Raw genomic sequence first — 230686 nt, 5'->3', positions numbered from 1 at the left:
ACTGCTCCACCCGCTGGGCCGGGTCCAGGTGACAGCCGATCAGTTGGATTTCCTGCTCCAGGCGTTGCAGGTAGGCGTGGGCACGGCCCCGGTCCTTGGTGATGACTTTGTTGCAGGCGCAGTAGTAGCAAATGTTCGCGCAGAACGGCACATGCACATACAGCGACAGTGGTCGCAGTGCCTTGCGGCTGTCACGCAGGGCGTGGAGCAGGTCGAAGGTGCCCACCTGGCTGCCGAACTGCGCCGCAGTCGGGTACGAGGTGTAGCGCGGTCCCGCCAGGTCGTAGCGGCGGATCAGGTCTGAGTCCCAACGAATGGCGTCGAGCATGCGGGCGTTCCCCGGATAGGCTGGCATGGGCGGAGTCTAGGGGGCGGACGGCGGGGCGTGTTGATTTGCATCAACGGGGGCGACCGGCAAGGACCGCTGCACGTCCTCTGTGGGAGCGGGCTTGCTCGCGAAGGCGGCGGTACATCCAACATTACCGAAACAGATAGACCGCTTTCGCGAGCAAGCCCGCTCCCACAGGGGTGGGGCGGGGAATCCTGTCAGTGCCCCATGAGCCAATGCTGGTGCGGCCCTGGCAGTGTCCAGAGGCCGAAGAGCATCACCAGCAAGCCGCCGGCCATGCGCACGCTGCGTTTGCGCAGCAGGGCAGTGATGCGTTCGGCGGCCAGGCCGGTGGCGAGCAGCACCGGCCAGGTCCCAAGACCGAAAGCCAGCATCAGCAGGGCGCTGTCCAGCGCATTGCCCTGGCTGGCGGACCACAGCAGGGTGCTGTAGACCAGCCCGCAAGGCAGCCAGCCCCACAGCGCGCCGAGCAACAAGGCCCGGGCAGGCTCGACACCGGCAGCAGGCGGTTGGCCACGGGTTGGATGTACCGCCATAAGCCGCGGCCCAGGCCTTCGATGCGGGTCAGGCCGCTCCACCAGCCCGCCAGGTACAGGCCCATGGCGATCAACAGCAGGCCGGCCAGTATCCGCATGAACATCGCCGCCGGGCTGTTGGCCACGGCCCAGCCGGCCAGCCCGATCAACAGGCCGGCGCAGGCATAGCTCAGGATCCGTCCCAGGTTGTAGGCCAGCAGCAGCCGCAAGCGCCGGCTGCGCTGTTCCTTGGGGATCGCCAGGGTCAGGGCGCCCATCAGGCCGCCGCACATGCCCAGGCAATGGCCGCCACCCAGCAGGCCGAGGATCACCGCCGAAACCAGCAAGGGTGCCAGGTCAAGCATGAGGCGGGGCCTTGTCGTCCGGCCCGCGGGCCTGGCCGTCGGCTTCGTCCACCGCGGCCTGGTGATTAGGATCCTGGTCGTCGAACAGGATGCTGTGGGCCGGACCGTCGAGGTCGTCGTACTGCCCGCTGTCCACGGCCCAGAAGAAAATGTACACGGCGATGGCCACGATCAGCAGCGCGGCCGGGATCATCACGTAGAGAGCTGGCATCTGGGAACTCCATGCCCGCGCGGCTCAGGCCGGCAGCGGGCGGGTATCGGGCGTGGTGTCGAACACTGGCGTGCGGGGCTGACGGGTCAGCCTGAGCGCGTTCAACACCACGGTCAACGAACTGATGGACATGCCGACCGCCGCCCACACCGGCGTAATCCAGCCGAGGGCGGCGAACGGCAACATGAGGCCATTGTACAGGCCTGCCCACACCAGGTTCTCGATGATTACCCGGCGGGTGCGTCGGGCCAGGTTGAAGGCGTGGACCAGGGCGTCGAGGCGGTTGGACAGCAGCACGGCGTCGGCGCTCGTCTTGGCCAGGTCGGTGGCCGAACCCATGGCGACGCTGATGTCCGCCGCCGCCAGTACCGGCACGTCGTTGACGCCGTCGCCGAGCATCAGCACCTTGCGGCCCTGTTGGTGCAACTGCTGCAACACCGCCAGCTTGTCGTCCGGACGCAGGCCGCCCCGCGCCTCGTCGATGCCCAGGTCGGCGGCGACACTGGCCACCATCGGCGAACTGTCGCCCGACAACAGCAGTGTCCGCCAACCCCTGGCCTGGCAGGCGGCCAGCAGGGCCGGGGCATCGGCGCGCAGGCGGTCGTCCAGGACGAACCAGGCCAGCGGCCCGCCGGCATCGCCCAGCAACAGCCATTGTCCGGGTTCGTCCGGCATCGTCGGTACGGTTGCGCCGCTCAATTGGCAGACGAAACCGGGTTGGCCGATGCGCAGGCGTTGCTCTTCCACCAGGCCTTCCAGGCCCAGCCCGGGGGTGCTTTGTACGTGCTCGGCGGCCACGGGGGCGCGGCCGAAGGCGCGGGCGATGGGGTGCTCGGAGCGATTTTCCAGGGCAGCGGCCAGGGCAAGGCATTGGTCGCTGTCGAGGGCGGCCAGCGGTCGGATGGCACGCAACGCCAGGCGACCTTCGGTGAGCGTGCCGGTCTTGTCGAAAATCACCGTGTCGATCTGGTTCAGGCCCTCCAGCACATGGCCGCGGGTCAACAGCAAGCCGAGCTTGTGCAGGGTGCCGGTGGCGGCGGTGAGCGCCGTCGGCGTGGCAAGGGACAGCGCGCAAGGGCAGGTGGCGACCAGCATCGCCAGCACGATCCAGAAGGCCCGGGACGCGTCCAGTTGCCACCACAGCAAGCCGATGGCCGCTGCGGCGACCAGGGAGAACAGCAAGAACCACTGGGCGGCGTGGTCGGCGATCTCCGCCAGTCGCGGTTTCTCGGCCTGGGCTCGCTCCAGCAAGCGCACGATGGCCGACAGGCGAGTGTCCTGGCCGAGCGCGAGCACCTCCACCGTCAGGGCGCCTTCGACGTTGAGCGTGCCTGCCGTGACCGCATCGCCCGCCTGGCGTGGCTGGGGCAGGTATTCGCCGGTCAGCAGTGACTCATCGATGCTGGATTGGCCCTCCAGGATCCTGCCGTCGGCCGGCAGCACCGACCCTGGATGCACCAGCACTCGGTCGCCGTTGCGCAGTTCACTGAGCAGGATCCGCTCGCTCTGGCCGTCATCCGCCAGACGCAGGCATGAGGCCGGCAACAGGTTGACCAGTTGCGCGGTGGCCGCGGCCGTGCGTTCCCGGGCCCGGCGCTCCAGGTAACGGCCGGCCAGCAGGAACAGGGCGAACATGCCCACGGCATCGAAATACAGCTCGCCGGCGCCGGTGATCGATGTCCAGATCCCGGCGATGTAGGCACTGCCGATGGCCAGGGACACCGAAACGTCCATGGTCAGGTGCCGGGTGCGCAGGTCGCGCATCGCGCCCTTGAAAAAGGGCGCACAGCTATAGAAGACGATGGGCGTGGTGAGGAACAGGGCCACCCAGCGCAGGATGGTGTGCATCTCCGGGCTCAGGTCGATGTTGAATTCCGGCCAGGTGGCCATGGTTGCCATCATCGCCTGGAACCACAGCAGCCCGGCCACGCCCAACTGGCGCAGGGCCAGGCGATTCTGGGCCGCCAGTTGCTCGCTGGCCTGGTCGGCCTGGTACGGATGAGCGACGTAGCCGATCTGGCGCAACTGGGCCAGCAGCGTGCTCAGCGGCAATTGAGCGTCGGCCCAGCGCACATGCAGGCGATGATTGGACAGGTTCAGCCGCGCCTCGGCCACCGCCGGCAAGCTGCGCAGTTGCTTTTCGATCAACCAGCCGCAGGCGGCGCAACTGATGCCTTCCATCAACAGGGTGGTTTCGGCCAGCTCGCCTTCATGGTGCACGAACGACTGCTGCACGTCCGGGCGATCGTACAGCGCCAGCTCATCGGTCAACTGTACCGGCAGGGTTTCGGGGTTGGCCGACGCTTCGCTACGGTGCTGGTAATAGCTCTCCAGGCCGCCTGCGACAATCGCCTCGGCCACCGCCTGGCAACCCGGGCAGCACATCTCGCGGGTTTCACCCAGGACAACGGCGGTGAAGCGGCTGCCGGGAGGGACGGGCAGGGCGCAGTGGTAGCAGGGCTGGGGAGTGGTCATGGTTGTCGCATGAAGGCCTTTATGGCTGGGGCGTTTGCGGGTTTATGGGCGCTGTTGTGGCGAGGGTCTTGTTCCCGCTCGGCTGCGCAGCAGTCGTAGTCGGATGAGCCGGTCAGACGAAGAACGGGGCCGCTTCGCGACCCCGCCACCCAGAAGCGATTTACTTCTTCAGGTCTTCGGCGCCTTGCAGCGGTTCATCGCCCAGCAGGATGTCCTGGCCATGGTTGACCTGTTCTTCTTCGAACAACCGCCAGGTCTTGTCGTTCTCCACCCCCAGCAATTCGACAAAGCGTCGGCCCTCGATCTTGTCCGCCAGTTGGCCGACGTAGCGACCGGGTTCGCTGTCATTGCGGGTCAGGACGATCTTGCGGTCTTTCTCCGGTTGGGTCGGGGAGATCAGGCTCAATGCCAGCGTCTGCGGGCGGCTGTTGCCGTTCAGGTGCAGGTTCACTTCGCCGGTGACGTCGTCCAGTTGCACGTTGGCATGCAGTTGCAGGGTCTGGGCCAGCAATTCGCGCTCCAGCGAACGGTTGATACCCTTGCCAGCCTCGTAATAGTTGTCGTTGACCAGGTTGTCCGGGTTTTTCACCGCAATGGTCACCATCGTCAGGCTCAGTGTCACCGAACAGGTCAGGATCCCGATAATGATCCACGGCCAGAGGTGCTTGTACCAAGGGCTGGTGGCGGTTGCTGCAGGCATGTTCAGTTCTCTCAACGAGTTTGTGGGCCGATGAATCGGCTCTTGGCTTCAACGTGAACGCTTTCGTCATCGGCACCCTTGAGGATGAAGGTCACCTCGTTGGTGCTCGATGGCAATTGCTCCGGTGCGCTGGACAATTCGACCGGCTGGCTGAAGATCTCGCCGGCCGCGACCTTGATTTCCCTCCGGCCTTGCAGCTTCAGGTCGGGCAGGCCGGCAGCTTCCAGGATGTAGGTGTGGTCGCGCTGGTCCTTGTTCATGATCTTCAGGCTGTAGACGTTCTCGATCCGCCCCTCGGCGTTTTCGCGGTACAGCACGCGGTCCTTGCTGACGTCGAACCCCACCAGCGAGCGCATGAAGAACGCCGCCACCAGCAAGCTGATCATGGCCAGCAGCACCAGGGCGTAGCCGATCAGGCGCGGACGCAGTTTATGGGTTTTTTGCCCGGACAGGTTGTGTTCGGTGGTGTAGCTGATCAGGCCGCGGGGGTAATCCATCTTGTCCATGATGTTGTCGCAGGCGTCGATGCAGGCCGCGCAGCCGATGCACTCGATCTGCAGGCCGTCGCGGATGTCGATCCCGGTCGGGCAGACCTGGACGCACATGGTGCAGTCGATGCAATCGCCCAGGCCCAGGGCCTTGTAGTCGACGCCTTTCTTGCGCGGGCCACGGCTTTCGCCGCGACGCGGGTCGTAGGAAACGATCAGGGTGTCCTTGTCGAACATCACGCTCTGGAAACGAGCGTAAGGACACATGTAGATACACACTTGTTCGCGCAGCCAGCCGGCGTTGCCGTAGGTGGCGAGGGTGAAGAAACCGACCCAGAAGTACGACCAGCCGTCGGCCTGGCCGGTGAAAAACTCGAACACCAGCTCGCGGATCGGTGTGAAGTAACCGACGAAGGTCATGCCGGTGACGAAGCCGATCAGCAGCCAGAGGCTGTGCTTGGCGAACTTGCGCAGGAACTTGTTGGCCCCCATGGGCGCCTTATCGAGCTTGATACGTTGGTTGCGGTCACCCTCGGTGACCTTCTCGCACCACATGAAGATCCAGGTCCACACGCTTTGCGGACAGGTATAGCCGCACCAGACTCGTCCGGCATAGACGGTGATGAAAAACAGCCCGAAGGCGGCAATGATCAGCAGCCCGGACAGCAGGATGAAGTCCTGGGGCCAGAAGGTCGCGCCAAAAATAAAGAATTTGCGTTCAGGCAAGTTCCACCAGACGGCCTGGTGGCCGCCCCAGTTCAACCAGACCGTACCGAAGTACAGCAGGAACAGGACCGCTCCACCCACCATCCGCAGGTTGCGGAACAGGCCGGTGAAGGCACGGGTGTAAATTTTTTCCCGAGAGGCGTACAGGTCGACGCTTTTGTTCGCGTCCTTGGCAGGCGGGGTGACGTCATGTACCGGAATCTGATTACTCATCAAAATGCATCCCACGGCAGTGGAAAAGTGCCAAGGCCAGTACGTGCCGACCACGGTCACAAAGGGGTGTTGCAGTGGCGCAATGATACGCCTGTCGCTCTAGCTCAAGGGTGCGACCTTTGGTCGCGTTGGGCGCAAGGGTCGAATGGTGTAGCGGATGTAACAAGTCATGATCCAGATCAATTGACTTGTCGAGTATAGCCGTCCAGCCGCGGCGGACGGCGCCAATGGGAACCCCTTTGACGCCGCTTGAAAGGCTACCGGACCTCAACGGTGTGACTGGCGACAGGATTGCGCCAGTCGTTGTCGGCAATGATGTGCACGGTCAGGTGTTTCCTGTCGTCGGAGAGCTTGGCATGCAGCCAGGTTTTCCGGACAGCCGAGCCGCTGGTGAACAAAGGCACGTCGCCGTAGGTGTAGTTGGGCAGATGGGCCCCGGGCTTGTTGTTCCCATCGACGGAAAATACAGCGGTCACGCCATGATCCTCGATCAATTGCTTGAAACGGGTGATCTCAGCCACCGGGACTGGCCAGCGGAACGGCTGGTTCAGGCTCAACAGAATGATTTTTCCCTGAGAGCGCGCCTGTTGCAGGTCGCGCTCCAGCCAATCGAGGGACGCGGTAATTTCGTAGGCGGTGGTATTGAACACGGCGTGGGTGGAAAAATTCACCGAATACGTGGGTTGGTTATGCAATTGAACCAGGTGCACATCGCCAAAATCCCTGGCATAGGCCAGGCTCCCATACCAGGTTTTCGTCAGGCCTGAAGCCCTGGCCGACAAGTCCATGTTCCGGGTTTTTCCCCAGTAGCGTTCTTTGAAGTCGTCGACACTTCCGGCCGCACAACTGGCGCAACTTTCGACATTGAAGTCGTAGTCATGATTGCCCAGGCCGTAGTCGTAGATATTGTTCAGTTTGTTCTGCAAAACCGTCTTGATATAAGAACGCTCGCTGGCCTGACCTGACCGGGTCAAGTTGCCGTTGATCATGACAGGCACCGCGGCGGGTCCTCCTGATTGCGCACGGAACTCGGCGATGCTGGTGTACTGCGCGTCGATCAGCCAGCGGGAGCGGGACGCCGTATCGCTGGCCGATTCGGCCTCACCGTTTTCGGATTTTTCGCTGGAGGGGTACTTCGGGCTGGCGGCAAATACGATAGCACTGGGTGCTACATCCGCCGCCAATGAATGAGCGGCCGGCACGCCGTAGAGCACTAACAAAGCGGATAGAAGTTTCAAGTCAGTCAGTTTTTTCATGGAAATCCTTTTCTATGAATAATGGATATTTGTTCCAGGGGCGACTTTAGCGAGATGAACTTACGCGTGCCAGAGTGGAGGGCGGTGGCATTGATAGTGTTTGTGTCAGTGAGATAACAGGACAATTTCGGTGGCGTACATCCGGAAGATCTTCGCTGAGCCACGAAGATGCTTCGCTTGGGGAAGTACAGCCTGCCCTGGCTAAATTCGCCGCAATTTTACTGCCTGTACAGGATGTTGTAGAACGAAGCGGGGTCGTCATTTAGCAAAGACAGGTCATGACCCGTGGGGATTTTTTCGAACAGCGCTTTGGTGACGCTCATGCGACGTAGGATGATGGCCTCCAGCAGCTTACCAAACAGCACCTCATCATTGACGTATTTCTTCAGTTTCAGGAGTTCACGGGGTCGGTTTTTCAGGATGTGAAAGGAGTAGTTCATCAGAATCATGTTCGAGACGAACAGGTTTTCCGTTGATTGGAGCGGGTTGATTGTATCAATCAACGCGTTGAGTACCCGCTGCCTGTCCTGAGCATAAGTGTTCAGGAAAAGGTCGGGATACATGAGCTCGCTGTGACGGTCATTGAGCTTGAAGCGATAAGTGTCTGCGTCAGGTTCGGTCAGTAACCGGATAACGGCTGTCTGATAGTTTTTCAAATGGCTCAACAGCTCATGCTCTTTCCTGGCATCCGCCTTGATCGTTCTGTAGACCAGGTCGATGATCTCCAGAAAAGGCACAGGCCCCAAGGCATCGGTCGTCATCATCAATTGATGACCCTCGATGCTGAACCGACGATACACCTCGTCGTCGATGCTCAACTCGAAGAGCAGGAACCTGAACATGTGGTTTCTGAGTTGCGCATTGGAATCGATCGTGCTGTTCTTCAAGCTGATCAACTGGATCAAGTAGAAGAAAATAAAATAGTCCTTGTTGGTTCGTTGGCGGTTGTCGATCTCAAGTAGGTAACCAAGGCGTGAGAGAACCAGAAGCAGGGCATAGCAATCCAATTCCGTGAAACCGATTTTCGCCATGGATTTTTCGAAAGCGCTTACTGAAAACAAATCGTGCCAACGGCTCACGCTGAAGGCTGAGCCGTTGCGTTTCCTGGCCACGACTCGGAGTAATGAGGGCTCGTCTTCTTCATAGAAAATGGCGCCCAGCGCCTTAGGGTAGGGGCGGGCGTTCAGGAAATTTTCAAGCTTATAGGAGAGGAGGTTGAATATGTCCATTTAGCCTTACCCACATGTCTTCCACTTTCCATTCGGGCCTTTTTTCTCGACACGAAATGACGTGATGGTTTTATTGAATTTATCCAACAACCGGAAACCGATTCCTCTGGCCTTGGGTTCATTCGTTTTGGAAAGCACGCCATCTTTCAACCCGGTCTCCTTATAGTCAACAGTAGAGATATCTTTGTGGTTATTGAGCATGCTGACCCCTTCATTGTTGACGGTAGCGACGACTCGATATTTTTCATTGCCTGGGTTGAATCCTGGGTTGCTGTCTTGATTGACCCAAACCGCCTTCTCTCCCCGGATATTCGGTACCAAGCCCCCTTTACCGCCATTGGCGGCCTTTGAGGAAACCGTTTCGCTTTCGCCCATGTAGCGGATAATCTCGTTTTCTTTCAACCCCAATGGGTCGATCCAGGTAAACGGATTCGGTGAGTAGCGATAGAGATTAAGGCTACCGGTCAGGCCCAGAGGGTCGGGCGTAGTAAAGCGTCCGATGTCGGGGTCGTAAAAGCGAAAGGTGTTGTAGTGCAGGCCAGTTTCCCGATCCAGATATTGCCCTTGGAATCGAAGGTTCTGTTCTTCGACGTAATACGGTTCACGCACCTCCTCAAAAGTGTTGCCCCATACTTGATAGCGGGCATGCCACAGCGGATGCCCGTCATTTTCCGTCAAGGCGTATGGCTGGCCATTGGGATCGTTGTGGTAATGGCGAATGCGTTGATTCTCTTCGATGCCATCGACCCTTGCCAAGGGCTCGTGACCGTTATCAGCGTAGAGGTACAGGCTGGTCAGGCCACTTTTTTGCTCTTTTAGTAATTGCAGACCATCCCAGTCGAAGCGCGTGGAAGCGATGAGTTGACCTTTGCTGTCATGTTCAGTTTTCCCAATCCTTCGGCCCAAGGGGTCATAGCGCATCCTGACGACGCTTTCTCCCTCCACTTTCTGCGTTCGAACCTCAATCAGACGATGATCCGAGTCATATCTGAATCGTTGCAACCCGTGCCGTTGGCTGCGTTTTTCTATTATTCGTCCGAAGCCGTCGTATCGATAACGCTTATCCTGATAAGTCAGCAATTGGTTGTGCATAACCCGTCCGGCTGCGCCCCGGGAGCCGTCGAGGAGATTGGCAGCCGCATCGAAGGAGAACGTTTCATTCTGTCCTTGGCGGCTTCCCTGGCTCGCCATGATTCGTCCCGTCGCGTCGTAGTGCAGCAGTTGACGTTGCTGACCTTGTGGCATTCGTTCGAGGCGTCCTACAAGATGATCGCTGGGGTCGAATTCAAAATGGATCTGTTCGGCATTGGCCATCGGCGAAGAAGGGCTTGCGAGGCGGCGTTGGCGACTGCGTAGGCGTCCGCTACGGTCGTAGTCGCTACGCGTGTGGATTTGGCCTTGCGTGCGCATCACCTCACGATGCAGCCGGTCACGTTCGAAATCGCTGATGACTTGACCGTCAAGATTGATCTGATGCAGGTGGCCACTGCCGTAGTAGAGGCGGTTAATCCAGCGACCGTCAGGGAGTCGGGTCCGGATGAGATTGCCGAGTTCGTCGTAATGGTGCTGCAAAAGCCCTGTCGAACTCTGTTCTTCAATCAAATATCCCAACGCGTCATAAGCGAAGCCCAATCGCTGTTCATCGCCATCTTTATTGGCAGTGACGGCTTCGATCAATTGGTTTAGCGGGCTATAGCTGTACCGAGACTGTCCGTCAGGCGTGAGTCGAGTGATTAGTCGGCCTACCGCATCGCGTTCCAAATGCTGGACGATGGGTTCTTCGAGGGGTTGATGATCATTTCGCAGCGCTGCGACGGTCTCGACTCTTGTTACGTGGTCAAGAGCGTCGTAGGTGTAACGTTTGACGCTGCCATCGAGATTGCGCTGTTCAGCCAGCCGATCCCCGGCATCCCAGGCAAACCGATAGCTTTCCCCATTCTCATTGACCAGGGCCTGCAATCGTCCATAGCTGTCGTACGCAAACTGCACCTGTCGGCCCTGGGCATCGGTGCGTTGGCGCACTTGGCCGCGGCGGTTGTGTTGGTAGAACGTGGTGTGTCCGGCCGGGTCGGTGTAGCCGGTGAGCTGGCCGGCGGCGTCGCGCTGGTACTGCTCGGTGCGCCCGTCCGGCAACTGGCTGCTGAGCAGGCGGCCCTGAGCGTCATAGCTGAACTGGGTGCGTTCGCCGAGGGCATCGGTGATGGTTTGCAGATAGCCGCGCGAGTCGTAGCTGAAGCGCGTCGGGTAGCCTGAGCAATCGATGTGCTCGACGAGTTGCCCGAACGGGTTCCAACGCAGCTTCTTACGCTTGCCGGTGGCGTCGATGATCTCGATGACCTGGCCGTGGGCGTCGTAGCGGTAGCGGGTGACGTGGCCCAACGGGTCGGTCTCGGCGATGCAGTTGCCCCGCGGGTCGTAACGATACTGCCAGCCGTTGCCGGCGGCGTCGGTGTCCACCAGCGGCAAGGCCCAGTGTTCGAGCCACAGGGTGGAATCGCTGCGGCCCAAGGGGTCGGTTTCGCTGATCAGGTTGCCGGCTTCGTCGTAGCTGAAGGCATAGCCGCCGCCCTGCGGGTCGGTGGCGCTGAGTAACTGGCGTTCGTCGTTCCACTCGAACAGCCAGGTCTGGCCGAGGTTGTCGGATGAGCAGATGATCTGGTGCTGGCTGTTCCAGTGGCGGGTGCTGGTGCGTTGCAAGCTGTCGGTGATGCGCGTGGTACCGGCCGCCAGGTCATAGTCGAACTGATAGGTGTCGCCTTCGTCGGTCCAATGCCGGATTACGCGCCATTCCTGATTCTCGATCAGCGCCCATTCGTAGAAGCAGCGCAGGCCGGTGGGCAGTTGGTGCTCCACCATCCGCCGCCCGGCGTCGTAGCGGAAGCGCCGTTGCACCTGGCCGGTGGCGTCGCGTACTTCGGCAAGGTTGTTCGCCGCGTCGTAGGCGTAGCTGACCAGCACGTCCCGCGACTGGTCGGGGTAGAGGCGCTCGATGCGGGTGACACGCTCGCCTTCGCGGATCAGTTCGACCTGCACCAGGTCGAAGGTGTCGCGCAGTCGCACCAGGCGTCCGGCGTCGTCATAGTCGAGGTGGATGCGGTTGTCGTTGCGGTCGCCCAGTTGGCTCAGGCGCAGAAGCGCGGCCCGGCCCGGGGTCGGCTCGAACAGGCGGTACAGGCCGTCGTCGCTTTCGATCAACAACTGGCCGTTGACGTGCCGGCGCACGGCGAGGCCTTCGCCGGCGCTGAACACCGCGCCGCCCGAGGGGATCGCGCCCATGTCGATAGGGCGGGCCTGTTCGTCGGTGTAGATCAGGGTTTCGCCGCCGTCCGGGTGCGGGAGAATCTCCACGCAGACTTCATAGGCCACACTCCAACCGGCGCCGAACAACGTATCACGGCGCTCGTCGCGGCTGTTGTAGAAACGTTGCCAGTCGATCGGCAGGATGCCGGGCAGGGCGAAGTCCAGCTCTTCATCGCGCCCCAGCACCTTGGCCCCGGTGGCGGCGTGCACCGGATTCGACGAACCCATGGCCGCGTTGGCTGCCGCGCCCATTGCGCTGCTAACCGCCATCGACGCCGCTGCACCGGCCAGCATGCACGGCAGCTTGCTGAAAAACTTGCCCTTGCCGCCCTTGAGCATCAGCAGCGCCGTGACCGCCAGCCCCACGCCCGAGGTCTTGCCGCTGCGGATCTCGCGCACCACCACGGTACCGCCGCCGATGGTCACGTCAGGGGAAATCAGCCCCGATGACACAACCTTGGCGTCGCAAGTGCTGCGGTCACCGCTGCGCACGGCGGGCTGGCCGTTGATGGTGACCTTGTCCGAGCCTTCGGCCAAAAACTGCGGCGGCATCGGCGGGTGCTTCAGGCAGGTGATCATGTCCAGCGGCTTGGGCACGGCACCGGGCGCGGGCGTGGCGACGGTGGGGCGCCACATCTGCGAGAAGAAGCTCTCGGCCATGTCCAGGTAGCTGGGCTCGGGCTGCGGCTCCTCGAGTTCGGTGCCGGCGGGCGCGACATGGGACTCGATGGCCCCGGCGGCGCGGGCGGCGGGGATGTTGTTGGTCAGGGTGTTGGTGGCGCCAGTGAGGATGTTGGCCTGCACCGTGGGCGGAAAGAGCGCGTTGCCAATGCCCTCGCATAAATGGCTCAAGCCTTTGTCGGCCCCGGTTTTGCTCATGGCGATGCCGACCACTGCACCGACCACCGCGCCAAGCAGGAAGCAACCGAGCCCACCGGTGGCCACGGTGATGCCCGTGGCGGCCACCACGGCGGCGGTGGCCAGGGCCGTGATGGCGATGTTCGCGGCTACTTCGAGCACACCACCGAGGATGTCGGCCATCATCGAGGTGTGTTCCAGCGCATCGCCCAGGCGGGCAGCCCAAAGTGCGTCAGACATGCCGGAGCCCAGGATGTTTGACGGCCATTTGCTTGAAGGGGTCTATACCTATCACTACGCCTGTCTCCTTGGCGATGAGTTGAGGATCCGTTGTAACGTTATTTCAGCTTGACCACGGATTGAGCAACGCCACGCCGCTGCCCTGGAAATCGTTCACGTTGCGGGTGACCACGGTCAGCCCGTGGACCAGCGCGGTTGCGGCGATCAGCGCGTCGCATTCATTGCAGCGGTCCGGTACATGCAGCCGGGCGCAGCGCAGCGCGACGGCGCGATCGATCGTCAGGACTCTACCTGCAAACGCAGGCATCACATGGTTATCCAGCCATTCACGCAAGCGGCTGCCTTGAGCGGGGTCTTTGCGTTCGAAGCGCGATACGCCGGTTTCCAGTTCCAGTACGGTAATCGCCGAGACGTACAGGCTGGGGGCAGGAACGCTGCGCGCCCAGGCTTGGACGTTTCTATTTGCTTGAGGTTTGCGCAGTTCCGAAATGACGTGGGTATCGAGTAAGAACATTCAGGACAGGTCTACCGAGCGGGGAGTGATGACGGCACGCTCGGTCTCGAAATCGATATCCGGCGCATCGGGCATGACCAGCAACTCGACAATGCTGGCGTTGACGCCGGTCAGTTTCTGGTACTCCTCAATGCTTAGCAGCACGTGGGCCGGCTTGCCACGGTCGGTGATGATAACCGGCCCGTCGCGGGTGGCTTTTTTGGCACCACTTGTGTCGTGGTTGAATTCACGGCTGGAGAGTGTGGTGATGGACATGGCGGTGCCCCTCATTGAGCTTGAATGTAGGCACGTTACTACTTGCGCCGATGGCCGACAAGCGCAGCAGGACAGGTTTCGCGACACCGAGAACGAAAAGGCCCCGTCAATGTGCATTGACGGGGCCTTTTGGTGTTTCAGGCGAAAGCCTTACTGGGCGTCAGCGGCTGGAGCCTTTTCGCCGTGGGACAGGCTGTAGACATAGGCGGCCAGCAAGTGGACCTTGTCGTTGCCTTGCAGGTCGGCCTGGGCAGGCATCTGGCCCTGGCGACCGTAGCGGATGGTCTGTTGCAGTTGCGCGAAGCTCGAACCGTAGATGAACGCGCCAGGGTGGGTCAGGTCAGGGGCGCCCATGGCCGGCGTGCCTTTGCCGGCCGGACCGTGGCACGCCACGCAGTTGGCCGCGAACAGCTTCTGGCCGTTGGCCGGGTCGGCCTTGGCGCCTTCCGGCAGTTTGCGACCGTGCAGGCTGGTGACCAGGTAGGCGGCCACGTCGGCAACCCCTTGTTCACCGACCACGGCAGCCCAGCCCGGCATGACGGCGTGACGACCGCCCATGATGGTGGTCTTGATGGTTTCCGGCTCACCGCCCCAGCGCCAGTCAGCGTCGGTCAGGTTGGGGAAGCCGTAGGCACCCTTGGCGTCGGAACCGTGGCAGACCGAGCAGTTGGAGGCGAACAGGCGGCCACCCATCTTCAAGGCTTGCGGGTCCTTGGCGACTTCTTCGATCGGCATGGACGCGAACTTGGCGAAGATCGGACCGAACTTGGCATCCGAACGAGCCATTTCCTTTTCCCACTCGTGAACGCCCGTCCAGCCGGTCTGGCCGTTGGCGAAAGCGGTCTGTTTCTCGGTGTCCAGGTAGTTATAGCCTGGCAGCAGGCCTTTCCAGTTGCCCAGGCCCGGGTAGAGCACCAGGTAGCCGAGGGCGAACACGATGGTGCCCACGAACAGCATGAACCACCATTTGGGCAGTGGGTTGTCGTACTCCTCGATCCCGTCGAAGGAGTGGCCGACCGTCTCTTCGGTGGCTTCGCTGCGCTGGCCCTTGCGGGTCGACAGCAGCAGCCAGGTCAGGGAGAAGATCGTTCCCAGGCTGAGGACTGTGACGTACAGACTCCAGAACGTAGTCATTCTTTGTTACTCCTAGAAGCTTGCTCGACGTGCTTGATGGCTTCGGGATCATCCGCGAACGGCAGCAAGGTCGCGTCGTCAAACTCCGACTTGCGCTTGGGGCTGAACACCCACAGGGCCAGGCCGATAAAAGCCACCATCACGACGACGGTGCCCAGGCCGCGAATCATCCCGATATCCATTAAGAATCACCGTTTGCTTTTGATGATGGTGCCCAGGCCTTGCAGATAGGCCACCAGCGCGTCCATTTCAGTCTTGCCCTTGACGGCATCCTTGGCACCGGCGATGTCTTCGTCGGTGTAAGGCACGCCCAGGGTGCGCAGGACTTCCATTTTTTTCGCGGTGTCTTTGCCGTCGAGCTTGTTTTCTACGAGGAACGGGTAGGCCGGCATCTTCGATTCCGGCACGACGTTGCGCGGGTTGTACAAGTGCGCACGGTGCCAGTCGTCGGAGTAGCGGCCGCCAACGCGGGCCAGGTCCGGACCGGTACGCTTGGAACCCCACAGGAACGGGTGATCCCAGACGCTTTCGCCGGCGACCGAGTAGTGGCCGTAGCGTTCGGTTTCGGCGCGGAACGGACGGATCATCTGCGAGTGGCAGCCGACACAGCCGTTGGCGATGTAGATGTCGCGGCCTTCCAGTTCAAGGGCGGTGCGCGGCTTCATGCCTTCGACCGGCTTGTTGGTGACGTCCTGGAAGAACAGCGGAACGATCTGGGTCAGGCCGCCGATGCTCACGGCGATGACCATGAAGAAGGCCAGCAGGCCGATATTCTTCTCTACTGCTTCGTGCTTCATCAGTGAGCTCCAACTACGGCGATCTTGGCGGCGGCTTCAGCTTCAGCCGGGTCAGAGGCACGAACGGTGCGGTACACGTTGTAGGCCATCAACAGCATGCCGCTGGCGAAGAACGCGCCGCCCAGGGCACGCACGATGTAGCCAGGATGGCTGGCCTGCAGCGCTTCGACGAACGAGTAGGTCAGGGTGCCGTCGTCGTTGATCGCACGCCACATCAGGCCCTGAGTGATGCCGTTGACCCACATCGAGGCGATGTAGAGCACGGTACCGATGGTGGCGAGCCAGAAGTGCGCGTTGATCAGGCCGGTGCTGTGCATCTGCGCGCGACCGAACAGTTTCGGGATCATGTGGTAGATGGCACCGATGGAAATCATCGCCACCCAGCCGAGCGCACCGGCGTGTACGTGGCCGATGGTCCAGTCGGTGTAGTGGGACAGGGAGTTGACGGTCTTGATGGCCATCATCGGGCCTTCGAAGGTCGACATGCCGTAGAACGCCAGGGACACCACCAGGAACCGCAGGATCGGGTCGGTGCGCAATTTATGCCAGGCGCCCGACAGGGTCATCATGCCGTTGATCATGCCGCCCCAGCTGGGTGCCAGCAGGATGATCGACATCGCCATGCCCAGGGACTGCGCCCAGTCCGGCAGCGCGGTGTAGTGCAGGTGGTGCGGACCGGCCCAGATGTACAGGGTGATCAGCGCCCAGAAGTGGACGATGGACAGGCGATAGGAATAGATCGGACGCTCGGCCTGTTTCGGCACGAAGTAGTACATCATCCCCAAAAAGCCGGTGGTCAGGAAGAAGCCCACGGCGTTGTGGCCGTACCACCACTGGATCATCGCGTCGGTCGCGCCCGAGTAGGCCGAGTACGACTTGAACAGGCTGACCGGCAACGACATGTGGTTGACGATGTGCAGCATGGCCGTCACGACGATGAAGGCACCGTAGAACCAGTTACCGACATAGATGTGCTTGGTCTTGCGCTTGACGATGGTGCCGAAGAACACCAGACCGTAGGTCACCCAGACAATGGCCAGCAGAATAGCCAGGGGCCATTCCAGTTCCGCGTATTCCTTGGTGGTGGTGAAACCCATTGGCAAGGTCACGATCGCGCCGACGATGACCGCTTGCCAACCCCAGAAGGTGAAGGCGGCGAGGCTGTCGGAGATCAGTCGCGTTTGGCAGGTTCGCTGCACGACGTAGTAAGAAGTGGCAAACAACGCACAACCACCGAAGGCGAAGATCACCAGGTTGGTGTGCAGCGGGCGCAGGCGTCCAAATGTCGTCCATGGCAGATCGAAGTTCAACTCCGGCCAGACCAGTTGCGAGGCGATGAAGACACCGAGCCCCATGCCAAGGATCCCCCAGACCACCGTCATGATGGCGAACTGGCGGACTACCTTATAGTTATAAGCAGTCGGACTGATTGCTGTGCTCATTCTAAGGTTCCACGGTTTGGGTGTTTTATTAGGATAAAAATCGGTCGCAAGTATGGAGAAAGCGGGGGGTCATTGCAACGCGCCATGACCTGGGTCAATGCTTTCCGACGCTGATTCTGCGGCCTTTCCATGTTCCGTGTAGGGACAAAATCGGCCCACGGAAAAATGTCGCGACAGAGGAAAGCGGCGAGGGGTTCAGGTCGGTTGTAACGGGGTGTGTTCAAACGCTGCGTTCGAGGGATGCCGGGCAATTGTCGCAACAGCCGGTATTCCCTGCCTTTGCGGCTTTTCTTGTCGAACGATTGTCGGACACATCGGGTCGGGTCGACCTGAAACAGGCAGTCGCCAATGCACGCAGAGGCAAGCTTAGACCCGATTCGCAGGAACCGAAAGAAAGACCTTGGGAGGGTGCGACAAATAGAAGCAGCTACGCGTTTCGAGCTGCAAGCTGCAAGCGAGCACGCGTCGCTTGCAGCTTTTGCTTTTGCTGTTACTTGAGGCTTGCAGCCTGCGGCTTGCCGCTCAACTGCGTATCACTTTTGGAAAGGCTGTAAACGTAAGCGGCAAGCAGTTGCACCTTGTCATTGCCGAGCATTTCATTCTGCGCCGGCATATGGCCCTGGCGACCATGGCGAATGGTCTGTTGCAACTGGGCCAGGCTGGTGCCGTAGATGAAACCGGCCGGTTGCGTCAGGTTAGGCGCGCCCATGGCTTCGGTGCCCTGGCCGTTGGCGCCGTGGCAGGCGACGCAGGTGGTGTTGAAGGCCTGCTGGCCGGCTTGCAGGTCGGCGCCGCTGTCCGCTGGCAACGGCAGGCCGGCCAGGTCATGGCGCACGTACGCCGCGACGTTCTTGACCCCGGCGTCCCCAAGCACCTCGCCCCAGGCCGGCATCGCCGCCATGCGGCCACCCATGATGGTGGTCTTGATGGTGTCGGCCGCGCCGCCCCAGCGCCAGTTGTTGTCGGCCAGGTTCGGGAAGCCGAAGGCGCCCTTGGCGTCCGAGCCGTGGCAGACCGAGCAGTTGGAGGCGAACAGGCGGGCGCCCATTTTCAGGGCTTGTGGGTCCTTGGCGACTTCTTCCACGGGCATCGCGGCGAACTTGGCGAAGATCGGCCCGAACTTGGCGTCGGCCTTGGCCATTTCCTTTTCCCATTCGTGGGCACCGGTCCAGCCATTCTCGTAGCCGGGCAGGATGCCTTTCCAGTTGCCCAGGCCCGGATACAGGACCAGGTAGCCGACGGAAAACACCAGGGTGCCGGCGAACAACAGGAACCACCATTGCGGCAGCGGGTTGTCGTACTCCTCGATGCCGTCGAAGCTGTGGCCCATGGTCTGGTCGACGCTGCCCTTGGTCTCGCCCTTGCGGGTACCGATCAGCAGCCAGGTCAGGCCGATCAGGCTGCCGAGGGTCAGTACGCAGATCCACGTACTCCAGAAGGTGGTCATGGCCGGGTACTCCTTGTTGCAGGGTCTTGGGGATTGGCGGTATCGGCGGGTGGCTCGTCGGCGAACGGCAGCAGGCGCGCCTGGGCGAATTCCGGGCCGCGCTTGCTGCTGAACGCCCACAGGAGCAGGCCGATGAAGGCGACGAAGACCACGATCGTGCCCAGGCCGCGGATCATTCCAGTGCTCATTTCAAGAAACATGGGGCTCACCTCTTGCTCTTGATGGCAGTGCCGAGCACTTGCAGGTAGGCCACCAGGGCGTCCATTTCGGTCTTGCCCTTGAGCGAGGCCACGGCGCCTGTGATGTCATCGTCGGTGTACGGCACACCCAGGGTGCGCATGGCCCGCAGCTTGGTCTCGGTGTGGCTGCTGTCCACGGCCTGGGTCACCAGCCATGGGTAGGCCGGCATCTTCGACTCGGGCACCACGTTGCGCGGGTTGTACAGGTGCGCACGGTGCCAGTCGTCGGAGTAGCGTGCGCCGACGCGGGCCAGGTCCGGGCCGGTACGCTTGGAACCCCACAGGAACGGGTGGTCCCAGACGCTTTCACCGGCGACCGAGTAGTGGCCGTAGCGCTCGGTTTCGGCGCGGAACGGACGGATCATCTGCGAATGGCAGCCGACGCAGCCTTCGCGGATATAGATGTCACGGCCTTCCAGTTGTAGGGCGGTGTAGGGCTTCATGCCATCCACCGGCTTGTTGGTGACGTCCTGGAAGAACAGCGGCACGATCTGGGTCAGGCCGCCGATGCTCACGGCCAGCACCATCAGCAGCATCAGCAGGCCGACGTTTTTTTCGATTGTTTCGTGTTTCATGGCGGACTCCTCAGGCCATCTGCGCGGCAGCGGCGGCTTCGGCAGGCTGGTAAGCCCGCACGGTGCGCCAGGTGTTGTAGGCCATCAGCAGCATGCCGGTGAGGAAGACTGCCCCGCCCACCAGCCGTACGATGAAGCCCGGGTGGCTGGCCACCAGCGTCTCGACGAAGGAGTAGGTGAGCGTGCCGTCCTCGTTCACCGCGCGCCACATCAGGCCCTGGGCGATGCCGTTGACCCACATCGAGGCGATGTAGAGCACGGTGCCGATGGTCGCGAGCCAGAAGTGCGCGTTGATCAGGCCGATGCTGTGCATCTGTGGCCGGCCGAAGACTTTCGGGATCATGTGATACAGCGCGCCGATGGAAATCATCGCCACCCAGCCGAGTGCGCCGGCGTGTACGTGGCCGATGGTCCAGTCGGTGTAGTGGGAGAGGGCGTTGACGGTCTTGATGGCCATCATCGGGCCTTCGAAGGTCGACATGCCGTAGAACGCCAGGGACACCACCAGGAACCGCAGGATCGGGTCGCTGCGCAACTTATGCCAGGCGCCCGAGAGGGTCATCATGCCGTTGATCATGCCGCCCCAGCTCGGTGCCAGCAGGATCAGCGACATCACCATGCCCAGCGACTGCGCCCAGTCCGGCAGCGCGGTGTAGTGCAGGTGGTGAGGACCCGCCCAGATGTACAGGGTGATCAGCGCCCAGAAGTGAACGATGGACAGGCGATAGGAATACACCGGACGCTCGGCCTGTTTCGGCACGAAGTAGTACATCATCCCCAGGAACCCGGCCGTGAGGAAGAAGCCTACGGCGTTGTGCCCGTACCACCATTGCACCATCGCGTCCGTCGCCCCGGCGTACACCGAGTAGGACTTGGTGAAGCTCACCGGCAGTTCCAGGTTGTTGACGATGTGCAGGATCGCCACGGTCAGGATGAACCCGCCGAAGAACCAGTTGCCGACGTAGATGTGCTTGGTGTTGCGCTTGGCCACGGTGCCGAAGAAGACGATGGCGTAGGCGACCCAGACAATGGTGATCAGGATGTCGATCGGCCATTCCAGCTCGGCGTATTCCTTGGAACTGGTGTAGCCCAGCGGCAGGCTGATGGCCGCCAGCAGAATCACCAGTTGCCAGCCCCAGAAGCAGAAAGCGGCGATTTTCGGCGCAAACAGCTGGGTCTGGCAGGTGCGCTGCACCGAATAGAACGAACTGGCGAACAGCGCGCAGCCACCGAAGGCGAAGATCACCGCGTTGGTGTGCAGCGGACGCAGGCGACCGAAGCTGGTCCAGGGCAAATCGAAGTTGAGCTGTGGCCAGACCAATTGGGCGGCGAGAAAAACCCCGAGCCCCATGCCGACGATGCCCCACACCACCGTCATAATGGCGAATTGGCGGACCACCTTGTAGTTGTAGGCGGTACTGATAGAAGTGTTCATGGTTCCCCATCCACGGTTCAGCCGAAGTGAGCGCCTGCGCAAGGCAGGGCGGCGTGCTTCGCCTGGAGTTATAGGCAGACTAAAAGCGAGGCAAGCATGGACAAACAGCACAAGGCCAGTATTGACGGGGATCAATGGGCGCGGTGCGTGGCCCAACACGGTTGGCTGTGGACGCCGGCACAACCGGTGGACGACGGCGAGCCGCCGACCCTGATCCTGGCCCATGGTGCGGGTGCGCCGATGGACAGCGGTTTCATGGACGACATGGCCGCACGTCTTGCTGCGCAGGGCGTCAACGTGTTGCGCTTCGAGTTTCCCTACATGGCCCAACGACGCCTGGACGGCGGCAAGCGCCCCCCAACCCGGCACCGAAATTGTTGGAATGCTGGCGCGAGGTGTACGCCACCGTGCGGCCTTATGTCGCGGGTCGACTGGCGATTGGCGGCAAATCCATGGGCGGGCGGATGGCGAGCCTGTTGGCTGACGAACTGGGGTGCGACGCGCTGGTGTGCCTCGGGTATCCGTTCTATGCGCCGGGCAAACCGGAGAAGCCGCGGGTCGAGCATCTGGCCGAATTGAAGGCCCCAACGCTGATCATCCAGGGCGAGCGCGACGCGTTGGGCAATCGCGAGGCGGTGGCGGGGTATGCGTTGTCAGCCAGTATCGAGGTGGTGTGGCTGGAGGCGGGGGATCATGACCTCAAGCCGTTGAAGGCTTCGGGGTTCAGTCATGGGCAGCATTTGGAGACGGCGGCGCAGGCGGTTGCTGGGTTTCTTCTTCGCCATTGAGCGTGTCCGGCGGGGCCTCTTCGCGGGCAAGCCCGCTCCCACAGAGGAATGCGGCGTTCATGCGAGCGCATTGCAAATGTGGGAGCGGGCGTGTTCGCGAAGGTTTGTAACGCTGCAACTCTTTTAAATGGGCAAAAAAAACCGGGAAGCACTGTCTTCCCGGTTTTTTATCCCGCTAAGCCCTGTCAGCGGTTGAACCGTTCCACCAGCGAGTACTGGGTATTGGCCGTGCGGGTCAGTTCTTCGCTCAGCAGCGCCGAGCTGTGAGCCTGCCCCGAAGTCTGGTCGGCCAGTTCCGAGATGTTGCTGATGTTGCGGCTGATCTCCTCGGCCACCGAGCTTTGCTCCTCGGTCGCTGCGGCGATCTGGGTGGTCATGTCGGTGATGTTGGCCACCGCTTCGCTGATGCCCACCAATGCCTGGTCCGCTTCCATGACCCGCGCCACACCCTCTTCGGCTTGGCGATGGCCGGCGTCCATGGTTTGCACGGCGTTGGTGGCGGTCTGCTGGAGCTTGGCGATCAGGGCGTGGATCTGCCCGGTGGATTCGCTGGTGCGCTGCGCCAGTTGCCGCACTTCGTCGGCCACCACGGCAAATCCGCGGCCCATCTCACCGGCACGGGCCGCTTCGATGGCGGCGTTCAGCGCCAGCAGGTTGGTCTGGTCGGCGATGCCTTTGATCACGTCCACCACGCCGCCGATCTCGTCGCTGTCCTTGGCCAGTTGGGTCACGGTCTGGCCCGTTTCACCCACGACAACCGACAGTCGCTCGATGGCCTCGCGGGTTTCCCCGGCAATGTCGCGGCCGCGACCGGTCAGGCGATTGGCCTCCTGGGTCGCATCGGCGGTGCGCTGTACATGGCTGGCGACTTCCTGGGTGGTCGCCGCCATCTGGTTCACCGCCGTGGCCACCTGCTCGGTTTCCACTCGCTGGCGCTCCAGGCCACTGGAGCTGTCGTGGGCCAGGGAGTTGGACTGGCGAGCCTGATCGTTGAGGTGCTCGGCGGTGTCCTGCAAGCGGGTCAGGCAGGTTTTCAGGCGCGCTTCCTGGCTGAGGATCGACATCTCCAGGCGTGCCTGGGCGCCACGGCTGTCGGTGTACATCTGGGCGATCAGCGGGTCGGAAGTGGTCTGTTCGGCCAGGCGCAGCAGGCGCTTGATCCCGCGTTGCTGCCATTGCAGCCCCATCAGGCCCAACGGCACCGACAGCACCGCCGCGAGGGCGAAGCCCCAGTGGGAGTTGAGGAACGCGCCGACGACGAAGCTCAACTGGCTGACCAGGATGAACGGCAGCCAGTCCTGCAGCATGGGCAGCCACTTGTCGCTGCGTGGAACCGCGGGCTTGCCCTGGTTGATGCGGCGATACAGCGCCTCGGCCCGGGTGATCTGCTCGGCGGTCGGCTTGACCCGTACCGACTCGTAGCCGATCACCTGGTTGCCTTCGAATATAGGCGTGACGTAGGCGTTGACCCAGTAATGGTCGCCGCTTTTGCAGCGATTCTTGACGATGCCCATCCATGGCAAGCCTTGTTTCAGCGTGCCCCACATATGGGCGAACACGGCGGAAGGAACGTCGGGATGGCGTACCAGGTTGTGCGGTGAACGAATCAGTTCCTCCTTGGAAAACCCGCTGATTTCGACGAATGCGTCGTTGCAGTAGGTGATCACACCTTTGGCGTCGGTGGTGGAAATCAATCGTTGCTGGGCCGGGAAGGTCCTTTCGCGTTGTGTAATGGGTTGGTTATTACGCATGGTGTGTAGATCCGCAAGGCTTTGAAAGGTTGTCGGCGTCGTCAGGTTTAAGTTGAAGTTATTTTTGCCTGTCGCTATCACGCCAGCATCGGGTAGGTAAATAGGGCGAAATGAAGCAGGTTGAGGGCAAAATGCGTGGCGATTGCCGCGCCCAGGCCACCGAAACGGTACGCCAGGCCATAACCGATCCCCGCCAGGCCCGACAGCAACACCCATTGCCAGCCAGCGCCGGCATGCACCAGGCCGAATACCAGCGAGGCCAGGAGCAAGGCCAGGTTGTCGCCATAGGCCAGATGTTTGAAACGCCGGCTCAGGCCTCCCTGAATGTAGCCACGAAACAGCGCTTCCTCCACCAATGTCACCAGTAAAAGATTATTGGCCAGCCAGATCCACGCCTGGTCCGGCCATTTCGGCGCCCAGTGGATCATGCCCAGCAGCAGTGCCCCGCCCAATGCAAGGACTGCGCTCAGACCCAGGCCCAGGGCCGTGGCGAAGACCGACAGGCGCAGCGAGCGCCGGCCGACGACCCACGGGCAGGCCAGTAGCAGCCAAAAGCCTATCAGGGGTTTGTCCTGGTTCAAGTACAGCGCGAATCGCGCGGCGTCGTCAGTCAGGCGCTGTGGAGGGATCACCCGGCCATTGAAAAAACCAGGCATCCAATGCATCGCCAACGCGAGGGCCATCACCAGGAACAGGACGTGCCCGAGAAACCGGCCGACCGGCATCGCTTGCTGGCGAACGGCATAACCGGCGAACAGTAGCAATACCAGCGTAATGGCGGCCGTCCACGCCAAATGCCCGTAGACCAGGGCCAAGGCATAGCCAAGAGAAAGAAGGGCCAGGTAAGGCCAGGGGAGAGCAGGCATATAACATCCTTTTAGGCGGTGGCGCTTTGGGCGAACGTGGTCGCCGCGTCTACGACGCTGCCATGTCACGCAAAGAGCACAAAGGGTGTCCACGCCGACTCATGGACGCGCGCGGGCACCTCGCGGCTGACACCGTTCCGTGAGCGTCAGTGGGGAGGGGATTATAAGCAGGTCGATACAAAAACGGCGATTGAACCGTTCATCCGGGGGAAAGCCTTGTGGGAGCGAGCTTGCTCGCTCCCACAAGAGATTGCGTTCAACTGGCGATCAACTGCCGCAGCACGTAGTGCAGGATCCCGCCGGCCTTGAAGTACTCCACTTCATTGAGTGTATCGATCCGGCACAACACCTCGATCCGCTCCTGGCGACCGTCCTCGCGGGTGATCACCAGGGGCAGGTTCATCCGCGGGGTCAGCTCGACGCCATCCAGGCCAAGGATGTCCAGGGTTTCCTTGCCCGTGAGGTTCAGGCGCTTGCGGTTCTGGTCGAGCTTGAACTGCAACGGCAGCACGCCCATGCCCACCAGATTGGAGCGGTGGATGCGCTCGAAGCTTTCGGCGATCACCGCCTTGACCCCCAGCAGGTTGGTGCCCTTGGCCGCCCAGTCCCGGCTCGAACCGGTGCCGTACTCCTGGCCGGCGATCACCACCAGTGGCGTGCCCGTGGCCTGGTACAGCATGGCGGCGTCGTAGATCGGCATTTTTTCGCCGCTGGGTATATAGATCGTGTTGCCGCCTTCTTCGCCGTCGAGCATTTCATTGCGTATGCGGATATTGGCGAAGGTGCCGCGCATCATCACCTGGTGGTTGCCGCGCCTTGAGCCGTAGGAGTTGAAGTCCCGCGGTTCCACGCCCTGTTCGCGCAGGTAGCGACCGGCGGGGCTGTCGGTCTTGATGTTGCCGGCCGGGGAGATGTGGTCGGTGGTGACCGAGTCCCCGAGCAGCGCCAGGACCCGGGCGCCTTCGACGTTCCTGATGGCCGGTGGTGGCCCGCCAATACCGTCGAAGAACGGTGGGTGCTGGATGTAGGTCGAGTCGTCCTGCCAGACGTAGGTTGCCGCCTGTGGCACCTCGATGGCCTGCCACTGCTCGTCACCGGCAAACACGGCGGCGTATTCCTTGTGGAACATGCTGGTGTTGACCTTGGCCACGGCCTCGGCCACTTCCTGGCTGCTGGGCCAGATGTCCCGCAGGTACACCGGCTTGCCGTGCTGGTCGTTCCCCAGCGGCTCGCTGCTGATGTCGATGCGCACGGTGCCCGCCAGGGCGTAGGCGACCACCAGGGGCGGCGAGGCCAGCCAGTTGGTCTTCACCAGTGGATGCACCCGGCCTTCGAAGTTGCGGTTGCCCGACAAGACCGACGCCACGGTCAGGTCGGCTTTTTGGATGGCTTTCTCGATCGGGTCCGGCAGCGGCCCGGAGTTGCCGATGCAGGTGGTGCAACCGTAGCCCACCAGGGCAAAGCCGAGCTGGTCCAGGTACTCGGTCAGGCCGGCGGCCTTGTAGTAGTCGGTGACGACCTTGGAGCCGGGCGCCAGGGAGCTCTTGACCCAGGGTTTGCGCGTCAGGCCTTTTTCAACGGCTTTCTTGGCCAGCAGCCCGGCGGCCATCATCACGCTGGGGTTGGACGTATTGGTGCAGGACGTGATGGCGGCGATCACCACCGCGCCGTTTTTCAGCCGATGGGTATGGCCTTCGAACTCATACTCGGCTTCGCCGACCTGATCGGCGTTGCCCACCGCGACACCGCCACCGCCCTCACTTTCCAGGCGACCTTCTTCCTTGCTGGTGGGTTTGACCTGCAGGCCCAGGAAGTCGCTGAAGGCCTGGCCGACGTTAGGCAGCGAGACCCGGTCCTGGGGGCGTTTCGGCCCGGCGAGGCTGGCCTCGACGCTGCCCATGTCCAGGGCCAGGGTGTCGGTGAATACCGGCTCCAGGCCGGGCAGGCGCCACAGGCCCTGGGCCTTGCAGTAGGCTTCCACCAGTTTCACGGTTTCCGTCGGCCGGCCGGACAGGCGCAAATAATCCAGGGTGACGTCGTCCACCGGGAAGAAACCGCACGTGGCACCGTATTCCGGGGCCATGTTGGCGATGGTGGCGCGGTCGGCCAGGGGCAGGTCGGCGAGGCCGTCGCCATAGAATTCGACGAACTTGCCCACCACCCCTTTCTTGCGCAGCATCTGCGTGACCGTCAGCACCAGGTCGGTGGCGGTGATGCCTTCGCGCAGCTTGCCGGTGAGTTTGAAGCCGATCACTTCGGGGATCAGCATCGACACCGGTTGGCCCAGCATCGCCGCCTCGGCCTCGATTCCGCCGACGCCCCAGCCCAGTACACCGAGGCCATTGATCATGGTGGTGTGGGAGTCGGTGCCCACCAGGGTGTCTGGAAAGGCATAGGTGCGGCCGTCTTCTTCGCGGGTCCACACGGTGCGGCCCAGGTACTCGAGGTTGACCTGGTGGCAAATGCCGGTGCCCGGCGGCACCACGCTGAAATTATCGAAGGCGCTCTGGCCCCAACGCAGGAAGGCGTAGCGTTCGCCGTTGCGCTGCATCTCGATGTCGACGTTCTGTTCGAATGCGTCGCGGCTGGCGAAGCGATCGACCATCACCGAGTGGTCGATCACCAGGTCCACCGGTGACAGCGGGTTGATCCGCTGCGGGTCGCCGCCGGCCTGTTCGACGGCGGCGCGCATGGCCGCCAGGTCAACCACCGCCGGGACGCCGGTGAAGTCTTGCATCAACACCCGTGCGGGGCGGTACTGGATCTCGCGGTCGGAACGACGATCCTTGAGCCACCCGGCCAGGGCCTTGAGGTCGGCGCCGGTGACGGTTTTTTCATCTTCCCAGCGCAGCAGGTTTTCCAGCAGCACCTTCAGGGACATGGGCAGCTTGTCCAGGTCGCCGAGGCTGCGGGCAGCGTCCGGGAGACTGAAATAGTGGTAAGTCCTGGCGTCGACTTGCAATGTTTTAAGGGTTTTCAGGCTATCGAGGGACGGCATTGAAATCACTCCTTTGAGTCCGCACGGCTACGGACTGACGGGGACGGACAGAGCCTTTAACCTAGCCCTGTTTCGAGCGTATGACTAATCACTGGACTCTATGGACAGGTTCGGGGTTCCGAAGTCCGCTATCATGCGGCGGTTTTCGTGACAGGCTTTGCTACGGAGTTTCAATGAACACGCTTTTCATGCACTGCCGGCCCGGCTTCGAGGGCGAGGTCTGCTCCGAGATCGCCGAACACGCGGCCCGGCTCAACGTGGCCGGCTACGCCAAGGCCAAGCCGGCCAGTGCCTGTGTCGAATTTGTCTGCACCGAGGAGGACGGCGCCGAGCGCCTGATGCGCGGCCTGCGTTTCGCCGAGCTGATTTTTCCGCGTCAGTGGGCCCGCGGCACCTTTATCGAGCTGCCGGAAACCGATCGCATCAGCGTGATCCTGGCGCACATGGCGCAGTTCCCCGTCTGTGGCAGCTTGTGGCTGGAGGTGGTCGACACCAATGATGGCAAGGAACTGTCGAACTTCTGCAAGAAATTCGAAGGCCCGCTGCGCAAGGCGCTGACCGCCGCCGGCAAGCTGGCGGACGACCCGCACAAGCCTCGCCTGTTACTGACCTTCAAGAGTGGCCGCGAAGTGTTCCTGGGGCAGGCGCCGGCCGATAATTCGGCGATGTGGCCGATGGGCATCCCGCGCCTGAAGTTTCCCCGGGAGGCGCCGAGTCGTTCCACCCTCAAGCTCGAAGAGGCCTGGCACCATTTCATTCCTCGCCAGGAGTGGGACGAGCGCCTGCACAGCGACATGACCGGGGTGGACCTGGGCGCGGCGCCGGGCGGTTGGACCTGGCAGTTGGTCAACCGCGGCATGCTGGTCACGGCCATCGACAATGGCCCGATGGCCGAGAGCCTGATGGAGACTGGCCTGGTGCAGCACCTGATGGCGGATGGCTTCACCTTCAAGCCCAAGCAGCCGGTGGACTGGATGGTCTGCGACATCGTCGAGAAACCGGCGCGCAACGCGGCGATGCTGGAAGAGTGGATTGGCGACGGGCACTGTCGCGAGGCGGTGGTCAACCTCAAGTTGCCGATGAAACAGCGCTATGCCGAAGTCAAGCGCCTGCTCGAACGCATCGCCGAGGGCTTCAAGGCCCGGGGTATCAAGGTCGAGATCGGCTGCAAGCAGCTGTACCACGACCGCGAGGAAGTGACCTGTCATTTGCGGCGGTTGGACACCGGCAAGCCCAAGTCCCGCTAGGACGGGTCTGTGGCTAGGCGCATTTGTTAAGAGCCCCGGCATTGCGCGACAATGCCGGTCAGTATCTGGAGTAGAACATGAGTGAAATGAACGACACACCGGTCGACGGCACGCTGGATGCCACCGGCCTCAATTGCCCCGAGCCGGTGATGATGCTGCACCAACACATCCGCGACCTGGTGCCTGGCGGGCTGCTGAAAGTGATCGCCACCGATCCCTCGACGCGTCGCGACATCCCCAAGTTCTGTGTGTTTCTCGACCACGAACTGGTGGGCCAGGACGAAGTGGATGGCACCTACCGCTACTGGATCCGCAAGAAACTCGCCTAGCCTCGCGTACGGCTGATGCGAATCTGCTGGCGTGCGCTGCGTGCCAGGCGGATCGACAGCATCAGCGCCGCGCAGCTCAAGCCTACGATCAAACCCTGCCACAACCCGCTCGGGCCGCTGGCCGCGCCGAGCCAGTCGGTGAGGCCGAGGGCATAGCCCACCGGCAGGCCGATGCCCCAATAGGCAAACAACGTCAGGATCATCGTCACCCGCGTGTCCTGATAGCCACGCAGCGCGCCCGCCGCCGTCACCTGGATCGCGTCGGAAAACTGGAACAGGGCCGCGTAGACGATCAGCATCGACGCGACCTCGATCACCACCGGGTCGGCGGTATAGATCGCGGCGATGGGGCCGCGCAGGGCGAACATCAGGCTCGCCGACAGGCATGCATACGCCAGCGCGGTGCCCATGCCCACGCCCGCGGCGAAGCGCGCTTCACGGGGCTGGGCGCGTCCCAGTGCCTGACCGACCCGAACCGTCACGGCCATGCCCAAGGAGTAGGGGATCATGAACACCAGGGAGCTGAAGTTCAGGGCAATCTGGTGCCCGGCGACCACGGTGGCGCCAAGGCTGCCGATCAACAATGCAATCACCGCGAAAATACTCGACTCGGCGAATACTGCGATACCAATCGGCAGGCCGATGCCGAGCAGGCGCTGGATGACGGCCCACTGCGGCCAGTCGAAACGGCTGAACAGATGGCTCGATTGATAGGCCGGCGCCCATCGGGCCCAACCGGCCATGCCCAGGGCCATGACCCACATCACGATGGCCGTGGCCCAGCCGCAACCGACGCCGCCCATGGCCGGCACGCCCAGGTGCCCATAAATGAAGATGTAGTTGAGCGGAATGTTCAGTGCCAGCCCGCACAACCCCAGCACCATCGCTGGCCGGGTGCGTCCCAGGCCATCGCTGAAGCAGCGCAGTACGTGATACAGCGCCACCGCCGGAAGGCCGGTGCCGATGCCGCGCAGGTACTCCATGCACGGGCCGATCAGTTCGGGATCGACCTTCATGATGTGCAAGATCGGCTCGGCGCTGAACAACGCCAGCGTGGCGATCAGCCCCACCACCAGCGCCAGCCACAGTGCCTGGCGCACCAGCGGGCCGATGTCGCCAAACGCGCCGGCGCCAAAGCGCTGGGCGACTTTCGGGGTGGTGGCCAGCAACGTACCGGTCATCAACAGGAACACCGGCACCCAGATCGAATTGCCCAGCGCCACCGCCGCCAGGTCCCGCGGGCCGACACGGCCGGCCATCACCGCATCGACGAAGCCCATGGCGGTGGTCGCCAGTTGCGCCACCATGATCGGCAATGCCAGGGCTAGCAGTGTCTTGAACTCCAGGCGGACCCGGGCCGGGCGGGAGAGGAGGGCGGGTGTGTCGATCACAGGTTTCACAGGCGAAGCGTCCGAAAGAATAAGCGCAAGGCGGCGAATTCTACGCGTTGACGCAGTGGTCAGGAAAAAACCTGTGTTAGGGATTTGTAATCATGCACTCGGCGCGTGAGTTTTTGTGGCGAGGGGATTTATCCCCGTTGGGTGCGTAGCACCCCTTGCTATCATTGCGACTGCTTTGCAGTCGAGCGGGGATAAATCCCCTCGCCACAACATCATTCGCTCTTGGTAATGCGCAGACCTACCGGAGCGCCTACACTGCCCACCCCGCCACAGGAGCTTCGCCATGCTGATCGTCGCCGACGAAAACATCCCCCTGCTCGATGCATTTTTCCAAGGTTTCGGTGAAATCCGCCGAGTGGCCGGGCGGGGGATCGATCGGGCGATGGTCGAGCAGGCCGATGTGCTGCTGGTGCGCTCGGTCAGCCAGGTCAATCGAGCGCTGCTGGAAGGCAGCCGGGTACGCTTCGTGGGCACGTGCACCATCGGCACCGATCACCTGGACCTGGAGTATTTCGCCGAAGCCGGGATCCGTTGGGCCAGTGCTCCGGGCTGCAATGCCCGGGGCGTGGTGGACTACGTGCTGGGCAGCCTCATGGCCCTGGCTGAAATCGAGGGCGCGAACCTTGAGCAACGGACTTTCGGCGTGGTCGGCGCGGGCCAGGTGGGCGGGCGCTTGATCAAGGTGCTCCAGGGGCTGGGCTGGACCGTGAAGGTCTGCGACCCACCGCGCCAGGCCGCCGAGGGCGGTGACTATGTCAGCCTGGAGCAGATCATCGAGCAGTGCGATGTCATCAGCCTGCACACACCGCTGACCCGTGACGGCGAGCAACCGACCTGGCACCTGTTCGACGAAGCGCGTTTGAACCGGCTCAAGCCCGGGACCTGGCTCATCAATGCCGCCCGTGGCCCGGTGATCGACAATGCGGCGTTGCGCGAGGTGCTGCTGGAGCGCGAAGACCTGCAAGCGGTGCTGGACGTCTGGGAGCAGGAGCCGACCGTGGACGTGGACCTGGCCGACCTGTGCGTCATCGCCACCCCGCACATTGCCGGCTACAGTCTCGATGGCCGCCAGCGCGGCACGGCGCAGATCTACCAGGCCTTGTGCGATTTCCTGCAACAACCGGTGGCTGTCAGCCTGAGCGACCTGCTGCCCCGGCCCTGGCTTGGCGGTGTCACCCTGGATGCCGACACCGACCCCGCCTGGGCCCTGGCCGCGCTGTGCCGCGGTGTGTACGACCCGCGCCGCGACGATGCGGATTTTCGCCGCAGCCTGGTGGGCACGGTCAGTGAGCAGCGCAGCGCCTTTGATGCGTTGCGCAAGCACTATCCGCCGCGCCGGGAGATCGACAGCTTGAACGTGGCTATCGAAGGGCAGTCGCCGGCCTTGCAACAGATCGTGACCGCGCTGGGCGCCACCCTGTTGTAATCAGGCACAAAAAACCCGACACCAAGGTCGGGTTCAGGCGAAGACGGGCTGTATCACTTTTGTTCGGCAGGTTTGACCAGTCGTTTTTCCAGTTCACTGCAAGCCTTCTGGATCATGTCCTCGGTGATCGGTACTTCGCGCCCTTGGGCATCGATGAACGAACAGCCCAGGGACTGGTCCGGTTGCGTGCGGATTACTTGGATCTTGTCGTCGCTGCTGTGTTGCAAGGACATGGCCTGTCTCCTCATCAGGTTGTGTGCCTACTGTAATGTCGCCAGGTGACCGAGCCATGACACTCCTTGTGGGTTCATGGCGACACCTGTACTCAACCAGAAACACAGTCGCGTTTCCAGCCAGACTTTAGACCGATAACATCTAGCCGCTAGTCGTTGCGGTCATATTCAACCGGACTCATTCTGATTCAACTTGGTTCCCTTGTTTTTCGATGCCGTTGGCGGCCTTTTTCCCTTTATCGGACGTTTCTGATGCTTTCTTCCCAACATCGCCGTGCCATACGCCTGGCCAGCGGCTTCATCGCGCCGTATCGCAAGCAAGTGGCTGGCGCATTGTTGGCACTCGTTGTCACTGCCGGCATCACCCTGTCCATGGGGCAAGGCATCCGATTGCTGGTGGACCAGGGCTTCATGACCCGATCACCGCACCTGCTCAATCAGTCCATCGGCCTGTTCATGGTGTTGGTGATCGCGCTGGCGATGGGCACCTTTGCCCGTTTCTATCTGGTGTCGTGGATCGGCGAGCGGGTGGTGGCCGACATCCGCCGGCAGGTCTTCAACCATTTGGTATACCTGCACCCGGGCTTCTACGAAAACAACCGCAGTTCGGAAATCCAGTCGCGCCTGACCGCCGACACCACGTTGCTGCAGTCGGTGATCGGCTCGTCGCTGTCCTTGTTCCTGCGCAACGCCTTGATGGTGGTGGGCGGCATCGTGCTGCTGTTCGTCACCAACCCCAAGCTGACCAGCATCGTGGTGATCGCGCTGCCGTTGGTGCTGGCGCCGATCCTGCTGTTCGGTCGCCGGGTGCGCAGCCTCTCGCGCCAGAGCCAGGACCGCATCGCCGACGTTGGCAGCTATGTTTCCGAAACCCTTGGCCAGATCAAGACCGTGCAGGCCTACAACCACCAGGTCCAGGATGAGCAACGTTTTTCCGTCACAGTGGAGCAGGCTTTCGATACCGCACGCAAACGTATCGTCCAGCGGTCCTGGCTGATCACCCTGGTGATCGTACTGGTCCTGGGGGCAGTGGGTGTGATGTTGTGGGTGGGCGGCATGGACGTGATCGCCGGGCGTATCTCTGGTGGCGAACTGGCGGCCTTCGTGTTCTACAGCCTGATCGTCGGCAGTGCCTTCGGAACCCTGAGCGAGGTGATCGGCGAGTTGCAACGGGCGGCTGGCGCGGCGGAGCGTATCGCCGAGTTGCTGCGTTCGGAGAACATCATCCAGCCGCCGAGCACCGGTCTGGTGACGCTGCCGGAACGGGTCCGAGGCGATCTGTGCCTGGAGGGCGTGCGTTTTTCCTATCCGTCCCGACCGGACAGCTACGCGGTCGATGGCCTCGACCTGACCGTCCAGGCTGGCGAGACACTGGCCCTGGTCGGGCCTTCCGGGGCGGGCAAGTCGACGGTGTATGACCTGTTGCTGCGCTTCTACGACCCGGCGCAGGGGCAGATTCTCATCGACAATGTGCCGCTGACCCGACTCGACCCCTTGGACCTGCGTCGCCATTTCGCCCTGGTTTCGCAAAACCCGGCGCTGTTTTTTGGCACGGTTGAAGAAAATATCCGTTACGGCAATCCACAGGCGACGTCCGAGCAGGTGCGCGAAGCCGCGCAGATCGCCCACGCCCACGACTTTATCGAGAAAATGCCCGACGGCTATCAAACCCACTTGGGCGACGGTGGCCTGGGGTTATCCGGCGGTCAGCGCCAGCGCCTGGCGATCGCCCGGGCGCTGTTGGTGGACGCGCCGATCCTGCTGCTGGACGAAGCCACCAGCGCCCTCGATGCGCAAAGTGAACACCTGATCCAGCAAGCCCTGCCGAGCCTGATGAAAAACCGCACCACCCTGGTCATCGCCCACCGCCTGGCCACGGTCAAGAACGCCGACCGGATCGCAGTGATGGATCAGGGCAAGGTCGTTGCCGTGGGAACCCACCAGGAACTGGTCGCCAGCAACGCGCTGTATGCGCGGTTGGCGGCGTTGCAGTTCAATGTGGGGGTAGAAGCGGCGACCGACTAAGCACAGCAGGCTCCTGAGTGTTCGCGGATTCAGGTTCACCAAAGGACTCCTGTGGGAGCGAGCTTGCTCGCGAAAGCGGTGTGTCAGTCGATGGAGATGTTGGACAGGCCGGGCCTCTTCGCGGGCAAGCCCGCTCCCACAGGTTGATCCTTGGCGGGCACAGGATGTGTGTTCACCGTAGATCCCTTGTGGGAGCGAGCTTGCTCGCGAAAGCGGTGTGTCAGTCGATGGAGATGTTGGACAGGCCGGGCCTCTTCGCGGGCAAGCCCGCTCCCACAGGTTGATCGTGGGTGGGCACAGGATGTGTGTTCACCGTAGATCCCTTGTGGGAGCGAGCTTGCTCGCGAAAGCGGTGTGTCAGTCGATGGAGATGTTTGACAGGCCGGGCCTCTTCGCGGGCAAGCCCGCTCCCACAGGTTGATCGTTGGCGGGCACAGGATGTGTGTTCACCATACATCCCTTGTGGGAGCGGGCTTGCCCGCGAAGGCGGTGGGTCAGTCGATGGAGATGCTGGATAGGCCAGGCTTCTTCGCGGGCAAGCCCGCTCCCACAGGGTCCAGCAAGCGAGCAAAAAGAAATGCCCGCATCTTTCGATGCGGGCATTTTTCTTCTCAGCAACAGCTTCCGCTAATAATCACTGATCATCAAAATACCGCTCATGCCAGTCCACCAACGGCTGCGGTGAGTTGAGTTTTTGGCCGTAGATCACCGAGTACGACAAGACGTTCTGCACGTATTGGCGCGTTTCGTCGAAGGGGATGCTTTCGACCCAGACGTCGAAGCTCAGGTGGTCGGCGCCGCGCAGCCACTGGCGCACGCGGCCTGGGCCGGCGTTGTAGGCCGCCGAGGCCAGGACGCGGTTGCCGTTGAACTGGCTGTGGACCTGGCTCAGGTAGGCCGCGCCAAGCTGGATGTTCTTGTCCGGGTTCAGCACTTGCTGCGGCGAGGCCAGCGGAATGCTGAACTTGCGTGCGGTTTCCTTGGCCGTGCCGGGCATCAGTTGCATCAGGCCGGCAGCACCGACGCCGGAGCGGGCGTCGTCCATGAAGGCACTTTCCTGGCGGGTGATCGCGAACACCCAGCTTGAATGCAGGCCGCGGACCTTGGCTTCGCGCACCAGCGTGTCGCGGTGGGCCATCGGGAAGCGGATGTCCAGGTCGTCCCAGTACTTGGCCTGGCTGATGGTACGGATGGCCGGGAAATACCACTTCAGGTCGTAGGCCAGTTTGGCCTGGGCGACCATTTCGTCCCGATTGAAATGCCGGCTGACGTGGTACCACTCGCGGCGTCCATCGACGATGTCGCCGCGGGCGTGGAATTCCAGTGCACGGCGCACGCCAGGGGTGTTGCGTACTTTGTTGATCAGCGCCTGGCTCATCACCAGTGGCTTGTTGACGAGCGAGTAGGGCGACTGGGAGCGGTCAGCGGCCAGGAAACCGTAGAAGTCGCGCTCGCGGGCCAAGTGCTTGTAGAGCGTCAGTGCCTCGGGGTTCTGGGGTTGGGCCAGTTCGAGGGTGCGGGCCTGCCAGTAGCGCCAGCGGTTGGTGCTGGCCAGCGACTCGGGCAGGCGGCGGGTCAATTGATAGGCGTCGTCCCAGCGAGCCAGGCGCAGCAGCAGGCGCAGGCGCCATTCGGAAACAGTATCGTCCCGCAGTTCCGGGTCGTACTGGGTCATCACGGCCAGGGCGCGACTGTCGAAACGCTTGGCCAGGGTCAGGCCGATTTCCCGGGCGATCGCGACTTTCTCATCCCGGGAAAAACGCATGGTGCTGGCATAGCCGTCCAGCAGGGCCATGGCTTTGTCCGGGTCCTGGCGTGCCAGGCGACGCAGGCCCAGGCTGACGATATCGGACATCGGTTCGTCGGCCGGCAGGAAGCGCGACGGCTGGTTGAGCAATTCGGGTTTCTGCGCCACGTCCACCAGCAACCTGCCACGGGGGGCGAGGGTGGTCATGGCATTGACCAGGCTGTTGGCCAATGGGTAATTACGCGCCTGGGCGGCGAGTTTGGCGCGCTCCCAGCGCTTCTGTTCGGTCAACTGGCCCTGGGCTGCCCACACGCCGAACAGGGTGTCGCAGGCGTCGGGCTGGGACTTGCCGGTGAGCCAGAGTTTTTCGGTATTGGCATAACCTTCGGCCTTCAAGCCATGGTTGAGCTGGTACTGCGCGTTGAGGCAGTCCAGTTCGGTGAAATTGAGCTTGGGGTCGTAGTACTTGACGAAGGTGTCCCAGTCGCCGCGTTCGGCCAGCCAGCGCAACCAGCGCAATTTCATCCAGTTGGCCTGGGGCAGGTCGCCGTGTTCGGCGAGGAATTTCTCGATCTCGGCGTTGCTGGCGCTCTTGAGGCGAGCGGTCAGTTCGTCGTAGGCCAGGTACGGTTCCAGCGGATAGTCACGCAGGGCCTGGCTGTAGCGCAAGTAGGGGCCCGAATCGCCCTTGGCCAAGGCCCGCTTGGCCTCATCGTAATACTGGCGCTGGGTAGAAATATCCACGGCCTGGGCGGATTGAACGGCAGTGGCACAGACAAATAGACACGATAGAACACTGAAAAGGCGACTGCGCATGAGACATCCGGGCAGAAAAAACATGACAAGCCCAGGGGGAACCTGGGGTAACTGTCTGTAGCTTAGCCTTTTGCCAGCAACCGGCGAAAGCTTTGCGGGGCCGTTGGTATCAGTTCGCAACATTTGTGCGGCATAACCGCTAAAGGGCGCATTGGCGACGAAATTGGCGGCCCTGGCCGGGCGCTTCTCAGGTAGAATGCGCGCCCGGTTTTTGGAGAAGCTCATGACCCTGCTCAAATTCAGCGATGTGTCCCTTGCTTTCGGCGCGATGCCGTTGTTGGACAAGGTGTCCTGGCAGATCGCCCGTGGTGAGCGGGTGTGCATCATCGGCCGCAATGGCACTGGCAAGTCCAGCATGATGAAGCTGGTCAAGGGCGATCAGAAGCCCGATGACGGCTCGGTCTGGCGTGCGCCAGGCCTGAAAATCGGCGAACTGCCTCAGGAACTGCCGGTAGCCGACGAGCGGACCGTGTTCGACGTGGTTGCCGAGGGCCTCGACGGTGTCGGCGCGCTGCTGGCCGAATATCACCACCTGAGCCAGAACATCGTCACCGACGCGGACCTGGACAAGCTGATGCACGTCCAGCAGGACCTCGAAGCCCGTGATGGCTGGCGTCTGCAGCAACTGGTCGACAGCACCCTGAGCCGCCTGCAACTGCCGGCCGACAAGACCCTCGCCGAATTGTCCGGCGGCTGGCGTCGTCGCGTTTTGCTGGCCCAGGCCCTGGTGTCCGAGCCGGACCTGCTGCTGCTCGACGAACCGACCAACCACCTGGACATCGGTGCGATTGCCTGGCTTGAAGAAGCCTTGAAGGACTTCCAGGGTGCGGTGTTGTTCATCACCCACGACCGTTCCTTTCTGCAAAACCTGGCCACCCGCATCCTTGAGCTGGACCGTGGCGGCCTGATCGACTGGAACGGCGACTACGCCAGCTTCCTGGTGCACAAGGAAGCCGTGCTGGCGGCGGAAGAGACCGCCAACGCCCTGTTCGACAAGCGCCTGGCCCAGGAAGAAGTCTGGATCCGCCAGGGTATCAAGGCCCGTCGTACCCGTAACGAAGGCCGGGTACGTGCCCTCAAGGCGCTGCGCGTGGAGCGCAGCGAACGCCGTGAGCGCACCGGCAAGGCCAATATCCAACTGGAAACGGCCGAAAAATCCGGCAAACAGGTCATGGTGCTGGAGAACGTCAGCTTCGCCCATCCCGGCGGGCCGTTCCTGGTCAAGGATTTTTCCATGGTCCTGCAGCGTGGCGACCGCATCGGCCTGCTGGGTGCCAACGGCACCGGCAAGACCACTCTGCTCAAGCTGATGCTCGGTGGCCTGGTCCCGAGCAGTGGCAAGGTGGAAGAGGGCACGAAGATCGACGTGGCCTACTTCGACCAGTTGCGCCATCAGTTGGATCTGGAAAAAACCGTGATCGACAACGTGGCCGAAGGCCGCGATTTCATCGAGATCGATGGCCAGAGCCGCCATGTATTGAGCTATCTGGGCGACTTCCTGTTCAGCCCGCAGCGGGCCCGCACGCCGGTCAAGGCGCTGTCGGGTGGCGAGCGCGCGCGCTTGCTGCTGGCCAAGCTGTTCAGCAAGCCGGCGAACCTGCTGGTGCTCGACGAACCGACCAACGACCTGGACGTGGAAACCCTGGAACTGCTGGAAGAAGTGCTGCTGACCTTCAATGGCACGGTGCTGATGGTCAGTCACGACCGGGCATTCCTCGACAACGTGGTCACCAGCACCCTGGTGTTCGAAGGCGAAGGCCGGGTTCGCGAATACGTTGGCGGTTACCAGGACTGGCTGCGCCAGGGCGGTTCGCCGCGTCTTCTGGGCGTGACCGAGAGCAAGTCCGGCAAGGCCGACCTGAACTCGGCCGTGGTCAAGGCCGAGCCGGCCCCGGTGCCCGCTGCCGCCGCTCCGGCCCCGGTGAAGAAGAAACTCAGCTACAAGCTGCAGCGTGAGCTGGAAGCCTTGCCCGGTGATATCGATGCGAAGGAGCAGCAGATCGCAGCGGTGGAAGCCGAGATGGCCGACACCGGGTTCTACCAGCGACCTGCTGCTGAAACCGCCAAAGTGATTGCGCACCTGGAGCAACTGCAGGCCGAGCTGGATGCATTGGTCGAGCGTTGGGCCGAGCTGGACGCTTGAGCCCGCACGCTCAATGACCGTGGCGAGGGGATTTGCTGCCGCCTGAGGGCGAGGCACTCACCGCCAGGGGCTGCTACGCAGCCCAGCGGGAGCAAGCTCCCTCGCCACGGTCATTGAGCTGAGTTCCTTGGTGAATCAGCTGCGCTTGATCAGGTGCACCGCCAGCACATCGCACGGTGCGCCATGCAGCACGTCGTTGGCGGTGGAGCCCAGCAGAAGTGCCAGGCCGTGGCGGCCATGGCTGCCGACGACGATCAGGTCGCAACCCTGTTCCTTGGCCAGGTGATGGATTTCCTGGCGCGGTTGGCCGTAGGTCAAGTGACTGAATTCCTTTTTCAGCGCCGGGTACTTCACGATCAGCCGGTCAAGACGCTCCTTGGCCTGGTCGAATTGCTGTTGCTGCAATTGGGACAGGTCCATGGGAACGTCGCCGCCAAAGGCCATGGCCATCGGCTCGACGATGTGCACCAGCGACAGCTTGGTCTCCCGGCCTTCGCAAAGGGCGAGGGCGCGCTTGACGACGGGATCGCATTCTTCAGTGAGGTCGACGGCGACCAGAACGTGTTCGTAGTACATGGAAGGCACTCCAGAGAATTGCGATACGGTAAGTATGGCTGGTTTCAAGCGCATTGACGGCGACGCAGGTCAATGGCTCCTCAAAATTCGGGAGTACGAATATGACGGTCTGGATAGTGGTGTCAATCCTGTTGGTGGTGTTAAGTCCTCTGGCATGGTTGCGGCCCTCCCGTGTTCAGAGTGGTCGGATGGCCCTGCGCATGGAGGCACGGCGCCTTGGCCTGGCCATGCAGCTGGCGCCGCAGGAATGGCCTCACTGGCTCGGCCAGCAGCCGCCAAACCCTTGTGCCCAGTACCATCGGCCGCGGCGCGGCAAGCAGCCGGACAGCTGGAGTTACTGGCAGTCCGCGCCCGGCGTGTGGGTCAACCAGTGGCGAGAGGTTTGCCAGGATGAGGCGTTGCTCGTGCATTTCGAAAAGTTGCCGGCCAACGTCTACAAGGTCGAGGCTGATCGTCAAATGATCGCCTTGTATTGGGGCGAAAAGGGCGAAACCAGTGTTTTGCAGCATATTGCCGAGGTGCTCAAGGCCCTGGCCTGAGTCGTAAAAAAGCCCGACAGACTCATCGGGCGGGTTGGCCAGGCAGGCCGGTAATCAAATGTCATTTCCGGGCGTTCGTTCGTAACGCCCTTGCTCGAACAATTGCAGCGTGTTTGCGACAGCGTAGTCGGTTGTGCCGGCTTTGCCCGGGATTAGGGCGACTTTTCTAATAATTGATCTTATGAATGGCTGCTCATGCGGCCGGGTGTTGCGGATCCGTACGGTACGAAAATGACCGTAAAGTCGTGTTCGCGCCCTCTGTTTAGGGCGATTGACAATTGTCGGAAATTCCGTGAAGGTGACGTACCCAAATCAAACGGGCGTATGAATTGAGCGTTTGTATTTTCAGAACGTTCCTACAGAACCCGACTATCGCGTTGACGGGTGTGCCTGGCGGATTGGCGTAGCATCGACGGTAACGTCAATGCCCAACCAGCGGTCAGCGTTCAACGTGTACTGTTCAGCTTCCATATCGTGGAGATCAGTTGATGATTTACGAAGGTAAAGCCATCACGGTTAAGGCTCTTGAAAGTGGCATCGTCGAACTGAAGTTCGATCTCAAGGGTGAGTCCGTCAACAAGTTCAACCGTCTTACCCTGAATGAACTGCGTCAGGCCGTGGACACTATCAAGGCAGATGCTTCGATCAAGGGTGTGATCGTCAGCAGCGGCAAGGACGTGTTCATCGTCGGCGCCGACATCACCGAATTCGTCGACAACTTCAAGCTGCCCGATGCCGAGCTGATCGCTGGCAACCTCGAAGCCAACCGCATTTTCAGCGATTTCGAAGACCTCAACGTACCGACCGTCGTGGCCATCAACGGCATCGCCCTGGGTGGCGGCCTCGAAATGTGCCTGGCGGCGGACTACCGCGTCATGTCCACCACCGCCAAGATCGGCCTGCCGGAAGTCAAGCTGGGCATCTACCCAGGCTTCGGCGGGACCGTGCGCCTGCCGCGCCTGATCGGTGCCGACAACGCCATCGAGTGGATTGCCGCCGGCAAGGAAAACCGTGCCGAAGACGCGCTGAAAGTCGGCGCCGTGGACGCCGTGGTTGAACCTGGCAAGCTCCAGGCTGCGGCCCTTGAGACGATCAAGCGCGCCATCAGCGGCGAGTTCGACTACAAGGCCAAGCGCCAGCCGAAGCTGGAAAAACTCAAGCTCAACGCCATCGAGCAGATGATGGCCTTCGAAACCGCCAAGGGCTTCGTTGCCGGCCAGGCTGGCCCGAACTACCCAGCCCCGGTCGAAGCGATCAAGACCATCCAGAAAGCCGCGAACTTCGGTCGCGACAAGGCCCTGGAAGTCGAAGCCGCCGGCTTCGTCAAACTGGCCAAGACCTCGGCTGCACAGAGCCTGATCGGCCTGTTCCTCAATGATCAGGAACTGAAGAAAAAGGCCAAGGCCTACGACGAGATCGCCCGTGACGTGAAGCAGGCAGCCGTACTCGGTGCCGGCATCATGGGTGGTGGTATCGCCTACCAGTCGGCGTCCAAGGGCACGCCGATCCTGATGAAGGACATCAACGAGCACGGGATCGAGCAGGGCCTGGCCGAAGCAGCCAAGCTGCTGGTGGGTCGCGTCGATAAAGGTCGCATGACCGCTGCGAAGATGGCCGAAGTGCTCAACGGCATTCGTCCGACCCTGTCCTACGGCGATTTCGGCCATGTCGACCTGGTGGTCGAGGCGGTCGTGGAAAACCCGAAGGTCAAGCAGGCGGTACTGGCTGAAGTCGAAGACAAGGTCAAAGAGGACACCATCCTCGCGTCGAACACCTCGACCATCTCCATTTCGCTGCTGGCCAAGGCCCTCAAGCGCCCGGAAAACTTCGTCGGCATGCACTTCTTCAACCCGGTGCACATGATGCCGCTGGTGGAAGTGATCCGTGGCGAGAAGTCCAGCGAGCAGGCGATTGCCACCACCGTGGCCTACGCCAAGAAAATGGGCAAGAACCCGATCGTCGTCAACGATTGCCCGGGCTTCCTGGTCAACCGCGTGCTGTTCCCGTACTTTGGCGGTTTCGCCAAGCTGGTCAGCGCGGGCGTGGACTTCGTGCGCATCGACAAGATCATGGAAAAATTCGGCTGGCCGATGGGCCCGGCGTACCTGATGGACGTGGTCGGCATCGACACTGGCCACCACGGTCGCGACGTCATGGCCGAAGGCTTCCCGGACCGCATGAAAGACGACCGTCGTTCGGCTGTCGACGTGCTTTATGAAGCCAAGCGCCTGGGCCAGAAGAACGGCAAGGGCTTCTATGCCTACGAGACCGACAAGCGCGGCAAGCAGAAGAAAGTCGCCGATCCGTCGGTGCTGGAAGTGCTCAAGCCGATCGTCTACGAGCAGCGCGAGGTCACTGACGAGGACATCATCAACTGGATGATGATCCCGCTGTGCCTGGAAACCGTGCGTTGCCTGGAAGACGGCATCGTCGAAACGGCTGCCGAAGCCGACATGGGCCTGGTCTACGGTATCGGCTTCCCTCCATTCCGTGGCGGTGCGCTGCGCTACATCGATTCGATCGGTGTGGCCGAGTTCGTTGCCCTGGCTGACCAGTACGCTGATCTGGGCGCGCTGTACCACCCGACCGCGAAGCTGCGTGAAATGGCCAAGAACGGCCAGAGCTTCTTCGGTTAAGCGCCCAACGACTAGAGCGAGAGAACATTTATGAGCTTGAATCCTAGAGACGTCGTGATTGTCGACTTCGGTCGTACGCCGATGGGCCGCTCCAAGGGCGGCATGCACCGCAACACCCGCGCCGAAGACATGTCGGCGCACCTGATCAGCAAACTGCTGGAACGCAACGTCAAGGTCGACCCCAATGAAGTCGAGGACGTGATCTGGGGCTGCGTGAACCAGACCCTGGAGCAGGGCTGGAACATCGCCCGCATGGCGTCGCTGATGACCCAGATTCCTCACACGGCAGCCGGCCAGACGGTCAGCCGCCTGTGCGGTTCGTCCATGAGCGCGCTGCACACCGCCGCCCAGGCGATCATGACCGGCAACGGCGACGTGTTCGTCGTCGGCGGTGTCGAGCACATGGGCCACGTGAGCATGATGCACGGCGTCGATCCGAACCCGCACATGTCGCTGTACGCGGCGAAAGCCTCGGGCATGATGGGCCTGACCGCGGAAATGCTCGGCAAGATGCACGGCATCACCCGTGAGCAGCAGGACGCCTTCGGCGTGCGCTCCCACCAGCTCGCCCACAAGGCGACCGTGGAAGGCAAGTTCAAGGACGAAATCATCCCGATGCAGGGCTATGACGAGAACGGCTTCCTGAAGCTGTTCGACTACGACGAAACCATTCGTCCGGAAACCACCCTGGAAAGCCTGGCGACCCTCAAGCCGGCGTTCAACCCGAAGGGTGGCACCGTGACTGCCGGTACGTCGTCGCAGATCACCGACGGTGCCTCGTGCATGATCGTGATGTCGGCCCAGCGTGCCCAAGACCTGGGCATCCAGCCGATGGCGGTAATTCGCTCCATGGCCGTGGCGGGTGTGGACCCGGCGATCATGGGTTATGGTCCGGTACCGGCCACGCAGAAAGCCTTGAAGCGTGCCGGCCTGAGCATCTCCGATATCGACTTCTTCGAGCTCAACGAAGCGTTCGCCGCACAGGCCCTGCCGGTGCTGAAAGATCTGAAAGTGCTCGACAAGATGAACGAGAAGGTTAACCTGCACGGCGGCGCGATCGCCCTGGGCCACCCATTCGGTTGCTCCGGTGCGCGTATCTCCGGCACGTTGCTCAACGTGATGAAACAGAACGGCGGCACGTTTGGCGTGTCCACCATGTGCATTGGTCTCGGCCAGGGCATCGCCACTGTCTTCGAACGCGTCTAAGCGTTGCGTCGATGGAAGCCGGGGCCAAGTGCCCCGGTTTTTGTTTTTCCGGGTTTAGTAGAAAGAAATTTTGTTTTTATTTTGAAAAAAATTCAGTGAGGGCCAAAGCATGCCGATACAACCTGGGCTCTACCAACATTACAAGGGTCCGCAGTACCGCGTATTCAGTATTGCGCGGCATTCCGAGACCGAGGAAGAAGTGGTCTTCTATCAAGCCCTGTATGGCGATTACGGCTTCTGGGTGCGTCCCTTGAGCATGTTCCAGGAGTCCGTCGAGGTTGACGGCGAACAGGTGCCACGCTTTGCTTTGGTGCAGGCCGAGGAAAGCATTTTTCCCAAGCGTTGAGGCCAACCTGCGGGCAACCCTGCGCTTGACCTCACCTTGCAGCCACTATATATAGCGGTGCCGCGTCAGGCGCCAACCGCCTTTCACTTTTTAGCATTCAGGAATTTTCTGATCCATGGGCAAATCGCTGGTCATTGTGGAATCCCCGGCTAAGGCCAAGACCATCAACAAGTATCTGGGCAACCAATACGTGGTGAAGTCGAGTATCGGCCATATCCGAGACCTGCCCACCAGCGGTTCGGCTAGCGCCAGCAAGGAGCCAGCCGCCAAGCGCGGCAAGGCGGCTGCCGGTGAAGCGCCGGCGCTGTCGCCGAAAGACAAGGCGCGCAAGCAGCTGGTCTCGCGCATGGGGGTTGATCCGGAACACGGCTGGAAAGCCAAGTACGAGATCCTCCCAGGCAAGGAAAAGGTCATCGAAGAACTGCGTCGGCTCGCCAAGGACGCCGACACCATCTATCTCGCGACGGACTTGGACCGCGAAGGGGAAGCCATTGCCTGGCACCTGCGCGAAGCCATCGGTGGGGATGACAGCCGCTACAAGCGCGTGGTGTTCAACGAAATCACCAAGAAGGCGATCCAGGAAGCCTTCTCCCAGCCGGGCGAGCTGGATATCCACCGGGTCAACGCCCAGCAGGCACGGCGCTTTCTCGATCGCGTAGTGGGCTACATGGTCTCGCCGCTGCTGTGGGCCAAGATCGCCCGCGGCTTGTCGGCCGGGCGCGTACAGTCCGTGGCGGTCAAGCTGGTGGTGGAGCGCGAGCGGGAAATCCGTGCGTTCATCCCCGAGGAATACTGGGAAGTCCACGCCGACCTCGGCACCGCCAAGGGCGCTACCGTGCGCTTCGAAGTGGCCCGCGAGAAGGGCGAGGCCTTCAAGCCGCTCAATGAAGCCCAGGCCATGGCCGCGCTGGAGAAGCTCAAGGCATCCAGCTACAGCATCGTCAAGCGCGAGGACAAGCCGACCAGCAGCAAGCCGTCGGCGCCGTTCATTACCTCCACGCTGCAACAGGCCGCGAGCAACCGCCTGGGCTTTGGCGTGAAGAAAACCATGATGATGGCCCAGCGTCTGTACGAAGCCGGCTACATCACCTATATGCGTACCGACTCGACCAACCTCTCGGCCGATGCCGTGGCGATGGCGCGCACTTATATAGAAAGCGAGTTCGGCAAGAAATACCTGCCGGACACGCCCAACGTCTACAGCAGCAAGGAAGGCGCACAAGAGGCTCACGAAGCGATTCGTCCGTCCGACGCCAATACCGAGCCAAGCAAGCTGTCTGGCATGGAGCGCGATGCCGAGCGTCTCTACGAGCTGATCTGGCGCCAGTTCCTGGCCTGCCAGATGCTGCCGGCGCAATACCTGTCGACGACGGTCAGCGTGGGTGCTGGCGATTTCGAGCTGCGCGCCAAGGGCCGCATCCTCAAGTTCGACGGCTACACCCGCGTCATGCCGCAAATCACCAAGCCTGGGGATGACGACGTCCTGCCGGACATGGCCCAGGGCGACGTGATGAAGCTGATCAAGCTTGATCCGACCCAGCATTTCACCAAGCCGCCGGCTCGCTATTCGGAAGCCAGCCTGGTCAAGGAAATGGAAAAACGTGGTATCGGTCGTCCTTCGACCTATGCGGCGATCATTTCCACCATCCAGGATCGTGGCTATGTGGCGCTGCACAACCGTCGGTTCTATTCGGAAAAGATGGGTGACATCGTTACCGAGCGCCTGTCCGAGAGCTTCTCGAACCTGATGGACTACGGCTTCACCGCCGGCATGGAAGAGAACCTCGACGACGTGGCCCAGGGCGAGCGCGACTGGAAAAATGTGCTTGACGAGTTCTACGGCGACTTCAAGAAAAAACTCGAAGTGGCCGAAAGCCCGGAAAGTGGCATGCGGGCGAACCAGCCGGTCATGACCGACATTCCATGCCTGACCTGCGGTCGTCCGATGCAGATCCGCACAGCGTCCACCGGCGTGTTCCTCGGTTGCTCGGGCTACAGCCTGCCGCCCAAGGAGCGCTGCAAGGCGACCGTCAACCTGGTACCTGGCGATGAAATCGCCGCGGACGACGAGGGGGAGTCCGAATCCTTGGTGCTGCGTGGCAAGCATCGCTGCCCGATCTGCAGCACGGCGATGGACGCCTACCTGCTGGATGAAAAGCGCAAGTTGCACATCTGCGGCAACAACCCGGACTGTGCCGGCTACGAGATCGAAGAGGGCTCCTATCGCATCAAGGGCTACGAAGGCCCTAGCTTGGAGTGCGACAAGTGCGGCAGCGAGATGCAGCTCAAGACCGGTCGTTTCGGCAAGTTCTTCGGTTGCACCAACCCAACCTGCAAGAACACCCGCAAGCTGCTCAAGAGCGGCGATGCGGCGCCACCGAAGATGGACCCGGTGAAGATGCCCGAACTCCAGTGCGAGAAGGTCAACGACACCTACATCCTGCGTGATGGTGCTTCCGGTCTGTTCCTGGCGGCCAGCCAGTTCCCGAAAAACCGCGAGACCCGTGCGCCACTGGTGATGGAGATCGTGCCGCACAAGGACGAGATCGATCCGAAGTACCATTTCCTCTGCGAAGCCCCGCAGAAGGACCCGGAGGGTCGTCCGGCGGTCATCCGCTACAGCCGCAAGACCAAGGAGCAGTACGTGCAGACCGAGGTCGATGGCAAGCCAACCGGCTGGAAGGCGTTCTACGACGGTGGCAAGTGGACCGTTGAAGACAAGCGCTGACCGATAGGGCGGCTGCTTGTCGGGTGAGAACCCTCTTGTAAGCCCCAGTGAACAGGAAGGCCGCATGACAACCCCGGGGTTTTCATGCGGCCTTCCTGTTTTTGGCTTGCGGGCCTTCGGTCGATCCACGACACTGTCGCCCTTGCGTGACGCTTTTATTTTGTTGGAGAGGTGCCGCCATGGCCCACGAACTCTATACCCGCACCAATCAAAAGATTTATTTCGCCGGCCTGTCGCTCGAAGCGCTCGCCAGGGCCGAGGATGGGCGCGCGATGAATTCCCCGGCGCTGCTGCAGGCGGGGCGTGAGTCCGTGCTGTTCCACCTTTACGGTGCTCTATTGGGGTTGTGCCATGAAATTGCGGGGTTCTATCGCCTGCCGCAAGCGAATGCGTCCCGGGCCGAACAACTGCTGACCCGCGAAGTGCTGGAAACCCTCGCCATCCCGGAATTGGCCGAAATGGTCGAGCTGGCCCACAACCCGGAAACCTGGCTGGCGAAACTGTTGGCTGCCCATGCGGCGCTCTTCCAGCCGCCACGGGCCCCTCGCAAGCCCAAGGGGGACGTGACCCAGCCGTTGATCGTGGCGGTCAACCTGGACGAAGAAGAGCCTGAGCAGGTGTTGAGCCGGGAGGAGCTGGAAAGCTGGCGGCAGAACCTCAAGAGCCTGGCACTACGCTTTCGCGAAGGGCTGAATGAGTGCTGAGTTACGGCTCGGCCCAAGACATTCGCTGACAACGCTTGGTCAAGATCCCGAGCGAAGCGGTTCCGATGACTATATAATCCTCGCCTTTCGTGGAGAACAGACTTTTATGCCTACGTCCTTTCTAGAAATTGTCGAACTTCCTGATGGCCGCATCGAGCTGCGCAGGGCCGAGGATGAGGGTTCCCTGGTGACGCTGAACTTCTCCGAAGACGCCAAGGCATTCCTTCAGGGCCAGCACGTCGAGGTCGCCAAGGCGATGCTGAGCGTGGGTGTCCAGATGGCGGGGCGCCTGGTTGAAGGCGACCTCAACAAGGAAGAGGGCCCTCGGGTTCTTCATTGATCCCGTCCGTCGGCTTTTTAGAAGCACTGTACTGACCGGCTTCTCTGTTCTGGAGAAGCCCTGCGCTTGCCTTAGCCCAATCGAATATTCAAGCTTTGTGCGTCCCCGGTGCGAGCGGCGCTGATCAATTGTTGCCGCGCGGTCGCGGTCAACGGATTGATCCAGCTGACGACGGTATGGCTACGGCCCAGGCGCAACGCTTCGCAGGTCAATTGTTGCGCGCTTTGGGTCCCGCGTGGTTGAAGCAGCAGGATCCGTTCGCGATTCAGGCCGGCATCGCGCAACCAGGCTTGGGTGACGCTGGCCGGTGGGGCGATCAGCGTCAACCAGCGAGCATCCTGGTCCTGGCTCAACTCTCGCAGGATCGGCGCGAGCAGGTTCAGGCAATTCCCGGCTGCACCCCGTAACGACAGTTCGCTGAAAGCCTCGGGTTCGACGCCCCAGGGCGATTCGATGACCTCTTTCAGGACTGGAACCAGCGGTTGGGCCATGAATGCCTCGAACAGCGGCAGTTGTGTGTGTTGTGGGGTGTGAGGGAATTGCATAAAGCCTCCTTTAGCGGCGGATCACGCCGACGCTCAAGCCTTCGATGACCAGGTCCTGATCTTTCAGGTTTACTTCGATAGGCGCGAACTCGGGGTTCTCGGCAATCAACCAGACCTTGCTGCCGTCGCGCTTGAAGCGCTTGACGGTCACCTCGTCGCCGATGCGCGCCACCACGATCTGGCCATTACGGGCTTCGCGAGTGGTATGAACGGCCAGCAGGTCGCCGTCGAAGATGCCGATGTCCTTCATGCTCATGCCGTGTACCCGAAGCAGGTAATCAGCTCGCGGGTGGAAGAACGAAGGATTGATGTTGCAGGATTCCTCGACGTGTTGCTCGGCGAGGATGGGAGCACCGGCGGCCACGCGACCAATGATCGGCAGGGTAGTGTCGTCGGCCTTGGCTTCGAAGCCCGGGATACGAATGCCGCGGGAGGCCCCCGGGTCATTTCGATTGCACCCTTGCGGGCCAGCGCCTTGAGGTGTTCTTCAGCCGCATTAGGCGACTTGAACCCCAGTTCCTGGGCGATTTCCGCACGGGTCGGCGGGTAGCCGTTGTCTTCGAGGCAACGTTTGATGAAGGCCAGAATCTCTGCTTGGCGTGGCGTCAGCTTTAGCATATTGATCGCTCTGTCTTTTTATACAGTGACTGGGATTATATACAGTGGGCGACGCTTGGCAATCCTCCTTTTTTCACCAGGCGCTGGACGGTCGCCCGCGCCATGGCTACAGCCCGTTCAAAGGTGTGGTTAAATAGCTGACCGGGCGTTCGCAAAACGCCCCGGCAGACTTGACAACCCACAGGCTGAAACGTATGTTTCAAACAAGTGTTTGTCAGGCGGAGTAGTCATGGCCCAGTCGGAAACCGTTGAACGCATCCTCGATGCTGCCGAGCAGTTGTTCGCGGAAAAAGGTTTCGCCGAAACCTCGTTGCGCCTGATCACCAGCAAGGCCGGGGTCAACCTGGCGGCGGTGAACTATCACTTCGGTTCGAAAAAGGCCTTGATCCAGGCCGTGTTCTCGCGCTTCCTCGGGCCGTTCTGCCTGAGCCTCGACCGCGAGCTGGAGCGTCGCCAGGCCAAGCCCGAGGTCAAGCCGACCCTGGAAGAGCTGTTGGAAATCCTGGTCGAGCAAGCCCTTGTCGTGCAACCTCGCAGCGGCAACGACCTGTCCATCTTCATGCGCCTGTTGGGCCTGGCGTTCAGCCAGAGCCAGGGGCACTTGCGGCGTTACCTGGAAGACATGTACGGCAAGGTGTTCCGCCGTTACATGTTGCTGGTCAATGAGGCGGCGCCGCGTATCCCGCCGATCGAGTTGTTCTGGCGCGTGCACTTCATGCTCGGCGCCGCCGCGTTCAGCATGTCCGGTATCAAGGCGCTGCGAGCCATCGCGGAAACCGATTTCGGCGTGAACACCTCGATTGAGCAGGTGATGCGGCTGATGGTGCCGTTTTTGGCTGCCGGCATGCGCGCCGAAACCGGCGTGACCGATGAAGCCATGGCGGCCGCGCAATTGCGCCCGCGCAGCAAATCCGCCCCGGCGCTCGCCAAGGCGTAAGGGCATGGGTGGGCGCAGCGGCCTACATCCGCTAAGCTAGCCGCCCATGCCGACTCTCGTTTCGAATCCGTCCTATCTTCCATTGCGTCACCGCGACCTGCCGGGCCTGGCTCCTGGCAGTGTTGTTGCGTGTGTGTTGCCGCGCGGGTTCATCTTTATCAAGGAAATCCTATGACTGCTGGCCTGCAAGGCTCGTTGATGGTGGACGTCGCCGGTACCTGGCTGACGGCCGAAGATCGCCACTTGTTGCGTCAGCCCGAAGTGGGTGGCCTGATCATTTTTGCCCGCAACATCGAGCACCCGCGTCAGGTGCGGGAGTTGAGCGCGTCGATCCGTGCCATCCGGCCCGACCTCCTGCTGGCGGTGGATCAGGAAGGCGGCCGCGTCCAGCGCCTGCGCCAGGGCTTCGTACGCTTGCCGGCGATGCGGGCCATCGCCGATAACCCGAATGCCGAATACCTGGCCGAGCAGTGCGGCTGGATCATGGCGACCGAGGTGCTGGCGGTTGGCCTGGACCTGAGCTTCGCGCCGGTGCTGGACCTCGATTACCAGCGCAGCGCGGTCGTCGGCAGTCGCGCCTTCGAAGGTGATCCCGAGCGCGCAGCCCTATTGGCCGGGGCCTTCATCCGTGGCATGAGCGCCGCCGGAATGGCCGCCACCGGCAAGCATTTCCCCGGGCACGGTTGGGCCGAGGCGGATTCCCATGTGGCGATCCCCAACGACGAACGTAGCCTGGAACAGATCCGCGCCAACGATCTGGTACCCTTTGCCAGGCTCAGCCAGCAACTGGCGGCGGTCATGCCGGCCCATGTGATCTATCCTCAGGTCGATCCCAACCCGGCCGGATTTTCCCGGCGCTGGCTGCAGGATATCCTGCGCGGCGAGCTGGGTTTTGACGGGGTGATTTTCAGCGATGACCTGTCGATGGCCGGCGCCCATGTGGTGGGCGATGCTGCCAGTCGTATCGAAGCCGCCTTGACGGCCGGTTGCGACATGGGCCTGGTGTGCAACGATCGCGCGGCCGCCGAGTTGGCCTTGAGTGCCGCCCAGCGCTTGAAGGTCACGCCTTCGGCGCGGATCGCCCGGATGCGCGGCCGCGCCTTTGCCTCCACCGAGTACCGCCAGGACCCTCGCTGGCTGACCGCGGTCGGGGCGTTGAAAGCGGCGCAATTGATCGATTGAGGGGCGCTGGGCTGGGGCAGGTTGCCCGCAAGGATTGAGGTCAGTCAGTACCGTGGCGACTGACCTCCCGAATTCGCGAGCAGGCGCCATCAAGGCCAACGCAACACTGCGCTGCCTCAGCGCTTTTCCAGCTTGTCCGGCAACGGCGCAAACAGCGCTTCGATATCGTCGCTCTGCAACTTCCAGTCGCCGGCCACGCGTCCATCCAGGACGCCGGCGGCGAGGTCGGATTTTTCCTTTTGCAGCAGCTGAATCTTTTCTTCTACCGTGCCCCGGGCAATCAATTTGTAGACGAACACCGGTTTTTCCTGGCCGATACGGTAAGCGCGGTCGGTCGCCTGGTTTTCGGTGGCCGGGTTCCACCATGGGTCGTAGTGAATCACCGTGTCGGCTTCGGTCAGGTTCAGGCCTACGCCGCCGGCCTTCAGGCTGATCAGGAAAATCTGACGCTTGCCGCTCTGGAATTCCTTGACGGGGGTGCGTCGGTCGCGGGTCTGTCCGGTCAGGATGGCGTAGTCGACGCCGCGTTTCTTCAGCTCATCTTCGATCAGCGCCAGCATCGAGGTGAACTGGGAAAACAGCAGCACCCGCCGGCCTTCTTCGAACAGTTCCTCCAGCATGCCCATCAGGCTGTCGAGCTTGCCCGAAGTGCTGCCTCGGGTGGGGAGGGCGGCATCGTTGATCAGGCGCAGATCGCAGCACACCTGGCGGAGCTTGAGCAACGCTTCGAGGATGATGATCTGACTGCGGGCGACGCCTTTGCGGGTGATTTCGTCGCGCACTTTCTTGTCCATGGCCAGGCGCATGGTTTCGTAGACGTCCCGCTGGGCGTCGCTGAGTTCCACCCAATGGATGATCTCGGTCTTGGGTGGCAACTCGGTCGCCACTTGCTCCTTGGTCCGGCGCAGCAGGAAAGGTTTTATCCGACCGTTGAGGTGCTGCAATCTGACGTCGCTGCCGCGCTTTTCAATGGGGGTCCGGTAATCGCGGTTGAAGCTCTTGACGTCCCCGAGCCAGCCCGGCAACAGGAAGTGGAACAGCGACCAGAGTTCACCCAGGTGGTTTTCCAGCGGTGTGCCGGACAGGCACAGCCGTTGCCGCGCATTGAGCTCACGGGCGGCCTGGGCGGCCTTGCTGGTGGGATTCTTGATGTATTGGGCCTCATCGAGGATCAGCACATGCAGCGGCTGTGCAGCCAGGCGCTCGACGTCCTTGGGCAGCAGCGCATAGGTGGTGAGGACCAGGTCGTAGTCGGCCAGTCGCTCGAAGTGTTTCTTGCGCCCGGCGCCATACAGGGCCAGCACCTTGAGCTGCGGCGTGAAATGGGCCGCTTCGTCGAGCCAGTTGGGAATCAGGCTGGTGGGCATCACCACCATGCACGGCCGGTCTAGGCGCCCGGCATTTTTTTCGCTGAGAATGTGCGCCAGGGTCTGTAGGGTTTTGCCCAGGCCCATGTCATCCGCCAGGATGCCGCCGACCTCCAGCTGGCGCAGCGACTGCATCCAGCTCAGGCCTTCGAGCTGGTAGGGCCGCAGCGTCGCGTTCAGGCCTTCGGGCGCGGCGGCGGTGTAGTCCTTGATGTCGCGCAGGCGTTGGGCGAGGCCACGAATGTATTCGCCGCCTTCCCAACTCAGCGGCATGTCTTGCAGCGGGTTCAGGCGCAAGGCGTCCGCGCTGTTCAAGCGCAGCTTGGTGGTGCCGGGCTCTTGCAGGTAGAACTCGCCCAGGGTCGCCAGTACCGGTTTCAGCCGACCGTAGGGCAGGGCCACTTGTTGCGGGCCGAACTCGGCGTTCGGGCGAGAGGGCAGGTTGACCAGGATAAGCTCGTCGTCGCGGCGCCTGGCCAGGCGTTCCGGGTTGAACAGCTCGATGTGCGAGCGCATCAGGTTCAACAGGATTGGCAGCAGGCTCAGGCGTTCGCCGTTGACGATGATCCCCAGCTCGAGGTCGAACCAGTCCCGCTCCGGCGTTTCCTCCACCGTGGCATACCAGTCATCCACGGCGGTCAGGTCGAAGCCGAATTCCTCGTCGATCTGCAACTCCCAGCCTTGCTCACGAAGCTTGGGCAGGTCATTGAGGGTGAAGGTCAACCAGGCGCTGTCGTTGACCATCTCATACAGCTCGCCGGCGCTTTCCGGCAACGCCTTGCTCTGTCGGGTCGCGACCTTGAATCCGAGGATTCGCAGTTGTTCGCGGTAGGACTGTTCCACATCGGTATGGCGCTTTATCCGCAGCGTCTGGGTTTCCTGGCGCAGCAGCACGTCGCTGTTGCGTTGGCCGCTGACATACTCGCCCAAGTAGCTGAAGGACAGCGCCGCACGGTGCTGGATGTAGCGTTGCATCTTACCGTTGCGCGGCTCGAAGGCGCTGAATTCGATGCTTGCCAGCCACAGGCGTGGCAGTGGTTGCACGTTGTCCACCAGCACCTGGGGCGGTGCCTTGGGGCTGCGGTTGTCCAGCACCGACTGGAGTTTTTCCAGCAACTGCGCGTCTTTTTCGGCAGCCGGGTAGGCCAGGGTTTCCTGCACTTGCAGAAGAACCGCCGCGCAATGCTTGCAGTTGATGCGCACCGGGCAGGAGCACGCGGCGTCAAGCAGGATCAGCGTGCCTTTGGCCGACTCCTTGAGGCGAATGGTCTGACGGTAGACGCTACTGCCAGAGCCTTCGCAACTGGCGGTGATGGTGCTGTCGCCGGCCTCGACGATCCTGACCCGGTTTTCCAGCGCATAGCGGCGCCCACGCTCCAGGCTCTGTTCCTTGAATCGATTGACCCAGGAAGGGGCCAGGGGTTTGCTCAGGGGCGAGGGCATAGGTGCGCCACTCAGTCCGGAATGACGTCAGGGGACTGGCGGGGTGCAGGCGCGGTCAGCGAGGTGAGCTTGATCAGCAGGCCAAGGTGGCCATTGTCGAGGAAGTTCAGCTGGCCATTCTTGGTGTGACTCTGCTGTTTCAGGCGTTCGCTGGCGGTGACCAGCCCATTGGCGTCGATCTGGTTGATCCAGAAGTCGGCGTCGACGTCGGTGAAGCGGCCCAGTTTCAGTTCCAGGGTGCCCTCGATGGGGAATTGCCCGAACTGTTCGGTGCCCTCGCTGATGGCAATCTTGCTGCCCTGTTCGCCGACGTTCTGCTGCCAGGCCTTGTGCATCAATACCGTGTATTGGCCGCTGGCGTTGAGTTTTTCCACGATGGCGCCCAGTGCCGGTGTGCGTTGGGCATTGGCGTCCAGGCGTCGCGCGCCGGCGTCCCAGTCTTCCGGCGCGGCGCGGCTGATGATTGCCGGCTCCGCGTTCTGCCGCACCAGGATCATTTCAACCTGATACAGGTCGTCGGCAAACGCCAGGGGAGCGACCAGGGTCATCAACAAGGTCAGTGAGCGAAACAGGCGCATGTGGCGTCCTTCAAGCAGTGGTCGGGGTTAGGCGCTCGAACAGCGCTTCTACGGTATTGAAACGCTCTTCCGGGCGTTCCATGGGCACCATGAACTTGAACATCGTGGCGCCTTCGAACTTGTAGCGCTTGGGCTGGCCCTGGATCAGCTTGATCAGCACCAGTGGGTCGACCGGTGTCTGGGCCTCGAACTCAATGCGCCCGCCATTGGGGCCGCCATCGACTTTCTTGATCCCCAGTTGCTCGGCCTTGAGCTTGAGCAGCGTGGTGCGGACCAGGTGCTTGGTCGGTTCCGGCAGCAGGCCGAAGCGGTCGATCATCTCCACTTGCAAGTCTTTGAGGCCTTCCTCGTCGCTGGCCGAGGCGATGCGTTTGTAGAGGATCAGCCGCGCGTGGACGTCCGGCAGGTAGTCTTCGGGTATCAGCGCCGGCACCCGCAGGTTGATTTCCGGTCCGCCGCCCAGCGGTTGGTCGAGGTTCGGCTGTTCGCCCTTGCGGATCGACTTGACCGCCCGTTCGAGCATTTCCATGTACAGGGTGAAGCCGACGGCCTGGATCTGGCCGCTCTGGCCATCGCCCAGCAGTTCGCCGGCGCCGCGGATTTCCAGGTCGTTGGTGGCCAGCACGAAGCCGGCGCCCAGGTCCTGGGTATTGGCGATGGCCTCCAGGCGCTTTTCCGCGTCCGGAGTGATCTGCTGGCGCGGCGGTGTCAACAGGTAGGCGTAGGCCTGGTGGTGGCTACGCCCGACCCGGCCGCGCAGTTGGTGCAGTTGGGCCAGGCCGAACTTGTCGGCCCGCTCGATGATGATGGTGTTGGCGCTCGGCACGTCGATGCCGGTCTCGATGATGGTCGAGGCGATCAGCACGTTGAAGCGCTTGTGGTAGAAGTCGCTCATCACCTGTTCGAGTTCGCGTTCGCGCATCTGCCCGTGGCCGATGCCGATGCGGGCTTCCGGCACCAGTTCGGCCAGGTCGGCGGCGCATTTCTCGATGGTCTTCACGTCGTTGTGCAGGTAATAGACCTGGCCGCCACGCAGCAACTCGCGCAGCAGGGCTTCCTTGACCGTGCTCTTGTTCTGCTCCATGACGAACGTACGCACCGACAGGCGCCGGGCCGGTGGCGTGGCGATGATCGACAGGTCGCGCATGCCCGACACCGCCATGTTCAGCGTGCGCGGGATTGGCGTGGCGGTCAGGGTGAGGATGTCGACTTCGCTGCGCAAAGCCTTGAGCTGTTCTTTCTGGCGCACCCCGAAGCGGTGTTCTTCGTCGATGATCACCAGCCCGAGGTTCTTGATCTTCACATCGTCCTGCAGCAGCTTGTGCGTGCCGATGACGATGTCGATCTTGCCTTCGGCCAGGTCCGCGACGGCGGCGTTCACTTCCTTGGCGGACTTGAAGCGGCTCATCACTTCCACGGTCACCGGCCAGTCGGCGAAACGGTCGCGGAAACTGTTGTAATGCTGTTGGGCGAGCAGGGTGGTGGGCACCAGGATCGCTACCTGCTTGCCGGCGTGCACAGCGATGAACGCGGCGCGCATGGCCACTTCGGTCTTGCCGAAGCCCACGTCGCCACACACCAGGCGGTCCATCGGCTTGGGTGCGAGCATGTCGGCGCGCACGGCTTCGATGGTGGTCTGCTGGTCGACGGTTTCCTCGAACGGGAAGCCGGCGCTGAAGGTTTCGTAGTCGGCCTTCGGGTCGGCGAATGCATACCCTTCGCGGGCGGCGCGGCGGGCGTAGATGTCGAGCAATTCGGCGGCCACGTCGCGCACCTGTTCGGCGGCTTTGCGCTTGGCTTTCTGCCAGGTTTCCGAGCCCAGGCGATGCAGGGGGGCGAGGGCATCGTCGCTGCCGGTGTAGCGCGCGATCAGGTGCAGGTTCGCCACGGGAACGTAGAGCTTGGCGCCTTCGGCGTATTCGAGGGTCAGAAATTCGGCGGCCTGGCCGTCGATTTCCAGCGTCGCCAGGCCCAGGTAGCGGCCCACGCCGTGGTCGATGTGCACCACCGGGGCGCCTTCGCGCAACTCGGTGAGGTTCTTGATGACGGCGTCGTTGGCGGCGTCGGCGCGTTTCTCGCGGCGCCGACGCTGCATGACACGTTGGCCGAACAGTGGGCTCTCGGCCACCAGGGCCAACGCCGGGTCGTCGAGTACCAGGCCTTCATCCAGCGGCGCGATGGTGATCGCCAGGCGATCCTTGCTGGTGATGAAGTCCGGCCAGCTTTCGACCGTCCTGGGTCGCAGCTTCAGGCGTTCCAGCAATTCCAGCAGCACTTCGCGGCGCCCTGCGGTTTCGGCGGTGAACAGCACGCGGCCAGGAAAACCGTCGAGAAAACCCGCCAGCGCCGCCAACGGTTGCGAGGCCTTGGCTTCGATCGCCAGGTCGGGCAACGGCCTGGCCGGAAAGCGCTCACGACCAACGCCGGTTTCCACGTCCTGCTGGCTCGCCACCACGCGTGGCCAGTGCTTGAGGCGGGCGAAACAGTCTTCGACCGGCAGGAACAGCTCGGCCGGCGGCAATAGAGGCCGGGAAGGGTCGACGCGGCGCTCTTCGTAGCGGTTGCGCACGTCGTTCCAGAAGTTCTCCGCCGCCTGTTCGATACCGGGCAAGGAGAACACCTGGGTGTCCTGAGGCAGGTAGTCGAACAGGGTCGAGGTTTCTTCGAAGAACAGCGGCAGGTAGTACTCGATGCCGGCGGGAGTGATCCCGCTGCTCAGGTCCTGGAAGATCGGGCAACGCCGGAAGTCCACGTCGAAGCGTTCGCGAAAGCGCGCCTTGAAGCGCGTCACGGCCTCTTTCTGCAGCGGGAACTCTTTGGCCGGCAACAGGCGGATCGACTGGACCTTGTCGATGGAACGCTGGTTTTCCGGGTCGAAGGTGCGCAGGGTCTCGATTTCGTCATCGAACAGGTCGATGCGATACGGCAGCTTGCTGCCCATCGGGAACAGGTCGATCAGCGCGCCGCGTACCGCGAACTCGCCGTGCTCGTACACCGTGTCGACGCAGCGATAGCCGCTGGCCTCCAGGCGGGTGCGCATCTGCTCGACGTCGAGCTTCTGGCCGATGTCCAGCACCAGGCTGCTGCCGAGCAGAAATTGGGTCGGTGCCAGGCGATGTAGGGCCGTGGTGATTGGCACTACCAAAACGCCATGACTGAGCTCCGGCAGCCGATAGAGGCTGGCGATTCGCTGGGAAATGATGTCCTGGTGGGGCGAAAAAAGATCGTAGGGCAGGGTTTCCCAGTCCGGGAAATGCAGCACGGGCAAGTCCGGCGCGAAGAACCCCAGCGCCTGCTCCAGCCGTTCGGCACTTTGGCTGTCGGCGGTCAGCAGCAGGGTAAAGCGCTTGGCAGCGCTGGCAGCCTCGGCGATGGCCAGGCTCAGGGCGGCACCGGGCAGGTTGCCCCAGTGCTGTTTACCTGCCGCGGCAGGGAGATGCGGAAGACGCAGAACGGGCACGGAAGATTGAGCTCCAGCGTTGCGACAAAGTCGACAAGTGTAGCGGGGGAAGGGGGCTGCTGTCAGTCGCAGACTGGCCTGGCAGGCAGGAAAACCATGGTGCGACAGGCGCGCATTGCTCCGCCGTGGACTCGGCGGCATAATGTAGCCCCTTTTTTCAGCCCCTACATGTGGAAGGTTCCCGTGACTCAGAAGCCCGACCAGTGTCTTGGTGAATGGATTGATCGTGAAGCGCTCGCCGAAGCGATGATCCCTCTCATCGGTCAGCTCTACCGCAATAACAACGTGGTGAGCTCGATCTATGGCCGCAGCCTGATCAACCAGTCTGTCATCGCGATTCTCAAAGCCCACCGCTTTGCTCGCCACCGTCAGTCCGACGACAGCGAATTGTCCGTCCACGAAACTTTCCCCCTGCTCAAGGCGATGAGCGAGCTCAAGCTCGGCGCCGCCTCGGTGGACCTGGGCAAGCTGGCCGTCAAGTTCAAGACCCAGGCCAACGGCCGTACTGCCGAGCAGTTCGTGCGCGAGGAAATGGCCGACGTGGTTGGCCAGCAGAACGCTTCGGCGCGTAAAGGCACCGACGTGGTCCTGTACGGCTTCGGCCGCATCGGCCGCCTGCTGGCGCGCATCCTGATCGAGAAGACCGGTGGCGGCGACGGCCTGCGCCTGCGGGCCATCGTGGTGCGCAAGGGCGCCGAGAACGACCTGACCAAACGTGCCAGCCTGCTGCGCCGTGATTCGGTCCATGGTTCGTTCAATGGCACCATTACCATCGACGAAGAAAACAACACCATCTGCGCCAACGGCAACCTGATCCAGGTGATCTACGCGAAGAACCCGACCGAGGTGGACTACACCCAGTACGGCATCAAGGATGCACTGCTGGTGGACAACACTGGCGTATGGCGTGACGCCGACGGCCTGGGCCAGCACCTGGCCTGCCCGGGTATCGACCGCGTGGTCCTGACCGCGCCTGGCAAAGGCAAGCTGAAGAACATCGTCCACGGTATCAACCATGGCGATATCACCGCTGACGACAAGATCGTTTCCGCCGCTTCCTGCACCACCAACGCCATCGTGCCGGTGCTCAAGGCCGTGAACGACAAGTTCGGCATCGTCAACGGTCACGTTGAGACGGTTCACTCGTACACCAACGATCAGAACCTGATCGACAACTTCCACAAGGGCGATCGCCGTGGCCGCAGCGCCGCGCTGAACATGGTCATCACCGAGACCGGTGCGGCCACCGCCGCTGCCAAGGCCCTGCCTGAGCTGGCCGGCAAGCTGACCGGCAACGCGATCCGCGTTCCGACGCCAAACGTGTCGATGGCCATTCTCAACCTGAACCTTGAGAAAGCCACCAGCCGCGAAGAGATGAACGAGTACCTGCGCTACATGGCGCTGCACTCCGACCTGCACAAGCAGATCGACTTCGTCAATTCGCAGGAAGTGGTGTCCACCGACTTCGTGGGCTCGCGCCACGCCGGTGTGGTCGATGCTGAAGCCACCATCTGCAACGACAACCGCGTTGTGCTGTACGTCTGGTACGACAACGAGTTCGGTTACAGCTGCCAAGTGGTTCGCGTGATGGAAGACATGGCCGGTGTGAACCCGCCAGCGTTCCCGCGCTAAGCTCTCGCCGCACATGAAAACGCCCCGACTTGTCGGGGCGTTTTTTTTGTCTGGGTTTTTTGCAGTGACGGGTAGGCCGTCTTCGCGGGCAAGCCCGCTCCCACAGAATAAGCGGACAAATTGTAGGAGCGGGCTTGCCCGCGAAGGCGATCGATCAGGCGCCTCCGACTACCGAAGCCTGCGCAGTGCGCAACGCATGACGATTGCCCTTGAACAGCACCAGGGTTGCAATCAGCCCCAGCACCGCCGCACCACTGAGCCATATCCCCGGCGCCGCCTTGTTGTCGAGCACATGGATCAGATAAGTACAGGCCGCCGGCGTAAACCCGCCGAACGTTGCGGTCGCCAGGCTGTAGGCCAGGGAAAAACCGGTGGTGCGCACTTCCACCGGCATGATTTCCGTCAAGGCCACCACCATGGCGCCGTTGTACGATCCGTACAGGAACGACAGCCACAATTCGACGATCAGCAAATGGCTGAAACTGGGGTTCGCCACCAGCCAGGACAGCGCCGGGTAGGCGGTCAGGATGGCCAGGATCGTCGCGGCAAGCAGCAAGGGCTTGCGTCCGATCTTGTCCGAAAGTGCCCCCATCACCGGCAGCCAGAAGAAGTTCGACAGGCCAATGCACACGGTGACCAGCAATGCATCCAGGTCCGACAGGTTCAACTCGGCTTTGCCGAAGGTCGGCGTGTAGGCGGTGATCAGGTAGAACGACACCGTGGTCATCACCACCAGTGCCATGCCGGCCAGGACGATACCGAAGTTCTGACCGATGGAGCGGATGATTTCCGACAGGGTAGGGCGATGTTTTCTCGCCTGGAACTCAGGTGTTTCTTCCAGGGAGCGACGGATCACGAAAATCGCCGGGACGATCATGCAACCCACCAGGAACGGCACGCGCCAACCCCATTCACCCATCTCCTGTGGGCTGAGCCAGTGATTGAGGCCCACCCCCAGCAGGCCGGCGAAGACCACGGCCGCTTGTTGGCTGGCCGATTGCCAACTGACGAAGAAGCCCTTGCGCCCCGGCGTGGAGATTTCCGCCAGGTACACCGATACGCCACCCAGTTCGACCCCGGCGGAGAAGCCTTGCAGCAGGCGGCCCAGCAGCACCAGCAAGGGAGCCGCCACGCCCAGGGTGGCGTAGCCGGGCACGCAGGCGATCAGAATCGTGCCGGCGGCCATCATTGCCAGGGTAATGATCAGGCCTTTGCGTCGGCCGTGGCGGTCAATGTACGCACCGAGGAAAATCGCCCCCAGGGGGCGCATCAGGAACCCGGCACCGAACGTGGCCAGGGACAGCATCAGCGAGGCGAACGCGCTGTCGGTCGGGAAGAACGTCTTGGCGATGGCCGTGGCGTAGAAGCCATAGACCATGAAGTCGAACATCTCCAGGAAGTTGCCGCTGACAACGCGGAAAATCGCCTTGCCGTTGCTTGTGTTGGAAGACATGAAGGGGTACTCACTCTGGCAAATCTTGTAGGGGGTCGTATCTCTCTGTGGGAGCAGGCTTGCTCGCGAAGAGGACGGCACATCCAAGAGAGATGCCGCCCGCGCAATCGCGTTCGCGCGCAAGTCCGCTCCCACAGGTTTTGCGTCTGGACTGACTGGCGCTCAAGCCCATAATGGCGGGCGTGGTTTTGAGGGGAGATGAAGATTTGTTAACTGGACGCTGGCGCAAGCTTGTGTTTTTCGTGGGCATCCTGTCCGGCTGTGGCAACGGCGACACTCTGGAGCGTTTCGACGGTCCGACCATGGGCAGTCGCTATTCCATTCAATACGTCAGCCATCGGGCCACGCCTCGTCCGAAAGCGGTGCAGGCCGAGGTGGAAAGTATCCTCGTCGATGTGGATCGGCAGTTTTCGACCTACCGCAGCGACTCGGACATCGAGCGCTTCAACGCGCTGCCGGCCAACAGTTGCCAGGTGATGCCGGCTGCGGTGCTGGAGTTGGTGCGGGTGGGCGAGCAGTTGTCCGTCCAGAGCGACGGCGCCTTTGACCTGACGGTGGAACCGTTGCTGAACCTGTGGGGGTTCGGCCCGCAGTCCCGGGGCGAGCAAGTGCCCAGCGCCGAGGCCTTGGCCCAGGCCCGCCAGCGCGTCGGTCATGGTCATTTGCGCATCGAGGGCGACCGGTTGTGCAAGGACGCCGCGGTGGAAGTCGACTTCAACAGTATCGCCGCCGGCTACGCGGTCGACCGGATCGCTGCCCGGCTCAAGGCCCTGGGCATCGACAGTTACCTGGCCGAAGCCACTGGCGAACTCAAGGCGGTTGGACGCAAGCCCGATGGCTCGCCCTGGCGCGTCGCCCTGGAAGAGCCCCGGGATGACCGGCAGGTGGCTGAACGCGTTATCGAAGTCGATGGCTACGGGGTTTCAACATCTGGCGATTACCGCCGATATTTCGAACAGGACGGCGCGCGCTATTCCCACACCTTCGATGCACACACCGGTGCACCGGTCCTGCACAACCTGGCGTCGGTCACGGTGATTCATCCTTCGGCGCTGATGGCCGATGGACTGTCGACGCTGTTGCTGATCCTCGGGCCTGAACGGGGGTGGGACTATGCCGAGAAACACGGCATCGGGGTATTTTTCGTGATGCGTGACGGCGAGCGTTTTGTCACGCGTACCAATGATGCGTTTGAACGGATCAGTAGCGGGAAAACCCAGTGATGACAGCTTGACGAAAGGCTACCTGTGGCGAAATAGCGCAGGCAAAACTAGCCTCTGACGCGACCAAGGGGTAATGTGCGCGGCGTTGACGCTTCTATAGACTGTGGCCGGGCTCGTGAACCGGCCTGAAAATTGTTCCTTCATGCCGCGACCCGGCATGATTTAGCCGCAGGTACCATACCGGGTGCCGCGGCCTGTTCTGAGGAGTACGCATGGCTGTCTACAACTACGACGTGGTGGTACTGGGTTCCGGCCCGGCGGGGGAAGGCGCGGCAATGAACGCCGCCAAGGCAGGGCGCAAGGTGGCGATGGTCGACAGCCGTCGGCAGGTCGGCGGCAACTGCACCCACTTGGGCACCATCCCGTCCAAGGCCTTGCGTCACTCGGTCCGGCAGATCATGCAGTTCAACACCAACCCGATGTTCCGGGCCATCGGTGAGCCGCGCTGGTTCTCCTTCCCGGACGTGCTCAAGAGCGCCGAGAAGGTCATCTCCAAGCAAGTGGCCTCGCGTACCGGCTACTACGCCCGTAACCGGGTCGACGTGTTCTTCGGCACCGGCAGCTTCGCCGACGAGCAGACGGTGGAAGTGGTCTGCGGCAATGGCGTGGTCGAAAAACTGGTGGCCAAGCACATCATCATCGCCACCGGTTCGCGCCCGTACCGTCCGGCCGACATCGATTTCAACCACGCGCGTATCTACGACAGCGACACCATCCTGAGCCTGGGCCATACCCCGCGTAAGCTGATCGTCTACGGCGCCGGCGTGATCGGTTGCGAATATGCCTCGATCTTCAGCGGCCTGGGGGTGCTGGTGGAACTGGTGGACAACCGCGGCCAGTTGCTGAGCTTCCTGGACTCGGAAATCTCCCAGGCCCTGAGCTATCACTTCAGCAACAACAACATCACGGTGCGTCATAACGAAGACTACGACCGCGTCGAAGGTGTCGACAATGGTGTGATCCTGCACCTCAAGTCCGGCAAGAAGATCAAGGCCGACGCCTTGCTCTGGTGTAACGGGCGTACCGGCAACACCGACACCCTGGGTCTGGAAAACATCGGCGTGAAGGTCAACAGTCGCGGCCAGATCGAAGTCGACGAAAACTACCGCACCTGTGTGCCGAACATCTATGGCGCCGGTGACGTGATCGGCTGGCCAAGCCTGGCCAGTGCCGCCCACGACCAGGGTCGCTCGGCCGCCGGCAGCATCGTCGACAACGGCAGCTGGCGCTTCGTCAACGACGTGCCGACCGGCATCTACACCATTCCGGAAATCAGCTCGATCGGCAAGAACGAGCAGGAACTGACCCAGGCCAAGGTGCCGTATGAAGTGGGCAAGGCCTTCTTCAAGAGCATGGCGCGGGCGCAGATCGCCGGCGAGCCGCAAGGCATGCTCAAGATCCTGTTCCATCGCGAGACCCTGGAAGTGCTCGGCGTGCACTGCTTCGGCTACCAGGCCTCCGAGATCGTGCACATCGGCCAGGCGATCATGAACCAGCCGGGTGAGCTGAACACGCTCAAGTACTTCGTTAACACCACCTTCAACTACCCGACCATGGCCGAAGCCTATCGGGTAGCGGCCTACGACGGGCTCAACCGGCTTTTTTGAGCGGCTCCGGCCGGTGGCCTGAGCCGGCCGGGGAGACCGATTTCAGCCATTCCCGAGCGTGGCGGTGGCCAAACCGGGAAAGTCTGTAATCAGGCTGTCAGCGCCAAAGTCGGCGAGCCTGCGCATCAGCGCGGGCTCGTTGACGGTCCACACCGACACATGCAAACCCTGGCGCTGGGCCTTGATCAGGCGCTCGGGGGTGCACAAGGTCCAGTTCAACGCCAGAATCTCGCAGCCATAGCCCTGGGCAACCTTCAGCGGGTCGAGCCAGGCGTATTCGGCCACCAGGCCGCGGGAAATGTCCGGGGTCAGCTCCAGGGCCGCCTTGAGCACCTCTCGGGAGCTGGAGGTGATGGTGACCTTGTCCAGCAGGCCGAAGCGCTGGGCCATTTCGCGGATGCCCAGCACCGTGGCCGCCGCCCGGGTGCGCGAGGCGCTCTTGACCTCCAGTTGCCAGTGCTCGAAATCACATTGCTCGAACAGCTCTTCCAGGCGTGGGATCGGGCATGGCTTGATCCAGCCCGGGCCACCCTTGCGCGCATCGTAGGTCACCAGCTCGGCAGCGGAATGCTCCACCACCTTGCCCCGACGATCCGTGGTGCGCTTGAGGGTCGGGTCGTGGATCACCATCAACTCGCCGTCCATGGATAAATGCAGGTCCAGTTCGCAACGGCGCACGCCGTGCTTGAGGCATTCCTGAAAACCGGTCAGGGTGTTTTCCGGTGCTTCGCCCTTGGCGCCGCGGTGGCCATAGATGAGGGTCACGGTTCTTCCTTATTGATACCTGATTCGTTCAGTTCCCGCGCCAGGCGCCGCTCTTGCGCCTGTTTCTGCAGGATGTAGCGGGCCAGCAACTGGCGCTGGGCGTCGGTCGGGCGTTCAAATTCGGTGCCGACGTCATAGCCATCGCCCTTGGGATCGCAATGGGTCACCCGAGCGCGCAGCAACAGGCCCAGGGCCTGGGGCATCAGCACCAGCTTGATCGACAGGTGGGCGCCGACGGCGACGGGCGTGGGGTATTGGAAATCGATGCCGCCTTCGGAAATGATCACCGGCTGCGGTTCGCCGATCTCGCCGAGCACGGTCAGGGCCACGACCTGGCTGAGCAGGTCGATGCGGCGGTTCATGGCCTTGAGGTACGCCGCGATGCTGCGTTCGCGCTCGCTGATCTGGCGCAGCAGATGCTGGGACTCGAATTCGCTCAGGTGCAGTTCGCTGAGCAAGTTGAACAATGGAGACGCATCCTGCAACACTTCCTGGCCGGCAGCTTCAGGAATGGACAGGGGCCGAATTTCCAGTGCGATCATGTCCTCGATACGGTAGTATTCGCGGCGATCTTCTTCATCTAATGTCGACATGGCGAACCCATGGTAGCGGCGGTGGTCTGAGTGTAAAGCTGGTTTGTGACCCCCGCCACAAGGACGTTCCTTTTCCCTCCGAACAAGCCCCGACATGTTCAGACCTCTCTTCGTATTTATCGGCACGCGTTATACCCGTGCAAAGCGCCGCAACCATTTCGTATCGTTCATTTCCCTGACCTCCATCATCGGCCTGGCCCTTGGCGTGGTCGTGATGATCGTCGTGCTGTCGGTGATGAACGGCTTCGATCATGAAATGCGCACCCGTGTGCTGGGCATGGTCCCGCACGCGACCCTCGAATCCGGCGAAGCCATCAGCGACTGGCCGAGCCTGGCCGCCAAGGTCAAGCAGAACCCGCAGGTGCTGGCCGTTGCGCCGTTCACCCAGATGCAGGGGTTGCTGACCAACAATGGCAAGGTCTCCAAGGTGTTGCTCAACGGTATCGACCCCGGGCTGGAGCGACAGGTGTCGATCATCGACAACTTCATGAAGCAGGGCAAACTCGATGACCTGGCGCCCGGCAGCTTCGGCATCGTCATCGGCGACAAGGCCGCGGCCAAGCTCGGCGCCGCCATCGGCGACAAGCTGACGTTCGTCGCACCGGAAGTCACCGTGACGCCGGGGGCATGTTCCCGCGCATGAAACGCTTTACCGTGGTCGGCATCTTCCACGTCGGCGCCGGCGAGCTGGACGGTTACCTGGGCGTGACCAACCTCCAGGACCTGGCGCGCCTGCATCGCTGGAAAACGGACCAGGTCCAGGGCCTGCGGTTGAAGTTCGACGATCTGTTCCAGGCGCCGCGTGCCGCCTGGAACATCGCCCAGCAGCTCGGCGAAGACCGCTATTACGCCCGTGACTGGACTCGCACCCACGGCAACCTGTACCAGGCGATCCGCATGGAAAAAGCCATGATCGGCCTGCTGTTGCTGCTGATCGTCGCCGTGGCGGCGTTCAACATCATTTCCACGCTGGTGATGGTGGTCAACGACAAGAAGGGCGACATCGCCATCCTGCGGACCCTCGGCGCCACACCGGGGCAGATCATGCGGATCTTCATGGTCCAGGGTACGGTCATCGGCGTGATCGGCACGGTCGTCGGCGCTCTGGTCGGCATGTTCGCCGCACTGAACGTCAGCGCCGCGATCGCAGCCCTCGAAGGCCTGATCGGGCACAAGTTTCTCAACGCCGACGTGTACTTCATCGACTACCTGCCGTCGCAGTTGCAGGCCGATGACGTGTTGATGGTCTGCGGCGCCGCGTTGGTCCTGAGTTTCCTCGCCACCCTGTATCCAGCCTGGCGTGCCGCACGCACCCAGCCGGCAGAGGCGTTACGTTATGAGTGAGTCGGGCATGAGTGAAAAAGCGATCTTGAGTTGCCGCAACCTGGGCAAATCCTACGAGGAAGGCCCGGAGTCGGTGGTGGTGTTGTCGGGCCTGCAGTTGGAGTTGCACCCTGGTGAGCGCGTGGCGATCGTCGGCACCTCCGGGTCTGGCAAAAGTACCTTGCTCAATCTGTTGGGCGGTCTCGATACGCCGACCTCCGGCAGCGTCTGGCTGGCGGGCGAAGAGCTCTCGGCACTGAACGAGAAGGCCCGTGGCCTGCTGCGTAACCGCGCCCTGGGTTTCGTCTACCAATTCCACCATTTGCTGCCTGAATTCACCGCCCTGGAAAACGTCTGCATGCCGCTGCTGATTGGCCGCACCGCGATTCCTGAAGCCCGCCAACGGGCCACGGCATTGCTGGAGCGGGTAGGGCTGGGGCATCGCCTGGAGCACAAGCCGGCCGAACTGTCCGGTGGCGAGCGCCAGCGCGTGGCGATTGCCCGGGCCCTGGTCAACAAGCCTGGGCTGGTGATGCTCGACGAGCCGACCGGCAACCTCGACTCCCACACCGCCCAAGGCATCCAGGACCTGATGCTGGAGCTGAGCACCTCGATGCGCACTGCGTTTCTGGTGGTGACCCACGACATGAACCTGGCCCGGCAGATGGACCGCGTCCTGCACTTGCAGGAAGGCTGCCTGACGCCCATCTGACCGACCGCAACCCGGCACGCGATGCACGTGCCGGGTCATTTATTTTCATACGGTGCCCCGCGAATGTTCAGACCGTTATCGATCTTTATCGGCACGCGCTATACCCGCGCCAAGCGCCGCAATCGCTTTGTCTCGTTCATCTCCATGACCTCGATGATCGGCCTCGCCCTGGGGGTGCTGGCGATGATCGTGGTGTTGTCGGTGATGAACGGTTTCCAGCGTGAAATGAGCTCGCGCATCCTCGGCATGGTGCCCCACGCTACCCTTGTCGGCGTCAATCCGATCGACGACTGGCAACCGGTCGCCGCGGCCGCGCTGAAAAATCCCGAAGTGACCGCCGCCGTGCCGTTCACTGAGCTGGAGGGCATGTTGAGCTACAAGGGTTCGATGCAGCCGATCCAGATCAGCGGTGTCGACCCGGCCCAGGAAGGCAAGGTGTCCATCGTTGCCCAGCATATCGTCCAAGGCCGCCTCGACGCCTTGAAACCGGGCGAGTTTGGCGTGGTGATCGGTGAAATCACCGCCCGGCGTTTTCGCCTGAACGTCGGCGACAAGCTGACCCTGATCGTGCCGGAAGTCAGCACCGCGCCCGGCGGCATCACCCCGCGCATGCAGCGCTTGAACGTGGTTGGCGTGTTCAAGGTGGGCGCCGAGCTGGACGGTTCCATGGCCCTGATCCACCTGGCCGACGCCGCGCAGATGCAGCATTGGCAGCCGAACCAGGTGCAGAGCGTGCGCCTGGCGGTGAAGGATCTGTACGCGGCACCGAAGGTTTCCGGTGACATCGCCGCGAGCCTGGGTTCCGGCTACAAGGCCGACGACTGGACCCATACCCAGGGCAGCCTGTTCAGTGCCATGAAAATGGAAAAGACCATGATTGGCCTGCTGTTGTTGATGATTGTCGCGGTGGCGGCATTCAACATCATCGCCACCCTGATCATGGTGGTGAACGACAAGGGCGCGGACATCGCGATCCTGCGTACCATCGGCGCCACGCCACGACAGATCATGGCGATCTTCATGGTCCAGGGCACGGTGATCGGCATCGTCGGTACGCTGATTGGCGGCGCGCTGGGGGTGATCGCAGCGCTGAATGTCAGTGCGCTGGTGGGCTGGCTGGAGCGGGTCAGCGGCCAGCACATCTTCAGTTCCGATGTGTACTTCGTCAGCAACCTGCCGTCGGAGCTTCAACGCGGCGACGTGGTGTTGATCTGCTCGGCCGGGTTCATCCTGAGTTTCCTCGCCACCGTCTACCCGGCCTGGCGTGCGGCGAAGATCGAGCCGGCGCAGGCGTTGCGGTATTCGTAAGGCCGGCGCAGCCCCCTGTGGCGAGGGAGCTTGCTCCCGCTGGGCTGCGTAGCGGCCCCAAAGATGGCGAGCGCTGCGCACTGGAGCGCCAGCCCGGTCAAGCGGGAGCAAGCTCCCTCGCCACAGAAGGGGATGTGTCAGGCTTGATGGAGCTTTGGCAACTCAATCAGAAAGCAGGTCCAGCCATCGGCTGATTCACAGCGGATCTCTCCGCCGTGGGCGCGGATGATCGAGCGGGTGATGGCCAGGCCGAGGCCGGCGTGTTCGCTGCGGCTTTCCTGGCGGGCAGGGTCGGCGCGGTAGAAACGGTCGAACAGGCGTGGCAGACGATCTGCCGGGATTTCCTCGCCGCTGTTCTCCACGCTGACGCGGACCCTTTGGACCTCATCGACAATGCGCACCCGCACGTCGCCCCCTTCGGGGGTGAAGCGCAGCGCATTGTCCAGCAGGTTGGAAAGGGCCCGGCGCAACATGTTGCGGTCGCCGTCGAGGCCGCCATCGCCCTCGCGACTCAAGCGCACGTTGGCGTCCTCGGCCAGGGGCGCGAAGAATTCCAGCAACACGTCCACTTCCTCGGCCAACGCCAGCGGCTCGCGATTCGGCGCCAGCAGGCCATGGTCGGCCTTGGCCAGGTACAACATGTCGTTGACCAGTTGCGCCATCCACTGCAGTTCTTCGAGGTTGCTGTGCAATGCCTCGCGGTAATCCTCCAGAGAACGCTCGCGGGTGAGGGTGACTTGGGTATGGGTCAGCAGGTTCGACAGCGGGGTGCGTAGTTCATGGGCAATGTCGGCGGAGAACGCCGAGAGCCGTTGGAAGGCGTCATCCAGGCGTCCGAGCATGGCGTTGATGCTATGGGCCAGTTCCGCCAGCTCGGCGGGCATTTGCGCTTCGGGTAGACGGGCGTTGAGGGAGTGGGCCGAAACGCCGCCGGTGATCACCCCCATACGCCGCAAGGGTCGCAGGGCGCGCCGGGCGGTCCAGGCGCCGAGCAGGGCGGTGGCCAGGGCCGAGAGGCCGACCGTCAGCCAGATCAGCCGTTGCATGCGCTGGAGAAAATGCTGGTGGTGGGTGATGTCCAGCAGCAGGGTCAGTTGCGGCGAGTCTGCGCGCTCGGGGTACAGCGGCGCGTTCAGCACGCGGTAGTCACTGTCGGCTTCGCTGACGGTCGACAGGCCGGGACGCTCCGGCAGCCGGGCCGGAATCCGGATCGAACTGTCGTACCAGCGCACACCGTCGCTGCCCTTGGTGCGCAGGGCCAGGTCGGCCTGGCGGCTCAGTTCATCTTCCAGGCGGCGTTGGGCCTGCTCGGCGTTGAGATCTTGCAAGGCGCGGCGCAGGCCGATCAGCTTGCCCTCCAGCAGTTGCTGGTCGAGTTCGATGAAGTGCGCTTCGCTGGCCCGGCTGAACAGCACCCCGGCCAACAGCGACACCACGGCGGTACAGGCGGCGAACAGCAAGGCCAGGCGACTGCTCAGCGACCATGGCCCCCTCACAGGCCACGCTCTTCAAGCACATAGCCCATGCCGCGCACGGTGTGGATGAGTTTGCTGGGGAATTCGTCGTCGATCTTGAGGCGCAGGCGCCGGATCGCCACTTCGATGACGTTGGTGTCGCTGTCGAAATTCATGTCCCAGACCTGCGAAGCGATCAGCGACTTGGGTAGCACCTCGCCTTGGCGGCGCAGGAGCATTTCCAGCAAGGCGAATTCCTTGGCGGTGAGATCGATGCGTCGGCCGGCGCGCTCGACGCGGCGGCGGATCAGGTCCAGGCGCAGGTCCGCCAGTTGCAGGCTGGTTTCCTGGGGTGTCGAGCCGCCACGACGCAACAGGCTGCGGACCCGCGCCAGCAACTCGGAAAAGGCAAAAGGCTTGACCAGGTAATCATCGGCGCCCAGTTCCAGGCCGTGCACCCGGTCTTGTATGGCGTCCCGGGCCGTGAGGAACAGCACCGGCGTGTCCAGGCCGGCCCCGCGGACGGCTTGCAGAATCTGCCAGCCATCGCGGCCGGGCAGCATCACGTCGAGGATCAACACGGCGTATTCGCCACTCAGGGCCAACTGCTGGCCGGTGATGCCATCGGCCGCCAGGTCGGCGTTGAAGCCGGCTTCGCTCAGGCCTTGGCGCAGGTATTGGCCGGTTTTCGTTTGGTCTTCGACGATCAGCAGTTTCATGGGCAGCTCAAGACAGGTTGGGACGGGGGCGTTATACCGTGGCAGGCGGGGCGGTGGCGCAACCTGACAAAGTTGTAATCATGCCGTCAGCCGGCTGGCAGGCGCGGCGAGCTAGAGTTTCCCACAAGCTGAATCCGAATGGAGTTTGAAACATGTTGAGGGGAAGTCGCCTGGCCCTGGCCGCCTGCACGCTGATGTTCGGTGTACCGTCATGGGCGTCGCCTGGGCATCTTGATTTTGGCCAGCCTGCGCCGGCGGCCACGGCCGGCCGCAGTATCGAAGTGGTGATGGGGGACATGTCGTTCGACCCCGGCGCGCTCCAGATCAAGGCCGGTGAAACCGTGCGGTTCGTGCTTATCAATAAAGGTCGGTTGCTACACGAGTTCAACCTCGGCGATGCCGCCATGCACGCCGAACACCAGCAGGAAATGCTCAAGATGCAGCAGAGCGGCCAGTTGACGCCGACCGCCATGACGCACGGGATGGCCCATGGCAACATGGGCCAAGGCTCGCCCGGCATGCGTCACGATGACCCGAACAGCGTGTTGGTGGAGCCGGGCAAGACCGCCGAGCTGACCTGGACGTTCAACAAGGCCACGCGCCTTGAATTTGCCTGCAACATCCCCGGGCATTACCAGGCCGGAATGAAGGGAGACCTGACAGTCAGTCAGTAAGCACTCAAAGGCTGCGGCAAAGGCTGATAGAATCGGCTGATTCTTCAGTCAGGTTTCCGTCATGCATCCCGCAGCCGAACATTCGCCGCTGGGCAAATCCAGTGAATACATCGCCACGTACACGCCGTCATTGCTGTTCCCGATCCCGCGCACCGCGAAATGGGCGGAACTGGGCCTGACGGCCGAGACCCTTCCCTACAAGGGCGTGGATTTCTGGAACTGTTTCGAGCTGTCATGGCTGTTGCCGTCCGGCAAGCCGGTGGTGGCTATCGGGGAATTCGCGATCCCGGCGGACTCACCGAATATCATCGAGTCCAAATCCTTCAAGCTGTACCTCAATTCCTTGAACCAGACGCCGTTCGACACCACTCAGAGTCTGGAGGCAACACTGCGCCAGGACCTCTCGGCCGCCGCTGGCAAGCCGGTGGGCGTGCGGATTCGCAGTCTCAAGGACGTGGAGGACGAAGGCGTCGTCGCGTTGCCGGGGGTGTGCATCGATGACCTGGACATCCGTGTCGATTCGTACGAACACCCACGCCCGGAACTGCTGCGGTGCGATGAATCGCGCATCATCGAGGAAAGCCTGCACAGCCACCTGCTCAAGTCCAACTGCCCGGTCACCAGTCAGCCGGACTGGGGCAGCGTGGCGGTGGAGTATCGTGGCGCGGCACTGGATCATGCGAGCCTGCTGGCCTACCTCGTCAGCTTCCGCCAGCATTCGGATTTCCACGAGCAATGCGTGGAGCGGATCTTCCTTGACCTGCAGCGACTGCTCAAGCCGCAGAAGTTGACGGTGTACGCGCGGTATGTGCGCCGTGGCGGCCTGGACATCAACCCGTATCGCAGCACTGAAGCGGTGCAACTGCCCAACCAGCGCCTGGTTCGCCAATAACCCACGGTAATAGCGAATCCTCCCACAGCAAATGGCATTTCAGGTGGCAGGAAATAGAAAAGCCCCGCCATGGCGCGTAATACCGTTCACTTAAGCACGTTACCGCCTGGCGAGGGAGCTTGCTCCCGCTGGGCTGCGTAGCGGCCCCAAAAGCGTGGGACCGCTGCGCGCTCCAGCGGGAGCAAGCTCCCTCGCCACGACCAGTGATAAATCTTAAGTGAACAGCGTTACGCCGTGGCGCGGGGCTTTTTTGTCCGAGAGGTTCAGATCCCGATGTTGCCCAGGGTCTGCACAATGTTGCGCAATGTCCCGGCGATGGTCGGGTGTTCCAGTTCGAAGCGTTCCACGGCAAGGTTCACGCCGTCGACCAGGTTGCTGTCCTGAAGCTGATTTTCCAGTTGGATCTCAGCCTCGATCTGAGCCATCAGTTGATGCAGATTCTCGCGCTCTGGCTCGGACAGCGGCGGGTTCTGGTCCAATTGCTCGCGCAGGGTATCGAGTTGAGCTTGCAGTTCGCGGCGGGCAGGCATTGGCGTACTCCCTTTATTGATAGGCACAGCCATGGACCGCGACGGTGCGTCAAAAGTCCGTGGCCTGCCTTAAGAGTAATCCACCCTCACGCACCCTGCATGATCCCGGTCATGGCTTCTCGCCTTTGAGCCGGCGCAGGCTGATGTCGGCCAGGCAGGTGTCAAGCTCGCCCAGGTGATCGATCACCGAATGCACGCCCAGGCTGAACAATTGCACGGTGGCCCTGGCGCGCCTGGACTCGCGTTCCTGCTGCCCCAGCGCCTGCCACTCGCCCGGTGCCAGGCCACACAGCGAGCCACAGGACGCCAGGCCGATGGTCCACAGTCCGGCGTTGAGCCCCGATTGCAGCAACCCCGGTTCGCCACTGACCAGTACGCAACCGTCCAATTGCTGGACGTTCAGCGCCATGAGTGCCTGCCAGCAGGCGTGCGGGGCGGGCCAAGGATTATTTGTTGCAGGAAGTTGCGGGGGTTTGACCCAAGTCGGCAGGGCCGCCGCCAGGCCATGGCTGGTGGCCGGCGGCAAGTCGTCGAGCCAGGCGCAGGGAATACCCAGTTGCTGCAAGTGATGCAGGCTTTCCAGCGCCCCCGGCGTCGGTTGCGCGTGCTCGGTCGGCTTGGCGCCCGGCTGACGAACCCTGGCGCCGAAGTCCACCAGGCAACCACTCAGGCCGAACAGGACCGCAGTCAGGCCGGGAACAGGGAAGGGCAGGGCTTCGGCGCGAGGCATGGGAACGTCCTTGAAATAACCTGCAGCCTAACGGGCCTCAATGACAGTCCGGTGACAGAGTTGTGAAGGTGCTCGGCAGCAGAAACGTCCTACAGCCGCCTTCTCTTTTCCATGCTGCCTATCCTCGCTTTCCGTCTTATACTAGCGACCTTACCGCCTGGGCTCGGCGCCCTTGCCTGAATAAACCGAGGAGTTTTCCCCTATGCGCTGGAGCCATCGTCTAGCTCAGCTGAGTCTGTCCGCCAGCGTCCTGCTGGTTCCGTTTGCAGCCCAGGCCGCCACGGAAGAAGATCCTTGGGAAAGCATCAACCGTCCGATCTTTACCTTCAACGACACCCTCGACACCTATGCGCTCAAGCCGCTGGCCCAGGGGTATCAGTACGTGACGCCGCAGTTCCTGGAAGACGGTATCCACAACATGTTCCGCAACATCGGGGACGTGGGCAACCTGGCCAACAACGTGCTGCAGGCCAAACCGGCCGCTGCCGGGGTCGACACCGCCCGGTTGATCTTCAACACCACTTTCGGCCTGCTGGGCTTCTTCGACGTGGGCACCCAGATGGGCCTGCAACGCAGCGACGAGGATTTCGGCCAGACCCTGGGCTATTGGGGCGTGAGCAGCGGTCCTTATGTGGTGCTTCCACTCTTGGGGCCAAGCACCCTGCGTGATGCGCCGGCCAAGTATGTCGACAGCTACGCCGCGCCTTATCGCTATATCGACAATGTCTCGGTGCGTAACTCGATCTTCGGCCTGAACATCGTCGACACGCGCGCCAGCCTGCTGTCGGCCGAGAAGCTGGTGAGCGGCGACAAATACGTCTTCATTCGCAACGCCTATCTGCAAAACCGCGAATTCAAGGTCAAGGATGGCCAGGTCGAAGACGATTTTTGATATCGGCTCCCGACTGAGCGAAAGGCGGCCCTGGCATGAATGCCCAGGGGCCGCCTTTTGTGTTTTTGTGGTGCGTTCAAAGGGGGGTGATCCTTCCATTGGGTTACGCTTCGCTCGGTTCTTATAACTCTCTGTACTTTGACAAATAAAGACGGCAAGCGGCGATCCGCCTGAGCTTGAAACGCCCCGCGGATGGGAGTACCGTCTGCGCCTTAGAAGGGCACCTCTGATGAATCCGCGTGCAGGGCAGCGACCTGAAACCGGTACGACAGAGAGGCTAGAAAGCGAATCCAGTAGTGCGTGCAAAGGCCTGACGGTCCAGCCCGCTACGCCAACCTAATTCTGGCGCCGTTTGCCCACATGCCAAAAACCAGTGCCACGCTGCTGATAATCGATGATGACGAAGTGGTGCGAGCGAGCCTCGCGGCCTACTTGGAAGACAGTGGTTTCAGCGTCCTGCAGGCCAGCAATGGCCAACAGGGTCTTCAGGTATTCGAGCAAGACAAGCCCGACCTGGTCATCTGCGACCTGCGCATGCCGCAGATGGGCGGACTCGAACTCATTCGCCAGGTCAGCGGGATCTCCTCGCAGACCCCGGTGATCGTGGTTTCGGGCGCGGGCGTGATGAACGACGCGGTCGAGGCATTGCGCCTGGGCGCGGCCGACTACCTGATCAAGCCCCTTGAAGACCTTGCGGTGCTCGAGCACTCCGTGCGCCGGGCCCTGGACCGTTCTCGCCTGCTGGTGGAGAACCAGCGCTACCGCGAGAAGCTGGAGACCGCCAACCGCGAGCTGGAAGCCAGCCTGAACCTGCTGCAGGAAGACCAGAACGCCGGCCGCCAGGTGCAGATGAACATGCTGCCGGTCAGCCCCTGGACCGTCGATGGCTTCCGGTTTGCCCACCAGATCATCCCGTCGTTGTACCTGTCGGGGGATTTCGTCGACTATTTCCGAGTCGATGAGCGACGCGTGGCATTCTACCTGGCGGACGTTTCCGGCCACGGCGCGTCGTCGGCGTTCGTCACGGTGCTGCTGAAGTTCATGACCACGCGCTTGCTGTTCGAGTCCAAGCGCAATGGCTCGTTGCCGGAGTTCAAGCCTTCTGAGGTCCTTGGGCATATCAACCGAGGCCTGATCAGTTGTAAGCTGGGCAAACACGTCACAATGGTCGGTGGAGTCATCGACGAGGAGACTGGTTTGTTGACCTATAGCATCGGCGGTCACCTGCCGTTGCCTGTGTTGTATACGCCAGACAGTGTTCGTTACCTGGAAGGGCGTGGCTTGCCGGTGGGCCTGTTCAACGAGGCCACCTACGAAGACCACGTACTGGAACTGCCGCCGACGTTCAGCCTGACGCTGATGTCTGATGGCATTTTGGATCTTTTGACAGAGCCTACACTCAAAGAGAAAGAAGCGGCCTTGCCTGAGCGGGTGAGTGCAGCGGGCGGCAGCCTGGAAGGCTTGCGCCAAGTGTTTGGATTAGCCACGCTCGGGGAGATGCCGGATGATATCGCCCTGTTAGTGTTGAGCAGGAACCTTTGATGAGTACCGGTAGAATCCAGTTCGCCGAGCAGGACGGCACCTTTGTCCTGAAGTTTGTCGGTGAAGTGCGCCTGACCCTGTGTTCGGCGCTGGATGCGACTATTGAGCGGATCTTCACGGCGCTGAACTTCAGCGCCATCGTGATTGACCTGACCGAAACCCGCAGCATCGACAGCACCACCCTGGGCCTGCTGGCCAAGCTGTCGATCCTGTCGCGGCAGAAGGTCGGCCTGTTGCCAACGGTCGTCACCACCCATAACGACATCACCCGCCTCTTGCAATCAATGGGCTTCGACCAGGTCTTCAACATCGTTGGCGACCCCGTGCCGTGCCCGGAATGCCTGGACGACCTGCCTGACCAGGACCAGTCCGAGGAAGAAGTGCGAATCAAGGTGCTCGAAGCCCACAAGATTTTGATGGGCCTGAACGATTCCAATCGTGAAGCTTTCCATGACCTGGTGAACGCCTTGGAGCGCCCAGGCGGCTGAAGCCCCTCGACCCTGTGGGAGCGGGCTTGCTCGCGAAGAGGGGAGAACAGGCGACATCAATGCTGGAGTGCTGGTCTCTTCGCGAGTAAACCCGTTTCCACAAACGCAAAAGGGGCGAACCTATCAAGGTTCGCCCCTTTTTCTGGCTAGTGCCTCACCTCAAAGCTTGGCTTGCAGCAGCGCTTCCAGTTTTTCCTGGTCCCGCGCAAACTGACGAATACCTTCGGCCAGTTTCTCGGTCGCCATGGCGTCCTCGTTGGACAACCAGCGGAATTGCGCTTCATTGAGATTCAGGCGTGCTTCCCCAGCCTGCCCTGGCGCCAGCTTGCGTTCCAGCTTGCCTTCGTCGGCGGCCAGTTTCTCCAGCAGTTCCGGGCTGACGGTCAAGCGGTCGCAACCGGCCAGTTGTTCGATCTGGTTGAGGTTGCGGAAGCTGGCACCCATGACCACGGTCTTGTAGTCATTGGCCTTGTAGTAGTTGTAGATGCGTGTCACCGACTGAACGCCCGGATCATCGGCGCCGGTGTAGTCGTTGCCATTGGCTTTCTTGTACCAGTCGTAGATACGGCCCACGAACGGCGAGATCAGGAAGACCCCGGCGTCGGCGCAAGCGGCGGCCTGGGCGAAGGAGAACAGCAGGGTCAGGTTGCATTGGATGCCTTCTCGCTCCAACTGCTCGGCGGCACGAATGCCTTCCCAGGTGGATGCGATCTTGATCAGCACGCGATCACGGCCAATGCCGGCCTTTTCATACAGGTCGATCAGGCGATGTGCACGCTTGAGCATGGCGTCGGTGTCGAACGAAAGACGTGCGTCCACTTCGGTGGAAATGCGCCCCGGAATCACCTTCAGGATTTCCCCGCCCACTGCCACGCCAAAACGGTCGCTGGCCAGGCCGACATCGCCCTTGCAGTCTGCCACGCAGGCATTGAGCAGCTCGGCATAGCCGCTCATGGCCGAGGCCTTGAGCAGCAGGGAAGGGTTGGTGGTGGCGTCCACGGGTTTGATGCGGGCGATGGCTTCGAAGTCGCCGGTATCGGCGACGACGGTGGTGAATTGCTTGAGTTGTTCCAGCTTGGAAGTCATGAGCGTGCTCTGTCCTATGGGTCTGTTGACATTACCCGAGGGCCGGCAGCCACTCAAGGGCGTGTAGAGGTATCGAAAGGCCCCAGCGGCAGCAACCTGAAAACGGCTGTTTGAAAGGCCGGGGCGGTATCGGTAGATACGATGCCAAAAGCGGACGCAGGTTCAAAGCAAGTGACGGTTAGCGTCCTTCCAACAACTGCCCGGCCTGGTCCAGCAGGGCCAACGGATCCTGGGTCTTGTGGATGTCCACCGACAACAACTGCCGAAACCGCCGCGCCCCCGGAAAGCCGGTGCCCAGGCCGAGCACATGGCGAGTGATGTGGTGCATCGCGCCACCGGCGGCCAGGTGACTGGCGATATAAGGTCGCAGCTGCGCCAACGCCTCGGCCCGGCTGATGACCGGCGCGGTGCTGCCGAACAACTGTTGGTCCACCTCGGCCAGCAGGTACGGGTTGTGATACGCCTCGCGGCCCAGCATCACCCCGTCGAAGGTCTGCAAGTGCTCATGGCAGGCCGCCAGTGTCTTGATCCCGCCGTTGAGCACGATTTCCAGCTCTGGAAAATCCGCCTTCAACCGCGCCACCACGTCATAACGCAGCGGCGGGATATCCCGATTCTCCTTCGGCGACAGACCTTCCAGGATGGCGATCCGCGCGTGCACGGTAAAACTGGTACAGCCAGCGTCACGCACAGTCCCCACGAACTCGCACAACTGCTCGTAACTGTCACGCCCGTTGATCCCGATCCGATGCTTGACCGTCACCGGAATCGACACCGCATCACGCATGGCCTTCACACAATCGGCCACCAACCCCGGATGCCCCATCAGGCACGCGCCGATCATATTGTTCTGCACCCGGTCGCTGGGGCAGCCGACGTTGAGATTGACCTCGTCATAACCGTGCTCCTGGGCCATGCGCGAACAAGCGGCTAGATCGGCCGGAACACTGCCACCCAACTGCAACGCCAGGGGATGTTCGGCTTCGTGATGCCGCAGGAAACGCTCGTGGTCCCCGTTGAGCAAGGCACCGGTGGTCACCATCTCGGTGTAGAGCAGGGCGTGCTTGGACAGGATGCGCAGGAAGTAGCGGCAGTGGGGGTCGGTCCAATCCATCATGGGGGCCACGCTGAAGCGCCGGGACAAGGATTGCTGGGGTGCTGGGTATAAAGGCATCGGGGATCTGGGTGGGAAGGCGGAGGGGCGCAGTTTATCAGGAAAGGGGTCGGTGAGGTTTGGATAGGAGGCGAGTGGCCGGGGCTTCGTTTGTTGGTAATCTTTTTCTCTGTGATCCGTGTAGGTACGAGGTCGAGGCTAAATAAATCTGTCCCCTTTTTTTGCGGTCCCCTTTTTTGCGCATTTTTTGCGTGGGAAGCTTATGTTCGATTCTGGCTCACTGTAGGCAAAGAGGAAGAATGCAATGCAATCCCCCTCTTAGGTGCAGTATGTTAAAGGAGTTTTTTGTATGGTGGCTAGTCAATAGAATATTTCACAACTTCAAATAGCTCGGGTGAGTCTATTACTGCCCATCTTAAAAAGGCCGAATATTCTTGGCTTTTTTTCATTAGGTTTTCAATTCTAAGGACGGCATCTTTTTTTTCTGAGTCCAAAGAATCTTCATCAATGTATACGTTGATGTGTGATAAAAGTAAGGCGTACCGTTTATATACTCGCTTTCGTAAATAAGTACCAGTTATATCTTTGTTGCCCGTGTTGTCATCGGTGAAAACTTTTCTTATGAGCGTAGCAGTCTCAATTGTTCTGGCGTCATCGTTTGTTGCCTCAATTGTTAAAGTTTTCGCAAAAGGTGTAACTGGTGGTGCGTGTCTTACTAGGCGTAATGCATCTACGCTGTTATCTGTGCAGTTTATGAGGTTGTTGAATAAGTGTCGTTTAAAGTTATTGCACCGGGCGCAAGAAAGAAACAGGTTGTTCCAGTCATACATTTTGTCGACGTCATCCATGTGGGCGTCAAAATGCTCAACGTTAAGACTGAGTGGGTCTTTTGTTTCACATATATAACATTTATCATAAAATGCTTGTCTCAATGAATGAAGTACGTCGCTGCCGGTCCAGCTTTTTTTTTCAATTAAAGAAGGTGGGGCGAGCTTTGGTCGTTCCACATTAAACATTTATTTACTCTCCGCCTTCATCTTGATTATTTTGTTTGCGGCAATTTGGTAGAACATTTCTGATTCGGCGTCTAGTACATCTGTGTGGGGTGCAATCGTGTTCAATAAATCTTCTGCCAGCTCAATGTCGAAAAATTCAGCGCTTGTGATTTTTGTCAGTTTTTTTATTGTATCCTCAAATATTTTTGAGATTGGAGGCACGCCTAGTAGCCCCTCAACAACAGACTCATAAGAGTACATTGATAAGTCGAGTACAGTTTGGCATGTGGATATATCAAATATTACTGCGTCATCAACTGATGTCAGAACGAAAGGGGAGTGAGTAGTTACAATAAACTGTATCGCGGGGAATGAGGAAGTAAGGAAAGGTAGTATTTTACGTTGTAGCGAGACATGAAGATGAGCATCAATCTCATCGATTAACACGATGCCTGTGAGCTCAGATGGTTTAATCTGTGCGTATTCGGTATGCATGAGTAGGTCAGCATATATATCAAAAATGGCCAGGTATCCAGAGGACAAACTTTGGAAGGTGTATCGTGGTCTGCCACTTTGCGAAATATAAAATCTCAACTGGTCGGGCGAAAATTGAAGTTCTATTGATTGGTCTTCAAATAAATATTTGAGGTTTTCGGTAAAGGAGGCTATCCACTCTTCAGCATGAACAGGTCGTTTGCCCAACTCGCCAGCTTGCATTGCTAAAGCACTTCTTACTTTTAAGTTTACAAGATGCTGTTCAAGGTTGCCTCCTAGCCAGGCGTTTATATTTATCGACTGTATATCTGGTTGAGATGCGGACGCTGAGGATACGCTGGAAATGTCAGCCTTACGGTCCGCAGCAAAAAAACGAATGGATGCTTTTTTTTGGCTGAGTATATCGAGAAATGAATATGGTTCATTGTTATATGTTATTTCTATAGGGCCGTTTACAGCGTCCAACTGTTGCTGGAACTGCAGAAGGTTTTGCTCATGGCTTACTCGCGATGCAGGCTCTGTGTCGGGTTGGGCTAATGCATTTTTAAAAACTTTAATGTTTTTTTCAAGGTTTGGAATGTTTTGGTATTGTTGTTGGATTAACTGAATTGTAAGTGTTTGATGTATTGCGTTGACTAGTGAGGTTTTACCTGAGCCATTACCGCCGGCAATAATTAGGTTTTTTCCGTTAAGTTCGATGTTTACATCTTTGTTTGAGTTTTTTATTTTTCCGGAAATGCTTTTGATTAATTTCATTTTTTTCTGCTTATGCATGTTTGATTTTTAGGTTTGTTTGTTGTTGAGGTGGCGATTTTTAAAAGGCTAATTTTATTTTGGTTTTTTCAAGCTAGCTTAACACTCGTCAACTGTCCGCTCCCTGCTCCAGTATGGAGTATACCATTAGGTTGGGGTAGATCTCGTTTTCAAGGTTTTTGCTATTATTCGCTATAACTCAACATCGAAAAGCTGATAATTGTTGGTTTTCAGGAGCTTCAATCAATGGTGGTTGAATTGCTCCTGATTGTATAGAGCAATGAATAGCTGCTTTTGGCCGATAAATGACATTTAGGTGAGGTCTGCCTTCCCAGTCGAGCCAAAGCCTTGTTTGATATGGTCCGAGTTTCCAGCAATCGTATGAAGTGCCCCCGAACATTCTCAACCACTTCTAAAGCGCTTTGCTACTCAGCCCAAAGAGTCAGCTCCATCACAGTCGCTTCCAGGGCCAGTTGATTTAGATAAAAGCGTTCGAGCAGATCCGTCAGTGAGTACTCGCTGACCATGGTTTGCGACTCGTTTAGAATGAAATCAAGCATAGCAGTGGCGACTCTCGGATTTGCGAAAGCCAGCGGAAAAAAAGGAGCAGGGGATAAGTGCGCGGGAGTAGTGCTGGTACGAAGTGGTACAGATTGGCGGTGCGGGGTATAGAGGCATCGGGGAAAGAGAAACGTAGGACCCGTCTATGTGCGGCTTGGAAATGAGTCGCTCTACCCACTGGATGGGGGCAGAGATTTTTTAGTGCAAAGTACCAAAGTCGTCGGACGACGCCACATCGTCGATGCTTTGTAGGGGGTAGTGCTTGGTTCAGAGGGGGTAGTGAAAAGTAGCCTCATCCCTAAGTGTGTGCAGCCTCTGCGAAGCAAAAACCGCTCCTGCAACTGTCTTCTACCATTTATCCGCAGAGGATACTTGTTAGCTTCAAGAAGCAAGTAAAGCGCCAACCAAAAAACGGAAGACGCGGAGAGTATATTGGCTACTTCCCACGAACCAAAGGCTACCACGGTTAATAAACCTGTCTCAACTCCTTTCTTTCTAGAGCGTTCAATAGGTCGACCTCATCCCAGTTTACAAACCAGAAATTTTTAGCAGCGCCATCAATGAAGTCGTCAGTTTGCTGCTTGGTAGGCCTCGGAGCGCTAGACGCCTGGTAGAAACGTTGAATCCACCTTATTCGCCGTTTTCGATCTATGTAGGGGCAGGAGACGGAGTCGAGAAACAAGCAGGCCTGTTCGGCGTCTATTTGAATTGAATTGAGATCTGAGAGGCGCCGCTCTATGGTTGCAACTATATGGGATTGAATTGGCGCATACTCAGTCCTGTCTTTTATGTAAAACATGCATGAAACTAAATCGTAATATGATTCTTTGCCAAGAAAGATTTTTGAAATCAATTCTGGAGAGAGAAGGTATCCGTCGCCTAAGTCGCTAATCGCAAGAATAACATTTAAAGCTTCTAAGAATATAAAGTTTTCAACGTCGGAATCTACTGCGCCTAAATCACCTTCGAGCAATTCCACCGCTAGTTCATATGTTCTTTGTTTTACTGTTTGTTCATAAGGGCCTAGGTGCCTTTCAGAAAATCTACAGAGCAGGATCACAGATGCGCATAATTTATAAGATGCACTAACGGAAGGTGCGACAGAGTAAAAGAAAAAAATCAGCTCAAGAAAGACAATGACAGCATCTCGGTATTTCTCAATCTCACCATCTTCTTGCTCAATCGAGTTTATATTGATTAGTCTTTTAACGCGCTCAAAAAAGGCGGAGATGAGGTAAGATGATACTTCGTCATAACCAACTTCGTTGGTAGAGCAGGTAGCTTTGATAGAGTCAATGAAGCTGTGGATAAGGCGGTTGACTCGAAGGATTTCTTTTGGGATGAGTATGGAGTTCCCATTTTTGCTATCCAAGAATTTATCAGTAAATTCATTTACTTTTAAGTTTACCTCCCTTACTACTTTGGATTTTGCAGTGAAGAATGGCCTTGCATATGTTGAAGATTTGGATGAATTGACGTGGAGATTGTACGAATTTAAGCAGTCGGCATAGACCTCGTAGATTTTGCGAGCAATTTTTTCTTCTCTAGCGAAAATGAAAACGTCATCTACATATCGCTTAATAGAGTAGTGTTTTTCGTGCTCATAGCAAAACATGCTGCTGGCAAGCCGTGTTTGAACCTTTTGATCAATTTCTTGGAAAATAATCTCTGCAAAAATTCGACTGATCTCTGGGCCAATTACAATTCCGTTAGTTTCATTGTAGTTAGCTCTCTGCATCAGGGAGTCAAAGGCGGAACCGAATGTCAAAACCCCTAATTTTGATTTTACATATTGTTTTTCTTTTGTGGCCCAGGCTAAAGAATGGGTGTATATGCTGTCAAAACACTTCGATACGTCTAGTGTTTTAAGCGAAGCAAAGTCTTTCTCTAATGATATAAATTCACTGGAGTTAAAGAACTTATAAAGTCGATCATACCCTTTATAAGAAAAGAACGAAGAGCTGTGTTTGCGCCGTTTGTCTGAGCCTGCTTCCTCTACTGCTCCTCGCTTATATTTTGCGACATTTTCCCAAGAATTTTTGTAGTAGAAAACGCTTGCTGTTTTTTGTGGTGCTCTTATTGAAAATTTGCTGGGGGTGCAATAGTGGCAAATTAAAGATTCATATGTTTCATAGAATTCTCTCATTTCCCATTGTGAGATTGGGTGGATTACAGATAAGCGTCTATAATCCAAAAGACTTTTTCTTATCTTGTATTGATAGGGAATGGTAAAGTATTTTTTTCGACCTTTCCCTAATGCGAGCCGCTCAAATAGTAGGTTTAGTACCGAATTTTCATTTTTCGGTGTTTTGCAGATGTTGTAGAAGCCATCATTCGAAAAAATTAAAGGGGTTTCGTAAGGGACTGTTTCAGTCACCAGGACTCTATTGTAGTCACTCTTTTTAATGGGTTTTGCATTTGGGTCAGGCATATAGCCAGCACTCCTGGATAAGCTTTAAGTTATTGCGAGAGAAGTGCATAAATATTTTCTCTCTGAAGCCACGGCCAAAGCTGAGTTTCAGGAGCCGGCGTCTTTGTGCTACGGTGGTTTTGCAAAAAAAATCATCGAACACAACACCGTATCCAGATAGTGTCGCTTTTCTGATGTATGCATCAAGTTTTAGGAGCGCTTTGGACTTTTCTGGATCTATACGGTGATAGTTGTAATATATTCCTGCAAGACGTTTTCTCTCTCGATTTGCGTCGAGAACACTGAAATTTGATGATAGGAATTTAAGTCGAGTTTCCAATAACTCGAAATTTCTATCTTTGCAATAACTGATCATGGATCGGGTTATTCTTGTTTTTATTTTATTAACTTTGCTTTCTGCTATGTCTAGATGCACGTCCCTGAATTGCGAATGATCCTTGGTTTTTAGAGGTTCGCAGACGGTAATTTGATATCCTAAAAATTCAAAGGTAAGTATGTCGTCCGGGACTGGAGTATTTTGTTTGTACGGCTTTATATCTTGGCTGGCCCGACGAACCTTTGTCTTTTGCTCGTTTAGTTGTAAACCCTTGGGTAGCAGTTTTGAAATTAATTTTATGAATTTTGCACTGTCTTCAATTCCGCTTGAGATGATAATGATGTCATCTACGTACCGTGAGTAAAAAAATACTCCAGGTTGGGCGCAAACTTCCTTGTCAAACGGAAGCATCATTATTTCCGAAAGTGTTGCACTTAATGCGAGCCCTCGTGGCACCCCTAGACCGCCATTATTTGTGTGGTGGTTGAGTATGTCCTTGACCATTTTTTTTGTTGTAGGGCTTAGTCTTTGAATCTTGGAGATGACGGAAATTACATCTTCAGTTAGGAATGACTCATAAAAACTTTTAACGTCCAGTCGATAGATTTTGTATGATACGCCTTCGGACAGAATGTTCTTTATATTTGCGATAATTGAATCGCGACTTGTGTTTGGTAGTTTTATATTTTTTTGTATATTTTTATTTATTTTTCTTAGTATAAGCTCGTCACTAAAATTCTGTATTCTGTAAATGGTTTTGTTTTTGACTTTTGTGCCGGATAAAAAATTATATCCATCAAAGCCTAATCCTGCTCTGTCGAGAGCGCTGGCGATGATTTGCGATTTTGTAATGGGGTTTCTTAATCGAGGCGTAATCAGGAAATCACTTTTCCTAAGAGTGCGTGAGATAGATACCTGGTTGAAGGACTGATCGAACATTCTCTTTCCTTGAAAAGTTTTTTGCCAGTCGAACCACTCTAGCGAGCCTAACACCCTAATCCTGAGGGGCTCAATACGGAATTACTATCTGTTTTTGCCTTGTGTAGTCAAGGGATCAGTCGGAGGCCGCAGCCCGCGCAGCGAGGAACGAGCGAGCAGGAACGGGGGACGGTTGAGGCGAAGCGCACCCTTGACTTCAATTGGGTCGTATCCTTGACCGAGGGGTGGGGAATGATCACCCGATCTCTTGAACCCACTCAGCCACCCATTCCAGCAAGGACGAATGCTCCACGTCCCGGTTTTCCCAGTCGTGCCAATAAGCGATGAGCTCCCCGCTACCGGTTGGCGAGGCATCAACCACCACGTAATCGCCCGAGTCATTGGTCAAAAACGGCACCCAATAGCGCCCCCATGGCTCGAGAAATTCCTCCTCTGGATCGAGGAAAAACGTCATCACCTCGACAATTTCATGGGCTGCAAGGAGGCGGCGATTGTCGCTGTCGCGCAGTGGCGCGTTCCATTCTTGTCCGTCATGCCAAAGCAATAGCTGAGCAAGGCTCGGCGGCAGTGGCGCGCCCAGGGTTTGTTCGATCCGGGTGATATCTGCGTGAGTGGCGGGTGGACGAAACGTGGCTGCCACTTGCGGCGCTACACGCAGGCCGACGAGGGTCAGCAGTTCGTGAATGCGGTGGGTTTCAGGCTGCTCATGCATGGCGTTCTCCTGTTCACGGCGGCGCGAGTTGAATATCGTTGATTCAAAGCCGATTGAATGGGCACGGAGCCCTGTGTGGCGCAGCGGTCATGGGCTCATGCGCAGGTGGGTGACGGTTTCGCTGTTGAGCTCGATCAGGCTCAAGGCACCGTCGCCAAAGGAGCAGCCGGTGTCGATGTAGACGACGTTGCCCAGGCGCTTCACGCTCGGTACGGTCGAGTGGCCGACGTAGAGCTGGTGTATTCCCTTGATCGGTTCACTGTTTTGCTCCTCGATCCTTTCCCTGGCATACAGCGCCATGCTTAGCGCGCGCAGGCGGCAAATTTCTCCCAGTTGCCCTTGCAGGGCTGCTTTGGCTGTCTGCCAGTCGTCACCTTTCTGCGTCTGTGGCGCTTCGGCATGCACGATGCCGACGGTGTTGCCGTCCGGCAAGTCGACTTCAATGATCCATGGCAGCGCCTGGAGCGCCTTGGAAAGTTCATGCTGGACGGGGGGCGGCAGTTCATAGAGCCAGGCACCGCCGTTGCGGGTATGCCTGGGAATGTCGCCGTTGCCGCCGATGCAGTCGATCAGCATCTGTTCATGATTGCCCCGCACAGCATGAAACCAGGGCTGCGAAAGCCAGTCGAGCACTTCCAGGGAGTCGGGGCCGCGGTCGATCAGGTCGCCGACGGAGAAAAGACGGTCCCGTTCCACATCGAACTTCGAGCGTTCCAGCAGGATGCTTAAAAGTTTGAAGTGGCCGTGAACGTCCCCCACGACAAAGTCGCGGCCTTCTGGGTTGGAGGGGAATGTGCTTATCGTATTCATGCCGGTGTTCTAGGGGGGAAGTCGCAAGACTGTGGAAAACGCGTTTCAGATGACCGGTGCTATCTTACGGGCGAATCGGGCTGCCAATACATTTTTCAAACACGTGCTGCATGGGCTCGAGCATGCAGTGATAAGCCGCGATGTTGGCGTCGATCCACTGTTCTTTCTCAATGCCCCACCAACTGATCTCAAAACCGGCGTTCATGATGAGGTGTTCGAAGAGAATCCTTTGAGCGCGGCCATTGCCTTCGCGAAAAGGATGGATGACGTTGATCTCTGAATAGGCCTCTGCCACGGCGTTGATCAGGTCTGCGCGACCCATGCCTTCAAACCAGTTCTGTGCAGCCATGCCCTTGAAGATTTTCCCGGCTTGCGCCTCCATGAATGACGGCTGGCAGAAACGGGTGTCCTGCTTGGCCATTCCAACGGTTCGCAATTGTCCGGCCCATTCATACAGGTCGCAGAAGAGCACCTGATGAATGCCCTGAAGATAACCCAGGCTATAAGGGGGAGGGCTGAATTCGACGTTGTCCGCGGCGATGGCCGAGAGCTGTTGTTCGGCTTCGCTCAAGGTCGATTCGTCACGGATATCGAGTTTATTACGCAGGATTGTAGAGCCGGGGTAGCAATAGGCGTCTTCGCCGACACCATATTTGTCCGGCATCAGGCTCGGGTCTTGGTGAAGGTTTTCAACACTTCTTCGCGCGTTGGCATTTTGCAATCGCTCTCGGAGAAGCTCACTTTGAAACCTTCCAGGCGCAGGCTGGCGGCATAGTTGGAACGACGTGTCCTGGCCGCGTAGGCTTTTTTCGCTTCAAGGCTGACAGTGCCCATGGGCTTGATCTCAATGGCGAACGTAAGCCGATTATAGCCCATCTCGCGAGGTCGGACCTATGACGCAGCCGCTATGGGCCTTCCTGGGGAAGTGAGCTGATCAATGGCCCTTGCAATGCCATGCATCTCAAAATACTGTGTTTATAACCAGTATCGAGAGGCCTTCATGCAACTTATCGCCAAGCTCGGCATTCTCGCCGACGCTGCCAAGTATGACGCGTCCTGCGCCAGCAGTGGTGCCCCCAAGCGCAGCTCCCGGGGGCGCGATGGCTTGGGCGCTACGGATGGCATGGGTATTTGTCATAGCTATACGCCGGATGGGCGTTGTGTGTCGCTGTTGAAGGTGCTGCTGACCAATTTCTGCCTGTATGACTGCCAGTATTGCGTCAACCGTCGTTCCAGCAACGTGCCGAGAGCGCGCTTCACGCCAGAGGAAGTGGTGCGCTTGACCCTAGATTTCTATCGCCGCAATTGCATCAGTGGCCTGTTCCTGAGCTCCGGCATCATTCGCTCGGCTGACTACACCATGGAGCAATTGGTGCGGGTGGCACGGTTGCTGCGCGAGGACCATCAGTTTCGTGGCTATATCCACCTCAAGACCATTCCCGACGCCGACCCGCTGTTGATCGAAGAGGCCGGGCGGCTGGCCGATCGCTTGAGCGTGAATATCGAGCTGTCCAGCGAGGCGAGCCTCAAGCGCCTGGCACCGGAAAAGCAGCTGACCACGATTCGCCAGGCCATGGGCACCATCCATGACGGACAGCAGGCGGTGGCCGGGGAGGCGAGGGCGCCGCGGTTCGCGCCAGCCGGGCAAAGCACCCAGGTCATCGTCGGCGCCGATGCCACCGATGACCATGCCATCTTGCAGAATGCCGAATCGCTGTACCAAGGCTATGGTTTGCGCCGGGTCTATTACTCGGCGTTCAGCCCTATTCCCGATAGCCCCGCCAGCGTGCCGTTGGCAGCGCCGCCCTTGTTGCGCGAACACAGGCTCTACCAGGCTGACTTTCTCATGCGCGGCTACGGCTACAAGGCCGGCGAACTCTTGGGTAACGCCGGCAACCTCGACCTGGACATCGACCCCAAGCTCGCCTGGGCGCTGGCCAACCGGGAGGTTTTCCCGCTGGATGTGAACCGCGCCGAGCCTGCGTTGCTGGCGCGTATTCCCGGGATCGGCCTGCGCAGCGTGCAACGACTGGTGGTGCTACGGCGGGAGCGTCGGGTCCGCTATGACGACCTGGTGCAGTTGCGTTGCGTACTGGAAAAGGCGCGGCCGTTCATCATCACCAGCGACTACCGGCCCGCTGAAGCCCAGGTGCGCAGCGGCCTTTTGCGGGCGCGTCTGCGCGATCCCCAGCGACCTGTGCAGATGGGGCTATGGGGATGATCGCGCTGGATTGCGATGACGACTTCTCGACCTGGCGCGACCAGGCCCGGACGCTGCTTGGGCATGGCATCGACCCCAGTGACGTGACGTGGGCCCAAGGTCCCATCACCGACCTGTTGGCCGTGCCGACGCCGCTGCCATCAGGCCCAGGCCCGTTCCGCACGCGGGTGCCGGCGGCCTTGTTGGCGCAACTCGAACAGGCGGGCCGTTACCTCGGCGAACAACGCTGGAACCTGCTGTATGAAGTGCTCTGGCGCGTGGCCCATGGCGACCGCACCGCCATGCTCGCCGGCGATCGCCTGGGCAGTGAACTGCAGCGACGGATCAAACAGGTCAGTCGCGAAGCTCATCACCTGCACGCCTTCGTGCGCTTCGTTCCTTTGCCACCCGCGTTGGCCGAGCGACTGCAACTGGACCTTGTGTCGTTCCATGAGCCCGCCCATGACATCCTCGAGAGCGCCAGTGGTCATTTTGCCGAACGACTGGGACGGCAACGCTGGCTGATCGCAACGCCCCGCGACGGTATCCGCTTCGACGGCCAGTCGCTTGACTACCGGCGCCAGTGCCCTGAGCAGTGGCGACAGTGGGCACGTCACGCCGACGATCCGGGCGCCGAGCTGTGGCGCACCTATTACCGACACATCTTCAACCCGGCGCGGCTCAATCCCCAGGCGCTGCGCCAGCACATGCCCGGGCGCTTCTGGCAGCACCTGCCGGAGGGCGGATTGATTCCCCAATTGGTCGGGCAGGCGCGCCAGGGTAAGCAGCGCGATGGGCAGGCGATAGAGGTGAAGGAGCAGGCCGGCAAGCGGATTGTGGTGGCCGCGAGAAATGATGGCACCTCGTTGGGCGTGTGCCTCACGCCTGATTGATTGGGCTTTTCAGCTCACATCCAGGCCTGGGCTCTGAATTGGCCAGGCTTGGGCGTTGCCAACATTCTATGCAACTCCTTCGTCAGGGCTGCTAGCTGCTTTTCAATCCCTCCCATCCGCACCATGGGTAGGGTTTTGTGAGCGTAACGGTTCGCGCTTTAGCCCTTCATCGCCAACTGACTGGCCTGTTGCACCTGGGTAGCGGACAAGTTGCCGTTCTTGGTGAGTTTGTCCAGGGAGGCGGTCGCCGTCAGCAAGCTGGCGGTCAGGGTGGAAAGCGTTGCCTGGAGCGCGCCCATCCTGGTCTGCTTGGTCTCTGGAGTCATGCTCTGGTCGGCCATCAGCGCCTGCATTTCCGATTGCTTCTCTGCGATCTTCTGCTTCAGTTCCCGGATCATTTTCAGGACCTTCTGCACGGTGTCAGGCAGCCCGCTTTCTTCAATGTCCTTGTTGGCATTGGCTGCGCGTTCATCTGCGGATTTTTGCAGGCCGACACCCGACAGCGAGACCTTCACGCCCGCCACTGGCGCGCCGGTGGTGGGGGCGATCGCCGATGTCTGCGATTCATCTTCGGACTTCTTGGGCTCCAGTTTGATCAGCGATTGTTGGAGGCTGCTGGAGATTTGTGCGTTGATGTTGATCATGCTCACGCCTGAATGTGTAGGTGTTCGAGGCTATCGGCTCGCTAACGAGGGGCTTTAGGCGCCAGCAGTGATTAAATTGTTAAAGAGTGTATTCATAACCAATGCCCGCCGGCCTACGAAGGCGCTCCCGCGCGGCGAAAGGCGACGACCGTTGAGCGCCTGTGGTTGGTGGCATATTGATATGCTGGTAAACTTCGTGCTCGTGATCTTCCGAGTTTTTCGTTGTGACCACCGAGCGTATTTCCCATTTAGAACAAGCCCTTATGGCCGTGATCGCTGCTGCGGGAAAGATGGGTCTCAGCAGTGACGAATTGTGCGCACAGGCGGTCGGCGGGCTGGTGTCCGAACGCTACTGGAGCTGGGCGAACGCCCATTACGCGCAAGGCGCGGCGGACGAAATCGACAACGCCTTGAACCTGCTAATGGGCAGGTCGACGACGCGCGTGACACCGTCGTCGATCGACATCCTGCCCGATGTGCTCGTCGCCACCGCCACGCCAACCGGCGGCTGATCGGTTCTGTTCAATGAAAAGGGGCGACCTGTGAAGGTCCCCCCTTTTCACTGAAGGCCCAGGCCTTTTTCCACCACCGAAAGCATCGCCTCTTCGTCCATGGCAATGGGGTCAGGCTGCGACTGCGCGGCTTGATCCACGGTTTTTATGTGCCACACCGATTCGCCATGTTCACCCAGGCTGCGAAGCAGGCAGCTTTGCTGGCCGGTCATGTGAATGTCGATGCGCCCGGCGCCGCCTGGGGTGAAGCGGGCAACGGGATCGAAGGTCAGGCGCCGGGCATTGCCCTCGATGACCAGTTGATCGATCGCATAGTTGTATGTCGACCCGCTGAAATGACTTTCAAAGACGTGGGTAGGGTTACGCCGAATGTCGAGGCCGGCCTCGCAGACCGGGGCCAGCCAGGCTTCGATCTGGCGGTACAGCTCGTTGACCTGGGCGGGCCAGTGTTCGATTGCCAGGTCGGCGCAGTGGTCGTTGTCGGCCTGGGTCTGCTGGGCTTGCCTCAGTTTGGCGGCCAGCTCGTCTGCCTTGCTCATGTCGATTGTCCCTGTCGTGATGATGGGGTTGAGCTTAGCTTAAGGACACCGACGTCCGTCTTGCGCTGCGTCATGAGCGCTGCTGGGCGGTTGCGATGGCCGAGGCGGTAGCCGACGTTATCCTGGATAAAACTAACGCAACAGATGCACCGCCAACCCGGTCAGCCCGCACGCCAGCAACACCTGGATCACTCCGCGCCTGTAGCGGAACAGGGCCACGGTCGCGGCGCAGGCGATGATTGCCGAGGGCCAGTCCAAGGCACCGGAGAAGCCTTGGGGCCAGAGTACGTGGTAGCCGAAGAAGCAGGCCAGGTTGAGGATCACCCCGACCACGGCGGCGGTGATCGCGGTGAGCGGTGCGGTGAATGTCAGCGCGTTGTGGGTCGATTCCACCAGGGGGCCACCCGCCAGGATGAACAGGAACGACGGCAGGAAGGTGAACCAGGTCACCAGCGCGGCGGCCACGGCGCCGGCGAGGAAAGCCTGGTCGGGGCCGAACACTTGCGTCACGTAGCCGCCGACGAAACCGACGAATGCCACCACCATGATCAACGGGCCAGGAGTGGTTTCGCCCAGGGCCAGGCCGTCGATCATTTGGGTCGGCGTCAGCCAGCCGAAGTGTTCGACGGCGCCCTGGTACACGTAGGGCAAGACCGCGTAGGCGCCACCAAAGGTCAGCAGCGCGGCCTTGGTGAAGAACCAGGCCATTTGCGTCAGGGTGCCGTCCCAGCCGAACACAGCGGTAAGCAGCCCCATTGGCAAGATCCAGAGCAGGGCGCCGACGATCGCCAACCGAGCGAGCCTGAAGGCGCTGAACCGGGCATGGTCCGGGGGCGGGGTGTCGTCATCGATCAGCGCCGGGCCGAAGGATGAGTGCCTGGCATCCTGGCCGCCCAGGCTGAATTTTTCCGGCGCCCAGCGGCCGCCCAGGTAACCGACGGCAGCGGCGCCCAGCACGATCAGCGGGAAGGGCACGTTGAAGGCGAATAGGGCGGTGAACGAGGCGGCGGCGATCGCCCACAGCCAGCTGTTCTTCAGCGCGCGGGCACCAATCCGGTGGGCGGCATGCACCACGATGGCCGTCACGGCTGGCTTGATCCCGTAGAAGAGGCCCGCCACCACCGGCACTTCGCCAAAGGCGATGTACAGCCACGACAAGGTGATGAGAATGAACAACGAGGGCAGCACGAACAGCGCTCCGGCGATGACGCCGCCCCAACTGCGATGCATCAGCCAGCCCAGGTAGGTCGCCAGTTGCTGGGCTTCCGGCCCGGGCAACAGCATGCAGTAGTTGAGCGCGTGCAGAAAGCGTCGCTCGGAGATCCAGCGCCGGCGCTCCACCAGTTCCTGGTGCATGATCGAGATCTGTCCGGCGGGGCCGCCGAAGCTGATGAAACCCAGTTTGAGCCAGAACCAGAAGGCTTCACGCAGGCCGACGGCAGAAGGGCGGGACAAGGCTTCGTCGACGGTTCGGGTCGGTGTGTTCATGGTCGGCGAGGGCACTTGGCAGTCGAGGACGAGTTGCGCCGGCAGGCGCGGGTTGACCTAGATAGCCGGGCTGATGTCGGGCAGTCAAGCAAGACCATGCGCTTTTTTTGCCCGTAACGTGTCGCGACCCACGGGCGGATTTTGGATCCATTACGCCACCTATCGGCTGGCAAATACAGGCAAATTGCTGCTCCACAAGCGGTAGGCTAAGCTCTTGCGCATTGGGGGCTTTGAGCGGTTTGCCCAGGGTTTTGCCCCCCTCAGGAATTCGCTTGCCTATCCCCATTATCGACCCGTTCCATCCCCCCGGCGGTGCCCTCAAACGCCTACCCTTGCTCAAGGCCGCAGTCATTTTCATTGCGGCGGTGTGCCTGTGCCTGTGTGGTCTGCTTTACCTGCAAGTGGAGCAGTCCCGCCGTCACGACCTGGAGACGGCGCGGATCGCCTCGGCCAACCTGACCCGGGCCATGGCCCAACAGGCCCAGGACACGTTCCTGCAGGCCGATGTGGTCCTCGACAGCCTGGCGGACTGGATCCAGGTCGATGGGTTCGGCCCGGCCTTGCAGTCGCGCCTGCAAAACAACTTCGCACGCCGGGTGCAATCGCTCGAGCAGTTGCATGGTCTGTTTCTGTTCGACAAGCACGGCCACTGGGTCGTGACCTCCTTTGACAATCTGCAAAGGGGGCAGGGGTGGCAGACCGGGAGTACTTCCTTTTCCACCAACAGAATGCGTCCCTGATCGCCCACATCGGGCCGGCGATTCACAGCCGCCAGAACGGTGAATGGATCATTCCGATCTCCCGGCGCCTGAACGATGCGAACGGTGACTTCCAGGGCGTCCTGATGGCCGGCATCAAGATGTCCTACTTCGAGAAGTTCTTCAGAAGCTTCAGCCTGGACGATAAAGGCGAGATGGCCCTGGCCTTGTCCGACGGGACGCTGTTGGCCCGTCGCCCCTTCGATGAGGCGCGGATCGGCCGGCCACTGTCCGAGGAGAACCTGTTCAATCACGACCTGCCGGGCGCGATGTCGGGCGACTCGATCATCCGTTCCACCGTCGATGGCGTGGTCAGGCTTTACGGGCACGATCACTTGCGCAGCTACCCGCTGATGGTCACCGCCGCAATGTCTGAAGATGCGATCCTGGCCGGATGGCACGACAGGGCATTCCAGTCCAGCCTGATCGTGGCCCTGGTGGTCGTGGGGATCTGCCTGTTCGGCTGGGTCTTCGTGCGCCAGGTGCGCAACAGCGAGCGGATCGAGGCGGACTTGCGCAAGGCCCAGAAAACCCTGGAAATGATCGCCACCCACGACAGCTTGACCGGGCTGGCGAACCGTCGGCTGTTCGAGCGGGCGCTGGATGTCGAGTTCGGCCGCGGTGCCCGCCAGCGCAGCCCGCTGAGCCTGATCATGCTCGATATCGACTTCTTCAAGCGCTACAACGATACCTACGGGCACGTTGCCGGGGACCATTGCCTGGCGGAGGTGGCCAAGGTGCTCAAGGACTGCTGCCACCGCAAGGCCGACCTCGCGGTGCGCTATGGCGGCGAGGAGTTCGGGGTGCTGCTGCCCGATACCAACCTGCAGGGCGCCCTGGCGTTGGCCGAGCAGATCCGTTGCCGGGTGATCGACAAGCACATCACCCATTCCGGTTCCCCCACCGGCTACCTGACCGTGAGCCTGGGCTGCTATGCCTTCGTCCCCAGCAGCCTGGACAGCATCGAGGTGTTCATTCAGCGGGCCGATGCGGCGCTCTATCAAGCCAAGCACAATGGGCGCAATCGCGTGGCGGCCTTGTCCACGGAAGGCGGCCTCGACGCGCTGGAGCGCTCGGACCGCTGAGATTGGTTGGAATCATCGAGGCCTGGCCAGGGTCCATTGTTCAGACACGGCGCTTCTTGACATCGAAGCCGGTGTCGACAGGACAGGAGCAGGCCAATGGATTTTGCAGCCACGACTACGCGTTCGAACACCCCTCGTCACACCCCGATTACCCGTCGCCTGGTGGCGGCCGTCGGTGGGCTGTTTGTACTGGGGGTGCTGGTGGCCGTCGTCGCGCTGTTCAACATTGCACGGCAACTCGACGCGCAAGATGTGCGCAAGAATTTTTTCTACACCGAACGCGCGGTGGAAAACCGAATCACGGCGTCGAAGAACTACATCACCAGCTACACCTACTGGACCACGGCCTACGAGCACCTCAACGGCGAGGTCGACGTGCAATGGGCCTATGCCGACCAGAACATGGGCAAGACCCTGTTCACCAATGACGGCTATGAAGGCGTGTTCGTCATCGACCGTGAGCGCACCAAGTACGCCGTGGTACGTGGGCAGCACCAGCAGACTGACGCGCGCGCCCACATGGACATGCCGTTGGAGCCGCTGGTGGATCAGTTACAGGCGCAGGCCGACCTGACCGCCCCGGCGGTCCGCTACACCCTGTTCGAGGGCTGGCCGGCCATCGTCACGGCCTCGGTGATCCTGCCCAATGACGAGCGCCCTCGGGTCGCGCCCCAAGGTACATCGGTGCTGGTGTTCGTCGACCAACTGACCCATGTCAAGCTGCGCGCGCTGGGCCAGAACTACGGGCTGACCGACCTGCACCTGGTCAAGGATTCCGAGTTGGCGCCCGGCCAGCCCGCCGTGCCGCTGGACAGCACCGGTTACAGCCTGGTCTCGCGCCTGGAGCGTCCGGGCCAGCATCTGCTGTGGTCGCTGTTGCCGCCGTTGGGCGGCGCGCTGCTGATCCTGGCGCTGCTGACGGCTTATTTCTTCCGCTATGCCCTGCGCACGGCGCGCCAGGTGGATGCCAGCTACGACAGCCTGGAGCGCTCGACGCAGGCCCTGGAAGCCAGCGAGGAACGCTTTCGCGCCGTGGCGGAAGCGGCCTCCGACTGGATCTGGGAAATCGACGGCGAAGGGCATATCACCTACTTGTCCGGACGCTTCGGCACCGTTACCGGGTTCTCCGATCGACAATGGCTGGGGCAGGACATCGAACAACTGCTGTACTGCGACACGACGCCGATCGCCCTCTGGTTGGGCACGCTCACCCAGGAGCAGAGCGCCAGCAACCTGCGTTGCTCCTACCGCGATCATTCCGGGCAATTGCGCTTCTGCCGGGTGTCGGCGCGGCCGATTATCGACAAGGCCGCGGTGGTGGGCTACCGCGGCACCGCCAGTGACATCACCGACGAGGTGGCGGCCCACGCCCAGGTCCAGCATCTGTCGTTGCACGATGCGCTGACGGGCCTGCCGAACCGCAACAAGCTGGCACGTTACCTGGACGACGCGCTGCTGGCCAAGGAGCATGCCCCACCCTTGACGTTGCTCATGGTGGACCTGGACAACTTCAAGCCGATCAACGACTCCCTCGGTCACCCGGCCGGTGACGCGGTATTGCTGGAAGTGGCCCAGCGCCTGCGCGACTGTACCCGCGAGCAGGACCTGGTGGCGCGGCTGGGCGGCGATGAGTTCGTGGTGGTGCTCAGTGGCATGGAGCACACCACCGAGATCGACCGATTCTGCGAGCGCTTGATCGGGAGCCTGCAGCAACCGATTCATTACGAAACCCATTCGCTGCACATCGGTGCCAGCATCGGCATCGCCGTGAGTCGTCGCCAGGGCCACGTGCCCGGTGAGCTGATCCGTTGCGCCGACATTGCCTTGTATCAGGCCAAGTCCGAAGGCAAGCGAACCTGGTGCTATTTCGCCTCGCAGATGAACGACCAGATCCAGCACCGTCGGCAACTGGAAAGCGACCTGCGCCAAGCCGTGCGCCAACACGAATTCGTCTTGCATTTCCAGCCGCGCTACACCGTCGATGGGCGTGACATCGTCGCCGTCGAGGCGCTGGTGCGTTGGCAGCACCCGACCCAGGGGCTACTGGGCCCCGATGCGTTCATTCCGCTGGCCGAACAGACTGACCTGATTGTGCCGCTGTCCCACTGGGTATTGCGCGAAGCCTGTGAAACCGCGCTGAGCTGGCCCGGCGAACTGATGGTGTCGGTCAACCTGTCGCCAGCGCAGTTCGAGCGCAGCGACGTGGTGGAAGACGTGCGCCGGGTGTTGATCGAGACGCGGTTTCCGGCCAGCCGCCTGGAACTGGAAATCACCGAGAACGTGATGCTCAACGACGTGGACGGCGCGCTGCACACCATGAACGCCCTGAAGGAACTGGGTGTGCGCTTGAACATGGACGATTTCGGCACCGGTTATTCGTCCCTCGGCTACCTGCGCACGTACCCGTTCGACGGCATCAAGATCGATAAACGCTTCATCGCCTCCATGAGCAACAGCAGCAATGACCGGGCGGTGGTGCAGGCGATCATCAACCTCGGCAAGGCCATGGGCCTGACGGTGACGGCCGAAGGCGTCGAGACCCTGGCCCAACTGGGCTCGTTGGGCTCGGACCAGTGCCATGAAGTGCAGGGTTACTTCCTCAGCCGCCCGATCGACAAACAGGCCTTCGCGCACCTGCTGCAAGACCGTCAGGCGTTGTCGAAAACCGGTTCCTGAGGACGCGTTGCAACCACCGGGCGTTGTCGCCGGTCACAGCCAGTGTCCCGGTCTTTCGAGTGTTGGCCCATGAAAAACCTGCGTATCGCGACCTTCAATATCAATGGCATCCGGGCGCGGCTGCCGAACCTGTTGCAATGGCTGGAGCGAGAGAAGCCGGATGTCGTCTGCCTGCAGGAACTCAAGGCGCTCGACAAGGACTTTCCGGCGGCGGAGATCGAGTCGGTGGGCTATGGATCGATCTGGCACGGTCAGGCGTCGTGGAACGGCGTGGCGATTCTCGCCCGTGATGCGCAGCCGCTGGAGAGCCGTCGCGGCCTGCCCGGTGGCGAAGGCGACAGCCACAGCCGCTACCTGGAGGCCGCGGTGCACGGCGTGCTGGTGGGGTGTCTCTACCTGCCCAACGGCAACCCGCAGCCAGGGCCGAAGTTCGAGTACAAGCTGGCCTGGTTCGAGCGGCTGATCGAGTACGCCCAAGGGCTTCAAGCCAGCGATCACCCGGTGGTGCTGGCCGGCGACTACAATGTGGTGCCCACCGACCTGGACATCTACAACCCGCGCTCTTGGTTCAAGGACGCGTTGTTGCAACCGCAGAGCCGCGAGTGCTACCAGCGTCTGCTGGACCAGGGGTGGACCGATTCGTTGCGCCACCTGTACCCGGACGAGCGGATCTACACCTTCTGGGATTATTTCCGCCAGCACTGGCAGAAAAACTCCGGACTGCGCATCGATCACTTGCTGCTCAACCCGGTGGCCAGCCCTTACCTGAGCGAGGCGGGCGTGGATGCCTGGGTCCGGAACGAGGAACACCCCAGCGACCATGCGCCCACCTGGATCCGCCTGGCTTCGCGCAAGCGGCGCTGAGCAGCGAAGCGTTGTCACCCGACGGGTAATGGCTTATACCTGGCGCCATCCGCAGCGCGCGGTCTGGTAGCGCTGCGCCAGACCGGTAAAGGACACCGTCATGAGTCGTGCACAACTGAGCGATACGGCCCGCTATCTGCGGCGCCTGGGTTTCGACACGCCGCCCGCCCCAACGCTCGAGACGCTGGGGCAACTTCAAAGACGCCACACCGCCCAATTCCCTTTCGAAACGATCTCGACATTGCTGCGCCAGCCGGTGGCCATCGACCTCGAATCGGTTGAGCGAAAGGTCTTCGAGCAAGGCCGTGGTGGCTATTGCTACGAGCTCAACCAACTGTTCCTGGCCTTGTTACAGGCATTGGGCTTTGAAGCCCGGAGCATCACCGGACGGGTGGTGATGAACGCTCCGGAGGGTGCCTGGCCTGCGCGCACCCATCGTCTGAGCCTGGTGACGTTCGACGGTGTGCGCTACATCACCGACGTCGGCTTTGGCGGCATGGTGCCCACCGCGCCGCTGCTGCTGGACAGCCGGGACAGCCAATTCACCCCCCATGAACCGTACCGCATCGACGTGCACGAGGACGGCTACCTGTTGCGTGCCAAGGTCGGTGACGAATGGCGACCGATGTACCTGTTCGACCTGCAACGCCAGGAAGACATCGACTACACCGTCGGCAACTGGTACGTGTGCAGTCACCCTGACTCGCCGTTCATGGGGCGCCTGATGGTGGCCCGCACCGGTGACGGTTTGCGCAAGACCCTGAACGGCAATAGCTATGCCGTGCACCGGATAGGGCAGGAGAGCGAGCGACGCGTGATCGCCGATGCCGATGAATTGATGGCGCTGCTGGAAACCGAGTTCGACCTGCGACTGCCGCCCCGGGACCTCTTGCGTCCGGCTGTGATGGGGTTGCTCTGAGCAGGGCAGTGGGGAGCGCCTGATCCTGGCGCTGACTCTCTGTCCATGATGCGACTGGTAAGTTGTATACAACTCTATGGACATTTGTCCTAAGTTTTGAATACAGTGTGCGCATAACAAAAAACAGGGAACCCCCGAACCATGAAAACGCCCCATGTTTCACTTCCACGGCCCGAGGACGAGAACCTTGGTGTCGGCGCGAATATGGCCTACGGCCTGCAACATGTGTTGACCATGTACGGTGGCATCGTCGCCGTGCCGTTGATCATCGGCCAGGCGGCCGGGCTGTCGCCGGCGGACATCGGCCTGCTGATTGCCGCGTCGTTGTTCGCGGGGGCTTGGCGACGCTGTTGCAGACCCTCGGCCTGCCGTTCTTCGGTTGCCAGTTGCCGCTGGTGCAAGGCGTGTCGTTCTCGGGGGTCGCGACCATGGTGGCGATTGTCGGCAGCGGCGGTGAGGGCGGCTTTCAAGCCATTCTCGGCGCGGTGATCGCCGCCTCGCTGATCGGTTTACTGATTACGCCGGTGTTTTCGCGCATCACCCGGTTCTTTCCGCCGCTGGTCACCGGCATCGTGATCACCACCATCGGCCTGACCCTGATGCCGGTGGCGGCGCGTTGGGCGATGGGGGGCAACAGCCACGCCGCCGATTTCGGCAGCCTGGCCAACATCGGCCTGGCGGCGGTGACCCTGGTGCTGGTGTTGCTGCTGAGCAAAATGGGCAGCGCCACCATCTCGCGCCTGTCGATTCTGTTGGCGATGGTCATCGGCACCGTGATTGCGGTGTTCCTCGGCATGGCGGACTTTTCCGCGGTCAGCCAGGGCCCGATGTTCGGCTTCCCGACTCCGTTCCACTTTGGCATGCCGACCTTCCACATCGCTGCGATCCTGTCGATGTGCATCGTGATCATGGTAACCCTGGTGGAAACCTCCGCCGACATCCTGGCGGTGGGTGAGATCATCGACACAAAGGTCGACTCCCGACGCCTGGGTAACGGCTTGCGGGCAGACATGCTGTCGAGCATGATCGCGCCGATTTTCGGCTCTTTCACCCAGAGTGCCTTCGCCCAGAACGTCGGGCTGGTGGCGGTGACCGGGATCAAGAGCCGCTTCGTCGTCGCGACCGGCGGGGTGTTCCTGGTGGTGCTTGGCCTGCTGCCGTTCATGGGGCGGGTCATCGCAGCGGTGCCGACCTCGGTCCTCGGCGGTGCCGGTATCGTGCTGTTCGGCACCGTGGCGGCCAGTGGCATTCGTACGCTGTCGAAAGTCGACTATCGCAACAACGTCAACCTGATCATCGTTGCCACCTCCATCGGCTTCGGCATGATTCCCATCGCGGCCCCGAACTTCTACGATCATTTCCCGAGCTGGTTCGCGACCATCTTCCATTCGGGCATCAGTTCCTCGGCCATCATGGCGATCATGCTGAACCTGGCGTTCAACCACTTCACCACGGGCAACTCCGACCAGCAGTCGGTCTTCGCCGCGGGTACCGAGCGGGTGTTGCGTTACCAGGACCTGGCGGCGCTGCGCGAAGGTGATTACTTCAGCGATGGCAAACTGCACGACTGCGATGGCAACGAAATCCCGGTGGTGGCCGAACCGTCCCACCCAGTCGAACAGGCTCCGGTGCGCCAGAAAAGCAGCGAGCACGTCTGACCCATAAACGGCACTGACCTGTGGGAGCGAGCTTGCTCGCGAAGGCGGCTTGTCTGGTGATGAAGATGTGACAGGCCCACTGCATTCGCGAGCAAGCTCGCTCCCACATCGCGCTGCTTTTTTGCGCCATAACTGAAAAACCAGCCTGTGACGCGCGGTCACAGGCTGGTTTTTTTGTCACAACAATTGGGTTACCAGCGGCCGTAATGACCGCGAGGTGGGCCGTAGTAATAGCCACGTGGTGGCCCGTAATACACCGGCGCTGGGCGATAGTAGATGGGTTGCTCTACATACACCGGCTGAGGTTGGTAGTAGACGGGGGGTGGCTGCTGCACATAGACCGGCTGCGGTTGGACATAGACCGGTTGCTGCACATACACCGGCCGGTCACGGTTGATGATGGCCGAGCCAACGATGGCCGAACCGACGATTGCGCCGAACACTGCGGGCCCCTCCCAACCACCACGACCATGTGCGCTAGCCTGGCCGGTGACCGCGAGTGCCCCCACGAGCAGGGCGATGATGGGAAGTTTACGTTTCATGGCTGTTCCTCGTTCCGGCCCCGTCGCCTGTGGTCTGTAGCAGACCCGATGAGGGTCGCGGGGTTACTGGCTATGACAGCGATTTTCTCAGGATTCACAACGCCGTTGGGTAAATATTGTGTAAGGTCGGCCGGGGCGGTGATCCCGTCTGTCTGAAAGTGAATGCAAGGAGAACCGCATGCAGATCAATCCCAACAAAGACACCCAGTTGTGCATGTCCCTGTCGGGGCGGCCCGGCAACTTCGGCCTGCGCTTCCACAACCATCTCTATGAGCAACTGGGCCTGAACTTCTATTACAAGGCGTTCAGCAGCCAGGACTTGCCTGGCGCGGTGGGCGGGATTCGCGCGCTGGGTATTCGCGGCTGTGGAGTGTCGATGCCGTTCAAGGAAGCCTGCATCGCCTTGGTCGATGAGCTGGACCCTTCTGCGGCGGCGATCCAGTCCATCAACACCATCGTTAACACCAATGGCCATTTGAAGGCCTATAACACCGATTACATCGCCGTTGAGCAATTGCTTCAGACCCACGCCGTACCCAAGGATTCGACCTTCGCCCTGCGCGGCAGCGGCGGCATGGCCAAGGCTGTGGCCAGTGCCTTGCGCGACGGCGGCTACAAGAAGGGGTTGATCGTGGCCCGTAATGAAACCGCCGGCAGGGCGCTGGCCGAATCCCTGGGCTACGAATGGCAGGCCGAGCTGGGTGGCCTGCGGCCGCAAATGCTGGTCAACGTCACGCCGATCGGCATGACCGGCGGCCCGGAGGCCGACCAGTTGGCGTTCGACCCCGAGGCCATCGCCGCCGCCGAGACCGTGTTCGATGTGGTGGCAATCCCCTCGGAAACGCCGCTGATCGTGCGCGCCCGGGCCGAAGGCAAGCGGGTCATCACCGGGCTGGAAGTGATTGCGCTCCAGGCCCTGGAGCAATTCGTGCTGTATACCGGGGTGCGGCCCAACCTTGAGCAGTTTGAAAAAGCCGTGGCCTTCGCCCGGTCCTGATCACTCCAGCCTTGCCAGGCGCTCTTCCAGTGCCGCGATCCGCGCCTCGAGCTCTTCGATGCGTTCCAGCGACACCCCGCCCGCCGTATGACGCTCGGTGGGTTGGTGGCGGGCGGCGAGAATCGCTTCGATGTCCGCCGGGTCGCCCATGGCGTGTACGTAGCGGTCTTCGCGCTGGCCGGCCTGACGTGGCACCAGCAGCGCCAGGCCACGGGCAATCAGGCGCTCCAGTTGATGCACCACTTGTTCGGTGTCTTCGAAGTCGTGCATGCGAGCGCTGCGGGTCAGCAGCTCGTTGACCGTTTGCGGGCCGCGCAGAAACAGCAGGCCCATCAGGATCACCTGGGCCGGGACCAGCTCCAGGGCCTTGTCGATCCGGTGCTCCCAGCGGTCGGCGCGGCTGCCCATGACCAGCCTGGTGAAACCGCGGCCTTCCAGTGCCCGCAGGCTTTGGCCGACCTGGCCCGGGTTGAGGTTCATCACCGGTTCACGGCTGGTCTTCTGGTTGCAGGCCAGGACCAGGGCATTGAGGGTCAGCGGGTACGTCTCGGGGTTGGTCGCCTGTTTCTCGACCAGCGCGCCGAGGATGCGGATTTCCGTGCTGGTGAGCCGTGGTTCTTCGGCCTGGTTTTGTTCTTCGATGCTCATCGCGCGCTCCCTATGCTGTGGAAGCCGCCTAGCCTAATCCTTGCGCAATAAAAGACAAGCGATGCAACAAGCCGTGGCTATAATCGCCTCCGTTTGATTCGCTCCATTCCAGCCACCTGCAAGAGATCGCCATGACCATTTCCCTGTACGCCGCTTCCATCCCGGTTTTCAAGCAGATGCTCAACGCCTTGAGCGACGTCCTGAACAAGGCTGAAGCCCACGCCACCGCAAAGAACATCGACCCTCAAGCCTTCCTGCAGGCGCGCCTGTACCCGGACATGTTTCCCCTGGTGCGCCAGGTTCAGATCGCAGTGGACTTCGCCAAGGGCGTTTCCGCGCGCCTGGCCGAGATCGAAGTGCCGAAGTATGACGACAGCGAAACCACCTTCGCCGAGCTGCAAGCCCTGATCGCCAAGGTCCTGGCCTTTGTCGACGGCATCAGCCCTGCGCAGATCGATGGCAAGGAAGGCATCGAGATTGTCACTCGCCCAGGCACCCCGAAGGAAAAGCGCTTCAGCGGCCAGAACTACTTGCTGACCTACGGCCTGCCGCAGTTCTTCTTCCACGTCACCACCGCCTACGCCTTGCTGCGCCATAACGGTGTGGAAGTGGGCAAGCGCGACTACATGGGCGCGTTCTAAACTCGCGGCCATGAAAAAGCCCGGAACGGTGTGAGCCGTTCCGGGCTTTTTTGTGCTGGCTTGTTACGTCGGGGAGGCTCCATCCCTACCTAAGCGCGCGCGAGCTTCTCTTCCTCACCCAGGCAAGCCGCTGCGGTGAACAGCACATCGGTGGACGAATTCAACGCCGTCTCGGCCGAATCCTGCAGCACGCCGATGATGAACCCCACCGCAACCACTTGCATGGCGATTTCGCTGGGAATGCCGAACAGGCTGCACGCCAGGGGAATCAGCAGCAGCGAACCGCCCGCCACGCCGGAAGCACCGCAGGCGCAAATGGCCGCGACGACGCTCAACAGCACGGCGGTCGGCACATCCACCGCAATGCCCAGGGTGTGTACGGCGGCGAGGGTCAGTACGGTGATGGTGATGGCAGCACCGGCCATGTTGATGGTCGCACCCAGCGGGATCGACACCGAATAGGTGTCCTCGTGCAGGCCCAGGCGCTTGCTCAACTCCAGGTTCACCGGGATGTTCGCCGCCGAACTGCGGGTGAAGAACGCCGTGATGCCGCTCTCGCGCAGGCAGGTGAACACCAGCGGGAACGGATTGCGACGCAGCTTCCAGAAGACGATGAGCGGGTTCACCACCAGGGCCACGAACAGCATGCAGCCGATCAGCACGGTCAGCAGGTGCAGGTAGCCGAGCAGGGCGCCGAAGCCGGACGTGGCCAGGGTCGAAGCCACCAGTCCGAAAATCCCCAGCGGGGCGAAGCGAATCACCAGGCGCACGATCACTGTTACGCCGTTGGACAGGTCGTCGAGCACGGTGCGCGTGGTTTCGCCGGCATGACGAATGGCGATGCCCATGCCGATGGCCCAGGCGAGGATGCCGATGAAGTTACCGTCCATCAGTGCCCGGACCGGGTTGTCTACCACGCTGAGCGCCAGGCTCTGCAATACTTCGGCGATGCCGCCGGGGCGGTGACGGCAACGTCCTGGCTCGACAGCACCAGGCTGGACGGAAACAGCGTGCTGGCCACCACGGCGACCACGGCCGCGGCGAACGTGCCCAGCAAATAGAGGAACAGGATCGGCCGTATATGGGTTTCCTGGCCGTGCTTGTGGTTGGCGATCGACGCCATGACCAGCACGAACACCAGGATCGGCGCCACGGCCTTGAGCGCGGAGACGAAGACCTTGCCAATGAAGGCGGTGGATTTCGCCAGCTCGGGCGCCAGCCATGCCAGGACGATACCGGCGATCAGGCCGATGATGATTTGCGTCACCAGGCTGGTGCGCGTGAGGCGTTGGAAAACGGACGGGGACGAAGCAGTCATAGCGGCATCTCTGATTTTATTGTGTGCGACGGTCGACGCGTCAGGGCAACAAGCGGGCAGGCCACATGAGCGGACCGGGGGAACGACGGCGTTTGCAGGCCGCGGACTTTATCACAGCCCGCCGAAAAGTCTGACGGACCTGTGACGATCCGTCACTGCGCGGTTCAACTGCGTTTTTCTCTCGGGCGCATTCTGTTAGGCTGTGCCCCTCTCACTTTCTATCTCCGCCAGCGAGCCCTTGGGCTACCGCTGGTGTCGTCGTTTTGCTGGAGTTTGCATGTTGTTACCGATTTTCCTGTTGTCGGCCGCCGGGTTCACCGTGCTGACCACGGAGTTCGTCATCGTTGGCCTGTTGCCATCCATTGCCCGTGATCTGGAGGTGAGCATCCCCCAGGCCGGGCTGCTGGTGACGTTGTTTGCGTTCACCGTGGCGGCGTTCGGGCCGTTCCTGACCGCCTGGTTCGCTCGTTTCGAGCGGCGCAAGCTGTTTATCAGCGTGCTGATAATGTTCGGCCTGGCCAACCTGTTGGCGACGTTTGCCCCCAACATCTGGGTGATGGCCGTTGCCCGGTTGCTGCCGGCCCTGGGTCTGCCAGTGTTCTGGGCGCTGGCCAGTGAAACGGCGGTGGACATCGTCGGGCCGGAGCACGCCGGGCGTGCCATCGCCCGGATCGGTTTCGGCATCGTCTGCGCCACGGTGTTCGGCATTCCGGTGGGTACGCTGATTTCTGATGCATTCGGCTGGCGCAGCGCCTTCGCGATCCTGTCGGTGATTGCCTTTGCCAAGGCCTTGCTGCTGTTCATCTATCTGCCGAAAACCAACCTGCACCAGCATCAGGTGAGCTTTCGCTCGCAATTCAAGATCCTGCGCAGCCCATTGATGCAAGGGCATGTGCTGCTGTCGATCCTGGTCTTCAGCGGCATGTTCACCGCCTACACCTACCTGGCGGACATCCTCGAACGCCTCGCCGGCTTCGATGGCACGCTGGTGGGCTGGTGCCTGATGGGCTTCGGTGCGGTGGGCCTGGTGGGCAACTCCCTGGGCGGACGGGCGGTAGACCGGCACCCGTTGATCGCCTCGATGGTGTTCTGCCTGTTCATGATCGGCGGCATGGTGGCGCTGGTGCCGAGCATCCACTCGACCCTCGGCCTGGCGGCGGCGATGGGCATCTGGGGCGTGACCCAGGCGGCGCTGTTCTTGGTCAGCCATGTCCGGTTGATGAAGGCCGCGCCGCAAGCCCCGGCCTTTGCAGCATCGTTGAACATCGCCGGGGCCAACTTGGGGATTGGCCTGGGGGCAATGGTCGGTGGCCGGGTCATCGATACCCTCGGCCTGGGCAAGGTGGGTTTTGCCGCGGCCGGGTTCATCCTGGTCTCGATTCTGCTGGCCATGCTGCTGATGACCTTCAAGCCCCGCGCCGTGTGCTCCAACGGCTAGGCGCTGAACAGTTCGCGCCGCGCGCCTTCGGCGATCGCGACGATGCCCGGGTGGCTGACTTTGCGCTCCACCGAAATGGCGTAGAAGGATTCGCTGACCGCATCGGTCTGGCCGATCACCTCGACGCCGTACTGGCGCTTGACCTCTTCGGCGATCACGCTCGGGCCGATGAAAATCCCGCTGCCTGATTGACCGAAGGCCTGCATCAGGGCGCTGTCGTCGAACTCGCCGACGATGCGCGGCTGGATCTGTTGTTCGGCGAACCAACGTTGCAGGCGGCTGCGCACCACGGTTTCCGGCCCGGGAATCAGCAGCGGGGCGTCATGCAGGCCGTGGGGGAAATCCTGCCCGTAGCGTTCGGTCAGCGCGGCGGTGGCGAAGAAACTGATGCCGCACTCGCCCAGCTTCTGGCTGTAGCCCTTGATGTCCAGGTGGGTTGGCATCGGGCTGTCGGAAATCACCAGGTCCAAGCGCTGGATCGCCAGGTCCGCCAGCAAGCGTTCGAGCTTGTCTTCGCGGCAGGTGATACGCAGCGCTTCGGCAAGCTCCATGGTCGGTGCCAGCAGGCGATAGACGATGGACTTGGGCACCACGTCCGCCACGCCCACCCGAAACAGCGTCTGCTGTTCGTTGGGCTGGGCCCGCAGCATCAACTCCAATTCCCCGCCAATCTGGAACATGTGTTCGGCATAGGGGAGCGTCTGGCGGCCGGCTTCGGTCAGTTCCAACTGCCGCCCGACACGACGAAACAACTTGAGGTTATAGGTCTGTTCGAACAGGGCGATCTGGCCGCTGATGGTTTGCGGTGTCAGGTTCAACTGTTCACAGGCGCGCACGATGCTGCCGGTTTTTGCCACGACCCAGAAGTAATGCAATTGTCGGTAATTGAGCATGGGGTCACACAGTTCGTAAAAAACGAAGTATAACCGCTAAAAATACGAATTTTCCTGAAGTGTTGTCGTCTCTAGAATGCCCTGCCATTGGAGGGCCACCTTTCGTGCGCTTGGTATTTCTAAAGAGGCATTCATTCATGAGCTATAAATCCTTGGGTCTTGCCGCGATGCTCGTTACAGCTTCCATGGCGCTGGCAGGTTGCGAGCAAGCCGAAAAAAGCGCCCAGCAACTGATGGGGCAGGCCGCAGAAACGGCCAAGCAGGCCATCGACGATACCCACAAGGCCGCCGAACAGGCCCTCAGCGAAGCCAGCGGAGGGTTGATCAACCCCGGCAAAAAGCCGGCGGACGACGCCGAAGAACCCGAAACCTCGACCAAGACCCTTTAACCCGCACATCAGCCAGGACTGACTCATGGATTATCTTTTACAGCTCGCCGCCAGCCCCACCGCGTGGATCGCCTTGGCAACATTGGTCGTGATGGAGATCGTGCTCGGCATCGATAACCTGATCTTCATTTCGATCCTGACCAACAAGCTGCCTGTGCAGCACCGTACCAAGGCACGGCGAATCGGTATCGGCATGGCGCTGATCCTGCGCCTGGGCCTGTTGAGCACCATCGCCTTCATTGTGCAATTGACCGAACCTGTCATTGAGATCCTGGGCCAGGCGTTCTCCTGGAAAGACATGATCCTGATCGCCGGTGGCCTGTTCCTGTTGTGGAAAGCCACCACCGAAATCCATCACAGCATGGACCCGGCGCCCCATGATCCCAAGACCGCGTCGTCCGGTGTGACCCTGGGTTTTGCTGCCGCGATCGGTCAGATCCTGATGCTGGACTTGGTGTTTTCCATCGACAGCATCATCACTGCCGTGGGCATGACCGAGCATCTGCCGATCATGATCATCGCCGTCGTGGTTTCGGTGCTGGTGATGCTGCTGGCGGCTGAACCGCTCGCCAAGTTCATCAATGACAACCCGACGGTGGTCATGTTGGCCCTGGGCTTCCTGATCATGATCGGCATGACGCTGATCGCCGAAGGTTTTGGTGCCCATGTGCCTAAAGGCTACATCTACGCCGCCATGGCTTTCTCGGCCGCCATCGAAGTGTTGAACATGATGTCCCGCCGCGCCAAGCAGAGGGCGCATAAGACCTTGACCGACAACGCCTGATTCCAGGCGCATGCAAACCGCCCGGACTCAGGTCCGGGCGGCTCGTTTCCACCTCTGCGTGGGCGTGATCGCGATGTATGGGAAAGAAACGTCAGTGTGCCGCAGCGTGGCGCCGGGCGGGTCTTGCGGTTTTTTTCGGTTGGACGGACGGCGCGTGATGGTGGCGTCGAGCGATGCGAAGCACACCCCACAACATGGCGGTCGCCACACTCAGCCAGCCAAATATCAGCATCAGAATTGTCGTCGTCAGGCTCATCTGTGCCTCCTTTTATCCCGTTCCGGGACAACGCACTCAGTTCAATGGACAGTCTAGTCCATGCAGTGTTTCAGGCAGTCGATGGGTGGCGGCCAGAACGGACCGGTTCGTTCTATCCAGCCATAGGGACTGCTGTTTAAGGCTATACCCTGGCCCATGGGCGCTTTATGATCGACAGCCCCAGCCCGGCTCTAACGTCGGGTGCCTGAACAAGAGAGTCTTCATGTTGCCGCTCATTCCCTCTTTTCGATCACTGGTCCTGGCGACGGTATGCCTGGCTACCCTGGCGGGTTGCGCGAGCGATGTGTCGCCAAGGATCCGGAGCCTGCCTGAGCGGGTGGAGCTCAACAGCGTGCCGTTTTACCGAGGCGAGATGTATCAGGGCGCGCCGCAATCCCTGGCGGCGCTGTTGACGTTCCAAGGCACGGTGATCACGCCTGGGTTGCTGGAAAAACCCTTGCACCTGCCGGGCGGCGAGGCTGATTTGCAGCAGAACATGCAAACCCTGGCGCGCCAGTACGGATTCGTGGTGTATCCACTGCGTGCCCAGTTGCCTGCGTTGCTGGAACAGGTCGCCGCCGGCTACCCGGTCCTGGTGCGCTATAACGCGGGTACACCGTTCTGGCCTGAGCTACGTTATGGGATCCTGGCCGGCTACAACCGTCAGAAGCAGACGGTCCTGTTGCGATCCGGCATGAATCGCCGTGAAACGATGAGCTTCGGCGCTTTCGAATCGGACTACCAGAACGCAGGCGCCTGGGCGGTGCTGGTGCAGCGGCCGACCCAGCTTCCGGCCAATGTCGACGCCCAGCGCTGGTTGAAGGCCGCGCAGGAGTTGGCCGGGGCGGGGCAGGAACAAGCCGCTGCGCGGGCCACGCAGACGCTGAATGCCGCACATTGATGGCGGCCCCGTTCGTCACTTGCCGGGCACGACCCGGCACGCCTGAGGCTCTTACCGTCAGGGTCGGGACGTTCCCGGCCATGATTTGAGGAGGCAGCGATGGCACAGTCGAAAACACCTACGGGCCCACATTCGTCAGATCATTCGTCCGGTGATGACCTGGGTTTCGACCCGGATTCGCCAGACCTCGATGATCCTCAGGTCGATCCGGTCGGCCCGGCCAAGGCGCCGCTGGATAAGGAAAAGCAGGATAAGGCGCAATCCCGGGCCTACGACCCATTGGGCGATCTGAAACCCTGAACCGGCAGGTCGTGGCAAGGGTTGGCTTGCGCCGGGCTGTTTGAAGCCTCCCTCGCCACGGGTCCAGGCTGGCGTGGACAGATTACTTGGACGCTTCTACCACGCCGGTCTGGCGGCTCTTTAGGTTCTTGGCGGCCTTGTATTGAAGCGCCACCGCCGGCACGCTCGCACTTTTGCCGGTTTCCACCCAACTGCGAATCCGACTGGCGTCGGCGAAGTGCGTGTACTTGCCAAACGCATCGAGGATCACCAGCGCCATTGGCCGATTACCCATTTTCGTGACCAGCACCAGGCAATGGCCGGCTTCGTTGGTGAAGCCTGTCTTGGTCAGTTGAATATCCCAGTTGGCCTTGTGGACCAAATGGTCGGTGTTGCGAAAACCGAGGCTATAGACGGGCTTGCGGAAGGTAACGGTCTTTTCCTTGGTGGTGCTCAGTTCACTCAACAGCGGGTACTTGCGCGCGGCGATCAGCAACTTGGTCAGGTCGCGCGCGGTGGAAACGTTGTGGATCGACAGGCCCGTGGGTTCCACGTAGTGGGTGCTGGTCATGCCTAGGGCCTTCGCCTTGGCGTTCATGGCGGCGATGAACGCGGCGTAGCCGCCCGGGTAATGGTGGGCGAGGCTGGCGGCGGCGCGGTTTTCCGATGACATCAGGGCGATCAGCAGGACGTCCCGGCGCGACAGTTCGCTGTTGAGCTTGACCCGGGAAAACACCCCTTTCATTTCCGGGGTGTTGGCGATGGTGATGGAAATGTATTCGTCGAGGTTCTGTTTGGCGTCCAGCACGATCAGGCCGGTCATCAACTTGGTCACCGATGCGATGGGGACCACCACGTCCGGGTTATTCGAATAGACCACCTTGTCCGTCTGCAGGTCCAGCAGCAGCGCGCTGCCCGAGGCAACTTGCAGCTTGGTGGTGTCCCGTGGGGCCGCGATCGTTTCCTGTGCGCTGGCAGTGTGCGTGATAAAGGTGCCTGTGAAAGCGAAGAGCAGGCTGAGGATCGAAAGACGGATTTTCACGCGAGTAGACTCGATGGAGTTGAAGGTGCCGTTGAGTAACGGCTTTAAAAAAACCGTCGCATTTTAGGAGTATGGGCGACAGCAGCGCTACATGCCTGTATCGCCGAGGCTTGTGAATAAATAAAGTTTCATGGAGGGGGATTTTGGCGAAACGAATCTGAAAAATATGTAATTTGGCGGCAAAATCCGTCGCCAGAAACATCTGTGGGAGCGAGCTTGCTCGCGATAACGATGAACCAGCCAACATCCAGTTGACTGACACACCGCTATCGCGAGCAAGCTCGCTCCCACAGGTTTTTTTAACGTGTATCAGCTGTGCAGCGTTTCTGCTGCGTACAACGTGTTTTCCAACAGGCAGGCGCGGGTCATCGGGCCAACACCGCCGGGCACTGGCGTGATCCAGCCGGCGCGGGGCAGGGCGGTCTCGTAGACCACGTCGCCTACCAGTTTGCCGTCTTCCTGGCGGTTGATGCCCACGTCGATGACGATGGCCCCTTCCTTGATCCACTCTCCCTTCACCAGGCCAGGCTTGCCGGCGGCGACCACTACCAGGTCGGCACGGCCGACGTGGCCGGCCAGGTCCTTGGTGAAGCGATGGGTCACGGTGACGGTGCAGCCGGCCAGCAGCAGTTCCATGGCCATCGGCCGGCCAACGATGTTGGAGGCGCCCACCACCACGGCGTCGAGGCCGTAGAGATCCACGCCGGTGCTTTCCAGCAACGTCATGATGCCCTTGGGGGTGCAGGGGCGCAGCAGTGGGATGCGTTGGGCCAGGCGGCCGACGTTATAAGGATGGAAGCCGTCGACGTCCTTGTCCGGACGGATGCGTTCCAGCAGCCGGGAGGCGTCGAGGTGTTCAGGCAGTGGCAACTGGAGCAGCACGCCGTCGATGTTCGGGTCTTCGTTCAAGCGGTCGATCAAATCGGCCAACGCTTGCTGAGTGGTTTCGGAAGGCAGGTCGTAGGCCTGGGAAAGGAAGCCGACCTCTTCACAGTCTTTACGCTTGTGCGAGACATAAACCTGAGAGGCAGGATCGCTGCCGACCAGGATCACCGCAAGGCCGGGCGTGCGCAGGCCTTGCTGGCGGCGCTCGGTGACTCGTTGGGCGATCTGCTGGCGCAGGCTGGCGGCGATCGATTTGCCGTCGATAAGTTGTGCAGTCATTGCGCGTGGTTAACCATCGAGAGGGGAAAAAAAGAGAACGCATTCTCGCATGCCGGGACGTGAGGGCAAAGGCGCTTGGTCTGCAAATTCCCCTAACCCCTTTAATTAAATGAATTTTTTTTAAAAAAGAGTTGACGACCTATCAGGCCGTCTATAACATTCGTCGCACTTGTCGGGCACAGCCTAGCACTGGTTAAGAAGGCGGCGCAGAGTTGGTTGTTTCAACTCGGTAAAGCTGAAAGCACTTAGTTTGTAATCGTCCAAGAATACAGATTAAAAAGGCGCCCGTAGCTCAGCTGGATAGAGCATCCGCCTTCTAAGCGGATGGTCGCAGGTTCGAGTCCTGCCGGGTGCGCCATTTAGGCAGCTTTGGCACAAGTAACGCAACAAGGCAATATGGTGGGCGTAGCTCAGTTGGTAGAGCACGGGATTGTGACTCCCGTTGTCGTGGGTTCGATCCCCATCGTCCACCCCATATTCTAGAAAGGCGCCAGATGTAATCATCTGGCGCCTTTGCTTTAAAAGCTTGATACGCGGATGTGGTGGAATTGGTAGACACACTGGATTTAGGTTCCAGCGCCGCAAGGTGTGAGAGTTCGAGTCTCTCCGTCCGCACCATACAAGTCGCTATTTAATAGCAGAAAACGGCGCAGTACCTGAAAAGGGCTGCGCCGTTTTTGTTTTCGGGGCTTCTGTGCCTGTCCGCTGGCGCCGTTTTCGGGTGGTGTGCAGGGGGAGGTTGGTCACGATTGTGTTTCGTGATGATGCGCAGGATGCCCGTTGGTCTCCTCGTGGGGCTGGGTGTCGCGTGTGTCGAGCCTGCGCTTCTATATAAAGGAAGCGTTGGTGCAGAGCCTTTGGCTGATCAGCTGTATTTGTAATTCGTGCGAGGCATCACCGTTTGCCCCGCTCCTAAATTCGGCGCCTGTTTCCTACCCGTTTTCAGTAGGGTGACTTCTTGAGTTTGACCTACTAGAATGCATGCCCTTGATTCTGGGGTCGGAAACGCCCGGCCAACGTCTGTGCAACGAGGAATATCCATGCAAGTTTCTGTTGAAAATACTTCTGCTCTTGAGCGCCGCATGAGCATCACCGTGCCGGCTGAGCGCATCGAGACTCAGGTCAACAAGCGTCTGCAGCAGACTGCCCAAAAGGCCAAAATCCCAGGTTTCCGCCCAGGCAAAGTGCCGATGAGCGTGATCCGTCAGCGTTACGAAGCTGATGCACGCCAGGAAGCCGTGGGCGACGTGATCCAGTCTTCTTTCTACGAAGCGGTGGTCGAGCAGAAGCTGAATCCGGCCGGCGCGCCGTCCGTCGAGCCTAAAGTGCTGGAAAAGGGCAAGGACCTGGAGTTCGTTGCAACGTTCGAAGTGTTCCCGGAGTTCACCGTTGCCGGTTTCGACTCCATTGCCGTCGAGCGTCTGAGCGCCGATGTGTCGGATGCTGACCTGGACAAGATGCTGGACATCCTGCGCAAGCAGAACACCCGTTTCGAAGTGGCCGATCGCGCTGCCCAGAACGAAGACCAGCTGAACATCGATTTCGTTGGCAAGGTCGACGGTGAAGTCTTCGCCGGCGGCTCCGCCAAGGCCACCCAGCTGGTGCTGGGCTCCGGTCGCATGATCCCAGGCTTCGAAGATGGCCTGGTCGGTGCGAAGGCGGGTGAAGAGCGCGTGCTGAACGTGACCTTCCCAGAGGACTACCAGAACCTGGACCTGGCCGGCAAGGCCGCCGAGTTCACCGTGACCGTCAACAGCGTTTCCGAGCCGAAGCTGCCTGAGCTGAACGAAGAGTTCTTCGCCCAGTTCGGTATCAAGGAAACCGGCCTTGACGGTTTCCGCGCCGAAGTTCGCAAGAACATGGAGCGTGAGCTGCGCCAGGCCATCAAGTCCAAGGTCAAGAACCAGGTCATGGACGGTCTGCTGGCCTCCAACCCGATCGAAGTGCCAAAGGCTCTGCTGGACAACGAAGTGAACCGTCTGCGCGTGCAAGCCGTCCAGCAGTTCGGCGGCAACATCAAGCCGGACCAACTGCCGGCCGAGCTGTTCGAAGAGCAGGCCAAGCGCCGCGTCGTGCTGGGCCTGATCGTTGCCGAAGTGGTCAAGCAGTTCGAACTCAAGCCTGACGAAACCCGCGTTCGCGAGCTGATCCAGGAAATGGCCTCGGCTTATCAGGAGCCTGAGCAAGTCGTGTCCTGGTACTACAAGAACGAGCAGCAACTGAACGAAGTCCGTTCGGTTGTGCTGGAAGAACAAGTTGTGGATACTGTTCTGCAGAAAGCTAGCGTGACCGATAAAGCGGTCTCTTACGAAGAAGCGGTCAAGCCGGTGGAAGCTCCACAAGCCGATTGATTGTTTTGCGGTAGGAAATACACACCATAAGCCAGCCTTCGTGCTGGCTTATGCGTATTCAAGACATAACTATTTGGGAGTGACTGCGAGACATGTCCCGCAATTCTTTTTATCAGCAGAGCTCTGACATCCAAGCCGCAGGCGGCCTGGTCCCGATGGTTATCGAGCAGTCCGCCCGTGGCGAACGTGCCTATGACATCTACTCGCGCCTGCTCAAGGAACGCGTCATTTTCCTGATCGGCCCCGTTGAAGACTACATGGCCAACCTGGTCGCGGCGCAACTGCTGTTCCTTGAAGCGGAAAACCCGGACAAGGATATCCATCTCTACATCAACTCGCCTGGCGGGTCGGTGACGGCGGGTATGTCGATCTACGACACCATGCAGTTCATCAAGCCGGACGTTTCCACCATCTGCATCGGCCAGGCCTGCAGCATGGGCGCGTTCCTGCTCGCCGGTGGCGCAGCGGGCAAGCGTCACTGCCTGCCGAACTCGCGCATGATGATTCACCAGCCATTGGGCGGTTTCCAGGGCCAGGCGTCGGACATCGACATCCATGCCAAGGAAATCCTCCACATCCGTTCGCGCCTGAATTCGCTGCTGGCCCATCACACCGGCCAAAGCCTCGAAACCATTGAGCGTGACACCGAGCGTGACAACTTCATGAGCGCCGAGCGTGCCGCCGAATACGGCCTGATCGACTCGGTGATCAACAAGCGTCAAATGCCTGCCTAAGCCGCTCAAAATGCAGGTGGTTGGGATGACCGGCCGCCTGCGGGCTTGAAAAAGCCCGCAATTGCCTTCATCTTGTGTTGCAAGCCTATCGGATTTGGATCGATCGAATGACTGACACCCGCAACGGCGAGGACAACGGCAAACTGCTTTATTGCTCCTTCTGTGGCAAAAGCCAGCATGAAGTACGCAAATTGATTGCCGGCCCCTCGGTCTTCATTTGCGACGAGTGCGTCGACCTGTGCAATGACATCATCCGCGAGGAGGTGCAGGAAGCCCAGGCCGAAAGCAGCGCGCATAAATTGCCTTCGCCTAAAGAAATCAGCGGCATCCTTGATCAGTATGTGATTGGTCAGGAACGTGCCAAAAAGGTACTGGCCGTAGCGGTGTACAACCACTACAAGCGCCTGAACCAGCGTGACAAGAAGAATGACGAGGTCGAACTCGGCAAGAGCAACATCCTGCTGATCGGCCCGACAGGCTCGGGTAAGACCCTGCTTGCCGAAACCCTGGCCCGCTTGCTGAACGTTCCGTTCACCATTGCTGACGCAACCACGCTGACCGAAGCGGGTTATGTTGGCGAGGATGTCGAGAACATCATTCAGAAGTTGCTGCAAAAGTGTGACTACGATGTGGAAAAGGCCCAGATGGGCATCGTCTACATCGATGAAATCGACAAGATTTCCCGCAAGTCCGACAACCCGTCCATCACCCGGGATGTTTCCGGCGAGGGCGTGCAACAGGCCTTGCTCAAGTTGATCGAAGGCACGGTCGCTTCCGTACCGCCCCAAGGTGGTCGCAAGCATCCGCAGCAGGAATTCCTGCAGGTCGACACCCGTAACATCCTGTTCATCTGCGGCGGCGCGTTCTCTGGGCTGGAAAAGGTCATCCAGAACCGCTCCACCCGCGGCGGCATCGGTTTCAACGCCGAAGTGCGCAGCAAGGAAGAGGGCAAGAAAGTCGGTGAATCCCTGCGTGAAGTCGAGCCTGACGATTTGGTCAAATTCGGCCTGATCCCGGAATTCGTCGGTCGTCTGCCGGTCCTGGCGACACTGGACGAGTTGGATGAAGCGGCGTTGATGCAGATTCTGACCGAGCCGAAGAATGCCCTGACCAAGCAATACGCCAAGCTGTTCGAAATGGAAGGTGTAGACCTGGAGTTCCGTTCCGACGCGCTGAAATCGGTCGCCCGACGTGCCCTGGAACGCAAGACCGGTGCCCGTGGGTTGCGTTCGATCCTCGAGGGTGTCTTGCTCGACACGATGTATGAAATCCCCTCGCAGTCTGAGGTGAGTAAAGTCGTGATCGATGAAAGCGTCATAGAAGGCAAGTCCAAGCCACTGTATATCTACGAAAACAGTGAGCCGGCTGCCAAGGCCGCGCCGGACGCCTAAGCGTCCCGCTGCCGGAACAAAGAAGGGGCCTTCGGGCCCCTTTGCTTTTATGTGGCGAGAGGATTTATCCCCTCGCCACATAGGGTTGTGCATGACTTTTATTTCTTTTAACCGTCAGGCATCAGCCTTAGCGCTTGTTTTTTTTCAAGGCTGCCCCCATCTTGGTTTCAAGCTTACTTCCATCTGTTTCCGGCCCTAGGGCCGCCGTAGAGGCGAAATCATGAAGACAACCATCGAATTGCCTCTCCTGCCATTGCGCGATGTCGTGGTGTATCCGCACATGGTTATCCCGCTGTTCGTGGGGCGCGAGAAGTCTATCGAAGCCCTCGAGGCTGCGATGACGGGCGACAAGCAGATTCTCCTGCTGGCTCAGAGAAACCCTGCCGACGATGATCCCGGCGAAGACGCACTCTATCGCGTAGGTACGATCGCCACGGTTCTGCAACTGCTCAAGCTGCCTGATGGCACTGTCAAGGTCTTGGTCGAGGGCGAGCAGCGCGGTACGGTCGAGCGCTTCAGCGAAGTGGACGGTCACTGCCGTGCCGAAGTGTCGCTGATCGAAGAGGTCGATGCGCCCGAGCGTGAATCGGAGGTGTTTGTCCGCAGCCTGCTGTCCCAGTTCGAACAGTATGTGCAATTGGGCAAGAAGGTGCCTGCCGAGGTCCTGTCTTCGCTGAACAGCATCGACGAACCTGGACGCCTGGTCGACACGATGGCGGCCCACATGGCCCTCAAGATCGAGCAGAAGCAGGAAATCCTCGAGATCATCGACCTGTCGGCCCGTGTCGAACACGTGCTGGCATTGCTCGACGGCGAAATCGACCTGTTGCAGGTCGAGAAACGCATCCGCGGGCGCGTCAAGAAGCAAATGGAGCGCAGCCAGCGCGAGTACTACCTGAATGAGCAGATGAAGGCCATTCAGAAGGAGCTGGGCGATGGCGACGAAGGCCACAACGAAATCGAAGAGCTGAAAAAGCGCATCGATGCCGCGGGGCTGCCAAAAGATGCCCTGGCCAAGGCCCAGGCCGAGCTGAACAAGCTCAAGCAGATGTCGCCGATGTCTGCCGAAGCCACCGTGGTGCGTTCCTACATCGACTGGCTGGTCCAGGTGCCGTGGAAGGCCCAGAGCAAGGTGCGGCTGGACCTGGCGCGTGCCGAGGACATCCTCGACGCCGACCATTACGGCCTCGAAGAGGTCAAGGAACGTATCCTCGAATACCTCGCCGTGCAAAAACGCGTGAAAAAGATTCGTGGCCCGGTGCTGTGCCTGGTCGGTCCTCCCGGGGTGGGTAAGACGTCCCTGGCGGAATCGATTGCCCACGCCACCAACCGTAAATTCGTCCGCATGGCCCTCGGCGGCGTGCGCGATGAAGCGGAAATCCGTGGTCATCGCCGTACTTACATCGGTTCGATGCCAGGAAGATTGATTCAAAAGATGACGAAGGTGGGTGTACGCAACCCTCTGTTCCTTTTGGATGAAATCGACAAGATGGGCAGCGACATGCGCGGCGATCCGGCCTCTGCGTTGCTCGAAGTGCTCGATCCGGAGCAGAACCATAACTTCAACGATCACTACCTGGAGGTCGACTACGACCTGTCGGACGTGATGTTCCTCTGCACCTCCAACTCCATGAATATCCCGCCAGCCTTGCTGGACCGGATGGAGGTGATTCGTCTGCCGGGCTACACCGAGGACGAGAAGATCAACATCGCCGTGAAGTACCTTTCGCCCAAGCAGATCCAGGCCAACGGCCTGAAGAAAGGCGAGCTGGAGTTCGACGAAGAGGCGATCCGCGACATCATTCGCTACTACACCCGCGAAGCCGGTGTGCGGGGCCTGGAGCGCCAGATTGCCAAGGTCTGCCGCAAGGCGGTCAAGGAGCATGCGCTGGAAAAACGCTTCGCGGTCAAGGTCACTTCCGACCTGCTGGAGCACTTCCTGGGTGTGCGCAAATTCAAGTACGGCCTGGCCGAGCAGCAGGACCAGATCGGCCAGGTGACCGGCCTGGCCTGGACTCAGGTCGGTGGCGAATTGCTGACCATCGAGGCAGCCGTGGTACCGGGCAAGGGTCAGCTGATCAAGACCGGTTCCTTGGGCGACGTGATGGTCGAGTCGATCACCGCGGCGCTGACGGTGGTGCGCAGCCGTGCCCGCAGCCTGGGCATTCCCCTGGATTTCCACGAGAAGCGCGACACCCATATCCACATGCCTGAAGGGGCGACCCCCAAGGACGGCCCGAGCGCCGGCGTGGGCATGTGCACGGCGCTGGTGTCGGCCTTGACCGGGATTCCGGTGCGCGCCGACGTGGCCATGACGGGTGAAATCACGTTGCGTGGCCAGGTACTGGCGATCGGTGGCTTGAAAGAAAAACTGCTGGCGGCACACCGTGGCGGGATCAAGATCGTGATCATTCCGGAAGAGAATGTCCGTGATCTGAAGGAAATTCCTGACAACATTAAGCAAGATCTTCAGATCAAACCGGTTAAATGGATTGACGAGGTCCTGCAAATTGCGCTGCAATACGCGCCGGAGCCCTTGCCGGATGTGGCTCCGGAGATAGTCGCGAAGGACGAAAAGCGCGAGTCTGACTCTAAGGAAAGAATTAGCACGCATTAATACGCATTTGCCTGGGGGGCTTCCTTGACAGTTTTTTAGAGCCCTTGTTATAAAGCGGCTCTTAAGTGTCTGCAGGCCATTCAGCACTCGTTTTTGCTTTCACCAAAAAAACTTAGAATCATCTCAAATAGATATAAGGGGACTTAGAGTGAACAAGTCGGAACTGATTGATGCTATCGCTGCATCCGCTGATATCCCGAAAGCTGCTGCTGGCCGTGCGCTGGACGCTGTAATCGAATCCGTCACTGGCGCTCTGAAGGCTGGCGACTCCGTTGTTCTGGTAGGTTTCGGTACTTTCTCCGTGACTGACCGTCCAGCTCGTATCGGTCGCAACCCGCAGACCGGCAAGACACTGGAAATCGCCGCTGCCAAGAAGCCAGGCTTCAAAGCCGGTAAAGCGCTGAAAGAAGCCGTTAACTAAGGTTTCGTTGAGTTTATCCGGGTCGGGGTCATGCCTGGCTTGGCAGCGGAGCGGTAATACGGCCGGTTACGACCGGCCTGGCACGCCAGGGCTTGCAGGTTCGAGTCTGGTCCGCTCCGCCAGTTACGAGAAGGCGCATCCTCGGATGCGCCTTTCTTCTATCCGGATTCTACCCACGCTCCACGGTTGCCTAAATTTGAAGTTCAACCGTTTCTGGGGGACGCATGCTGCAGAATATCAGGGACAATTCACAAGGCTGGATTGCCAAAACCATCATCGGGGTCATCGTCGCGTTGATGGCGTTGACCGGTTTCGATGCCATTTTCCAAGCCTCTTCCAACCGCAATGAAGCGGCCAAGGTCAACGGCGAGAACATCAGCCAGAACGAGCTGAGTCAGGCTGTCGACATGCAGCGCCGCCAGCTCATGCAACAGCTGGGCAAGGATTTCGACGCCTCCCTGCTGGACGAAAAGATGCTGCGTGATTCGGCGCTCAAGGGCCTGATCGATCGCAAGCTGCTGCTGCAAGGCGCACACGATGCGAAATTCGCCTTCTCCGAAGCCGCGCTGGATCAAGTGATCCTGCAAACGCCTGAGTTCCAGGTCGATGGCAAGTTCAGCGCCGAACGTTTCGACCAGGTGATCCGCCAACTGGGTTACAACCGGATGCAGTTCCGCCAGATGCTGGCCCAGGAAATGCTGATCGGTCAGTTGCGCGCAGGCCTGGCAGGTAGCGGCTTCGTCACCGACGCTCAGGTACTGGCCTTCGCCCGCCTGGAAAAGCAGACCCGTGATTTTGCCACCTTGAGCATCAAGGCCGACCCGTCAGCCGTGAAGTTGACCGACGACGAGGTCAAGGCTTACTACGACAAGCACGCCAAGGAATTCATGACGCCTGACCAGGTGGTCATTGATTACCTCGAACTGAAAAAGGCCGCGTTCTTCGACCAGGTCAGCGTCAAGGATGAAGACCTGCAGGCGGCGTACCAGAAGGAAATCGCCAACCTGTCCGAACAGCGTCGTGCCGCTCACATCCTGATCGAAGTGAACGACAAGGTCAGCGAAGCCCAGGCCAAGGCGAAGATCGAAGAGGTCCAGGCACGCCTGGCCAAGGGCGAGTCGTTTGAAGCCCTGGCGAAGGAGTTTTCCCAGGACCCGGGTTCGGCGAACAACGGCGGTGACCTCGGTTATGCAGGTCCGGGTGTCTACGATCCCGAGTTCGAGAAGGCGCTGTATGCCTTGACCAAGGATCAGGTTTCGGCACCGGTGCGCACCGACTTCGGTTTTCACCTGATCAAGCTGTTGGGGTCGAAGCGCCTGAAGTGCCGACCTTTGCCAGCCTCAAGGACAAGCTGACCCGCGAGCTGAAGACCCAGCAGGTCGAGCAGCGTTTCGTCGAGGCGACCAAGCAACTGGAAGATGCCTCGTTCGAAGCCTCCGATCTGGCTCAACCAGCCCAGGACCTGAAGCTGACGGTCCACACCTCGGCCCCGTTCGGCCGTGAAGGCGGGGAAGGGATTGCGGCCAACCGTGCCGTCGTCACTGCCGCGTTCAGCCCCGAAGTGCTGGAGGAGGGTGCCAACAGTACCGCCATCGAGCTGGATCCCGAGACGGTCGTGGTCCTGCGTGCCAAGGAGCACCGCAAGCCTGAGCAGTTGCCGCTCGAAAGCGTGGCCGGCCCGATTCGTGCCCAACTGGCCAAGGAACACGCCAGCGCGGCTGCCAAGACCAAGGCGGATGAGCTGATCGCCAACCTGCGCGATGGCAAGGCTGCCCTGGACAAGCCTGTCGACGGCCAGGCCTGGAAAGTCACCGAAGCGGCGAATCGCAACCAGGAGGGCATCGACCCTGCGGTATTGCAGGCGCTGTTCCGCATGCCCAAGCCGGAATCGAAGGACAAGCCGACGTTCACCAGCGTGACGTTGCCCGACGGTAGCCTGGCGGTTGTACGCCTGAACGGCGTCAACGAAGCAGCGGCTCCGACCGATGCAGAGAAAGCCGAGTACCGTCGCTACCTTGCATCGCGTGCCGGCCAGCAGGACTTTGCGGCCTATCGCAAGCAGTTGGAAAGCCAGGCGGACATCAAGCGTTTCTGATGCCTTGACGGTTGCCTACAAAAAGACCCCGGCCGAAACGCCGGGGTCTTTTTGTATCCGCTTGTTGCTTTCGAAGGGGCGTTCGTCGATCCACTGGATTGGCGTCTTTTTCCTGCAAACAACCCTCAGTAGACTTGTAACCCCCTTGAAACAAGATTACTCACGCTGTCAGGTCGCGTTCTGTTGCACAATACGCCCCGGATCGTTTTCCTCAGGATGTTCAATGTTCACATCATTTCAAATGCGCACACTCGGGCTTGCACTGGCGCTGGTCGCCGCAGCCGGTTGCTCGTCCAAGAAAACCGCGATTTACGAGCACGAGAGCTTCGATGATTCCGGTACGTTCTCGCGCACCTATCCCGTCAGCGACACGGCGACCTGTGAGGCCGGGCGTCGGGCGTTGCTCAGCCAGGGCTACATCATCACCAGCAGCGATCCGAAACTGGTCAGTGGCCACAAGAGCTTCCAGCAGACCGGTGAAACCCACCTGGAGATCAGTTTCAACCTGGTCTGTGCCGAAGACGGTGGGCCGGGGCATCGGGCGACCATGTTCGCCAACGCCTTGCAGGACCGCTATGCCCTGAAGAAGACCAACAACTCTGCGAGCCTGGGCGTCGGCGTGTTGGGTTCGGTGTCGATGCCGATCGGTTCGTCCGATGATGCGATGGTCAAGGTCGCCAGCGAAACCGTCTCGGCGGCCAAGTTCTATGAGCGCTTCTTTGCCTTGGTGGAGGTGTTCTTGCCGCCCGAGGCGAAGAAGAACGTCGAGAATGCCGACAAGCCGAAAGCTGAACTGGGGATGCCGGAACCCAAGGCGGAACCGGCTGCGCTGGCCCCTGCGCCGGCCGCCGAGCCGCAACCGGCGCCCGCGCCCGCACCGACCACGCCGACGGATAACGCCGCGCCGGCGGACACCGTTCCGGCCGCGTCCGAACCGGTGGCCCCGCCAAGCGAACCGGCGCCGATTGCGCCCGCCGAATACGCACCCTCGGTAGCACCGGAGTCGACGATGGAGGTCATCACGCCGCCACCGGCCAGCGACCTGCCACCGCCAACCGAGGCCATCCAGCCGCTTCCTTGATATTGAGGTGGGTGGTCAGCCTGGCACGTGCTGTTACACCTGCTTGCGCTAATTTCCCGGCGCTGTGCTACGTTTAAAACATGAAGCCTAGGCTTCATGTTTTATTCATAAAGCAGCTTTATTCTGACTCCAAGGCCATCAGGCATTGGTTTCAATGAAAGGGGAAGGACACGCAATGGACGATTACCAGGAAGAGCTGCTGGAATACCAGGCGTACGAACTGGACCCGCTGGAGCCTGCCGAAGATGCAACGGAGCTGTAAGCCCTCGGCACAGCATGAACCCTACACGGGCGCTTGGACTCAATGTGCCCTGTGGCTGCGCCGGAACTCTCCCGGCGTTTGTGCGTTCCAGCGCTTGAAGGCTCGTTGGAATGCCTCGGCTGAGGCAAACCCCAACAGGTAGGCGATCTCACCGAACGCCAGTTCGGTATCGCGAATGTAAGTCATGGCCAGGTCGCGGCGTGTGTCGTTGAGGATGGCGCGAAACTGCGTACCTTCTTCGGCCAGCTTGCGGCGCAGGGTCCAGGTGGGCAGCTTCAGGCGCGCCGCCACTTCTTCCAGGTCGGGCTCCCGGCCACCGTTAAGCAAGGGTCCCAACAGTTGGATGATGCGCTCGCGCAGGCTGCGGGTGCGGGTCAGCTGTTCCAATTCCCGTTCACACAACTGAACCAGGTGTTGCCAGGTACTGGGGCAATGCTGCGGGTTTCGCTGGGCCAGGCTGTCGAGGCCCAGGCGCAGTTGATTCTGCTCGGCGCCAAACTGGATCGGGCCGTCGCCTAGCACGCGGTAGGCTTCCAGGTACGCCGGCTCTTCGAATTCGATGTCGATGCGCTCCGGTCGCAGCGCGATGCCGCTCACGCTGGACAGTTGGGTGAGCCAGCCGGCGACGATCGAATCCACCACGAAGCGGTTGTAGGCGTTGTACGGGCTGATGGAATAGAACCGCAGCCAGGCGCCCCGGGCATCCTCGTGGAAGCTGGATTGGCCGCGGTAGTTGGAACCGTACAGCGGCTCGAAGCGGATCAGGCAGCGGGCGGCTTCGCGCACGGTGGGTGCCTGGGCGGCGGTAACACCTGCCAGCCCAGCCTGGCTCAATCGGCTGAGCTGGCCCATGCGCAGGCCCAGGGCCGGGTTGCCGGTCTGCTGGATGGCGGCGTGACCCAGGCGCATATAACGAGGGATCGACAGGCGTGCGCCGGGTTCGGCCAAGCGCGTGGCATCGAGGCCGTACTGTTCGAGCAACGGTTGGGGATCATGCCCATGGCTGGCGATCGCGTCTGCCAGGCTATGGACGAAGCCCACCGATAAATCCCCGAGGCGCATCGGTTGCGGCTTCATGGTCACAGCCAAAGGTTCAGCAGGCGTGCGCCACGGGCCTGGCCATCGGGGAAATGCTGGCCGTCGTGGCTGATGAAGCTTTGGCCGCTGCTGCCACTGTCCCAGAACTGGCCCCGCAGGAACACGCTGACGCCGCCTCGGGCCTGGCTGATGGGCAACTGGCTGGTCAATGTCAGGCGATGCCAGGCCTGGCCTTCGCTGGTTTCACCGGGCTTGAGGCTCACTTCGCTGGGCGTGGACAGACCTTTATAGCCGCTCCAGGGTTTGTCCCAGGTATCGCGCCCGATGACGAAGGCGGGCACCGCGATCAGTTGTGCGCCCAGCTCGTTGAGCTGTCGGTAGTGGACCGGGTACCAGCTGTCGCTGCCGATCAGTACGCCCAGGCGCCCGGCGGGGGTGTCGACGACATGGATGGCGTCCGGGCGATCAGCCTCCAACACGTCCCGCTGCTCGAACACCGGATGTCGCTGGCGTTGTGGCTGGCCCATCGGAAGGCCATCGCTGCCGAACACCAGGCTGCTGTTGTACAGCGCGCCTGCGCCCACCTTCAGCGTATCTTCGCTGACGCTGGGCTCGGGGAGAATGATGGAGCCGGCCACCAGGGTGACGCCGAACTCCTTGGCCAACCCGCCAAACAGCGCCTGGTAGTCGTGGGCCATGCGCTGGGCTTTCATGCGCAGGTAGGCATCGTCCAGGCGGTTCTCGCCGTGGGTGCTGAGCAGCGCTCGGATAAACGCCAGTGGATTGCTCGCCGCCAGCCAGTTCATGGCTTCCTTGAAGGTTGTGGCCTGGTACAGCTCGTCCTTTTCACCGCTGACCATCAGCCAGGTGCCGATGTGCTCGGGCAACACCACGATGGTTTTTTCGTTGAGCAAACCCTGCTCGCGCGCGGCCTGCAGGTAGGCCGCCAGTTTGCGGTGCAGGCGCTCGGGGGTCTGGTAATCGGTGGGGAACAGTTCGGGTTGGATGCCCAGCAGGTTGCCGCGGTCGGCGGGCGTGCCCTGGTCGACTGCCAGGTTGATGCGCAGGTCCGACAGGTAATGACCCGCCGGCCGATCCGCCGTCCACAGTGCATAGGTGATCAGGACGGCGACCAAGGCCAGGGAAAACAGCAGGTACAGAAATTTGCGCATGGGGTAAACAGTCAGCGGCCGTGTGCGGTTATTACGGCGCAGGGTACGGTAAAACCGGCCATTCGCCAAAGGATGCACATGTTCCAAAGTGCATGCAGGCGTATGCAGAGGGGGTGGCCGCCGGCAGGTAAGCGCGAGCTTCACAGCCCTCCGGGGCCAAGCGCCCTTGCCAGGGGCAGTGCAGATGGGCCTCAGGCGCCAGTGGTCCACGCGCTGCACATTTGGATCATGAAGTTGTCAGTTACGGTCATTGAGCGCTCGCAGTCCGGCTCTTAGGCTGTGGGGCATGACTGAGGGAGGCCGCAGAGCTTCCACCTTTTCCGTGATCGCCCGTTGTGGAGTTACCGATGACCGCCGCCCATTACCCGCACCTGCTGGCTCCGTTGGACCTGGGTTTTACCACCTTGCGCAACCGTACCCTGATGGGCTCGATGCACACCGGTCTTGAAGAAAAACCGGGTGGTTTCGAACGCATGGCGGCGTATTTCGCCGAGCGTGCCCGAGGCGGCGTGGGCCTGATGGTCACCGGCGGGATCGGGCCGAATGATGAGGGCGGCGTCTACTCCGGGGCGGCCAAGCTGACCACCGAAGAAGAAGCCCTCAAGCACCGGATCGTGACCCGCGCCGTGCACGAGGCCGGCGGCAAGATCTGCATGCAGATTCTCCACGCCGGGCGCTATGCCTACAGCCCCAAGCAAGTGGCGCCCAGCGCGATCCAGGCGCCGATCAACCCGTTCAAGCCCAAGGAGCTGGACGAGGAGGGCATCGAGAAGCAGATCCGCGATTTCGTCACCTGTTCGGTGCTGGCCCAGCAGGCCGAGTACGACGGCGTCGAGATCATGGGCTCGGAAGGGTATTTCATTAACCAGTTCCTGGCCGCCCACACTAACCACCGCACCGACCGCTGGGGTGGCAGCTATGAAAACCGCATGCGCCTGCCGGTGGAGATCGTTCGCCGGGTACGCGAAGCGGTGGGCCCGAATTTCATCATCATCTTTCGCCTGTCGATGCTCGACCTGGTGGAGGGTGGCAGTTCCTGGGACGAGATCGTCCAACTGGCCAAGGCCATCGAGCAGGCTGGCGCGACGATCATCAACACCGGTATCGGCTGGCACGAGGCGCGGATTCCCACCATCGCCACCAAGGTGCCGCGAGCCGCGTTCAGCAAGGTCACGGCCAAGTTGCGTGGTTCGGTCGGCATTCCGCTGATCACCACCAACCGGATCAACACGCCGGAAGTGGCCGAGCAGATCCTGGCCGAAGGCGATGCCGACATGGTCTCCATGGCGCGGCCGTTTCTGGCAGACCCGGAGTTCGTCAACAAGGCAGCGGCGGGGCGTGGGGATGAGATCAACACCTGCATCGGCTGCAACCAGGCCTGCCTCGACCACACCTTTGGCGGCAAGCTCACCAGTTGCCTGGTGAACCCGCGGGCGTGCCATGAAACCGAGCTCAACTACCTGCCGGTGACCCAGGTGAAGAAGATCGCCGTGGTGGGGGCCGGGCCGGCCGGGTTGTCCGCTGCTACCGTGGCGGCCGAGCGGGGCCACCAGGTGACCCTGTTCGATTCGGCCAGCGAAATCGGCGGCCAGTTCAACGTCGCCAAGCGTGTACCGGGCAAGGAAGAGTTCTACGAGACCCTGCGTTACTTCAATCGCAAGTTGCAGACGACGAATGTCGAGTTGTGCCTCAACACTCGGGTGGATGTGGCGACCCTGGTGGACGGCGGTTATGACGAGATCATCCTGGCCACTGGCATTGCGCCGCGCGTGCCGGCGATTCCCGGTGTGGAGCATGCCAAGGTGTTGAGCTACCTGGACGTGATCCTGGAGCGCAAGCCAGTGGGCCGCAGCGTCGCGGTGATCGGCGCTGGCGGTATCGGCTTCGACGTGTCGGAGTTCCTGGTGCATCAGGGCGTCGCCACGAGCCAGGACCGCGAGGCATTCTGGAAGGAGTGGGGGATCGACACACGGCTTCAGGCCCGCGGTGGTGTGGCCGGGATCCAGGCCGAACCCCATGCCCCGGCGCGCCAGGTATTCCTGTTGCAGCGCAAGACCTCCAAGGTTGGCGACGGCCTGGGCAAGACCACCGGCTGGATTCACCGCACGGGCCTGAAGAACAAGCAGGTGCAGATGCTCAACAGCGTCGAATACCTGAAGATCGACGACCAGGGCCTGCATATTCGCATCGGTGAAGCCGGCGAGCCTCAAGTGCTGCCGGTGGACAACATCGTGATCTGCGCCGGCCAGGATCCGCTGCGTGAATTGCAGCAAGGCCTGGAAGCGGCGGGGCAGACCGTTCACCTCATCGGCGGTGCCGATGTGGCCGCGGAGCTGGATGCCAAGCGCGCGATCAACCAGGGGTCGCGGTTGGCGGCGCAGTTGTAAGGTCTGTCCATGGGGGGCGGGCTCACCTGACTCCATGTGTGGAAGCGAGCCTGCTTGCGAAGGCGTCCAATCAGTCACTGCAATCGTGACTGACCAAGCGTTTTCGCGAGCCGGTTCGTTCCCTCAGGTTTGTGTATTGTCCGGCCCGTTGCGGCCAAGCTGTTAAGATTCCGGCGTCTTTCTCTTCGGCCTGCCGCCATGCTGCTTCCCGCCCTCGACTGGCATCCCCAACCTCGACTTGACCCCTTGCCCCTCGACTGGCTCGCCCTCGCCGGTGTTGAAGTGGCGGTGTTGCGCCTGGACCAGATCGACCCGCTGATCAGCGGCAACAAATGGTTCAAGCTGGTGCATCATTTGCGCGAGGCGCAGGAGGCGGGAGCCGAGGGGGTGATGAGCCTGGGCGGGGCCTATTCCAATCATCTGCATGCGTTGGCGGCTGCCGGCAAGCGCTTCGGCTTTCCGACGCTCGGACTGCTGCGCGGTCACCCCATGGACACGCCCACGGTGCGGGACCTGAACGCGTTCGGCATGCAATTGCATTGGTTGGGGTATGGCGGCTACCGCGAGCGCCACGCGGCGGATTTCTGGGGGCCCTGGCAGGCGCGTTATCCACAGTTGCATCCCGTGCCCGAAGGCGGCTCAGGATTGGCCGGCGCCCAAGGTTGCATGGCGTGGGTGGCCAGTGTCCGCGAACAACTGGCGCGATTGGGGTGGGCGGATTATCACGGCTGGTGGCTGGCGTGCGGCACGGGGACGTCGCTGGCGGGGCTGGTGCTGGCCGAAGCGGGGGAGCGCCCGGTGTATGGGGTGCTGGCCGTGCCCGAGAACCACGGGGTGGCGCCGCAGGTCGAGCGCATCGTGACGGCGGCCGGGCTGACTCGGGCGCGTTATGAACTGCTCGACGGCAGCCGCGGCGGTTTTGCCCGGGTCGATGCCCAGCTCAGCGACTTCATTTCGACCACGGGCGCCATCGAGTTGGAACCGCTGTACACCGGCAAGGCGCTGATGCTGCTCAAGGCTCAGGTCGAAGCCGGGCGGTTCGCCCGAGGTACGCGCCTGATCTTTGTGCACACCGGCGGCTTGCAAGGCCGCCGGGGGCTCGAATAGACCGTCTTCAGCCGCGCTTGGGCATCATCCGCAGCAGCGTGTTGTCGCGCACCACGTAGTGGTGATACAGCCCCGCCAGGGCATGCAGGCCAATCAACCAATAGCCGATGGTGCCACCCAGCACGTGCCAGCCCTCCAGCTGTTTGGCGAAATCCTTGTCCTGATGAGTGATCAGCGGCAGGTCGAAACCGTAGAACATGACCTGATGCCCTTCGGCGCTGGTGATCAGCCAGCCCAGCAGCGGCATGGCGATCATGAACAGGTACAGGGCCCAGTGCATCAGGCGAGCGAGGAAGGTCTGCCAGACAGGCGATGCCGGGAAGATCGCCGGCGCCTTGCCCATGCTGCGGGCGAACAGGCGCAGCCAGACCAGCAGGAACACCGTCAGGCCGAGCATGAAGTGGGCTTCCTTGATCAGGGTTCGACCGCCGCTGCCCTTGGGGAAGATTCCACGGAACTCGATGCAGGCATAAACCACGGCCAGCAGGACCACCATCAACCAATGCAAGGTGACCGTGACGGTACTGTAGCGGCTTTCTGAGTTTTTCCAGGGCATTGCAGGTATCTCCAACAATCAGGGTAGAGCGCCGTCTTTTGCGGCGTTGTGTTTACTGTAAGCCCGTTTCGCTGGGTTTGCTTGTGCTGGATCACGTTTTGTCAGGGAGCAAGGTCGGGCGGGTTCAGAAGCCAGTCCAAAAGCAGCCCGGCATCCGGTGTGTGCTGTGGTGATTGCGGTGCGGCGGTCGAGCCGGCGCCGGTGTCGAAAACGCCGGGACAGAGCACCGGCCGGTCGGGATCGCCGTCGAGAAAACTCACCAGCACCCGGCTACCCGCCGTCAGTACAGGAGGAGTGCCGAGCGATAATCGCGACACCGGCAGGGCGATGGCTTCCTGGTCCGGCGCCCACAGGCTGACACTGACCTGGCCGTGTTCATCGGGCCTGGCCGGTTGGCCGGCGTGGCCGAGCACGTGGGCCAGGTGATAGCCAGGAATGCGGGGCTTGGGATGCCTGAGGGCGGGCCTGAACACGGTGGACCAGGGAATGGCGGTGAATCGGTTGCGGTACTGCCGGGTCGATGGGGTGGCGGGCAGGTTCGGTTCGAGGATGGAAAACTGTCGACCGCGATGTTGCACGTCAACGATCAGCCATTGATCGTTGAAGGTTGACACCGGGTGTTCGTCGACCTGGACGAGGTGGCCGCCACGCAGGGCCGGTTGGGTGCTTTGGCCATGGATCTCCCGTTGCCGGCAGCGTAGCCGTTCAAGGTGGCGACGACCGGCCTGGTGACGGTGAGTCAGGGCCGGGTCGCCCCGCAGGGCCTGGTGAGCCGGGCTGTCAAAGGCGTGGTTGGCGGCGAAGGCCTCGGTCTCGCCCATGGCCCGGTCGCTGAACCCGCCGGGCGGGGTGGGCGTCATGGGCTGGTGGCGCAGGTACAACCGCTGGATCGCCGGCTCCGCGCTGGCGTCCGGCCGCAGGGGCAATGCCAGCGGCGCAGGGGGAAAGCTCTGCGGGTCTTCGGCAAACACCAGGACATGGCCCTGGGGGCTGTGCTCAAAGTGGTAGTGGATGCCTTCTTCCTCGCACAGCCGTTGCAGCAAGGCCAGGTCGCTTTCCTCGTATTGGATGCAGAACGGACGGCGCGGGTATTGCCCATGGGGCAGTTCGAAGCGGTAGCTGTCGGTGGGCAGGGCGTGGTCGTCCAGCAGGCGCTGCAGCATCTGCACGGCGCTGAGCCGGTTGAACACCCGCCGCCGTGGGCCTTGTTCCAGGCGCTGGAGATAAGGCACCAGCGTCACCCGATAGCCGATGCGATGGGACGCGGGCGCGCTCAGGTGGACGCTGTGGACGACCCCGTGGATGCCCGATTCGGCGTCCAGGCGCAGGAAGGCCGGTTGTCCCAGCAGCGTGTCGGGGTTCATCGGTGGCGCCAGGCTGATCAGTTCGAGGTTGAAGCGGTAGGGTTGGTTGAGGGCTTCGCGGCCGTTGAACCGTAGCACTTGCAGCTGCAAATCGCTTTGCGTGAAGGTCAGGCTGAAAGGACTTTCCATGTCGTTGCGCATCGCGGCTCTTACTGGCGGGGAGAAGCGCAGAGGGTACGAAACCGTGGACGGGAACGGGGCCTGTGCGGCGCTATTTCAGAAAGGCCCTACAAGATGCTGCGCAAATGTCGATCCAGCAGGCCGAATTTTTTGGTCGATCAGCCGGTTTAGGCCGTATAAACTGGCGCCACAGCGCCGGCCAGCAGATGTCTCGGCGCGTCAGACAAGAGAGTGAGTGATGGGCGCACAGTGGAAGGTTAAACACAAAGAAGCGGCTGCGAACGCCAAGGGCAAGATCTTCGGCAAGCTGGTGAAGGAAATCACCATTGCCGCGCGCAACGGCGCCGATACAGCGACCAACGCGCACCTGCGCCTGGTGGTCGAGCAGGCGAAAAAGGCCTCGATGCCCCGCGAGACCCTGGAACGTGCGATCAAGAAAGGTTCGGGCCAGCTCGGTGAAACCGTGCAGTACCACCGTGTCACCTACGAGGGTTTCGCGCCGCACCAGGTGCCGCTGATCGTTGAGTGCGTGACCGACAACATCAACCGCACCGTTGCCGAGATCCGTGTGGCCTTTCGCAAGGGCCAGCTGGGGGCTTCGGGTTCGGTGGCGTGGGACTTCAACCATGTGGGCATGATCGAAGCCGCGCCGGACAGCCCGGATGCCGATCCGGAACTGGCCGCCATCGAGGCCGGTGCCCAGGATTTCGAGCCGGGCGAAGAGGGCGCGACCCTGTTCCTTACTGACCCTGCCGACCTCGACGCCGTGCAGAAGGCCTTGCCGGAGCAGGGTTTCACGGTGCTGTCGGCCAAGCTGGGCTACCAGCCGAAAAACCCGGTCAGCGGCCTGACCGACGAGCAGATGGCTGAAGTCGAAGCCTTCCTCGAAGGCCTCGACAACCACGATGACGTACAGGACATGTTTGTCGGGTTGGCGGGGTAAGCAGCCCTTTGAGTGGCGAGGGAGCATGCTTCCTCGCCATGGTCAGCGTTTCAAGCCGCTCAAAAGCGCTTCAATCTCCTCGAAACCCGGTCGCGCCAGCACCTCCGGCTGGCAGCAACGTGACTGCAAGCCTTGCAACGTTGCCTGCATCGCCCCCTCGGGCGTCGGCTCGATGCGCGCCAGCAGTTCCCCCAACAAGATCCCGAAGGCACGCACTTCGATGCGTTGCAGGGCACGCGTCTGCACGGTGTCGGTGGTGGCGTGGAACGACGCTGCGCCAAAATCCCCCAACAGGCAGTCGCCCTGGTCATTGAAAAGAATGTTGTGAGCGTACAGATCGCCATGGGTGATGCCTTGGCGGTGCAGGTGGGCTGCCACCGCAGCGATGCCGTGGGCGATGCGCAAGGCAGCGGGCGCATCGAGGCGCAATTCGTCCGCGTACACGTCACGGGTGCACGAGGCCAGGCTCGGCAGCCCGGCGAGGTTGCGGTAGCGGGGCTCGATCAGCGCCATCACCAGCCCGGCCTGTTGCTCGGGATGCCCGACGACCTGGCCCAACACCTCAATCAACTGCGGATGCCGGCCCGCGGTGATGCAGGCATGCATTTCATGCAGGGGCGAGCCGTCGCTGGTCATCTGGCCTTTGTACAGCTTCACCGCGACGGTCCGAGGCGCCTGGCCCGGGGCCTGCCACAGCGCTTGATGGATCACGCCCGATGCACCCTCGCCCAGGGTGTGTTGCAGAGTCAGTTGCGACCAGTCAATGGGCGTCGTGGTGCTCAATGCGGCGAGGTCGGCCTGGGTTTCCAGCGGGTTGCCGGCGTAGGCCAGCCAGCTGAGGCGCGGCAGTTGCAGCAGGCCGGGCGGCAGTTCGTCCAATTGATTGGCGGCGATGCGCAGCAGCTCGAGACGTTGGCACTGGCCCAGGCTGGCCGGCAACTGGCGCAGGCGATTGCCGGCCAGCATCAGTTTTTGCAGGTCCGGGCGTTGGCCCAGCTCATCGGGTAACTGGCTGATGCAGTTGTCCGTCAGGATCAGCCAGCGCAACTTCGGCGGCAGGGCGGCGCCCGTGACACGCTCGATGCGGTTGGCCTTGAAACCGACCATGGTCAATGCGTCGCATCGACCCAGGCATTCGGGCAGTTCGGTGAAGCGGTTGTCCGAGCAGAACAACACCCGTAGACGGGTCAGCCGATGCAGGTCGTCGGGCAGCGCGTCGAGCTGGTTACCGCTGAGATTGAGGATCTCGAGCGTGTCGGCCAGGTCGAAGATTTCCGGGGGAAACTGTGTCAGGCCGCAGGCCAGGTCCAGGCGGGTGACGCCCGAGAGCTGGCCGGCGCGAAGTCGTGTGAGGGTATCCATGGGGAGCGGTCGCTGTCGATCCAGAAGCGTCTGATGCCCGCTATTCTGTTACAAAACCCTGTGGCGAGGGAGATAAATCCCCTCGCCACACGCGCCATACCGGTTAGCGCTCGACGCTGCGGTTCCACCGCGCATTCCAGGCGGGGCGCTGTTCGTTGACCTGGTCCCAGTCCACGGCAATGGCGGTTTCCAGGTATTGCTTCATCGCTTGTACCTGGCCACGGGTCTTGTCGGTGGTCGGGGTGTTGGGGTTGGACGGGATCTGGTCGCCTTCTTCCAGGGCAATGGCCTGGGCTTCAGGCGTCAGCAGGAAGGCGGCGAGTTTCTGCGCCAGTTCGGGTTGGGTGTTCTGGGCGATGGTGCATTCGGCGACGTTGAGGACCACCGCGCCTTCCTTCGGCTGCGCGTATTCCACCGGCATGCCCTTGAGTTTCAGCGCGGTCACCTGGGTCGGCGTGAGCGGGAACAGCGCCGCTTCGTCGGTCTGCAGCATTTCAGAGATCTTCGCCGAGCTTGGAATGTACTCCAGCACGTTGCGCCCGACGGTGTTCGGCCAGGCCTTGAAGCCCGGTTCGACGTCATTTTCACTGCCGCCCTGGATCCGGTTGAACATCAGGAAACCGTGCAGGCCGAAGGTCGACGAGGCCATCGACTGGAACACCACTTTGTCCTTGAAGCGCGGGTCGGCCAGGTCCATCCAGGAGGTCGGCGCGCTCCAGCCCTTTTCCTTGAACAGCCGCGTGTTGTAGGCCAGCCCCGTCACCCCGAGGCTGACGGCCACGGCCTGGTCCTTGATACGACCCTTGGCCGGGATCTGTGCCAGGGTCGGGCTGTCTTCGAGTTTGTCGCACAGCCCCATGGAGATGGCGCGGTACATGATGCCGTCATCGAGGAACATCACGTGCATCTGCGGGTTGCCTTTGCTGGCCTGGACCTTGGCCAGGATGTCGGCGGACGTGCCGGGCACGATCACCACCTTGACGTTGTTGGCTTTCTCGAAGGCCGGCAGGACCTTGTCGGCGTAGAGCCGTTCCATGGTGCCGCCGTTCATGCCCAGGTAAAGCGTTGGCTCGGCGTATGCCTGGCCGGCGGTGAGCGATGCGCTCAAGCAGGCACAACCCAGCAGTGCAGTGCGTTTGACGTTATTCATGGCGCGACCTTCCTCTATCAAGCAACGGAGATGGAGTGAAACCGGGTGATGGAAAACGCATCCAGCGGCGTGCTCGACGCGCCGCTGCAGATGATCTCGGTGAGCGCCTGGCCCACCGCGGGGCCGATCTGGAAGCCGGCGCCGGCAAAGCCGAACGCATGCAACAGGCCGGGTTGGGTGCTGCTGGGGCCGATCACCGGCTGGCGATCGGGCAGGTAACCTTCGGTGCCGCTCCAGGTACGAATCGCCTGGGCGCCTTCCAAAAATGGATAGAGTTCCACGGCCTGGCGCAGGATTTCGACCACGGCATTCTGCCCGGGCCGGGCGCGCGCTTCGTCCAGGGCAAAACCCTGGCCGCCGCCCAGGACACAATTGCCCCGTGCGACCTGGCGTGCGTAAATCCCGCCGCCTTCGACGCCAGTGCTGGCATCCATGACCACGGGCAGGGGTTCGGTGACCAACATTGCCGGATGCCCGGCGTGCATCGGCACCGCTTCGCCGAATTGCGCGGCGAAGTGGCTCGCCCAGGCTCCGGCGCAGTTCAGCAACCAGGGCGCATGGAGCACCAAGCCAGGCCGGGTTTGAACGGTGAAGCGATGGCCGTCATGGTCCACGCTGTCGACGGCGCATTGTTCGTGCACTTGTGCGCCGTGCCGGCGGGCGGCCTGGGCAAAGGCCGGCGACACCAGGCGCGGATTGGCGTGGCCGTCATCCGGGCACAGCGATGCCCCGACCGCCACGGCGCCGACCCACGGGAAGCGGGCACGCAATTGATCGCGATCGAGCAGTTGCAGGTCGAGGCCGAAGCCCTGGCTGCTGGCGGCGTAGTCGTGCAGGGCGCGAAGATCGTCGAGGCTGCGGGCCAGTTTCAGGTGGCCGCTGCGCTGGTACTCGCCGTCGATGCCGATCAACTGGGGGAGCTGGCTCCAGATTTCATGGGCCCGTTGCGACAACGGCAGTTGCGACAAGGGACGACCCTGGCGCCTGACGCCACCGTAGTTCACGCCGCTTGAGTGCGACCCGCAGAAATCCCGCTCCAGCAGCGCCACCCGGCGTCCGGCCCGACTCAGGAACAACGCGGCCGAGGCGCCCACGATGCCGCCGCCAATGATCACTACGTCGACGTCGTTCATGGCGCCACCTCCAGGCCGAACGGCACGGGTTTGATGGGCGCCTGGGCCCGCAGGCGGCCGATGTCGGAGACCGGGCGGCCACTCTCGCAGGCAATGATTTCCGCCGCCGCGGCGCCGCACATACGGCCCTGGCACCGGCCCATGCCGACCCGGCAATGGGCCTTGACCCGGTTGATCTCCCAATGGCCTTCGCCCACCACCCGGCGAATATCACCGACGCTGACTTCTTCGCAGCGGCAGATCATCAGCTGATCGGCGGCGTCGGCGGCCCAGCCTTCGGGGAAGGCAAATGCGCGCTCCAGGCCTTGCCGGAACCGGCCGATGCGCTCCAGGGCCTGCTCCAGTTGGTGGCAGCGCTGCGAATCGATCCGGTAGCCAAGGTCTTCGAGCAGGGCCAAGGCGGCGCGCTCCCCGGCCATTTCCGCTGCGTCGGCGCCCATGATGGCGGCGCCGTCGCCGGCCAGGTAGACCCCGGGGACGCTGCTACGCCCGGCACCGTCGCGTTGCGGCAGCCAGGCGCGGTTGAGGGGGTTCCAGGAAAACCCGCAGCCGAGCAGGTCGGCCAGCTGGGTTTCGCTGCGCAAGCCATGGGCGAAGGCCACCGCGTCGCACTCGAGGGTGTGCTCGCCCTTGGCGTTGTGCCAGCGCAGCGATTGCACCTGGCGTGTGCCGTCGATGCGCGACAGGCGGGCGCCTTGCAGCACCTTGATGCCGTGGGCCGTCAGCCAGGCGCGGTAATACAGCCCCTTGGCCAGGGTGACGGGCTGAGCCAGCAAGCCGGACAGGGCGCGGACCTGGGCGCTGAGCGGTGAACTGTCGAGCACGGCGACCACCTGGGCGCCCGCGCGGGCGTACTGATACGCCACCAGGTACAACAGCGGTCCGCTGCCGGCGAACACCACCCGCTCGCCGATGGCGCAGCCCTGGAACTTCAGGGCGATCTGCGCCGCGCCGAGGCTGTACACCCCCGGCAAGGTCCAACCCGGCACGGGCAGGATGCGGTCGGTGGCGCCGGTGGCGACGATCACGCTGGCGTATTCAAGGCGCTCGGCGCGCCCTTCGTGCAAGGTGTCCAGCAGACCGCCCTCGGCGTTCCATACCAGTGTGTCGGGACGGTAATCGAGCTGTTCGCGCAGGTCGTCGAGGGTCTGGTGCAGGGCATTGGCCTTTTGCGCCTCGAAGCCATAGAGCTTGGCTGGCGAGCGCTTGAAATTGGCCGGTTGGCGCCGATAGATCTGTCCGCCGCCGCGGGCTGCCTCGTCCAGCAGAACGGGGTAGACACCGTGGGCGACCAGGGTTTGCGCAGCACGAATACCGGCCGGGCCCGCGCCGATGATGGCGATGGGTTTCATGGCCACCTCCTCGGTTGGGGGTGGGGATTTGCGGCGCGGGTGAAGCCGCCTTCGCGGGCAAGCCCGTTCCCACAATGATCTAGTGGTGATCCTCGATGCTGTGTTCGCCACCCATTCCCTGTGGGAGCGGGCTTGCCCGCGAAGGCGGCGGCACATTCAACGAAGGCGGCGCTCATACGCGCCGCCCCGGTTCACGACTGATCTGATGGCCTGCTTCGAGCAGGGTCGAGCAGGCTCGGACGCGGCGGCCGTCGCCCAGGCGGACCCAGCAATCCTGGCAGGCGCCCATCAGGCAGAAGCCGGCCCGGGGTTCGGCGCTGAAGTCGCTGCCGCGCAGGTGGTCGCTGCAGGTCAACACGGCCGTGAGCAGGGTGTCGCCCAACAGGCCGGTGGCCGGTGCGCCGTCGAGGGTAAAGTGCAGGGCCGGGCGGTCGCCTTCGGCCAGTCGTTTCAGCAGAGCCATGGCGCCCTCATTGCTTACCTACCAGGACCCGATCCAGGCCATAGACCCGATCGAGCAGAATCATCGTCAGTGCCGTGAGCGCGATGACCAGGGCCGATACCGCCGCCATCATCGGGTCGATGGATTCAGTGGCGTAGACGTACATGCGCACCGGCAAGGTCTGCGTGGCCGGCGAGGTGACGAAGATCGACAACGTCACCTCATCGAAACTGTTGATGAACGCCAGCAACCAGCCCCCGGCCACCCCCGGCAGAATCATCGGCAGGGTGATTTGCCGAAACAGCGTAAAGCGCCCGGCCCCCAGCGATTGCGCGGCCTGCTCGGCACTGCGGTCCAGGCCGATGGCCGAGGCGAGCACCAGGCGCAGTACATACGGCGTGATCACCAGCACGTGGGCGAAGATCAGCCAGGTGAAATTGCCATTCACGCCCATCAGGGCAAACAGACGCAGCAGCGCCACCCCAGCACCAGGTGCGGAATGATGATCGGCGACAGGAACAGGCCGTTGAAGAAGTCCCGGCCGGGGAATTCGAGCCGGGTGATCGCCAGGGCCGCCGGCACCGCGATCACCGTGGCCAGCGAGGCGGCGCAGAACGCCAGGATCAGGCTGTTGTAGAACGCATCGACAAAGTCTGCGCGTTCGAACACGGCGCGGAACCAGCGCAACGAAAACGTCGTGGTCGGCAGGCTCAGGGTGTTTTCCGGGGTGAAGGCCACGAGGCACACCACCACCAGCGGCGCGAGCATGAACACCACCACCAAGGCATGGAACAACAGGGCGAAAGGACCGTTCCTGGACATGACGAATTACCCCAATGACTTGTTGTAGCGGCCTTCGATCATGCGGTTCCACGAGAGCATGATCAGCAGGTTGAGCAGCAGCAGCGCGACGGCGATGGCGGCCCCCATGGGCCAATTGAGTTCCGACAGGTACTGGTCGTAGATCAGCGTGGCGACCATTTTCAGGCGACGCCCGCCGAGCAATCCGGGGATGGCGAACGAGCTGGCGGCGAGGCCGAACACGATCAGCGTGCCCGACAGCACGCCGGGCATGATCTGTGGCAGCACCACCTGACGGATCACCGTGAACTGACTCGCCCCCAGCGACAGCGCGGCCTGTTCGGCGGCGGGATCGAGTTTCTGCAGCGAGGTCCAAACCGGGATGATCATGAACGGCAGCATCACGTGGACCAGGGCAATGACCACGGCAAACGGCGTGTAAAGCAGTTTCATCGGTGAGCCACCGAAGGCCTGCAGCGTCTGATTGACGAGGCCGTCGGCGCCGAGCAGCAGGCTCCAGCCGAAGGCGCGGACCACCACGGATATCAGCAATGGCGTGAGGATCAGGATCAGGAAAATCGAGCGCCACGGCGCGCCCATGCGACTGAGAACGTAGGCTTCGGGCACGCCGATGAGCACGCACAGGAGGGTGGTCAGCGCACTGATCCACAAGGTGCGCAAAAAGATCTCGTAGAAGTACGGGTCACCGAGCAGGCTGGCGTAGTGGTCGACGGTGTAGGCATTGCTGTCGATGCCCGAGCCGTAGTCGAAGACATTGAACGACAGCACCAGCGTCAGGCCCAGCGGGACGACCAGCAAGCCCAGGTACAAGGCCAGGGCGGGCGCAGACATCAGGTAGCCGTTGCGTGCGCGGCGCATGGCCGCGATCCACTTCACGCCGACACCTCGTCGTGGCTCAGCACCCGCAGCAACGCCGGGTCCCAGTCCAGGCCCACCGCCGTGCCTTCGGCCAGTGGTGCTCCGCCGTCGTTGCGCCGCACCACGCACAGTTCGCCGAGGCTGGTCGAGACGCCGTACAGCCATTGGCTGCCAAGAAAAAAGCGACTGGCCAGGGTGCCTTGCAGTCGGCCGGAGCCGGCGGGGCAGAGGTCGATTTTTTCCGGGCGCAGGCTCAGCGTCAGGTCGCCCTGGCCGTGGAGCGAGGCCTGGACGACGCCGTTGCTGTCGCGCTCGCCGGGCAGCAGGTTGGCTTTGCCGACGAAGCCTGAAATGAATTCGGTGCGCGGGTGTTCGTAGAGGGTGTAGGGCGCGTCGACTTGGGTGATGCGCCCGGCCTGCATCACCACGACGCGGTCACTGATGGACAAGGCTTCGGATTGGTCGTGGGTCACCATCAACGTGGTGATGCCGACTTCGCGCTGGATGCGGCGGATTTCGTATTGCATTTCCTCGCGCAGGTTGGCGTCGAGGTTGGACAGCGGTTCGTCGAGCAGCAGCACCGGGGGTTCGATCACCAGCGCCCGGGCCAGGGCCACGCGTTGGCGCTGGCCGCCTGACAATTCCCGGGGATAACGGTCGGCGTGCAGGTCCAGGCGCACCAGTTTCAGCACCCGCGCGACCCGTTGTTGCAGGTCCGCCTGGGGCACCTTGCGCATGCGCAGGCCGAAGGCGACGTTATCCCTGACGGTCATGTGGGGGAACAGGGCGTAGCTCTGGAAAACCACTCCCAGGCCACGACTGGCGGGCTTGGCGTGGGTGATATCGCGGCCGTCCAGCAGGATGCGCCCGCTGCTGACTTCGACGAAGCCGGCGATCATTTGCAACGTGGTGGTCTTGCCGCAGCCGGAGGGGCCGAGCAGGGAGACGAATTCACCTTTGTCCACCGAGAGGTCGGTGGCGACCACGGCGTCGATGTCGCCGTAACGTTTGCCAAGTCCTTCAAGTTGCACGAAAGCCATCGCTGCGCTCCACCTGGAATTGTTATGCGTCGCCGTAAGGCGCGCTTTTTTGTATGGGCAGATACGAAAAAAGTGCTGCGGGTGCGTTGGCGCTCGACGTGGGTCGGCTGCCGCTGTTGTTCGAATCGCCCCTGTATGGACGCAGAGTAGGACGAAGAATAGGATGGGCTCAATGATCTATTTCATTGAGGCGATGACTATTTTCAGTTTCATTCGTTGAGTAAATTTCTTGCATGGATATTGAATGAATAATTCCACTGATCGGAATAATGAAAAGAGTGAAGTGGGCGTAGGCGCTGTCTCCCGGCTGTTCGCCGTGTTGCGCAGCCTGGGCGACACCGTCGAGGGTGGCGAACGGGTGACCCAGCTGGCCCAGCGCATCGGGTTGTCTCAGCCGACGACCCATCGCTTGTTGCGCAGCCTGATGGACGAGGGCATGGTCGAGCAGGACGCGCGCACCAAGCGCTACCGGCTGAGCCTGGACTTCTTCGCCCTGGCCGCCCGCGCAGGCAACACCGGCAATCTGCGCGAACTGGTGCGGCCGGCCATGCTGCGGCTGTCGGCGTCCCTGGGGGATTCGTTGTTCCTGCTGGCCCGCAGCGGGTTCGATGCCATCTGTCTGGACCGCAGTGAAGGGCCGTTCCCGATCCGCACGTTCACCGGCGACATCGGTGGCCGGGTGGCGCTCGGCGTGGGCCAGGGCAGCCTGGCGATCCTGGCGTTCCTGCCGGAGGAAGAGCGCGACACGGTGATTCATTACAACCTGCCGCGGCTCAAGGATTTCCACCTGTACGACGAAGTCTTCCTGCGTTCGGAAGTGGAGAACGTGCGTGCCCAGGGTTACGCCGGGCGCAACACCGGCGTGCTGCAGGGCATGGCCGGCGTGGCGGTGCCGATCCTGGACCGCGATGGCCGAGCCGTGGCGGCCTTGAGTGTGGCGACGATCAGCGACCGCCTGGGCCCTGATCGCCTGCCGACGGTGGTGGAAATGCTCAAGCGTGAGGCGGCGTCGATCGGGCCGCGAATCAACCCGTTCGACCCACTGCTGCGCCGGCCTTCGCAGGTGTTTGGACAGGGTTGAGGCCGTCCGGGCTCCTTGTGGAAGCGAGCTTGCTCGCGAAGGCGATGGTCGCAACACAATGAGGTTGGCTGACACATTGCCTTCGCGAGCAGACTCGCTTCCACAGAGCAGGGCGGTGGCATCCGTGGTTCAGGACTTCCCCGTCGTGATCAGAAGTTCAGGGTCTGTTTGAGCCGCTGCGTTGTCGGCGTGTCGCTGGGGATGACCATCGCGTAGTTGTACCCCGGCCCGGACCAGTACTCGGCCTGCAGTTCGCCGTCGCGACGGCTACCGCGCGGCAGCAGGAAATTCTTCGGGCCTGGTGGGCGCACGTAGAAGCTGATCTTTTCCCCGGTCGGGTCCTGGTAGACCACCATGGCCGCAGCGCCTTGCTCGGTGCTGAGCAGGCGGCCGCTGACCGGCTTGAAGCCGGCATTCGACAGGTCCGGCAGGCGGTTGGCCTGGGTGAAATAGCGGTCGAGCCAGGCTTGCATGCTGTGCTCATCGCCCGTCTGGTAATCGGCCGGCAAGACGCCTTGCTGGGCGAACAGGCGGTACGCCTGCAAGGCGTCGGCCATGGGCGCGGCACTTCTGAGCAGGGTCATCTCCCGCGCCTGCCAGCCGCTGAATCCCCCGACGCTGACGGCCAACAGCAATACCGCCGCGCTGGCCAGGTGACGCCGGAGCCGGTGATTGAGGCGCCGGCGAATCATCGCCGGGTCGAGGGCTGGATTGGCCGGTTGTTGCAGCGTGCTGCCGAGGGCCGTGCGCAAGTGTTGCGCGTCCTGTTGCCAGGCCCGGACCCGGGCGGCGACTTCGGGATGATGGGCGAGGTAGGTTTCCACCAGGCGTCGGTCGGCTTCGCTCAGTTGGCGATCGACGTAGGCGTTCAGGTCGTTGTCGTTGGGGGGCATGTTGATCATTTGAGTATCCGCAGGGCAGGGCGGGTGATTTCGCCATCGCTGAGTTGGCGCAAGGCCTGGCGAGCGCGGGACAGCCGGGACATCACCGTGCCGGTCGGCACGCCGAGGATGTCGGCGACTTGCTGATAGCTCAGGCCTTCCACCGAGACCCACAGCAACAGTGCACGCTGTTCGGTCGTCAGTTGATCGAAAGCCTGCAGGGACGCCTGCGCGATCACGCTGCGTTCGGCCGAAGGGTGGGCCTCCTCGCGGCCGGTGAAAAACTCGAGCATGCGTGCATACCGTCGGGAACGGCGATGGGCATCGAGAAACTGCCGGTAGAGAATCGAAAATAGCCAGGCCCGCAGGTCGCCTTCCGGACGCTTGTCGCCCCATTTTGACAACGCCCGTTCCAGGCATGCCTGCACCAGGTCGTCGGCGTTGCTCGGGTTGCGCGTCAGCGACACGGCAAAGCGCCGGAGCCTGGGGATGAGTTCGCGCAACTGTTCATCGAATTCGTTCATGGGAGTGTGGCTTCTGGGGCAGTCACTGCGCCGGGACTGGAAAGACGACCCACGAACGAGATTATTCCAGTGCAGGAAAAATAAATACGAGGCGTGGGAATAAACCTGCTGGCCCTTCGTCTGACGGGTCCATTTCCTCAAACGGCCTTGAGCCTTGGAGCTTCGTCATGGTTGACCCTTCCTCCTCATCGAGCAGGCCGCCGCTGGGTGCCGCCGGCCTGACCCTGCGCCTGGCCGGCATTGGCGTGATTGTCGCGGCGCTGGCCGGGGCTTTTGCCTACGTCAACGGCACCCTCGACCCACAGCGTCTGACGCCCAATGCCTTGGTCAACGTGCTGGAAAAAAACAACGGCATGCATCCGGGCTTTCGCCGCAATCACTCGAAAGGTGTCTGCGTGGCGGGTTATTTTGAAAGCAGTGGCGAGGCCGCGGCCTATTCCAGTGCCCAGGTCTTCACGCAGCCGCGCACGCCAGTGGTCGGGCGTTTCGCCTTGCCCAGCGGCAACCCGTATGCACCGGACGCGAGTGTCCCGATTCGCAGCCTGGCGCTGCGGTTCACCCAGGAAAACGGCCAGCAATGGCGCACCGGCATGAACAGCATGCCAGTATTCCCAGTGGGCACGCCCGACGCGTTCTACCAGTTGCAACAGGCTCAATCGCCGGATCCGGCCACGGGAAAACCGAACCCTGCCGCGGCGCCGGCGTTCTTTGCCGCGCACCCGGAGGCCACGCCGTTCCTGCAATGGATCAAGACCGCCAAGCCATCGGCCAGTTATGCCACCGAGACCTATAACGGCCTCAATGCCTTTTACCTGGTCAACCCTGCCGGCCAGCGCCAGGCGGTGCGCTGGGGCGTGGTGCCGCAGAGCCAGGACGCCGCGGATGCGACGCTGCCCCAGGGGGCCGATTTCCTTGAGCAGGATCTGGTGAAGCGGCTCGCGGCCGGGCCACTGCGTTGGCAGTTGAGGATGACCCTGGCCGATCCGGGCGACCCGGTGAACGATGCCAGCAAGCCCTGGCCGACGGAGCGCAAGGTGATCAATGCCGGTACGCTGGTGCTGGAACGCTCCCAGGCGCAGGACCAGGGCGAGTGCCGCGATATCAACTATGACCCGCTGATCCTGCCAGCCGGCATCGAAGGGTCCGATGATCCATTGTTGGCGGCGCGCTCCGCTGCGTACGCCACTTCCTACCTGCGGCGCACCAGCGAAGTGAGCCAACTGCCCGCCACCCAGGAGGCCCGCCCATGAGCGCCCCTCGTCACTTTGCTCCGCTGGCCCGACTGCTGCACTGGCTGATGGCGCTGATGATCATCGCCATGTTGTTCATCGGCGCCGGCATGGTCGCCTCGGTGTCCGAACGTCATGAATGGTTACTGCAACTGCACAAACCCTTGGGCATCGCGATTCTGCTTCTGGTGATCGTGCGCCTGGTGGTGCGTTTCTGCACTCGGCAACCCCCGCTGCCGGCCGATCTGCCGGGTTGGCAGGTGCTGGCGGCCAAGGCTTCGCATGTGCTGTTGTACGCCTTGATGCTGGTCCTGCCGCTGTTGGGCTGGGGCATGATTTCAGCGGCGGGTGACCCGGTGATGCTCGGCCATTGGCTGCAACTGCCGTCGATCCTGCCCGCGCATGCGCAGACCTTCGCCCTGTTGCGCAAGGCTCATGGCTACCTGGCTTACCTGTTGTTCCTGACGGTGCTGGTGCACCTGGCGGCGGCGTTGTTTCACGCCTGGGTACGTCGGGACGAGGTGTTGGACAGTATGTTGCGCGGCAAGGGTTGAAACATCGGTGGCGAGGGCGTTCTCTCCCTCGCCACCGATCATGGGGACCGGCGCAGGATCAGCGTAACTCGTCGACCAAATCGCCCAGGGTGCTCAATACGTCCTTGCCCAACTGCATCGAGCGTTTGCCGGACCAGCCGGTGAGCGGGTTCGGATGATCGTTGTGGTCCTTGAACGGCATTTCCAGAGTCAGTGACAGGCAGTCGTATTTCTGCCCGACCGCGTTGCAGGCCAGCGTCATGTTGGCCTGGCCCGGTTCGTCGCGGACGTAGCCGTGGGTGGTCTGGAAGTCTTTGGTCTGGTGCTTGAGGTGGCTGCGAAAGCGTTCTTCAAGGTGGGCGATACGCGGGGTGTAGCCGGGGTTGCCCTCGCAGGCGGCGGTGAAGACGTGGGGGATTTCCTCGTCGCCATGCACGTCCAGGAACAGGTCGACGCCGTACTTTTCCATCTGCTGCTGTACGAAAAACACCTCGGGGCTGATCTCCGGGCTGGCGTTCTGCCAAGCGCGGTTGAGGTCCTGGCCATTGGCATTGGTGCGCAGGTGCCCATGGAATGCGCCGTCCGGGTTCATGTTAGGCACCAGGTACAGGTCGGCCTTGTCCAGCAGCCGGTTCAGTTGCGCATCATCCGTGTGCTGGAGGCGCTCAATCACGCCTTCCATGAACCACTCGGCCATGTGTTCGCCGGGATGCTGCTGGGCGATGATCCAGATCTTGCGCCGGCCGTCGCTGCCATTGCCCTTGCGCAGCAGCTGGATGTCACGGCCTTCGACGCTCTTGCCCACGGCCAGCAGCTCGGTGCCGGCCTTGTGCAGTGCCTGTTCGATCAGCCAGTCGTGACGACCACGGCTGTAGGGTTCGAAGTAGGCGAACCAGGCGTGGGGCTGTTCGGCTTCCAGGTGAAAGCGCAGGGCGTCGCCCTCGAACTGGGTCGGAATGCGGAACCAGTTGACGTGGTCGTAGGACGCGACGGTCTGGTAGCCGGTCCACGCCTTGTTGTACGACGATTGGCTGGCATTGAGCAGGCGGAAGGAATATTCCTGGCCGACATGCAGGCCGCTGGCCTTGAAGTGGAACCACTGCAAATGCGGGCTGCGGGTATCGGGCCGGATCTTGAGCAGCGACTGCAACGGGTTGCTGATGTCGACGACTTCAATGTTGCCGCTGTCGAAGTTGGCGCTGATATCGAAGGAAGATTTAGCCACGGTCACGATTCCTGAACAGGATTTTATGGCCGTTACTTTACACGCTGGGAAGGGAAAGTCAGGACGATTTACATCAAGCAAAGAGCGGGGGCGTCCTCCCTGGACGCCGAATCAGATTAGAGAGTCCGCAATTGATTCTCAAGTGCTGGCAGTCGATCGTTTCGGCTTGCGCGGACTGGGATGCTTGAAAATAGATGTTCATTTGCTATCATCGCCGCCAACAGATTCAGCGACACCCAAAGACTTCATTAGCCTGAAGCCATAAGCCGAAAATCGGCAAAAAAAGACCCGGCAAAAAGCCGGGTCAAAAACCGTGATTAGCCTGATGAGGAGATATTCCAGAAGTCCGACCAAGGTCTTCTGGAATATCGACTGATCTCGCGATCAGTTGATGCAATAATAATCATTATCATTTGCAAGTCAAATGGTTTTATCGCATCGATTGGAAAAATTTTCCTGTTGCCCGCGTTCCGCGCCAACCTTCCCTTGCTACGCCTGACGAGTCGGGTAGCCATCCAGGGATCGGTCGAGCATCACCTTGACCAGATCAATCATGTGCACTACCGAGAAGGCCAGGTCGCGGCTGGAACCGTCCAATCGGTTGGCGGATTCGTGGGCCGTGGCCGCCGCGCAGCGCAGCAGGTCGCACGCATGGACCAGGGCTTCCTCCGCGCCGATGTTGTGGTTGACGTCGAAGAAGCGATGTTCCGCCGGGGCATTCGACACACCCGGTTTCAAGTAGTAATCGAGCGCGCGTTGCGCCGCCGGGCAGTCCTGCAATGACGTGAATGAGCTGTCGTACGGGGTGTTGGGCTGTTCCTTGTTGGAAGTGTCCATGGTCTCGTGGTTCTCCGTGTGGGGGCTGAAAATCCTGAATCCAGAATAGTACCCATCGTAATTGTGACGATAATTTAAATACTACATTTTGTGTTTTGATGGTCGGAGCCAGCCACGTATCGTGCCGCACATGGATAAATGGATAGAGTTGGTCAAGGCCAAGATGAAGGAGCTGCACATCACGCAAGTGGTGCTGGCAGAACGGTTGGGAATGTCCCAGGGCGGCGTTGGCCATTGGCTGACCAAGCGCCGGCAACCCAGTGTCGACGACATGAATCGGGTCCTGCAGGAGCTGGGGCTGGAATTCCTCGAAGTGGCGATGGTGATTCGCGAGCCGGACACCTCCACGGAGGAGGGGCTGGCGCTGGCGCAGAAGTACAACCCGTACTTCCGCTACCCGGTCAGTGAGTGGCACCAGGTCGGCCATGTGCGCGAGGGCGAGGTCCGCTATGAGCTGACGGATTACCACGCCCAGGGCGAAGCGTTCTGGCTGGTGGTGATGGGCGATGCCATGACCGCCCCGAGCGGCCTGAGCATTCCCGAGGGCATGTCGATCCTGGTGGATCCGGCGATCGAAGCGGTGCCCGGCAAGCTGGTGGTGGCCTACTTGCCTGGCAGCAGCGACGCGACCTTTCGCAAGCTGATCGAGGAGAGCGGCCAGCGTTACCTGGTCCCGCTCAATCCGACTTACCCGAAAAGCCTGTACACCGAGCAATGCCGCATGATCGGCGTGGTGGTGCAGGCCACCATCCGTTTCTGAGCGCATCGGCCCTGCAAGCGGGCCGATGACTACTCTTCGAACGCCACCAGCGCGCTGCCTTCGCTGACCATTTCGCCTTCCTGGCAATACAGCGCTTTGATCACGCCGGCCTGGGGTGCACGAATGCTGTGCTCCATCTTCATCGCTTCGAGCACCACCAACTGGGCCCCGGCCTCAACCGTCTGGCCCACGCTCACCAACACCCGCACGATGCTGCCGTTCATGGGCGCCGTCAGGCCCCCTTGATGGCTGTGGCTGGCTTCGGCGGCGGCCAGTGGGTCGTACCGGTCGATCCGATGCAGGTCGCCTTGCCATTGCAGATACACGCTGTCGCCCTGGCGAATGGCACGGTGGCTGCGACGCAGGCCGTTGTGCTCGAGGGTCAATCGCTCGTCGACGAGTTCGACGCCTGGGATGTTAGGGACCAGCGTGATCGCACGGTCTTGTCCTTCGCAGCTCAAGTGCAGGCTGGTTTCCCCTGGCAATCCCAGGCGCAAACCGCTGGTGTGGGCCCAAGGCGAATGCACGTCGTCGCCACGCACCTGCGGTGCCAGGCCCAGGGCAAATGCCTGGGCCGCTGCGAACCAGAAGTCGTCATCCAGTTCGCCGGGTTCTGGCAGCAATTGCGTCTGGTAGCGTGGGATAAATCCGGTGTCCAGTTCGGCTGCCGCGAAGGCCGGGTGGGCCACGATGCGGCGCAGAAAGCCGATGTTGGTCTTCAGCCCGCCGATGGCGAACTCGTCGAGCATGCTCAACAGCCGCAATCGCGCCTGCTCGCGATCTTCGCCCCAGGCGATCAGCTTGCCGAGCATCGGGTCGTAGAACGGCGAGATCTCATCGCCTTGCACCACGCCGCTGTCGACCCGCCGACCCGGCCCGTCGGCCGATTCGCGATACAACGCCAGGCGCCCGGTGGCCGGGAGAAAATCGTTGGCCGGGTCTTCGGCGTACAGGCGCACTTCGATGGCGTGGCCCAGCAGCGGCACCTGGTCCTGGGTGATCGGCAACGGCTCGCCTTGGGCGACGCGGATCTGCCAGGCCACCAGGTCCAACCCGGTGATCGCTTCGGTGACCGGATGCTCGACTTGCAACCGGGTGTTCATTTCCATGAAGAAAAACTCGCCCCGCGAATCCAGCAGGAACTCCACCGTGCCGGCGCCGACGTAGCCGATCGCCTGGGCCGCGCGCACGGCCGCTTCACCCATCGCCCGGCGCAAGGTCGGGGTCAGGCCAGGGGCGGGGGCTTCTTCCACCACTTTCTGATGGCGACGCTGGATCGAGCAGTCGCGTTCATTGAGGTACAGGCAATGGCCGTGGCGGTCGGCAAAGACCTGGATTTCCACATGGCGTGGCTTGAGCAGGTACTTTTCCACCAGCATCCGCGAGTCGCCAAACGAAGATTGCGCCTCTCGCTGGGCCGAGGCCAGGGCTTCGGCCAACTGGCTGACGTCCTCGACGACCTTCATGCCCTTGCCGCCACCACCGGCCGTGGCCTTGAGCAGCACCGGATAGCCGATGCGTTCGGCGGCGTCGCGGAAGGTTTCCAGATCCTGGGCCTCGCCATGGTAACCCGGCACCAAGGGCACGCCGGCGGTTTCCATCAGGGCTTTGGCCGCGGACTTGCTGCCCATGGCATCGATGGCCGAGGCCGGTGGGCCGAGGAAGATCAGCCCGGCGTTTTCGATCGCCCGGGCGAACCCGGCGTTTTCGGACAGGAAGCCATAGCCGGGGTGGATCGCCTGGGCACCACTGGCCTGGGCCGCGGCGATCAGTTTATCGATCTGCAAGTAACTGTCGGCGGCCTTGCTGCCGCCCAGGTCGACACGGATGTCGGCTTCGCGGCTATGACGGGCATCGCGATCGGTGGCGCTGTGCACGGCCACGGTGGTCAGGCCCATGGCCTTGGCGGTGCGCATCACACGGCAGGCGATTTCGCCACGGTTGGCCACCAACAATGTGGTGAGGGCGGGTGCGCTCATCGACGCGGCTCCTTGTTATTCGACTCGGCTTGCCAGTTGGGCGCGCGCTTTTGCAGAAAGGCGCGCAGGCCCTCCTGGCCCTCGGGGCTGACACGGATACGGGCGATGGCGTTTTCGGTGTAGCGTCGCAGCGCCGGGGTCAGGGCACCGTGGCCGACCTCACGCAGCAAGTCCTTGCTGGCGCGCATGGCCGCCGGGCTGTTGAGCAGCAGGTTGTCGATCCATTGTTCGAGGTGATGATCCAACGCCTCGGCCGGGTAACTTTCCGACAGCAAACCGATCTCCCTCGCACGCTGTCCGCCGAAACGTTCCGCGGTCAACGCGTAGCGCCGGGCGGCCCGTTCGCCGATGGCCTGGACGACGAACGGGCTGATGACCGCCGGCGCCAGGCCAATGCGCACTTCCGACAGGCAGAACTGCGCCTCGTCGGCACCAATGGCCATGTCGCAGGCGCTGATCAGGCCCAGCGCACCGCCAAAGGCGGCGCCCTGCACGACGGCCAGCGTGGGGATCTTCAGCTTGGCGAGGTTGTACATCAGCTCCGCCAGTTCCCGGGCGTCGTCGAGGTTGGTGTGGTAGTCGAGCTCGGCCGATTGCTGCATCCAGGCCAGGTCGGCGCCGGCGCTGAAATGCTTGCCGCGGCCACGGATCAGCAGGAAGCGCAGGTTCGGATCGCTGCCGACCTGATCCAGGGCGAGGATCAGTTCACGGATCATCTGGGCATTGAACGCGTTGTTCTTCGACTCACGACTGAGCCACAAGGTGGCGAAACCGCGTGGGTCAGTGATCAATTCGAGGGTGTTGAAGTTATCCATGGGCATTCCCCGTTACATCCGGAACACGCCGAAGCGGCTCGATTCAATGGGCGCGTTGAGTGAGGCCGATAAGGCCAGCCCCAGTACGTCGCGGGTCTGGGCCGGGTCGATGACACCGTCATCCCACAGCCGTGCGCTGGAATAGTAGGGGTGGCCCTGTTCTTCGTACTGGTCGAGGATCGGTTGCTTGATCTCGGCTTCCTGTTCGGTGCCGAACGGGTGGCCACTGCGCTCGGCCTGTTCGCGCTTGACCTGCACCAGCACGCCGGCCGCCTGTTCGGCACCCATCACCCCGATCCGCGCATTCGGCCACATCCACAGGAACCGCGGGTCGTACGCGCGGCCGCACATGCCGTAGTTGCCCGCGCCGAAGCTGCCGCCGATGATCACGGTGAACTTCGGCACCTGGGCGCAGGCGACGGCCGTAACCAGTTTCGCGCCGTGCTTGGCAATGCCGCCGGCTTCGTATTTCTGGCCGACCATGAAACCGGTGATGTTCTGCAGGAACAACAGGGGAATGCCGCGCTGGCAGGCCAGTTCGATGAAGTGCGCGCCTTTCTGCGCAGCCTCGGCGAACAGGATCCCGTTGTTCGCCAGGATGGCCACCGGATAGCCGTGCAAGTGGGCAAACCCGCAGACCAGCGTGGTGCCGAACAGCGCCTTGAACTCATCGAACACCGAACCGTCCACCAGGCGCGCGATCACTTCCCGGACATCGAAAGGCTGCTTGGGGTCTGCCGACACCACGCCATATAGCTCGTGCGCCGCATACAGCGGGGCGATGGGCTGGCGCCGCTGCACGTCGCCGAGTTTGCGCCAGTTCAGGTTGGCCACGCTGCGGCGGGCCAAGGCCAGGGCATGTTCGTCGTTATCGGCGTAATGGTCGGCCACGCCAGAGATCTTGCAATGCACGTCGGCACCGCCCAGGTCTTCGGCGCTGACCACTTCACCGGTGGCGGCCTTCACCAGTGGCGGGCCGGCGAGAAAAATGGTGGCCTGCTGGCGCACCATGATTGCCTCGTCCGCCATGGCCGGCACATAGGCGCCGCCGGCCGTGCAGGAGCCCATGACCACGGCCAATTGCGGGATCCCCTGGGCGCTCATGTTGGCCTGGTTGAAGAAGATCCGGCCAAAGTGCTCGCGGTCCGGGAACACTTCATCCTGGCGCGGCAGGTTGGCACCGCCGGAGTCCACCAGGTAGATGCAGGGCAGGCGATTCTGCTGGGCGATGGCCTGGGCACGCAGGTGTTTCTTCACCGTCAGCGGGTAGTAGGAACCGCCTTTGACGGTCGCATCGTTGGCGACAATCATGCATTCGACGCCTTCCACGCGGCCGATCCCGGCAATCACGCCGGCGGCGGGAACGTCCTCGCCGTACACGTCGTGAGCGGCGAGGGGGCTGATTTCCAGGAACGGCGAACCGGGGTCGAGCAACCGGTTGATGCGCTCGCGTGGCAGCAATTTGCCCCGGGATGAGTGCCGCTCTTGAGCCTTGGCACCGCCACCTTGCTGGACTTGGGCGAGCAGGGTGCGCAGGGCCTCGACCTGTTCGAGCATCGCGTCGCGGTTGGCGACGAACTCCGGCGAACGTGGGTTGAGCTGGGTGTGCAGAATCATGGGCTACTCCGTAGCAGCTCTAAGCTTCAAGCCACAAGCTGCAAGCAGGCGCGCAGTTCGCTTGCCGCCTGAAGCTTGTGCCTTGTAGCTGACGAAAATCATTTTGTTTCGTTGAACAGTTCGCGGCCGATCAGCATGCGGCGAATCTCACTGGTGCCAGCGCCGATTTCGTACAGCTTGGCGTCGCGCAACAGGCGACCGGCCGGGAATTCATTGATGTAGCCGTTGCCACCGAGAATCTGGATCGCATCGAGGGCCATTTGCGTGGCGCGTTCGGCGCTGTAGAGGATCACCCCGGCGGCGTCCTTGCGGGTGGTTTCACCGCGCTCGCAGGCCTGGGCCACCGCATAGAGGTAGGCGCGGCTGGCATTGAGCTGGGTGTACATGTCGGCGACCTTGCCCTGGATCAGCTGGAATTCGCCGATGCTCTGGCCGAACTGCTTGCGGTCGTGGATGTAGGGCACGATCAGGTCCATGCAGGCCTGCATGATCCCGGTCGGGCCGCCGGACAGGACCACGCGCTCGTAGTCGAGCCCGCTCATCAGCACTTTCACGCCGCCGTTGAGCACGCCCAAGATGTTTTCTTCCGGCACTTGCACGTCATCGAAGAACAGCTCGCAGGTGTTGGAGCCGCGCATGCCGAGCTTGTCGAATTTGTTGCTGCGGCTGAAGCCTTTCCAGTCGCGCTCGACGATGAATGCGGTGATGCCGTGGGGGCCCTTTTCCAGGTCGGTCTTGGCGTAGATCACGTAGGTGTTGGCGTCGGGGCCGTTGGTGATCCAGGTCTTGCTGCCGTTGAGGACGTAATGGTCGCCACGCTTGTCGGCCCGCAGTTTCATCGAGACCACGTCGGAGCCAGCGTTGGGTTCGCTCATGGCGAGCGCGCCGATGTGTTCGCCGCTGATGAGCCTGGGCAGGTACTTGGCTTTCTGCTCGTGGGTGCCGTTGCGGTTGATCTGGTTCACGCACAGGTTGGAGTGGGCGCCATAGGACAGGGCCACCGACGCCGAGCCGCGGCTGATTTCTTCCATGGCCACCACGTGGGCCAGGTAACCCAGGCCGGCGCCGCCATATTCTTCCGGCACGGTAATGCCCAGCAGGCCCATGTCACCGAACTTGCGCCACAGGTCGGCGGGAAACAGGTTGTCGAGATCGATCTGAGCTGCCCGGGGGGCGATTTCCTTGGCAACGAAGGCTTGCACCTGTTCGCGCAGCATGTCGATGGTTTCGCCGAGGGCAAAGTTCAGGGATGGGTAGCTCATGGGACACCTTTGGCTTTTTTGTCGGGTGCGGAGAGGGAAGGGCTCGCTCTCACCTTGACGTTAACGTAAGCCTGCTATAAATGCCTGTCAATCACCTTTACGTTAACGTCAACTTGGTCCAGAGTAAGTGCGCTTTACAGCTCTTTGTGGCGAGGGTGCTTGCTCTCTCGCCACAAAAGCCTGTGTGCACACGGTTCACCGATACCCCCACCAATAAAGACAAGAGGGCGCGTCATGGATCAACCCGGTTTGCAGTCGCCACTGAGCTACACCCGCGGTTCCGAGGCCAAGGCTTTGCTGGTGCAAACCATCGGCCAGGCGTTCGACCACACCGTGGCCCGCTATCCCGAGGGCGAGGCGCTGGTGGTGCGTCATCAATCGTTGCGCTACACCTGGCAACAGCTCGCTGAAGCCGTCGATGTGCACGCCCGGGCCTTGTTGGCGCTGGGCTTGAAAAGCGGCGACCGCCTCGGCGTGTGGGCACCCAACTGTGCCCAGTGGTGCATCAGCCAGTTCGCCAGCGCGAAGATCGGTGTGATCCTGGTCAACATCAACCCGGCCTATCGGGTGTCCGAACTGGAATACGTGCTCAAGCAGTCCGGTTGCCAGTGGCTGGTGTGTGCCGGGTCATTCAAGACGTCGGACTACCACGCCATGTTGCAGGCACTCGCGCCGGAACTGGCGGAACAGCCGATCGGCCAGTTGCACAGCGAGCGCCTGCCGGATCTGCGGGGTGTTATCAGTCTCGATCCACAGCCGCCTTCGGGTTTCCTGCCCTGGTCGCAGTTGGCTGCCTTGGGCGCCGCGGTGACCGCCGGGCAGTTGGCCGAGCGCGAGGCCAGCCTGCATTTCGACCAGCCGGTGAACATCCAGTACACCTCCGGCACCACCGGCTTTCCCAAGGGTGCGACCCTCAGCCATCACAACATTCTCAACAACGGCTACATGGTCGGCGAAAGCCTGGGCCTGACCGCTGCCGACCGCTTGGTGATACCGGTGCCGCTCTATCATTGCTTTGGCATGGTCATGGGCAACCTGGGCTGCATGACCCACGGCAGCACCATGATCTACCCGAACGATGCGTTCGATCCCTTGCTGACCCTGACCATCGTGGCCGAGGAACAGGCCACGGCGCTGTATGGCGTGCCGACCATGTTCATTGCCCTGCTGGATCAGCCGCAGCGAGGCGAGTTTGATTTGTCCAGCCTGCGCACGGGCATCATGGCCGGGGCCACGTGCCCGATCGAAGTGATGCGGCGGGTCATCGGTGAGCTGCACATGCGCGAGGTGCAGATTGCCTACGGCATGACCGAAACCAGCCCGGTGTCATTGCAGACCGGCCCTTCGGATGAACTGGAAGTGCGCGTGACCACCGTCGGCCGCACTCAGCCGCACCTGGAAAGCAAGATCATCGACGAAGCCGGTGAAATCGTGCCCCGAGGCACCATTGGCGAGCTGTGCACCCGCGGCTACAGCGTGATGCTCGGCTACTGGAACAACCCCAAGGGCACCGCCGAAGCGATCGACCAGGCGCATTGGATGCACACCGGCGACCTGGCGACCATGGACGAGCAGGGCTACGTCTGCATCGTCGGGCGTAACAAGGACATGATCATCCGTGGCGGCGAGAACGTTTACCCGCGTGAGCTGGAAGAGTTCTTCTTCACCCATCCGGCGGTGGCGGACGTGCAGGTGATCGGCATCCCGTGTTCCCGCTACGGCGAAGAAATCGTCGCCTGGATCAAGTGCCACCCCGGCCACAGCACCACCGCACAGGAGCTGCACGCCTGGTGCAAAGAGCGCATTGCCCACTTCAAGACGCCGCGTCACTTCAAGTTCGTCGATGCGTTTCCGATGACGGTCACGGGCAAGGTGCAGAAATTCCGCATGCGCGAAATCAGCATCCAAGAGCTGTGCGATAGGGACGAGGACTGAACAAGCAAGCCAATGGGCAGTGAGCCCTGTGGGAGCGAGCTTGCTCGCGATAACGGTGGGTCAGTCAACATCAATGCTGACTGAGATTACGCCTTCGCGAGCAAGCTCGCTCCCACCAGCCGATCCCCGGAAACCAAACGCCAGACAGCACAAAGGGGAGCCGAAGCTCCCCTTTAATTTTGTCGTCGCGTGCTCTTTTTTATTATTGAGGGGCGGCCTGTTGTTGTTTTTGGCAGCCGTGGCCCTTTACCGCTGTTTTTGGCGATCCCCATCCGGGATCAAGAGCAAACGTATTTTTTTGAGCGCTGATCTGCCTTTTCGCTTTGCGATCCAACCGATTCGGGCGCTACCTGAAGGTAGTTTTATTGTTCTCTGCCCGGTTGCGGGTTGCTCCTGGAAGCACCCTGAAAAGCACATCTTCTCCAAAAAAATCTGTTAGCTGCGTCTCTGCCGTGTTGTTTTTGTTATGTCAGAGTCGTTTCGTCTTGTTTTTATTGGGTTTGCTGCGTTTTTTTATTCTTGTTGTACCAGAGATATAGCAGGTGCCGTGCCAACTTTTAAAACTCTATATAAATCAATGAGTTGAATTTTTTATCAAAAAAATCTGGCGGGCCAAACCTGACAAATTGTTTCCGTGTTACTCGTTTCGCCGCCGTTACAAAGCCCAGCGGTAACACCTCACTGTGCGCTGCGTGCCTTGGCGACGCGTGAACCGGTGGGACGGCCCAGCACGTCACAGATCTGCCGGCCCGCGGCAATCAATGCCTCCAGGTCGACACCGGTCTCGATGCCCAGGCCGTTGAGCAGGTAGAGCACGTCCTCGGTGGCGACGTTACCGCTGGCGCCCTTGGCGTAGGGGCAGCCCCCCAATCCGGCGATGGAGCTGTCGAACACCGCGATCCCTTCCAGCAGGCTGGCGTACACGTTGGCCATGGCCTGGCCGTAAGTGTCATGGAAATGCCCGGCGAGCTTGTCCCGCGGCACTTGCGCGCCGACCACCTCGAACATCCTGCGGGTGGCGCCGGCGGTGCCCGTGCCGATGGTGTCGCCCAGGGACACTTCATAGCAGCCCATCGCGTACAGCTCACGCGCGACCCACGCGACTTGCTCGGGCTTGACCGTGCCTTCATACGGGCAGCCCAGCACGCAGGACACATAGCCACGCACGCTGACACCGTGCTGCCGGGCAGCCGCCATGATCGGCGCGAAGCGCTCCAGGCTTTCCTTGATGGAGCAATTGATGTTGCGCTGGGAGAATGCTTCGGACGCGGCGGCAAATACCGCCACTTCCTTCACGCCAGCCGCCAGCGCGTCTTCAAAGCCCCGCAGGTTTGGCGCCAGGGCGCCATAGGTAACACCGGGCTTGCGCTGGATCTGCGCAAAGACCTCGGCGGAGCCGGCCATTTGCGGCACCCATTTGGGCGAAACGAAACTGCCGACCTCGATGTAGCCCAGGCCGGCGGCGCTCAAGGCATCCACGAGGTTCACCTTGTCGGCGACGCTGATGGGGTGTGCCTCGTTCTGCAGGCCATCGCGGGGGCCGACTTCGATCAAGCGTACAAAGGAGGGGAGGGACATAGAGGTTGACCTGTAGTGAGTTGCCAATATGTTGAGCGCAATGATGAACCCATTGTGGGAGCGAGCTTGCCCGCGATAGCGCTGGATCAGCTTGCATCGATGTTGAATGTGCCGTCATCGCGAGCAAGCCCGCTCCCACAGGGGAAAGTGTTACTGGACGGTTTTCTCACCCTCGATCGTCTGCTCCAGCGCCTGGATGCAGCGTTCTTCGGCAGTGTCGAGTTCCAGTTTCATCTGTTCGATGTCCAGCAATTGCTGTTCGAGCTGCTCCCGGCGCTCGGCGATTTTCGCCAGCATGCTGTGCAGTTGTTTCCGGTTGCCGCTGGTGGGGTCGTAGAGCTCGATCAGCTCGCGGCACTCGGCCAGAGAGAAGCCGATGCGCTTGCCCCGCAGGATCAGCTTCAGGCTGACTTTGTCCCGCGGCGAATAGATGCGTTCCTGGCCGCGACGCTCCGGGCTCAACAGGCCTTGCTCTTCATAGAAGCGGATGGCGCGGGTGGTGATGTCCAGCTCACGGGCGAGGTCGGAGATGCTGTAGGTCTGGCTGCTCATGGAAGCGCTCGAAACGAAGGGGGCTGGCGCTAAGCTAAAGGCAGGTTGACGTTCGCGTCAAGCAAGGAGGTTCTGTACACAAAACCTGTGGGAGCAAGCTTGCTCCCACAATGTTGGTCGCCTAAACCTTGTCGAGCTTCTTCTCATGGGCCGTCACTTGCTGGCACAGCTCGATCATCTGCTCGCGCATCCAGCGGTTGGCCGGGTCCTGGTCGGTGCTTTCATGCCAATAGAGATGGGTTTCCACTGGCGGCACATCGTTGACCGGCAATTGGAAGGCGTGCAGGTCGTGGCGGCGGGCGAAGCGTTCGGGCACGGTCATGACCATGTCGGTCTGCTGCAACACCTGGGACGCCATCAGGTAATGCTGGGAGCGCAGGGCGATCTTGCGCTGGATGCCCATCTTGCCCAAGGCCAGGTCGACATAGCCCAGGCCATTGCGCCGGCTGGAAATGTGCACGTGGGTCTGGGCCAGGTAATCGTCGAGGTTGATCTTTTCCTTGCCCGCCAGTGGGTGCCCCTTGCGCATGGCGCACACGTAGCGGTCTTCCATGAGCTTGACGTGGCGCACCTGCGGGTCGGTGTTGAGCGGTGCATCGACGGCGAAGTCGAGGCGACCGGCCGCCAGTTCCTTGGTGGTCTCACGGCGCTTGGACAGGAAACTCTCGATGGCCACGGTCGGCGCCAGGCGGCGCAGGCGCTGGAACAGCGGCGGCAGGATCACGCCTTCGGTGAGGTCGGTCATGCTGATGCGGTACGTCTTGACGGCCTGCAAGGGTTGAAGATGCGGCTTTCCTGCACCGACACCCGCAGCAGCGACAACGCGTTGCGCACCGGGCCGATGATGTTCTGGGCCATGGGCGTGGGCACCATGCCCTGGGCGGTGCGCACGAACAGCGGATCGTTGAAGGTTTCGCGCAAACGCGCCAGGGCATTGGACACGGCGGGCTGAGTGATGCCGACGATCTGGCCGGCGCGGGTCAGGTTGGCTTCGGTGTAGATCGCGTCGAAGACGATGAAAAGGTTCAGGTCGACCTTGCTCAGATTCATGGCGCTGCACTCTTGTATTCGGGCGGGTTCTTGGACTTGTTGTGGGTGCCAGGTAACGATGCGAATCAGTGAAACATATATCGGTGATGAATGTTAATACACGCCGAGAATAGGTTAGGTAAATTTTCGTAGCTGAACTAGCATCGATTCCATGACCTGAAATCAACCTCTGCCAAGAAGGTGCTGTCCATGGATTTTGCCTATACCCCCAAGGTTCAGGAATTGCGTGAACGCGTCACGGCGTTCATGGATGCCTATGTCTATCCGGCTGAAGCGGTGTTCGAGCGGCAAGTGGCCGAAGGCGACCGCTGGCAGCCCACGGCGATCATGGAAGAGCTCAAGGCCAAGGCCAAGGCCGAAGGCCTGTGGAATTTGTTTCTGCCTGAGTCCGAGCTGGGTGCCGGCCTGACCAACCTGGAATATGCGCCGCTGGCGGAAATCATGGGCCGCTCGCTGCTGGGGCCGGAGCCTTTCAACTGCTCGGCGCCGGACACCGGCAACATGGAAGTGCTGGTGCGCTACGCCAACGAGGAGCAGAAACAACGCTGGCTCGCACCGCTGCTACGCGGCGAGATCCGTTCGGCCTTTGCCATGACCGAACCGGATGTGGCCTCGTCGGACGCCACCAACATGGCCGCCCGCGCCGAGCGCGACGGCGACCAATGGGTGATCAACGGCAAGAAATGGTGGACGTCGGGGGCTTGTGATCCGCGTTGCAAGATCCTGGTCTTCATGGGCCTGAGCAACCCCGATGCGCCGCGCCACGCCCAGCACTCGATGATCCTGGTGCCGGTGGACACCCCCGGGGTGAAAATCGTCCGGCCGCTGCCGGTGTTTGGCTACGACGATGCGCCACACGGCCATGCCGAAGTGCTGTTCGACAACGTGCGGGTGCCATACGAAAACGTCCTGTTGGGTGAAGGACGCGGCTTCGAGATCGCCCAGGGTCGTCTCGGTCCAGGCCGGATCCACCACTGCATGCGTTCCATCGGCATGGCCGAGCGCGCGTTGGAATTGATGTGCAAGCGCGCCGTCAGCCGCACTGCGTTCGGCCAGCCGTTGGCGCGCCTGGGCGGTAACGTCGACAAGATCGCCGACTCGCGCATGGAGATCGACATGGCGCGCCTGTTGACCTTGAAGGCGGCGTACATGATGGACACGGTGGGTAACAAAGTGGCGAAGAGTGAAATCGCCCAGATCAAGGTGGTCGCGCCGAACGTGGCGTTGAAGGTCATCGACCGGGCGATCCAGATCCACGGGGGCGCCGGGGTTTCCAACGACTTCCCGCTGGCCTACATGTACGCCATGCAGCGCACCCTGCGCCTGGCCGACGGGCCGGATGAAGTGCACCGGGCAGCTATCGGCAAGTTCGAAATCGGCAAGTACGTGCCCAAGGAGATGTTGCGCAGCGGGCGCTGAAGGCCATCTTGCATCCGCCATAAGCCCCCTGTGGAAGCGGGCTTGCCCGCGAAGAGGGCGGCACCTTCAAAAGAGATGCAAGCTGACCCACCGCCTTCGCGAGCAAGCCCGCTCCCACAGAGGAATATGGCGGTCACCGATATCGCGGCCACCCAGATCCCCTGTGGGAGCGAGCTTGCTCGCGATGGCGGCTTCACGACTACTCCTTGACGCTCATGTACTCTTCGGCCCAGCGGATGTATTCCTCGGGCTGGGTGTAGGTGTGGGTCAGTTCAGTGGCGCTGAGGTCCGAGGCCTGGGTGAAGATCTGGCGTTGTTCGCGCAGGCTGTCGTAGGTGGCCTTGATCGCGGCGAAGTAGGCGCCGTGGCCGTCGATGGTGACGCGCACGCCCAGTTCGGCCAGGCGCTTGTCGTCGCGCAGCAGCGGGTTGCCGTAGGTGACGAGCATCAACGGCACGGTCAGGTTTTCGCTGATCTTTTCCAGGTGCTCGAAGTCCTGCACGCCCACCATGCAGATCCCATCCGCCCCGGCTCGTTCGTATTGCTGGGTCCGGCTGATGATTTCCTGGACCGGCAGGATCCCGGCATTGGTCCGGGCAATGATCGCCATTTCCGGGTCGACCCGGGCTTCCAGCGCCGCGCGAATCTTGCCGACGCCTTCGGCCACGCTGATCAGGTCGGTGGACTTGCGGCCAAACTGGGCCGGCAGCAAGGTGTCCTCGATGGTCAGCGCCGCCACGCCGGCGCGCTCCAGCTCGATGATGGTGCGCATCACGTTCAAGGCGTTGCCATAGCCATGGTCGGCGTCGGCGATTACCGGCAGTTGCGCCACGCGACCGATACGGGTGGCCTGTTCGGCGAACTCGCTGAGGGTGATCAAGGCAAAGTCCGGCGCGCCCAACACTTGCAACGACGCGACCGAGCCGCCCAGGATCCCTACTTCAAAGCCCAGGTCGGCGGCGATCCGAGCCGACATCGGATCAAACACCGACGCGGTGTGGTAGCAGGTCTGGGAAGCCAGCAGTTGACGAAAGTTGCGGCGTAAATCTTGATGGGAAAGCCTGGACATGTGAGTTCCACCATTGGAATGGAACGGCTTGAGCAAAAGTGTCAACGCCGAAAGAATCAAAGGCTATCACGTGGCAGGTATAAAGATGATGACGAATGCGCATGGGCCATGCCTGCGGTGCATTGTCGAGTAGGCGGCGAGGCTACGCCGCCACCGCCTGCTGCCCCTGCTTCAGGAGCGCCACGGCGCGCACGGTGTCGCCAGGTTGCACTTGCAGGCGTTTGGCGGTGAGGCGGTCGACGAGCAGGCTGTGGCCGTGCTGGTGGGCCCGGGCGCTGGTGACGCGGCAGTTTTCCAGGCGTCGGTTATGGATCAGCCACACCGGCGACTGTTCGTCCGGTGCGCCCACGGCCAGGGTCAGCGACTGGCTGTCGCGCACGGTGCGGATCTTCGCCACCGGCGCTTCGATCACGGGGCCCGCGTCGAAAATGTCGATGTAGCCCTTATGGCTGAAGCCTTCGGCATTGAGAATCCGCATGGCCGGCTCGCTGTTTGGATGGGCCTTGCCGATCACCGCCTGGGCCTGTTCGGTGAGCAGGCAGGTGTACAGCGGTTGGCGTGGCATCAGCTCGGCGATGAACGATTTGTTGCCCATGCCGGATAACTGGTCGGCGTAGCTGAAGTCCCTGCGGAAAAAGTGCCGTCCCAGACTGTCCCAGAACGGCGAGCAGCCCTGTTCGTCGGCATGGCCACGCAGCTCGGCGATCAGTTTTTCCCCGAACAGCTGGGAAAACTCGGCCACGAACAGCAACCGTGCCAGGGACAACAGGCGCCCATTGTGGCCATGACGTTGTTCGGGGTGCAGGAACAACGAGCAGATTTCCGATTGCCCGGTCATCTCGTTGTTCAGGAACAACGTCGGGATCTGTCGCTGGATGCCCAGTTCCGGTGCCGAACCGACAGTCACCCCGACCCGGTAGTTGTACCAGGGCTCGCGCAGTCCCACCGCGCCGGTCAGGGCGCTGATGCCCACCACCTGGCGGTCATCGTCTTCGAGCACGAACAGGTAATCGGCGTCGGCGCGTTCCACTTGCCCGGCAAAGGTTCGCTGGGCCCAGCGCACGCGATGGGCCAGGCGCTCTTCGTTGGCCGGCAGGCTGGTGAAGCCGGGGCCCGCGCAACGGGCCAGGTCCAGCAGCGCAGGCAGGTCGGTGAGGGCGACCGGGCGGACAATCATGATGCTGCTCCTTCGTCGTGTCGGTTCCGGTGCCGATGCGGGAGGTTCATAGGGTCACCACCCGGATCGGGTCGCCTGGCGCGACGCCCAGGGCGGCCAGCAGGTCCGGCGACAGGGCCACCGGGCCTTGCGGATTCACATCCAGTTCGGCGACGACGGCGCGGTAGTTGCCGAGCCCTTCGTTGCTCACCAGGTACCGGCCCCTGGCGTCGATCTGCGGGCTATGGCTGGCGATGGCGAGCCGGCTCTGGGTGATGGAGCGGATGTTCGCGATGCGCGCATGCAGTGTCGGTCCGCCGTCGAAGAGGTCCACGTAGTTGTTGGTTTCGAAGCCCTCGCGCGCCAGGATGTCGAAAGCGTCCTGGCCGTCGGGATGGACCCGGCCGATACACGCCTGGGCCGCGGGCGGCAGCATCGGCACGTAGATCGGGTATTGCGGCATCAGCTCGGCGAGGAAGGTGCGGCTTTGCAAACCACACAGGCGTTCGGCTTCGACGTAGGGCAGGTCGAAGAAGTGCTGGCCGATGGCGTCCCAGAACGGCGACTGGCCGTCTTCGCTGAAACCCACGATTTCGGTGATCACGCCTTCGGCAAAGCGCTGGGGATGGGCGGCGATGAACATCAGCCGGGCCCGGGACAACAGCTCCGAGGCCGGTGTACGCATGCGCTCGGCGTCGAGGTGAAAGCTGCGCAGCAGCGTCTGGCCATTGAGGTCCTGGCACAGCGACAGCGCCGGGACCCCGTGCTGGATGTTCAACTCCCGGGATTCGCTGGAAAACGGCCGGTTGCGCAAACTGTAGAACGGTTCGTTGCAACCGGTGCTGGCGAGCACTTCCGAGCAGCCCACCAGGCGCCCGTCATCGAGGTCTTGCAGGACGAAAAAATAACTCTCCCCGCCGGCCTTCTGCACATCGGCCTCCAACGAGGCGCACGAGGCGAGGATTTTTTCCCGCAGGCGCTCGGTGTCGTCTGGCAGCGACGTGACGCCCACCAGGCTGTCCCGGGCCAACTGCTGCAGTTGCGGCAGATCGCTAAGTTGCACTGGACGTAAAGCCAGCATGGATTGCACTCCTGTTCCAGAGGGCCCGGTGCCTGGCACCGGGCTTGACGATCACTGTCGATGTCCACGCATTGTCATCACCGGCGGTCGAACCCTTCGACCGCCGCCCCTCATTGGCCGGCCGGGTCGGGCAGGGTCGTGCGCCCGCCGAATCGGTTCAACGCACACAGGTAGATCACGCCGGCGGCAATCCAGATCAGGCCGAGTTTCTGCGCCCCGACGCCCATGTTGTACATGATGGCCGCGACGATCGCGAAGCCCACCAGCGGGCAGACCAGGTGACGGATGAACTGGCCCGAGCGCTGGCGTCTCCAGTAGTGGTTGATCACGGTGATGTGCAGCAACATGAAGCCACTCAGGGCGCCGAAATTGACCAGGGAGGTGAGGGTGTCCACGGCGTCGATGAACAGGTAGCAGATCAGCAGCGACAGCAGCGCGACCAGGTAGATGCTCACGTACGGGGTGTTGTGCCTTGGATGAACCTTGGCCAACACTTTGGGCAACTGGCCGTCCCGGGCCATGCCGAACAGCAGGCGCGATACCGCCGCCTGCGAGGTGATCGCCACTGCGACGCCCCAGGCCAGGGCCGTGGCGACAGCGGTCAAGGTGGCCAGCCAACTGCCGGCCGCCAGCTCGGCGATTTCATAGAACGCGGTGTCGGCGGACTTGAAGCCCATGCCGGCCGCCAGGTCGGTGGCGATCCAGGTCTGCACCACGAAGATCACCCCCATCACCAGCAGGGTCACCAGCGCCGCCTTGCCGATGCTGCGGCCCGGCTCGTGCTTGATTTCCTCGGCCAGGGTGGAAATGGCGTCGAAGCCCAGGAACGACAACACCGCGATGGACACGGCCTGCATCAGCAGGGCGAAGTTGAAGTGTTCGGGGCTGTACAGCGGCGCCAGGGTCAATTGGCCGTTGCCGGCGCCACCGTGCAGGGCTGTCCAGGCATACGACAGGAAGATCCCCAGCACCACCAGTTGGGCCAGCAGGAACAGGATGTTCATCCGCGCGGTGAAGGTAATGCCCCGCAGGTTGACGAAGGTCGCGCTGAGCAGGAACGCGAGGATGAAACCGACCTTGGGGATCTGCGGGTACAAATGATTCAGCGCCATCGCCGCGTACACGTACAGCAGCGGCGGGATCAGCAGGTAGTCCAGCAACATCAGCCAGCCGGCGATGAAGCCGACGTGTGGGTTGAGGCCTCTCTGCGCGTAGGAATAGACCGAGCCGGCCACCGGAAAGGCCCTGGCCATGCTCCCGTAGCTCAACGCGGTGAACAGCATCGCCACCATGCCGATGATGTACGCCAGCGGCACCATCCCCGGCGCCTCGGCATTCACGTAGCCATACACGCCGAACGGCGCGATGGGGATCATGAAGATCATCCCGTACACCACCAGGTCGGTGAGTGACAGGCTGCGTTTCAACTCCTGTTTGTAGCCAAATGCCTCGATACTCATGAGCCGTTCTCCTTTTCAGCTGTGTAGGTTGTGCTGGCTTGCCGCTGTGCCTAGAGCAGCGGGGCCAAGTATGCACTCCAGGTGCGTACCGCTTCGGGGCTGCGCAGCAAGTCGTTGCGCACCTCGATCAACACCGAATCCAGGCCGCGTCCATCGCCGTGCACCGGAACCGTCATGTCGGTCAACGGGTTGATCTTGTAGGGTTGGTTACCGGCCGCCCGCAGGGAATGGCGGGTCAGCCCGTCGACGATGCGCTGGGCATAGTCCCGGGCTTCACCGAACAGCACGCCCGCTTCCAATGCGCGTGGTTGGCCGTAGAACACCGGGGTGAAACTGTGAATGCCCACCACCCGCACTGGGCGGTTGTCGGCCAGACGGCGGTCGATCAGCGCGCGCAAGCAATCGTGGAACGGATGGAACAGGCATTGCTGGCGGTAGGCGCGGGTGGCGTCGTCGAGGGACTGGTTACCCGGAACCTGGTAGATCTCGCTTTGTGGCGGGATGCTGTCGGCCACGTGCAATGGGCGGTTCAGGTCGATCAGCAGGCGCGAATAGCGGGCCGACAGCAGCGTCGCGCCGAGGGTCTCGGACAAGCGTTCGGCCAGGGCCAGGGCACCGATGTCCCAGGCGATGTGTTCGTGGGAGGCGGTTTCATCCAGGCCCAGGTCGTTCAGGGCAGGGGGAATGTAGCGGCTGGCGTGTTCGCACACCAGCACCAGCGGGTGTTCGGAGTCTTCCCGCAGCAACCGGTAGGCCGGCTCGGTGTAGAGCCCCGACTCGGCACACTCAATAGATTCGCGCATAGTGCTCACAACGCTCGGCAGGTGACAGCGCCTCGGTCAAGGCCAGCTCCTGGGCCTTCAAGGCGAAATAGGTTTCGACCAGCGGGCGGGGCAGGGCTTGAAGCAGCGCCCCGCTGTGACGCAGGCAATCCAGTGCCTGGGCCAGGGTCGTTGGCAGGGCGATAATGCCACGTTCGCGCCGCTGTGCTTCATCCAGCTCATCGGGTATTTCATCGGTCACCGCGTTCAACGGCAGGTGCTGTTCGATGCCCAGTCGTCCGGCGATCAACACGGCGGCCATCGCCAGGTGCGGTGAGGCGGTGGCGTCCATGGCGCGGAACTCCAGGTTGTACTGGCTCGCCACCGACTTACCCCCCAGGCTCACCGTGGGGCAGATGCGCAATGCCGCCTCGCGGTTGCGCTGTCCGAGGCAGGCATAGGAGGCGCTCCAGTGATGGGGTTGCAGGCGTTCGTAGGACACCGGGGTCGGCGCGGTCAGGGCGCACAGCGCCGGCAGATAATGCAGCACGCCAGCGGCCCAGTGCTGGCCGAGGCTGGACAGGCCGTTGGCGCTGGCGGCGTCGTGCAGCACCGGATCGCCGCTCAAGTCCTGCAAGCTCAGGTGCAGGTGCACACCGTTGCAGATGGCGTGTTCCCCGGTCTTGGGCGCGAAACTCAGGTCCAGGCCCATCTGCCGGGCGATCTCCCGGCTGATTTCCCGCACGTTCACCGCGCGATCGGCAGCGGCCACCCCGAGGGTCGGGCGGCAGGTGATCTCGTATTGGTGCTTGCCGTATTCGGGCAGGAACATCTCCGGTTCGACACCGCCGGCCCGCAGCGCACTGAGCAGCCAGCCGGCGAACCCGGCCTGCTGGCGCTGGGCCTGGAGGCTGAAGGCCAGGCGATCAGGCAGGGCGGGCGTGGCGCTCAGGTTGAACTCATGTTCGAACGCGGCGAAAACCTGCAGCCCCAGTCCGGTGCGGTAACGCTCCACTTCGTCCTGCAGCAGCGTGCGCGGGCAGGCGCCCCAGGGCCGGCCGTCGGTCTCGCGCACGTCGCAGTGGATGAAGTCCAGGGCCGGCGCTGCGCTGTCGGGGCCGTTGTCGACGGTCACCCGGCTGGACAGGTCCGGTATCAGCCGCAGGTCGCCATGGGCGCCCCAAGGGTTGCTTGACGCGATGATGTCCTGGGGCGTCAACGCGCTGTTGGCCGGCACCCAGCCACACCCGGCGCTGACGTAGTGGGCCAGTTCGTCGCTGGGCAGCGAACGCCCGCGGGTCACGCCGATCAGGTCGGTGCTCACCAGTGTCGTCAGGGGCAGCGGTAACAGGCGTGGCGCCGTATCGGGGCGGCTCATGGCTGCATCTCCTGCAAGCGAGCGAGCACGGTGGCGGTGTCGGTGATCCAGCAATAACCCTTGATCGCGTTCAGGCAGGCCAGGTGGCGCTGTTCGGTGTACGTGGCGCAGGCATCTTCCACCAGGGTGACCAGGTAACCGCGGTCGGCGGCGTCACGGACCGCCATGTCGACGCATTGGTCAGTGACGATGCCGGCGACGATCAGGTGGCGGGTTTCCAGGTTACGCAGCACGTAGTCGATGTTGGTGGAATTGAAGACCCCGGAGGACGTCTTCGGCAGCACGATCTCGTTTTCCTGCGGGGCCAACTCGGCGATGATCTGCGCCTCGGGGCTGCCCTTGGGCAGGTGCATGTCCGACAGCTTGTGATCCAGGGAGCGGTCGCGGCCATCGGCGGTGAGGCTTTCGATGTGGGTATGCAGCACGTTGTGCCGCGCCGCCCGCATCGCGGCGAGCAAGCGTTGCTGGTTGGGGATCACCTGTTGGCGGGCGCGGCGGATGAAGTACTCGGCCTCGGGGCTGGCGAGGTGGGCATCGAACTGCACTTCCAGCCAGGCGCGTTGCATGTCCACCAGCAGCAAGGCCGTGTGGTCGCGGGTGAACGGCAGGTCCCGGGGCGAACGGTGGGGGAGCGAGAACATCCTTATTTTTCCTCCAACAGGTGCGTGTTGAATGCCGAGCGCAAGGCGTCGATGCCGTCCAGGCGTTCGGCCAGGTCGGGGCATTGCAGCGTCAGGCAGGCGACCAGGGCCTCGACCTGGGCCAGCGCCGGGACCAGGCTGTCGAACGCCGAGACTGACTCGACCGGGGCGCTGATGATCAGGTCGGCCAGCTCGCGCAAGGGCGAAGCGTAGACGTCGCTGAACAGCACGACCCGGGCATGCCGTTCCTTGGCCGCGCTCGCCACTCGCAGGGCCTGGGCCTGGTAGCGCCGGTAATCGAAGATCAGCACCAGGTCCTGGCGCTGGACGTCGAACAAGCGATCAGGCAGTTGGGCGTTGTCCTCCAGGGCAAAACAGCCGGCGCGCAGCAGGCGCAGGTGGTTGAGCAGGTAGTGGGCGAGGAAACTGCTGAAGCGCCCGCCGAAGCAATGCACCTGATGGCGGCTGTCGAGCAGCCACTGCACCAGGATGCGCACGTCTTCGGGTTGGGTCAGGGCCTGGGTGTCGCTGAGGTTGCGTTGGCTGACCGCCAGGTAGTGGCTCCAGGTATCGCCCTGCTGCGATTTGGCCCGCGGTTGCAACAGCGTGCGCGGGGAGCGCAGGCGGTGATCCATGTCACTGAGCAACGCCTCCTGGAATTCGGCATAGCCACCAAAGCCGAGCTTTTTCACCAGCCGCACGATGGTCGGGTCGCTGACACCAGCGTGGTCCGCCAGGCGCGACATCGGCCCCAGGCCATTGCGTGGGTAGTGGTCGAGCAGGGCGCGTACGACCTTGCGTTCCGACGGCGTCAACACCAGGCCGGGATCGGTGATCAGGTCTCTGAGAGGCGGCATCCGTGCTCCTTGCCGGGATGGGTGTTGGATTTCTTTCATAACTCCTGAAAATAGTATTTATGTAGCTGGTGCTACATGTCCAGCGCTTTTTACGTCCCGTTTAAAATGACCGGGTAGGGTCCGAAAGCGCCGTAGGACATGGCTTTGGTCGAAGTGACTCGGTATGTCAGCCAATGCTTTTTGTTGTGTAAGAAATAACGCCATTTTGTCTCGGTTATTTGATTTCGTATAAGGTGCTGTACAAGTAAAAGCCTGAATATGCCGGCGATGAACCGCTTTTGAATGTGTGGGAGTTCCTGCGTGCAAGCCACTCGCCTGACCCTGATTTGCCATGCCCGGACCGTCGCCCAGAAACACGCGCGTTTCGGCCTGGATGAGCCGCTGGACGCCGATTGGCTGGCACAGCGTCGCAGCGTCGGCGATGACTACCGCCACGTTCGGCACCTGCTGTGCGCACCGGAGTTGCGCGCGCGCCAGACCGCCGCGTTGTTCGGCCTCGAGCCTGAGGTGACCGAGGCCCTGGCCGATTGCGACTTGGGCAACTGGCGCGGGCGGTCCATCGACGAGCTGTTCAAGGACGAGCCGCGCGCAGTGCAAGCCTGGCTCGACGACCCTGAGGCGGCACCCCACGGCGGTGAGTCCGTCGCCGCTTTGTGCCGCCGGGTCGGCGACTGGCTGGCGAACCTGGAAACCCGGCCAGGGCACGTGCTGGCCGTCACTCATCCCTTTGTGATTCGCGCGGCGCTGGTCCATGTCCTGGGCTGTAGCGCCGCCTTCAACCGGATCGACATCGAACCGCTGTCCGCCGTCGAGTTGCGCTTCAATGGCGTCTGGCGATGGCGCACGCAGGGCCCTGGCCAGGAGACGTCAGCATGAAGCAGCTATTGGTCATCGGCATCGGTGCCGGCGATCCGGATCACCTGACCATGCAGGCCGTCAAAGCCCTGAACCGGGTGGACGTGTTCTTTCTCATGGACAAGGGCCCGGCCAAGGGCACATTGCTGGATTTGCGTCATGAGATCTGCCGGCGCTACATCGTCGATCACCCATACCGTTTCGTCACCGCCGACAGTCCCGAGCGCCAGCGTGGCGAGGTGGACTATCCGACCAGCGTTGAAGACCTCAACCGCGCGAAACAGGCCACCTTCGAACGGCTGATCAATGATGAGTTGTCCGACGGGCAGTGCGGTGGCTTCCTGGTGTGGGGCGACCCTTCGCTGTACGACAGCACCGTGCGCATCCTGCAGTCGATCCTCGACGCGGGCCGTTGTGCCTTCGAGTTTGACGTGATCCCCGGCATCAGCAGTGTCCAGGCCCTTGCGGCTCGCCATCGCGTGCCGCTGAACAGCATTGGCGGCGCGCTGGAGATCACCACCGGGCGGCGCCTGGCGGCGGGGCAGGTGAGCGACGCCGCCAGCGTGGTGGTGATGCTCGATGCCGAGGACGCGTATCGCCAGGTGAGCGATCCGGATACGCAGGTCTACTGGGGCGCTTATGTCGGGACGCCGGATGAAATCCTGATCCAGGGGCGGCTGGGGGAGGTGGCCGACGACATCGAACGCACCCGCAAGGCCGCGCGCAACGCGCATGGCTGGATCATGGATACTTATTTGTTGCGCAAGCCCTGAAGCTGCCCAGTGTTTGTGCGGGTACTGTTGCTAATCCACTGCATTCATCCCCGCCCAAACCGCTCCCGGTACACCGAAGGCGCCAACCCGACCACGCTGCGAAACGCCACGCGAAAGCTTTCCACCGAACGGTAGCCACACAACTGGGCGATGTTGTCGGTGTTGTCTTCGGTGCTTTCCAGCAGCTCGCGGGCGCGGGCCAGGCGTTCGTGTTGCAGCCAGGCCTTGGGCGACACGCCGCAAGCCTGGGTGAAATGGCGCAGGAAGGTGCGTTCGCTCATGGCCGCCTGGCTGGCCAGTTCGCGCACGCCGAGGGGTTCGTGCAGGCGCTCGCGGGCCCATTGCATGACGCTCGACAGGTCGCTGCGAGGCGTGCGACTGACCGGCGAAGGAATGAACTGCGCCTGTCCGCCGGTCCTTTGCGGTGACATCACCAAGCGCCGCGCCACCGTGTTGGCGACCTGGACGCCATAGTCCCGCGCCACCAAGTGCAGGCAGGCATCGATGCCGGCGGCGCTGCCGGCCGAGGTGATGACCTGGCCGGAATCCACGTACAACACGTCCGGGTCCACCCGGATGGCGGGGAAGCGCTCGGCCAGTTCGTCGGTGTAGCGCCAGTGAGTGGTGGCGCCGAGTCCATCGAGCAGCCCGGCCGCCGCCAGGACGAACGCCCCCGAACAGATCGACAGCAGCCGCGCGCCACGGGCGTGGGCCCGGCGCAGCGCCTCCAGCAACGCTTCGGACGGCGGTTCGCTGCGGCTGCGCCAACCGGGCACGACAATGGTCCGGGCCGTGTCGAGCAGTTCCATGCCGCCATCGGCCAGGATCTGGAAGCCGCCCATGGCACGCATCGGGCCGTCATCCACCGCGACGATCCGGTGCACGTACCAGGGAAACTCGAACTCGGGACGTTCCAGCCCGAAAATCTCGACGGCGACGCCGAATTCGAAGGTGCACAAGCCGTCGTAGGCAAGGATCGCGACTAGGCCGGAGGTAGGCTGCATTTGTCGGAAAATTCCCAGAGAGTGTCGTATGCGCCACTGTAGCGGTAACCCAGGGGCGGATAAAGTCTGTCCATGCCCTCATCACCTTGGAGTACACACGATGACTAGCCTGGTTCGCGAAGTGCCTGCCGCCCCGTCCGATATCGCCCTGGAGCATTTCCGCCGGCGCCTGTCGTTCGAAACCGATTGTTCCGACGTCCACGCCAGCCAGCAGGCCGGCGAGCTCGACTTTGTCCTGGTGGACGTCCGCGGACCGTCGGCCTACGAGCGCGGGCATGTGCCCGGGGCGATCAACCTGCCGACCCGCACGCTCACCGCCCAGGCTTTGGCGGCGTACCCCAAGGCCACGCTGTTCGTGGTGTATTGCGCCGGCCCGCATTGCAACGGGGCGAACAAGGCGGCGGTTCGCCTGGCGACCTTGGGTTACCCGGTCAAGGAAATGATCGGCGGCGTCATGGGCTGGCTCGATGAAGGGTTTCGCCTGACCGGCCTGGTGGAGCGAGTGGCGGACCAGGCTGTGCGCTGCGATTGCTGATACGGCCCCCCGGCTGGCCGGGCGTTTGCTCAGCGCCGCATTCGAACGAGGTCATCCATGGCCGACAGGAAGCGTTGAACGTCGTCTTGAGAGGTGTAATGCGCCAGGCTGATCCTGGCCACGCCGTCATGCTCGTCAACACCTAGGGCCCGAACGGTCTGCGGGCTGAAATGATGACCATGCCAGAGACGAATGCCTTGTTCGGCCATGTACCGGGAAATCATCTCGCTGGGTGTCGACGCCAGGGTAAAGGCCACGGTCGGCACCCGGCGTTCCCGTGCCTGGGCTGCGTGGTAGCCGTGGATATGAACGCCTTTGAAGCTGCCCAACCCCTCCAGGGCTGACTGCACCAGCCGTTGCTCGTATTCGATGATGGCGTGCATCCCCGCGACAATCTGCTGCCGCTTGCCCGTCTGCTCGCCGCACGCACCAAACTCGCGCCCGATCCAGGCCAGGTGTTCGATGGCACCGAGGATTCCGGCGATGGCCTCGCGGCTCTTGCTCCCGGTTTCGAATTTATAGGGTGGCTTATCGGCCGTGGGCCGGGGTTTGTAGGGCATGAGCCTTTCGAGCAAGGCCAGGCGGCCCCAGAGGATTGCGTGATGGGGGCCGTGGAGCTTGTGCGAGGAACACACCAGGAAGTCACACTGCAGGGCCTGCACATCGATCACACCATGGGGCGCGAACTGAACCGCATCGACATAGACCAGCGCGCCTTTGCGCCTGGCCAGGGCGGCCACCGCGGCGACATCATTGATCGTGCCGGTGACGTTGTTCGCATAGCTCAACGCGACGACCTTGGTCCGATCCGTGATGATCGAGTCCATGTCGGCAATGCTGAAACCGTAGGCAAGGGGATCGAACGGCAGCCAGCGAACGTTCAGTTCCAGGTCTTTGGCCAATTCGAGCCAGGGCGAAATATTGGCTTCATGGTCGGACTGGGTCAGGACAATCTCATCACCTTTGCCAAGGCTTCGCCCCAGGCAACGTGAGAGATGGAACGTCAGCGTCGTCATGTTCTGGCCGAACACGATTTCCTCGGCACAGTAGGCATTGACCAGTGCGGCGGCTGCGCACCGAGCCTGGTCGATGGCGTCTTGCGCCATGACCGATGTCGAGAAATGGCCGCCCAGGTTGGCGTTGTGTTCAATCGCGGCCTCGACGCTGGCCGCAAGGGCACGCTTGCACATCTGGGTGCCGGCGGCGCTGTCGAGAAGCACGCTGTCGCGCGCCGAGGCCAGGGAGAACACCGGAAACTGTTGCCTGATACGCTCGATATCCAACATGTCGATCCTTCGTGATGGCGACTGAGGCTGTTCAGGCTTTCAAGTCGCTGAGGCTGATGCCCTGGGCCAGCAGCAAGTCCCTGATCCGATCCGATTCCGCCCAGTTCCTTTCGTTACGGGCCACGTTACGCGCGGCGATCAATTGGCTTTGTTCCGATGTCAGGCGGGTGGCCTGGGCGTCGAACAAACCGATGTCCAGCACCGCGTTGAAACTGCGCAGCAGGTCGATGCGTTCCGATTCAGTCAGCTCATTGGACTTGATCACCCACCAGAACTCGGCCATGGCGCTGGGCGTGTGCAGGTCCTTTTCCAGCGCAGCGAAGAACCTTCGATAGGACGCGGCATGCGTGGCCGAAAAAGCCTCGCCGACAGGGCCGCTGTTTTCCAGGGCGCTGCTGATCCGTCGCCGAGCTTTTTGCAAGGCCGTGGCGACGTCATCCAGTGCTTCCCATGAAAAAGCCAGGGCGCTGCGATAATGCGAGCCCAGCACCAGCAAGCGGAACGCGCAGGGGTCGTAGCCTTTGTCCACCAGCGAGTCCACGGTGAGGAATTCCCCGCTGGACTTGGACATTTTCTCTGTCTCCACATTGAGGAACTCGCAGTGGAACCAGTAGTTGACCCAGCGGTGACCGAAGCAGCATTCCGATTGTGCGATCTCGTTGGAATGGTGGACGTTGATATGATCGATACCGCCGCAATGGATATCGATCCTGTCACCCAGGTACTTGCTGGCCATGGCCGAGCACTCGATGTGCCAGCCGGGAAATCCCAGGCCCCAGGGAGATTCCCACTTCATGATCTGGCCCGGAAACTTCGAGGTCGAAAACCATAAGGCGAAGTCCGCTTGCGAGCGCTTCAACGGGTCGTGACTGACGCGTTCGGTGGCGCGTTGCTCGTCCAGCACCAGTTGCCCGAGTTCGTGATAGGCCGGGAATTTTTCCACGCTGAAATAGACATTCCCGGCGCTTGCATAGGCCACGCCTTTTTCCAGCAGGCGTTCGATCAGCGCGATGATTTCAGGGATATGCTGCGTCGCCCGGCACACCACGTCCGGGCGGGTGATATTCAACAGGTCGCAGTGGCGAAAAAAGGCGTCTTCGTAGAATTGAGCAATCTGCCACGGGGTCTTGTTCTCGCGAGCGGCACCCACCATCAATTTGTCGTCGCCGGCGTCGGCGTCGGATTGCAGGTGCCCGACATCGGTGATGTTCATGACGTGCTTGACCGTCCAGCCGCGATGACGCAGGGTCTTGGCCAGCACATCTTCGAAGATGTACGTGCGCATGTTCCCGATGTGCGCATAGTGGTAGACCGTGGGGCCGCAGGCATACAGGCCTACCTGGTTTTCAACGATCGGCGTGAAGGGGACGACGGTCCTTCCCAGGGTATTGAATAGTTCCATTTTCCAACTCTTGCGTTGAGGGGCATCGACGCCCCTGGCCCTCCGGGTTCAGCGCCCGGAGGAAGTCGTATTGCCCTGTCGGTCGAGATCCAGCCAATGATGGACACTCTCGCGATCCCAGGCCCGCAGCGCATAGTCCTTCAACGTCTGGGGAACCGGATCGCCGTTGTAGATGAGCCTGTTCAACATGCCGGCGGCGTCGACGTCGGCGATGCACCACTCGTTGAAAAGAAACGCCTTGCCGTCCCGCAGGCTATGGGACAAGGTCTCGACCAGTCGCCGGGCATCGGCCACCGCCAATGGCCCCAGCGGTTCCTTTGACGGTGCGATGAAGATGGTCTCGGTGGGCCGGTTGCCGCGCAGGTTGAAGAAGTCGCTTCTCAGCCAGGCCTGGACTTGCCGGGCTTGGGCTCGGGCTTGAACGTCAACCGGAAACAGCCGGGCCTGCGGCGCAACGTCGTTCAGGTATTCGGCGATGGCGGACGATTCAGCCAGCGAAAACGCCCCATCCACCAGCGTCGGCACGCGGTGGGTGAGCGAGATCCCGGTGAATGGCGGCCGCTGGTGATCGCCTTGGGAAAGGTCGAGGTAGTGCAGGTCGAAATCGAACCGGCACTCCTTGAGCGCTACGAACGCGCACATGGCAAAGGGCGACGTGCATTGATGATCCACGTATAGCTTCATTGAGTCTTGCTCCATCCCGATCAAGGTCAGCAGGCTTGTGCGACCGCTGCCTGGCTGAGTTGCACGTCGAAGAAACCGGTGTCCTCGGCCTCTTTTTGCCGGATCCACAGGTAGTCGGCGTAGGTGACCGCAGGGTCTTCGTGAACCAGATAGATGAAGCCGTAGTTGGTCGAGATCCCGATGGTAGGCGCAACGCTGGCGCCAATTTCCGGGGCCCTGATCATCTTGAAGAAACTTGGCCTGGCGCTCAGTTCGTCAAGCCAACGACGATGGATCACCTGGCCGGAAACGCTGTTGATCATCCCGATGACTTCGCACGTCGCGTTCGACCGGTTGACTTTCTCCAGCATCGAATGGAACACCTCGGGATCGGCATAGCAGGCCGCGCAGAGATTGACGGCGTTGACGCCGCGCACGCGCGTCATCGCGCTGAGCTCCTGGGTTCCCATCATCCGGGCTGCCCACTCGATCAGCATCGGACCGTTGTTCGTCACCATCACCTCCAGGAACGAAGGGCCGATGTCGACGCCGAATGCATCCAGGCATTGGTGAACGTAGGCGATGATGGGGGCCGCTTCCTCCGAGAGCAGGTCGATCAGCACTTCACGGTCGTTGACCACCCCGGCGCCTGGCACGGGCTTGCGAGTGTCGCGCCAGATCTCGAAGACAAAATGTTCACCGTCTCGGGACACCGCCTGCACCAGGTACTGTTGGCCAGCCAGGTACTCCATCGCCAGCAGCGTGTCGTTGATGAGCCCCATTTCGTTGAGGCGCCCCAGCTCCTTGTCCACCGCGTGACGCACCTGCGCGGTCTCGTAGCAGAAATGGATACCGTCCGCCCCGGCGCTGTTGACCGGCTTGATGACCACCGGCCAGCCGTCGATCGTCTCGATCGCCGTCTCGACCTCACTCATCTGATGGATCAAGGCGACCCGGGCCGCCGGGATGCCCATCTGATGCAGCCGCTTGGCCATGTGCCATTTGTCCCGGCGGCAGGCTGACAGCGCCGTGCCATTGCCAGGCGTGCCCATCAGTTCGCTGAGCTGGTCGGCCAGCTCCACGCCGGACTCGCATCCGGGAATGATGAACATCGGGTCGAATTCGGCCAAGGCATCCGTCAGCGCCTTGAGGTCCTGCGTCGCGACGAATCGCTGCTGGAAATCCCCCGGCCTGTAACTGTCCACGTCATATTCGAGTATTTCGGCGGATGTCTGCACATGGATGCAGGTTATGCCATACAACTTGAGTTCGTCCGCCAGGCTTGCCCCGGTCGAGTAGGCATCGACGATAACCGCGTATTTCATGTTCTAACTCCTTCGACTGAAAGGCGACTCAGGTGGGAATAGCCGTTGTAGGTCGCGGCCAGGCAGATGAGGACCACGCCGGCGAAACTGAACGCTGAAAAGGCCAGTCTCGAATCAACGGTTTGAAAAATGATGGTGAACAACGGGGCGGCCGCGAGGATGGCTTCGGTGGTCACGGGTTCGCAGCGCTTTATGCCTTCTTGCAGCAAGAGCAACGGCAGGATCACGCCGACGAAGGCCAACAGGACCAAGGCATCGAGATGATCGATGACGGCGCCGACCTTGCTCAGGTTCAAACAGGTGTAGACGCCGGTCACCGCCAGCAGCAGGTAGAACCGATGGGCGTAGAGATAGTGGCTCGACGCCCCATGATCCGCGACGACCTTCGAGAGAATGCTGGTCAAGGCCATGGCGACACCGCACACCAGCATCATCAGGTAGCCCAGCAGCACCTGGTCGCTGTCGACCTCATCCTTGACGGCGGTGCGTCCGTCCATCGAGACCCACCCCAGGTAGACACTGGCCAGTGCGATGACAAGCGCGGCGATATAGTCGGCCGGGATCATGATCGCCGTGGGACGCAACAGCTTGTTCAGCACCAGCGTCGAAATGATCCCGACCCCGCCCACCAGCGCACTGACGATGGCCGGCTCCACCCATTTCAATGCCAGCAGAAAGGATATCCAGAGCGCGGCGGAACTGATGTTCAACATCACCAGGCACCGGCGCACGGAAGCCTTTTTTGCAGGGCTGGCAAGCAGGGCAGGCGTCGAGCGTTTCCGGGCCATGTAGCCGAAAAAGAACACCGGCCAGGCGACGGCGAACAACACGAATGTCGCGATGACACTGTCGAGCCTTTGCAGCAGGATCCCGAAATACACTTCCTTGAGCCCATCGATCACGTTGACGAGCATCAACGCCGTGATCCCTACAAACAGAGCGTGTGCAGTGCGCATGGTACGGATTCCAATCAAGAACGCGGTCATAGGGCAGTGAGTGTGCGAATGTTCCCTTTTCTCGATTGCTTGTAGCGTTGCAGCAGGGCTTGTGCCGGCAATGTCCTGGACAACTTCCCGACCTCCTCCAGGCCGCTCTGAATGTCGCCCAGGATGCGCGCGAGTGCAGGCTCCGACAGCGTGTCGAGCGGGTGGGCCCTGAGGCGTTCGTTCCCGTGTAAATGCTCCAGCAGGGCATAGGTAATGATGTCGGCCACCGTTGGCGGGTTGATCACGAAGCCGATGGAAAAGGACTCTTCATGGGCGACCGTGGCATGCCAATAGCCCCGGGGCATGAAGGTCGTGGTCCCGGGCCTGACCAGCCGCTCCTCGTGGCCCTCGGGCATTGTCCGCGGCAGTTGTGCGCCGGTGTAGGGATGCGTGCCTTGCTGGTAGAAGCGGTTCGGGTTATTCGGGAAAAACGGGTAGATGGGGTCCGGCAGCGAAGTGTTTTCGGCAAACCTCCAGGTCTTTTCGCCTTTGATCTGGATCATGAAGTTGGTTTCATGATCGAAGTGCGTCGCCACTTCCACGCCATGGTTGGCCGCGAACGCCTCGCAGCTCACATAGTGCCGCGGGATGTCGAGTGTCTTGGCCAGTTCATCGCAGGCCAGGGAGATCGCGGGCAGCGCTTCCAGATCCTTTATGTAAACCATCGCGGCGCCATCGTTGTACGGCGCCAGGGCATCGGCGGACCTGGCCACGGTAATACGCTTGCCACCTGGAAAGAGCAGGTCGACGGGCCCTGGCAGGGCCTTGAACAACGCGCGGATGTCCTGGAGTTCTTCCAGGGCCGACAATTGCGTAAAGCGGCTCATGGCACCGTCGGCGACGTATGAGCGCTTGGGCCAGCATGTGTCGAGGAACACCTCGGTCTGGTCGCCAAACATCTGCTGCAGAATATTCATCACGCTTTCTATCCTCGAAGCGGCGCGCAGGGCGCGCCGCATTTTTTCATTACACGGCCGCGGCCACTGGCTGAGCCTGCGTGGTGGCGTAGGCGGCGTCGGCGCGCTTGTTCAGGTAGCCCTCGTAGACGCGGGCCAGCTCATCGCTGCGGGTTTTCAGCTGATGGGCGGCGCTGGCGAAAAGCGCTTGTTGCTCGTCTCGCGACAGGCCGACCATTTCACCCTCGGCGCGGCCCAGTGCGTTGAACAGGAGCTTGGCGAGCAGTTCGGTTTCCGAGCGCTCATGGCCGATGCGCTGGCAGATGGTTTCGACAACCGCGGCATGATCGTGGAAGTGCCAGCCCAGGCGGCAAAGACGGAATTTCACCGAGACAGGCGAGTCTTCCCACCAGTTCAGCGAGGCGTCGAGTTCGGCGTCGGTGATCCCCGAGAACTCTTCCACCAATTGCTGGTGGCGTTTTTCCCAGAGGGTCAGCAACGACTGGATGCTGCCGAAGTTATAGGGCGCCGGGCCATGGATCTTCCAGTTGACCAGCGCCGGGCTGACGTTTTCAGAGTGGCGGATGCCCGTCCGGCTGGCTTCCAGGGTGGAACGGATCGCAGGGGAGTGAGCCCAGAACTCGGCCATCACGCAGTGGACGATGTTGTTGCGGATCGTCCGCTGCTTGCCGAGGGTGTAGTTCTGATGCAGGTGCTGCTGATCGTACTCTGGACCCTTCAGGCCAATGAGGCTGGCCTGCAGGTCCCGGAAGGACACCTGCCAATCGCGGATGATCATTTGCGCACGGGTCAGGCTGCGGCCTTGTGCCGCGCGTTTCTGCGCCGCATCGGTCGCGACATCCAGCAGCATCTGGTAGATGCCCAGGCACAACTCACGCAGGCAGTCGGTGTAATGGGCCCATCCACCTTCGCCCTGGACGCCCGGCCAGTCGACCATCAACTCATGGTCCGGCACCTGGATCAGCGTATTGCAGAAGCGCCGGACTTCGCGGGCAATGGCGGTCTGCGCGATACCGTCTTCAGACACGCTGTCTTCAGGATACTGTCCGCGGGCCTGCACGATAGGCAGCCAATACGCCGCTTCGCGCACCGCCACGCTGGCCGTATTGCTGGCGTTCAGCGCTTTTCGCAACTTCGATTCGGCGATGGAGTAGTTGAAGCTGGCCATGGCCTGCTTGGCCAGGCCGACCGACAGTTGAGAAGCGGTTTCGCTGGCGTCGATGTCACCTTCGACATCGTGATGCACGCGGCAGTACCCGAGGTCGAGTCGCGTATGGAGCGGAGCACCGAGGAATTTATGGTAGATGTCCCCGTCGCTGGAAATCAGTTGCAGAACCGGCGACATGATGAAGATGTGGCTTCCCACCAACTCGGAAATGCGTGGATCGGGCTTGGAGTTTTCCACTTCAACCCATACCGGAATCGTTGAGTCATTGACCGCGCCGATAAGCTGGGTGTCGTTGAAAACACTGTCCACCAAGCGGTTACAACCACCGCAGGATTGGCTATGGAAATAAATCAGGATCGGCTTGCCAGTCGATTTGGACTGCTCGATGGCGTGGACGTAGGACGTGTGGTGGATCCAGTCAATCTTGTTGGTTTCGCTCATTTCTATGCTTCCATTCACGGTGGTTGAACATTTATTTGACGGATTTCAGGACATCGTCGAGCAGTTGTGTCCGCGTCGCCGGATTCGTCCAGAGCGCTTGGGCATCCGCGGTGAGGGTGTGGAGCGGGTCGCAGTAGAGAAAAACCTGGTCTTTTTTCACGGCTGGCGCGCGATAAGCGGCGATACCCAGGTAGGGGTCGTAGTAGTCGAAGCTATGGATATCGCGCTTGCCGCCACCGCCGGGCAGATCCACGATGAAGTGCGGGGTGTTGTGCCCGGCAATCAGGCCACGGGTGGATTTCTCCAGGGCGATCGAATCGCCAAGGCTCGTTCTGAGTGCTTCGACGCCACGAATCATGTCCCCCTGAAAGCAGTAATAGGGACGCACGTTCAAGTAGGCGAGGCATTCGTTCAGACGGTGCATGGTCTGCGGGTTGTCATTGACGCCTTTGAGGATGACGGCCTGGTTCCTGACCTCGACGCCACGCTCATAGAGCATCCCCAGGGCCTTGGCGGTGATCGCCGTTATTTCGTTCGGATGGTTGAAGTGCGTGTGTATCGCAATCGACTTGTGCATCTTCCTCGCCCGGTCCGACAAGCGTGAGATGGCATCGGTCCAGTCGTGATCGCTCTGGATCTTCATCGGCAATACAGCCAGCCCCTTCGTGGCGAAACGCATACGCCGTACGTGGGGAGCGTCCAGCAGTCGTTCACCGATCTCGGTGATCTGCCGGGCCTTGAGTCGATAGGCATCGCCGCCCGAGATCACCACGTCCTCGACGCTGGCGTTGGCTTCTATGTAGCGCAAGGCCGGCTCCCAGCGCTCGCCGGGGGCGTTGATCTTCGTCTTGGTCACCGCATCGGTGTCCAGCCCCACCGCGTAGCTGCGGGTGCAATAGCGGCAATAGACCGGGCATACGTTGGTGGCCAGGAACAACACTCGATCGGGGTAGCGATGGGTCAGCCCCGGGGCCGGAGAGTCGTTCTGTTCGCCCATGGGGTCGAGTTTCACCATGGGATGATCGACACAGATCTCCGAGGCCAGCGGCAGAAACTGGCGCCGCAACGGGTCCAGGTAGGGGTTGTCCCAGTCGATCAGCGAGAGGATGTAAGGCGTCAGTCGGATAGACATCGGCGCCATCCGATGACCTTCTTCAAGGTCTTTCAGGAACGCGGCACTGATCCTGTTCTTGATCAATGCACCCAGTGCGCCGACGCTGGTAATGGCATTTTTTTCTTGCCACAGATGATTGAGGAACAACTCGGCGTCAATATCTTTCCAATGATCCAGGTCGCGCCAGAACTCATCACTTCGAAAAGCATAGCGCAGCGATAACAAGGGTGTCAGACGCTGGCCCTGGGAAGAATGGGCAATCAATGACTTTAGTTGAAAGTCAGCAAAGTCATAATCCACAATGTTACTTGACATTTGTTGTCGTCCCTTTCAAGTGGCGGCGTCCATAGACTGACAATACTTAATATTTATTTCGAATCAAGGTGCCGTTTTATTTATTTTTCAGCACTTTTTTAAAGGCGAAAGTGTTCGTATTGCATAAAGTTGATTGCAATTTTTTTTGCCTCGGACATAACCAGGCCAAGCGCTGTTATCGAGTGCGTAATGATCTACGCTACTCAGGGGCGCCTGAAAGGGTTATTGAAGATGAGCGATCGTTTTAATTAGGCACGGTGCCCGATTTCGCTTCTTGATGAATGACTGCCGTCGAGGCCGCAACAACGTTTGGTTGAGGCTGTGCCGGGGCTGAGGACGGGGTCGCGGAAGATTGCACCAGGTACTGCGCCACATTGGCAATGTCCTGGTCACTGAGGGACTTGGCTACCGTCACCATGACAGGTGATGGACGTGAGGCATCACGGAAGGCGCGCAGTTGCGTCTCCACATACTTGGCAAATTGTCCCGCCAGTTTGGGGTACTCGGCGTTTTCAGACGCGCCAGCCGTGCCATGGCAGGTAGAGCAGGCGACGATGCCGCGGGTGTGGTCGCCCCCGTTGAAGAGCCGTTCCCCGGCCCCGACGTCAACGGCTGCGGAGACAGCCGGTTCGTCGAATGGGCAGGCGTCTGGCTGGGCTTTGACGACGCCCCCCATCTGTGTGCAGGTGCCTTTGGGCACAGCGACCCACTCGCGTGGATCGTTGTTGACCTTGCTCATCTCCGAGCAGTCGTGCAGGCAACTGCTGTCGGAACAATCGTTGTGGCCTGCCTTGGCTACGCCGTAGCACACCTCGGTTTCCGCTGGTTTCTCAGCGGCCACCTCGGCCAGCGAAGCACTGCTGATGGAGGCCAACGCAGTGGCTACCAGAATATCCTTTAGATTCATCACGCAAGTTCCCGGTCAAGGTTTTTATACAGTCATTTATTTTTATAAGCCCATCGCGCACGCGAACGGGCCGTACGGCTGTCCGTCTGGACATACATATTCAACATTCGGCGCAATATCGATGTTCAATCAGGGTTTGACAGTACTGCGACAAGCAAACTTGATCAGCACGGCGTGCCGGCATCGTGTTTGCAGGAAATCAGGAGTGACAAGGCGGAAGGTTGCAATACGTTGGCGCCGTTTGCGCAAAGTTGATTCGTTCGAGTAACTGGTCCGATACATTTATCGCTCCCTTTTTGTACAGGTCGCCTCGGGCAACTTGTTCGGAATCCGTTCCTGACCGACTGCATCGCTTGTTCGTTTATCGAAACAGCCATGGGTCTGTCGTATCTTCACCGCGAAATCAAATGTATTGCTTTAGTGCGAGTTTGCAAGGTGCTTTCTATTTGTAGTCCACGGTCAGGATATGTCTAATCGATATAAGCTTATAAGATGTTTCAAGATGTAACAGGATTTGCGCGTCCTTTTACAATAGGGGCCTGGGCCCCAACAGGACGGGTTCATGGAGACATCTTTGACCGATACAGGTGCGTGGGCAGGGCTCAGGGAACGGCAGTCAGCAAGCCATCGTTCAACCAGCGGGTGAGCAGGGCCGCGCTGTCGACAAGGTGCGCCTGACCCTGCGCGCCGTAACACGCCTGGGCGGCGAGCAACGCTTCGCCCAGGGTCGCGCCTTGCGCCAAACGCTCCAGCGCGGCGGCTTCCCAGGGTTCGACCTCGCGTGCTTCGACATTCCAGCCGTCTCGATAGACGAGGGCGGTGCAGGCGTGGCGGTTCACTGAGGGTAGAGGCTGGCCCTGCCGGCGATGGGCGGACCATATCGCGACCACCGGCCATTCGCAGGGCAGCAACCTGCAGCTCGGCGGCAGGGTGAACCTTTGGCTGTCCAGCTCAGCGCTGTTCATTGCGGCCAGTGCGTGGGGACCAAGTGGTGTGGCGTCGCGGGCGGCAGCGGCCAGATGAATGACCCATTCCAACGACGCCACCGCCGCAAAGTAAGGGTAGGGCGCTACGGGGCCATAGTGTTCGAGGAAACTAGGAAGACGCTCGCCGAACATGCCCAGGTCGGGATGTCGCGACGGATAGCGCCGCCCATACTCGTAGGCGAGCGAGCGGAAGAACGGATCGCCCACCAGCGCCTTGATGACGGGATAGGTCAAGGCCAACGACTGTTCCTGGTGCCGCCAGAGCCCGCTGCGATAACGCGCGAAGCGTCGCTGATTGCCCGCGCTTGCGGTCTCTAACCATCCCGGTGGAAGGGCCGGGTGCGATGAACAATCATCCAGCGCCTGGGTAAAGCCGAGTTGCAGCGCCGCCAGCTCTTCACGTGTCATGCAACACCTCCCGGGCGATCGTGCGCGCGATCTCGACCTGGTCGAGCAGTTCGCCCAGGGGCGGCAGGCGGGTGTCCCATTCAACCAGTACCGGGACCGGGCCAAACCGGCGCAATGCGCTGCGATACAGCGACCAGACCGGCTCCGCCACCGCGCTGCCGTGATCGTCGATCAGCAATTCCTCTTCCTGGCTGTGGCCTGCCAGGTGAAATTCGCGGACAGCCGATTCATCCAGAGCTTCCAGGGCGGCGAGTGCGCATTCGCCGTGGTTGCACTGGTTGACGTAAAGGTTATTGAGGTCGAGCAGCACCGCGCTGCCGGTGCGCTTCACCACTTCGGCGAGGAACTGGGCTTCGCCCAGGGTATCGCCGTGGTAGCGCAGGCTGGTGGAAATGTTTTCCAGCAACAACTGTTGGCCCAATGCATCCTGGACCTGATCGACCCGATCACAGACCAGCTCCAGCGAGGCTTCAACCAAAGGGAGCGGCAGCAGGTCGTTGAGGCACCGGCCTTCAATCGCCCCCCAGCTCAAGTGCTCGGAAACCAGAAACGGATGCACCTGAGCCGCCAGGTGTCGTATGCGTTCGACATGGGCGCTGGAAAAACCATGCACCGAGCCGATCCCCAGGCCGACACCGTGCAGGCTGATGGGATATCGTTGCGCCAGGCGTTGAAGAATATGCAGGTCCTTGCCGCCCGGCCCCAGGTAGTTCTCCGTATGCACCTCAAGCCAGTCAACGGCGGGATGGCCGTCGAGGAACGCTTGATAATGAGGGGCCCTGAGGCCGATACCAATCCGTGGTAATGAGCGCACTGTCTGACTCGCTTGTCGATGGTCGCCGCTGATCATAGCGCAGTGCCGGATAGAATTGAGCAACCGCCGATAACCGCTGTCTACCGCCGGCACGGTGTCTGCCGTGGGGTTATCGAACGATGGAGGAAGACCGATGTATAAAGCGCTCACCCTGTTTCTGTTGCTGGTTTCGTCCGGGTTGCAGGCGCAACCGTCACTGCAAACGGACTTGCCGCTCAACTACCTGGCCCAGGCCGATGAGCAGGCCCGCAACCGACCGCTGGTGATCTTCCTGCACGGCTCCGGCAGCAACGAACAGGACCTGTTCGCACTCAAGGATGAGCTGCCCCAGCACTATAACTACCTCTCGGTGCGCGCACCGAAAACCATGGAGCCGGGGCACTACCAATGGTTTGCCAAGGCCGGCGAGGGCGCCTACGACGGTGACGCCTCGGACCTGAAGGCCAGCGGCCAGTTACTGTTGGACTTCATCGAAAAGGCCCGAGCCAAGTACCCCACCGATGCGAGCAATGTCTACCTGGTGGGGTTCAGCCAGGGGGCGATGATGAGCTATGAAGTGGCGTTGCGACACCCCGAAGCGGTGGGCGGCATCGCAGCGATGGGCGGGCGGGTGCTCTCAGTGCTGCGCTCCGAACTGACCCCTGACGAGTCGCGACGGGCGCTGGCAGTGTTCATCGGCCATGGCACGGTAGACCCGATCATTCCCTACCATGACGGCACCGAGGCCGATTCCTTCCTGAAGACCCTGGCGCTGGAACCGGAATTCCATGCCTACCTTGGGCTTGGTCACAACATCAGTGCGCAGGAAGTGCAGGACTTACGGGCGTGGTTGGAACGGCTCAATCCCTAGAAAACCCGGTTGGATGTGTGAGCTGGTCTAATAGCCCCGGACACCTCAATGGGTGAAACTACACTCATTGAGGAATATTCCATGACTAAGAAGTACAGAAAATTCGACGCCGAGTTCAAGCTGAAGGTCTGCAAGATGGTTGTTGATCAAGGTCTGAGCGTGAACTCGGTTTGTACCGATTTAGGCCTGAGCGATACCGCCGTGCGCCGCTGGGTTCAGCAGTATCAAACCGAGCAGTCGGGCGGTACGGGGATTGGCAAACCATTGACCAGCGACCAGCAGCGTATTCGCCAGCTTGAACAGCAAGTCCGCGAACTGAAGACGGATAATGACATATTAAAAAAAGCTACGGCCTTCTTTGCCCGCGAGTTGAAGTGATCCACCAGTTGGTTCACCAAGTCCAATGCAAGGCCTACCCGGTGGCGCGTATCTGCCGGGTGTTGCGGATCAGTCGTTCGGGGTTTTACGAAGCTCGTCAGCGGCGTTTGAAGCCAAAACCTGTGTGCTCGGTTTCCGCTCAGCTCAAGGCTGCCTTCGTGTCCAATGAACACTGTTATGGCAGCCGTCGTTTGGTGAAAGCGCTGCGTGACACTGGCGTCTCCGTTGGACGGAACAAGGTCCGCCGCCTGATGAAACAACAGGATTTGCGTCCGATTTGGAAGCGCAAGTTCGTTCATACCACTGACAGCAATCACAATTTTCCGGTGGCTGAGAACCTGCTCAATCGCCAGTTCAATCCCGAGCGCATCAACCAGTCGTGGGTCGCTGACATCACCTACATCCGTACCCGCAGCGGCTGGCTGTACCTGGCGGCCGTCATGGACCTGTACTCACGCAAAATCGTGGGCTGGGCCATGGCACCCCACATGCGAGCAGAGTTGGTATGCAGTGCGATGCAACTGGCCATCGCGCAGAGACAACCTGAACCGGGCTTGATCGCTCATTCGGATCGAGGCAGCCAGTATGCCGGTACGGATTACCAGAACTTGCTGACGCGACATGGAATGCGTTGCAGCATGAGTCGCAAGGGCAACTGCTGGGACAATGCGGTCATGGAGCGCTTCTTCTTGAATCTGAAGATGGAGCGTGTTTGGCGCAAGGATTACGCCAACCATGGCGAAGCGATCAAAGACATCACGGACTACATCGTGCGGTTCTATAACGGAAGGCGAATCCATTCATCCTTGGGCTATTTGCCGCCCAATCAGTATGAGCGGCAAGCAGCCTGAAAAACACCGATTGAGGTGTCCGGAAAAAATTGACCACCTCAGTGCCGACGTCATCGCGAGCAAGCTCGCTCCCACATTTTAATCGGGGTGCGCTTCACTTCCGCGCCGTACACAATCCCCTGTGGGAGCGGGCTTGCCCGCGAATGCGTCGTGTCAGCTTGCATCCATACTGAATGTGCCATTGTCTTCGCGAGCAAGCCCGCTCCCACATTTTTATCGGGGTGGGCTTCACTTCCGCGCCGTACACAATCCCCCTGTGGGAGCGAGCCTGCTCGCGATCGGAGCGACGCGGTCTCCTGGAATCACAGCCCCATCACTGCCCACTGGCGATCCGCTTCACCAGCGCCTCATGACCGGCCTGGTCACTGGCTCGGGAAATCACCTGCACCACCGCCACGCGGGTGCCCGCGGCGCCCAGCAAGGTGGTGTCGAGGGTCGGCCCGCCGCCCTGGGTGGCGCGGGTGTCGAGTTGGCGCAACCCCAGGCCGCTGCCTTTCTGGGTCAGGCTTTTTTCGCTGAGGATCTTGGCGTCCGGCAGGGCCTGGGTGCGCTGGGCAGCGAAGCCGGCCATGGTCGTGTCGAGAAACGCGCCATCGTTATCCTTCACGGATGTACCGTCGGCAATGGTGTTTTCAGCAGCGATCACCACCGTTCGGCTGGTGGCGTTGCTGTACATCGTCCCTGTCGCGCCAGCGGTGCCCTGGGCTGCTTCGCCGGCGGGCAGCGGCGTGGCCGTGAAGCCCTTGGGCAAGGTGAAGACGAACTTTCCGGACAGCATCGAGACCTTCTGCGCCGGTGCCTCGCCGGTGGATTTGGGTTGGGCGGCCTGGGCAGGTACTCCGGCCAGGCTGGCGATGACCGCCAGCAGCAGGGCGGCAGCGTATTGACTCGGCATTGACATTGACACTCTCCACAGGTGGTCGCGCTTGAGCGGCGATCATCCCATGGGCATCGCACCTGACTCCAGCGCAACGGCAGGCACGTCGGTCATTTCGGTGCGGCTACGCAGGCCGATGGAGGCGTGCGCACCAACAGGCGTCGGGTCACCAGAAGCATGACCGCCGAGACGGCAACGCCAAGGGCAAAGGCCGGCAGGCCCAGCATCGGCAGGGTCAGGGCCACGGTCAGGCAGAACGCGGCGAAGCAATACATGCCGGTGGCCGTGGCTCGCAGCAGCGCCGCCGTGAATGCCGGCCCGCGGGTTTGCTGGGAAAACACCGCCATGACACTGCCCAGCAGCGGAAACACCGCCAGCAACCCGCTCCAGCGTTCGCCCACGGTGCTGGCCAACCACGTCACCGCGAGGGTCAGCAACGCGCCGGCGATCATGCGCAGCAACAGTTTGTCGGACGTGCGCGTTGGCCTCTGCATCACGGGCCGGACCGCCGGGAACAGATAAGGCGCCGCCAGCAAAGCCACTGCCGCCAACAGGCTTGCCAATGGCAGCGAGGCCGGCAGCCAGGACAGCACCAGTGCCACCAAGGCCCAGGCCGCCAATGCAATGCCCAGCGCCCAAGGCCAACCTCGGCGCTGGGCAACCTGGGCGTACACCACGCAAAACGTAATCATCGCGAACATGGCCGACAACGCCGCCGTCGCCGATCGGGCGGCGAACGCCTCGCCTTGTTCCAGGGCCAGGAACAACAGAATCGGCCCCACCACCACCGGCAATCCCGACAGCCAACCGGCCACACTCGGGCCCCAGCGTCGACCGGCCAGGGAAATCAGCAACAGGAAACCCGGAATCACCAGCAGTTTGAGCAGTAGCACGCAGTCGTCCTTGTCGCTTCTCGGAGTGCCACGTTAACACCCAGCCCATGGCCAGTGAACCGCGCCCACCGTGTTCAGGGCGTGGCCCCTGTCAGCGGTCCCAATAGGGGACTTCGCCAAAACACTCGAAGAAGAAATCGATCACCGTGCGCACCTTCACGGACAACCGGCGGCTGCCCGGCCACAGCATGGCGATCTGTTGGGGTTCGAGGCTGTTGGAGGCTTCGTAGTCGCGCAGCACCGGCACCAATGTGCCGTTGCGCACCGCTTCACCGATCAGCCATGACGGAAACATCACCAGCCCCAGGCCCTGCTCGGCGGCCTGGGTCAAGGTGTCGGCGTGGTTGCCGGTGATCGGGCCCTTGACGCTGTAGGGCGTCCACGCCTGGCCGGGGCGGCGGAAAAACCAACGCTGCTGGCCGGTGACGCCTTTGTAGGCCAGGCATTGGTGGTGCGCCAGGTCCTGGGGCTTGAGGGGCGTGCCGTGACGGGCCAGGTAGGCCGGGCTGGCGGCGATCTGGAAGCGATGGGCGGCGATGATCCGCGCCTGCATGCCGGAGTCGTGCAACGGACCGATGCGAAACAGCAGGTCGGCCCCCTCCTGGAGCGGATCGACGTAGCTGTCGGTTTGCTGGATCTCCAGTTGCAGCTTCGGATAGCGCTCGCACAGCGGTCCCAGCCAAGGGCTGAGGTGGCGTTGGCCGAACACCACCGGGGCATTGATCCGCACCAGGCCGGACGGCTCGCTGTGTTGCTCCTGCAAGGCCTGTTCGGCTTCTTCCAACTGCACCAGCAGCAAGCGTGCGTGGTGGCCCAGCAGGCGGCCGGCCTCGGTCGGGGAGACCGCGCGGGTGTGACGATAGAGCAGTTGCTGGTTCAGGGCCTGCTCCATCAACTGGACCTGCCGGGAAATGGAGGAGGGCGCCAGGCCTCCGCGTCGGGCCACCTCGGAAAAGCTGCCGTGGTCGAGCACCGCGACAAAGAGTCGGAGTGCCTTGAAGCCAAGCTCGTCAAGCCCCTGCATGGGCGATTCCTTCTGTGCGTAATACGCAAAAGTGTTGTCGGGATGCTCCCATTTATCGCACAGCGATGCCAGCCGATAATGCCGGCCCTTCTTTCCTGGAACAGGGTGTGACTATGCAAGCGTCTTCCATCAGCGAGGCCGAATCGGTGACGGCTACCGCCAAACCCCGGCCGTTCTTGCGCTGGCTGTTGCTGCCGCTGGTGATCCTGGCGGGCATGGGGTTGTCGGTGGAGGCGGGCCTGTTGGGGCCGCTGGGCGTTCAGGTCGGTCATTTGTGGGCCACCTTGAGCATTTTCGGCGTGGGCTCGGCGGTTCTGTTCCTGCTGTTGCTGCTCAGTGGCCGGCAGCCAGGGCCGGCGTTGAGTGAACTGCCGCGCTGGCAACTGATCGGCGGTTTCCTGGGACCGGTCTACGTGGTGGTGCTCACGCTCGCCACGCCTCACATCGGTATTGCCATGACCATGGTCGCGATTCTTTCCGGCCAGGTGGGCAAAAGCGTGCTGATCGATCACTTCGGCTGGTTCGGTGCCACCCGCAAGCGCGTCAATGGCGAGCGCTGGCTGGCGTTGGCGCTGATTGTCGTGGCCCTTGTCCTGATTGCCCGAGGTTGATGATGAATCTGGTTCTTTTGTTGCTGGTGGTGGTCGCGGCGGGGGCGGTGTTGAGCGTGCAGGCCGCCATCAATGGTCGTCTGGGTCAGACGGTCGGAGTGTTGCGCAGCAGCTTGCTGACGTTTGTCGTGGGCGCGGTGATCACTGGCCTGCTGATCGTGTTTTTCGAGCCGGCCCACGCGGTCACCTTGCTGGAGGTGCCGAAATGGCAACTCAGTGGCGCGCTGTTCGGCGTGGTCTACATGATGGTGATGGTAGGGGCGGTGCCCAGGGTCGGCACCGCCGTCGCGACAGTTGCGGTGATCGTCGGCCAACTGGGCATGGGCATGCTGATCGACAACTTCGGCTGGCTGGGCAACCCGGCCATCGAGTTGTCCGGCAGCCGGATGTTGGCCATGGTCTGCCTGGCACTGGCGCTGGTGTTCATGTATCGCAGCAGCGCGCGGCAGGCCTGAGCGCCTCAGTCGGGTTCGACGTCCAGTTGCAGGCTGTCGTCGGCCAGGCGCTCGGTGCGTCGGACGATGCCGCTGATGCGCCGGCCCTCGGCGCTGAACACCACGATCTGAGCCTTGTGCAGGTCCTCCGGCAGCGGTGGCCTGACGTGCAGCGCGAACCAGGGTGGTTCGCCGTCGTCGAGGCGCTTGACGTCGAGCTGGCACTCGATGGTTTTGGTTTCGCGGCCAAACAGGGTGTCCAGACCGTAGTCAAGGTGGGTGCTGTCGGCGGCGGCAGGGGCATTGGGCATCGCAGTCTCCTGGATGGGTACGCTGGGATGATGTTCAAGTGATCCCCCAGGCAATGGAAAATTCCATCGCAGTGAGGTCGGCGGGGCTGCGAGGGCTAGCCGGGATCGATGCCCGCGTCGCAACGCCCTCCACAGGCGCGAGGATCAGGACCTGGGCACCCCGTGCTCCCAGGTCGACCAGTGCTTGACGATGTCCTGCACCAGCGGGTTGCCGGTGCGGAACAGGTTTTCCAGGGCGGGGACGAACGCGCCCTGGTCGGCGTACTTGAGCAGGTTGTCCACTTCATTGCCGCCGGGCTCGGGTCGATCGAAGTCGGAGCCGGCGCGCAGCACTGCGAGCCGATTGATGTCCACCCGACCCTCACGACTGGCCCGCAACAAGGCCTCGTAGGTGGAGTTGTCTTCCTGCTGGGTGGTGCAATACACGCCTTTGTTATCGGTGAGCAGGCGGGTCCAGACTTCGGCCCGTTCACTCAGACGCGTCCCGGAAAACCAGGTGTTGCCCGCCAGCGTGTCGCAGCGGGTCACCACCGGTGGCTGGTTGGCCGGAGCGTAGGGGTATTTCACGCGCCAGGCTGCCGACGCCTCGCTTTCCGTCAGGCTCACGTTCTGGCTGAGGGCAAAGGCCTTGGCTTGCAGCGCGGGGTTGAGTTCGAAGACTTCGGTCTTGTAGTCCAGCGGCGGCTTTTCGTTGGGACCCTTGGTGTTGATGCCCAGGTAGCCGGTGGGCCAGTCCTTGGGCACGTCCCGCGAGTCGAGCTCCCACTGGGTGCCAAATTCCACCAGGTAATGGGCCCAGGCGGTCGTGCCCAGGGTGCCGTGATGCGGGTTGATCCCAGCGATCCCGGCCACCAGGAAATAACTCTTGCGCAGGTCGACGCGGGGCGACAGGGCCAGGGCCAATGTCGAGGCGGCGGCGTTGGTCTGGCCCATGCCGGTGATCATCAGACAGACCCGTTCGGTGTTGCAACGGATCGTCGGGTACTCGGCCGACAGCCCGGGGATGCGGATTTCATCCTTGAGCGCCAGGCGCTCGATCCAGTTTTGTGCCTCGGGGGCAAACATCGTGATCAGCATGACCTTGGGCTGCAGCGGCGGGGCTGCGCCGGCGGTCGTGCTGAACAGGGCGGCCGTTGCCAGGCCGATTGGAACACACAGGCGATTGATCATGCTTTCGTGACCTCCGTGGAATCGAAACAGATGCTTTTGTGGGCAGGTATCGGATCAGAATTGATAGCCAACCCCCGCGTAATACCCCCAGCCATCGGATCGGGCGCGGAAGCTGCCTTCGCCAAAATCAAGCTCGCTGCCGTCCTGCCAGTTGCCCCCGTTGTGGAAATAGCGGCCCACCAGGGTAAAGCGCAAGTGCGTGAACGAGTACAGCAGGACATTGGTGGCGACCGTGGCGTTGGCGGTACGCGCCGGGTTGTCCTTGTGCAGGTCCGAACCGAAGTCGAAATTGGTGAAGCCGATGTAGGTCAGCGAAGCGCCGTTGCTGAACTGGCTGATCGGCACGATGTACTTGAGCTGGGCGCGGTAGCCGTCCCAGGAATACTCATTGCTGGCGCCGTAGTTTTCCCATTGGTAGCGAGCATAGAGGTTAGCCGACAGGTTGACCCTCGAATGGGTGTCGATGTCGGTGCCCAGGCCGCTGTACAAGGTGTTGGCGCGATTGGCGCTGTTGCTGCCGTGATCGTAGATCCAGTCGAACGCCACGTACCATTCCTTGAACGGTCCGATGGCCAGGCTACGTCCGGCCAGGGTATCGATGGAAATGCGCGGCTCATGCTCCATGAACACCGGCGAGCCATGGTCCCACACGCCTTTGTCGTGGCTGTTGCCGATGGTGAAGAGCTTCGGGATGTCGACGTAGCCGTACAGTTCGAACGGGCCCTTGCGACCGAAATATTCGTACTCCAGGTACACGTCGTCGGTGGGTTGTGGGCCGAAGCTGATGTCTTTGCTGCCAATGATCGTCAGGTCCTGGTTGTACCAGTCTGACAGGTAGACGCCTTTTTTCGGCTGGGTGGCCTCGGGGCTGAGGGCTTCGCCCTGGGCGGACGTTTCGTTCGTCTGCGCCAGGGTAGTAGTGCTGAGTAGTCCGGTAACGGCGGTCAGTAGCAGGCAGGCTGCCCAAGGACCGGGCGAGGTGCAACGCCGGGAAGTGTGGTGCATGGAAAATCCTTGTCCGAGCGGGCCGAAGCCCGTGTTCCGTGATTGAAGAAACCGTCGTCGTTTCGCGGCGAGCGACTGGCTTCGCAAACGTTTGCACATCCTGTACCAGATTTTCATACAGGCTTGAAAAACAAAGGGAACGGCCGTTTTTTCTGGCCTTTTGGTCAATCTTCATACCGTGGTCACCGTGCCGCCATTTGAAGAGGCACCAAAGGGTGGCAGGCCCTGTTGCCTGGCACTCATCGTGTGCGGCGCTGGGGCACGGGGGATGCTGGTAGACTCGGTCACCTTGACTGACAAGAGGTATGCCCATGAGCGAGCCTATTCGCCTGACCCAGTACAGCCACGGTGCTGGCTGCGGCTGCAAGATTTCGCCCCAGGTACTGGAAGTGATCCTGGCCGGCAGCGGTGCGCAGAACCTCGACCCCAACCTGTGGGTCGGCAATGCGTCCAGGGATGACGCCGCGGTATACGCCATCGACGAAACCCGCGGGGTCGTCTCGACCACCGATTTCTTCATGCCGATTGTCGATGACCCTTTCGATTTCGGACGCATCGCCGCCACCAATGCCATCAGCGACATCTACGCCATGGGCGGTGATCCGCTGATGGCTATCGCGATTCTCGGCTGGCCCGTGAACGTGCTGGCCCCGGAAATCGCCCGGGAGGTGATTCGCGGCGGGCGTTCGGTGTGTGACGAGGCGGGCATTCCCCTGGCGGGCGGGCATTCGATCGATGCACCGGAGCCGATCTTCGGCCTGGCGGTCACCGGCCTGGTGCAAAAGCGCCATATGAAACGCAACGACACCGCCACTGCGGGGTGCCGCTTGTACCTGACCAAGCCCTGGGCATCGGCATCCTCACCACCGCTGAAAAGAAGGGCAAGCTGCGGGCCGCCGACGTTGGCCTGGCCCGTGACTGGATGTGCACCCTGAACAAGCCTGGCAGCCGTTTCGGCAAGCTTGATGGCGTAACGGCGATGACCGACGTCACCGGCTTCGGCCTGCTCGGGCATCTGGTGGAAATGGCCGATGGCAGCCAGGTGACGGCGCGCATCCGCTATGACGCGGTGCCGCGCCTGTCGAGCGTCGAGTATTACCTCGACCTGGGCTGTGTGCCGGGCGGCACGTTGCGCAACTACGACAGCTACGCCAGCCGGGTGGGCCGGGTCCAGGAGTTGCACAAGCGGGTCTTGTGCGACCCACAGACCAGTGGCGGGCTGCTGATCGCCGTCACCGCGCAGGGCGAGGCCGAGTTTCTGCGGGTCGCCGCGGAGCTCGGCCTGGCGCTGGAGCCGATTGGCGAACTGGTCGAGCGACAGACCCACGCGGTCGAGGTGTCATGATGGCCGATGACATCACCGATTACCGCGACATCTTCCTCAACGACCGGCCCATGATGGACACCCGGGCGCCCATCGAATTTATCAAGGGGGCCTTCCCCGGCGTGGTCAACTTGCCGCTGATGACCGACAGCGAGCGGCAACGCGTCGGTACTTGCTACAAGCAGCAAGGGCAGCAGGCGGCGATCGTGCTGGGTCATCAGCTGGTGTCCGGCCAGACCAAGGCACAACGCATCCAGGCCTGGGCCGAGTTTGCCCACACGCATCGCGAGGGTCTTCTGTACTGCTTTCGCGGCGGCTTGCGTTCGCAGATCGTCCAGCAGTGGCTCAAGGACGAAGCGGGCATCGAGTACCCCAGGGTGGCCGGCGGCTACAAGGCCATGCGCACGTTCCTGCTGGAGACGGTCGAGCAGGCGGTCAGCCAGTGCGACCTGGTGTTGCTGGGGGGCATGACCGGCACCGGCAAGACCGACGTGCTGGCCCAGCTGGAAAACAGCCTTGACCTGGAAGGCCATGCCAACCATCGCGGTTCGAGTTTCGGCAAGCGCGCCACTGGGCAGCCGTCCAACATCGATTTCGAGAACCGCCTGGCGGTGGACGTGTTGAAAAAGCGCGCGGCGGGCATCGAGCACTTCGTGCTGGAAGATGAGAACCGCATGATCGGGAGTTGCGCCTTGCCCCTGTCGTTGTTCCAGCGCATGCAGCAGGTGCCGATGGTCTGGTTGCAAGACAGCGTCGAGCGGCGGGTTGAGCGGATCCTGCGGGACTACATCGTCAACCTGTGCGCCGAGTTCGTCGCGGTCCAGGGCGAACAGGGGTTCTCAGCGTTTGCCGAGCGGTTGTTGGCGAGCCTGGGCAACATCCAGAAGCGCCTGGGGGGCGACCGTCACCGGCGCTTGATGGGCATCCTGGAAGCTGCCCTGGCGGAGCAGGCTCGCAGCGGCGCGGTCGACCTGCATCGGGATTGGATCGAAGGCCTGCTGCGTGAGTACTACGACCCGATGTACGTGTACCAGCGGGAGAAAAAGGGCTTGCGGATCGAGTTCTCGGGGGAGCAGGCGGCGGTGGTGGAGTATTTGCGGGAGCGGGCGGCGAGCGTGGGTCAGCCTCAACAGTGAATTTCACCGCAACCCCATGTGGGAGCGGGCTTGCTCGCGAAAGCGGTGGGTCAGCTCGCATCTCTTTTGAATGTGTCGACGCCTTCGCGAGCAAGCCCGCTCCCACAGGGGTTGTGGCTGTCCGGCATTCAGGTGCCAGCCTGCTAGAGCACCACCGCCCCAATCAACCCGCAAACAATCCCCACCACCATGGTCAGCAGCGCCACGGTCACCAGCACGCGGGCATCGAAATCCTTGCGTAGCATCAACAGCGACGGCAGGCTGATGCTCGGCAGGGTCATCAGCAACGCGACGGCGGGGCCGGTGCCCATGCCGAGGGTCATCATGGTCTGCACGATCGGGATTTCCGCCGCGGTAGGAATCACGAACAGCGTGCCGACAATGGCCAGCGGTACCAGCCACACCAGGCTGTCGGCCATGGCGCCGTCGACGTGGGGGAACAGCCAGACCCGCGCCGCGCCCAGCACCAGCACCGCCAGCACGTAGATCGGGATGGTGCTCCAGAACAACTGCCACAAGGTCCGGCCCCAACGGATCAGGAACGGCTGCGCATCCACCGTGCTGGCTTCGGCCACCGCTTCCACGGCGGCTTCGGGCAGGGTCTCGGGGCGGGCAATGCGCTGGGCCACCATCGACACGCCGAACACCAGCACGATACCGGCCACCAGCCGCAGGGCGGTGAAACCCCAGCCCAGCACGAAGCCCATGAACACCAGCGTCGCCGGGTTGAGGACCGGGTTGCCGATCCAGAAGGCCAGTGCCGCGCCCACCGAAACGTTCTGCCGACGCAGGCCGGCCGCCACTGGCGCGGCGCAGCACGAGCACATCATGCCGGGCAGCGCGAACAGCCCACCGCGCAAGGTCGAGGCAAAGCCGGCCCGGCCGAACAGGCGCAGCAACCAGTCACGGGGGATCAACACTTGCAGCAGGGAGCCGAGGATCACCGCCAGCACCGCCGCCTTCCAAATGGCCAGGAAGTACACCTGGGCGTAGGCCAGGGCCGCTGTCAGCGGCGCGGCCTGGGCGTCATTGAGGATCGAGCCGCCGATGCTGTGGTTGTCGGCGGCGACAAAGGCCTTGAGGTAGTAGGGCGACCACTTGACGTAATAGAGGCCGACGCAGGCCACCAGCAGGAACAGGGCAGGCTTGCACCAGAACGACCAGCCCCGGTGAGCAGCGGCAGAGGATGAAGACATGGAGAAAATCCGGGTAGCGGGAGAATGGCTGCATCATACCCCGCGGCACTGACTCCCGCCGAGAGCAACGTCCTCCCGTCGGTCAGGACCTGACGCCCCCGCCACCGCGGCTGATGCCTCAGGTCGGGCAGGTTTCCTGGCCGTTATCCAGGCCTTGCTTGTAGGTCCGGCTGGAGAGGCTGGCCTTGCCGTTGTGCCAGGTCAGGGTCAGCACATACAACGAATCGAAATCCCCGGATTCCCAGTCTTCGGTAATGGTCTGCTTCTTTCCGACGGCCTCGCCGGCGACTTTGTTGATCAGCTCCGGCAGGTAGCCATGGGACCAGGCGGTGTAGATGGTGGCGTTGTGGTACTTGTCGTGCAGCAACTCATCCGCCAGGTCACTGGTGTCGTTGGCCGAGTAATTGATGTTCACCGGCAGCCCGAGCTTGATGGCGCTGGGGCTGATGGTCATCAGCGGGCGAATGTAGCTGTAGGAGTTATCCAGTTCGCCCTCTTCGACGTTGCGGGTCGGGTTGGCCGCGAACACATAGTCGGCCTTGCCGAATTTTTCCGGCAGCAGGGTGGCCAGGTCGATGGCCCGGTTGAGGCCCTGGCAATTGAGTTGGCCCAGGCCGCCGGCCGGTTTTTCGGCATGGCGCAGGAACACCAGGGTCTGCACACCGTCGACTGGCTGGGCGCGACTGACGCTGGACTCCAGCGACAGCGCCAGGCCGCAGACCACCAGTAAGGTCGGCAGCAGCAGCCACGAACGGTGCTGCAGGCGCTTGGCGAAATTCAGTGGGTTCATCATCGGATCGATTCTTCAGTCTTCTTTGAGTCAGGCTGACAAACCCTGGCACCACGAGGCGGATGGCCTCGGGTGTTTTCCTTGTCATGACGCCGCCTCGGTTCCCTTAAGGGCATTGCTCAGAGTCCATTGAGGCCCTTTGGTTCGATCCTGCGGCCGGTTCCTTCCCAGCGATGCACTGAACATTAGCGACAGGATGTTGCGAAATTAAGAACAGCGCAGGGGCTGATCACGCCTATGAGGTCTTTCCGGATTTGGATTATCCTCGCTCATCCATTCCTCTCGGAACCTGCGACCATGGCTGACCTGAATCCATTTCCCATCACCCGCAAATGGCCCGCTCAATACCCTGAGTGGATCCAGCTCTATTCGCTGCCGACCCCCAACGGCGTGAAAGTCTCGATCATGCTCGAAGAGATCGGCCTGCCGTACGAGCCTCATAAAGTGGACTTCGGCAGCAATGATCAGTTATCCCCCGAGTTCCTGTCCCTGAACCCCAACAACAAGATTCCGGCGATTCTCGACCCCCACGGGCCGGGGGATAAGCCGCTGGCGCTGTTCGAGTCGGGGGCGATCCTGATCTACCTGGCGGACAAGAGCGGCCAGTTGCTGGCCCAGGACTCGGCGGCGCGCTACGAGACGATCCAGTGGCTGATGTTCCAGATGGGCGGGATCGGGCCGATGTTCGGGCAGCTGGGGTTCTTCAACAAGTTCGCCGGCAAGGACTACGAGGACAAGCGCCCCCGTGACCGTTACGTCGAGGAAAGCAAACGCCTGCTCAAAGTGCTCGACGGGCGCCTGCAAGGACGCGACTGGATCATGGGCGAGCGCTACACCATCGCCGACATCGCGACCTTTCCATGGGTGCGCAACCTGATCGGCTTCTACGAGGCCGGTGACCTGGTGGGCATCCAGCACTTTCCCAACGTGACGCGGGTATTGGAGCGCTTCCTGGCGCGACCGGCGGTGGTTCGTGGGCTGAAGATTCCGGAATGAGCGGCTGATGACGCCCGGGCAGTGCTGGGGTGATTTGCATCAATGGCACGTTGGCCCTGTAGAGCGATTATTGCCCGGCCGGTAACACTCTGTTTTCCAGCCGGCGTTTGTGCCCGGGTCGACCAGGGCATAAGCTTTGCCCCCTGTGATCGAGCCCCCAATTGCCCAGGAGTCCCATGTCCAGCCAGTTCCCCGAAGCACGTCCACGCCGTCTGCGTCGCAATGCCAGCTTGCGCAGCCTGTTCCAGGAAACCGAGTTCACTCTGAACGACCTGGTGCTGCCGATTTTCGTCGAAGAGGAAATTGACGACTTCGTGCCGATCAAGAGCATGCCGGGCGTGGTGCGCATCCCTGAATCGAAACTGGCCAGCGAGATCGAACGCTACGCCCGGGCCGGCATCAAGGCCGTGATGACCTTTGGCGTCTCCCACCACCTGGACGGCGACGGCAGCGATACCTGGAGCGAGCGTGGCCTGGTGTCGCGCATGGCCGGCATCTGCAAGGACGCCGTGCCGGAAATGATCGTGATGTCCGATACCTGCTTTTGCGAGTACACCGATCATGGCCATTGTGGCGTCCTGCACGGGCACGAAGTGGACAATGACCGGACCTTGGTCAACCTGGGCAAGCAGGCCGTGGCAGCGGCCCGCGCCGGCGCCGATGTGATCGCCCCGTCGGCGGCCATGGACGGCCAGGTCCAGGCCATCCGCAGGGCCCTGGACGAAGCCGGTTTCAGCCAGACGGCGATCATGGCTTACTCGACCAAATTCGCCTCGGCGCTGTATGGGCCGTTCCGCGAAGCCGGCGGCAGCGCCTTGAAGGGCGACCGCAAGAGCTACCAGATGAACCCGATGAACCGCCGCGAAGCCCTGCGCGAATCGCTGCTCGATGAGCAGGAAGGGGCCGATGCGTTGATGGTCAAGCCGGCCGGTGCCTACCTGGACATCATCCGCGACATCCGCCAGGCGTCGAACCTGCCGCTGTCGGCTTATCAGGTCAGTGGCGAATACGCGATGATCAAGTTCGCCGCCCAGGCCGGCGCCATCGACGAAGCCCGGGTGGTCCGTGAAAGCCTGGGGGCGATCAAGCGAGCAGGGGCCGACCTGATCTTCACCTATTTTGCGATGGACCTGGCGTCAAGCGGGATCTGACCACGGATCCAGAGTGAAAACACCTGTGGGAGCGAGCTTGCTCGCGAAGGCGTCGGCACATCCCGCCAGGGTGCAACCGGTCGATTCCGAGGGGAGGGTGTGGCGACCCGTCGCCCCGAGTGAGCGAACGTAGCCTCGTCCGGCATTTGGTCGTATGGTGGCTGCGGACCAACGGACCTCATGGGGCAACATGCAACTCACTCGATGGATGATCAGCCTTGTCGCATTACTGGCCCTGGCCGGTTGCGGCAGTCGCCAGGCCCAGGAGCCTGAACGCCAACCGGACGAGGTCAAACGGCAGATCGTGCGGTTGCTGCCGTCAAAGACCGCGGATCGCGAAGGGTGGGCCAATGACATCTATGTGGCCTTCTCGGCCCAGCAGCTCTCGACCACGACGCAGAATATCTGTGCAGTCCTGGCGGTGACCGAGCAGGAATCAACCTTCCAGGCCGACCCCAGCGTGCCGGGGCTGGGCAAGATCGCCCGGGAAGAGATCGATCGCCGCGCAGCGAAGATGCACATTCCCAGGCTGTTGATCAGCGGTGCGCTTGAGCTGCGCTCGCCCAACGGCAAAAGCTACGCCGACCGGCTCAACGCGGTGCGCAGTGAGAAGGCGTTGAGCGAGATCTTCGATGATTTCATCGGCATGGTGCCGCTGGGCAAGACGCTGTTCGACGGCTTCAACCCGGTGCACACCGGTGGGCCGATGCAGGTCAGCATCGCCTTTGCCCAGGCCAATGCCCGCAATTACCCCTACACGGTGGATGGCTCGATTCGTCGCGAAGTGTTCAGCCGTCGCGGCGGCCTGTATTTCGGCATCGCCCATCTGTTGGGCTATCCGGTGAGCTACACCGAGCCGCTGTACCGTTTCGCCGATTTCAATGCCGGGTGGTACGCCAGTCGCAATGCGGCGTTCCAGCATGCGGTGAGTCGGGCGTCGGGCATTTCCCTGGAGCTGGACGGTGATCTGATCCTGCATGACGCCATCATGCCGGGTAGCACGGAGCTGGCGGTACGCACGCTGGGCAAGTCGTTGGGAATGCGCAACCCGACCATTCGCGATCAACTGGAGCTGGGGGACAGCCTGGCGTTCGAGGACAGCAAGCTCTACAAGCGGGTGTTCGAGCTGGCCGAAAGCGCGGAAGGCAAGCCGTTGCCGCGGGCGGTGTTGCCGGGGATCGTGCTCAAGAGCCCGAAGATCACACGCACGTTGACGACGGCGTGGTTTGCCAAGCGGGTGGATGAGCGTTATCAGCGGTGTATGGCGCGGGCGTCGGGGCGGTAGCGATGACGCGAGGTCGATGGCGGGGCTTGGGTATTTGAGAAGAGACCGTGGCGAGGGTGCTTGCTCGCGGTTATTGTCGGGGGCTGCGTTGCAGCCCAGCGGGAGCAAGCTCCCTCGCCACGGTGGGTGTTGCATTGTCTGGGGCCTGGGTTGCATGGGCCTCCTTCATGCGCGGTTCTCGATCAGGCGATCGGAACCACCTTCGGCGACACGGCGTTCCAGCAGGCGATCGGAACCACCTTCGGCGACGCGGCGTTCCAGCAGGCGATCAGCACCACCTTCGGCGACGCGGCGTTCCAGCAGGCGATCGGCGCCACCTTCGGCGACACGGCGTTCCAGCAGGCGATCGGCACCGCCTTCGGCAACGCGGCGTTCCAGCAGGCGATCGGAACCACCCTCGGCGACGCGGCGTTCCAGCAGGCGATCGGCACCGCCTTCGGCAACGCGTTTTTCGATCAGGCGATCGGAGCCGCCTTCGGCGACAACAGGTTGGGCGGTGGCGGCGAATACGTTGGCGGCCAGGACCGAGAAAGCAAGGCTGAGGATGATTTGGCGTTTCATGAGGGTGTGCTCCGGGGGTGCAGTGGTTGGTGTGGCGCCATTGTTGCGTCCGACCACCGTCAATAAGAACTTCATTGAAATGATGGTGGATATCGACCGCGGTGATAGCTCGTTGGTGTGCAGCCGGTCAGCTCGATACCGCAACAGTGACGTTGGTTGGAACGCCGCGGAGTTGGCGGGCTCTACCCCATAACCCCCTTCCTCAGGAGACCCCTCATGTATCAGTTGTTCGGTCACCGTCAGTCCGGGTCGGCGGCGGTGGAGATCGCGCTGGAGTGGTGCGGCGTGCCGTTTCGCCGGATCGATGCCTATTCGACCGAGGACAGCGAGGCAACGCGCGAGCTCAAGACATTGAACCCACAAGTCCAAGTGCCCACCCTGCAATTACCGGATGGCTCGGTGCTGACCGAGGCGGCCGCGATCCTGATTCACCTCGGGCTGAGCTTTCCCGCGTCGAAGCTGCTGCCTGACGATCCCCTCGAACGCGCGCAAACCCTGCGCGGCCTGGTCTATGTCGCCGCCAATTGCTACACGCCCATCGGCATCCTCGATTTTCCACAGCGCTGGCTGGACGGTGGTGATGACGCCTGCGCCGAGTCATTGGTCCGAGGTACCCAGCAACGGCTGTATCGCAACTGGGCCTTGTTTGCCGACCAGTTCGCGGCCAGGCCTTTTTTCGGCGGTGCCGAACCGGGAGCCCTGGATATCCTGGCCGCGGTGATCACTCGCTGGAGCGGCACGCGGGAAGCGATGCTGAGTGCTCGTCCCGAGTTCCACGGCTTGCTGGCGCGCATCGACCGCCATCCACGGGTAGCGCCCGTGTTGTCGCTGCACTGGGCCGAGTGAATCAGGGGCAGGCGTTTGCCGTGGCGGCCTGCTCGATGAGGCCCACCAACTGACGGACGTTGTTCTGATGGGCGCTCACCAGCGCGTCGATGCTGCCACCCGCCGGCGTTTGCAGGCTGCTGCGGCAGGTGAGGGTGGGGGACTGCGTGCCCCGCAGTCGCCATTGCACATCCATGCGGGCGTAGCGCCCGGGAATCGAGTCGAAGCGCTTCACGTCCACGCGCAGCAAACGCTTGGCCGCGCCGGGATTGTTCAACTGTTCGTCCAGGCTGCTGTGCAGTTCATCGGCCAGGCTGGCGCCCCACCACTCGGTTTCCAGGATCGCCAGGGCGCTGTTGCCCTGGCGGATGACCATCTGGGTGCGATCCACCTGGGGCGGTACGCTGACTTGCTCGACCTGGATGTCCGCGTTGGACCGCGACGGGCCGGCCGGCTGGGCGGGGCTCAGGGTGTGGTAGTGGATAGGATCGCTGCGACAGGCGACGAGCAACAGGGCGATGGCGAGCCCTATGAGTTTCAGCGGCATCAGGTGTGCTCCTGTGATCATTCGTTTGGCGGCAACGTGAGGTTCTGCGCCGGAGCATCCTTGGGACGTCCACGCAGCAGCGATTCGGGATGGCGGCTCAGGTAGTCGGACAACTCGCGTAGCGAGCGCGACATGCGGCCCAGGTCGTCGAGGGTCTCGGTCAGTTGTTCGCGCTGGGGTGAATCCTCGGCGAGGGTCGAGTTGGCCGATTGCAGGGTCTTGCTCACGTCCTGCAAGGTGCTTTGCACGCCGGGCAGGGTCTTGCCGTTGATCTGTTTCAGGCCCTTGCGCAGTTCCACCAGGTTGCCGTCCAGGTTGCTGGCGATGCTCTCCAGCGGCAGCTTGTTGATCCGTTCCACCATTGAATGGAGCTGTTCCTGCAGTTGCTGCAGGCTGCCCGGAATGGTCGGGATACGGACCGGCCGGGCATTGGGGTCAAAGGCGACTTTTTCCGCCTTGGGGTAGAAGTCCAGTGCGATGTACAACTGCCCGGTCAGCAGGTTGCCGCTGCGGGCCTGGGCGCGCAGCCCGCGCTCGACGAAACTGCCGATCAGGCGTGCGCCAGCGGCTTCGTCGTCGGGGTTATGATTGAGGGCCTTGAGCAGTTTCTCATGGGCCTTGCCCAGGCGTTGCGGGTAGATCACCACACCGACGTTGACCGGAAAGCTGCGTTGTTTCTCGTCGAAATCCAGGTTGATCGCCACCACCCGGCCGACCTCCACACCGAGGAATTCCACCGGCGCATCGACCCGTAAGCCGCGCAGCGCCTGATCGAAGCGCAACGCCAGGTATTGCGCCTTGCCGTTGGGCGGCGCGAGTGCGCTCTGCTGGTCGGCGAACAGTTCGAAGGTCTTGTCCGCGCTGGCCGGGCTGTCGTTGGGGTTGTAATCCGGGGCCCGGAAGGCGATGCCGCCCAGCAGCAGGGCCGAGAGGGATTCGGTCTTGACCGCGAAACCGTTGGCGCCGACGTTGACGTCCACGCCGCTGACGTTCCAGAACCGGGTGTTTTCGGTGACGTAGGCGTCGTTGGGCGCGTTGACGAACACATCGATGTCGACGCCCTTGCCCTCGGCGTCCAGTGCGTAGGACACGACCTGGCCCACCGGGATCTTGCGCAGGTACACCGGCGAGCCGATGTCCAGCGAGCCGAGGTCCTGGGAGTGCAGGGTGAAGCGCTTGCCCGGTTCGCCGTAGGTGATCGGCGGCGGGGCTTCCAGGCCGGTGAAGGACTTGGCGCGCACCTTCGACTGGCCGGCGTCGGCGCCGATGAAGTCACCGGACAGCAAGGTGTCGATCCCCGAGATCCCGCCGGCGCCGATGCGCGGCCGAACCACCCAGAACACGGAGTCTTCGTGGGTGAAAGTGTCGGCGTTCTTGGCCAGTTTGACCGTGGCGGTGACGTTTTTCTGGTCGTTGCTCAATTGCACGTCGGTGACCTGGCCGATGACCACATTGCGATATTTCACCTCGGTCTTGTTGGCAGTCAGGCCCTGGCCGGTCTTGAAGGTGATGGTGATGGTCGGGCCTTCCTGCAGCCAGTCGTGGACCACCAGGGACAGCCCCACCAGCACCGCGATGATCGGTACGATCCACACCAGCGAAACGGTCCAGCGGCGGGTGGTGACGTTGGCGCGTCCTGGCCCGGGCCGTTGCCCGTCAGTGGCTTGCGTTTTCATCCAGCGCCTCCTCGCAGGGTTGGGTGTCCCAGATCAGCCGGGGGTCGAAACTCATGGCCGACAACATGGTGAACAGCACCACCAGGCCGAAGAACAGAATGCCCGGGCGCGGCTCGATGTCGCTCAGGGCCTGGAACTTGACCAGCGCGGCCACCAGGGCCACCACCAACACATCGAGCATCGACCAGTAGCCGATCACCTCCACCAGCCGGTAGAGCTTGGCCCGCTGGACCTGGGCCCAGGTGCTGCGGCGCTGGACGGTGACCAGCAGCAAAGTCAGCACGACGAACTTGATGCCCGGCACCGCGATGCTGGCGATGAAAATGATCAGGGCGATGTCCCAGGCGCCGCCTTGCCAGAACTCGATGACGCCGCTGATGATGGTGCTGTCGGCACCGTCGCCGAGCATCTGGGTATTCATGACCGGCAGCAGGTTGGCCGGGATATAGAACACCAGCGCGGCCAGCATGTAGGCCCAGGTGCGGGTGATGGGGTTGGGTTTGCGGCGATGCAGGTCGGCGTCGCAGCGTGGGCAGGCCTGGGGTTCGTCGCTCATGTCGCAGGCCAGGCCGCAGCCGTGGCACAGGCACAGGTTCAGGTCGTCGGCCTTGGGCGGGTCGGCCGACGGCAGGCCGTTCACAGGCTGTCCCACAGGTCGCGGACATCGCGCCCGGCAATGCGGATCATCAGCAGGCTCAAGGCCGCCAGCGTAAACAGGCCGATGCCGGGGAGCACGTCCAGCAAGCCGGCGAGCTTGATCACCGCCACCAGGGCACCCAGCAGGCACACTTCGAGCATGCTCCAGGGCCGCAGGCTCTCCAGGCTGCGCATGCACAGGTTGAAGCCGGGCGCCCGTCGGTTGGCGTGGGCGTAGCCCAGTACCCAGAGCAGCAGCGCCAATTGCAGGGCCGGTGCGACGATGATTGCGACGGCGGCCACCAGGGCGATGAAGGTCATCGGCCCTTGGCTCAGGGCGACGATGGAGTCCCACAGCGTGGCGCTGTTGCTGAGGCCCTTGAACCGGATGCTCATGATCGGATAGACATTGGTGAACGCCCACAGCACCGCGGCCGTGAGGGTCAGGGCCAGGCGTTGCTCGATGCTCAGGCCGTTGTAGCGCTGGATGACCGCGTGGCAGCGCACGCACGAGGCTTTTTGATGCCGCACGAGGACCACCGGCTCGTACACCGCATCGCAATGCTCACAGATGATCAGTCGGGCGGAGGTGGCCATCGAGAGGCTCGGGCAGAGGCAACCCCTTCAATATAGAAGTGAACGGCCAATCAGCAAGCTGTGGCAGTGACGCTGGCAGCGAGCCCGCTCGCTCCCAGCGTGTTGACCATGCTCCGAACCGGTCATTCGCCGCGTATGTACTGCTCCAGTTGTCGGATCAGGTCGGCCTGTTCGGCGATGGCTTCCTTGACCAGGTCGCCGATGGACAGCAGGCCGACGAGCTTGCCGTCGTCCACCACCGGCAAGTGGCGCAGGTGCTTTTCAGTCATGATGCTCAGGCAGGTCTCGACGTTCTGGTGCGGGTCGATGGTGATCACCGGGGATACCATGATGTCGCTGACCTTGGTCCCCACCGACGAGCGCCCGTGCAGGACCATTTTGCGCGCGTAGTCACGTTCGCTGATGATCCCCAGCACTTCCCCGTTCTTCACCACCAGCAAGGCGCCGACGTTCTTCTCGGCCATGCGCATCAGGGCCTGCAATACCATGTCGTCCGGTGAGATGGTGTGCACTTGCTGGTTCTTCTCATCTTTTATCCGGAGCAATTGCGCGACGGTTTTCATGGTGGGCCTCGGGTTGTTTTTGCAGGTGTGCTTAAAGAATCGTAGACCCGGCGGCGCAGAGCAAGCGGGAAATCACCTCAATAGCAAGGTCATGCGCGGTTGTGGCGAGGGGATTTATCCCCGTTGGGGTGCGAAGCACCCCCAAAACTGCCTGGCCCTGATGTCTCAGGAGAGAACCTATGGGGCTGCTACGCACCCCAACGGGGATAAATCCTCTCGCCACAGGTAGAATCCCTTCTCACATAGAACACGAGGTTGCAGTGGTGGATCTACAGCAGGGCTTCGTCCTGACCCGGCATTGGCGCGACACCCCGGCCGGCACCGAAGTCGAGTTCTGGCTGGCCACCGATGCCGGGCCCCGGCGCGTGCGCCTGCCGGTGCAGCCGTCGGTGGCGTTCGTGCCGCAGGCCCAGCGCGACCAGCTCCAGGACCTGTTGCAAGGGGAGAAGGACATCGAGCTGCGGCCCCTGGACCTGCTGGATTTCCAGCACCGCCCGGTGCTGGGCCTGTATTGCCAGCAACACGCCCAACTGATGCGCCTGGACACCACGCTGCGCCGTGCCGGTGTCGAGGTGTTCGAGGCCGACATCCGGCCGCCGGAGCGCTACCTGATGGAGCGCTTTATCACCGCGCCGGTGTGGTTCGGTGGCACTCCGGGGGCCGATGGCCTGCTGCTGGAGGCGCAGATGAAACCGGCGCCCGGTTACCGTCCGGCGCTGCGCCTGGTGTCCCTGGACATCGAGACCACCGCCCAGGGGGATCTGTACTCCATCGCCCTGGAAGGCTGCGGCGAGCGCCAGGTCTACATGCTCGGGCCGCCCAATGGCGACGACAGCAGCGTGGATTTCCAGCTCGAATACTGCGAATCGCGCACGCTGCTGCTCAAGAAACTCAACGAGTGGTTCGCCCGCTTCGACCCCGACGCCATCATTGGCTGGAACGTGGTGCAGTTCGACCTGCGCGTGCTGCATGAACATGCCCGCCGGTTGGCCGTGCCGTTACGCCTGGGGCGCGGCGGTGAAGAGATGCAATGGCGCGAGCATGGCGCGCGCAATAATCACTTTTTCGCTTCGGCGGCGGGCCGGCTGATCATCGACGGCATCGAGTCGCTGCGTTCGGCCACCTGGAGTTTCCCCTCGTTCAGCCTGGAAAACGTCGCCCAGACGCTGTTGGGGGAGGGTAAGTCGATCGATAACCCGTACCAGCGCATGGACGAGATCAACCGCATGTTCGCCGAGGACAAGCCGGCGCTGGCGCGTTACAACCTCAAGGACTGCGAACTGGTGACACGGATTTTCGCCAAGACCGAACTGCTGACATTCCTGCTGGAGCGGGCCAGCGTCACCGGCCTGCCGGCGGACCGCAGCGGCGGATCGGTGGCGGCCTTCACGCATCTGTACATGCCGCTGATGCACCGCCAGGGCTTCGTCGCGCCCAACCTGGGACAACGCCCGCCTGAGGCCAGTCCGGGTGGTTTTGTCATGGATTCACAACCGGGGCTCTACGAATCGGTGCTGGTGCTGGACTACAAGAGCCTGTACCCGTCGATCATCCGCACCTTCCTCATCGACCCGGTGGGCTTGATCGAAGGCCTGCGCCACCCAGGCGAGCGCGAGTCGGTGCCGGGCTTTCGCGGAGCACGCTTCTCCCGCACCCGGCATTGCCTGCCGGCCATCGTGGCGCGGGTCGCCGAAGGCCGGGAGACGGCCAAGCGCGAACACAACGCCCCGCTGTCCCAGGCCCTGAAAATCATCATGAACGCCTTTTATGGCGTGCTCGGCTCCAGTGGCTGTCGCTTCTTCGATCCGCGGCTGGCTTCGTCCATCACCTTGCGCGGCCACCAGATCATGCAGCGCACCCGACAGTTGATCGAAGCCCAGGGGCACGTGGTGATCTACGGCGACACCGACTCCACGTTCGTCTGGCTGCGGCGCGCCCATGGCCAGGAGGAAGCGGCGAAGATCGGCCGCGAACTGGTGGCACACGTCAACCAGTGGTGGCGCGAGCAGGTGCGTGACGAGTTCGGGCTGGAGAGTGCCTTGGAGTTGCAGTTCGAAACCCACTTCAAGCGCTTCCTGATGCCGACCATCCGCGGCGCGGAAGAGGGCAGCAAGAAACGCTACGCCGGGCTGGTGACCCGCGCCGACGGCCATGACGAAATCGTCTACAAGGGGCTGGAGACCGTGCGCACCGACTGGTCGCTGCTGGCCCGGCAGTTCCAGCAGGAGTTGTATGAGCGCATCTTCCACCGCAAGCCTTACCAGGATTACGTGCGTGATTACGTGCGCCAGACCCTGGCCGGCGCGTTCGACGAACGCCTGGTCTACCGCAAACGCCTGCGCCGTCCGCTGGACGACTACGAACGCAACGTGCCGCCCCACGTGCGTGCGGCGCGGCTGGCCGACGAGTTCAACCAGCGCCAGGGCCGCCCGCGGCAATACCAGAATGGTGGCTGGATCAACTACGTCATCACCGTCGCCGGCCCGGAACCGCTGGAAGCCCGCAGCGCCCCGATCGATTACGACCACTACGTGAGCAAGCAGCTACAACCGGTGGCGGACGCGATCCTGCCGTTCGTGGACGATGACTTCTCGACGTTGGTGGGTGGGCAGATGGGGTTGTTCTAGAGAACGTTCATTGGTTTGCCGACCCTGTGGCGAGGGGATTTATCCCCGTTCGAGTGCGCAGCACTCGTCTATTTGGTAGGTGGCTGCGATGTTCTTTGGGGGCGCTACGCGCCCCATCGGGGATAAATCCCCTCGCCACAGAGCTATTGTGTGTCTCGCGATTGCCCCGCCAATCAAACCATCGCCAGCCGCTGCTTGCCCTGGGGTTGCGCAAACGTCAGGTCCAGGGCCGCGAGGTCCTGGGGGGCCAGTTGCAGATCGGCCGCTTCGGCGTTCAGCCGCACGTGCTCGGGCTGCACCGCCTTGGGAATGGCAATGACATTGTCCTGGCGCAGGAGCCAGGCCAGCGCGATCTGCGCCGGTGTCGCGCCGTGGCGCTCGGCGATCTGGCGCAGGGTGTTGTCCTTGAGCAGGCGCCCGCCCTGGCCGACCGGACAGTAGGCCATGATCGGCATGCTGCGCTGTTGGCACCAGGGCAGCAGGTCGAATTCGATGCCGCGTGCTTGCAGGTTGTACAGCACTTGGTTGGTGGCGCAGGCCGGCGCAGCCAGTTCTTCGAGGTCGGCGACATCGAAGTTCGACACACCCCAGTGGCCGATCTTGCCTTCCTCGCGCAGGCGCTCGAAAGCCTCGACGGTTTCCTCCAGCGGGTACTGCCCGCGCCAGTGCAGCAGATAAAGGTCGATGTAGTCAGTGTCGAGCCGTCGCAAGCTGCGTTCGCAGGCCAGAGGAATGCCTTTGCGACTGGCATTGTGGGGGTAGACCTTGCTCACCAGGAACACCTGGTCGCGCAGGCCGGTGATCGCCTCGCCCACGACAGCCTCGGCGCCGCCTTCAGCGTACATTTCCGCGGTGTCGATCAGGGTCATCCCCCGTTCGATGCCCAGGCGCAGGGCGGCCACTTCCTGCTTGTGCTGGGACGGTTCCTCGCCCATGTGCCAGGTGCCTTGGCCGATCACGGGTACGGATACGCCGGCCAATTCCAGAGTCTTCATGACTGTCTCCTGTGTGGTTGAACGTCAGGCATGTGGCAGCAGGATAGACCAAGGGTTCAAGGCCTGTGGGAGTGAGCCTGCTCGCGAAGCGGTCTGTCTGCGCCGACCTCTTCGCGAGCAGGTTCGCTCCCACAAAGGTGATTCAGGCGGTGGCGAATGTTGCGGTCAACGCCTCTTCCCTGTGGGAGCGGGCTTGCCCGCGAAGACGGCGGTACATCCAAAATCGATTCGAGCTGATCCACCGCTTTCGCGAGCCAGCCCGCTCCCACAGGTTGGCGGCTTGAGCCGGACCCATGGGGGCGAGCGGGGGGATTACTTGGTGGAGAACTTCAGCACCATGGTCTGGGTGTAGGTCTGGCCCGGATCAAGGCGCGTCGACGGGAAGTTCGGCTGGTTGGGCGCATCCGGGTAGTGCTGGGTTTCCAGGGTAAAGGCGCCCCAGTGCGGGTAGACCTTGCCTTGCTTGCCCTTGATCGTGCCATCAAGGAAGTTGCCGGTGTAGAACTGCACGCCAGGCTCACTGGTAAAGAGCTGCAAGTAGCGTCCCGATTGCGGGTCGTAGGCATCGGCGGCGAGTTTGCCCACGTCCCCCTTGGCGTCCAGCACCCAGTTGAAGTCAAAGCCGCCCTGTTTCGGTTCGGCGAACTTGAGTTGTGGGTGATCGGCCTTGATGTGGGTGCCAATGGCGGTGGGTTGGGTGAAGTCCATCGGTGTGCCGGCCACGGGGGCCAGTTCGCCGGTGGGGATCAGCTTGCCGTTCACCGGGGTGTAGCGGGCTGCGTGCAGGGTGGCGACCTGTTTCAGGATGTCACCGTTGCCGGCACCGGCCAGGTTGAAATAGCTGTGGTTGGTCAGGTTCAACACCGTCGGCTTGTCGGTGGTGGCCTTGTACTCGATGCGCAATTCGTTCTTTTCGTTGAGGCTGTAGGTGACGTCGGTCTTCAGCGCGCCGGGAAAACCCATCTCGCCGTCCGCCGACAGGTAGGTCAGGGTCACGCCCACCGAATCCTTGCCCTCATGGGGTTCGGCTTTCCATACCCGCTTGTCGAACCCTTGCGGGCCACCGTGCAACGCGTTGCCGTGGTCGTTCTGCGGCACTTGATAACGCTTGCCGTCCAGTTCGAAGGCCCCGTCGGCCAGGCGGTTGCCAAAGCGGCCGATGGTTGCGCCGAAGTAGACGTTGCCGTTCTTCTGGTAACCCTGCACATCGTCGAAGCCGAGCACCACGTCGGCGGGCTTGCCGTGTTTGTCCGGCACGATCAGCGACTGGAGAATCCCGCCGTAGGTGATGACCGTGGCTTCCATGCCGTGGCTGTTGCGAAGCACGAATTTTTCCACGGCCGTGCCGTCGTCGGTCTTGCCGAACGCTGCGCGCTGTTGAGTCAGGCCGGCGGCCTGGGAGGCAGAGGTGGCGATCATCAGAGACACTCCGAGGGCCGTGAGCAGATGTCTGGATTCAAGCATGGTTTGACCTTCCTTCCTGTTGTTTTGTTGTTGTTTTGAACGCGGGTCGAGTCCGTTACTGGTCGGACGACGATGAAGGCTTTGCTGTTCAGTAGTCTTTCTATTTGTCGATGGAAACTGGATTTATAGCCATAAATTGGGATTTATCAATTAAAAAGTAAGACTAATTGACGTTTGGGAGATTTCCTTCAGAGGACGGTGTTGCACCGTCCACTGCACTTTTACGGTTTTTGTCGCTCTATCCATGGCCTGGAAGCGGCGACCCCCGCCGCGTCCCCCTGCCCAGACCGAGATTCGATGGCCGGTGCTTTTTATTCGATGCGTGCGTTGCGACGACGCAGCGCAGCAGTGTTGATCGGTGTGCTGGCCCTGCTCAGCGGCTGCAGCCACCAGCAAGGCCAGGACATGGTCACGCAGTTGGGTAACACCCGTCCCCAGGAGTTCCTGCAGACCAGCGTCGACCGCATGGCGACGTTGGCGATGCATGACAACCTGCAAAGCCTTTACCTGTTGATGAGCAAGTTGTACCTGCGCAACCCCGACGAACTGCGCAAGTCGGGCTTTCTCGACGCTCGTACCGCTGAAAAACAGGTGCGCATGGCCATCGAGCAGCAGCAGCCCTTGCCGACCCTGGGAGGCAAGAAGGATCTGGCGGCGTTGAGCTATGCAATGAGTCCGGAATTCCTCGGGGACCGGGTCGGGGCCTTCATCTATGCCATCGGCAGCATGCTGGTCACGGCCCATGGCAATCGCCTCGAGTTCTACATGACCGATAGCATCGACCCGCGCTTCGTCAGCAATGCCGCGCGCAACATCGAGAAAGCCACCTGGATCCTGAGCCAGCGCCAAGGCAAGGACGGCAAGCCGCTGCTGTTCTCCAACGAGATCTCGGAGGAAGGCAGCAACCTGAGCTTTGCCGTGGAGTTCGGGAAAATTGTCGCGCGGTTGGACCTGTTGACGCAGATGCTGGACGAGCGCTATCGCCGGATCGGGCTCAACTATGCCCAGAGCCTGCTGTTCCTGAACTTCCTGCCGGTTCAATAGCGACCGTTAAAAAAGGAATAAAGATAGATCACATCGATATAGGGGGTTATAAGAAAAATCGCTATGCTCGCGGCCAGATTTTCCACGCGGTTGCGCTGAGACGGGTTTGATGGATTTCGGTAATGTCGGTTTAGTCGTAGCGGGCCTGGTGGTCGGCTTCATCGTCGGGATGACTGGCGTCGGCGGTGGTTCGTTGATGACGCCCATTCTGCTGTGGTTTGGCATCAACCCGGCGACGGCGGTGGGCACTGACCTGCTGTACGCGGCCATTACCAAGTCGGGCGGTGTGCTGGTCCACGCCAAAAATCGCAATATCGACTGGGCCATCACCGGTTGGCTGACCTTGGGCAGCGTGCCGGCGGTCGGTTTGACCCTGTGGTTTCTCAGCAGCCTGCACAGCTCGCCCGACGCCATGAACGCGGTGATCAAGCAGGCCCTGGGCTTCGTGCTGTTCGCCACGGCCCTGGCGATCCTGTTCAAGAAGCGCCTGCTGCAATTCGCCCACGACCGCGCTGGCGGTCACTACAACCCGTCCGGCTCGCGCCTCAACGTGCTGACCGTCATCACCGGCCTGATCCTGGGCACCATGGTTGCGCTGACCTCCATCGGTGCTGGTGCCTTGGGCACGGTCGCGCTGTTCATCCTCTATCCCTTCCTGGTCACCAAGCGCCTGGTGGGCACCGAAATCGCCCACGCCGTGCCGCTGACCCTGGTCGCTGGCCTCGGCCATGCGAGCATGGGCAACATGGACTGGCACATCCTCGGTTTCCTGCTGGTCGGCTCGTTGCCGGGGATCTACCTGGGCAGTCATTTGTCGGGGCGTATCTCCGATGAACTGCTGCGCCCGTGCCTGGCGGTGATGCTGGCGATGATCGGGTTCAAGCTGGCGTTCTGAGGCCTGCCGGTGAGCACGTGCCTGCACGGCACACCGCTTTGCCGAGCAGGCTCGCTCCCACAGGGTTTCTTCCTTGGCGGTCCATGCTGGCCGGTCCATGTCGGCTTCGCACTCAGTTGCGCAATGAACCCGCTGGCCTAAGCTTCAACACAGGCGGGCGCAGTATTGGCCGACTCGCGGAACAATTGCCGCCATGCGCAATCAGTACAGCGTAGATATCAAAAGGAGAGGCGCATGCTCATTCGGTCGTTGACCTTCGCTACCTTGCTGGCCGTCGCCAGCCCGCTGTTCGCCGCTGATGGCGACTCACCCCTGGTGGCGGAGGTGGGCAGGACCCGCCCCTTGATCGTCATCGCGCCCAGCACGGTAGACCCGGCCTGGGTCAGCCTGAAGAAAGCGTTGGAAGAACCAGCCGGCAAGCAAGGTTTTGCAGAGCGCAACATGGTGCTCTACACGGTGCTCAACACCATCGGCCAGCGGGACGGCAAGGACCTGGACCCGCAAAGCACCATGTCCCTGATCCGTTCGCTCAAGCTGGGCGCCGGTGCCCAGACCAAGATCATCCTGGTGGGCAAGGACGGGGAAAAGAAGCTTGAGCATTCCGGGGCGATCGAGCTCAAAGACGTTTTCGACACTGTCGACAAACTGCCGGCCGCGGAAAAGGAAGCGGCCGCCCCAACACCTCCTCCTCCCGCGCCAGAAGCAGCCCCGGCCAAGGATGCCAAAGGCGCCAAGCCTGGCAAGGCGAGCAAACCTGCGGCGGCGCCGAAGCCGTTGGATGATTGATGACAGATCCATAGGCTTCTGTTTGTGGCGAGGGAGCAAGCTCCCTCGCCACGGTCGATCATTGCTTATCCAGCGCCGTCAGTATCCGATACGCAACCTTCACCCGTTCCTCGATCGGATAATTCTTGTTCGCCAGCAACACGATCCCCATGTGCCTGCCCGGCACGAACGCCGCGTAAGCGCCAAAGCCGCCGGTCGAGCCGGTCTTGTTGATCCAGGCATCGTCCGGCGCCGGGCGGGGCGGTTCGAGGGGCTGCACCTTGTTCGGCTGCATGGCGACCTCCACTGAGTTACCTGCCAGCAGTGCGTCCAGTGTCACCGGGTAGGGGTAGAACTCCCAGCCCAGGCCCTGGGTCATGCCGCCCATCGTGTAGAAACCGCTGTGGGTGGTGGCGATGGCCTGGCGCAGGTCGGCGTCCAGTTTTTCCGGCTGCAGGTTGGCCTCGACGAAACGAATCAGGTCCGCTGAGTTGGTCTTGACCCCGTAGGCCTGCGCATCCAGCGCCCCCGGCCCGACCCGCACGGGCTTGCCATCCTTCGCGTAGCCTTGGGCATAGCGCTCCAGTTGGTCTGGCGGTACCCGTACATAACTGTGCGTGAGGCCCAGCTTCGGCATCAGCGTCTGCTCCATCGCTTGCTCGAACGGCTGGCCCAGGCTGCGGGCTGCCAGGTAGCCGAACAAACCGATGCTGGGGTTCGAGTAGAGCCGTTGGGTGCCGGCCGGGTAGAGCGGTTTCCAGGTCTTGAAGTAGCCGAACATCCTCTCCGGGTGGTCCGCTTCCTGGGGGAACTGCAGCGGCAGGCCGCCGGCGCTATAGGTGGCGAGGTTGAGCAGGCTGATGCCGTCGAAGGCGCTGCCGCGCAGCTCGGGAGCAAAGCGGCTGGCGGGGTCCGACAGCGACAGCTTGCCTTGGGCCAGGGCATAGGCGCCGAGCGTCGCGGTGAAGGTCTTGCTGACCGAGCCGATTTCGAAGAGGGTCTGGTCGGTGACCGCCTGCCGGGTGTCCTTGGAGGCCACGCCATAATTGAAGAAATGACGTTGCCCGTCGAGGGTGATCGCCACCGCCATGCCGGCGATGTCCTGTTGCTTCATCAAGGGCTCGATGGCGGCGTTGACCGTCTCTTCAATGCGGTCCTGGGCGAAGCCCGTGGTTGCCCCGCAAAGCAGCAGGAAAGCGCCGGCGAGGGTTGATCTGGCCATGTGCATGTCGGACCGTCTCCTTGGGTGTCCGGTGCCTGGGGTGCACCTGAAGGGGCGTCAATCTAGGCCGTTTTCCGCGGCTCGGCAATCGGTGGCCGGACGTTGCCAGGCGTGGTTCCGAGTTGTCTGGCCTGGGCGTCGGAAAGATCCTACGAAATCGCTGCGAATCCCAGGCCAGTGGCCATGCATGGCAAACCACACAAATTCCTGGCCGCCGGGTAAACTTGCGCTCTTTCTAAAGGAGTTCACATGAGTTACTACCAGCCTGGCATTCTCGCCACCCCTGTTCCGCCTCAGGCCCGTCATCTGTTTTTTGCCCTGGAATCGGTCGAGGCACTGCCGGCTGCGATAGACAAACTCGTGTTGCTGCTGGATGAGCGCGCGGTGATCGGCTTTGGTGAGCCGCTGGTGAAGGCCCTGGGCGCCCAGATCGAAGGTTTGCGGGCCTTTCCCGCGCTGGCCGGCGTGGGCGTCGACAACCCCTCCACCCAGCATGCGCTGTGGTGCTGGCTGCATGGCGAAGACCGCGGCGAGTTGCTGCACCGCAGCCGCGCCATCGAGACGGCGCTGGCCCCGGCCTTGCGCCTGGTGCAGATGAACGAAACTTTCCGCCACATGACCGGCCATGACCTCACGGGTTACGAGGACGGCACCGAGAACCCCCACGACGAAGCGGCCGTCGCGGCCGCCCTGGCCCAAGGGGCAGACGGCCTGCGCGGGGGCAGTTTCGCGGCGATCCAGCAATGGCAGCACGACCTGGATGGCTTCGCGGCGATGTCGCCCGGTGAGCGCGACAACATCATGGGCCGGCGCCTGAGCGACAACGAAGAAATCGACGAGGCGCCGGAGTCGGCCCACGTCAAGCGCACTGCCCAGGAGAGCTTCGCGCCCGAGGCTTTCGTCGTGCGCCGCTCCATGCCCTGGATCGAAGGCGACCGCGCGGGCCTGATGTTCCTGGCGTTCGGTTTCTCCCTCGATGCCTTCGAGGCGCAATTGCGCCGCATGAGTGGCCTGGAGGACGGCATCACCGACGGCCTGTATCGCATGAGCCGGCCGATCACCGGGGGCTACTACTGGTGCCCGCCACGGCTGGACGCACGCCTGGACCTGCGCGCCCTGGCTCGCTAAGCGCAACGGTTTGTGCAAAGCGTGAGGTGAACGCTATTCTTGGGCCGGACCTCTATCCGTGGAACGGGAGAAGCAAGCGTGGATAAAGTCATCGTCATCACGGGGGGCGGCCGCGGGATCGGGGCTGCCACGGCGCTGCTGGCTGCCGAGCTGGGGTATCGGATCTGCATCAACTACCAGTCCGATGAAAGCGCTGCCCTGGAGGTGCTCGCACAGGTCCGGGCCAAAGGCGTGCAGGCGATTGCCGTGCGGGCCGACGTGAGCATCGAGGACGAAGTGATCGCGCTGTTCGACCGGGTGGATGCCGAGTTGGGCCGCGTTACCGCTCTGGTGAACAACGCCGGCACCGTCGCCCAGAAGGCTCGCCTCGATGAAATGTCCGAGTTCCGCATCCTCAAGGTCATGCGGACCAACGTGATGGGGCCGATCCTATGCGCCAAGCACGCGGTGCTGCGCATGTCGCCACGGCATGGCGGGCAGGGCGGGAGCATCGTCAACGTCTCCTCGGTGGCCGCGCGCCTCGGCTCGCCCAGCGAGTACGTCGACTACGCGGCCTCCAAGGGCGCCCTGGACACCTTCACCATTGGCCTGTCCAAGGAAGTGGCCGGCGAAGGCATTCGCGTCAACGCGGTGCGGCCAGGCTACATCTACACCGATTTCCATGCCCTCAGCGGCGACCCGGACCGGGTCAGCAAACTTGAGTCGGCGATCCCCATGGCAAGGGGCGGGCGGCCGGATGAAGTGGCCGAAGCGATCATCTGGTTGCTGTCGGACAAGGCATCGTACGCCACCGGGACGTTCGTGGACCTGGGGGGCGGGCGCTGAGCTCAGCCTGTCTGTTGCGGCGCTTTCGCGACCCTGCTCGCGTCCACATGGATCGTCTGCGATAACGATCCGTTGTGGGAGCGAGCTTGCTCGCGAAGGGCGCTACCCTGATCTCAGAACGAGCGGATAATCCGCCCCAATGTTTCCATGGCCTTTTCCGACGCCTCGGTCCAAGGGCTGCCGTAGTTCAGGCGAATGCAGTTCCTGAACCGCCGGGTCGGTGAAAAGATCGGCCCCGGCGCGATGCTGATGCCTTGGGCCAGGGCCATCTGGAACAGCTTCAGCGAGTCCATCTGCTCGGGCAGTTCCAGCCACAGGAAGTAGCCGCCCGCCGGCTGGCTGACGCGGGTCTGGGCCGGGAAATAACGGGCGATGGCGGCGCGCATCGCACTTTGCTGTTCTTCCAGGGCATAACGCAACTTGCGCAGGTGACGGTCGTAGCCACCGTGTTGCAGGTAGTCGGCGATGGCCGCCTGGGCCGGCATCGAGGCGCACAGGGAGGTCATGAGCTTGAGCCGTTCGATCTTCTGCGCATAGCGCCCGGCAGCGACCCAACCGATGCGATAGCCCGGCGCCAGGCTCTTGGCGAACGAGCCGCAATGCATCACCAGGCCTTCGGTGTCGAACGCCTTGGCGGGTTTGGGGGCCTGTTGGCCATAGTAGAGTTCGGCGTACACGTCGTCTTCGATCAGCGGCACCTGATGCCGGCGCAACAGCTCGACCAGTGCCTGCTTGCGGGCCTCGGGCAGCGTTGCGCCCATGGGGTTCTGGAAACTGGTCATGCACCAGCAGGCCTTGATCGGGTGGCGCTCCAGCGTCTGCGCCAACACCTCCAGGTCAATGCCGTCGCGCGGGTGGACAGGAATTTCCACTGCCTTGAGCTTGAGTCGCTCCAATACCTGCAGGCTGGCGTAGAACGCCGGTGCTTCGATCGCCACCAGGTCGCCGGGCTCGGTCACGGCTTGCAGGCACAGGTTCAGGGCCTCCAGCGCGCCATTGGTCACCAGCAGTTCCTCCATCGGCAACATCAGCCCGCCGACCATGTAGCGCAGGGCGATTTGCCGGCGCAACTGCGGATTGCCCGGCGACATGTCCGTGACAACCACTCGCGGGTCCATGTCTCGGGTGGCGCTGGACAGCGAGCGCGACAACCGATGCAGCGGAAACAACGTCGGGCTCGGGAACGCCGAACCGAAGGGCACCGTGGTCGGGTCCTTGATCGATTCCAGCACCGAGAACACCAGTTCGCTGACGTCGACTTCGGTGGACTCGTGCACGGGGCTGCTGATCGCCGGCTCGGAAAACGGCGTCGGCGCATGGGCGTTGACGAAGTAGCCCGAGCGTGGCCGGGCCCGGATCAGGCCGCGTCGCTCCAGCAGGTAATACGCCTGGAACACCGTGGACGGGCTGACGCCATAGGTTTGGCTGGCGTAACGCACCGAAGGCACTCGCTGGCCCGGCCCCAGCATGCCGGAGCGGATCAGTTCAGCGATGTCGTCGGCGAATTTCTCGTAGCGTTTCATGGCGAGCCCATTTTGCAGCGGTTCGAGGTCAGACTGGAGCTGTGCGTCGGGCATCTTATCGCCTCACCGGTTCATCGGCGCGACAAAACGGCTCTTGGCCACGCTGTAGGTGCGCGGCTCGTCGCTGTCGGTCACTTTGAAGGTCAATTCCTGGGAGCTGCTGCTCGGACGCTCGCTGAGCATCGCCACCGACACCGGCACGTCGACGATCTCACCCGGCGCCAGGCTCAGGTGCGTCTTGCCCTGCAAGGTGAAGCCTTCGCCATCCTGCAGCGACAGGGTGTAGGCCTGGCGCTGCTGGGTCTTGTTGATGATCTTCAGGCTGTAGATGTTCTCGATCTGGCCCTGGCTGTTCTCGCGGAACAAGCCGCGGTCCTTGCTTACGTCCAGGGACACCATGGGCCGCTCCACCAGTGCCACGGCCAGTGCACCGATCATCACCAGCAGCACGGCGGTGTAGCCGATCAGGCGTGGCCGCAAGAGATGGGTCTTGCCACCTTGCAACTGATGCTCGGAGGTGTATTTGATCAGCCCGCGGGCGTAGCCCATCTTGTCCATGATCGAGTCACAGGCATCGATGCAGGCCGCGCAGCCGATGCATTCCATTTGCAGGCCGTCGCGGATGTCGATGCCGGTGGGGCAGACCTGCACGCACATCTGGCAATCGATGCAGTCACCCAGGCCGATGTTGGCCGGCTTCACGTCGCGCTTGCGCGGCCCGCGGATCTCGCCACGGGCGGCGTCATAGGAAATGGTCAGGGTGTCCTTGTCGAACATCACGCTCTGAAAGCGCGCGTAGGGGCACATGTGCATGCACACCGCCTCGCGCAGCCAGCCGGCGTTGAGGTAGGTGGCAGCGGTGAAGAACAGCACCCAGAACAGGCTGACGCCGCCGATCTGCAGGGTCAGCAGCGCTTCGGCCAGCGGCCGGATCGGGGTGAAATAGCCGACGAACGTCAACCCAGTGAGCAGGCTGATGGCCAGCCACAAGGTGTGCTTGGCCGAACGGCGCAGGAGTTTGTTCAGGCCCCAGGGCGCGGCCTGCAGCTTGATCCGCTGGTTGCGTTCGCCTTCGGTGACTTTCTCGCACCACATGAAGATCCAGGTCCAGGAGCTCTGCGGGCAGGTGTAGCCGCACCACACGCGACCGGCGAACACGGTGATCGCGAACAGGCCGAAGGCGGCGATGATCAACAGCGCCGACAGCAGGATGAAATCCTGGGGCCAGAAGGTCGCGCCGAAAATATGGAATTTGCTTTCGGAAAGATCCCAGAGCACCGCCTGGCGGCCGCCCCAGTCCAGCCACACCGTGCCGAAGAACAGCAGGAACAGCACGCCCGCGCCGCTCAGGCGCAAGGTGCGGAACAAGCCGGTGAAACTGCGGGTGTGGATCAGGTTGTCGGTGGTCCTGGCCTTTATCTTCGCCGGCGCAGGTTCGAAGGTCTGTATCAACTGGACGGGGATTCTATCGCTCATGGTCGGTCGCTCATCAGCCGCTATCTGGCCGGGGCACTATGACCATCGAACTGTTTGCATAACAGACTCAGGTGAGTCGATAAAAACCGGATCAGATGCCCTCGAAGCCAGGCCCTGCGACAGTTTGATGCAGGAGCGAACTGACAAACATGTACCTGCCCCGGGATCGGGCAGACCCCCTCGGAGCAGTACGGCAGGTTGGCTAGATCACCGAACCGCTGTCGGTCGCCTTGAGGTTCTGGCGCCCGTCCACCGCGCCGGCCACCGTCAGGGCATCGGCTTCGGCCTCGGTGATGTAGACCCGGGCGCCATTGAGATCGACCGCCGACATGGCTTTTTCCTCGCAGGTGATGATGGTCAGTTCGCCAGCGGCGCGTTGTTCCTGGCCGTTGGGGGTGTCGAAGTAACAGGTCTGGTCAACGATTCGCACAGTCATGGTGGTGCTCCTTCTTGAGGTCCTGTGCATTAGGCGCCTGGCGGTACGCAGGGTTCGTTGCGCCGGATCAGCGGTCGGGCGCACCTCTGGCGCCGCTTGCGGTCCATCGTTTAACGAAATGGAAGGAGCGTGGTCGATGGAAACCTGGTGGCAACGAATCTGGATGACCCTGCAAGCGGAATTCGCCGACATTGCCGATGTGGAACAGATGACCCGCGTCACGGTGCGCCTGCTGATGGCCGCGCTGCTTGGCGGCATCCTGGGTTTCGAGCGCGAACACAAGGGCAAGGCCGCCGGTGTGCGCACGCATATGCTGGTGGCGCTGGGCGCTGCGCTGTTTGTCCTGGTGCCGCAACTGTCCGGCTCCCAGGCCGACGCCATGAGCCGGGTCATCCAGGGGGTGGTGGCCGGCATCGGCTTTTTGGGCGCCGGTACGATCTTGAAGAACACCGAGGGCGATGTCGGCCATGTCAAGGGCCTGACCACCGCCGCGGGGCTGTGGATGACCGCGGCCATCGGCGTCGCCGCAGGCTTGGGCCGCGAAGCCACGGCCGTGGTGAGTACGATACTGGCGCTGGTGATCTTCAGTGTGATGCCGCTGATTGTCCGGGCACTGGAAAACGACGACCAACCTTAGGCTCTGTTTGAAAAGTCTTGAGGCGAAGGTCAGGCAAGGCGAAAACCGGCGAGGAAGCGGAGTTTACTGGAGTAAATGAGCATTCCGAGCCGGTTTTCAACGCAGCATGAACGAGTATCAAGACTTTTCAGACAGAGCCTAGGAACGGATACCAACGCATCCCCGTGGGAGCGAGCTTGCTCGCGAAGGCGTCCGACCAGCCAGCGTTCACCTCAACTGACTACACCGCTATCGCGAGCAGGCTCGCTCTCGCAAGTCTCCTACTAAGCTTGAGCATCAAACCCGTTCCGGGGGCGCCTCGCTGGGTGGGTCGCCCAACGGCGGCTGGGGATCCAGCGGCGGGTCTTTCTCGGGGATGGGCTCCGGATCAGGCCCCGGTGGGGGCAGGGTGGGGTCGTCGATATTGGGGTCCGGGGTTTCGGCCGGGATCGGAATATTCATCAGGACGGGTCTCCGTAATACAGATGGCTTGAGTCGTGCTTATGGTTGTTGACCCCCTTGCGCCAGGTTTTATCCCCAGCGCATCGCGGGCCAAATCTTGCTGAACTTTTGGCCGTCGATTCGGTTCGGAGTTTAAGTGAGTTTTTTCACGGGACCCGTTGGGCCTTTACCGCCACAAGCGCGTCCATTGGGCGTAAAAGGAGCGATGCTCGATGACTGCTGAACAGCCGACCGACCTTGTGTACAACCCGCACTTGCCATTGTCCCAGGCCTTGTTGTTGCCCAGGATTGCGATTGAAAACACCATGCCGACGATCGATGGCGGACAGTTTGCCGCCAAGGTCGTGGCCGGGCGGGACGTAACGGTGACCAGCAAGGTGTTCACCGACGGACACGACAAGCTGGCGGTGCGCATCCGCTGGCGGTCGCTGCAAGCGGAACGCTGGAACAGCGAGGTCATGACCGACCTGGGCAACAACGGGTGGCGCGGCCAGTTCACTGTGCCGGAGCAGGGACGCTACGTGTTTTGCATCGAGGCCTGGTTCGATCAATACGCCAGCTTCTGTTATGAGCTGGAGAAGAAGTACGGCGCCGGCGTGCCCATCGCCCTCGAACTGCAGGAAGGGCGCAATCATGTGCACCTGGCGGCCGAGCGCAGTGACGGCGAGTTGCGCGACCAGTTGAGCGCGCTGCACGATGAGCTCTCCGGCCTGTTGCCGGCGGAGCAGGTGGCGTTGTTTTTGGCGCCGCGCAGCGCCGACCTGATGGCCCAGGCCGACCACCGGCCATACCTGAGCCTCAGCCCCGAATACCACCTGGACGTCGAGCGTCCGCTGGCCGAGTTCGCCAGTTGGTACGAGCTGTTCCCGCGCTCGATCACCGATGACCCCAAGCGCCACGGCACTTTCAACGACGTGCACTCACGGCTGTCGATGATCCAGGACATGGGCTTCGATGTGCTGTACTTCCCGCCCATCCATCCCATCGGCCGCAGTTTCCGCAAGGGGCCCAATAACTCCCTCACCGCAGGCCCCGAGGACCCGGGCAGTCCTTATGCCATTGGCAGCGAGGCGGGCGGGCACGAGGCGATCCACCCGCAATTGGGGACCCGCGAGGATTTCCGCCGGTTGGTCGCGGCCGCCGCCGACCACGGCCTGGAAATCGCTCTCGACTTCGCCATCCAGTGTTCCCAGGACCACCCCTGGCTCAAGCAGCATCCGGGCTGGTTCAGCTGGCGCCCGGACGGCACGATCAAATACGCCGAGAACCCGCCGAAGAAATACCAGGACATCGTCAATGTCGACTTCTATGCGGCGGATGCGATTCCCAGCCTGTGGCTGGAGTTGCGGGACATCGTGGTCGGTTGGGTCAACGAGGGCGTGAAGATTTTCCGCGTCGACAACCCCCACACCAAGCCGTTGCCGTTCTGGCAATGGCTGATCGCCGATGTCCGGGCCCAGTACCCGGAGGTGATGTTCCTGGCCGAGGCGTTCACTACCCCGGCGATGATGGCACGCCTGGGCAAGGTCGGTTATTCCCAGAGCTACACCTATTTCACCTGGCGCAATACCAAGGCTGAGCTGGCTGCCTATTTCACCGAGCTCAATGAGTCACCGTTGCGCGAATGCTATCGGCCGAACTTTTTCGTCAATACCCCGGACATCAACCCGGCGTTTCTCCATCACTCCGGGCGCGCCGGTTTTCTCATCCGTGCCGCCCTGGCGACCATGGGCTCGGGCTTGTGGGGCATGTATTCGGGGTTCGAACTGTGCGAGTCGGCGCCGGTACCGGGCAAGGAGGAATACCTCGACTCGGAGAAATACGAGATCCGCCCCCGGGACTTCACCGCGCCGGGCAACATCATTGCCGAGATCGCCCAGCTCAACCGCATCCGCCGCCAGAACCCGGCGCTGCATACGCACCTGGGGCTGACGGTCTACAACGCGTGGAACGACAACATCCTCTATTTCGGCAAGCGCACGCCCGACGGCAGCAATTTCATCCTGGTGGCGGTGAGCCTTGACCCGCACAACCCGCAAGAAGCCAATTTCGAGTTGCCGCTGTGGGAAATGGGCCTGCCGGACGATGCCCAGACCCAGGGCGAGGATTTGATGAACGGGCATCGCTGGACCTGGTATGGCAAGTACCAGTTCATGCGCATCGACCCAGGGTACCAGCCGTTCGGGATCTGGCGCATCAGTGTGTCTTGAGGCAAACAAGCCTGTGAGCCAAGTGGGATTTAACTGTGGCGAGGGGATTTATCCCCGTTGGGTTGCGAAGCAGCCCCAAAGCAAGGCACCTCGGTGTGTCAGCCAGATTGCATTGAGCTTTTTTGGGGTCGCTTCGCAACCCAGCGGGGATAAATCCCCTCGCCACAAAGACCTCGCAAGCCCGTCCCAGCGGCTTTATTGAATTGATCAGGAGTTGCAAATGGCGAAGAAACCCCGGTCTGCCACCTTTATCAAAGACCCGCTCTGGTACAAGGATGCGGTGATCTACCAGGTCCACGTGAAGTCCTATTTCGACTCCAACAATGACGGAATCGGCGACTTTCCCGGCCTGATCGAGAAGCTCGACTACATCGCCGACCTGGGCGTCAACACCATCTGGCTGTTGCCGTTCTACCCGTCGCCACGGCGCGACGACGGCTACGACATTGCCGAGTACCGTGGCGTGAGCCCCGACTACGGCACCATGGCCGATGCAAGGCGGTTCATTGCCGAGGCTCACAAACGCAACCTGCGGGTGATCACCGAGCTGGTCATCAACCACACCTCCGACCAGCATCCTTGGTTCCAGCGCGCCCGCAAGGCCAAGCCCGGCTCCAAGGCGCGGGACTTCTACGTCTGGTCCGATGACGACCACAAGTACGACGGCACCCGGATCATCTTCCTCGACACCGAGAAGTCCAACTGGACCTGGGACCCGGTGGCCGGCCAGTACTTCTGGCACCGCTTCTATTCCCATCAGCCGGACCTCAACTTCGACAACCCGCAGGTGATCAAGGCGGTACTGTCGGTGATGCGCTATTGGCTGGACATGGGCATCGACGGCCTGCGCCTGGATGCCATTCCGTACCTGATCGAGCGTGACGGCACCAACAACGAGAACCTGCCTGAAACCCACGACGTGCTGAAGTTGATCCGCGCCGAGATCGATGCCAACTACCCCGACAGGATGCTGCTGGCCGAAGCCAACCAGTGGCCCGAAGACACTCAGTTGTATTTCGGCGATGTGGATGCCCAGGGCCTGAACGGTGACGAATGCCACATGGCGTTCCACTTCCCGCTGATGCCGCGCATGTACATGGCGCTGGCTCAGGAAGACCGGTTCCCCATCACCGACATCCTGCGCCAGACGCCGGAGATCCCGGCCAATTGCCAGTGGGCGATTTTCCTGCGCAACCACGATGAACTGACCCTGGAGATGGTCACCGACAAGGAGCGCGATTACCTGTGGAACTACTACGCGGCTGACCGGCGCGCGCGCATCAACCTGGGCATCCGCCGGCGCCTGGCGCCATTGGTGGAGCGCGACCGGCGTCGCGTGGAACTGCTCAACAGCCTGCTGCTGTCGATGCCCGGCACGCCGACCTTGTACTACGGCGATGAGATCGGCATGGGCGACAACATCTACCTGGGCGACCGCGACGGCGTGCGTACGCCGATGCAGTGGTCGATCGACCGCAACGGCGGCTTCTCCCGCGCCGACCCGGCCAGCCTGGTGCTGCCGCCGATCATGGACCCGCAGTACGGCTACCAGTCGGTCAACGTCGAGACCCAGGCCGGCGACCCTCATTCGCTGCTCAACTGGACCCGGCGGATGCTGGCGGTGCGCAAGCAGTCCAAGGCCTTCGGCCGTGGCACCCTGAAGATGCTGTCGCCGAGCAACCGCCGGATCCTGGCCTACACCCGCGAATACACCGGCCCCGATGGCAAGCACGAAATCATCCTGTGCGTGGCCAACGTGTCACGCAGTGCCCAGGCGGCCGAACTGGACCTGTCGGCCTACGCCGGCATGGTGCCGGTGGAGATGCTCGGCGGTAATGCGTTCCCGCCCATCGGCCAGCTGAATTTCCTGCTGACCCTGGCGCCGTACGGTTTTTACTGGTTCGCCCTGGCGGCGGAAAACCAGATGCCGAGCTGGCACGTCGAGCCGGCCCAGAGCCTGCCGGACTTCACCACCCTGGTACTGAAAAAACGCCTGGAAGAGTTGCTCGAAGCGCCGTCGCGCACCACGTTGGAGCAAAGCATCCTGCCGAGCTGGCTGCAGAACCGGCGCTGGTTCGCCGGCAAGGACAGCGCCATCGAGAAGGTCGACATCGTTTATGGCGTGCGTTTCGGTGACCCGCAGCATCCGGTGCTGCTCAGTGAGATCGACGTCACCAGCGGCGGCCAGACCCTGCGTTATCAACTGCCGTTCGGGCTGCTGGCCGAAGACCAGGTGGGCGCGGCGTTGCCGCAACAACTGGCATTGTCGCGGGTTCGGCGGGTCCGCCAGGTCGGGCTGATCACCGATGCCTTCAGCTTGGAAAGCTTCATCCGGGCGGTGTTGCAGAACATGCAGGCTGGTACGGTGCTGCCGTGCGCCGAAGGCGAATTGCGTTTCGAACCCACCGAAGGCCTGGCGGCTTTGAACCTGGGTGACGAACCGGAGGTGCGCTACCTGTCCGCCGAGCAATCCAACAGTTCTGTGGTGGTCGGTGGCAGCCTGGTGCTCAAGCTGATCCGCAAGGTCGCCTCGGGCGTCCACCCGGAACTGGAAATGAGCGCCTATCTGACCGCTGCGGGCTTTAGCAACATTTCGCCGTTGCTCGGTTCCGTGGTACGTCGCGACGCCGAGGGCGAAGACGCGCTGCTGATGATCGCCCAGGGTTACCTGAACAACCAGGGCGACGCGTGGGAGTGGACCCAGAACAACCTGGAGCGTGCGCTGCGCGACGAGTTAGCGGACGCCGTGTCCGAGCAGGAGCAGCATTACAACGCCTTGGGCGAGTTGAAGGACTTCGCCGGCATGCTCGGCCAGCGGCTGGGAGAAATGCACCAGGTGCTGGCCCAGCCGACCGATGACCCGGACTTCACCGCGCAGACCACCACGGCCAAGGAAGCCCAGGCCATTGGCAAGGATGTGGCTGCCCAGGTGGAACATGCCCTGCGCCTGCTCAAGCAGCACCAAGGCCAATTGAACCCCACCGACCAGGCCATGGTCGCACGCCTGCTGGAGCACAAAAAAACCGTCCTGGCCCATGTCCAGGAGCTGGCAGGCAAGGCGGTGGGTGGCTTGCGTATCCGCGTGCATGGCGACTTGCACCTGGGGCAGGTGCTGGTGATCAAGGGCGATGCCTACCTGATCGACTTCGAAGGCGAGCCGGCGCGGCCGTTGCATGAGCGTCGGGGCAAGCACAGCCCGTACAAGGACGTCAGCGGGGTGCTGCGGTCCTTCGATTATGCGGCGGCGATGGCGATCCACTTGCACACGGTCGACAGTACGGCCGACGCCGATGCGGCCCGGCAACGGGTGGCCGATCGTTACCTCAAAGAGGCTCGTCAGGCATTTGTCGAGGCATACCGGCTGGCGGCAGCTAGTCTTGCCCATGAATGGAAGGATGCTGAAGGCGAAGACGCCGCGCTGGCGTTGTTCGGCCTGGAGAAGGCGGCCTATGAAGTGGCCTATGAAGCCGAGAATCGCCCCGCCTGGCTGCCCGTGCCGTTGCACGGTCTGTACGGGTTGTTGAGTGGGCTGGAACCCTTTTCCGATTTAGCCGGACCGATTTAGTGGAGAGAATCATGAGCGTCTCGAACAAAGAACCCCAAGGGCAGCCCAAGGACGTGTTGCTGCCGTCCGCCAAGGACATCGACGCGCTGGTGCGTGCCGAACACCACGACCCGTTTTCCATCCTCGGCCCCCACGGCGACGGGGCCGGCGGGCAGTTCATCCGCGCCTACCTGCCGGGTGCGCTGAGCGTGCATGTGCTGGCCCGCGACGGTGGCCAGGAACTGGGGGAGCTGCAACTGACCGAAACCCCGGGCCTGTTCGTCGGGCATTTCGACCATGCCCAGGCGTACCTGCTGCGTACCCGCTGGGCCGGCGGCGAGCAAGTGGCCGAAGACCCCTACAGTTTTGGCGCCTTGCTCGGGGAGATGGACCTTTACCTGTTTGCCGAGGGCAACCATCGCGACCTCAGTTCCTGTCTTGGCGCGCAGTTGACCACGGTGGACGGCGTCGACGGCGTACGCTTCGCCGTGTGGGCGCCGAACGCGCGACGGGTCTCGGTGGTGGGGGATTTCAACGTCTGGGACGGCCGTCGGCACCCGATGCGCATCCGGTATCCCTCCGGCGTGTGGGAGCTGTTCATTCCCCGACTGGGCGCGGGCGAAGCCTACAAGTATGAAATCCTCGGTGCCCACGGCATCCTGCCGCTCAAGGCCGACCCGGTGGCGCTGGCCACGCGGATGCCGCCAGACACCGCCTCGAAAGTCGCCTCGCCGTTGAAGATCGACTGGCAGGACGATGACTGGATGCAACGGCGCCGCGAGCGGCAATTGCCCGGTGCACCGCTGTCGATCTACGAGTTGCACGCCGGTTCCTGGCAATGCGAGACCGACGAGGCGGGGGAAGTTGCCCGGCAATACAACTGGCACGAAATGGCCGAGCGCCTGGTGCCTTACGTCAAGGACCTGGGCTTCACCCATATCGAGCTGATGCCGATCATGGAACACCCGTTCGGCGGGTCTTGGGGCTACCAGCCGCTGTCGCAGTTTGCACCGACCGCACGCTTCGGTTCGCCGGATGATTTCGCCGCGTTCGTCAACGCCTGTCACCAGGCTGACATCGGGGTGATCCTGGACTGGGTGCCGGCGCATTTCCCCACCGACACCCACGGCTTGGCCCAGTTCGATGGCACCGCGCTGTACGAATACGGCAACCCGCTGGAGGGCTTCCACCAGGATTGGGACACCCTGATCTACAACCTCGGGCGCACCGAGGTCCACGGCTTCATGCTGGCGTCGGCGTTGCATTGGCTCAAGCATTTCCATATCGATGGCCTGCGTGTGGATGCCGTCGCCTCGATGCTCTATCGCGACTATTCGCGCAAGGCTGGCGAGTGGGTGCCCAACCGCCACGGTGGCCGCGAGAACCTGGAAGCCATCGATTTCCTGCGTCATCTCAACGACGTGGTGGCGCTGGAGGCGCCGGGCGCGCTGGTCATCGCCGAGGAGTCCACCGCGTGGCCGGGCGTCAGCCAGAGCACGCAGCAGGGCGGCCTGGGCTTTTCCTACAAGTGGAACATGGGCTGGATGCACGATTCGCTGCACTACATCCAGCAGGACCCGGTGTACCGCGCCCATCACCACAATGAACTGAGTTTCGGCCTGGTGTACGCCTGGTCGGAACGCTTCGTCCTGCCGATTTCCCATGACGAAGTGGTCCATGGCAAACGTTCGCTGATCGACAAGATGCCCGGTGATCGCTGGCAGAAGTTCGCCAACCTGCGCGCCTACTTAAGCTTCATGTGGGGGCATCCGGGCAAGAAACTGCTGTTCATGGGCTGCGAGTTCGGCCAGTGGCGCGAGTGGAACCACGATCAGCAACTGGACTGGTACCTGCTGCAATACCCTGAGCACCGCGGTGTCCAGCAACTGGTCAAGGATTTGAACCGGTTGTACCGCGAGGAGCCGGCCCTGCACGACCAGGACGATGCGCCCCAGGGTTTCCAATGGCTGATTGGCGACGACGCGATGAACAGCGTCTATGCGTGGCTGCGTTGGAGCAAGGAAGGCCGGCCGGTGCTGGTGGTCGCCAACTTCACCCCGGTGCCGCGTGAGGCCTACCGGGTGGGCGTGCCGTTCCCTGGGCGGTGGGTGGAACTGCTCAACAGCGATGCCGCGACCTACGCCGGGTCCAACTATGGCAACAGTGGCGGTGCCAGCACCGAAGAGGTGCCGAGCCATGGCCAGGCCCTGTCGCTGGAGCTCAACCTGCCGCCGTTGGCGGTGCTGATCCTGCGGCCGGAGGGTTAGGGGTTACATAAAGGCCAACTGTGGCGGTTACAGAATCAAAGATCACCGCAGTTCCAATGTGGGAGCGGGTTTGCTCGCGAAGAGCGGTCTGACGGTCAATATCGATGCTGACTGTCAGGCCCTCTTCGCGAGCAAGCCCGCTCCCACATGGATGTGCTCACCTGAAGGACTTTTGTGATTCCTTCAGCGCACCAGGCACGGCCGCTTGTTGTTGAACGTCCAGCCCGGAATCAGGTACTGCATCGCCACCGCATCGTCCCGTGCGCCGAGGCCCATGCCCTTGTACAGTTCATGGGCCTTGGCCAGTTGATCGGTGTCCAGTTCGATCCCCAGCCCCGGTTTTTTCGGCACTTGCACGCAGCCGCCCTGGATCTGCAAGGGCGCCTTGGTCAGCCGCTGGCCGTCCTGCCAGATCCAGTGGGTATCGATGGCCGTGATGTCGCCCGGCGCGGCGGCGGCCACGTGGGTGAACATCGCCAATGAAATATCGAAGTGATTGTTGGAGTGAGAACCCCAGGTCAGGCCCCATTCGTTGCACATCTGCGCCACGCGCACGGAACCCTGCATAGTCCAGAAGTGCGGGTCGGCCAGGGGGATGTCCACGGACTGCAAGGTGATGGCATGGCCCATCTCGCGCCAGTCGGTGGCGATCATGTTGGTCGCGGTCTTGAGGCCGGTCGCGCGGCGGAACTCGGCCATGACCTCCCGGCCGGAATAGCCCTGCTCGGCACCGCAAGGGTCTTCGGCATACGCCAGGACCTTGTGCTGGTCGCGGCACAGGCGGATCGCTTCCTTCAGTGACCAGGCGCCGTTCGGGTCGAGGGTGATGCGTGCCTGGGGAAAGCGCTCGGCGAGGGCCGTGACCGCTTCGATTTCTTTGTCGCCCTTGAGCACGCCGCCCTTGAGCTTGAAGTCCTGGAAGCCATAGTGGGCATGGGCGGCTTCGGCCAGGCGGACCACGGCGTCGGCGTCCAGGGCTTTTTCGTGACGCACGCGAAACCAGTCGATGTCGGCGTCCGGCTCGCTGCGGTAGGCCAGGTCGGTCTGTTGGCGGTCGCCGACGTAGAACAGGTAGCCGAGCATCTTCACTTCGTCGCGCTGCTGGCCTTCGCCGAGCAGGGCTGCCACCGGCACGTCCAGATGCTGGCCGAGCAGGTCCAGCAGGGCGGCTTCAAGGCCGGTCACCGCGTGGATGGTGATGCGCAGGTCGAAGGTCTGCAGGCCGCGGCCGCCGGCATCGCGGTCGGCGAACGCATGACGCACGGTGTTGAGGATCTTCTGGTAGGTGCCGATGGGGCTGCCGACCACCAGCGAGCGGGCGTCTTCGAGGGTCTGGCGAATGCGTTCGCCGCCGGGCACTTCGCCGACGCCGGTGTGGCCGGCGTTGTCCTTGAGAATGACCACGTTACGGGTGAAGAACGGGCCATGGGCGCCGCTGAGGTTCAGCAGCATGCCGTCATGACCGGCCACGGGCACGACCTGCATGCTGGTGATGATCGGGGCGTTGCTGGTTTCTTGAGAATTCATGGTGCGAGTCCTTGAGCAATCGAATGGTCAGACGTGGCTGGCGGCTGAGTGGGTAGGCGTCGTTGCCGACTTGGCCTTGGGCGTATTGCGGGCGGCGAAGACGATGATCGCGGCGATGATCGAGGTGGTCGCCAGGCCATAGAGGCCGCCCTGGATCGAGCCGGTGTGCTGTTCCAGCAGACCGAACGTGGTGGGGGCGACGAAGCCGCCGAGGTTGCCCACGGAGTTGATCAGGGCGATCACGCCAGCGGCGATCCGGGCGTCGAGGTAAGCCTGGGGAATCGGCCAGAACAGCGAGGAGGCCGACTTGAAGCCCAGGGCCGCAAAGCAGATGGCGACGAACGCGAACACCGGCCCACCGGTAGTGGACATGAACATCCCGGCCGCGGCGATCAACAGGGCGGCGGCCACCCAGGCCTGCTGGAATTTCCACTTCGACGACAGCGAGGCGAAGGCGTACATGCCGACGATCGACAACAGCCACGGGATCGAGTTGAACAGGCCGACCTGGATGTCGCTCAGGTCACCCATCTTCTTGATGATGCTCGGCAGCCAGAAGGTGGCGGCGTAGATCGTCAGTTG

At 61.8% G+C, this 230686-nt stretch carries 193 protein-coding genes, 3 tRNA genes and 11 pseudogenes (2 of these 207 only partly in view); 83 read left to right on the top strand and 124 right to left on the bottom strand.

Features of this window, described 5'->3' with window-relative positions:
- From hemN to ccoN (KI241_RS18255), 19 genes and pseudogenes are all read right to left on the bottom strand, one after another.
- Nucleotides 1-328: the start of an oxygen-independent coproporphyrinogen III oxidase gene (gene hemN, locus KI241_RS18345; RefSeq protein ID WP_212802844.1), read on the bottom strand. 1055 nt of this gene lie to the left of the window's left edge; the window shows 328 of its 1383 coding nt (coding positions 1-328); it begins with the start codon at nt 326-328; its stop codon lies beyond the left edge, outside the window.
- Between the two features lie 218 nt (nt 329-546).
- Nucleotides 547-1142, bottom strand: a pseudogene (locus KI241_RS18340) (sulfite exporter TauE/SafE family protein).
- 79 nt (nt 1143-1221) lie between these two features.
- Nucleotides 1222-1440 (bottom strand): cbb3-type cytochrome oxidase assembly protein CcoS, encoded by a 219-nt coding sequence (gene ccoS / locus KI241_RS18335; RefSeq protein ID WP_042728028.1) that lies wholly within the window; start codon nt 1438-1440, stop codon nt 1222-1224.
- 24 nt (nt 1441-1464) lie between these two features.
- Nucleotides 1465-3915 carry a heavy metal translocating P-type ATPase gene (locus tag KI241_RS18330; RefSeq protein ID WP_042728027.1) on the bottom strand — a complete coding sequence of 817 codons (2451 nt, stop codon included), beginning with the start codon at nt 3913-3915 and terminating at the stop codon, nt 1465-1467.
- A 160-nt stretch (nt 3916-4075) separates the two neighbouring features.
- Entirely contained in the window at nt 4076-4615 is a 540-nt protein-coding gene (locus KI241_RS18325; RefSeq protein WP_042728026.1) for a FixH family protein, read from the bottom strand.
- Between the two features lie 11 nt (nt 4616-4626).
- Entirely contained in the window at nt 4627-6042 is a 1416-nt protein-coding gene (ccoG, locus tag KI241_RS18320; protein ID WP_212802843.1) for a cytochrome c oxidase accessory protein CcoG, read from the bottom strand.
- Nucleotides 6043-6299: 257 nt separating this feature from the next.
- A complete protein-coding gene (locus KI241_RS18315; RefSeq protein ID WP_212802842.1) occupies nt 6300-7298 on the bottom strand; it encodes a phosphoesterase in 999 nt (332 codons plus the stop codon).
- A gap of 218 nt (nt 7299-7516) precedes the next feature.
- Entirely contained in the window at nt 7517-8527 is a 1011-nt protein-coding gene (locus KI241_RS18310; RefSeq protein WP_042728023.1) for a hypothetical protein, read from the bottom strand.
- A gap of 6 nt (nt 8528-8533) precedes the next feature.
- Nucleotides 8534-12925: an RHS repeat-associated core domain-containing protein gene (locus tag KI241_RS18305; RefSeq protein ID WP_244868232.1), complete on the bottom strand. Its 4392-nt coding sequence runs from the start codon at nt 12923-12925 to the stop codon at nt 8534-8536.
- Nucleotides 12926-13028: 103 nt separating this feature from the next.
- Nucleotides 13029-13439 (bottom strand): type II toxin-antitoxin system VapC family toxin, encoded by a 411-nt coding sequence (locus KI241_RS18300; RefSeq protein WP_212802841.1) that lies wholly within the window; start codon nt 13437-13439, stop codon nt 13029-13031.
- Nucleotides 13440-13694, bottom strand: coding sequence for a type II toxin-antitoxin system Phd/YefM family antitoxin (locus KI241_RS18295; RefSeq protein ID WP_042731112.1), 255 nt, complete (start codon nt 13692-13694; stop codon nt 13440-13442). It lies immediately after the preceding gene.
- Between the two features lie 150 nt (nt 13695-13844).
- A complete protein-coding gene (gene ccoP / locus KI241_RS18290) occupies nt 13845-14828 on the bottom strand; it encodes a cytochrome-c oxidase, cbb3-type subunit III (RefSeq protein ID WP_042731113.1) in 984 nt (327 codons plus the stop codon).
- Nucleotides 14825-15010 carry a CcoQ/FixQ family Cbb3-type cytochrome c oxidase assembly chaperone gene (locus tag KI241_RS18285; protein WP_003183474.1) on the bottom strand — a complete coding sequence of 62 codons (186 nt, stop codon included), beginning with the start codon at nt 15008-15010 and terminating at the stop codon, nt 14825-14827. Before KI241_RS18285 ends, ccoP (KI241_RS18290) begins: the two co-directional genes overlap by 4 nt.
- A 6-nt stretch (nt 15011-15016) precedes the next feature.
- The gene (ccoO, locus tag KI241_RS18280) at nt 15017-15625 is read right to left on the bottom strand and encodes a cytochrome-c oxidase, cbb3-type subunit II (protein WP_003199605.1); all 609 of its coding nucleotides are present in this window, start codon (nt 15623-15625) and stop codon (nt 15017-15019) included.
- A complete protein-coding gene (ccoN, locus tag KI241_RS18275) occupies nt 15625-17067 on the bottom strand; it encodes a cytochrome-c oxidase, cbb3-type subunit I (RefSeq protein ID WP_042731114.1) in 1443 nt (480 codons plus the stop codon). The genes ccoO (KI241_RS18280) and ccoN (KI241_RS18275) overlap by 1 nt, the downstream gene beginning before the upstream one ends.
- A gap of 490 nt (nt 17068-17557) precedes the next feature.
- On the bottom strand, nt 17558-18514 hold the full coding sequence (ccoP, locus tag KI241_RS18270) for a cytochrome-c oxidase, cbb3-type subunit III (RefSeq protein WP_047737788.1): 957 nt from the start codon (nt 18512-18514) through the stop codon (nt 17558-17560).
- The gene (locus KI241_RS18265; RefSeq protein ID WP_042731116.1) at nt 18511-18714 is read right to left on the bottom strand and encodes a cbb3-type cytochrome c oxidase subunit 3; all 204 of its coding nucleotides are present in this window, start codon (nt 18712-18714) and stop codon (nt 18511-18513) included. Before KI241_RS18265 ends, ccoP (KI241_RS18270) begins: the two co-directional genes overlap by 4 nt.
- Nucleotides 18715-18719: 5 nt before the next feature.
- Nucleotides 18720-19328: a cytochrome-c oxidase, cbb3-type subunit II gene (gene ccoO / locus KI241_RS18260; RefSeq protein ID WP_042731117.1), complete on the bottom strand. Its 609-nt coding sequence runs from the start codon at nt 19326-19328 to the stop codon at nt 18720-18722.
- A 10-nt stretch (nt 19329-19338) separates the two neighbouring features.
- The gene (ccoN, locus tag KI241_RS18255; RefSeq protein WP_042731118.1) at nt 19339-20763 is read right to left on the bottom strand and encodes a cytochrome-c oxidase, cbb3-type subunit I; all 1425 of its coding nucleotides are present in this window, start codon (nt 20761-20763) and stop codon (nt 19339-19341) included.
- A 96-nt stretch (nt 20764-20859) separates the two neighbouring features.
- Between ccoN (KI241_RS18255) and KI241_RS18250 the strand changes: the two are divergent.
- A pseudogene (locus KI241_RS18250) lies at nt 20860-21551 on the top strand (alpha/beta family hydrolase).
- Between the two features lie 185 nt (nt 21552-21736).
- Here the strand turns inward: KI241_RS18250 and KI241_RS18245 are convergent.
- The 3 genes from KI241_RS18245 to acnA form a co-directional block, all read right to left on the bottom strand.
- A complete protein-coding gene (locus KI241_RS18245) occupies nt 21737-23302 on the bottom strand; it encodes a PAS domain-containing methyl-accepting chemotaxis protein (protein WP_042731120.1) in 1566 nt (521 codons plus the stop codon).
- Nucleotides 23303-23379: 77 nt separating this feature from the next.
- On the bottom strand, nt 23380-24168 hold the full coding sequence (locus KI241_RS18240; protein ID WP_042731121.1) for a CPBP family intramembrane glutamic endopeptidase: 789 nt from the start codon (nt 24166-24168) through the stop codon (nt 23380-23382).
- 256 nt (nt 24169-24424) lie between these two features.
- Nucleotides 24425-27166, bottom strand: a complete 2742-nt coding sequence (gene acnA, locus KI241_RS18235) for an aconitate hydratase AcnA (protein WP_047737780.1) — start codon at nt 27164-27166, stop codon at nt 24425-24427.
- A gap of 173 nt (nt 27167-27339) precedes the next feature.
- Between acnA and rlmM the strand changes: the two genes are divergently transcribed.
- Together rlmM and tusA are read left to right on the top strand one after the other, a co-directional pair.
- On the top strand, nt 27340-28413 hold the full coding sequence (gene rlmM / locus KI241_RS18230) for a 23S rRNA (cytidine(2498)-2'-O)-methyltransferase RlmM (protein WP_212802840.1): 1074 nt from the start codon (nt 27340-27342) through the stop codon (nt 28411-28413).
- A gap of 77 nt (nt 28414-28490) precedes the next feature.
- The gene (gene tusA, locus KI241_RS18225; RefSeq protein ID WP_042732523.1) at nt 28491-28742 is read left to right on the top strand and encodes a sulfurtransferase TusA; all 252 of its coding nucleotides are present in this window, start codon (nt 28491-28493) and stop codon (nt 28740-28742) included.
- Here tusA and KI241_RS18220 read toward each other — a convergent pair.
- Complete coding sequence (locus KI241_RS18220) at nt 28739-30142, bottom strand: MATE family efflux transporter (protein WP_047737776.1); 1404 nt, start codon at nt 30140-30142, stop codon at nt 28739-28741. The two genes, tusA and KI241_RS18220, sit on opposite strands and share 4 nt — an antisense overlap.
- A 283-nt stretch (nt 30143-30425) precedes the next feature.
- Here KI241_RS18220 and pdxB point away from each other — a divergent pair, with 283 nt between their 5' ends.
- Nucleotides 30426-31568 (top strand): 4-phosphoerythronate dehydrogenase PdxB, encoded by a 1143-nt coding sequence (pdxB, locus tag KI241_RS18215; RefSeq protein WP_123579760.1) that lies wholly within the window; start codon nt 30426-30428, stop codon nt 31566-31568.
- 53 nt (nt 31569-31621) lie between these two features.
- Here pdxB and KI241_RS18210 read toward each other — a convergent pair whose 3' ends face one another.
- On the bottom strand, nt 31622-31801 hold the full coding sequence (locus KI241_RS18210; protein WP_003199629.1) for a PA1571 family protein: 180 nt from the start codon (nt 31799-31801) through the stop codon (nt 31622-31624).
- Between the two features lie 252 nt (nt 31802-32053).
- Here KI241_RS18210 and KI241_RS18205 point away from each other — a divergent pair, with 252 nt between their 5' ends.
- Nucleotides 32054-33826 carry an ABC transporter transmembrane domain-containing protein gene (locus tag KI241_RS18205; protein ID WP_212802839.1) on the top strand — a complete coding sequence of 591 codons (1773 nt, stop codon included), beginning with the start codon at nt 32054-32056 and terminating at the stop codon, nt 33824-33826.
- A gap of 634 nt (nt 33827-34460) precedes the next feature.
- Here the strand turns inward: KI241_RS18205 and KI241_RS18200 are convergent.
- Nucleotides 34461-36389: a transglycosylase SLT domain-containing protein gene (locus KI241_RS18200; protein WP_212802838.1), complete on the bottom strand. Its 1929-nt coding sequence runs from the start codon at nt 36387-36389 to the stop codon at nt 34461-34463.
- 223 nt (nt 36390-36612) lie between these two features.
- On the opposite strand from KI241_RS18200, the gene KI241_RS18195 reads away from it, so the two are divergent.
- Nucleotides 36613-38532, top strand: a complete 1920-nt coding sequence (locus tag KI241_RS18195; RefSeq protein WP_042729278.1) for an ATP-binding cassette domain-containing protein — start codon at nt 36613-36615, stop codon at nt 38530-38532.
- 135 nt (nt 38533-38667) lie between these two features.
- Here KI241_RS18195 and KI241_RS18190 read toward each other — a convergent pair whose 3' ends face one another.
- Entirely contained in the window at nt 38668-39108 is a 441-nt protein-coding gene (locus tag KI241_RS18190) for a universal stress protein (RefSeq protein WP_042729277.1), read from the bottom strand.
- 101 nt (nt 39109-39209) lie between these two features.
- Here KI241_RS18190 and KI241_RS18185 point away from each other — a divergent pair, with 101 nt between their 5' ends.
- The 7 genes from KI241_RS18185 (at nt 39210) to KI241_RS18155 (ending at nt 47607) form a co-directional block, all read left to right on the top strand.
- The gene (locus tag KI241_RS18185; RefSeq protein WP_042729276.1) at nt 39210-39647 is read left to right on the top strand and encodes a hypothetical protein; all 438 of its coding nucleotides are present in this window, start codon (nt 39210-39212) and stop codon (nt 39645-39647) included.
- A gap of 488 nt (nt 39648-40135) precedes the next feature.
- Nucleotides 40136-42283, top strand: a complete 2148-nt coding sequence (gene fadB / locus KI241_RS18180) for a fatty acid oxidation complex subunit alpha FadB (protein WP_042729275.1) — start codon at nt 40136-40138, stop codon at nt 42281-42283.
- A gap of 30 nt (nt 42284-42313) precedes the next feature.
- Nucleotides 42314-43489: an acetyl-CoA C-acyltransferase FadA gene (fadA, locus tag KI241_RS18175; protein WP_042729274.1), complete on the top strand. Its 1176-nt coding sequence runs from the start codon at nt 42314-42316 to the stop codon at nt 43487-43489.
- Nucleotides 43490-43598: 109 nt separating this feature from the next.
- Nucleotides 43599-43835, top strand: coding sequence for a DUF1653 domain-containing protein (locus KI241_RS18170; RefSeq protein WP_042729273.1), 237 nt, complete (start codon nt 43599-43601; stop codon nt 43833-43835).
- 115 nt (nt 43836-43950) lie between these two features.
- Nucleotides 43951-46563 carry a type I DNA topoisomerase gene (gene topA, locus KI241_RS18165; protein ID WP_042729272.1) on the top strand — a complete coding sequence of 871 codons (2613 nt, stop codon included), beginning with the start codon at nt 43951-43953 and terminating at the stop codon, nt 46561-46563.
- Between the two features lie 179 nt (nt 46564-46742).
- The gene (locus KI241_RS18160) at nt 46743-47267 is read left to right on the top strand and encodes a DUF6586 family protein (protein ID WP_042729271.1); all 525 of its coding nucleotides are present in this window, start codon (nt 46743-46745) and stop codon (nt 47265-47267) included.
- Nucleotides 47268-47373: 106 nt separating this feature from the next.
- Nucleotides 47374-47607 carry a hypothetical protein gene (locus KI241_RS18155; protein WP_042729282.1) on the top strand — a complete coding sequence of 78 codons (234 nt, stop codon included), beginning with the start codon at nt 47374-47376 and terminating at the stop codon, nt 47605-47607.
- A gap of 71 nt (nt 47608-47678) precedes the next feature.
- On the opposite strand, the gene sulA is transcribed toward KI241_RS18155, so the two are convergent.
- Both sulA and lexA read right to left on the bottom strand, forming a co-directional pair.
- Complete coding sequence (sulA, locus tag KI241_RS18150) at nt 47679-48152, bottom strand: SOS-induced cell division inhibitor SulA (protein ID WP_042729270.1); 474 nt, start codon at nt 48150-48152, stop codon at nt 47679-47681.
- A gap of 10 nt (nt 48153-48162) precedes the next feature.
- Nucleotides 48163-48770 (bottom strand): annotated as a pseudogene (gene lexA / locus KI241_RS18145) (transcriptional repressor LexA).
- Between the two features lie 229 nt (nt 48771-48999).
- Here lexA and KI241_RS18140 point away from each other — a divergent pair.
- A complete protein-coding gene (locus KI241_RS18140; protein WP_047737767.1) occupies nt 49000-49707 on the top strand; it encodes a TetR/AcrR family transcriptional regulator in 708 nt (235 codons plus the stop codon).
- A 183-nt stretch (nt 49708-49890) separates the two neighbouring features.
- A complete protein-coding gene (nagZ, locus tag KI241_RS18135) occupies nt 49891-50889 on the top strand; it encodes a beta-N-acetylhexosaminidase (RefSeq protein ID WP_172679759.1) in 999 nt (332 codons plus the stop codon).
- 116 nt (nt 50890-51005) lie between these two features.
- Here the strand turns inward: nagZ and KI241_RS18130 are convergent, their stop codons facing one another.
- From KI241_RS18130 to mfd, 3 genes are read right to left on the bottom strand one after another with little or no spacing between them, the layout of a single operon-like run.
- A complete protein-coding gene (locus tag KI241_RS18130; RefSeq protein WP_047737764.1) occupies nt 51006-53699 on the bottom strand; it encodes a DEAD/DEAH box helicase in 2694 nt (897 codons plus the stop codon).
- 11 nt (nt 53700-53710) lie between these two features.
- Nucleotides 53711-54277 carry a CsiV family protein gene (locus KI241_RS18125; protein WP_042729265.1) on the bottom strand — a complete coding sequence of 189 codons (567 nt, stop codon included), beginning with the start codon at nt 54275-54277 and terminating at the stop codon, nt 53711-53713.
- A gap of 10 nt (nt 54278-54287) precedes the next feature.
- On the bottom strand, nt 54288-57737 hold the full coding sequence (gene mfd, locus KI241_RS18120; RefSeq protein WP_123579763.1) for a transcription-repair coupling factor: 3450 nt from the start codon (nt 57735-57737) through the stop codon (nt 54288-54290).
- Between the two features lie 168 nt (nt 57738-57905).
- Here mfd and KI241_RS18115 point away from each other — a divergent pair, with 168 nt between their 5' ends.
- The gene (locus tag KI241_RS18115) at nt 57906-59369 is read left to right on the top strand and encodes a glyceraldehyde-3-phosphate dehydrogenase (RefSeq protein ID WP_042732681.1); all 1464 of its coding nucleotides are present in this window, start codon (nt 57906-57908) and stop codon (nt 59367-59369) included.
- A 154-nt stretch (nt 59370-59523) separates the two neighbouring features.
- Here the strand turns inward: KI241_RS18115 and KI241_RS18110 are convergent, their stop codons facing one another.
- Nucleotides 59524-60822, bottom strand: coding sequence for an MFS transporter (locus KI241_RS18110; protein WP_042732682.1), 1299 nt, complete (start codon nt 60820-60822; stop codon nt 59524-59526).
- 233 nt (nt 60823-61055) lie between these two features.
- Between KI241_RS18110 and KI241_RS18105 the strand changes: the two genes are divergently transcribed.
- Nucleotides 61056-62045 (top strand): FAD:protein FMN transferase, encoded by a 990-nt coding sequence (locus KI241_RS18105; protein WP_123579764.1) that lies wholly within the window; start codon nt 61056-61058, stop codon nt 62043-62045.
- Nucleotides 62046-62257: 212 nt separating this feature from the next.
- A complete protein-coding gene (sthA, locus tag KI241_RS18100) occupies nt 62258-63652 on the top strand; it encodes a Si-specific NAD(P)(+) transhydrogenase (RefSeq protein WP_003183399.1) in 1395 nt (464 codons plus the stop codon).
- Nucleotides 63653-63694: 42 nt separating this feature from the next.
- On the opposite strand, the gene KI241_RS18095 is transcribed toward sthA, so the two are convergent.
- Nucleotides 63695-64417 carry a glycerophosphodiester phosphodiesterase family protein gene (locus KI241_RS18095; RefSeq protein ID WP_047737757.1) on the bottom strand — a complete coding sequence of 241 codons (723 nt, stop codon included), beginning with the start codon at nt 64415-64417 and terminating at the stop codon, nt 63695-63697.
- Nucleotides 64414-65010 carry a PilZ domain-containing protein gene (locus tag KI241_RS18090; RefSeq protein WP_047737755.1) on the bottom strand — a complete coding sequence of 199 codons (597 nt, stop codon included), beginning with the start codon at nt 65008-65010 and terminating at the stop codon, nt 64414-64416. Before KI241_RS18090 ends, KI241_RS18095 begins: the two co-directional genes overlap by 4 nt.
- A gap of 94 nt (nt 65011-65104) precedes the next feature.
- Here KI241_RS18090 and KI241_RS18085 point away from each other — a divergent pair.
- From KI241_RS18085 to KI241_RS18075, 3 genes and pseudogenes are all read left to right on the top strand, one after another.
- Nucleotides 65105-66354: pseudogene (locus KI241_RS18085) on the top strand (lipoprotein-releasing ABC transporter permease subunit).
- 7 nt (nt 66355-66361) lie between these two features.
- Nucleotides 66362-67045, top strand: a complete 684-nt coding sequence (lolD, locus tag KI241_RS18080; protein WP_172679754.1) for a lipoprotein-releasing ABC transporter ATP-binding protein LolD — start codon at nt 66362-66364, stop codon at nt 67043-67045.
- 63 nt (nt 67046-67108) lie between these two features.
- Nucleotides 67109-68353: a lipoprotein-releasing ABC transporter permease subunit gene (locus tag KI241_RS18075; RefSeq protein WP_212802837.1), complete on the top strand. Its 1245-nt coding sequence runs from the start codon at nt 67109-67111 to the stop codon at nt 68351-68353.
- 137 nt (nt 68354-68490) lie between these two features.
- Here the strand turns inward: KI241_RS18075 and KI241_RS18070 are convergent, their stop codons facing one another.
- Nucleotides 68491-69849: a heavy metal sensor histidine kinase gene (locus KI241_RS18070; RefSeq protein WP_212802836.1), complete on the bottom strand. Its 1359-nt coding sequence runs from the start codon at nt 69847-69849 to the stop codon at nt 68491-68493.
- The gene (locus KI241_RS18065) at nt 69846-70526 is read right to left on the bottom strand and encodes a heavy metal response regulator transcription factor (RefSeq protein WP_042732702.1); all 681 of its coding nucleotides are present in this window, start codon (nt 70524-70526) and stop codon (nt 69846-69848) included. The genes KI241_RS18070 and KI241_RS18065 overlap by 4 nt, the downstream gene beginning before the upstream one ends.
- 152 nt (nt 70527-70678) lie before the next feature.
- Between KI241_RS18065 and KI241_RS18060 the strand changes: the two genes are divergently transcribed.
- Entirely contained in the window at nt 70679-71200 is a 522-nt protein-coding gene (locus KI241_RS18060) for a cupredoxin family protein (RefSeq protein WP_212802835.1), read from the top strand.
- A 61-nt stretch (nt 71201-71261) separates the two neighbouring features.
- Nucleotides 71262-72092, top strand: coding sequence for an NADPH-dependent 7-cyano-7-deazaguanine reductase QueF (gene queF / locus KI241_RS18055; protein WP_047737740.1), 831 nt, complete (start codon nt 71262-71264; stop codon nt 72090-72092).
- Between the two features lie 263 nt (nt 72093-72355).
- On the opposite strand, the gene KI241_RS18050 is transcribed toward queF, so the two are convergent.
- Nucleotides 72356-72622 (bottom strand): DUF4404 family protein, encoded by a 267-nt coding sequence (locus KI241_RS18050; RefSeq protein WP_212802834.1) that lies wholly within the window; start codon nt 72620-72622, stop codon nt 72356-72358.
- 109 nt (nt 72623-72731) lie between these two features.
- Complete coding sequence (locus KI241_RS18045) at nt 72732-73352, bottom strand: phosphatase (protein ID WP_042727869.1); 621 nt, start codon at nt 73350-73352, stop codon at nt 72732-72734.
- A gap of 202 nt (nt 73353-73554) precedes the next feature.
- On the opposite strand from KI241_RS18045, the gene KI241_RS18040 reads away from it, so the two are divergent.
- From KI241_RS18040 to rssC, 3 genes are all read left to right on the top strand, one after another.
- Nucleotides 73555-74244 carry a VacJ family lipoprotein gene (locus tag KI241_RS18040; RefSeq protein WP_042727868.1) on the top strand — a complete coding sequence of 230 codons (690 nt, stop codon included), beginning with the start codon at nt 73555-73557 and terminating at the stop codon, nt 74242-74244.
- 360 nt (nt 74245-74604) lie between these two features.
- Nucleotides 74605-75786 (top strand): two-component system response regulator RssB, encoded by a 1182-nt coding sequence (gene rssB, locus KI241_RS18035; protein ID WP_042727867.1) that lies wholly within the window; start codon nt 74605-74607, stop codon nt 75784-75786.
- A complete protein-coding gene (gene rssC, locus KI241_RS18030; protein WP_003183367.1) occupies nt 75786-76274 on the top strand; it encodes an anti-sigma factor antagonist RssC in 489 nt (162 codons plus the stop codon). Before rssB ends, rssC begins: the two co-directional genes overlap by 1 nt.
- 159 nt (nt 76275-76433) lie before the next feature.
- Here the strand turns inward: rssC and tal are convergent, their stop codons facing one another.
- The 10 genes from tal to KI241_RS17980 form a co-directional block, all read right to left on the bottom strand.
- Entirely contained in the window at nt 76434-77360 is a 927-nt protein-coding gene (gene tal / locus KI241_RS18025; protein ID WP_042727866.1) for a transaldolase, read from the bottom strand.
- A 178-nt stretch (nt 77361-77538) separates the two neighbouring features.
- Complete coding sequence (gene dusA / locus KI241_RS18020) at nt 77539-78534, bottom strand: tRNA dihydrouridine(20/20a) synthase DusA (RefSeq protein WP_042727865.1); 996 nt, start codon at nt 78532-78534, stop codon at nt 77539-77541.
- A 296-nt stretch (nt 78535-78830) separates the two neighbouring features.
- A complete protein-coding gene (locus KI241_RS18015; protein ID WP_212802833.1) occupies nt 78831-79490 on the bottom strand; it encodes an HNH endonuclease in 660 nt (219 codons plus the stop codon).
- A complete protein-coding gene (locus KI241_RS18010) occupies nt 79491-80720 on the bottom strand; it encodes an AAA family ATPase (protein WP_212802832.1) in 1230 nt (409 codons plus the stop codon). It abuts the gene before it with no gap.
- Nucleotides 80721-81744: 1024 nt separating this feature from the next.
- Complete coding sequence (gene drt3b, locus KI241_RS18005) at nt 81745-83709, bottom strand: antiviral reverse transcriptase Drt3b (protein ID WP_212802831.1); 1965 nt, start codon at nt 83707-83709, stop codon at nt 81745-81747.
- Nucleotides 83702-84964 (bottom strand): antiviral reverse transcriptase Drt3a, encoded by a 1263-nt coding sequence (drt3a, locus tag KI241_RS18000; protein ID WP_212802830.1) that lies wholly within the window; start codon nt 84962-84964, stop codon nt 83702-83704. Before drt3a ends, drt3b begins: the two co-directional genes overlap by 8 nt.
- 235 nt (nt 84965-85199) lie before the next feature.
- Nucleotides 85200-85676 carry an SMI1/KNR4 family protein gene (locus KI241_RS17995; RefSeq protein ID WP_212802829.1) on the bottom strand — a complete coding sequence of 159 codons (477 nt, stop codon included), beginning with the start codon at nt 85674-85676 and terminating at the stop codon, nt 85200-85202.
- Nucleotides 85677-85763: 87 nt separating this feature from the next.
- Entirely contained in the window at nt 85764-86486 is a 723-nt protein-coding gene (locus KI241_RS17990) for a metallophosphoesterase (RefSeq protein ID WP_042727862.1), read from the bottom strand.
- A 64-nt stretch (nt 86487-86550) separates the two neighbouring features.
- On the bottom strand, nt 86551-87150 hold the full coding sequence (locus KI241_RS17985; protein ID WP_042727861.1) for a putative adenosine monophosphate-protein transferase Fic: 600 nt from the start codon (nt 87148-87150) through the stop codon (nt 86551-86553).
- Nucleotides 87150-87320 carry a YhfG family protein gene (locus KI241_RS17980; protein WP_123579870.1) on the bottom strand — a complete coding sequence of 57 codons (171 nt, stop codon included), beginning with the start codon at nt 87318-87320 and terminating at the stop codon, nt 87150-87152. The genes KI241_RS17985 and KI241_RS17980 overlap by 1 nt, the downstream gene beginning before the upstream one ends.
- A gap of 166 nt (nt 87321-87486) precedes the next feature.
- Between KI241_RS17980 and KI241_RS17975 the strand changes: the two genes are divergently transcribed.
- Together KI241_RS17975 and KI241_RS17970 are read left to right on the top strand one after the other, a co-directional pair.
- On the top strand, nt 87487-88707 hold the full coding sequence (locus KI241_RS17975) for a putative DNA modification/repair radical SAM protein (protein ID WP_042727860.1): 1221 nt from the start codon (nt 87487-87489) through the stop codon (nt 88705-88707).
- The gene (locus KI241_RS17970) at nt 88698-89579 is read left to right on the top strand and encodes a TIGR03915 family putative DNA repair protein (RefSeq protein ID WP_080921996.1); all 882 of its coding nucleotides are present in this window, start codon (nt 88698-88700) and stop codon (nt 89577-89579) included. The genes KI241_RS17975 and KI241_RS17970 overlap by 10 nt, the downstream gene beginning before the upstream one ends.
- 158 nt (nt 89580-89737) lie before the next feature.
- On the opposite strand, the gene KI241_RS17965 is transcribed toward KI241_RS17970, so the two are convergent.
- Nucleotides 89738-90223 (bottom strand): hypothetical protein, encoded by a 486-nt coding sequence (locus tag KI241_RS17965; protein WP_237614113.1) that lies wholly within the window; start codon nt 90221-90223, stop codon nt 89738-89740.
- 263 nt (nt 90224-90486) lie between these two features.
- On the opposite strand from KI241_RS17965, the gene KI241_RS17960 reads away from it, so the two are divergent.
- On the top strand, nt 90487-90735 hold the full coding sequence (locus KI241_RS17960) for a hypothetical protein (protein ID WP_212802828.1): 249 nt from the start codon (nt 90487-90489) through the stop codon (nt 90733-90735).
- A gap of 47 nt (nt 90736-90782) precedes the next feature.
- Here KI241_RS17960 and KI241_RS17955 read toward each other — a convergent pair whose 3' ends face one another.
- On the bottom strand, nt 90783-91274 hold the full coding sequence (locus KI241_RS17955) for a hypothetical protein (RefSeq protein WP_212802827.1): 492 nt from the start codon (nt 91272-91274) through the stop codon (nt 90783-90785).
- Between the two features lie 132 nt (nt 91275-91406).
- Nucleotides 91407-92762: a chromate efflux transporter gene (gene chrA / locus KI241_RS17950; protein WP_212802826.1), complete on the bottom strand. Its 1356-nt coding sequence runs from the start codon at nt 92760-92762 to the stop codon at nt 91407-91409.
- Nucleotides 92763-93034: 272 nt separating this feature from the next.
- Between chrA and KI241_RS17945 the strand changes: the two are divergent.
- The 5 genes and pseudogenes from KI241_RS17945 (at nt 93035) to KI241_RS17925 (ending at nt 100722) form a co-directional block, all read left to right on the top strand.
- Nucleotides 93035-94605, top strand: a pseudogene (locus tag KI241_RS17945) (diguanylate cyclase).
- A 96-nt stretch (nt 94606-94701) separates the two neighbouring features.
- Complete coding sequence (locus KI241_RS17940) at nt 94702-97281, top strand: EAL domain-containing protein (protein ID WP_123579782.1); 2580 nt, start codon at nt 94702-94704, stop codon at nt 97279-97281.
- A gap of 69 nt (nt 97282-97350) precedes the next feature.
- A complete protein-coding gene (gene xth / locus KI241_RS17935) occupies nt 97351-98145 on the top strand; it encodes an exodeoxyribonuclease III (protein WP_212802825.1) in 795 nt (264 codons plus the stop codon).
- A gap of 100 nt (nt 98146-98245) precedes the next feature.
- Nucleotides 98246-99064, top strand: coding sequence for an arylamine N-acetyltransferase (locus KI241_RS17930; protein ID WP_042727854.1), 819 nt, complete (start codon nt 98246-98248; stop codon nt 99062-99064).
- A gap of 141 nt (nt 99065-99205) precedes the next feature.
- Nucleotides 99206-100722, top strand: a pseudogene (locus KI241_RS17925) (nucleobase:cation symporter-2 family protein).
- 191 nt (nt 100723-100913) lie between these two features.
- On the opposite strand, the gene KI241_RS17920 reads toward KI241_RS17925, so the two are convergent.
- A complete protein-coding gene (locus tag KI241_RS17920) occupies nt 100914-101264 on the bottom strand; it encodes a hypothetical protein (RefSeq protein WP_042727852.1) in 351 nt (116 codons plus the stop codon).
- Between the two features lie 178 nt (nt 101265-101442).
- Between KI241_RS17920 and KI241_RS17915 the strand changes: the two genes are divergently transcribed.
- Nucleotides 101443-102261: a shikimate 5-dehydrogenase gene (locus KI241_RS17915; protein ID WP_123579783.1), complete on the top strand. Its 819-nt coding sequence runs from the start codon at nt 101443-101445 to the stop codon at nt 102259-102261.
- On the opposite strand, the gene KI241_RS17910 is transcribed toward KI241_RS17915, so the two are convergent.
- On the bottom strand, nt 102262-102909 hold the full coding sequence (locus KI241_RS17910) for a DUF480 domain-containing protein (RefSeq protein WP_042727850.1): 648 nt from the start codon (nt 102907-102909) through the stop codon (nt 102262-102264).
- Between the two features lie 131 nt (nt 102910-103040).
- Here KI241_RS17910 and KI241_RS17905 point away from each other — a divergent pair, with 131 nt between their 5' ends.
- Entirely contained in the window at nt 103041-103550 is a 510-nt protein-coding gene (locus KI241_RS17905; RefSeq protein ID WP_042727849.1) for a DUF1993 domain-containing protein, read from the top strand.
- Between the two features lie 89 nt (nt 103551-103639).
- On the opposite strand, the pseudogene sstT reads toward KI241_RS17905, so the two are convergent.
- A pseudogene (gene sstT, locus KI241_RS17900) lies at nt 103640-104868 on the bottom strand (serine/threonine transporter SstT).
- Between the two features lie 277 nt (nt 104869-105145).
- Between sstT and KI241_RS17895 the strand changes: the two are divergent.
- Nucleotides 105146-106306, top strand: a complete 1161-nt coding sequence (locus tag KI241_RS17895; protein ID WP_042727847.1) for an MFS transporter — start codon at nt 105146-105148, stop codon at nt 106304-106306.
- Here the strand turns inward: KI241_RS17895 and nhaR are convergent.
- Complete coding sequence (gene nhaR, locus KI241_RS17890; RefSeq protein ID WP_042727846.1) at nt 106303-107199, bottom strand: transcriptional activator NhaR; 897 nt, start codon at nt 107197-107199, stop codon at nt 106303-106305. The two genes, KI241_RS17895 and nhaR, sit on opposite strands and share 4 nt — an antisense overlap.
- A gap of 137 nt (nt 107200-107336) precedes the next feature.
- Here nhaR and KI241_RS17885 point away from each other — a divergent pair, with 137 nt between their 5' ends.
- Nucleotides 107337-107588, top strand: a complete 252-nt coding sequence (locus KI241_RS17885) for a hypothetical protein (RefSeq protein WP_042727845.1) — start codon at nt 107337-107339, stop codon at nt 107586-107588.
- A gap of 25 nt (nt 107589-107613) precedes the next feature.
- Complete coding sequence (locus KI241_RS17880) at nt 107614-108372, top strand: TerC family protein (protein ID WP_042727844.1); 759 nt, start codon at nt 107614-107616, stop codon at nt 108370-108372.
- Between the two features lie 91 nt (nt 108373-108463).
- Here the strand turns inward: KI241_RS17880 and KI241_RS17875 are convergent, their stop codons facing one another.
- Entirely contained in the window at nt 108464-108628 is a 165-nt protein-coding gene (locus tag KI241_RS17875) for a hypothetical protein (RefSeq protein ID WP_212802824.1), read from the bottom strand.
- 223 nt (nt 108629-108851) lie between these two features.
- Between KI241_RS17875 and KI241_RS17870 the strand changes: the two genes are divergently transcribed.
- Together KI241_RS17870 and KI241_RS17865 are read left to right on the top strand one after the other, a co-directional pair.
- Nucleotides 108852-109529 (top strand): PA2778 family cysteine peptidase, encoded by a 678-nt coding sequence (locus KI241_RS17870; RefSeq protein WP_042727843.1) that lies wholly within the window; start codon nt 108852-108854, stop codon nt 109527-109529.
- 99 nt (nt 109530-109628) lie between these two features.
- The gene (locus KI241_RS17865) at nt 109629-109829 is read left to right on the top strand and encodes a DUF6021 family protein (protein WP_047739195.1); all 201 of its coding nucleotides are present in this window, start codon (nt 109629-109631) and stop codon (nt 109827-109829) included.
- A gap of 82 nt (nt 109830-109911) precedes the next feature.
- On the opposite strand, the gene pbpG is transcribed toward KI241_RS17865, so the two are convergent.
- Together pbpG and folD are read right to left on the bottom strand one after the other, a co-directional pair.
- On the bottom strand, nt 109912-110850 hold the full coding sequence (gene pbpG, locus KI241_RS17860; protein WP_123579785.1) for a D-alanyl-D-alanine endopeptidase: 939 nt from the start codon (nt 110848-110850) through the stop codon (nt 109912-109914).
- Nucleotides 110851-111159: 309 nt separating this feature from the next.
- Entirely contained in the window at nt 111160-112014 is an 855-nt protein-coding gene (gene folD, locus KI241_RS17855; RefSeq protein WP_042727840.1) for a bifunctional methylenetetrahydrofolate dehydrogenase/methenyltetrahydrofolate cyclohydrolase FolD, read from the bottom strand.
- 281 nt (nt 112015-112295) lie between these two features.
- Between folD and KI241_RS17850 the strand changes: the two genes are divergently transcribed.
- The 10 genes and pseudogenes from KI241_RS17850 (at nt 112296) to KI241_RS17805 (ending at nt 122704) form a co-directional block, all read left to right on the top strand.
- Nucleotides 112296-112372, top strand: a tRNA-Arg gene (locus tag KI241_RS17850).
- A gap of 41 nt (nt 112373-112413) precedes the next feature.
- A tRNA-His gene (locus tag KI241_RS17845) sits at nt 112414-112489 on the top strand.
- Nucleotides 112490-112547: 58 nt separating this feature from the next.
- Nucleotides 112548-112632 (top strand) — tRNA-Leu (locus tag KI241_RS17840).
- A gap of 422 nt (nt 112633-113054) precedes the next feature.
- Nucleotides 113055-114365 carry a trigger factor gene (tig, locus tag KI241_RS17835; RefSeq protein WP_042727839.1) on the top strand — a complete coding sequence of 437 codons (1311 nt, stop codon included), beginning with the start codon at nt 113055-113057 and terminating at the stop codon, nt 114363-114365.
- 92 nt (nt 114366-114457) lie between these two features.
- Complete coding sequence (gene clpP, locus KI241_RS17830; RefSeq protein ID WP_003183177.1) at nt 114458-115099, top strand: ATP-dependent Clp endopeptidase proteolytic subunit ClpP; 642 nt, start codon at nt 114458-114460, stop codon at nt 115097-115099.
- Between the two features lie 107 nt (nt 115100-115206).
- Complete coding sequence (gene clpX, locus KI241_RS17825; RefSeq protein ID WP_042727838.1) at nt 115207-116490, top strand: ATP-dependent Clp protease ATP-binding subunit ClpX; 1284 nt, start codon at nt 115207-115209, stop codon at nt 116488-116490.
- A 220-nt stretch (nt 116491-116710) separates the two neighbouring features.
- Nucleotides 116711-119107: an endopeptidase La gene (gene lon / locus KI241_RS17820; RefSeq protein ID WP_042727837.1), complete on the top strand. Its 2397-nt coding sequence runs from the start codon at nt 116711-116713 to the stop codon at nt 119105-119107.
- A gap of 148 nt (nt 119108-119255) precedes the next feature.
- Entirely contained in the window at nt 119256-119528 is a 273-nt protein-coding gene (locus tag KI241_RS17815; RefSeq protein ID WP_002552737.1) for an HU family DNA-binding protein, read from the top strand.
- Nucleotides 119529-119752: 224 nt separating this feature from the next.
- Nucleotides 119753-121623, top strand: a pseudogene (locus KI241_RS17810) (SurA N-terminal domain-containing protein).
- A 223-nt stretch (nt 121624-121846) separates the two neighbouring features.
- Nucleotides 121847-122704, top strand: coding sequence for a DUF2242 domain-containing protein (locus KI241_RS17805; protein ID WP_042727835.1), 858 nt, complete (start codon nt 121847-121849; stop codon nt 122702-122704).
- Between the two features lie 301 nt (nt 122705-123005).
- Here the strand turns inward: KI241_RS17805 and KI241_RS17800 are convergent, their stop codons facing one another.
- The gene (locus KI241_RS17800; protein ID WP_042727834.1) at nt 123006-124043 is read right to left on the bottom strand and encodes an AraC family transcriptional regulator; all 1038 of its coding nucleotides are present in this window, start codon (nt 124041-124043) and stop codon (nt 123006-123008) included.
- 2 nt (nt 124044-124045) lie between these two features.
- On the bottom strand, nt 124046-125176 hold the full coding sequence (locus KI241_RS17795; protein WP_212802823.1) for a carbon-nitrogen hydrolase family protein: 1131 nt from the start codon (nt 125174-125176) through the stop codon (nt 124046-124048).
- A 347-nt stretch (nt 125177-125523) separates the two neighbouring features.
- Here KI241_RS17795 and KI241_RS17790 point away from each other — a divergent pair, with 347 nt between their 5' ends.
- Nucleotides 125524-127563 (top strand): NADPH-dependent 2,4-dienoyl-CoA reductase, encoded by a 2040-nt coding sequence (locus tag KI241_RS17790; RefSeq protein WP_047739189.1) that lies wholly within the window; start codon nt 125524-125526, stop codon nt 127561-127563.
- Nucleotides 127564-127761: 198 nt separating this feature from the next.
- Nucleotides 127762-128670, top strand: a complete 909-nt coding sequence (locus KI241_RS17785) for a pyridoxal-phosphate dependent enzyme (protein ID WP_212802822.1) — start codon at nt 127762-127764, stop codon at nt 128668-128670.
- 7 nt (nt 128671-128677) lie between these two features.
- Here the strand turns inward: KI241_RS17785 and KI241_RS17780 are convergent, their stop codons facing one another.
- Together KI241_RS17780 and tssI are read right to left on the bottom strand one after the other, a co-directional pair.
- Complete coding sequence (locus tag KI241_RS17780; protein ID WP_042731920.1) at nt 128678-129226, bottom strand: cytochrome b; 549 nt, start codon at nt 129224-129226, stop codon at nt 128678-128680.
- A gap of 101 nt (nt 129227-129327) precedes the next feature.
- The gene (gene tssI / locus KI241_RS17775; RefSeq protein ID WP_212802821.1) at nt 129328-130731 is read right to left on the bottom strand and encodes a type VI secretion system tip protein TssI/VgrG; all 1404 of its coding nucleotides are present in this window, start codon (nt 130729-130731) and stop codon (nt 129328-129330) included.
- A gap of 217 nt (nt 130732-130948) precedes the next feature.
- On the opposite strand from tssI, the gene KI241_RS17770 reads away from it, so the two are divergent.
- Complete coding sequence (locus KI241_RS17770; RefSeq protein ID WP_047739186.1) at nt 130949-131653, top strand: YebC/PmpR family DNA-binding transcriptional regulator; 705 nt, start codon at nt 130949-130951, stop codon at nt 131651-131653.
- A 42-nt stretch (nt 131654-131695) separates the two neighbouring features.
- On the opposite strand, the gene KI241_RS17765 is transcribed toward KI241_RS17770, so the two are convergent.
- From KI241_RS17765 to KI241_RS17730, 8 genes and pseudogenes are all read right to left on the bottom strand, one after another.
- A complete protein-coding gene (locus tag KI241_RS17765; RefSeq protein ID WP_042731917.1) occupies nt 131696-133015 on the bottom strand; it encodes a leucine-rich repeat-containing protein kinase family protein in 1320 nt (439 codons plus the stop codon).
- A 103-nt stretch (nt 133016-133118) separates the two neighbouring features.
- The gene (locus KI241_RS17760) at nt 133119-134165 is read right to left on the bottom strand and encodes an ABC transporter substrate-binding protein (protein ID WP_047739185.1); all 1047 of its coding nucleotides are present in this window, start codon (nt 134163-134165) and stop codon (nt 133119-133121) included.
- Nucleotides 134166-134182: 17 nt separating this feature from the next.
- Entirely contained in the window at nt 134183-135298 is a 1116-nt protein-coding gene (locus KI241_RS17755; RefSeq protein WP_042731915.1) for an FAD-dependent oxidoreductase, read from the bottom strand.
- Nucleotides 135295-136650, bottom strand: coding sequence for an NAD(P)/FAD-dependent oxidoreductase (locus KI241_RS17750; protein ID WP_212802820.1), 1356 nt, complete (start codon nt 136648-136650; stop codon nt 135295-135297). Before KI241_RS17750 ends, KI241_RS17755 begins: the two co-directional genes overlap by 4 nt.
- 172 nt (nt 136651-136822) lie before the next feature.
- Nucleotides 136823-137113: a (2Fe-2S)-binding protein gene (locus KI241_RS17745; RefSeq protein ID WP_042729079.1), complete on the bottom strand. Its 291-nt coding sequence runs from the start codon at nt 137111-137113 to the stop codon at nt 136823-136825.
- 7 nt (nt 137114-137120) lie between these two features.
- Nucleotides 137121-137914, bottom strand: a pseudogene (locus KI241_RS17740) (ABC transporter permease).
- A 6-nt stretch (nt 137915-137920) separates the two neighbouring features.
- Nucleotides 137921-138790 carry an ABC transporter permease gene (locus tag KI241_RS17735; protein WP_123579794.1) on the bottom strand — a complete coding sequence of 290 codons (870 nt, stop codon included), beginning with the start codon at nt 138788-138790 and terminating at the stop codon, nt 137921-137923.
- Entirely contained in the window at nt 138787-139812 is a 1026-nt protein-coding gene (locus tag KI241_RS17730) for an ABC transporter ATP-binding protein (protein WP_212802819.1), read from the bottom strand. The genes KI241_RS17735 and KI241_RS17730 overlap by 4 nt, the downstream gene beginning before the upstream one ends.
- A gap of 244 nt (nt 139813-140056) precedes the next feature.
- On the opposite strand from KI241_RS17730, the gene KI241_RS17725 reads away from it, so the two are divergent.
- Nucleotides 140057-140893, top strand: coding sequence for an IclR family transcriptional regulator (locus KI241_RS17725; RefSeq protein WP_042729075.1), 837 nt, complete (start codon nt 140057-140059; stop codon nt 140891-140893).
- A gap of 149 nt (nt 140894-141042) precedes the next feature.
- Here the strand turns inward: KI241_RS17725 and KI241_RS17720 are convergent, their stop codons facing one another.
- Nucleotides 141043-141795, bottom strand: coding sequence for an anti-sigma factor (locus KI241_RS17720; protein ID WP_047739182.1), 753 nt, complete (start codon nt 141793-141795; stop codon nt 141043-141045).
- The gene (locus KI241_RS17715) at nt 141792-142298 is read right to left on the bottom strand and encodes a sigma-70 family RNA polymerase sigma factor (RefSeq protein ID WP_042729073.1); all 507 of its coding nucleotides are present in this window, start codon (nt 142296-142298) and stop codon (nt 141792-141794) included. Before KI241_RS17715 ends, KI241_RS17720 begins: the two co-directional genes overlap by 4 nt.
- 167 nt (nt 142299-142465) lie before the next feature.
- Between KI241_RS17715 and KI241_RS17710 the strand changes: the two genes are divergently transcribed.
- Both KI241_RS17710 and KI241_RS17705 read left to right on the top strand, forming a co-directional pair.
- Nucleotides 142466-143548 carry a catalase family peroxidase gene (locus tag KI241_RS17710; protein WP_212802818.1) on the top strand — a complete coding sequence of 361 codons (1083 nt, stop codon included), beginning with the start codon at nt 142466-142468 and terminating at the stop codon, nt 143546-143548.
- Nucleotides 143545-144081, top strand: a complete 537-nt coding sequence (locus KI241_RS17705) for a cytochrome b (RefSeq protein WP_042729071.1) — start codon at nt 143545-143547, stop codon at nt 144079-144081. The genes KI241_RS17710 and KI241_RS17705 overlap by 4 nt, the downstream gene beginning before the upstream one ends.
- A gap of 58 nt (nt 144082-144139) precedes the next feature.
- Here KI241_RS17705 and KI241_RS17700 read toward each other — a convergent pair whose 3' ends face one another.
- Both KI241_RS17700 and KI241_RS17695 read right to left on the bottom strand, forming a co-directional pair.
- A complete protein-coding gene (locus tag KI241_RS17700) occupies nt 144140-145291 on the bottom strand; it encodes a M14-type cytosolic carboxypeptidase (protein WP_042729070.1) in 1152 nt (383 codons plus the stop codon).
- A gap of 483 nt (nt 145292-145774) precedes the next feature.
- Complete coding sequence (locus KI241_RS17695) at nt 145775-146122, bottom strand: DUF3077 domain-containing protein (RefSeq protein ID WP_212802817.1); 348 nt, start codon at nt 146120-146122, stop codon at nt 145775-145777.
- Between the two features lie 130 nt (nt 146123-146252).
- Between KI241_RS17695 and KI241_RS17690 the strand changes: the two genes are divergently transcribed.
- Nucleotides 146253-146882 carry a S24 family peptidase gene (locus tag KI241_RS17690; RefSeq protein ID WP_042729068.1) on the top strand — a complete coding sequence of 210 codons (630 nt, stop codon included), beginning with the start codon at nt 146253-146255 and terminating at the stop codon, nt 146880-146882.
- A gap of 29 nt (nt 146883-146911) precedes the next feature.
- Here KI241_RS17690 and KI241_RS17685 read toward each other — a convergent pair whose 3' ends face one another.
- The 4 genes from KI241_RS17685 to KI241_RS17670 all read right to left on the bottom strand — a co-directional run bounded on the left by KI241_RS17685 (nt 146912) and on the right by KI241_RS17670 (nt 152555).
- Nucleotides 146912-148861: an acetyl/propionyl/methylcrotonyl-CoA carboxylase subunit alpha gene (locus KI241_RS17685; RefSeq protein WP_212802816.1), complete on the bottom strand. Its 1950-nt coding sequence runs from the start codon at nt 148859-148861 to the stop codon at nt 146912-146914.
- Nucleotides 148858-149676 carry a gamma-carboxygeranoyl-CoA hydratase gene (locus tag KI241_RS17680; protein ID WP_042729081.1) on the bottom strand — a complete coding sequence of 273 codons (819 nt, stop codon included), beginning with the start codon at nt 149674-149676 and terminating at the stop codon, nt 148858-148860. Before KI241_RS17680 ends, KI241_RS17685 begins: the two co-directional genes overlap by 4 nt.
- Nucleotides 149677-149688: 12 nt before the next feature.
- Nucleotides 149689-151293, bottom strand: coding sequence for a carboxyl transferase domain-containing protein (locus KI241_RS17675; protein WP_212802815.1), 1605 nt, complete (start codon nt 151291-151293; stop codon nt 149689-149691).
- 98 nt (nt 151294-151391) lie between these two features.
- Nucleotides 151392-152555 (bottom strand): isovaleryl-CoA dehydrogenase, encoded by a 1164-nt coding sequence (locus KI241_RS17670; RefSeq protein WP_042729065.1) that lies wholly within the window; start codon nt 152553-152555, stop codon nt 151392-151394.
- A gap of 234 nt (nt 152556-152789) precedes the next feature.
- Here KI241_RS17670 and KI241_RS17665 point away from each other — a divergent pair, with 234 nt between their 5' ends.
- Nucleotides 152790-154490 (top strand): AMP-binding protein, encoded by a 1701-nt coding sequence (locus KI241_RS17665; RefSeq protein ID WP_212802814.1) that lies wholly within the window; start codon nt 152790-152792, stop codon nt 154488-154490.
- A 678-nt stretch (nt 154491-155168) separates the two neighbouring features.
- On the opposite strand, the gene KI241_RS17660 is transcribed toward KI241_RS17665, so the two are convergent.
- The 3 genes and pseudogenes from KI241_RS17660 to KI241_RS17650 all read right to left on the bottom strand — a co-directional run bounded on the left by KI241_RS17660 (nt 155169) and on the right by KI241_RS17650 (nt 157670).
- Nucleotides 155169-156068, bottom strand: a complete 900-nt coding sequence (locus KI241_RS17660) for a hydroxymethylglutaryl-CoA lyase (RefSeq protein WP_047739174.1) — start codon at nt 156066-156068, stop codon at nt 155169-155171.
- 150 nt (nt 156069-156218) lie between these two features.
- The gene (locus KI241_RS17655; protein ID WP_042729062.1) at nt 156219-156620 is read right to left on the bottom strand and encodes a MerR family DNA-binding transcriptional regulator; all 402 of its coding nucleotides are present in this window, start codon (nt 156618-156620) and stop codon (nt 156219-156221) included.
- 121 nt (nt 156621-156741) lie between these two features.
- Nucleotides 156742-157670 (bottom strand): annotated as a pseudogene (locus KI241_RS17650) (LysR family transcriptional regulator).
- Nucleotides 157671-157859: 189 nt separating this feature from the next.
- Between KI241_RS17650 and KI241_RS17645 the strand changes: the two are divergent.
- A complete protein-coding gene (locus KI241_RS17645; RefSeq protein ID WP_123579802.1) occupies nt 157860-159089 on the top strand; it encodes an acyl-CoA dehydrogenase in 1230 nt (409 codons plus the stop codon).
- Between the two features lie 199 nt (nt 159090-159288).
- On the opposite strand, the gene KI241_RS17640 is transcribed toward KI241_RS17645, so the two are convergent.
- From KI241_RS17640 to KI241_RS17605, 8 genes are all read right to left on the bottom strand, one after another.
- Entirely contained in the window at nt 159289-160158 is an 870-nt protein-coding gene (locus tag KI241_RS17640) for an oxaloacetate decarboxylase (protein WP_042729059.1), read from the bottom strand.
- A 142-nt stretch (nt 160159-160300) separates the two neighbouring features.
- Entirely contained in the window at nt 160301-161335 is a 1035-nt protein-coding gene (gene astA / locus KI241_RS17635; protein WP_212802813.1) for an arginine N-succinyltransferase, read from the bottom strand.
- 46 nt (nt 161336-161381) lie between these two features.
- Nucleotides 161382-162395, bottom strand: coding sequence for an arginine N-succinyltransferase (locus KI241_RS17630; RefSeq protein WP_212802812.1), 1014 nt, complete (start codon nt 162393-162395; stop codon nt 161382-161384).
- A 110-nt stretch (nt 162396-162505) separates the two neighbouring features.
- Nucleotides 162506-163855, bottom strand: coding sequence for an APC family permease (locus KI241_RS17625; RefSeq protein WP_212802811.1), 1350 nt, complete (start codon nt 163853-163855; stop codon nt 162506-162508).
- Between the two features lie 50 nt (nt 163856-163905).
- Complete coding sequence (locus KI241_RS17620) at nt 163906-164658, bottom strand: N-formylglutamate amidohydrolase (protein WP_123579805.1); 753 nt, start codon at nt 164656-164658, stop codon at nt 163906-163908.
- Nucleotides 164642-165994, bottom strand: coding sequence for a glutamine synthetase family protein (locus KI241_RS17615; protein ID WP_123579806.1), 1353 nt, complete (start codon nt 165992-165994; stop codon nt 164642-164644). Before KI241_RS17615 ends, KI241_RS17620 begins: the two co-directional genes overlap by 17 nt.
- Nucleotides 165991-166635 (bottom strand): isochorismatase family cysteine hydrolase, encoded by a 645-nt coding sequence (locus KI241_RS17610; protein ID WP_047739168.1) that lies wholly within the window; start codon nt 166633-166635, stop codon nt 165991-165993. Before KI241_RS17610 ends, KI241_RS17615 begins: the two co-directional genes overlap by 4 nt.
- A gap of 2 nt (nt 166636-166637) precedes the next feature.
- The gene (locus tag KI241_RS17605; protein ID WP_042729688.1) at nt 166638-167492 is read right to left on the bottom strand and encodes a MurR/RpiR family transcriptional regulator; all 855 of its coding nucleotides are present in this window, start codon (nt 167490-167492) and stop codon (nt 166638-166640) included.
- A gap of 300 nt (nt 167493-167792) precedes the next feature.
- On the opposite strand from KI241_RS17605, the gene KI241_RS17600 reads away from it, so the two are divergent.
- Entirely contained in the window at nt 167793-168368 is a 576-nt protein-coding gene (locus KI241_RS17600) for a histidine phosphatase family protein (protein WP_047739167.1), read from the top strand.
- Nucleotides 168365-169120 (top strand): precorrin-6A synthase (deacetylating), encoded by a 756-nt coding sequence (gene cobF, locus KI241_RS17595; RefSeq protein ID WP_212802810.1) that lies wholly within the window; start codon nt 168365-168367, stop codon nt 169118-169120. Before KI241_RS17600 ends, cobF begins: the two co-directional genes overlap by 4 nt.
- Before the next feature lie 44 nt (nt 169121-169164).
- On the opposite strand, the gene ftrA is transcribed toward cobF, so the two are convergent.
- On the bottom strand, nt 169165-170124 hold the full coding sequence (gene ftrA / locus KI241_RS17590; protein WP_042729691.1) for a transcriptional regulator FtrA: 960 nt from the start codon (nt 170122-170124) through the stop codon (nt 169165-169167).
- Between the two features lie 100 nt (nt 170125-170224).
- Between ftrA and KI241_RS17585 the strand changes: the two genes are divergently transcribed.
- Nucleotides 170225-170659, top strand: coding sequence for a rhodanese-like domain-containing protein (locus KI241_RS17585; RefSeq protein ID WP_042729692.1), 435 nt, complete (start codon nt 170225-170227; stop codon nt 170657-170659).
- A 29-nt stretch (nt 170660-170688) separates the two neighbouring features.
- On the opposite strand, the gene KI241_RS17580 is transcribed toward KI241_RS17585, so the two are convergent.
- The 11 genes from KI241_RS17580 to KI241_RS17530 form a co-directional block, all read right to left on the bottom strand.
- The gene (locus KI241_RS17580) at nt 170689-171945 is read right to left on the bottom strand and encodes a cysteine desulfurase-like protein (protein WP_042729693.1); all 1257 of its coding nucleotides are present in this window, start codon (nt 171943-171945) and stop codon (nt 170689-170691) included.
- Between the two features lie 31 nt (nt 171946-171976).
- Entirely contained in the window at nt 171977-173347 is a 1371-nt protein-coding gene (cysS, locus tag KI241_RS17575) for a cysteine--tRNA ligase (RefSeq protein WP_212802809.1), read from the bottom strand.
- Nucleotides 173348-173395: 48 nt separating this feature from the next.
- Entirely contained in the window at nt 173396-174046 is a 651-nt protein-coding gene (gene yfcF, locus KI241_RS17570; protein WP_212802808.1) for a glutathione transferase, read from the bottom strand.
- A gap of 11 nt (nt 174047-174057) precedes the next feature.
- Nucleotides 174058-175335, bottom strand: a complete 1278-nt coding sequence (locus KI241_RS17565) for an ATP-grasp domain-containing protein (protein ID WP_212802807.1) — start codon at nt 175333-175335, stop codon at nt 174058-174060.
- Nucleotides 175332-176291 carry an EamA family transporter gene (locus tag KI241_RS17560; protein WP_144419469.1) on the bottom strand — a complete coding sequence of 320 codons (960 nt, stop codon included), beginning with the start codon at nt 176289-176291 and terminating at the stop codon, nt 175332-175334. Before KI241_RS17560 ends, KI241_RS17565 begins: the two co-directional genes overlap by 4 nt.
- A gap of 26 nt (nt 176292-176317) precedes the next feature.
- The gene (locus tag KI241_RS17555) at nt 176318-177238 is read right to left on the bottom strand and encodes a cupin domain-containing protein (protein WP_244868298.1); all 921 of its coding nucleotides are present in this window, start codon (nt 177236-177238) and stop codon (nt 176318-176320) included.
- Nucleotides 177239-177287: 49 nt separating this feature from the next.
- On the bottom strand, nt 177288-178847 hold the full coding sequence (locus KI241_RS17550) for a thioredoxin family protein (RefSeq protein ID WP_047739160.1): 1560 nt from the start codon (nt 178845-178847) through the stop codon (nt 177288-177290).
- Between the two features lie 31 nt (nt 178848-178878).
- Nucleotides 178879-180276, bottom strand: a complete 1398-nt coding sequence (locus tag KI241_RS17545; RefSeq protein ID WP_052497372.1) for a KamA family radical SAM protein — start codon at nt 180274-180276, stop codon at nt 178879-178881.
- Between the two features lie 244 nt (nt 180277-180520).
- Nucleotides 180521-181183, bottom strand: coding sequence for a DUF2282 domain-containing protein (locus KI241_RS17540; protein WP_212802805.1), 663 nt, complete (start codon nt 181181-181183; stop codon nt 180521-180523).
- 602 nt (nt 181184-181785) lie between these two features.
- Nucleotides 181786-182577 (bottom strand): DNA-binding domain-containing protein, encoded by a 792-nt coding sequence (locus tag KI241_RS17535; protein WP_212802804.1) that lies wholly within the window; start codon nt 182575-182577, stop codon nt 181786-181788.
- Entirely contained in the window at nt 182567-183391 is an 825-nt protein-coding gene (locus KI241_RS17530; RefSeq protein ID WP_123579871.1) for a DUF692 domain-containing protein, read from the bottom strand. The genes KI241_RS17535 and KI241_RS17530 overlap by 11 nt, the downstream gene beginning before the upstream one ends.
- A gap of 133 nt (nt 183392-183524) precedes the next feature.
- Between KI241_RS17530 and KI241_RS17525 the strand changes: the two genes are divergently transcribed.
- Both KI241_RS17525 and KI241_RS17520 read left to right on the top strand, forming a co-directional pair.
- Nucleotides 183525-184241, top strand: a complete 717-nt coding sequence (locus tag KI241_RS17525) for an alpha/beta fold hydrolase (RefSeq protein ID WP_212802803.1) — start codon at nt 183525-183527, stop codon at nt 184239-184241.
- Nucleotides 184242-184322: 81 nt separating this feature from the next.
- Nucleotides 184323-185470, top strand: a protein-coding gene (locus KI241_RS17520) for an IS3 family transposase (protein WP_144419424.1) whose coding sequence is annotated in 2 segments (ribosomal slippage) — nt 184323-184578 and nt 184578-185470 — 1149 coding nt in all. Because the reading frame shifts where the segments join, the coding sequence is not laid out codon by codon here.
- A 313-nt stretch (nt 185471-185783) separates the two neighbouring features.
- Here KI241_RS17520 and KI241_RS17515 read toward each other — a convergent pair.
- The 3 genes from KI241_RS17515 to KI241_RS17505 all read right to left on the bottom strand — a co-directional run bounded on the left by KI241_RS17515 (nt 185784) and on the right by KI241_RS17505 (nt 188264).
- Nucleotides 185784-186371 (bottom strand): hypothetical protein, encoded by a 588-nt coding sequence (locus tag KI241_RS17515; RefSeq protein WP_212802802.1) that lies wholly within the window; start codon nt 186369-186371, stop codon nt 185784-185786.
- 86 nt (nt 186372-186457) lie between these two features.
- On the bottom strand, nt 186458-187240 hold the full coding sequence (locus KI241_RS17510; RefSeq protein WP_212802801.1) for a hypothetical protein: 783 nt from the start codon (nt 187238-187240) through the stop codon (nt 186458-186460).
- Nucleotides 187241-187331: 91 nt separating this feature from the next.
- Entirely contained in the window at nt 187332-188264 is a 933-nt protein-coding gene (locus KI241_RS17505) for a LysR family transcriptional regulator (protein ID WP_212802800.1), read from the bottom strand.
- Between the two features lie 113 nt (nt 188265-188377).
- On the opposite strand from KI241_RS17505, the gene KI241_RS17500 reads away from it, so the two are divergent.
- Together KI241_RS17500 and KI241_RS17495 are read left to right on the top strand one after the other, a co-directional pair.
- On the top strand, nt 188378-188875 hold the full coding sequence (locus KI241_RS17500) for a DMT family transporter (RefSeq protein ID WP_042729706.1): 498 nt from the start codon (nt 188378-188380) through the stop codon (nt 188873-188875).
- A 2-nt stretch (nt 188876-188877) separates the two neighbouring features.
- Nucleotides 188878-189330 (top strand): DMT family transporter, encoded by a 453-nt coding sequence (locus tag KI241_RS17495; RefSeq protein WP_047739156.1) that lies wholly within the window; start codon nt 188878-188880, stop codon nt 189328-189330.
- Nucleotides 189331-189335: 5 nt separating this feature from the next.
- On the opposite strand, the gene KI241_RS17490 is transcribed toward KI241_RS17495, so the two are convergent.
- The 3 genes from KI241_RS17490 to KI241_RS17480 form a co-directional block, all read right to left on the bottom strand.
- The gene (locus KI241_RS17490; RefSeq protein WP_047739155.1) at nt 189336-189620 is read right to left on the bottom strand and encodes a hypothetical protein; all 285 of its coding nucleotides are present in this window, start codon (nt 189618-189620) and stop codon (nt 189336-189338) included.
- 144 nt (nt 189621-189764) lie between these two features.
- On the bottom strand, nt 189765-190790 hold the full coding sequence (locus KI241_RS17485; RefSeq protein WP_212802799.1) for a purine nucleoside permease: 1026 nt from the start codon (nt 190788-190790) through the stop codon (nt 189765-189767).
- 54 nt (nt 190791-190844) lie between these two features.
- Nucleotides 190845-191795, bottom strand: a complete 951-nt coding sequence (locus tag KI241_RS17480; protein WP_212802798.1) for a nucleoside-specific channel-forming protein Tsx — start codon at nt 191793-191795, stop codon at nt 190845-190847.
- A 311-nt stretch (nt 191796-192106) separates the two neighbouring features.
- Between KI241_RS17480 and selD the strand changes: the two are divergent.
- Both selD and mnmH read left to right on the top strand, forming a co-directional pair.
- Nucleotides 192107-193140 (top strand): annotated as a pseudogene (gene selD / locus KI241_RS17475) (selenide, water dikinase SelD).
- Nucleotides 193140-194255: a tRNA 2-selenouridine(34) synthase MnmH gene (mnmH, locus tag KI241_RS17470; protein ID WP_042728746.1), complete on the top strand. Its 1116-nt coding sequence runs from the start codon at nt 193140-193142 to the stop codon at nt 194253-194255. The pseudogene selD and the gene mnmH overlap by 1 nt, the downstream one beginning before the upstream one ends.
- A gap of 143 nt (nt 194256-194398) precedes the next feature.
- On the opposite strand, the gene KI241_RS17465 is transcribed toward mnmH, so the two are convergent.
- A complete protein-coding gene (locus KI241_RS17465) occupies nt 194399-195451 on the bottom strand; it encodes a permease (RefSeq protein WP_212802797.1) in 1053 nt (350 codons plus the stop codon).
- Between the two features lie 118 nt (nt 195452-195569).
- Nucleotides 195570-196244: a hypothetical protein gene (locus KI241_RS17460; RefSeq protein ID WP_042728737.1), complete on the bottom strand. Its 675-nt coding sequence runs from the start codon at nt 196242-196244 to the stop codon at nt 195570-195572.
- Nucleotides 196245-196538: 294 nt separating this feature from the next.
- On the opposite strand from KI241_RS17460, the gene KI241_RS17455 reads away from it, so the two are divergent.
- From KI241_RS17455 to KI241_RS17445, 3 genes are all read left to right on the top strand, one after another.
- A complete protein-coding gene (locus KI241_RS17455; RefSeq protein WP_042728736.1) occupies nt 196539-197237 on the top strand; it encodes a glutathione binding-like protein in 699 nt (232 codons plus the stop codon).
- A gap of 176 nt (nt 197238-197413) precedes the next feature.
- Nucleotides 197414-198388, top strand: a complete 975-nt coding sequence (gene hemB, locus KI241_RS17450) for a porphobilinogen synthase (protein ID WP_042728735.1) — start codon at nt 197414-197416, stop codon at nt 198386-198388.
- A 190-nt stretch (nt 198389-198578) separates the two neighbouring features.
- A complete protein-coding gene (locus tag KI241_RS17445; protein WP_212802796.1) occupies nt 198579-199673 on the top strand; it encodes a DUF1615 domain-containing protein in 1095 nt (364 codons plus the stop codon).
- Between the two features lie 165 nt (nt 199674-199838).
- On the opposite strand, the gene KI241_RS17440 is transcribed toward KI241_RS17445, so the two are convergent.
- Complete coding sequence (locus KI241_RS17440; RefSeq protein WP_047739150.1) at nt 199839-200234, bottom strand: hypothetical protein; 396 nt, start codon at nt 200232-200234, stop codon at nt 199839-199841.
- A gap of 216 nt (nt 200235-200450) precedes the next feature.
- Here KI241_RS17440 and KI241_RS17435 point away from each other — a divergent pair, with 216 nt between their 5' ends.
- On the top strand, nt 200451-201080 hold the full coding sequence (locus KI241_RS17435; protein WP_212802795.1) for a glutathione S-transferase family protein: 630 nt from the start codon (nt 200451-200453) through the stop codon (nt 201078-201080).
- A gap of 1 nt (nt 201081) precedes the next feature.
- Here the strand turns inward: KI241_RS17435 and KI241_RS17430 are convergent, their stop codons facing one another.
- From KI241_RS17430 to KI241_RS17410, 5 genes are all read right to left on the bottom strand, one after another.
- Entirely contained in the window at nt 201082-201606 is a 525-nt protein-coding gene (locus KI241_RS17430; protein WP_047739148.1) for a PqiC family protein, read from the bottom strand.
- A gap of 17 nt (nt 201607-201623) precedes the next feature.
- The gene (locus KI241_RS17425) at nt 201624-203282 is read right to left on the bottom strand and encodes an MlaD family protein (protein ID WP_042728731.1); all 1659 of its coding nucleotides are present in this window, start codon (nt 203280-203282) and stop codon (nt 201624-201626) included.
- On the bottom strand, nt 203263-203922 hold the full coding sequence (locus KI241_RS17420; RefSeq protein ID WP_042728730.1) for a paraquat-inducible protein A: 660 nt from the start codon (nt 203920-203922) through the stop codon (nt 203263-203265). The genes KI241_RS17425 and KI241_RS17420 overlap by 20 nt, the downstream gene beginning before the upstream one ends.
- Nucleotides 203919-204515, bottom strand: coding sequence for a paraquat-inducible protein A (locus KI241_RS17415; protein WP_042728729.1), 597 nt, complete (start codon nt 204513-204515; stop codon nt 203919-203921). Before KI241_RS17415 ends, KI241_RS17420 begins: the two co-directional genes overlap by 4 nt.
- 122 nt (nt 204516-204637) lie before the next feature.
- Complete coding sequence (locus KI241_RS17410; RefSeq protein ID WP_042728728.1) at nt 204638-205078, bottom strand: CBS domain-containing protein; 441 nt, start codon at nt 205076-205078, stop codon at nt 204638-204640.
- Between the two features lie 263 nt (nt 205079-205341).
- Between KI241_RS17410 and KI241_RS17405 the strand changes: the two genes are divergently transcribed.
- Nucleotides 205342-207705: a DNA polymerase II gene (locus tag KI241_RS17405; RefSeq protein ID WP_161796095.1), complete on the top strand. Its 2364-nt coding sequence runs from the start codon at nt 205342-205344 to the stop codon at nt 207703-207705.
- Nucleotides 207706-207878: 173 nt separating this feature from the next.
- Here KI241_RS17405 and KI241_RS17400 read toward each other — a convergent pair whose 3' ends face one another.
- Nucleotides 207879-208700 carry an aldo/keto reductase gene (locus tag KI241_RS17400; RefSeq protein WP_042728726.1) on the bottom strand — a complete coding sequence of 274 codons (822 nt, stop codon included), beginning with the start codon at nt 208698-208700 and terminating at the stop codon, nt 207879-207881.
- Between the two features lie 312 nt (nt 208701-209012).
- Nucleotides 209013-210164, bottom strand: a complete 1152-nt coding sequence (locus tag KI241_RS17395) for an aldose epimerase family protein (protein WP_042728725.1) — start codon at nt 210162-210164, stop codon at nt 209013-209015.
- Between the two features lie 318 nt (nt 210165-210482).
- Here KI241_RS17395 and KI241_RS17390 point away from each other — a divergent pair, with 318 nt between their 5' ends.
- The 3 genes from KI241_RS17390 (at nt 210483) to KI241_RS17380 (ending at nt 212889) form a co-directional block, all read left to right on the top strand.
- Nucleotides 210483-211208, top strand: a complete 726-nt coding sequence (locus KI241_RS17390) for a hypothetical protein (RefSeq protein ID WP_234408031.1) — start codon at nt 210483-210485, stop codon at nt 211206-211208.
- Between the two features lie 109 nt (nt 211209-211317).
- The gene (locus KI241_RS17385; protein WP_042728724.1) at nt 211318-212103 is read left to right on the top strand and encodes a sulfite exporter TauE/SafE family protein; all 786 of its coding nucleotides are present in this window, start codon (nt 211318-211320) and stop codon (nt 212101-212103) included.
- Nucleotides 212104-212337: 234 nt separating this feature from the next.
- Nucleotides 212338-212889: a DUF4174 domain-containing protein gene (locus KI241_RS17380; RefSeq protein WP_042728723.1), complete on the top strand. Its 552-nt coding sequence runs from the start codon at nt 212338-212340 to the stop codon at nt 212887-212889.
- A 58-nt stretch (nt 212890-212947) separates the two neighbouring features.
- Here the strand turns inward: KI241_RS17380 and ampC are convergent, their stop codons facing one another.
- Nucleotides 212948-214096 (bottom strand): class C beta-lactamase, encoded by a 1149-nt coding sequence (ampC, locus tag KI241_RS17375; RefSeq protein ID WP_042728722.1) that lies wholly within the window; start codon nt 214094-214096, stop codon nt 212948-212950.
- Between the two features lie 243 nt (nt 214097-214339).
- Between ampC and KI241_RS17370 the strand changes: the two genes are divergently transcribed.
- Both KI241_RS17370 and KI241_RS17365 read left to right on the top strand, forming a co-directional pair.
- Nucleotides 214340-215218 carry a Dyp-type peroxidase gene (locus tag KI241_RS17370; protein ID WP_042728721.1) on the top strand — a complete coding sequence of 293 codons (879 nt, stop codon included), beginning with the start codon at nt 214340-214342 and terminating at the stop codon, nt 215216-215218.
- A gap of 78 nt (nt 215219-215296) precedes the next feature.
- Nucleotides 215297-216043, top strand: coding sequence for an SDR family oxidoreductase (locus KI241_RS17365; protein ID WP_042728720.1), 747 nt, complete (start codon nt 215297-215299; stop codon nt 216041-216043).
- Nucleotides 216044-216156: 113 nt separating this feature from the next.
- On the opposite strand, the gene mapR is transcribed toward KI241_RS17365, so the two are convergent.
- The 3 genes from mapR to KI241_RS17350 all read right to left on the bottom strand — a co-directional run bounded on the left by mapR (nt 216157) and on the right by KI241_RS17350 (nt 219478).
- Nucleotides 216157-217566 (bottom strand): GntR family transcriptional regulator MpaR, encoded by a 1410-nt coding sequence (gene mapR, locus KI241_RS17360; protein ID WP_212803887.1) that lies wholly within the window; start codon nt 217564-217566, stop codon nt 216157-216159.
- Nucleotides 217567-217629: 63 nt separating this feature from the next.
- Nucleotides 217630-219042 (bottom strand): cytochrome c oxidase accessory protein CcoG, encoded by a 1413-nt coding sequence (gene ccoG, locus KI241_RS17355; protein WP_123579822.1) that lies wholly within the window; start codon nt 219040-219042, stop codon nt 217630-217632.
- A 202-nt stretch (nt 219043-219244) separates the two neighbouring features.
- Nucleotides 219245-219478 (bottom strand): DUF3203 family protein, encoded by a 234-nt coding sequence (locus tag KI241_RS17350; RefSeq protein ID WP_042728718.1) that lies wholly within the window; start codon nt 219476-219478, stop codon nt 219245-219247.
- A gap of 136 nt (nt 219479-219614) precedes the next feature.
- Between KI241_RS17350 and KI241_RS17345 the strand changes: the two genes are divergently transcribed.
- Nucleotides 219615-220115 carry an MgtC/SapB family protein gene (locus tag KI241_RS17345; RefSeq protein ID WP_047739142.1) on the top strand — a complete coding sequence of 167 codons (501 nt, stop codon included), beginning with the start codon at nt 219615-219617 and terminating at the stop codon, nt 220113-220115.
- 276 nt (nt 220116-220391) lie between these two features.
- Here the strand turns inward: KI241_RS17345 and KI241_RS17340 are convergent, their stop codons facing one another.
- Entirely contained in the window at nt 220392-220556 is a 165-nt protein-coding gene (locus tag KI241_RS17340; protein ID WP_013692690.1) for a hypothetical protein, read from the bottom strand.
- A 212-nt stretch (nt 220557-220768) separates the two neighbouring features.
- On the opposite strand from KI241_RS17340, the gene KI241_RS17335 reads away from it, so the two are divergent.
- The 3 genes from KI241_RS17335 (at nt 220769) to glgB (ending at nt 228577) form a co-directional block, all read left to right on the top strand.
- On the top strand, nt 220769-222766 hold the full coding sequence (locus tag KI241_RS17335; protein ID WP_042732983.1) for an alpha-1,4-glucan--maltose-1-phosphate maltosyltransferase: 1998 nt from the start codon (nt 220769-220771) through the stop codon (nt 222764-222766).
- Nucleotides 222767-222986: 220 nt separating this feature from the next.
- On the top strand, nt 222987-226331 hold the full coding sequence (gene treS, locus KI241_RS17330; protein WP_212802794.1) for a maltose alpha-D-glucosyltransferase: 3345 nt from the start codon (nt 222987-222989) through the stop codon (nt 226329-226331).
- Between the two features lie 11 nt (nt 226332-226342).
- Nucleotides 226343-228577 carry a 1,4-alpha-glucan branching protein GlgB gene (gene glgB / locus KI241_RS17325; protein ID WP_042732774.1) on the top strand — a complete coding sequence of 745 codons (2235 nt, stop codon included), beginning with the start codon at nt 226343-226345 and terminating at the stop codon, nt 228575-228577.
- A 183-nt stretch (nt 228578-228760) separates the two neighbouring features.
- On the opposite strand, the gene gudD is transcribed toward glgB, so the two are convergent.
- Nucleotides 228761-230104 carry a glucarate dehydratase gene (gudD, locus tag KI241_RS17320; RefSeq protein WP_212802793.1) on the bottom strand — a complete coding sequence of 448 codons (1344 nt, stop codon included), beginning with the start codon at nt 230102-230104 and terminating at the stop codon, nt 228761-228763.
- Between the two features lie 27 nt (nt 230105-230131).
- Nucleotides 230132-230686: the end of an MFS transporter gene (locus KI241_RS17315; protein ID WP_042731050.1), read on the bottom strand. The gene runs 792 nt beyond the window's last position; the window shows 555 of its 1347 coding nt (coding positions 793-1347); its start codon lies off the right edge, out of view; the stop codon is at nt 230132-230134.

Origin of the sequence: Pseudomonas sp. Cab53 (genome assembly GCF_018325965.1) — a bacterium.
In the GTDB taxonomy this organism is placed as follows: domain Bacteria; phylum Pseudomonadota; class Gammaproteobacteria; order Pseudomonadales; family Pseudomonadaceae; genus Aquipseudomonas; species Aquipseudomonas chlororaphis_E.
The sequence above is the reverse complement of the archived record's forward strand: the minus strand, read 5'-3'. Positions and strand labels throughout refer to the sequence as shown.

Bases quoted from the DNA above. Each gene is read 5' to 3' on its own strand.
- ccoS (WP_042728028.1), bottom strand. From the start codon at position 1,440: ATGCCAGCTCTCTACGTGATGATCCCGGCCGCGCTGCTGATCGTGGCC.
- KI241_RS18330 (WP_042728027.1), bottom strand. From the start codon at position 3,915: ATGACCACTCCCCAGCCCTGCTACCACTGCGCCCTGCCCGTCCCTCCC.
- KI241_RS18325 (WP_042728026.1), bottom strand. From the start codon at position 4,615: ATGCCTGCAGCAACCGCCACCAGCCCTTGGTACAAGCACCTCTGGCCG.
- ccoG (WP_212802843.1), bottom strand. From the start codon at position 6,042: ATGAGTAATCAGATTCCGGTACATGACGTCACCCCGCCTGCCAAGGAC.
- KI241_RS18315 (WP_212802842.1), bottom strand. From the start codon at position 7,298: ATGAAAAAACTGACTGACTTGAAACTTCTATCCGCTTTGTTAGTGCTC.
- KI241_RS18310 (WP_042728023.1), bottom strand. From the start codon at position 8,527: ATGGACATATTCAACCTCCTCTCCTATAAGCTTGAAAATTTCCTGAAC.
- KI241_RS18305 (WP_244868232.1), bottom strand. From the start codon at position 12,925: ATGTCTGACGCACTTTGGGCTGCCCGCCTGGGCGATGCGCTGGAACAC.
- KI241_RS18300 (WP_212802841.1), bottom strand. From the start codon at position 13,439: ATGTTCTTACTCGATACCCACGTCATTTCGGAACTGCGCAAACCTCAA.
- KI241_RS18295 (WP_042731112.1), bottom strand. From the start codon at position 13,694: ATGTCCATCACCACACTCTCCAGCCGTGAATTCAACCACGACACAAGT.
- ccoP (WP_042731113.1), bottom strand. From the start codon at position 14,828: ATGACTACGTTCTGGAGTCTGTACGTCACAGTCCTCAGCCTGGGAACG.
- KI241_RS18285 (WP_003183474.1), bottom strand. From the start codon at position 15,010: ATGGATATCGGGATGATTCGCGGCCTGGGCACCGTCGTCGTGATGGTG.
- ccoO (WP_003199605.1), bottom strand. From the start codon at position 15,625: ATGAAGCACGAAGCAGTAGAGAAGAATATCGGCCTGCTGGCCTTCTTC.
- ccoN (WP_042731114.1), bottom strand. From the start codon at position 17,067: ATGAGCACAGCAATCAGTCCGACTGCTTATAACTATAAGGTAGTCCGC.
- ccoP (WP_047737788.1), bottom strand. From the start codon at position 18,514: ATGACCACCTTCTGGAGTACGTGGATCTGCGTACTGACCCTCGGCAGC.
- KI241_RS18265 (WP_042731116.1), bottom strand. From the start codon at position 18,714: ATGTTTCTTGAAATGAGCACTGGAATGATCCGCGGCCTGGGCACGATC.
- ccoO (WP_042731117.1), bottom strand. From the start codon at position 19,328: ATGAAACACGAAACAATCGAAAAAAACGTCGGCCTGCTGATGCTGCTG.
- ccoN (WP_042731118.1), bottom strand. From the start codon at position 20,763: ATGAACACTTCTATCAGTACCGCCTACAACTACAAGGTGGTCCGCCAA.
- KI241_RS18245 (WP_042731120.1), bottom strand. From the start codon at position 23,302: ATGCGTAATAACCAACCCATTACACAACGCGAAAGGACCTTCCCGGCC.
- KI241_RS18240 (WP_042731121.1), bottom strand. From the start codon at position 24,168: ATGCCTGCTCTCCCCTGGCCTTACCTGGCCCTTCTTTCTCTTGGCTAT.
- acnA (WP_047737780.1), bottom strand. From the start codon at position 27,166: ATGCCGTCCCTCGATAGCCTGAAAACCCTTAAAACATTGCAAGTCGAC.
- rlmM (WP_212802840.1), top strand. From the start codon at position 27,340: ATGAACACGCTTTTCATGCACTGCCGGCCCGGCTTCGAGGGCGAGGTC.
- tusA (WP_042732523.1), top strand. From the start codon at position 28,491: ATGAGTGAAATGAACGACACACCGGTCGACGGCACGCTGGATGCCACC.
- pdxB (WP_123579760.1), top strand. From the start codon at position 30,426: ATGCTGATCGTCGCCGACGAAAACATCCCCCTGCTCGATGCATTTTTC.
- KI241_RS18210 (WP_003199629.1), bottom strand. From the start codon at position 31,801: ATGTCCTTGCAACACAGCAGCGACGACAAGATCCAAGTAATCCGCACG.
- KI241_RS18205 (WP_212802839.1), top strand. From the start codon at position 32,054: ATGCTTTCTTCCCAACATCGCCGTGCCATACGCCTGGCCAGCGGCTTC.
- KI241_RS18200 (WP_212802838.1), bottom strand. From the start codon at position 36,389: ATGCGCAGTCGCCTTTTCAGTGTTCTATCGTGTCTATTTGTCTGTGCC.
- KI241_RS18195 (WP_042729278.1), top strand. From the start codon at position 36,613: ATGACCCTGCTCAAATTCAGCGATGTGTCCCTTGCTTTCGGCGCGATG.
- KI241_RS18190 (WP_042729277.1), bottom strand. From the start codon at position 39,108: ATGTACTACGAACACGTTCTGGTCGCCGTCGACCTCACTGAAGAATGC.
- KI241_RS18185 (WP_042729276.1), top strand. From the start codon at position 39,210: ATGACGGTCTGGATAGTGGTGTCAATCCTGTTGGTGGTGTTAAGTCCT.
- fadB (WP_042729275.1), top strand. From the start codon at position 40,136: ATGATTTACGAAGGTAAAGCCATCACGGTTAAGGCTCTTGAAAGTGGC.
- fadA (WP_042729274.1), top strand. From the start codon at position 42,314: ATGAGCTTGAATCCTAGAGACGTCGTGATTGTCGACTTCGGTCGTACG.
- KI241_RS18170 (WP_042729273.1), top strand. From the start codon at position 43,599: ATGCCGATACAACCTGGGCTCTACCAACATTACAAGGGTCCGCAGTAC.
- topA (WP_042729272.1), top strand. From the start codon at position 43,951: ATGGGCAAATCGCTGGTCATTGTGGAATCCCCGGCTAAGGCCAAGACC.
- KI241_RS18160 (WP_042729271.1), top strand. From the start codon at position 46,743: ATGGCCCACGAACTCTATACCCGCACCAATCAAAAGATTTATTTCGCC.
- KI241_RS18155 (WP_042729282.1), top strand. From the start codon at position 47,374: ATGCCTACGTCCTTTCTAGAAATTGTCGAACTTCCTGATGGCCGCATC.
- sulA (WP_042729270.1), bottom strand. From the start codon at position 48,152: ATGCAATTCCCTCACACCCCACAACACACACAACTGCCGCTGTTCGAG.
- KI241_RS18140 (WP_047737767.1), top strand. From the start codon at position 49,000: ATGGCCCAGTCGGAAACCGTTGAACGCATCCTCGATGCTGCCGAGCAG.
- KI241_RS18130 (WP_047737764.1), bottom strand. From the start codon at position 53,699: ATGCCCTCGCCCCTGAGCAAACCCCTGGCCCCTTCCTGGGTCAATCGA.
- KI241_RS18125 (WP_042729265.1), bottom strand. From the start codon at position 54,277: ATGCGCCTGTTTCGCTCACTGACCTTGTTGATGACCCTGGTCGCTCCC.
- KI241_RS18115 (WP_042732681.1), top strand. From the start codon at position 57,906: ATGTGGAAGGTTCCCGTGACTCAGAAGCCCGACCAGTGTCTTGGTGAA.
- KI241_RS18110 (WP_042732682.1), bottom strand. From the start codon at position 60,822: ATGTCTTCCAACACAAGCAACGGCAAGGCGATTTTCCGCGTTGTCAGC.
- sthA (WP_003183399.1), top strand. From the start codon at position 62,258: ATGGCTGTCTACAACTACGACGTGGTGGTACTGGGTTCCGGCCCGGCG.
- KI241_RS18090 (WP_047737755.1), bottom strand. From the start codon at position 65,010: ATGTCGACATTAGATGAAGAAGATCGCCGCGAATACTACCGTATCGAG.
- lolD (WP_172679754.1), top strand. From the start codon at position 66,362: ATGAGTGAAAAAGCGATCTTGAGTTGCCGCAACCTGGGCAAATCCTAC.
- KI241_RS18075 (WP_212802837.1), top strand. From the start codon at position 67,109: ATGTTCAGACCGTTATCGATCTTTATCGGCACGCGCTATACCCGCGCC.
- KI241_RS18065 (WP_042732702.1), bottom strand. From the start codon at position 70,526: ATGAAACTGCTGATCGTCGAAGACCAAACGAAAACCGGCCAATACCTG.
- KI241_RS18060 (WP_212802835.1), top strand. From the start codon at position 70,679: ATGTTGAGGGGAAGTCGCCTGGCCCTGGCCGCCTGCACGCTGATGTTC.
- queF (WP_047737740.1), top strand. From the start codon at position 71,262: ATGCATCCCGCAGCCGAACATTCGCCGCTGGGCAAATCCAGTGAATAC.
- KI241_RS18050 (WP_212802834.1), bottom strand. From the start codon at position 72,622: ATGCCTGCCCGCCGCGAACTGCAAGCTCAACTCGATACCCTGCGCGAG.
- KI241_RS18045 (WP_042727869.1), bottom strand. From the start codon at position 73,352: ATGCCTCGCGCCGAAGCCCTGCCCTTCCCTGTTCCCGGCCTGACTGCG.
- KI241_RS18040 (WP_042727868.1), top strand. From the start codon at position 73,555: ATGCGCTGGAGCCATCGTCTAGCTCAGCTGAGTCTGTCCGCCAGCGTC.
- rssB (WP_042727867.1), top strand. From the start codon at position 74,605: ATGCCAAAAACCAGTGCCACGCTGCTGATAATCGATGATGACGAAGTG.
- rssC (WP_003183367.1), top strand. From the start codon at position 75,786: ATGAGTACCGGTAGAATCCAGTTCGCCGAGCAGGACGGCACCTTTGTC.
- tal (WP_042727866.1), bottom strand. From the start codon at position 77,360: ATGACTTCCAAGCTGGAACAACTCAAGCAATTCACCACCGTCGTCGCC.
- dusA (WP_042727865.1), bottom strand. From the start codon at position 78,534: ATGCCTTTATACCCAGCACCCCAGCAATCCTTGTCCCGGCGCTTCAGC.
- KI241_RS18015 (WP_212802833.1), bottom strand. From the start codon at position 79,490: ATGTTTAATGTGGAACGACCAAAGCTCGCCCCACCTTCTTTAATTGAA.
- KI241_RS18010 (WP_212802832.1), bottom strand. From the start codon at position 80,720: ATGAAATTAATCAAAAGCATTTCCGGAAAAATAAAAAACTCAAACAAA.
- drt3b (WP_212802831.1), bottom strand. From the start codon at position 83,709: ATGCCTGACCCAAATGCAAAACCCATTAAAAAGAGTGACTACAATAGA.
- drt3a (WP_212802830.1), bottom strand. From the start codon at position 84,964: ATGTTCGATCAGTCCTTCAACCAGGTATCTATCTCACGCACTCTTAGG.
- KI241_RS17995 (WP_212802829.1), bottom strand. From the start codon at position 85,676: ATGCATGAGCAGCCTGAAACCCACCGCATTCACGAACTGCTGACCCTC.
- KI241_RS17990 (WP_042727862.1), bottom strand. From the start codon at position 86,486: ATGAATACGATAAGCACATTCCCCTCCAACCCAGAAGGCCGCGACTTT.
- KI241_RS17985 (WP_042727861.1), bottom strand. From the start codon at position 87,150: ATGCCGGACAAATATGGTGTCGGCGAAGACGCCTATTGCTACCCCGGC.
- KI241_RS17980 (WP_123579870.1), bottom strand. From the start codon at position 87,320: ATGGGCACTGTCAGCCTTGAAGCGAAAAAAGCCTACGCGGCCAGGACA.
- KI241_RS17975 (WP_042727860.1), top strand. From the start codon at position 87,487: ATGCAACTTATCGCCAAGCTCGGCATTCTCGCCGACGCTGCCAAGTAT.
- KI241_RS17970 (WP_080921996.1), top strand. From the start codon at position 88,698: ATGGGGATGATCGCGCTGGATTGCGATGACGACTTCTCGACCTGGCGC.
- KI241_RS17965 (WP_237614113.1), bottom strand. From the start codon at position 90,223: ATGATCAACATCAACGCACAAATCTCCAGCAGCCTCCAACAATCGCTG.
- KI241_RS17960 (WP_212802828.1), top strand. From the start codon at position 90,487: ATGGCCGTGATCGCTGCTGCGGGAAAGATGGGTCTCAGCAGTGACGAA.
- KI241_RS17955 (WP_212802827.1), bottom strand. From the start codon at position 91,274: ATGAGCAAGGCAGACGAGCTGGCCGCCAAACTGAGGCAAGCCCAGCAG.
- chrA (WP_212802826.1), bottom strand. From the start codon at position 92,762: ATGAACACACCGACCCGAACCGTCGACGAAGCCTTGTCCCGCCCTTCT.
- KI241_RS17940 (WP_123579782.1), top strand. From the start codon at position 94,702: ATGGATTTTGCAGCCACGACTACGCGTTCGAACACCCCTCGTCACACC.
- xth (WP_212802825.1), top strand. From the start codon at position 97,351: ATGAAAAACCTGCGTATCGCGACCTTCAATATCAATGGCATCCGGGCG.
- KI241_RS17930 (WP_042727854.1), top strand. From the start codon at position 98,246: ATGAGTCGTGCACAACTGAGCGATACGGCCCGCTATCTGCGGCGCCTG.
- KI241_RS17920 (WP_042727852.1), bottom strand. From the start codon at position 101,264: ATGAAACGTAAACTTCCCATCATCGCCCTGCTCGTGGGGGCACTCGCG.
- KI241_RS17915 (WP_123579783.1), top strand. From the start codon at position 101,443: ATGCAGATCAATCCCAACAAAGACACCCAGTTGTGCATGTCCCTGTCG.
- KI241_RS17910 (WP_042727850.1), bottom strand. From the start codon at position 102,909: ATGAGCATCGAAGAACAAAACCAGGCCGAAGAACCACGGCTCACCAGC.
- KI241_RS17905 (WP_042727849.1), top strand. From the start codon at position 103,041: ATGACCATTTCCCTGTACGCCGCTTCCATCCCGGTTTTCAAGCAGATG.
- KI241_RS17895 (WP_042727847.1), top strand. From the start codon at position 105,146: ATGTTGTTACCGATTTTCCTGTTGTCGGCCGCCGGGTTCACCGTGCTG.
- nhaR (WP_042727846.1), bottom strand. From the start codon at position 107,199: ATGCTCAATTACCGACAATTGCATTACTTCTGGGTCGTGGCAAAAACC.
- KI241_RS17885 (WP_042727845.1), top strand. From the start codon at position 107,337: ATGAGCTATAAATCCTTGGGTCTTGCCGCGATGCTCGTTACAGCTTCC.
- KI241_RS17880 (WP_042727844.1), top strand. From the start codon at position 107,614: ATGGATTATCTTTTACAGCTCGCCGCCAGCCCCACCGCGTGGATCGCC.
- KI241_RS17875 (WP_212802824.1), bottom strand. From the start codon at position 108,628: ATGAGCCTGACGACGACAATTCTGATGCTGATATTTGGCTGGCTGAGT.
- KI241_RS17870 (WP_042727843.1), top strand. From the start codon at position 108,852: ATGTTGCCGCTCATTCCCTCTTTTCGATCACTGGTCCTGGCGACGGTA.
- KI241_RS17865 (WP_047739195.1), top strand. From the start codon at position 109,629: ATGGCACAGTCGAAAACACCTACGGGCCCACATTCGTCAGATCATTCG.
- folD (WP_042727840.1), bottom strand. From the start codon at position 112,014: ATGACTGCACAACTTATCGACGGCAAATCGATCGCCGCCAGCCTGCGC.
- tig (WP_042727839.1), top strand. From the start codon at position 113,055: ATGCAAGTTTCTGTTGAAAATACTTCTGCTCTTGAGCGCCGCATGAGC.
- clpP (WP_003183177.1), top strand. From the start codon at position 114,458: ATGTCCCGCAATTCTTTTTATCAGCAGAGCTCTGACATCCAAGCCGCA.
- clpX (WP_042727838.1), top strand. From the start codon at position 115,207: ATGACTGACACCCGCAACGGCGAGGACAACGGCAAACTGCTTTATTGC.
- lon (WP_042727837.1), top strand. From the start codon at position 116,711: ATGAAGACAACCATCGAATTGCCTCTCCTGCCATTGCGCGATGTCGTG.
- KI241_RS17805 (WP_042727835.1), top strand. From the start codon at position 121,847: ATGTTCACATCATTTCAAATGCGCACACTCGGGCTTGCACTGGCGCTG.
- KI241_RS17800 (WP_042727834.1), bottom strand. From the start codon at position 124,043: ATGAAGCCGCAACCGATGCGCCTCGGGGATTTATCGGTGGGCTTCGTC.
- KI241_RS17795 (WP_212802823.1), bottom strand. From the start codon at position 125,176: ATGCGCAAATTTCTGTACCTGCTGTTTTCCCTGGCCTTGGTCGCCGTC.
- KI241_RS17790 (WP_047739189.1), top strand. From the start codon at position 125,524: ATGACCGCCGCCCATTACCCGCACCTGCTGGCTCCGTTGGACCTGGGT.
- KI241_RS17785 (WP_212802822.1), top strand. From the start codon at position 127,762: ATGCTGCTTCCCGCCCTCGACTGGCATCCCCAACCTCGACTTGACCCC.
- KI241_RS17780 (WP_042731920.1), bottom strand. From the start codon at position 129,226: ATGCCCTGGAAAAACTCAGAAAGCCGCTACAGTACCGTCACGGTCACC.
- tssI (WP_212802821.1), bottom strand. From the start codon at position 130,731: ATGCGCAACGACATGGAAAGTCCTTTCAGCCTGACCTTCACGCAAAGC.
- KI241_RS17770 (WP_047739186.1), top strand. From the start codon at position 130,949: ATGGGCGCACAGTGGAAGGTTAAACACAAAGAAGCGGCTGCGAACGCC.
- KI241_RS17765 (WP_042731917.1), bottom strand. From the start codon at position 133,015: ATGGATACCCTCACACGACTTCGCGCCGGCCAGCTCTCGGGCGTCACC.
- KI241_RS17760 (WP_047739185.1), bottom strand. From the start codon at position 134,165: ATGAATAACGTCAAACGCACTGCACTGCTGGGTTGTGCCTGCTTGAGC.
- KI241_RS17755 (WP_042731915.1), bottom strand. From the start codon at position 135,298: ATGAACGACGTCGACGTAGTGATCATTGGCGGCGGCATCGTGGGCGCC.
- KI241_RS17750 (WP_212802820.1), bottom strand. From the start codon at position 136,650: ATGAAACCCATCGCCATCATCGGCGCGGGCCCGGCCGGTATTCGTGCT.
- KI241_RS17745 (WP_042729079.1), bottom strand. From the start codon at position 137,113: ATGGCTCTGCTGAAACGACTGGCCGAAGGCGACCGCCCGGCCCTGCAC.
- KI241_RS17730 (WP_212802819.1), bottom strand. From the start codon at position 139,812: ATGGCTTTCGTGCAACTTGAAGGACTTGGCAAACGTTACGGCGACATC.
- KI241_RS17725 (WP_042729075.1), top strand. From the start codon at position 140,057: ATGAATAATTCCACTGATCGGAATAATGAAAAGAGTGAAGTGGGCGTA.
- KI241_RS17720 (WP_047739182.1), bottom strand. From the start codon at position 141,795: ATGATCAACATGCCCCCCAACGACAACGACCTGAACGCCTACGTCGAT.
- KI241_RS17715 (WP_042729073.1), bottom strand. From the start codon at position 142,298: ATGAACGAATTCGATGAACAGTTGCGCGAACTCATCCCCAGGCTCCGG.
- KI241_RS17710 (WP_212802818.1), top strand. From the start codon at position 142,466: ATGGTTGACCCTTCCTCCTCATCGAGCAGGCCGCCGCTGGGTGCCGCC.
- KI241_RS17705 (WP_042729071.1), top strand. From the start codon at position 143,545: ATGAGCGCCCCTCGTCACTTTGCTCCGCTGGCCCGACTGCTGCACTGG.
- KI241_RS17695 (WP_212802817.1), bottom strand. From the start codon at position 146,122: ATGGACACTTCCAACAAGGAACAGCCCAACACCCCGTACGACAGCTCA.
- KI241_RS17690 (WP_042729068.1), top strand. From the start codon at position 146,253: ATGGATAAATGGATAGAGTTGGTCAAGGCCAAGATGAAGGAGCTGCAC.
- KI241_RS17685 (WP_212802816.1), bottom strand. From the start codon at position 148,861: ATGAGCGCACCCGCCCTCACCACATTGTTGGTGGCCAACCGTGGCGAA.
- KI241_RS17680 (WP_042729081.1), bottom strand. From the start codon at position 149,676: ATGGATAACTTCAACACCCTCGAATTGATCACTGACCCACGCGGTTTC.
- KI241_RS17675 (WP_212802815.1), bottom strand. From the start codon at position 151,293: ATGATTCTGCACACCCAGCTCAACCCACGTTCGCCGGAGTTCGTCGCC.
- KI241_RS17670 (WP_042729065.1), bottom strand. From the start codon at position 152,555: ATGAGCTACCCATCCCTGAACTTTGCCCTCGGCGAAACCATCGACATG.
- KI241_RS17665 (WP_212802814.1), top strand. From the start codon at position 152,790: ATGGATCAACCCGGTTTGCAGTCGCCACTGAGCTACACCCGCGGTTCC.
- KI241_RS17660 (WP_047739174.1), bottom strand. From the start codon at position 156,068: ATGTCCCTCCCCTCCTTTGTACGCTTGATCGAAGTCGGCCCCCGCGAT.
- KI241_RS17655 (WP_042729062.1), bottom strand. From the start codon at position 156,620: ATGAGCAGCCAGACCTACAGCATCTCCGACCTCGCCCGTGAGCTGGAC.
- KI241_RS17645 (WP_123579802.1), top strand. From the start codon at position 157,860: ATGGATTTTGCCTATACCCCCAAGGTTCAGGAATTGCGTGAACGCGTC.
- KI241_RS17640 (WP_042729059.1), bottom strand. From the start codon at position 160,158: ATGTCCAGGCTTTCCCATCAAGATTTACGCCGCAACTTTCGTCAACTG.
- astA (WP_212802813.1), bottom strand. From the start codon at position 161,335: ATGATTGTCCGCCCGGTCGCCCTCACCGACCTGCCTGCGCTGCTGGAC.
- KI241_RS17630 (WP_212802812.1), bottom strand. From the start codon at position 162,395: ATGCTGGCTTTACGTCCAGTGCAACTTAGCGATCTGCCGCAACTGCAG.
- KI241_RS17625 (WP_212802811.1), bottom strand. From the start codon at position 163,855: ATGAGTATCGAGGCATTTGGCTACAAACAGGAGTTGAAACGCAGCCTG.
- KI241_RS17620 (WP_123579805.1), bottom strand. From the start codon at position 164,658: ATGCGCGAATCTATTGAGTGTGCCGAGTCGGGGCTCTACACCGAGCCG.
- KI241_RS17615 (WP_123579806.1), bottom strand. From the start codon at position 165,994: ATGAGCCGCCCCGATACGGCGCCACGCCTGTTACCGCTGCCCCTGACG.
- KI241_RS17610 (WP_047739168.1), bottom strand. From the start codon at position 166,635: ATGTTCTCGCTCCCCCACCGTTCGCCCCGGGACCTGCCGTTCACCCGC.
- KI241_RS17605 (WP_042729688.1), bottom strand. From the start codon at position 167,492: ATGCCGCCTCTCAGAGACCTGATCACCGATCCCGGCCTGGTGTTGACG.
- cobF (WP_212802810.1), top strand. From the start codon at position 168,365: ATGAAGCAGCTATTGGTCATCGGCATCGGTGCCGGCGATCCGGATCAC.
- ftrA (WP_042729691.1), bottom strand. From the start codon at position 170,124: ATGCAGCCTACCTCCGGCCTAGTCGCGATCCTTGCCTACGACGGCTTG.
- KI241_RS17585 (WP_042729692.1), top strand. From the start codon at position 170,225: ATGACTAGCCTGGTTCGCGAAGTGCCTGCCGCCCCGTCCGATATCGCC.
- KI241_RS17580 (WP_042729693.1), bottom strand. From the start codon at position 171,945: ATGTTGGATATCGAGCGTATCAGGCAACAGTTTCCGGTGTTCTCCCTG.
- cysS (WP_212802809.1), bottom strand. From the start codon at position 173,347: ATGGAACTATTCAATACCCTGGGAAGGACCGTCGTCCCCTTCACGCCG.
- yfcF (WP_212802808.1), bottom strand. From the start codon at position 174,046: ATGGAGCAAGACTCAATGAAGCTATACGTGGATCATCAATGCACGTCG.
- KI241_RS17565 (WP_212802807.1), bottom strand. From the start codon at position 175,335: ATGAAATACGCGGTTATCGTCGATGCCTACTCGACCGGGGCAAGCCTG.
- KI241_RS17560 (WP_144419469.1), bottom strand. From the start codon at position 176,291: ATGCGCACTGCACACGCTCTGTTTGTAGGGATCACGGCGTTGATGCTC.
- KI241_RS17555 (WP_244868298.1), bottom strand. From the start codon at position 177,238: ATGAATATTCTGCAGCAGATGTTTGGCGACCAGACCGAGGTGTTCCTC.
- KI241_RS17550 (WP_047739160.1), bottom strand. From the start codon at position 178,847: ATGAGCGAAACCAACAAGATTGACTGGATCCACCACACGTCCTACGTC.
- KI241_RS17545 (WP_052497372.1), bottom strand. From the start codon at position 180,276: ATGTCAAGTAACATTGTGGATTATGACTTTGCTGACTTTCAACTAAAG.
- KI241_RS17540 (WP_212802805.1), bottom strand. From the start codon at position 181,183: ATGAATCTAAAGGATATTCTGGTAGCCACTGCGTTGGCCTCCATCAGC.
- KI241_RS17535 (WP_212802804.1), bottom strand. From the start codon at position 182,577: ATGACACGTGAAGAGCTGGCGGCGCTGCAACTCGGCTTTACCCAGGCG.
- KI241_RS17525 (WP_212802803.1), top strand. From the start codon at position 183,525: ATGTATAAAGCGCTCACCCTGTTTCTGTTGCTGGTTTCGTCCGGGTTG.
- KI241_RS17515 (WP_212802802.1), bottom strand. From the start codon at position 186,371: ATGTCAATGCCGAGTCAATACGCTGCCGCCCTGCTGCTGGCGGTCATC.
- KI241_RS17505 (WP_212802800.1), bottom strand. From the start codon at position 188,264: ATGCAGGGGCTTGACGAGCTTGGCTTCAAGGCACTCCGACTCTTTGTC.
- KI241_RS17500 (WP_042729706.1), top strand. From the start codon at position 188,378: ATGCAAGCGTCTTCCATCAGCGAGGCCGAATCGGTGACGGCTACCGCC.
- KI241_RS17495 (WP_047739156.1), top strand. From the start codon at position 188,878: ATGAATCTGGTTCTTTTGTTGCTGGTGGTGGTCGCGGCGGGGGCGGTG.
- KI241_RS17490 (WP_047739155.1), bottom strand. From the start codon at position 189,620: ATGCCCAATGCCCCTGCCGCCGCCGACAGCACCCACCTTGACTACGGT.
- KI241_RS17485 (WP_212802799.1), bottom strand. From the start codon at position 190,790: ATGATCAATCGCCTGTGTGTTCCAATCGGCCTGGCAACGGCCGCCCTG.
- KI241_RS17480 (WP_212802798.1), bottom strand. From the start codon at position 191,795: ATGCACCACACTTCCCGGCGTTGCACCTCGCCCGGTCCTTGGGCAGCC.
- mnmH (WP_042728746.1), top strand. From the start codon at position 193,140: ATGGCCGATGACATCACCGATTACCGCGACATCTTCCTCAACGACCGG.
- KI241_RS17465 (WP_212802797.1), bottom strand. From the start codon at position 195,451: ATGTCTTCATCCTCTGCCGCTGCTCACCGGGGCTGGTCGTTCTGGTGC.
- KI241_RS17460 (WP_042728737.1), bottom strand. From the start codon at position 196,244: ATGATGAACCCACTGAATTTCGCCAAGCGCCTGCAGCACCGTTCGTGG.
- KI241_RS17455 (WP_042728736.1), top strand. From the start codon at position 196,539: ATGGCTGACCTGAATCCATTTCCCATCACCCGCAAATGGCCCGCTCAA.
- hemB (WP_042728735.1), top strand. From the start codon at position 197,414: ATGTCCAGCCAGTTCCCCGAAGCACGTCCACGCCGTCTGCGTCGCAAT.
- KI241_RS17445 (WP_212802796.1), top strand. From the start codon at position 198,579: ATGCAACTCACTCGATGGATGATCAGCCTTGTCGCATTACTGGCCCTG.
- KI241_RS17440 (WP_047739150.1), bottom strand. From the start codon at position 200,234: ATGAAACGCCAAATCATCCTCAGCCTTGCTTTCTCGGTCCTGGCCGCC.
- KI241_RS17435 (WP_212802795.1), top strand. From the start codon at position 200,451: ATGTATCAGTTGTTCGGTCACCGTCAGTCCGGGTCGGCGGCGGTGGAG.
- KI241_RS17430 (WP_047739148.1), bottom strand. From the start codon at position 201,606: ATGCCGCTGAAACTCATAGGGCTCGCCATCGCCCTGTTGCTCGTCGCC.
- KI241_RS17425 (WP_042728731.1), bottom strand. From the start codon at position 203,282: ATGAAAACGCAAGCCACTGACGGGCAACGGCCCGGGCCAGGACGCGCC.
- KI241_RS17415 (WP_042728729.1), bottom strand. From the start codon at position 204,515: ATGGCCACCTCCGCCCGACTGATCATCTGTGAGCATTGCGATGCGGTG.
- KI241_RS17410 (WP_042728728.1), bottom strand. From the start codon at position 205,078: ATGAAAACCGTCGCGCAATTGCTCCGGATAAAAGATGAGAAGAACCAG.
- KI241_RS17400 (WP_042728726.1), bottom strand. From the start codon at position 208,700: ATGAAGACTCTGGAATTGGCCGGCGTATCCGTACCCGTGATCGGCCAA.
- KI241_RS17395 (WP_042728725.1), bottom strand. From the start codon at position 210,164: ATGCTTGAATCCAGACATCTGCTCACGGCCCTCGGAGTGTCTCTGATG.
- KI241_RS17390 (WP_234408031.1), top strand. From the start codon at position 210,483: ATGCGTGCGTTGCGACGACGCAGCGCAGCAGTGTTGATCGGTGTGCTG.
- KI241_RS17385 (WP_042728724.1), top strand. From the start codon at position 211,318: ATGGATTTCGGTAATGTCGGTTTAGTCGTAGCGGGCCTGGTGGTCGGC.
- KI241_RS17380 (WP_042728723.1), top strand. From the start codon at position 212,338: ATGCTCATTCGGTCGTTGACCTTCGCTACCTTGCTGGCCGTCGCCAGC.
- ampC (WP_042728722.1), bottom strand. From the start codon at position 214,096: ATGCACATGGCCAGATCAACCCTCGCCGGCGCTTTCCTGCTGCTTTGC.
- KI241_RS17370 (WP_042728721.1), top strand. From the start codon at position 214,340: ATGAGTTACTACCAGCCTGGCATTCTCGCCACCCCTGTTCCGCCTCAG.
- mapR (WP_212803887.1), bottom strand. From the start codon at position 217,566: ATGAAACGCTACGAGAAATTCGCCGACGACATCGCTGAACTGATCCGC.
- ccoG (WP_123579822.1), bottom strand. From the start codon at position 219,042: ATGAGCGATAGAATCCCCGTCCAGTTGATACAGACCTTCGAACCTGCG.
- KI241_RS17350 (WP_042728718.1), bottom strand. From the start codon at position 219,478: ATGACTGTGCGAATCGTTGACCAGACCTGTTACTTCGACACCCCCAAC.
- KI241_RS17345 (WP_047739142.1), top strand. From the start codon at position 219,615: ATGGAAACCTGGTGGCAACGAATCTGGATGACCCTGCAAGCGGAATTC.
- KI241_RS17340 (WP_013692690.1), bottom strand. From the start codon at position 220,556: ATGAATATTCCGATCCCGGCCGAAACCCCGGACCCCAATATCGACGAC.
- KI241_RS17335 (WP_042732983.1), top strand. From the start codon at position 220,769: ATGACTGCTGAACAGCCGACCGACCTTGTGTACAACCCGCACTTGCCA.
- treS (WP_212802794.1), top strand. From the start codon at position 222,987: ATGGCGAAGAAACCCCGGTCTGCCACCTTTATCAAAGACCCGCTCTGG.
- glgB (WP_042732774.1), top strand. From the start codon at position 226,343: ATGAGCGTCTCGAACAAAGAACCCCAAGGGCAGCCCAAGGACGTGTTG.
- gudD (WP_212802793.1), bottom strand. From the start codon at position 230,104: ATGAATTCTCAAGAAACCAGCAACGCCCCGATCATCACCAGCATGCAG.